The organism is Streptomyces sp. NBC_01571 (genome assembly GCF_026339875.1).
Classification (GTDB): Bacteria; Actinomycetota; Actinomycetes; order Streptomycetales; family Streptomycetaceae; genus Streptomyces.
In genome coordinates, this window is sequence record NZ_JAPEPZ010000001.1 from 7,311,742 (window position 1) to 7,542,427 (window position 230,686).

Annotated in this window: 197 protein-coding genes, 3 pseudogenes and 1 riboswitch (1 of these 201 cut by a window edge); of the genes and pseudogenes, 108 read left to right on the forward strand and 92 right to left on the reverse strand. The window is 69.4% G+C overall.

Translation table 11 applies throughout. The features are described 5' to 3' along the window. Window positions 1–79: the 3' portion of a hypothetical protein gene (locus OHB41_RS32925; protein ID WP_266701906.1), read on the forward strand. It extends 212 nt beyond the left edge of the window; the window shows 79 of its 291 coding nt (coding positions 213–291); the start codon falls outside the window, past its left edge; it ends in the stop codon at window positions 77–79. Here the strand turns inward: OHB41_RS32925 and OHB41_RS32930 are convergent. The 3 genes from OHB41_RS32930 to OHB41_RS32940 form a co-directional block, all read right to left on the reverse strand. Beyond that, window positions 27–788 carry an SDR family NAD(P)-dependent oxidoreductase gene (locus OHB41_RS32930; protein ID WP_266701908.1) on the reverse strand — a complete coding sequence of 254 codons (762 nt, stop codon included), beginning with the start codon at window positions 786–788 and terminating at the stop codon, window positions 27–29. The genes OHB41_RS32925 and OHB41_RS32930 overlap by 53 nt on opposite strands. A 118-nt stretch (window positions 789–906) precedes the next feature. After that, complete coding sequence (locus OHB41_RS32935) at window positions 907–1,716, reverse strand: Fpg/Nei family DNA glycosylase (RefSeq protein ID WP_266701910.1); 810 nt, start codon at window positions 1,714–1,716, stop codon at window positions 907–909. Window positions 1,717–1,832: 116 nt separating this feature from the next. Then, window positions 1,833–6,851, reverse strand: a complete 5,019-nt coding sequence (locus tag OHB41_RS32940; protein ID WP_266701912.1) for an ATP-dependent helicase — start codon at window positions 6,849–6,851, stop codon at window positions 1,833–1,835. A gap of 145 nt (window positions 6,852–6,996) precedes the next feature. Between OHB41_RS32940 and OHB41_RS32945 the strand changes: the two genes are divergently transcribed. Genes OHB41_RS32945 through OHB41_RS32955 form a run of 3 tightly spaced genes read left to right on the forward strand, consistent with a single transcriptional unit; the run spans window position 6,997 to window position 8,935 of the window. Beyond that, on the forward strand, window positions 6,997–7,992 hold the full coding sequence (locus OHB41_RS32945) for an AraC family transcriptional regulator (RefSeq protein ID WP_266701914.1): 996 nt from the start codon (window positions 6,997–6,999) through the stop codon (window positions 7,990–7,992). Beyond that, window positions 7,944–8,630, forward strand: a complete 687-nt coding sequence (locus OHB41_RS32950) for an AzlC family ABC transporter permease (protein WP_266706316.1) — start codon at window positions 7,944–7,946, stop codon at window positions 8,628–8,630. Before OHB41_RS32945 ends, OHB41_RS32950 begins: the two co-directional genes overlap by 49 nt. Next, window positions 8,627–8,935, forward strand: a complete 309-nt coding sequence (locus OHB41_RS32955) for an AzlD domain-containing protein (protein ID WP_266701916.1) — start codon at window positions 8,627–8,629, stop codon at window positions 8,933–8,935. Before OHB41_RS32950 ends, OHB41_RS32955 begins: the two co-directional genes overlap by 4 nt. Window positions 8,936–9,025: 90 nt before the next feature. On the opposite strand, the gene OHB41_RS32960 is transcribed toward OHB41_RS32955, so the two are convergent. Beyond that, a complete protein-coding gene (locus tag OHB41_RS32960) occupies window positions 9,026–9,979 on the reverse strand; it encodes a hypothetical protein (protein ID WP_266701918.1) in 954 nt (317 codons plus the stop codon). 80 nt (window positions 9,980–10,059) lie between these two features. On the opposite strand from OHB41_RS32960, the gene OHB41_RS32965 reads away from it, so the two are divergent. Further along, window positions 10,060–10,254: a DUF3046 domain-containing protein gene (locus tag OHB41_RS32965; protein ID WP_266701920.1), complete on the forward strand. Its 195-nt coding sequence runs from the start codon at window positions 10,060–10,062 to the stop codon at window positions 10,252–10,254. 92 nt (window positions 10,255–10,346) lie between these two features. Beyond that, window positions 10,347–11,561 (forward strand): AI-2E family transporter, encoded by a 1,215-nt coding sequence (locus OHB41_RS32970; protein WP_266701922.1) that lies wholly within the window; start codon window positions 10,347–10,349, stop codon window positions 11,559–11,561. A gap of 59 nt (window positions 11,562–11,620) precedes the next feature. Here OHB41_RS32970 and OHB41_RS32975 read toward each other — a convergent pair whose 3' ends face one another. Next, window positions 11,621–12,490 (reverse strand): hypothetical protein, encoded by an 870-nt coding sequence (locus OHB41_RS32975; protein WP_266701924.1) that lies wholly within the window; start codon window positions 12,488–12,490, stop codon window positions 11,621–11,623. Window positions 12,491–12,941: 451 nt separating this feature from the next. Here OHB41_RS32975 and recA point away from each other — a divergent pair, with 451 nt between their 5' ends. Beyond that, complete coding sequence (gene recA, locus OHB41_RS32980; RefSeq protein WP_266701926.1) at window positions 12,942–14,066, forward strand: recombinase RecA; 1,125 nt, start codon at window positions 12,942–12,944, stop codon at window positions 14,064–14,066. Between the two features lie 3 nt (window positions 14,067–14,069). Then, the gene (recX, locus tag OHB41_RS32985; RefSeq protein WP_266701934.1) at window positions 14,070–14,993 is read left to right on the forward strand and encodes a recombination regulator RecX; all 924 of its coding nucleotides are present in this window, start codon (window positions 14,070–14,072) and stop codon (window positions 14,991–14,993) included. 235 nt (window positions 14,994–15,228) lie between these two features. Here recX and OHB41_RS32990 read toward each other — a convergent pair whose 3' ends face one another. From OHB41_RS32990 to OHB41_RS33020, 8 genes are all read right to left on the reverse strand, one after another. Further along, window positions 15,229–15,639 carry a rhodanese-like domain-containing protein gene (locus tag OHB41_RS32990; RefSeq protein ID WP_266701936.1) on the reverse strand — a complete coding sequence of 137 codons (411 nt, stop codon included), beginning with the start codon at window positions 15,637–15,639 and terminating at the stop codon, window positions 15,229–15,231. Then, the gene (locus OHB41_RS32995; protein ID WP_266701938.1) at window positions 15,636–16,163 is read right to left on the reverse strand and encodes a cupin domain-containing protein; all 528 of its coding nucleotides are present in this window, start codon (window positions 16,161–16,163) and stop codon (window positions 15,636–15,638) included. The genes OHB41_RS32990 and OHB41_RS32995 overlap by 4 nt, the downstream gene beginning before the upstream one ends. 73 nt (window positions 16,164–16,236) lie before the next feature. Further along, window positions 16,237–16,323, reverse strand: a complete 87-nt coding sequence (locus OHB41_RS52370) for a putative leader peptide (RefSeq protein ID WP_310875732.1) — start codon at window positions 16,321–16,323, stop codon at window positions 16,237–16,239. A 481-nt stretch (window positions 16,324–16,804) separates the two neighbouring features. Further along, complete coding sequence (locus OHB41_RS33000) at window positions 16,805–18,607, reverse strand: FAD-dependent monooxygenase (RefSeq protein WP_266701940.1); 1,803 nt, start codon at window positions 18,605–18,607, stop codon at window positions 16,805–16,807. 175 nt (window positions 18,608–18,782) lie between these two features. Further along, window positions 18,783–19,676: an amino acid ABC transporter permease gene (locus tag OHB41_RS33005; RefSeq protein ID WP_266701942.1), complete on the reverse strand. Its 894-nt coding sequence runs from the start codon at window positions 19,674–19,676 to the stop codon at window positions 18,783–18,785. Beyond that, the gene (locus tag OHB41_RS33010; RefSeq protein WP_266701944.1) at window positions 19,673–20,338 is read right to left on the reverse strand and encodes an amino acid ABC transporter permease; all 666 of its coding nucleotides are present in this window, start codon (window positions 20,336–20,338) and stop codon (window positions 19,673–19,675) included. The genes OHB41_RS33005 and OHB41_RS33010 overlap by 4 nt, the downstream gene beginning before the upstream one ends. Before the next feature lie 75 nt (window positions 20,339–20,413). Further along, on the reverse strand, window positions 20,414–21,247 hold the full coding sequence (locus OHB41_RS33015) for a glutamate ABC transporter substrate-binding protein (protein ID WP_266701946.1): 834 nt from the start codon (window positions 21,245–21,247) through the stop codon (window positions 20,414–20,416). 131 nt (window positions 21,248–21,378) lie between these two features. Further along, window positions 21,379–22,155, reverse strand: coding sequence for an amino acid ABC transporter ATP-binding protein (locus tag OHB41_RS33020; RefSeq protein WP_266701948.1), 777 nt, complete (start codon window positions 22,153–22,155; stop codon window positions 21,379–21,381). A gap of 423 nt (window positions 22,156–22,578) precedes the next feature. On the opposite strand from OHB41_RS33020, the gene OHB41_RS33025 reads away from it, so the two are divergent. Beyond that, complete coding sequence (locus tag OHB41_RS33025; RefSeq protein WP_266701950.1) at window positions 22,579–23,265, forward strand: response regulator transcription factor; 687 nt, start codon at window positions 22,579–22,581, stop codon at window positions 23,263–23,265. Between the two features lie 8 nt (window positions 23,266–23,273). Continuing rightward, entirely contained in the window at window positions 23,274–24,680 is a 1,407-nt protein-coding gene (locus OHB41_RS33030; protein WP_266701952.1) for a sensor histidine kinase, read from the forward strand. Window positions 24,681–24,797: 117 nt separating this feature from the next. Here the strand turns inward: OHB41_RS33030 and OHB41_RS33035 are convergent, their stop codons facing one another. Then, window positions 24,798–25,796, reverse strand: coding sequence for a TAXI family TRAP transporter solute-binding subunit (locus tag OHB41_RS33035; protein ID WP_266701954.1), 999 nt, complete (start codon window positions 25,794–25,796; stop codon window positions 24,798–24,800). Between the two features lie 128 nt (window positions 25,797–25,924). Between OHB41_RS33035 and OHB41_RS33040 the strand changes: the two genes are divergently transcribed. Then, window positions 25,925–26,359, forward strand: coding sequence for a pyrophosphohydrolase domain-containing protein (locus OHB41_RS33040; RefSeq protein WP_266701956.1), 435 nt, complete (start codon window positions 25,925–25,927; stop codon window positions 26,357–26,359). A gap of 77 nt (window positions 26,360–26,436) precedes the next feature. Here OHB41_RS33040 and OHB41_RS33045 read toward each other — a convergent pair whose 3' ends face one another. Both OHB41_RS33045 and OHB41_RS33050 read right to left on the reverse strand, forming a co-directional pair. Then, window positions 26,437–27,714: a cation:proton antiporter gene (locus OHB41_RS33045; RefSeq protein ID WP_266701958.1), complete on the reverse strand. Its 1,278-nt coding sequence runs from the start codon at window positions 27,712–27,714 to the stop codon at window positions 26,437–26,439. 4 nt (window positions 27,715–27,718) lie between these two features. Beyond that, window positions 27,719–28,204, reverse strand: coding sequence for a cation:proton antiporter regulatory subunit (locus tag OHB41_RS33050; RefSeq protein ID WP_266701960.1), 486 nt, complete (start codon window positions 28,202–28,204; stop codon window positions 27,719–27,721). A 432-nt stretch (window positions 28,205–28,636) separates the two neighbouring features. Between OHB41_RS33050 and OHB41_RS33055 the strand changes: the two are divergent. Together OHB41_RS33055 and OHB41_RS33060 are read left to right on the forward strand one after the other, a co-directional pair. Next, window positions 28,637–29,575 (forward strand): annotated as a pseudogene (locus OHB41_RS33055) (sensor histidine kinase); the annotation flags it as partial. A gap of 233 nt (window positions 29,576–29,808) precedes the next feature. Continuing rightward, window positions 29,809–30,477: a response regulator gene (locus OHB41_RS33060; protein ID WP_266701962.1), complete on the forward strand. Its 669-nt coding sequence runs from the start codon at window positions 29,809–29,811 to the stop codon at window positions 30,475–30,477. 88 nt (window positions 30,478–30,565) lie between these two features. Here the strand turns inward: OHB41_RS33060 and OHB41_RS33065 are convergent, their stop codons facing one another. The 3 genes from OHB41_RS33065 to OHB41_RS33075 all read right to left on the reverse strand — a co-directional run bounded on the left by OHB41_RS33065 (window position 30,566) and on the right by OHB41_RS33075 (window position 33,333). Beyond that, window positions 30,566–30,991: a DUF6234 family protein gene (locus OHB41_RS33065; protein ID WP_266701964.1), complete on the reverse strand. Its 426-nt coding sequence runs from the start codon at window positions 30,989–30,991 to the stop codon at window positions 30,566–30,568. Window positions 30,992–31,120: 129 nt separating this feature from the next. After that, complete coding sequence (locus tag OHB41_RS33070; RefSeq protein WP_266701966.1) at window positions 31,121–32,155, reverse strand: MBL fold metallo-hydrolase; 1,035 nt, start codon at window positions 32,153–32,155, stop codon at window positions 31,121–31,123. A gap of 83 nt (window positions 32,156–32,238) precedes the next feature. Continuing rightward, entirely contained in the window at window positions 32,239–33,333 is a 1,095-nt protein-coding gene (locus OHB41_RS33075; RefSeq protein ID WP_266701968.1) for a serine hydrolase, read from the reverse strand. Between the two features lie 29 nt (window positions 33,334–33,362). Between OHB41_RS33075 and OHB41_RS33080 the strand changes: the two genes are divergently transcribed. Next, window positions 33,363–34,337: a LysR family transcriptional regulator gene (locus OHB41_RS33080; RefSeq protein WP_266701970.1), complete on the forward strand. Its 975-nt coding sequence runs from the start codon at window positions 33,363–33,365 to the stop codon at window positions 34,335–34,337. 505 nt (window positions 34,338–34,842) lie between these two features. Here OHB41_RS33080 and OHB41_RS33085 read toward each other — a convergent pair. The 19 genes from OHB41_RS33085 to OHB41_RS33170 all read right to left on the reverse strand — a co-directional run bounded on the left by OHB41_RS33085 (window position 34,843) and on the right by OHB41_RS33170 (window position 49,218). Next, complete coding sequence (locus OHB41_RS33085; protein WP_266701972.1) at window positions 34,843–35,034, reverse strand: hypothetical protein; 192 nt, start codon at window positions 35,032–35,034, stop codon at window positions 34,843–34,845. A gap of 494 nt (window positions 35,035–35,528) precedes the next feature. Further along, complete coding sequence (locus tag OHB41_RS33090; protein ID WP_266701974.1) at window positions 35,529–35,888, reverse strand: hypothetical protein; 360 nt, start codon at window positions 35,886–35,888, stop codon at window positions 35,529–35,531. Between the two features lie 351 nt (window positions 35,889–36,239). Continuing rightward, window positions 36,240–36,959, reverse strand: coding sequence for a hypothetical protein (locus tag OHB41_RS33095; protein ID WP_266701976.1), 720 nt, complete (start codon window positions 36,957–36,959; stop codon window positions 36,240–36,242). A gap of 11 nt (window positions 36,960–36,970) precedes the next feature. Further along, complete coding sequence (locus tag OHB41_RS33100) at window positions 36,971–38,185, reverse strand: hypothetical protein (RefSeq protein WP_266701978.1); 1,215 nt, start codon at window positions 38,183–38,185, stop codon at window positions 36,971–36,973. Further along, window positions 38,182–40,614: a phage tail tape measure protein gene (locus tag OHB41_RS33105; protein ID WP_266701980.1), complete on the reverse strand. Its 2,433-nt coding sequence runs from the start codon at window positions 40,612–40,614 to the stop codon at window positions 38,182–38,184. Before OHB41_RS33105 ends, OHB41_RS33100 begins: the two co-directional genes overlap by 4 nt. A 158-nt stretch (window positions 40,615–40,772) precedes the next feature. After that, the gene (locus OHB41_RS33110) at window positions 40,773–41,027 is read right to left on the reverse strand and encodes a hypothetical protein (RefSeq protein ID WP_266701982.1); all 255 of its coding nucleotides are present in this window, start codon (window positions 41,025–41,027) and stop codon (window positions 40,773–40,775) included. 20 nt (window positions 41,028–41,047) lie between these two features. Beyond that, the gene (locus OHB41_RS33115) at window positions 41,048–41,428 is read right to left on the reverse strand and encodes a hypothetical protein (protein ID WP_266701984.1); all 381 of its coding nucleotides are present in this window, start codon (window positions 41,426–41,428) and stop codon (window positions 41,048–41,050) included. Between the two features lie 3 nt (window positions 41,429–41,431). Next, window positions 41,432–41,842, reverse strand: a complete 411-nt coding sequence (locus tag OHB41_RS33120) for a hypothetical protein (RefSeq protein WP_266701986.1) — start codon at window positions 41,840–41,842, stop codon at window positions 41,432–41,434. Next, window positions 41,843–42,223, reverse strand: coding sequence for a hypothetical protein (locus tag OHB41_RS33125; RefSeq protein ID WP_266701988.1), 381 nt, complete (start codon window positions 42,221–42,223; stop codon window positions 41,843–41,845). Continuing rightward, window positions 42,223–42,525, reverse strand: coding sequence for a hypothetical protein (locus OHB41_RS33130; RefSeq protein WP_266701990.1), 303 nt, complete (start codon window positions 42,523–42,525; stop codon window positions 42,223–42,225). Before OHB41_RS33130 ends, OHB41_RS33125 begins: the two co-directional genes overlap by 1 nt. A 12-nt stretch (window positions 42,526–42,537) precedes the next feature. Continuing rightward, window positions 42,538–44,034 carry an HK97 family phage prohead protease gene (locus tag OHB41_RS33135; protein ID WP_266701992.1) on the reverse strand — a complete coding sequence of 499 codons (1,497 nt, stop codon included), beginning with the start codon at window positions 44,032–44,034 and terminating at the stop codon, window positions 42,538–42,540. Further along, entirely contained in the window at window positions 44,021–45,172 is a 1,152-nt protein-coding gene (locus tag OHB41_RS33140; RefSeq protein ID WP_266701994.1) for a phage portal protein, read from the reverse strand. The genes OHB41_RS33135 and OHB41_RS33140 overlap by 14 nt, the downstream gene beginning before the upstream one ends. Before the next feature lie 43 nt (window positions 45,173–45,215). Next, window positions 45,216–46,652, reverse strand: coding sequence for a terminase large subunit domain-containing protein (locus OHB41_RS33145; RefSeq protein ID WP_266701996.1), 1,437 nt, complete (start codon window positions 46,650–46,652; stop codon window positions 45,216–45,218). Then, on the reverse strand, window positions 46,649–46,882 hold the full coding sequence (locus OHB41_RS33150; RefSeq protein WP_266701998.1) for a hypothetical protein: 234 nt from the start codon (window positions 46,880–46,882) through the stop codon (window positions 46,649–46,651). The genes OHB41_RS33145 and OHB41_RS33150 overlap by 4 nt, the downstream gene beginning before the upstream one ends. Window positions 46,883–47,091: 209 nt before the next feature. Further along, complete coding sequence (locus tag OHB41_RS52375) at window positions 47,092–47,346, reverse strand: HNH endonuclease (RefSeq protein ID WP_353962908.1); 255 nt, start codon at window positions 47,344–47,346, stop codon at window positions 47,092–47,094. Beyond that, entirely contained in the window at window positions 47,343–47,585 is a 243-nt protein-coding gene (locus tag OHB41_RS33155) for a hypothetical protein (RefSeq protein ID WP_266702000.1), read from the reverse strand. The genes OHB41_RS52375 and OHB41_RS33155 overlap by 4 nt, the downstream gene beginning before the upstream one ends. Then, window positions 47,586–47,786 carry a hypothetical protein gene (locus OHB41_RS33160; protein ID WP_266702008.1) on the reverse strand — a complete coding sequence of 67 codons (201 nt, stop codon included), beginning with the start codon at window positions 47,784–47,786 and terminating at the stop codon, window positions 47,586–47,588. A 638-nt stretch (window positions 47,787–48,424) separates the two neighbouring features. Continuing rightward, window positions 48,425–48,643: a hypothetical protein gene (locus OHB41_RS33165; RefSeq protein ID WP_266702010.1), complete on the reverse strand. Its 219-nt coding sequence runs from the start codon at window positions 48,641–48,643 to the stop codon at window positions 48,425–48,427. Beyond that, window positions 48,640–49,218, reverse strand: a complete 579-nt coding sequence (locus OHB41_RS33170; RefSeq protein ID WP_266702012.1) for a hypothetical protein — start codon at window positions 49,216–49,218, stop codon at window positions 48,640–48,642. Before OHB41_RS33170 ends, OHB41_RS33165 begins: the two co-directional genes overlap by 4 nt. Window positions 49,219–50,656: 1,438 nt before the next feature. On the opposite strand from OHB41_RS33170, the gene OHB41_RS33175 reads away from it, so the two are divergent. Next, window positions 50,657–51,199 carry an Lsr2 family DNA-binding protein gene (locus tag OHB41_RS33175; protein ID WP_266702014.1) on the forward strand — a complete coding sequence of 181 codons (543 nt, stop codon included), beginning with the start codon at window positions 50,657–50,659 and terminating at the stop codon, window positions 51,197–51,199. 81 nt (window positions 51,200–51,280) lie between these two features. Here OHB41_RS33175 and OHB41_RS33180 read toward each other — a convergent pair whose 3' ends face one another. Continuing rightward, on the reverse strand, window positions 51,281–51,514 hold the full coding sequence (locus OHB41_RS33180) for a GntR family transcriptional regulator (RefSeq protein ID WP_266702016.1): 234 nt from the start codon (window positions 51,512–51,514) through the stop codon (window positions 51,281–51,283). A gap of 100 nt (window positions 51,515–51,614) precedes the next feature. Between OHB41_RS33180 and OHB41_RS33185 the strand changes: the two genes are divergently transcribed. Beyond that, complete coding sequence (locus OHB41_RS33185; protein ID WP_266702018.1) at window positions 51,615–51,893, forward strand: hypothetical protein; 279 nt, start codon at window positions 51,615–51,617, stop codon at window positions 51,891–51,893. Window positions 51,894–51,956: 63 nt separating this feature from the next. Here the strand turns inward: OHB41_RS33185 and OHB41_RS33190 are convergent, their stop codons facing one another. After that, on the reverse strand, window positions 51,957–52,730 hold the full coding sequence (locus OHB41_RS33190; RefSeq protein ID WP_266706318.1) for a tyrosine-type recombinase/integrase: 774 nt from the start codon (window positions 52,728–52,730) through the stop codon (window positions 51,957–51,959). Here OHB41_RS33190 and miaB point away from each other — a divergent pair. Together miaB and OHB41_RS33200 are read left to right on the forward strand one after the other, a co-directional pair. Beyond that, window positions 52,729–54,231, forward strand: a complete 1,503-nt coding sequence (gene miaB / locus OHB41_RS33195; protein WP_526024989.1) for a tRNA (N6-isopentenyl adenosine(37)-C2)-methylthiotransferase MiaB — start codon at window positions 52,729–52,731, stop codon at window positions 54,229–54,231. The two genes, OHB41_RS33190 and miaB, sit on opposite strands and share 2 nt — an antisense overlap. A gap of 35 nt (window positions 54,232–54,266) precedes the next feature. Beyond that, window positions 54,267–54,980, forward strand: a complete 714-nt coding sequence (locus OHB41_RS33200; protein WP_266702022.1) for a class III extradiol dioxygenase subunit B-like domain-containing protein — start codon at window positions 54,267–54,269, stop codon at window positions 54,978–54,980. A gap of 83 nt (window positions 54,981–55,063) precedes the next feature. Here the strand turns inward: OHB41_RS33200 and OHB41_RS33205 are convergent, their stop codons facing one another. Then, the gene (locus OHB41_RS33205) at window positions 55,064–55,324 is read right to left on the reverse strand and encodes an antitoxin (protein ID WP_266702024.1); all 261 of its coding nucleotides are present in this window, start codon (window positions 55,322–55,324) and stop codon (window positions 55,064–55,066) included. Between the two features lie 24 nt (window positions 55,325–55,348). Further along, entirely contained in the window at window positions 55,349–55,726 is a 378-nt protein-coding gene (locus OHB41_RS33210; RefSeq protein WP_266702026.1) for a hypothetical protein, read from the reverse strand. A 182-nt stretch (window positions 55,727–55,908) separates the two neighbouring features. Here OHB41_RS33210 and miaA point away from each other — a divergent pair, with 182 nt between their 5' ends. The 6 genes from miaA (at window position 55,909) to hflX (ending at window position 64,314) form a co-directional block, all read left to right on the forward strand. Next, window positions 55,909–56,847: a tRNA (adenosine(37)-N6)-dimethylallyltransferase MiaA gene (gene miaA, locus OHB41_RS33215; RefSeq protein ID WP_266702028.1), complete on the forward strand. Its 939-nt coding sequence runs from the start codon at window positions 55,909–55,911 to the stop codon at window positions 56,845–56,847. A gap of 108 nt (window positions 56,848–56,955) precedes the next feature. Further along, window positions 56,956–57,522, forward strand: a complete 567-nt coding sequence (locus tag OHB41_RS33220; RefSeq protein ID WP_266706320.1) for a hypothetical protein — start codon at window positions 56,956–56,958, stop codon at window positions 57,520–57,522. A gap of 71 nt (window positions 57,523–57,593) precedes the next feature. Next, entirely contained in the window at window positions 57,594–58,463 is an 870-nt protein-coding gene (dapF, locus tag OHB41_RS33225; protein ID WP_266702030.1) for a diaminopimelate epimerase, read from the forward strand. Window positions 58,464–58,818: 355 nt separating this feature from the next. Further along, the gene (locus OHB41_RS33230; protein WP_266702032.1) at window positions 58,819–60,993 is read left to right on the forward strand and encodes a RelA/SpoT family protein; all 2,175 of its coding nucleotides are present in this window, start codon (window positions 58,819–58,821) and stop codon (window positions 60,991–60,993) included. Between the two features lie 67 nt (window positions 60,994–61,060). After that, on the forward strand, window positions 61,061–62,629 hold the full coding sequence (locus OHB41_RS33235) for a M1 family metallopeptidase (RefSeq protein WP_266702034.1): 1,569 nt from the start codon (window positions 61,061–61,063) through the stop codon (window positions 62,627–62,629). A gap of 191 nt (window positions 62,630–62,820) precedes the next feature. Beyond that, a complete protein-coding gene (gene hflX, locus OHB41_RS33240; RefSeq protein ID WP_266702036.1) occupies window positions 62,821–64,314 on the forward strand; it encodes a GTPase HflX in 1,494 nt (497 codons plus the stop codon). A 147-nt stretch (window positions 64,315–64,461) separates the two neighbouring features. Here hflX and OHB41_RS33245 read toward each other — a convergent pair whose 3' ends face one another. Next, window positions 64,462–65,691 carry a trypsin-like serine peptidase gene (locus tag OHB41_RS33245; protein ID WP_266702038.1) on the reverse strand — a complete coding sequence of 410 codons (1,230 nt, stop codon included), beginning with the start codon at window positions 65,689–65,691 and terminating at the stop codon, window positions 64,462–64,464. A 307-nt stretch (window positions 65,692–65,998) separates the two neighbouring features. Between OHB41_RS33245 and OHB41_RS33250 the strand changes: the two genes are divergently transcribed. The 5 genes from OHB41_RS33250 to OHB41_RS33270 all read left to right on the forward strand — a co-directional run bounded on the left by OHB41_RS33250 (window position 65,999) and on the right by OHB41_RS33270 (window position 74,974). Further along, window positions 65,999–67,411 carry a diaminobutyrate--2-oxoglutarate transaminase family protein gene (locus OHB41_RS33250; protein ID WP_526024990.1) on the forward strand — a complete coding sequence of 471 codons (1,413 nt, stop codon included), beginning with the start codon at window positions 65,999–66,001 and terminating at the stop codon, window positions 67,409–67,411. A gap of 200 nt (window positions 67,412–67,611) precedes the next feature. Next, window positions 67,612–69,804 carry an IucA/IucC family protein gene (locus OHB41_RS33255; protein WP_526024991.1) on the forward strand — a complete coding sequence of 731 codons (2,193 nt, stop codon included), beginning with the start codon at window positions 67,612–67,614 and terminating at the stop codon, window positions 69,802–69,804. 441 nt (window positions 69,805–70,245) lie between these two features. Then, the gene (locus OHB41_RS33260) at window positions 70,246–70,878 is read left to right on the forward strand and encodes a GNAT family N-acetyltransferase (RefSeq protein ID WP_526025072.1); all 633 of its coding nucleotides are present in this window, start codon (window positions 70,246–70,248) and stop codon (window positions 70,876–70,878) included. Between the two features lie 57 nt (window positions 70,879–70,935). After that, window positions 70,936–72,828, forward strand: a complete 1,893-nt coding sequence (locus tag OHB41_RS33265; RefSeq protein ID WP_266702040.1) for an IucA/IucC family protein — start codon at window positions 70,936–70,938, stop codon at window positions 72,826–72,828. A gap of 115 nt (window positions 72,829–72,943) precedes the next feature. After that, window positions 72,944–74,974, forward strand: coding sequence for an ATP-dependent DNA helicase (locus tag OHB41_RS33270; protein WP_266702042.1), 2,031 nt, complete (start codon window positions 72,944–72,946; stop codon window positions 74,972–74,974). Window positions 74,975–75,243: 269 nt separating this feature from the next. Here OHB41_RS33270 and lexA read toward each other — a convergent pair whose 3' ends face one another. After that, window positions 75,244–76,020, reverse strand: coding sequence for a transcriptional repressor LexA (gene lexA, locus OHB41_RS33275; protein WP_168530554.1), 777 nt, complete (start codon window positions 76,018–76,020; stop codon window positions 75,244–75,246). Between the two features lie 529 nt (window positions 76,021–76,549). Between lexA and nrdR the strand changes: the two genes are divergently transcribed. Further along, complete coding sequence (gene nrdR / locus OHB41_RS33280) at window positions 76,550–77,113, forward strand: transcriptional regulator NrdR (RefSeq protein WP_266702046.1); 564 nt, start codon at window positions 76,550–76,552, stop codon at window positions 77,111–77,113. Between the two features lie 149 nt (window positions 77,114–77,262). Next, complete coding sequence (locus OHB41_RS33285) at window positions 77,263–80,163, forward strand: vitamin B12-dependent ribonucleotide reductase (RefSeq protein ID WP_266702048.1); 2,901 nt, start codon at window positions 77,263–77,265, stop codon at window positions 80,161–80,163. A 154-nt stretch (window positions 80,164–80,317) separates the two neighbouring features. Here OHB41_RS33285 and OHB41_RS33290 read toward each other — a convergent pair whose 3' ends face one another. Next, window positions 80,318–80,851, reverse strand: a complete 534-nt coding sequence (locus tag OHB41_RS33290) for a TerD family protein (protein WP_266702050.1) — start codon at window positions 80,849–80,851, stop codon at window positions 80,318–80,320. A 158-nt stretch (window positions 80,852–81,009) separates the two neighbouring features. On the opposite strand from OHB41_RS33290, the gene OHB41_RS33295 reads away from it, so the two are divergent. The 3 genes from OHB41_RS33295 to OHB41_RS33305 all read left to right on the forward strand — a co-directional run bounded on the left by OHB41_RS33295 (window position 81,010) and on the right by OHB41_RS33305 (window position 83,299). Beyond that, a complete protein-coding gene (locus OHB41_RS33295) occupies window positions 81,010–81,615 on the forward strand; it encodes a YdbC family protein (protein ID WP_266702052.1) in 606 nt (201 codons plus the stop codon). Window positions 81,616–81,720: 105 nt separating this feature from the next. Then, the gene (locus tag OHB41_RS33300; RefSeq protein ID WP_266702054.1) at window positions 81,721–82,404 is read left to right on the forward strand and encodes a histidine phosphatase family protein; all 684 of its coding nucleotides are present in this window, start codon (window positions 81,721–81,723) and stop codon (window positions 82,402–82,404) included. Continuing rightward, window positions 82,394–83,299 (forward strand): ADP-ribosylglycohydrolase family protein, encoded by a 906-nt coding sequence (locus tag OHB41_RS33305; protein ID WP_266702056.1) that lies wholly within the window; start codon window positions 82,394–82,396, stop codon window positions 83,297–83,299. The genes OHB41_RS33300 and OHB41_RS33305 overlap by 11 nt, the downstream gene beginning before the upstream one ends. Window positions 83,300–83,739: 440 nt before the next feature. Here OHB41_RS33305 and OHB41_RS33310 read toward each other — a convergent pair whose 3' ends face one another. Further along, window positions 83,740–85,287, reverse strand: a complete 1,548-nt coding sequence (locus OHB41_RS33310) for an MFS transporter (RefSeq protein WP_266706328.1) — start codon at window positions 85,285–85,287, stop codon at window positions 83,740–83,742. 256 nt (window positions 85,288–85,543) lie between these two features. On the opposite strand from OHB41_RS33310, the gene OHB41_RS33315 reads away from it, so the two are divergent. The 3 genes from OHB41_RS33315 (at window position 85,544) to OHB41_RS33325 (ending at window position 87,643) form a co-directional block, all read left to right on the forward strand. Further along, entirely contained in the window at window positions 85,544–86,167 is a 624-nt protein-coding gene (locus tag OHB41_RS33315) for a TetR/AcrR family transcriptional regulator (RefSeq protein ID WP_266702058.1), read from the forward strand. An 82-nt stretch (window positions 86,168–86,249) separates the two neighbouring features. Continuing rightward, window positions 86,250–86,951, forward strand: a complete 702-nt coding sequence (gene rnhB, locus OHB41_RS33320; RefSeq protein WP_266702060.1) for a ribonuclease HII — start codon at window positions 86,250–86,252, stop codon at window positions 86,949–86,951. 68 nt (window positions 86,952–87,019) lie between these two features. Beyond that, the gene (locus OHB41_RS33325; protein ID WP_266702062.1) at window positions 87,020–87,643 is read left to right on the forward strand and encodes a hypothetical protein; all 624 of its coding nucleotides are present in this window, start codon (window positions 87,020–87,022) and stop codon (window positions 87,641–87,643) included. A gap of 972 nt (window positions 87,644–88,615) precedes the next feature. Here the strand turns inward: OHB41_RS33325 and OHB41_RS33330 are convergent. Both OHB41_RS33330 and OHB41_RS33335 read right to left on the reverse strand, forming a co-directional pair. Further along, on the reverse strand, window positions 88,616–89,251 hold the full coding sequence (locus OHB41_RS33330) for a hypothetical protein (protein WP_266702064.1): 636 nt from the start codon (window positions 89,249–89,251) through the stop codon (window positions 88,616–88,618). Between the two features lie 223 nt (window positions 89,252–89,474). Next, the gene (locus OHB41_RS33335; protein WP_266702066.1) at window positions 89,475–91,655 is read right to left on the reverse strand and encodes a RecQ family ATP-dependent DNA helicase; all 2,181 of its coding nucleotides are present in this window, start codon (window positions 91,653–91,655) and stop codon (window positions 89,475–89,477) included. A 133-nt stretch (window positions 91,656–91,788) separates the two neighbouring features. Between OHB41_RS33335 and OHB41_RS33340 the strand changes: the two genes are divergently transcribed. From OHB41_RS33340 to OHB41_RS33370, 7 genes are all read left to right on the forward strand, one after another. Beyond that, entirely contained in the window at window positions 91,789–93,429 is a 1,641-nt protein-coding gene (locus OHB41_RS33340; RefSeq protein ID WP_266702068.1) for a DUF4192 domain-containing protein, read from the forward strand. Between the two features lie 290 nt (window positions 93,430–93,719). Then, window positions 93,720–95,858: a glycogen debranching N-terminal domain-containing protein gene (locus OHB41_RS33345; RefSeq protein ID WP_266702070.1), complete on the forward strand. Its 2,139-nt coding sequence runs from the start codon at window positions 93,720–93,722 to the stop codon at window positions 95,856–95,858. A 130-nt stretch (window positions 95,859–95,988) separates the two neighbouring features. Further along, window positions 95,989–96,747 carry an NUDIX hydrolase gene (locus OHB41_RS33350; RefSeq protein ID WP_266702072.1) on the forward strand — a complete coding sequence of 253 codons (759 nt, stop codon included), beginning with the start codon at window positions 95,989–95,991 and terminating at the stop codon, window positions 96,745–96,747. Between the two features lie 108 nt (window positions 96,748–96,855). Next, window positions 96,856–98,616, forward strand: a complete 1,761-nt coding sequence (locus OHB41_RS33355) for an ABC transporter ATP-binding protein (RefSeq protein WP_266702075.1) — start codon at window positions 96,856–96,858, stop codon at window positions 98,614–98,616. A gap of 162 nt (window positions 98,617–98,778) precedes the next feature. Next, complete coding sequence (locus OHB41_RS33360; protein ID WP_266702077.1) at window positions 98,779–99,666, forward strand: FadR/GntR family transcriptional regulator; 888 nt, start codon at window positions 98,779–98,781, stop codon at window positions 99,664–99,666. A 430-nt stretch (window positions 99,667–100,096) separates the two neighbouring features. Next, on the forward strand, window positions 100,097–101,632 hold the full coding sequence (locus OHB41_RS33365) for an RNA polymerase sigma factor (protein WP_266702079.1): 1,536 nt from the start codon (window positions 100,097–100,099) through the stop codon (window positions 101,630–101,632). A gap of 132 nt (window positions 101,633–101,764) precedes the next feature. Then, entirely contained in the window at window positions 101,765–102,583 is an 819-nt protein-coding gene (locus tag OHB41_RS33370) for a serine protease (protein WP_266702081.1), read from the forward strand. 353 nt (window positions 102,584–102,936) lie between these two features. On the opposite strand, the gene OHB41_RS33375 is transcribed toward OHB41_RS33370, so the two are convergent. Further along, on the reverse strand, window positions 102,937–103,167 hold the full coding sequence (locus OHB41_RS33375) for a DUF7455 domain-containing protein (RefSeq protein WP_266702083.1): 231 nt from the start codon (window positions 103,165–103,167) through the stop codon (window positions 102,937–102,939). 443 nt (window positions 103,168–103,610) lie between these two features. Between OHB41_RS33375 and OHB41_RS33380 the strand changes: the two genes are divergently transcribed. The 6 genes from OHB41_RS33380 to OHB41_RS33405 all read left to right on the forward strand — a co-directional run bounded on the left by OHB41_RS33380 (window position 103,611) and on the right by OHB41_RS33405 (window position 110,780). Beyond that, complete coding sequence (locus tag OHB41_RS33380; RefSeq protein ID WP_266702085.1) at window positions 103,611–105,734, forward strand: DNA gyrase/topoisomerase IV subunit B; 2,124 nt, start codon at window positions 103,611–103,613, stop codon at window positions 105,732–105,734. A gap of 511 nt (window positions 105,735–106,245) precedes the next feature. Beyond that, window positions 106,246–106,770, forward strand: coding sequence for a DUF1453 domain-containing protein (locus tag OHB41_RS33385; RefSeq protein WP_266702087.1), 525 nt, complete (start codon window positions 106,246–106,248; stop codon window positions 106,768–106,770). Continuing rightward, window positions 106,767–107,918 (forward strand): sensor histidine kinase, encoded by a 1,152-nt coding sequence (locus OHB41_RS33390; protein ID WP_266702089.1) that lies wholly within the window; start codon window positions 106,767–106,769, stop codon window positions 107,916–107,918. Before OHB41_RS33385 ends, OHB41_RS33390 begins: the two co-directional genes overlap by 4 nt. Then, on the forward strand, window positions 107,915–108,598 hold the full coding sequence (locus OHB41_RS33395) for a response regulator transcription factor (protein WP_266702091.1): 684 nt from the start codon (window positions 107,915–107,917) through the stop codon (window positions 108,596–108,598). The genes OHB41_RS33390 and OHB41_RS33395 overlap by 4 nt, the downstream gene beginning before the upstream one ends. 104 nt (window positions 108,599–108,702) lie before the next feature. Next, complete coding sequence (locus OHB41_RS33400) at window positions 108,703–109,191, forward strand: DUF485 domain-containing protein (protein ID WP_266702094.1); 489 nt, start codon at window positions 108,703–108,705, stop codon at window positions 109,189–109,191. Next, window positions 109,188–110,780 carry a monocarboxylic acid transporter gene (locus OHB41_RS33405; protein WP_266702101.1) on the forward strand — a complete coding sequence of 531 codons (1,593 nt, stop codon included), beginning with the start codon at window positions 109,188–109,190 and terminating at the stop codon, window positions 110,778–110,780. The genes OHB41_RS33400 and OHB41_RS33405 overlap by 4 nt, the downstream gene beginning before the upstream one ends. Window positions 110,781–110,960: 180 nt before the next feature. Here the strand turns inward: OHB41_RS33405 and OHB41_RS33410 are convergent, their stop codons facing one another. After that, window positions 110,961–111,653 (reverse strand): response regulator, encoded by a 693-nt coding sequence (locus OHB41_RS33410; protein WP_266702103.1) that lies wholly within the window; start codon window positions 111,651–111,653, stop codon window positions 110,961–110,963. A gap of 161 nt (window positions 111,654–111,814) precedes the next feature. On the opposite strand from OHB41_RS33410, the gene OHB41_RS33415 reads away from it, so the two are divergent. From OHB41_RS33415 to OHB41_RS33425, 3 genes are all read left to right on the forward strand, one after another. Next, a complete protein-coding gene (locus OHB41_RS33415; RefSeq protein ID WP_266702105.1) occupies window positions 111,815–112,630 on the forward strand; it encodes an ABC transporter ATP-binding protein in 816 nt (271 codons plus the stop codon). Then, complete coding sequence (locus OHB41_RS33420; RefSeq protein ID WP_266702107.1) at window positions 112,620–113,495, forward strand: ABC transporter permease; 876 nt, start codon at window positions 112,620–112,622, stop codon at window positions 113,493–113,495. The genes OHB41_RS33415 and OHB41_RS33420 overlap by 11 nt, the downstream gene beginning before the upstream one ends. Window positions 113,496–113,750: 255 nt before the next feature. Beyond that, the gene (locus tag OHB41_RS33425) at window positions 113,751–114,812 is read left to right on the forward strand and encodes an ABC transporter substrate-binding protein (protein ID WP_266702109.1); all 1,062 of its coding nucleotides are present in this window, start codon (window positions 113,751–113,753) and stop codon (window positions 114,810–114,812) included. Window positions 114,813–114,837: 25 nt separating this feature from the next. On the opposite strand, the gene OHB41_RS33430 is transcribed toward OHB41_RS33425, so the two are convergent. The 4 genes from OHB41_RS33430 to OHB41_RS33445 form a co-directional block, all read right to left on the reverse strand. After that, on the reverse strand, window positions 114,838–115,518 hold the full coding sequence (locus OHB41_RS33430; protein WP_266702111.1) for a response regulator: 681 nt from the start codon (window positions 115,516–115,518) through the stop codon (window positions 114,838–114,840). Next, window positions 115,515–117,290 carry an ATP-binding protein gene (locus OHB41_RS33435; protein ID WP_266702113.1) on the reverse strand — a complete coding sequence of 592 codons (1,776 nt, stop codon included), beginning with the start codon at window positions 117,288–117,290 and terminating at the stop codon, window positions 115,515–115,517. The genes OHB41_RS33430 and OHB41_RS33435 overlap by 4 nt, the downstream gene beginning before the upstream one ends. Window positions 117,291–117,485: 195 nt before the next feature. After that, entirely contained in the window at window positions 117,486–118,430 is a 945-nt protein-coding gene (locus tag OHB41_RS33440; protein WP_266702115.1) for a ferredoxin family protein, read from the reverse strand. A 125-nt stretch (window positions 118,431–118,555) separates the two neighbouring features. After that, window positions 118,556–119,812 carry a citrate synthase gene (locus tag OHB41_RS33445; protein ID WP_266702117.1) on the reverse strand — a complete coding sequence of 419 codons (1,257 nt, stop codon included), beginning with the start codon at window positions 119,810–119,812 and terminating at the stop codon, window positions 118,556–118,558. A 97-nt stretch (window positions 119,813–119,909) separates the two neighbouring features. Between OHB41_RS33445 and OHB41_RS33450 the strand changes: the two genes are divergently transcribed. After that, on the forward strand, window positions 119,910–121,091 hold the full coding sequence (locus OHB41_RS33450) for a citrate synthase/methylcitrate synthase (protein WP_266706330.1): 1,182 nt from the start codon (window positions 119,910–119,912) through the stop codon (window positions 121,089–121,091). Window positions 121,092–121,364: 273 nt separating this feature from the next. On the opposite strand, the gene OHB41_RS33455 is transcribed toward OHB41_RS33450, so the two are convergent. Both OHB41_RS33455 and OHB41_RS33460 read right to left on the reverse strand, forming a co-directional pair. Continuing rightward, window positions 121,365–121,601: a hypothetical protein gene (locus OHB41_RS33455; RefSeq protein WP_266702119.1), complete on the reverse strand. Its 237-nt coding sequence runs from the start codon at window positions 121,599–121,601 to the stop codon at window positions 121,365–121,367. A gap of 190 nt (window positions 121,602–121,791) precedes the next feature. Next, window positions 121,792–122,337 carry a DUF6082 family protein gene (locus OHB41_RS33460; RefSeq protein WP_266702126.1) on the reverse strand — a complete coding sequence of 182 codons (546 nt, stop codon included), beginning with the start codon at window positions 122,335–122,337 and terminating at the stop codon, window positions 121,792–121,794. Between the two features lie 353 nt (window positions 122,338–122,690). Between OHB41_RS33460 and OHB41_RS33465 the strand changes: the two genes are divergently transcribed. Beyond that, window positions 122,691–123,815 carry a CobW family GTP-binding protein gene (locus OHB41_RS33465; RefSeq protein WP_526024992.1) on the forward strand — a complete coding sequence of 375 codons (1,125 nt, stop codon included), beginning with the start codon at window positions 122,691–122,693 and terminating at the stop codon, window positions 123,813–123,815. Window positions 123,816–123,822: 7 nt separating this feature from the next. On the opposite strand, the gene OHB41_RS33470 is transcribed toward OHB41_RS33465, so the two are convergent. Continuing rightward, complete coding sequence (locus tag OHB41_RS33470) at window positions 123,823–126,282, reverse strand: DNA gyrase/topoisomerase IV subunit A (RefSeq protein ID WP_266702128.1); 2,460 nt, start codon at window positions 126,280–126,282, stop codon at window positions 123,823–123,825. A gap of 286 nt (window positions 126,283–126,568) precedes the next feature. Between OHB41_RS33470 and OHB41_RS33475 the strand changes: the two genes are divergently transcribed. From OHB41_RS33475 to OHB41_RS33490, 4 genes are all read left to right on the forward strand, one after another. After that, on the forward strand, window positions 126,569–127,933 hold the full coding sequence (locus OHB41_RS33475; RefSeq protein WP_266706334.1) for a M16 family metallopeptidase: 1,365 nt from the start codon (window positions 126,569–126,571) through the stop codon (window positions 127,931–127,933). After that, on the forward strand, window positions 127,930–129,318 hold the full coding sequence (locus OHB41_RS33480) for a M16 family metallopeptidase (protein ID WP_266702130.1): 1,389 nt from the start codon (window positions 127,930–127,932) through the stop codon (window positions 129,316–129,318). Before OHB41_RS33475 ends, OHB41_RS33480 begins: the two co-directional genes overlap by 4 nt. 224 nt (window positions 129,319–129,542) lie before the next feature. Further along, window positions 129,543–129,705: riboswitch (cyclic di-AMP (ydaO/yuaA leader) on the forward strand. A gap of 13 nt (window positions 129,706–129,718) precedes the next feature. Further along, the gene (locus tag OHB41_RS33485) at window positions 129,719–130,483 is read left to right on the forward strand and encodes a M23 family metallopeptidase (protein ID WP_266702131.1); all 765 of its coding nucleotides are present in this window, start codon (window positions 129,719–129,721) and stop codon (window positions 130,481–130,483) included. 188 nt (window positions 130,484–130,671) lie between these two features. Next, window positions 130,672–131,367: a GntR family transcriptional regulator gene (locus OHB41_RS33490; protein ID WP_266702132.1), complete on the forward strand. Its 696-nt coding sequence runs from the start codon at window positions 130,672–130,674 to the stop codon at window positions 131,365–131,367. 181 nt (window positions 131,368–131,548) lie between these two features. On the opposite strand, the gene OHB41_RS33495 is transcribed toward OHB41_RS33490, so the two are convergent. Next, complete coding sequence (locus OHB41_RS33495; RefSeq protein ID WP_148010890.1) at window positions 131,549–131,830, reverse strand: HPr family phosphocarrier protein; 282 nt, start codon at window positions 131,828–131,830, stop codon at window positions 131,549–131,551. Between the two features lie 178 nt (window positions 131,831–132,008). On the opposite strand from OHB41_RS33495, the gene OHB41_RS33500 reads away from it, so the two are divergent. From OHB41_RS33500 to OHB41_RS33515, 4 genes are all read left to right on the forward strand, one after another. Then, complete coding sequence (locus OHB41_RS33500; protein ID WP_266702136.1) at window positions 132,009–134,855, forward strand: bifunctional acetate--CoA ligase family protein/GNAT family N-acetyltransferase; 2,847 nt, start codon at window positions 132,009–132,011, stop codon at window positions 134,853–134,855. A gap of 110 nt (window positions 134,856–134,965) precedes the next feature. Beyond that, window positions 134,966–135,553, forward strand: a complete 588-nt coding sequence (locus OHB41_RS33505) for a DUF5998 family protein (RefSeq protein WP_266702138.1) — start codon at window positions 134,966–134,968, stop codon at window positions 135,551–135,553. Further along, window positions 135,553–136,740: an alkaline phosphatase family protein gene (locus tag OHB41_RS33510; RefSeq protein ID WP_266702140.1), complete on the forward strand. Its 1,188-nt coding sequence runs from the start codon at window positions 135,553–135,555 to the stop codon at window positions 136,738–136,740. The genes OHB41_RS33505 and OHB41_RS33510 overlap by 1 nt, the downstream gene beginning before the upstream one ends. A gap of 47 nt (window positions 136,741–136,787) precedes the next feature. After that, window positions 136,788–137,435: a thymidine kinase gene (locus OHB41_RS33515; protein WP_266702142.1), complete on the forward strand. Its 648-nt coding sequence runs from the start codon at window positions 136,788–136,790 to the stop codon at window positions 137,433–137,435. Between the two features lie 97 nt (window positions 137,436–137,532). Here OHB41_RS33515 and OHB41_RS33520 read toward each other — a convergent pair whose 3' ends face one another. After that, the gene (locus tag OHB41_RS33520) at window positions 137,533–138,336 is read right to left on the reverse strand and encodes a VOC family protein (RefSeq protein WP_266702144.1); all 804 of its coding nucleotides are present in this window, start codon (window positions 138,334–138,336) and stop codon (window positions 137,533–137,535) included. A 324-nt stretch (window positions 138,337–138,660) separates the two neighbouring features. On the opposite strand from OHB41_RS33520, the gene OHB41_RS33525 reads away from it, so the two are divergent. Then, window positions 138,661–139,512 carry a sulfurtransferase gene (locus OHB41_RS33525; RefSeq protein WP_266702146.1) on the forward strand — a complete coding sequence of 284 codons (852 nt, stop codon included), beginning with the start codon at window positions 138,661–138,663 and terminating at the stop codon, window positions 139,510–139,512. 140 nt (window positions 139,513–139,652) lie between these two features. Here the strand turns inward: OHB41_RS33525 and sepH are convergent, their stop codons facing one another. Further along, entirely contained in the window at window positions 139,653–140,735 is a 1,083-nt protein-coding gene (sepH, locus tag OHB41_RS33530) for a septation protein SepH (RefSeq protein WP_266702148.1), read from the reverse strand. A 522-nt stretch (window positions 140,736–141,257) separates the two neighbouring features. On the opposite strand from sepH, the gene OHB41_RS33535 reads away from it, so the two are divergent. Then, window positions 141,258–141,980 carry a hypothetical protein gene (locus OHB41_RS33535; protein WP_526024993.1) on the forward strand — a complete coding sequence of 241 codons (723 nt, stop codon included), beginning with the start codon at window positions 141,258–141,260 and terminating at the stop codon, window positions 141,978–141,980. Here OHB41_RS33535 and OHB41_RS33540 read toward each other — a convergent pair. Then, window positions 141,904–143,223: an FAD-linked oxidoreductase, L-gulonolactone oxidase family gene (locus tag OHB41_RS33540; protein ID WP_266702153.1), complete on the reverse strand. Its 1,320-nt coding sequence runs from the start codon at window positions 143,221–143,223 to the stop codon at window positions 141,904–141,906. The two genes, OHB41_RS33535 and OHB41_RS33540, sit on opposite strands and share 77 nt — an antisense overlap. Further along, window positions 143,183–144,421: an MFS transporter gene (locus OHB41_RS33545; protein ID WP_266702155.1), complete on the reverse strand. Its 1,239-nt coding sequence runs from the start codon at window positions 144,419–144,421 to the stop codon at window positions 143,183–143,185. Before OHB41_RS33545 ends, OHB41_RS33540 begins: the two co-directional genes overlap by 41 nt. Before the next feature lie 176 nt (window positions 144,422–144,597). Here OHB41_RS33545 and OHB41_RS33550 point away from each other — a divergent pair, with 176 nt between their 5' ends. Together OHB41_RS33550 and OHB41_RS33555 are read left to right on the forward strand one after the other, a co-directional pair. Then, window positions 144,598–145,725, forward strand: a complete 1,128-nt coding sequence (locus OHB41_RS33550) for a ferrochelatase (protein ID WP_266702157.1) — start codon at window positions 144,598–144,600, stop codon at window positions 145,723–145,725. 192 nt (window positions 145,726–145,917) lie between these two features. After that, window positions 145,918–146,733 carry an inositol monophosphatase family protein gene (locus tag OHB41_RS33555; RefSeq protein ID WP_266702159.1) on the forward strand — a complete coding sequence of 272 codons (816 nt, stop codon included), beginning with the start codon at window positions 145,918–145,920 and terminating at the stop codon, window positions 146,731–146,733. A 97-nt stretch (window positions 146,734–146,830) separates the two neighbouring features. On the opposite strand, the gene OHB41_RS33560 is transcribed toward OHB41_RS33555, so the two are convergent. Further along, window positions 146,831–147,004, reverse strand: coding sequence for a hypothetical protein (locus OHB41_RS33560; protein WP_168530603.1), 174 nt, complete (start codon window positions 147,002–147,004; stop codon window positions 146,831–146,833). Between the two features lie 415 nt (window positions 147,005–147,419). Between OHB41_RS33560 and OHB41_RS33565 the strand changes: the two genes are divergently transcribed. The 4 genes from OHB41_RS33565 (at window position 147,420) to OHB41_RS33580 (ending at window position 150,986) form a co-directional block, all read left to right on the forward strand. Then, complete coding sequence (locus OHB41_RS33565; protein ID WP_266702162.1) at window positions 147,420–148,073, forward strand: response regulator transcription factor; 654 nt, start codon at window positions 147,420–147,422, stop codon at window positions 148,071–148,073. Window positions 148,074–148,078: 5 nt separating this feature from the next. Continuing rightward, window positions 148,079–149,311 carry a sensor histidine kinase gene (locus tag OHB41_RS33570; protein ID WP_266702164.1) on the forward strand — a complete coding sequence of 411 codons (1,233 nt, stop codon included), beginning with the start codon at window positions 148,079–148,081 and terminating at the stop codon, window positions 149,309–149,311. A 393-nt stretch (window positions 149,312–149,704) separates the two neighbouring features. Then, entirely contained in the window at window positions 149,705–150,001 is a 297-nt protein-coding gene (locus tag OHB41_RS33575) for a DUF4193 domain-containing protein (protein WP_003997302.1), read from the forward strand. A gap of 13 nt (window positions 150,002–150,014) precedes the next feature. Continuing rightward, window positions 150,015–150,986 carry a hypothetical protein gene (locus OHB41_RS33580; RefSeq protein ID WP_266702166.1) on the forward strand — a complete coding sequence of 324 codons (972 nt, stop codon included), beginning with the start codon at window positions 150,015–150,017 and terminating at the stop codon, window positions 150,984–150,986. A 130-nt stretch (window positions 150,987–151,116) separates the two neighbouring features. Here OHB41_RS33580 and OHB41_RS33585 read toward each other — a convergent pair whose 3' ends face one another. Continuing rightward, window positions 151,117–151,578, reverse strand: coding sequence for a DUF3093 domain-containing protein (locus OHB41_RS33585; RefSeq protein WP_266702168.1), 462 nt, complete (start codon window positions 151,576–151,578; stop codon window positions 151,117–151,119). 58 nt (window positions 151,579–151,636) lie between these two features. Between OHB41_RS33585 and OHB41_RS33590 the strand changes: the two genes are divergently transcribed. The 10 genes from OHB41_RS33590 to OHB41_RS33635 all read left to right on the forward strand — a co-directional run bounded on the left by OHB41_RS33590 (window position 151,637) and on the right by OHB41_RS33635 (window position 161,079). Then, on the forward strand, window positions 151,637–152,221 hold the full coding sequence (locus OHB41_RS33590; RefSeq protein ID WP_266702170.1) for a PaaI family thioesterase: 585 nt from the start codon (window positions 151,637–151,639) through the stop codon (window positions 152,219–152,221). Further along, a complete protein-coding gene (gene dut, locus OHB41_RS33595) occupies window positions 152,218–152,733 on the forward strand; it encodes a dUTP diphosphatase (protein WP_153288141.1) in 516 nt (171 codons plus the stop codon). The genes OHB41_RS33590 and dut overlap by 4 nt, the downstream gene beginning before the upstream one ends. Window position 152,734: 1 nt before the next feature. Next, window positions 152,735–153,496 carry a DUF3710 domain-containing protein gene (locus OHB41_RS33600; RefSeq protein WP_266702174.1) on the forward strand — a complete coding sequence of 254 codons (762 nt, stop codon included), beginning with the start codon at window positions 152,735–152,737 and terminating at the stop codon, window positions 153,494–153,496. Between the two features lie 278 nt (window positions 153,497–153,774). Further along, entirely contained in the window at window positions 153,775–154,989 is a 1,215-nt protein-coding gene (locus OHB41_RS33605) for an alginate lyase family protein (protein ID WP_266702177.1), read from the forward strand. 84 nt (window positions 154,990–155,073) lie between these two features. After that, on the forward strand, window positions 155,074–155,766 hold the full coding sequence (locus OHB41_RS33610) for an ABC transporter ATP-binding protein (RefSeq protein WP_266702179.1): 693 nt from the start codon (window positions 155,074–155,076) through the stop codon (window positions 155,764–155,766). Window positions 155,767–155,891: 125 nt separating this feature from the next. After that, the gene (locus OHB41_RS33615; protein WP_266702181.1) at window positions 155,892–158,435 is read left to right on the forward strand and encodes an ATP-binding protein; all 2,544 of its coding nucleotides are present in this window, start codon (window positions 155,892–155,894) and stop codon (window positions 158,433–158,435) included. Beyond that, complete coding sequence (locus OHB41_RS33620) at window positions 158,432–159,115, forward strand: response regulator (RefSeq protein WP_266702183.1); 684 nt, start codon at window positions 158,432–158,434, stop codon at window positions 159,113–159,115. The genes OHB41_RS33615 and OHB41_RS33620 overlap by 4 nt, the downstream gene beginning before the upstream one ends. Window positions 159,116–159,178: 63 nt before the next feature. Then, window positions 159,179–159,577 carry an OB-fold nucleic acid binding domain-containing protein gene (locus OHB41_RS33625; protein WP_148010914.1) on the forward strand — a complete coding sequence of 133 codons (399 nt, stop codon included), beginning with the start codon at window positions 159,179–159,181 and terminating at the stop codon, window positions 159,575–159,577. A gap of 3 nt (window positions 159,578–159,580) precedes the next feature. Then, entirely contained in the window at window positions 159,581–160,336 is a 756-nt protein-coding gene (locus OHB41_RS33630) for a DUF3159 domain-containing protein (protein WP_266702186.1), read from the forward strand. A gap of 152 nt (window positions 160,337–160,488) precedes the next feature. Beyond that, the gene (locus tag OHB41_RS33635) at window positions 160,489–161,079 is read left to right on the forward strand and encodes a GNAT family N-acetyltransferase (RefSeq protein WP_266702188.1); all 591 of its coding nucleotides are present in this window, start codon (window positions 160,489–160,491) and stop codon (window positions 161,077–161,079) included. A 65-nt stretch (window positions 161,080–161,144) separates the two neighbouring features. Here OHB41_RS33635 and OHB41_RS33640 read toward each other — a convergent pair whose 3' ends face one another. Both OHB41_RS33640 and OHB41_RS33645 read right to left on the reverse strand, forming a co-directional pair. Then, window positions 161,145–161,822 carry a potassium channel family protein gene (locus tag OHB41_RS33640; protein WP_148010917.1) on the reverse strand — a complete coding sequence of 226 codons (678 nt, stop codon included), beginning with the start codon at window positions 161,820–161,822 and terminating at the stop codon, window positions 161,145–161,147. Next, window positions 161,822–162,493, reverse strand: a complete 672-nt coding sequence (locus OHB41_RS33645; RefSeq protein WP_266702190.1) for a potassium channel family protein — start codon at window positions 162,491–162,493, stop codon at window positions 161,822–161,824. Before OHB41_RS33645 ends, OHB41_RS33640 begins: the two co-directional genes overlap by 1 nt. A 1,051-nt stretch (window positions 162,494–163,544) precedes the next feature. Here OHB41_RS33645 and OHB41_RS33650 point away from each other — a divergent pair. The 4 genes from OHB41_RS33650 (at window position 163,545) to OHB41_RS33665 (ending at window position 173,181) form a co-directional block, all read left to right on the forward strand. Continuing rightward, complete coding sequence (locus OHB41_RS33650) at window positions 163,545–165,593, forward strand: APC family permease (RefSeq protein ID WP_266702191.1); 2,049 nt, start codon at window positions 163,545–163,547, stop codon at window positions 165,591–165,593. A gap of 138 nt (window positions 165,594–165,731) precedes the next feature. After that, window positions 165,732–167,060 carry a class I SAM-dependent RNA methyltransferase gene (locus tag OHB41_RS33655; RefSeq protein ID WP_266702193.1) on the forward strand — a complete coding sequence of 443 codons (1,329 nt, stop codon included), beginning with the start codon at window positions 165,732–165,734 and terminating at the stop codon, window positions 167,058–167,060. 473 nt (window positions 167,061–167,533) lie between these two features. Continuing rightward, on the forward strand, window positions 167,534–172,039 hold the full coding sequence (locus OHB41_RS33660; RefSeq protein ID WP_266702195.1) for a sacsin N-terminal ATP-binding-like domain-containing protein: 4,506 nt from the start codon (window positions 167,534–167,536) through the stop codon (window positions 172,037–172,039). A gap of 351 nt (window positions 172,040–172,390) precedes the next feature. Next, window positions 172,391–173,181, forward strand: a protein-coding gene (locus tag OHB41_RS33665) for an IS5 family transposase (RefSeq protein ID WP_526025073.1) whose coding sequence is annotated in 2 segments (ribosomal slippage) — window positions 172,391–172,715 and window positions 172,715–173,181 — 792 coding nt in all. Because the reading frame shifts where the segments join, the coding sequence is not laid out codon by codon here. Between the two features lie 5 nt (window positions 173,182–173,186). Here the strand turns inward: OHB41_RS33665 and OHB41_RS33670 are convergent. The 3 genes from OHB41_RS33670 to OHB41_RS33680 all read right to left on the reverse strand — a co-directional run bounded on the left by OHB41_RS33670 (window position 173,187) and on the right by OHB41_RS33680 (window position 176,598). Beyond that, window positions 173,187–174,128, reverse strand: coding sequence for a hypothetical protein (locus tag OHB41_RS33670; protein WP_266702199.1), 942 nt, complete (start codon window positions 174,126–174,128; stop codon window positions 173,187–173,189). Further along, window positions 174,125–174,835, reverse strand: coding sequence for a restriction endonuclease subunit S domain-containing protein (locus OHB41_RS33675; RefSeq protein WP_266702201.1), 711 nt, complete (start codon window positions 174,833–174,835; stop codon window positions 174,125–174,127). The genes OHB41_RS33670 and OHB41_RS33675 overlap by 4 nt, the downstream gene beginning before the upstream one ends. A 455-nt stretch (window positions 174,836–175,290) precedes the next feature. Next, a complete protein-coding gene (locus tag OHB41_RS33680) occupies window positions 175,291–176,598 on the reverse strand; it encodes an HsdM family class I SAM-dependent methyltransferase (protein ID WP_266702203.1) in 1,308 nt (435 codons plus the stop codon). A gap of 554 nt (window positions 176,599–177,152) precedes the next feature. Between OHB41_RS33680 and OHB41_RS33685 the strand changes: the two genes are divergently transcribed. Further along, window positions 177,153–177,317 carry a hypothetical protein gene (locus OHB41_RS33685; RefSeq protein ID WP_266702205.1) on the forward strand — a complete coding sequence of 55 codons (165 nt, stop codon included), beginning with the start codon at window positions 177,153–177,155 and terminating at the stop codon, window positions 177,315–177,317. 139 nt (window positions 177,318–177,456) lie between these two features. Here the strand turns inward: OHB41_RS33685 and OHB41_RS33690 are convergent, their stop codons facing one another. The 3 genes from OHB41_RS33690 to OHB41_RS33700 are packed head-to-tail and all read right to left on the reverse strand — an operon-like array spanning window position 177,457 to window position 180,673. After that, window positions 177,457–178,773, reverse strand: a complete 1,317-nt coding sequence (locus OHB41_RS33690) for a tyrosine-type recombinase/integrase (protein ID WP_266702207.1) — start codon at window positions 178,771–178,773, stop codon at window positions 177,457–177,459. Continuing rightward, window positions 178,773–178,961: a helix-turn-helix domain-containing protein gene (locus OHB41_RS33695; protein ID WP_266702209.1), complete on the reverse strand. Its 189-nt coding sequence runs from the start codon at window positions 178,959–178,961 to the stop codon at window positions 178,773–178,775. Before OHB41_RS33695 ends, OHB41_RS33690 begins: the two co-directional genes overlap by 1 nt. Then, a complete protein-coding gene (locus OHB41_RS33700; RefSeq protein WP_266702211.1) occupies window positions 178,958–180,673 on the reverse strand; it encodes a replication initiator in 1,716 nt (571 codons plus the stop codon). The genes OHB41_RS33695 and OHB41_RS33700 overlap by 4 nt, the downstream gene beginning before the upstream one ends. A 313-nt stretch (window positions 180,674–180,986) precedes the next feature. Between OHB41_RS33700 and OHB41_RS33705 the strand changes: the two genes are divergently transcribed. The 6 genes and pseudogenes from OHB41_RS33705 (at window position 180,987) to OHB41_RS33730 (ending at window position 183,854) form a co-directional block, all read left to right on the forward strand. Beyond that, complete coding sequence (locus OHB41_RS33705) at window positions 180,987–181,415, forward strand: winged helix-turn-helix domain-containing protein (RefSeq protein ID WP_266702213.1); 429 nt, start codon at window positions 180,987–180,989, stop codon at window positions 181,413–181,415. An 803-nt stretch (window positions 181,416–182,218) separates the two neighbouring features. Further along, entirely contained in the window at window positions 182,219–182,494 is a 276-nt protein-coding gene (locus tag OHB41_RS33710; protein ID WP_266702215.1) for an HNH endonuclease, read from the forward strand. A gap of 26 nt (window positions 182,495–182,520) precedes the next feature. Beyond that, complete coding sequence (locus tag OHB41_RS33715; RefSeq protein WP_266702217.1) at window positions 182,521–182,976, forward strand: DUF4262 domain-containing protein; 456 nt, start codon at window positions 182,521–182,523, stop codon at window positions 182,974–182,976. 69 nt (window positions 182,977–183,045) lie between these two features. Then, window positions 183,046–183,201: pseudogene (locus OHB41_RS33720) on the forward strand (TIGR02679 domain-containing protein); the annotation flags it as partial. Window positions 183,202–183,274: 73 nt separating this feature from the next. After that, window positions 183,275–183,457 (forward strand): TIGR02679 domain-containing protein, encoded by a 183-nt coding sequence (locus OHB41_RS33725; protein WP_266706336.1) that lies wholly within the window; start codon window positions 183,275–183,277, stop codon window positions 183,455–183,457. Then, a complete protein-coding gene (locus tag OHB41_RS33730) occupies window positions 183,402–183,854 on the forward strand; it encodes a DUF2399 domain-containing protein (protein WP_266702219.1) in 453 nt (150 codons plus the stop codon). The genes OHB41_RS33725 and OHB41_RS33730 overlap by 56 nt, the downstream gene beginning before the upstream one ends. Window positions 183,855–184,266: 412 nt before the next feature. On the opposite strand, the gene OHB41_RS33735 is transcribed toward OHB41_RS33730, so the two are convergent. From OHB41_RS33735 to OHB41_RS33765, 7 genes are all read right to left on the reverse strand, one after another. Continuing rightward, window positions 184,267–184,671, reverse strand: coding sequence for a hypothetical protein (locus OHB41_RS33735; protein ID WP_266702221.1), 405 nt, complete (start codon window positions 184,669–184,671; stop codon window positions 184,267–184,269). A gap of 52 nt (window positions 184,672–184,723) precedes the next feature. After that, window positions 184,724–185,538, reverse strand: a protein-coding gene (locus OHB41_RS33740) for an IS5 family transposase (protein WP_526025074.1) whose coding sequence is annotated in 2 segments (ribosomal slippage) — window positions 184,724–185,190 and window positions 185,190–185,538 — 816 coding nt in all. Because the reading frame shifts where the segments join, the coding sequence is not laid out codon by codon here. Window positions 185,539–186,878: 1,340 nt separating this feature from the next. Further along, the gene (locus OHB41_RS33745; RefSeq protein WP_266702225.1) at window positions 186,879–187,478 is read right to left on the reverse strand and encodes a hypothetical protein; all 600 of its coding nucleotides are present in this window, start codon (window positions 187,476–187,478) and stop codon (window positions 186,879–186,881) included. After that, window positions 187,475–187,894 carry a NucA/NucB deoxyribonuclease domain-containing protein gene (locus tag OHB41_RS33750; protein WP_266702227.1) on the reverse strand — a complete coding sequence of 140 codons (420 nt, stop codon included), beginning with the start codon at window positions 187,892–187,894 and terminating at the stop codon, window positions 187,475–187,477. The genes OHB41_RS33745 and OHB41_RS33750 overlap by 4 nt, the downstream gene beginning before the upstream one ends. A gap of 134 nt (window positions 187,895–188,028) precedes the next feature. Then, window positions 188,029–188,442: a contact-dependent growth inhibition system immunity protein gene (locus OHB41_RS33755; protein WP_266702229.1), complete on the reverse strand. Its 414-nt coding sequence runs from the start codon at window positions 188,440–188,442 to the stop codon at window positions 188,029–188,031. 62 nt (window positions 188,443–188,504) lie between these two features. Then, window positions 188,505–192,821, reverse strand: a complete 4,317-nt coding sequence (locus OHB41_RS33760) for a polymorphic toxin type 28 domain-containing protein (protein WP_266702231.1) — start codon at window positions 192,819–192,821, stop codon at window positions 188,505–188,507. Continuing rightward, entirely contained in the window at window positions 192,818–193,201 is a 384-nt protein-coding gene (locus OHB41_RS33765; protein ID WP_266702233.1) for a hypothetical protein, read from the reverse strand. Before OHB41_RS33765 ends, OHB41_RS33760 begins: the two co-directional genes overlap by 4 nt. 1,564 nt (window positions 193,202–194,765) lie before the next feature. Here OHB41_RS33765 and OHB41_RS33770 point away from each other — a divergent pair. Together OHB41_RS33770 and OHB41_RS33780 are read left to right on the forward strand one after the other, a co-directional pair. Beyond that, a pseudogene (locus tag OHB41_RS33770) lies at window positions 194,766–195,653 on the forward strand (winged helix-turn-helix domain-containing protein). Window positions 195,654–196,570: 917 nt separating this feature from the next. Beyond that, window positions 196,571–197,233, forward strand: a complete 663-nt coding sequence (locus OHB41_RS33780; RefSeq protein WP_266706338.1) for an LbetaH domain-containing protein — start codon at window positions 196,571–196,573, stop codon at window positions 197,231–197,233. On the opposite strand, the gene OHB41_RS33785 is transcribed toward OHB41_RS33780, so the two are convergent. Then, the gene (locus OHB41_RS33785; RefSeq protein ID WP_266702239.1) at window positions 197,211–198,200 is read right to left on the reverse strand and encodes a translation initiation factor 2; all 990 of its coding nucleotides are present in this window, start codon (window positions 198,198–198,200) and stop codon (window positions 197,211–197,213) included. The genes OHB41_RS33780 and OHB41_RS33785 overlap by 23 nt on opposite strands. 63 nt (window positions 198,201–198,263) lie before the next feature. Between OHB41_RS33785 and OHB41_RS33790 the strand changes: the two genes are divergently transcribed. From OHB41_RS33790 to OHB41_RS33805, 4 genes are read left to right on the forward strand one after another with little or no spacing between them, the layout of a single operon-like run. Then, window positions 198,264–202,763 carry a WD40 repeat domain-containing protein gene (locus OHB41_RS33790; RefSeq protein WP_266702241.1) on the forward strand — a complete coding sequence of 1,500 codons (4,500 nt, stop codon included), beginning with the start codon at window positions 198,264–198,266 and terminating at the stop codon, window positions 202,761–202,763. After that, entirely contained in the window at window positions 202,764–204,143 is a 1,380-nt protein-coding gene (locus tag OHB41_RS33795; RefSeq protein WP_266702243.1) for a lipase family protein, read from the forward strand. Between the two features lie 13 nt (window positions 204,144–204,156). Next, window positions 204,157–206,100: a pentapeptide repeat-containing protein gene (locus tag OHB41_RS33800; protein ID WP_266702245.1), complete on the forward strand. Its 1,944-nt coding sequence runs from the start codon at window positions 204,157–204,159 to the stop codon at window positions 206,098–206,100. Further along, window positions 206,097–206,399, forward strand: a complete 303-nt coding sequence (locus tag OHB41_RS33805; protein WP_526024994.1) for a PIN domain-containing protein — start codon at window positions 206,097–206,099, stop codon at window positions 206,397–206,399. The genes OHB41_RS33800 and OHB41_RS33805 overlap by 4 nt, the downstream gene beginning before the upstream one ends. 743 nt (window positions 206,400–207,142) lie before the next feature. Here OHB41_RS33805 and OHB41_RS33810 read toward each other — a convergent pair. Continuing rightward, a complete protein-coding gene (locus tag OHB41_RS33810) occupies window positions 207,143–207,598 on the reverse strand; it encodes an SGNH/GDSL hydrolase family protein (protein WP_266702247.1) in 456 nt (151 codons plus the stop codon). Between the two features lie 81 nt (window positions 207,599–207,679). Here OHB41_RS33810 and OHB41_RS33815 point away from each other — a divergent pair, with 81 nt between their 5' ends. Both OHB41_RS33815 and OHB41_RS33820 read left to right on the forward strand, forming a co-directional pair. Beyond that, window positions 207,680–208,126, forward strand: a complete 447-nt coding sequence (locus OHB41_RS33815; protein WP_266702249.1) for a sensor histidine kinase — start codon at window positions 207,680–207,682, stop codon at window positions 208,124–208,126. A 37-nt stretch (window positions 208,127–208,163) separates the two neighbouring features. After that, complete coding sequence (locus OHB41_RS33820) at window positions 208,164–208,784, forward strand: DedA family protein (protein WP_266702251.1); 621 nt, start codon at window positions 208,164–208,166, stop codon at window positions 208,782–208,784. Between the two features lie 12 nt (window positions 208,785–208,796). On the opposite strand, the gene OHB41_RS33825 is transcribed toward OHB41_RS33820, so the two are convergent. From OHB41_RS33825 to OHB41_RS52380, 4 genes are all read right to left on the reverse strand, one after another. Beyond that, window positions 208,797–209,951 carry an MFS transporter gene (locus OHB41_RS33825; protein ID WP_266706340.1) on the reverse strand — a complete coding sequence of 385 codons (1,155 nt, stop codon included), beginning with the start codon at window positions 209,949–209,951 and terminating at the stop codon, window positions 208,797–208,799. A gap of 26 nt (window positions 209,952–209,977) precedes the next feature. After that, window positions 209,978–210,547 carry a Chromate resistance protein ChrB gene (locus OHB41_RS33830; protein ID WP_266706342.1) on the reverse strand — a complete coding sequence of 190 codons (570 nt, stop codon included), beginning with the start codon at window positions 210,545–210,547 and terminating at the stop codon, window positions 209,978–209,980. Between the two features lie 153 nt (window positions 210,548–210,700). Continuing rightward, on the reverse strand, window positions 210,701–210,931 hold the full coding sequence (locus tag OHB41_RS33835; RefSeq protein WP_353962920.1) for an undecaprenyl-diphosphate phosphatase: 231 nt from the start codon (window positions 210,929–210,931) through the stop codon (window positions 210,701–210,703). Next, a complete protein-coding gene (locus OHB41_RS52380; RefSeq protein WP_353962921.1) occupies window positions 210,841–211,068 on the reverse strand; it encodes an undecaprenyl-diphosphate phosphatase in 228 nt (75 codons plus the stop codon). Before OHB41_RS52380 ends, OHB41_RS33835 begins: the two co-directional genes overlap by 91 nt. Between OHB41_RS52380 and OHB41_RS33840 the strand changes: the two genes are divergently transcribed. From OHB41_RS33840 to OHB41_RS33855, 4 genes are all read left to right on the forward strand, one after another. Then, the gene (locus OHB41_RS33840; protein ID WP_266706582.1) at window positions 210,979–211,299 is read left to right on the forward strand and encodes a hypothetical protein; all 321 of its coding nucleotides are present in this window, start codon (window positions 210,979–210,981) and stop codon (window positions 211,297–211,299) included. The genes OHB41_RS52380 and OHB41_RS33840 overlap by 90 nt on opposite strands. Window positions 211,300–211,452: 153 nt before the next feature. Continuing rightward, on the forward strand, window positions 211,453–211,896 hold the full coding sequence (locus OHB41_RS33845) for a hypothetical protein (RefSeq protein WP_266702253.1): 444 nt from the start codon (window positions 211,453–211,455) through the stop codon (window positions 211,894–211,896). A 94-nt stretch (window positions 211,897–211,990) separates the two neighbouring features. Further along, window positions 211,991–212,899, forward strand: coding sequence for a DUF8832 domain-containing protein (locus tag OHB41_RS33850; protein WP_266702255.1), 909 nt, complete (start codon window positions 211,991–211,993; stop codon window positions 212,897–212,899). A gap of 245 nt (window positions 212,900–213,144) precedes the next feature. Beyond that, entirely contained in the window at window positions 213,145–213,486 is a 342-nt protein-coding gene (locus tag OHB41_RS33855) for an SHOCT domain-containing protein (protein ID WP_266702257.1), read from the forward strand. 373 nt (window positions 213,487–213,859) lie between these two features. On the opposite strand, the gene OHB41_RS33860 is transcribed toward OHB41_RS33855, so the two are convergent. The 7 genes from OHB41_RS33860 to OHB41_RS33890 all read right to left on the reverse strand — a co-directional run bounded on the left by OHB41_RS33860 (window position 213,860) and on the right by OHB41_RS33890 (window position 227,544). Then, window positions 213,860–214,618: a hypothetical protein gene (locus OHB41_RS33860; protein WP_266702259.1), complete on the reverse strand. Its 759-nt coding sequence runs from the start codon at window positions 214,616–214,618 to the stop codon at window positions 213,860–213,862. 7 nt (window positions 214,619–214,625) lie between these two features. Then, window positions 214,626–219,392 (reverse strand): putative T7SS-secreted protein, encoded by a 4,767-nt coding sequence (locus OHB41_RS33865; RefSeq protein WP_266702261.1) that lies wholly within the window; start codon window positions 219,390–219,392, stop codon window positions 214,626–214,628. Between the two features lie 2 nt (window positions 219,393–219,394). Next, complete coding sequence (locus OHB41_RS33870) at window positions 219,395–220,054, reverse strand: hypothetical protein (RefSeq protein ID WP_266702263.1); 660 nt, start codon at window positions 220,052–220,054, stop codon at window positions 219,395–219,397. Further along, window positions 220,051–220,473, reverse strand: a complete 423-nt coding sequence (locus OHB41_RS33875) for a hypothetical protein (protein ID WP_266702265.1) — start codon at window positions 220,471–220,473, stop codon at window positions 220,051–220,053. The genes OHB41_RS33870 and OHB41_RS33875 overlap by 4 nt, the downstream gene beginning before the upstream one ends. Window positions 220,474–220,787: 314 nt before the next feature. Next, the gene (locus OHB41_RS33880) at window positions 220,788–222,494 is read right to left on the reverse strand and encodes a hypothetical protein (protein WP_266702267.1); all 1,707 of its coding nucleotides are present in this window, start codon (window positions 222,492–222,494) and stop codon (window positions 220,788–220,790) included. Window positions 222,495–222,597: 103 nt separating this feature from the next. Further along, window positions 222,598–223,017 (reverse strand): TOBE domain-containing protein, encoded by a 420-nt coding sequence (locus OHB41_RS33885; RefSeq protein WP_266702269.1) that lies wholly within the window; start codon window positions 223,015–223,017, stop codon window positions 222,598–222,600. 192 nt (window positions 223,018–223,209) lie between these two features. After that, window positions 223,210–227,544, reverse strand: a complete 4,335-nt coding sequence (locus OHB41_RS33890; RefSeq protein ID WP_266702271.1) for a bifunctional nitrate reductase/sulfite reductase flavoprotein subunit alpha — start codon at window positions 227,542–227,544, stop codon at window positions 223,210–223,212. 293 nt (window positions 227,545–227,837) lie between these two features. Here OHB41_RS33890 and OHB41_RS33895 point away from each other — a divergent pair, with 293 nt between their 5' ends. The 4 genes from OHB41_RS33895 to OHB41_RS33910 all read left to right on the forward strand — a co-directional run bounded on the left by OHB41_RS33895 (window position 227,838) and on the right by OHB41_RS33910 (window position 230,684). Then, the gene (locus OHB41_RS33895) at window positions 227,838–228,227 is read left to right on the forward strand and encodes a cell division protein SepF (RefSeq protein WP_266702273.1); all 390 of its coding nucleotides are present in this window, start codon (window positions 227,838–227,840) and stop codon (window positions 228,225–228,227) included. A gap of 92 nt (window positions 228,228–228,319) precedes the next feature. Then, a complete protein-coding gene (locus OHB41_RS33900) occupies window positions 228,320–229,543 on the forward strand; it encodes an AAA family ATPase (RefSeq protein WP_266702275.1) in 1,224 nt (407 codons plus the stop codon). Window positions 229,544–229,656: 113 nt separating this feature from the next. Continuing rightward, window positions 229,657–229,968, forward strand: coding sequence for a nucleotide pyrophosphohydrolase (locus OHB41_RS33905; protein WP_266706344.1), 312 nt, complete (start codon window positions 229,657–229,659; stop codon window positions 229,966–229,968). 239 nt (window positions 229,969–230,207) lie between these two features. Next, the gene (locus OHB41_RS33910) at window positions 230,208–230,684 is read left to right on the forward strand and encodes a DUF6099 family protein (RefSeq protein ID WP_266706346.1); all 477 of its coding nucleotides are present in this window, start codon (window positions 230,208–230,210) and stop codon (window positions 230,682–230,684) included. Window positions 230,685–230,686: the final 2 nt, after the last annotated feature.

Sequence of the window (230,686 nt, forward strand, 5' to 3'; positions counted from 1 at the left end):
CGGGCGGTGGCGGTGGCGTCCTGGGGCTACCACGGCATCGCCACCCCGCCGTTCGGGCGGAGGATCTGACCCGTCGTGAACGCCGAGGCGTCGCAGGCCAGGTAGAGCACGGCATGGGCGACGTCCTCGGCCTCGCCGACCCGGCCCAGGGGTGACAGCCGGGCCATGACCGCCTCGGTACGCGCCTGCGCCTCCCCGTGGCGGTCGGTCATCGGCGTGCGGGTCCAGCCGGGCGCGACCGCGTTGACGCGGATGCCGTGCGGGCCGATCTCGGTCGCCAGCGTCTTCGTCAACTGCACGACGGCCGCCTTCGCGGCGCCGTAGCAGAGCAGTCCGCGCCCACCGGTGTCCACGGCGCCCGACGCCATGGTGACGATGCTGCCGCGGATGTTCTGCTCGATCATGAGGAGGGCCGCCTCCTGGCAGGAGTGGAGCACCCCCTTGAAGTTGACGCCCAGAACCCGGTCGAGGTCCTCGTCCTGGGTCTCCAGCACCTCGCTGCTGTGCATGATCCCGGCCACCGCCGCCATGACGTCGAGGCGGGGGCAGGACCTGACGGCCTGGCGGAGCCGCTCGCGGTCGGTGACGTCGAGGGTGTGCGCGTGGGCCACGCCGCCGCCGTCCTTGATGAGGGCGACGGTCTCGTGCAGGCCCTGCGGGTTCAGGTCCGCGCAGTGGACGGTCGCTCCCGCCTCCGCGAGCAGGACGGCCGACGCGCGGCCGATGCCGCCGGCGGCGCCGGTGACGAATGCGGTGCGTCCGGTGAGGTCGTACGCCTTCACGGCCATGAGGGGACGGTACGAGGGTTTCTGACGGGTCGTCAATTAGTGGGACGTGGGCTCCTCGTACGGTGTTCGGGGGCGCTCGGCGTCCGGGTAGGCCCCGGTGCCGGGGCGGGGCCGGCTCTCAGGTGGGGCCGGATGCCGGGGTGGGGCCGGGCTGGCAGGTCGGGCACCAGTAGGTGGGGCGTTCGCGGGAGCCGTCGCCCTGGTCGGCACGCCTGATCGAGGCACCGCAGCGCAGACAGGGGCGGGGCGCGCGTCCGTACACGAAGAGGTTCTGGTCGTGGCGGCCCGTGGTGTTGCGGACCGGACGGTCGCGGTTGGCCTCCAGGAGTCTCTTGGCGAGGACGGGCAGCAGCGGGACGCGGTCGGCGGGGAGCTCGCCGACGGGGAGCCAGGGGGTGACCCGGAGGAGGAAGCAGAGCTCGCTCTTGTAGACATTGCCGATTCCGGCGAGGTTGCGCTGGTCGAGCAGCGCCTCACCCAGGGAGCGGGCGGGGTCCTCGAGGAGGTTCGACAGCGCCTTGTCGGGGTTCCAGCCGGGGCCGAGGAGGTCGGGGCCGAGATGGCCGACGGCCCGGTCCTCGTCGGTGGTGCGCATCAGTTCCAGAACGGGCAGCCGGTACCCGACGGCCGTACGGTCGGCGGTGCCGAGAACGGCCCGGATCTGGTGGGCCGGACCGCCGCTCCAGCGCCGGCCGGGCGTGTACACCTTCCAGGAGCCGTCCATCCGCAGATGCGAGTGGAGGGTCAGACCCCCCTCGATCCGGGTGAGGAGGTGCTTGCCGCGCGCGGTGACGTCCAGGACGGTGCGGCCGGTGAGGTCGGCGGTGGCGAACCTGGGGACCCGAAGGTCGGAGCGGGTCAGCACCTTGCCCGCGAGGGCGATGTGCAGCCGTCTCGCGGCCTGCCAGACGGTGTCTCCTTCAGGCATGCGTTCCAGGGTGGCACGGGTGGATGCGGGGTGCTCGGCTGTGGGCGTGGGCGTGGGCGTGGGCGTGGGCGTGGGCGTGGGTGGCGGTGGCGGTGGCGGTGGCGGGTCTGTGGTGGTCAGGCGCGCAGGCGCAGGCCGCGCGGGGTCGCGATGAAGCCGGCTCCTTCCAGAAGGGTGCCGAAGGGGGAGGTCAGGGCGGAGGCGCCGTTCACGCGCTCCACCGTGACCGTGCCGAGGGAGCCCGCGCGGGCCGCGGTGGCGAGCGCCTCGGCGGCCGCACCCAGGCGTGCGTCGTCCATGACCGCGCCGTCCGGGTCGGAGGGCCAGGCCAGCAGCGTCTTGCCGCCGCGCTCCATGTAGAGGGTGAGCTCGCCCTCGACGAGCACGACCAGGGAGCCCGCCTTGCGGCCGGGCTTGTGTCCGGCGTCGGTGGGCGGCTCGGGCCAGCCGAGGGCCGCGCCGTACGCGTTCGCGGGGTCGGCGGCGGCCAGGACCACCGCCTGGACGGGCGGGCGGTTGTGCGGGCGGGTGCGGTTCGGGGGCAGGGAATAGATGGGGTCGTCCGCAGGGTGGGCAGCGGGCGTCGAGAAGGCGGCGTCGGCCGAGAAGCCGTGGTCGTCGGACTCGGCGGCACCCGGACCGTCCGGGAAGTCGGAGAAGCCGGGGAGATCGGAGAAGTCGGGGAGGTCGGAGAAGTCGGGGGAGCCCGTCGGGTCGAGGCCGTCCGGGGAGGCGGAGGCGCTCGCACGGCCGCGGCTTCCGGTCGCGCCTGGGGCGCCAGGGGTGCGCGGGCGGCCGCGGTCACCTGGGAAGCCGGGCGTGCGCGCCGATCCGTTCGGGCCCGGGAAGCCGCTCGGGCCCGGGACACCGTCCGGGCCGGTCAGGGCTTCGCCGCGGTCCCGTGCGTTCGCCGCCGCGCGCAGCCGGTCGACCGCGCCGTCCATCGCGAACTGGGCGGCACCGAGCCCCTCCACCACATAACCGCGGCGCGCCTGGCCACTGTCCTCGAAGGCGGACAGGATGCGGTACACGGCTGAGAAACCGCCCTCGACACCCTCCGCGGCGACCGCGCCCCGGGTCACCACGCCGTGCCGGTCGAGCAGGGTGCGGGCCAGGGCGTGGGCGCGCACGGTGGCGTCGGCCTCGCGGGCGGGTAGCAGTGACCAGCGGCCGGCCACGGTCGGGGGGCCGGTACGGGACTGGGGGCGGGCGGCGCCGGTCAGGGAGCCGTAACGCCCGCGCGGGACCGTGCGCTTGGCCCGGTGGGCCGTGGAGCCGGCGGTGCGGCCCGAGCCGAGCAGGGAGCGCATCGGTGCGAGCGTGTCGTTCGTGAGCCGTCCGGACCACGCCAGGTCCCAGATGGCGTCGGCGAGTTGGGGATCCGTGGCATCGGGGTGCGTGGTGGCGCGGACCTGGTCGGCGATCTGACGAAAGAACAGACCGTAGCCCCCGGAGAGGGAGTCCAGGACCGACTGGTGCAGCGCGGTCGGTTCCAAGGGGTGCGGGGACGGCAGGAGCAGCGGGGCCGCGTCCGCGAGATACAGCGAGACCCAGCCGTCCTTGCCGGGCAGCGCCCCGGCGCCCGCCCAGACCACCTCACCGGCGGCGGTGAGCTCGTCGAGCATCGCGGGAGCGTAGCCGGAGACCCGGGAGGGCAGCACCAGCTTCTCCAGGGCGGAGGCGGGCACCGAGGCACCCTGCAACTGCTCCACGGCGCGTACCAGTCCGTCGATGCCGCGCAGTCCGTGCCCGCTGCCGACGTGCTGCCACTGCGGCAGGAACTGTGCGAGCGCGGCGGGCGGTACGGGCTCCAGCTCGTGGCGCAGGGCCGCGAGGGAACGGCGCCGCAGTCTGCGCAGCACGGTGGCGTCGCACCACTCCTGCCCGATGCCCGCCGGATGGAACTCGCCCTGCACGACACGGCCGCCCGCGGCGAGGCGGTGCAGCGCTCCGTCCGTGACGGCCGTGCCGAGACCGAAGCGGGCGGCGGCCGTGGTGGACGTGAACGGGCCGTGGGTGCGGGCGTACCGTGCGAGGAGGTCGCCGAGCGGATCCTTGACCGGCTCCGTGAAGGCCTCCGGGACACCGACGGGCAGTGCGGTGCCCAGCGCGTCGCGCAGACGGCCGGCGTCCTCGATCGCCGCCCAGTGGTCGGCGCCGGCGATCCGGACCCGGATGGCACGGCGGGCCGCCGCCAGCTCCCCGGCCCACTCCGGGCCGGCGCCCCGCTCGGCCAACTCGGCCTCGGTGAGCGGGCCCAGCAGGCGCAGCAGGTCCGCCACACCCTCGGAGTCCTTCACGCGCCGGTCCTCGGTGAGCCACTGGAGTTCGCGCTCCAGCTCGGTCAGGACCTCGGCGTCGAGCAGCTCGCGCAGTTCGGCCTGGCCGAGGAGTTCAGCCAGCAGACGGGAGTCCAGCGACAGCGCGGCGGCCCGGCGCTCGGCGAGCGGCGAGTCGCCCTCGTACAGGAACTGGGCGACGTATCCGAACAGGAGCGAGCGGGCGAAGGGGGACGGCTCGGGTGTCGTGACTTCGACGAGTCGCACCTTGCGGGACTCGATGTCGCCCATCAGTTCCGTGAGACCAGGGACGTCGAAAACGTCCTGGAGGCACTCGCGGACCGCCTCCAGGACGATCGGGAACGACCCGAACTCGCTGGCCACCTGCAGCAGTTGGGCCGCGCGCTGGCGCTGCTGCCACAGCGGGGTGCGCTTTCCCGGGCTGCGGCGCGGCAGCAGCAGCGCGCGGGCGGCGCACTCGCGGAAGCGGGCCGCGAACAGCGCGGAGCCGCCGACCTGGTCGGTGACGATCTGGTTGACCTCGCCCTTGTCGAAGGCGACGTCCGACGCGCCCACGGGCGCCTGTTCGGTGTCGTATTCCGTGCCCGTCCTGGTGGGTTCCTGGTCGAGCAGGTCCAGGCTCATCAGATCGGCGTCGGGCAGACGCAGCACGATGCCGTCGTCGGCGTGCATGACCTGGGCGTCCATGCCGTAGCGCTCGGAGAGCCGGGCGCCGAGCGCGAGGGCCCAGGGGGCGTGCACCTGGGCACCGAAGGGCGAGTGCACGACCACCCGCCAGTCACCCAGCTCGTCGCGGAACCGCTCGACGACGATCGTGCGGTCGTCCGGGATGTGGCCGCACGCCTCGCGCTGTTCGGCGAGGTACGACAGCACGTTGTCGGCGGCCCAGGCGTCGAGTCCGGCGGCCAGCAGCCGCAGCCGGGCGTCGTCCTTGGGCAGCGAGCCCACCTCGCGGAGGAACGCGCCGACCGCGCGGCCCAGTTCGAGCGGGCGGCCGAGCTGGTCGCCCTTCCAGAAGGGGAGCCTGCCCGGGACCCCTGGGGCGGGCGAGACCAGGACGCGGTCGCGGGTGATGTCCTCGATGCGCCAGGAACTCGTGCCGAGTGTGAAGACGTCTCCGACGCGGGACTCGTAGACCATCTCCTCGTCGAGCTCGCCGACCCGGCCGCCGCCCTTCTTGGGGTCGGCGCCCGCGAGGAAGACCCCGAAGAGCCCCCGGTCGGGGATGGTGCCGCCGGAGGTGACGGCGAGACGCTGTGCTCCCGGGCGGCCGGTGACCGTGCCGGCGACGCGGTCCCACACCACGCGGGGCCGGAGCTCGGCGAAGGCGTCGGAGGGGTAGCGGCCCGCGAGCATGTCGAGCACGGCGGTGAACGCCGACTCGGGGAGCGAGGCGAAGGGGGCGGCGCGCCGGACGGTGGCGAGCAGGTCGTCGACCTGCCAGGTGTCGAGCGCGGTCATGGCGACGAGCTGCTGGGCGAGCACGTCCAGGGGGTTGGCGGGGACCCTGAGGGACTCGATGGAGCCGGTGCGCATCCGCTCGGTGACGACCGCCGCCTGGACGAGGTCGCCGCGGTACTTGGGGAAGACGACACCGGTGGAGACCGCGCCGACCTGGTGGCCCGCCCGGCCCACGCGCTGGAGGCCGGAGGCGACGGACGGCGGGGACTCGACCTGGATCACCAGGTCCACCGCGCCCATGTCGATGCCGAGCTCGAGGCTGGAGGTGGCGACCACGGCGGGCAGGCGCCCCGCCTTCAGGTCCTCCTCGACCAGGGCCCGCTGCTCCTTGGAGACGGAGCCGTGGTGGGCACGGGCGATGACAGGGGGAGCCCCCTGGGCCGCGCCGGAGCCCCCCATCAGCTGGGCCGGGGCGTGGGCCTCCTCCAGGGGCTCGCCGGTCGCCCGCTCGTACGCGATCTCGTTGAGCCGGTTGCAGAGGCGCTCCGCCAGGCGCCGGGAGTTGGCGAACACGATCGTGGAGCGGTGGGACTGGACGAGGTCGGTGATCCGCTCCTCCACGTGCGGCCAGATCGAGGGCTTCTCCGCGCCCTCCTTGCCGTCGGCGACCGGGGAGCCGCCCAGTTCGCCCAGGTCCTCGACGGGGACGACCACCGACAGGTCGAACTCCTTGCCGGAGGGCGGCTGGACGATCTCCACCTTGCGGCGGGGGGAGAGGTAGCGCGCCACTTCGTCGACCGGCCGGACCGTCGCGGAGAGGCCGATGCGGCGCGCGGGCCGCGGCAGCAGCTCGTCGAGGCGCTCCAGGGTCAGCGCGAGATGGGCTCCGCGCTTCGTACCGGCGACCGCGTGCACCTCGTCCAGGATCACCGTCTCGATGCCCGTCAGCGCGTCGCGTGTCGCCGACGTCAGCATCAGGAACAGCGACTCGGGAGTCGTGATCAGGATGTCCGGCGGGCGGGTGGCCAGCGCGCGGCGCTCGGCGGCCGGGGTGTCACCGGAGCGGATGCCGACCTTCACCTCGGGCTCGGGAAGCCCCCGGCGCACCGACTCCTGGCGGATGCCGGTCAGGGGGCTGCGCAGATTGCGCTCCACGTCGACCGCGAGGGCCTTGAGCGGTGACACGTACAGCACCCGGCAGCGCTTCCTGGGGTCGGCCGGTGGCGGCGTCGAGGCCAGCTGGTCGAGCGCGGCGAGGAAGGCGGCGAGGGTCTTGCCGGAGCCGGTCGGGGCGACCACCAGCACGTCCGACCCCTCGCCGATGGCTTTCCACGCCCCGGCCTGGGCCGCGGTGGGCGCGGAGAACGCCCCCGTGAACCAGCCGCGGGTGGCGGGGGAGAAGCCGTCGAGGGCCCGGTGTGTGGAGCTGACCATGCGTCCATCCTGCACCTCGCCACTGACAATCGCGCTGACCTGCGCGAATGCGGCCGGTGGGGGAAACCGGCGCGGCCGGACCGGGAGCGGCCTAGGGGCGGACCGAGGGGTCGGCTCCGGTCGTGGCGTCGCGGAGAATGAGGAGGTGGCAGGTTCGGGACAGGAGCGGGCACGGCACTGGCAGTACGCGGAACTGCCGGGTGTCGACCTGCTGCGCGCCCGCTTCGTCGAGAAGGTCTTCGTGCGGCACACCCACGAGAACTTCGTCATCGCCGCCATCGCCGACGGCGTCGAGGTCTTCCACCACGGCGGCGCCGACCAGTACGCGGGCCCGGGCACCCTCGCGCTGGTCAACCCCGACACCCCGCACACGGGCCGGGCGGGTGTCCCCGAAGGCTGGCGGTACGGGGCGGTGTACCCGTCCCCCGAGCTGATGGCGGAGATCGCCGCCGAGACCACCACGATCCGCGGCACCCCCGGATTCACCCGCCCGGTGCTCGACGACCCGTACGCCGTGAGCCTGGTCCACGAGGTGCTCCGGGCCGCCGAGGAGGGCAACGCGCTCGCCGCCGACACCCTGCTGAGGGTCGCCGTGACCCGGCTGCTCCGTCTGAACGGGGGCACGCTGCCGCAACGGGCCGTGCCCACCGCCGGTTCCCGCGTCGCCGCTCGCGCGCGTGCCGTGGTGGAGGAGCGGATGGCCGAGCCCCCGAGCCTGGAGCGGCTCGCCACCGACCTCGGCACCAGCCCGTTCGCCCTGCTGCGCGCCTTCCGTGACACCTACGGCATGCCGCCGCACACCTGGCTCACCGACGCCCGGGTCCGCAGGGCACGCCGGCTCCTGGACACCGGTTCCGCGCCCGCGGACGCGGCCGTCGCCGTCGGCTTCACCGACCAGCCCCATCTGAACCGCCACTTCACCCGGATCGTGGGCGTGCCCCCGGGCGCCTACCGGCGTGAGCGCAAGAACGTACAAGACGCCGAGCCGGGGCTGTACCTACCGTCCGGGGTGTGGCAGAACAGACAGCTCGCGCAGCGACACGCAGGAAAGAAGACGGCGGAAGACCCGACGCCGCCGTCGTCCGGGACGCCCTGGGAGTCGGGATCGCCGTCGGACTGTCCGGCTTCGCCTTCGGGGTGACCTCGGCCGGCAGCGGACTCACGGTGTCGCAGACCTGTGCGCTCAGCCTCCTGGTGTTCACCGGCGCCTCGCAGTTCGCGCTCGTGGGCGCACTCGCGAGCGGCGGCAATCCGCTCACGGCGGCCGCGGGCGCCTTTTTCCTCGGAGTGCGCAACGCCTTCTACGGACTGCGTCTGTCGCAGTTGCTGGCCCTCCCGCGCGCGGTGCGTCCGTTCGCCGCGCAGTGGGTGATCGACGAGACCACGGCCGTGGCGCTGGCCCAGCCGGCCCGCCGCAGCGTCCGGATCGGCTTCACCGTCACCGGGCTCACCCTCTACGTGCTGTGGAACCTGACCACGCTCCTGGGCGCGGTCGGGGCCGGCGCCATCGGGGACACCGACGCGTGGGGGCTGGACGCCGCCGGGCCCGCCGTCTTCCTCGCGCTGCTCGCACCGATGCTGACGACCACCACGGAGCGCGCGGTCGCCGGTGCCGCGGTCCTTCTGGGGCTCGGTCTGCTCTCCGTGCTGCCCGCGGGAGTCCCGGTGCTGGTGGCCGCGCTGGCCGCTCCCGCCGCCCTCTACGTGGAGGGACGCCGGCGCCCGGGGACCGACGGCCGGCCGAGTACCGGCCACGACGCATCGGGGGAGGACCGTTGAACGTCTGGATCGCGATCGGCGTGACCGCCGTCGGCTGCTACCTCGTCAAGCTCACCGGGCTGCTCGTTCCGGCGGGCGTCCTGGAGCGTCCGCTCGTCAAGCGCCTGGCCGCCCTGCTGCCCGTCGCCCTGCTGGCCGCGCTCACGGCGCAGCAGACCTTCGCCGACGGGCGCGTCCTGGTCGTGGACGCGAAGGCCGCCGGACTCGCCGCGGCCGCCGTGGCACTGCTCCTGCGGGCACCCTTCCTGCTCGTGGTCGGTGCCGCCGTGGTCGTGACGGCGGGAGTGCGGGCGATGAACGGCTGACGGCGCGGGCGACGACGCCGGCACCGGACGGGGGCGCTGCGCACCCTGCGGGGCCCGCGACGGCCCGCGGACCGACCCCGCGCCCCCGAGTCAGTCGATGGCCCGCCCGTGGGCCCGCAGGGTGCGCAGCGCCTCGATCGTCACCATGGGACGGCACTCCAGGGCGGTGCCCGGCGCCCAGGTCCGCCAGCGGATCGGCCAGCCGCCGTCCTCCCGCTGATCGTCCGCGAGGAAGTCGAGCGAGCGGGCCATCTCCTCGTCGGTGAACCACGCGCGCGCGAGTGAGCCCGGCGTCTTCGCGTAGTCGTACGGGAAATGGTGCTCACCCGGTGCGTAGCCGGAGGCCACCGGGAACGCGTCGAGACGCTCCGGGTCCAGGGCGGCGAGCCGCTGCTCGCGCACCAGCCGGCCGAGCCGGTCGGCGGCGGCCTCCGCGCGCGGGCGGTCGGGCGCGGAGTCCAGGAAGGCCACGGCCGCCTCGACCTCGTAGGGATGGGACTTCTCCAGGGAGTCGACCGCCTGCCAGCAGAAGTCGGTGGCCCGGAACAGCCAGGCGTGCCACACCTCGTTGCGGTGCAGCAGGCCCACCACGGGCCCGGTGGCGAGCAGTTCGCTCGGCGGGTCGTCGACGACCGGCACGAAGGGGGCATGGGGATATCCGCGCTGACTGGGACGGACCGCCGGCAGCGCGCCGTCCGCCGTCGAGACGGAGGTCAGATAGCGGCACACACGGTCCACGCGCTGTCCGCCGCACCGCCCGATCGAGTCGAGCACGCGCAGCGCGTGCCCCGTGTGCAGCGGCTGGCTGACCGGGCCGCGCAGATCGGGTTCGAGCGCATGACCGTATCCCTCGTCGTCGTTGCGGTAGGCGGCCAGCGCGGTCTCGACCGCGTCGGCGCTGCCGTCGTCGCCGTTCAGGAAGTGGTACACGAAGCGGCGCTGCTCCAGTACGCGCGCCGTGAGCCAGACGAAGTGCCCGGCGCGCGAGAGCGGGGTGTGCGCCGGGGGCGTCGGGGGGAGTGGGGATGCTCCGGTTTCGGCCATGCCTCAGACCGTAGGGCGGAAAGCGGTCTCGGCAAGGGGTCCCGGCCGGGACCCACTCTCAGGGGCGGGATACTGGAGTCATGCGGTTGACGGTCTTCTGGCAGCGGATGGCGGAGCACTTCGGTGCGGGGTACGCCGACACCTTCGCGCGCGATCATGTGATGACGGAGCTCGGCGGCCGGACGGTGCACGAGGCCCTGGACGCGGGCTGGGAGGCCAAGGATGTGTGGCGCGTGGTGTGCGCGACCATGAACGTTCCGTACGAAAAGCGCTGACGGGACGGGAACTTCCGGGCGAAAGCCGCTGACCGGCCACGAAGGTCCGGGGCCGGGCACCGATTGTCGGTGGCGTGGGCGAGACTTGCACCGTGGCCCCGAAAGACGAGACCGCGCAGGTCGACCAGCAGACATCACCGTTCGGCACGACGCCGCCCACGCCGCCTCCCGGCGGGGACGCCGTGGCGCAGGGCGGCCGCATGCCCCGCTGGCTGCCGCGTGCCATGGTGCTCGCGCTCACCCTCATCGCCGTCTTCCAGCTCGGCAGCTGGGCGTTCCACCAGCTGATAGGCCTGTTGATCAACATTCTCATCGCGTTCTTCCTGGCGCTCGCGATCGAGCCCGCGGTGAGCTGGATGGCCTCCTACGGCATGCGCCGGGGGATGGCCACCTTCCTCGTCTTCTTCGGCCTGCTGATCGTGACCGCCGGATTCGTCGCCCTGCTCGGCTCGATGCTCGCGGGCCAGATCATCAAGATGGTGGAGGGCTTCCCCGCCTACCTGGACTCGGTGATCAACTGGATCAACTCGACCTTCCACACCGACCTGAGACGGGTGGACGTCCAGGACAGCCTGGTCCACTCCGACTGGCTGCGGAAGTACGTGCAGAACAGCGCGACCGGCGTCCTGGACGTGTCCGCGCAGGTGCTCGGGGGTCTGTTCAAACTGCTGACGATCACGCTGTTCTCGTTCTACTTCGCGGCCGACGGGCCGCGGCTGCGGCGCGCGCTGTGCTCCGTGCTGCCGCCCGCGCGGCAGGCCGAGGTGCTGCGGGCGTGGGAGATCGCGGTCGACAAGACCGGCGGCTACCTGTACTCGCGCGGTCTGATGGCGCTGATCTCCGGCATCGCGCACTACATCCTGCTGGAGTCCCTGGGCGTGCCCTACGCGCCCGTGCTCGCCGTCTGGGTGGGCCTGGTCTCGCAGTTCATCCCCACCATCGGCACGTATCTCGCGGGGGCCCTGCCGATGCTGATCGCCTTCACCGTCGATCCCTGGTACGCGCTCTGGGTGCTGGTCTTCGTCGTGATCTACCAGCAGTTCGAGAACTACGTACTGCAGCCGAAGCTGACCTCCAAGACCGTCGACATCCACCCCGCGGTCGCCTTCGGCTCGGTCATCGCGGGCACCGCGCTCCTCGGTGCCGTCGGTGCCCTGATCGCCATTCCCGCGGTCGCCACGCTGCAGGCCTTCCTGGGCGCGTACGTGAAGCGGTACGACGTAACGGACGACCCCCGGGTCCACGGGCGCCGGATCAGGAGATCCAGCCCCTTCCGCGTGCGGCTGCGCGGGCTGTTCGGCAGATGAGGCCCATCGGCGGACGAGGCCGCCAGGGCCGTCCCGTGGGACCTGCGGCGAGGCGGGATTCACCAGGCGAGGACCGCCCAGGCCGCGGCGCCCAGGACCGCCGCCGTCCAGCAGCCGACCGCCACGTACATGATCCGCAGTCGTGTCGGGTCGCTCCACGAGGTGCGTGACAGCAGCCAGGCCAGCGCGGGCAGGACCAGCACCGCGTGCAGGCTCACGCCGTGCAGGGGCTTGAGCGGCGCCGTCGAGTGATACGCCGCCTCCTGGTGGCCGGTACGGGTGAGGACGACACCGCGCGCGATCATCGCGGCACCCGACAGCAGGGCGACGAGCAGGATCGCGAACCCGGAGCGCAGCGCGAGCGGCATCCCCGCGGGGCCCGCGGGCCGGTTCCGGAAGGAGGCGACCGCGAACACGGTGAGCAGCACCACCAGGACGCCGCCGCCCACCGCGAGCGTCATCGACACCGCCGTGTCGAAGCCGGTCTCCATGTTGAGGTGAGAGGGCACCCGGCGCCACGCCTGAAGGGTGATTCCGCCGACCTCCACGACACAGTCCGCGGCGAACACGACGAGCAGCGCGGTGCGCGGGCGCGCTCCGACGCGCAGGTACGACGTGACCCAGGTGAGCGCGATCAGCGTCAGTCCGAAGGAGAGTCCGAACGTCACGGGCTTCCGCCAGGAGACCGGCCCGTCCCAGGGGCCGCCGTCCACGGCGAAGACGACCAGATGCGCCAGCCCGGAGAGCGTCAGCACGGCACCGGTCCCGTGGCAGAGGCGCTCGGAGGGACGCGCCGCGCGCCACGCGGCACGGACACCTCTGTCCTCCCGGTGGCCAGGGCGCGGCGCGGGGACGGTGGCCGGCGGAGCGGTGAGGGCTGGCGCGTGTGTTCCGCCGCGGTGTTCCGTGCGGCTCTCCGGATGGTCCATGGGTACAGCTTCGACGGCCCGGAGCACGGGGTCGTCGTACGGCCGAAGACTCCCGCCGTACGCCACGGAGAGTACGGCCGCAGGACGTGCGGGAGCCTCCCGGAAGTTGCGGAAGACGCGGAAGATGTGGCGGACGCAGCGGCGCCGGTGGTCCGCGACCCCGACGAGGCCGCCTCGCGTCGTTGCCCGGACAGGGCTCGGCGCCGGGATCCGGCCGTTGTCCGACCGCGACCCTGGTCTCGGAGGTGTCGCGTGGTGCGCTTGACACCAAAATCGAACATCCATTCTTATGGAATCTCCGGCGGGGCTCATGACGGGGATTCCGGCAGGGCTTTCGTGGAGATGTGCCCGAGTTATCCACAGGTCGGGCGGGCGTCGGGGCGCATTGTCAGTGGCAGGCGTTAGCGTCTTTGACGTGAAGCGATCGACTCAAGCAAATCGGGTGGAACCCATGGCAGGTACTGACCGCGAGAAGGCGCTCGACGCCGCGCTCGCACAGATTGAACGGCAATTCGGCAAGGGCGCGGTGATGCGCCTGGGCGAGCGCCCGAACGAGCCCATCGAGGTCATCCCCACCGGGTCGACCGCGCTCGACGTGGCCCTCGGGGTCGGCGGCCTGCCGCGCGGCCGAGTGGTGGAGGTGTACGGCCCGGAGTCCTCCGGCAAGACGACGCTGACGCTGCACGCGGTGGCGAACGCGCAGAAGGCCGGCGGCCAGGTGGCCTTCGTGGACGCCGAGCACGCCCTCGACCCCGAGTACGCGAAGAAGCTCGGCGTCGACATCGACAACCTGATCCTGTCCCAGCCGGACAACGGCGAGCAGGCTCTGGAAATCGTGGACATGCTCGTCCGCTCCGGCGCGCTCGACCTCATCGTCATCGACTCCGTCGCCGCCCTGGTGCCGCGCGCGGAGATCGAGGGCGAGATGGGTGACTCGCACGTGGGTCTGCAGGCCCGCCTGATGAGCCAGGCCCTGCGCAAGATCACCAGCGCGCTCAACCAGTCGAAGACCACCGCGATCTTCATCAACCAGCTCCGCGAGAAGATCGGCGTGATGTTCGGTTCCCCGGAGACCACGACGGGTGGCCGGGCGCTGAAGTTCTACGCCTCGGTGCGTCTCGACATCCGCCGCATCGAAACGCTGAAGGACGGCACGGACGCGGTCGGCAACCGCACCCGCGTCAAGGTCGTCAAGAACAAGGTCGCGCCCCCCTTCAAGCAGGCCGAGTTCGACATCCTCTACGGGCACGGCATCAGCCGTGAGGGCGGCCTGATCGACATGGGCGTGGAGCACGGCTTCGTGCGCAAGGCCGGCGCCTGGTACACGTACGAGGGCGACCAGCTCGGCCAGGGCAAGGAGAACGCGCGCAACTTCCTGAAGGACAACCCCGACCTCGCGAACGAGATCGAGAAGAAGATCAAGGAGAAGCTGGGTGTCGGCGTGAGGCCGGCGGAGCCCACCGCCGAGCCGGCCGCGGACGCGGCGGCCCCGACCGCCTCGGACGAGGCCGCGAAGACGGTGCCGGCACCCGCGGTCAAGACCACCAAGTCCAAGACCGCGGCGGCCAAGAGCTAGTCCATGACGCGACGAACCGACTGGGCCGAGTACGCCGACCCCGTGCCACCGGAGGGGCGGGGGTACGGGGGACAGGGCGACGCGGTCGGAGACGGCGGAAGAACCCACGGCGGGGCGTACGGCTCCGACGGGTTCCTCGGCGGGGAACCGGACGGACCGGACGGCGAGGGCCGTTGGAGCGGAGGCTCCCGCGGCCGCGTCGGGCGCGGCGGCGCGGACGGTGCGGCGGGCTACGGCGACGTTCCGGCGGACCCGCACGGTTCGCAGGCTGACGGTTCACGCCGTGGCGGTGCCGGCCGGCGCGGCGACGGCGGGCCGCGCGGTGGACGAGGGCGTCGGAGAAACGGCGGTTTCGGTGAGCCGTCCGGCGACCCACAGGATGGAGGCACTCCTACCTCGTCGAGGGCCGAGAAGGGGGAGCCCCCAGGGGACCCGGCTGAGCGGGCGCGGGCGATCTGTCTGCGCCTGCTCACCGGGACCCCGCGTACGCGGAAACAGCTCGCGGATGCGCTGCGCAAGCGTGAGATCCCCGACGAGGTCGCGGACGAGGTCCTGTCACGCTTCGAGGAGGTCGGCCTGATCAACGACGGCGCCTTCGCGGACGCCTGGGTGGAGTCCCGGCACCACGGCCGGGGTCTGGCCCGGCGGGCCCTCGCGCGGGAGCTGCGGACCAAGGGCGTGGACTCGACGCTCATCGACGAGGCCGTCGGACAGCTCGACTCCGAGCAGGAGGAGGCGACGGCGCGCGAACTCGTCGCCCGCAAGCTGCGCTCCACACGCGGCCTCGACCGCGACAAGCGGCTGCGCCGTCTCGCGGGCATGCTCGCCCGCAAGGGTTACTCCGAGGGCATGGCGCTGCGGGTGGTCCGCCAGGCCCTGGAGGAAGAGGGCGAGGACACGGAGGGGCTCGGGGACGAGGGGTTCTGACCCGAGGGGGTGCGGGCACGGGGTGTTCTGGCCCGGCGGACATTCTGGGCGCGGGACTCCGACCTGACGGGATTCCGGGCACCCGGTTCCGAACAGGGGCAGGGGGCAGTGAGCCATGGCGACCGCCCCTTACGGCAGAGGGCGCCCACCATGGCCGAACCACCTGAACCGAACCACCTGAACCACGGGGACTGCCTGGACCACCGGAACGAGGGGACCACCTGGACCACGGCGACTACGGGGACGGCGCCGTCACCGGCAGACCGGCCGCCTTCCACGCCTGGAATCCTCCGACCAGGTCGGTCGCCCGGCTCAGTCCCAGCCGGTGCAGGGACACCGCGGCGAGGCTGGACGCGTACCCCTCGTTGCAGATCACGACGACCCGCAGATCATGGCTGGTGGCCTCGGGGACGCGGTGGCTGCCCTGAGGGTCGAGCCGCCACTCCAGTTCGTTGCGTTCGACGACGAGGGCACCGGGGATCAGCCCGTCGCGGTCACGCAGGGCGGCGTACCGGATGTCGACGAGAAGGGCTTCGCCGGCCCGCGCGGCGTCGTGTGCGTCCACGGCCTCCACGCGGTCGAGTCCCGCGCGGACCTCCTCCAGCAGTGCGTCGATGCCCACCGGGCCTTGGGTGTGGTCGCTCACTGCCAGTCCTCCGGTCGTTCGACCTGCTCGAGTCGGAGGATCTGCCCGGTACGGCTGTAGCGGCGGATCCGGGGCAGCGGCGGGTAGTAGGCGTGGACGGAGATCGCGTGCTCCTCGGTGGACTCGTTGAGCACCTCGTGCACATGGTGGCGGCCGAAGGAACGGCCCTTGCCGGCCGGCAGCCGCCGCTCGCGGTCCACGTCCCCGGTCAGTTCGAGGGTCTTCCAGCCGTCGGTGGGCAGCCGTGCGGCGAGCGAGTACTCCCTGAGCTCGCCGGCCGCGGTGACGAAGGCGCCGACCGAGTCGGCGTGGTCGTGCCAGCCGGTTCCGGTGCCGGGGGGCCAGCCGATGAGCCAGGCCTCGCTGCCACCCGGGCCTTCCAGACGGACCCAGGTACGGCCCTGGGGATCGAGCGGAAGCGAGGCGACCAACTCGGTGTCGGCGGCGGCGCGGCGCACGAAGTCGAGCAGGTCGGCCTGCGAGGGAGCTTGTGGGGGCGCTGAGACAGAGGGGGAGACAGACACTTGTACCGTCCTGAGGGTTCGCGAGGGGCGCGCGGCAGCAAGGAGGGCGCGCACGGGGAGAGGGGGAGCGAATTCAGCAGGACGGTCGACACACGCAGCCCGCATAGCGGATGAGGTCCATATGGACCCTCCGCCACAGGCGCACACAGGTGTCGGTCACGATCCGGAGTACACCATGGCGGTTGAGACCGGTCAACTCACCGTCACTATGTGGACCAGACAGTCACCCGGGGTGGCCCGGCGGATTCCGGGTCGGCGGGTGACCGGTCCGCGGGTGCGCTGGGCGCGGACGAGCTCGGTCCGGGAGATCACGGGTGACGTCGATCCGGAAGAACCCGAGGTCCGGACGGCCCTGGCAGCCGGCCTCGAGCCCGCGCGCTCGACCACGCCGGCAGACGGTGCCCACCCGAGGGCGGCCAGTGGCGGCTCCCCGGAGGGACTTCCGCGGGATACACCTCGTCACTGCGTGCTATCCATCACGTGTGCGGTGCGTCACGGCGGTGCGGCCGAGGTCCGGAAACGTACCCGCGGGGCGGGCCCGGGAAGACCGCAGCGGCCCGTGGACGCCGCGGGCGCGAGCCCGACCAGGTTCGGGCGGGTACGGGCGAGTTGGACGGGCCCGCGGGAGAACGGCCCGTCCGTCAGCCCGTGCGCACCGCGTTCTCCGCCCTCGCCTCCCGCTCCGCTTCGGCCGCCACCCTGGCGGGGCCGCCCAGTGCCGCTTCGGCCGCCGCGTACAGGTCGGCCGGGCGCACTCCGCTCAACGCGGTGACCAGGTGGCCGTCGGGGCGCACCAGCAGCACGCTGTGCGCGGCCGCGCCGGGGTAGCTCTCGGCCACCAGGAGCTCGGCGGGGTGGGGCAGCGCGGTCACGGCGGCCGCCAGCCGGGGCATGATCCCGGCCGTCACCCAGTGCTTCCGCTCCCACACCCCCGTACCGGGTGCGACCAGCACGACGAGCAGCACCCCACGCCCGAGGCGGTCCCGCAGCGGTACGAACGTGCCGTCCTCCGCGGTCACCCGCACGTCGACGACCGGCGCACCGGGCGCCGTGTCCACCGGAGTCTCCGACTCGGAGGGGCGGGGCGCGAGCGGTGAGTCGGCGTACGTCCCCGGCCTGCCCAGCGGGCCGCGTCCCAGGTGCCCGTCCGTGAGCATGACGTCGTGGCCGCGGGCCGAACCGGGCACGTACGCCCGTAGTCCTCCGCCACCGCGCAGCAGCGGAAGTGCCTGGTCGGCGGCGCGCAGCCGGGCGGCCACGACGGCACGTCGCTCCACCTGATAGCTGTCGAGCAGCGCCTCGTGCGGGCCGTGGTGCCAGGCCACCGCCAGCTTCCAGGCGAGGTTGTCGGCGTCCCGCAGGCCCTCGTCCAGGCCCTGGGTGCCGAGTGCGCCGAGCAGGTGCGCGGCGTCCCCGGCCAGGAACACCCGGCCGGACCGCCACCGGCGCGCGAGGCGGTGATGGACGGTGTGGACGCCGGTGTCGAGCAGTTCGTACGGGGGCGTGGGGCCGCCGCTCCAGCCCGCGAGGGTCTCCCGGATGCGTGTCACCAGCAGGTCCGGGGTGACCAGGTCCTTGCCGGGCGGCAGCAGCCAGTCCAGGCGCCACACGTCGTCGGCGAGGGGGCGGGCGGTCACCTCGCCGGCCGACGGGCCCGAGGTCCGCCACGGCGGCATCCGGTGCAGCAACGCTTCGCCGGGCCAGGGAAGTTCTGTCCGCAGCGCGGCCACGGCGTGCCGTTCGACGGCCGTGCGCCCGGGGAAGCGGATGTCCTGGAGCTTGCGCACGGTCGAGCGCGGACCGTCGCATCCGACGAGGTAACTTCCCCGCCACCAAGTGCCGTTGGAGCCCCTGGTGTGCGCGGTGACGCCCGAGGTCTCCTGCTCGACGGAGTCGAGGCGGCTGTTGACGGCGAGCTTGATCAGCCGCTCGTGGGCGATGGCCTCGCGCAGGGCGGTCGTGAGGGTGTGCTGGGGGAGATGCAGCGGGGCGGACAGTCCGGCGTCCTTGGAGTCCGGCGCGCCGCCCTTCGGGTTCTGCGCGCCACTCTTCAGGCCGTGCGCGCTCCCCTTCGCGCCGTGCGCGCCGTACGGCGTGACGCTTCCGTTGTCGCGTGCCGTGCTTCCAGAGCCCTCCTCCCCGGCGTCGAAGTCCAGCACGCCGCCGAACGATCCCGTCGCGTCGAATCCGATCTCACGCATCACCTGCTTGCGCCGCATCGACCGCCATCCGGCCCAACGGAACCCGACGTCGGAGAGGGGGAGACCGGTCAGGCGCTCGACGAGCGCGGCGGTGTCCTCGCGCAGCACCACCGTCCGTGCGAGCCGTTGTTCGTCCTTGCCCGGCCCCTCGTCGAGGACTACGGACGGGACCTCCTGGCGGGCCAGCGCCAGGGAGAGGGCGAGACCCACGGGCCCCGCTCCGGCAATGATCACCGGGTCCACGGCGCGCGGCCCCCTGCCCGGAGCGGCGTCTTCGGGGACGTGAGGGAAAAGGCAGTCGGAGCGGGGTGCACGATCACAGAACGTATGCAACCTATTGCCGCTGCTTGCGTCAAGTGACGGGGGCAGTGGCGATCATGCCGCTGCTCCCGTCGTGCCGACCCCGGGTGAGGTTCCGTCAGATGGAGATGCCGCCCCCCGCGCCGGTCGCTTCCGTGCCCGCGACCGCGGCCGGCGGAAGTACCGTGCCCGTCGACTTCTTGCCGCGCCGCAGCCGTCCTTCCAGCCAGCTCGCGAAGCTCGTGAGGCTGAAGTTGATCGCGATGAAGATCAGGGCCGCGACGGTGAAGCTGGCGATGGTGTTCGCGCCGTAGTACGCGCTCATCGGGCCCACGGAGGCGAGCAGGTCGGGGAAGGTGAGGACCGCGCCGCCGATCGCGGTGTCCTTCACGATCACGACGACCTGGCTGACGATCGCCGGCAGCATCGCGGTGACCGCCTGCGGAAGCAGGATGAACCGCATGACCTGGTTCTTGCGCAGACCGACGGCCAGAGCCGCCTCGGACTGGCCCTTGGGGAGCGACAGGATGCCCGCGCGGACGATCTCCGCGAGGACCGATGAGTTGTAGAGCACGAGTCCCGTGACGACCGCGTAGAGCGCACGGTCGTCCGAACTGACGCTCGTGTACTCGGAGTACGCGGCGACGGCGAAGATCATGAGCACCAGCACCGGGATGGCGCGGAAGAACTCCACGACCGCCGCCGCCGGTATCCGGATCCAGACGTGGTCGGAGAGCCGGGCTATGCCGAAGAAGGCGCCGAGCGGCAGGGCGATGACCATGGAGAGGGCCGCGGCCTTCAGCGTGTTCTGCAGCCCTGGCCAGAGGTACGTGCTCCAGGCCTCGCCATGAACGAAGGGCTTCCACTTCTCCCAGGCCAGTTGGTCCTTGTCGTTGAGGCTGGTGATCACCCACCACAACAGGGCCGCGAAGGCGACCAGGAACAGTGCCGAGTAGAGGATGTTGCGCCGCTTGGCACGAGGGCCCTGGGCGTCGTAGAGGACGGACGTCATCGCTTCACCGCCACCTTCTTGCCCACCCAGCCGAGAAGGAGGCCGGTCGGCAGCGTCAGACACATGAATCCGAACGCGAAGACCGCGGAGATCGCGATGAGTTGCGCCTCGTTCTCGATCATGTTCTTCATGAGGGTCGCCGCTTCGGCGACACCGATCGCGGCCGCGATCGTCGTGTTCTTCGTCAGGGCGATCAGTACGTTGGTCAGTGGACCGACGACCGAACGGAACGCCTGCGGCAGCACTATCAGCGTCAGCACCTGGGTGAAGTTGAGGCCGATCGCGCGGGCCGCCTCCGCCTGCCCGACGGGCACGGTGTTGATGCCGGACCGCAGAGACTCACAGACGAACGCCGAGGTGTAGGCGATCAGACCGAGCACGGCGAGCCGGAAGTTGATGGTGTCGAAATCATCCGCGCCGAGACTGACGCCCAGGGTCTGGTTGAGGCCGAGGGACGTGAACAGGATGATCACGGTCAGCGGGATGTTCCGCACGGTGTTCACGTAGGCGGTACCGAAACCGCGCATGAGGGGCACCGGGCCGACCCGCATGGCGGCCAGCATCGTTCCCCAGATCAGGGAGCCGACGGCTGAGAAGACGGTGAGTTTCACCGTCACCCAGAAGGCTCCCAGCAGGTCGTAACCTTGAAGAAAGTCGAACACGATCTCCCGCGCTTCCGCGTGTGGTGGTGCCCGGGTGCGCCGCCCCCCGAGGGCGGCGCACCGGCGGGCCCTTCATCAGCTGACGATGTTGCCGATCTTCGGCGCAGGCTCGTTCTTGTACTCCGCCGGGCCGAAGTTGGCCGTCACGGCCTTCTCCCAGGAACCGTCGGAGACCATGGACTCCAGAGCAGTGTTGATCTTGGCCTTGAGGGCGCTGCCCTTCTTGACGCCGATGCCGTAGTTCTCGTTGGACATCTTGAAGCCGCCGAGCTTGAACTTGCCCTTGAAGGTCGCCTGCGAGGCGTAGCCGGCGAGAATCGAGTCGTCCGTGGTCAGGGCGTCGATCGCCTTGTTCTGCAGACCGGTCAGGCAGGCCGAGTACGTCGGGTACTTCTGGAGCTGGGCCTTGGGCGCCAGCTTGTCGTGCACGTTCTGTGCCGAGGTCGAACCGGTCACCGAACACAGCTTCTTGCTGTTGAGGTCCGACGGCGACTTGATCGTGTCGTCGTCTGCCCGGATCAGGACGTCCTGGTGCGCGAGCAGGTAGGGGCCGGCGAAGTCGACCTTCGCCTGGCGCTCCGGGGTGATGGAGTAGGAGGCGGCGATGAAGTCGACGTCACCGCGCTTGAGCGCGTCCTCGCGGTCGGCGCTCTTCGTCTCCCGCCACTGGATCTGGTTGGTGCTGTAGCCCAGCTTCTTGGCCACGTATGTGGCGACGTCGACGTCGAAGCCCGAGTAGCCCTGGGGCGTTTTCTGGCCGATGCCCGGCTGGTCGAACTTGATACCGATGGTGATCTTCTTGCCGCCACCGGAGTCGCTGTCCTTCTTGTCGCCCGAACCGCACGCCGTGGCGGTCGCGGCGAGCGAGAGCACAACAGCCGCCGCGGCGGTGACCTTACGGAGCTTCATGGTGAACATCCTTTACGTGGGGCGGAGTTGAAAGTCTTCGATCAGAGTCGTCAGGCAGACGCTTCGCACAGGGGCTTCAGTGAGGGCTGTCAGTTCGGAAGTGAACCTCGGCGGCGAAGCAGCACAGGCGGTCAGTGGTGCAGGATCTTCGACAGGAAGTCCTTCGCGCGGTCGCTGCGCGGGCTGCTGAAGAACTGGTCGGGCGCGGCCTGTTCGACGATGCGGCCGTCCGCCATGAAGACCACGCGGTTCGCGGCGGAGCGCGCGAAGCCCATCTCGTGGGTGACGACGACCATGGTCATGCCGTCGCGCGCGAGCTGCTGCATGACTTCCAGCACCTCGTTGATCATCTCCGGGTCGAGGGCCGACGTCGGCTCGTCGAAGAGCATGACCTTCGGGTCCATCGCCAGCGCCCGCGCGATGGCGACGCGTTGCTGCTGGCCGCCGGAGAGCTGTGCGGGGTACTTGTCGGCCTGAGTGCCCACGCCGACCCGGTCGAGCAGTGTCCGGGCCTTCTCCTCGGCCTGCTTCTTGTCCGCCTTGCGGACCTTGATCTGCCCGAGCATCACGTTCTCGAGCACCGTCTTGTGCGCGAAGAGGTTGAAGGACTGGAAGACCATGCCCACGTCCGCGCGCAACCGGGCGAGCGCCTTGCCCTCCTCGGGCAGCGGCTTGCCGTCGATCGTGATGTCGCCCGAATCGATCGTCTCCAGGCGGTTGACGGTGCGGCACAGGGTGGACTTCCCGGACCCGGAGGGCCCGATGACCACGACGACCTCGCCACGGGCGATCGTCAGGTCGATGTCCTGGAGCACGTGCAACGCGCCGAAGTGCTTGTTGACGCTCTTCAGGACGACCAGGTCCTCGGTCGCGGCCACGTCATCCTTGGCCACCGATACTTCGGTCATCGCTCTGGGGCTCCGTCCTCCTCGGTTTCGGTGGACAGTAGTGAGCCCGTGCGACCAGCGTCATTACATCTGAGGGGAACTTGAGCATCACGATCGGATAGCAATCGGACACGTGTCGTAGCCGCGCGCGGACGCCGGGTGTGCGCCGGGTACGCGGCAGGGTACCGGCTGGGTAACGGAAGCCCTCCGCAACCGGAACCCTCTTGACGCCGTCCTTGTCCATCGGCGTGACTGCCAGGGGGCACGCACGTGTGCCCTGGTTGTACAAACTGAGACTGTTTGAAGTTGTACAAGTCGGGACCGTACGCAGCTGTCCGGGCCGTGACCGCACGTACGAAGGACACGAACGAAAGAACCGTGCGAGCGAAGCACCGTACGAGCGAGGAACCGGGGCGGACGACCGATGGACCGGAGGGGGCCGGAATGAGACTGCTGCTCGTCGAGGACGACAACCACGTCGCCGCCGCCCTGTCCGCCGTGCTGGCGCGCCACGGCTTCGAGGTCACACACGCCCGCAGCGGCGAGGAGGCTCTGCAGGCACTGGTCCCGGAGAGCGACGGTTTCGGTGTCGTCCTGCTCGACCTGGGCCTGCCCGACCAGGACGGCTACGAGGTCTGCGGCAAGATCCGCAAGCGCACCAGCACCCCGGTCATCATGGTCACGGCCCGCTCCGACGTACGCTCCCGCATCCACGGCCTCAACCTCGGCGCCGACGACTACGTGGTGAAGCCCTACGACACCGGGGAGCTGCTCGCCCGTATCCACGCCGTCAGCCGCCGCAGCGTCCACGACGAGACCGGGGCGGCCGGCGACGCCGCCCTGCGGCTCGGCCAGGTCCGCATCGAACTGCCCACCCGCCAGGTGAGCGTGGGCGGTTCGGTCGTCCAGTTGACCCGCAAGGAGTTCGACCTGCTCGCGCTGCTCGCCCAGCGGCCCGGCGTGGTCTTCCGCCGGGAACAGATCATCAGCGAGGTCTGGCGCACCAGTTGGGAGGGGACCGGGCGCACCCTGGAGGTGCACGTCGCGTCCCTGCGCTCCAAGCTGCGGATGCCGGCGCTGATCGAGACCGTGCGCGGTGTGGGGTACCGCCTCGTCGCCCCCACGTCGTAGCGTGCACCGTGCGCACCCGCCTGCTTCCCCTGCTCATCGTCCTGATGGCCGCCGTGCTGCTCGCGCTCGGCATCCCGCTCGCCGGGAGTGTCGCGGCCGCCGAGCAGCAGCGCGTGGTCGTCGACCGCATCGACGACACGGCACGCTTCGCCGCCCTCGCGCAGTTCGTCACCGACCAGCCGACGGGTCCCCGGGTGAGCGCCGTCGACGAGCGCCGGCAGACCCTGATCAAGGAACTCGCCGCGTACTACGACGTGTACGGCATCCGCACGGGCGTCTTCTACCGCAACCTCGCCGTCATGGCCAACGCGCCGGAGACCCTGTACCTGCCCGCGGAGGGCGAGGGCCGCGAGGCCTTCAACGAGGCGCTCCTCGGCCGCCGCAGCCACGACCCGGAGCAGGTCTGGCCCTGGCAGCGCCACCGGCTCGTCGTCGCGTCCCCGGTCATCCGGGACGGTGACGTCATCGCCGTCGTCGTCACCGACTCGCCCACCGGACAGATGCGTTCGAAGATCCTGCACGGCTGGCTGATCATCGGCGCGGGCGAGATCGCCGCGATGCTCCTCGCCCTCGGCGCGGCGCTGCGGCTGACCGGCTGGGTGCTCAGGCCGGTGCGCGTCCTCGACGCCACCACCCACGACATCGCGACCGGACGCCTGAAGTCCCGGGTGGCGCCCGCCGGCGGCCCGCCGGAACTCAGGCGCCTGGCACGGTCGTTCAACGAGATGGCGGACAACGTCGAGGACGTCCTGGAGCAGCAGCGAGCCTTCGTCGCCGACGCCTCGCACCAACTGCGCAACCCCCTCTCGGCGTTGCTGCTGCGCATCGAGCTGCTCGCCCTCGAACTGCCGGAGGGCAACGAGGAGATCGCGTCCGTCCGCACCGAAGGCAAGCGGCTCGCCGAGGTCCTGGACGACCTGCTCGACCTCGCGCTCGCCGAGCACGCCGAGGCGGACCTGCGGCTCACCGACATCGGCGAGCTGACGGCCGAGCGCGTCGCCTCCTGGTCACCCCTCGCCGACAGCATGGGCGTACGGCTGACCGGTACCTGCCCGGCCACCACCGCCTGGGCCGACCCGGTCACGCTGTCCAGCGCCCTGGACGCGGTGATAGACAACGCCCTGAAATTCACGCCGGAGGGGGAGAGCGTCGAGGTGGAGGTCTTCTCGAACGGCGAGGTCTCGAAGGTCGTCGTCACCGATCGCGGGCCGGGCCTGAGCGACGAGGAACTCGTCCGCATCGGCGACCGCTTCTGGCGCAGCGCCGGGCACCAGAACATCAAGGGGTCGGGCCTCGGCCTGTCCATCTCGCGGGTCCTGCTCTCGGCCGGCGGCGGCTCCCTCTCGTACGCCCATCACGAGCCGCGCGGGCTGAAGGTGACGGTGACGGTGCCGAGGTCCGAACCGGCGTCCTGACATCCGTCGCGTCCCGGCGTTGCGGTGTTCTGACGCCCGTCGCGTTCCGGCGTTCCGGTGTTCTGACGCCCGTCGCGTTCCGGCCGGATGTCCTGCCCCGGCCGGTGTCGTCGTGGCCTAGGGCTTGACCGAGCGGTAGTAGCGCCGGGCGCCCTCGTGCAGGGGGAGCGGGTCCGTGTAGATCGCCGTCCGCAGGTCCACCAGCTGGGCCGCGTGGACCTGGGAGCCGATGTGGTCCCGGCTGTTGATCACCGTACGCGTGAGCTCCTCCGTCAGCCGAGCGTCCGAGTCCTCCCGGGTGATCAGGAAGTTCGCCACCGCCAGCGTCTGCACGGAGGCGCCCTGCTGTGCCGCCGGATAGGCGTCGGCGGGCATCACGGCGGCCCGGTAGTAGCGGGAGGCGCCACCCTGCTCGTGCAGCTTCGCGACCAGGTCGCTGCCGATCGGCACCAGCCTGATGTCGAAGTTCTTCGAGAGCTCCTGGACGGCGCTGGTCGGCAGGCCGCCCGACCAGAAGAAGGCGTCGATCCTGTGCTGTTCGAGCAGGTCGGGCATGGTCCCGATGCCGTCGGAGAAGGGCGCGATGTCGTGCTTCGGATCGAGGCCGGCCGCCTGGAGCACATGGTCGGCTATCAGCCGTACCCCGGAGCCGTCCGGCCCCACGGCGACCTTCCTGCCCCGCAGGTCCGCCACCGACCGCACGGACGAGGCGCGCGGGACCACGAGGTGCACGTAGTCGTCATAGAGCCGCGCGCAGCCGCGCAACCGGCCGGCGCCCGGCCTGTTCTCCAGCAGGTACGTCTCCACGGCGTCGGCCGCCGCGATGGTGAAGTCGGCCTGGCCGGTGGCCACGCGGCGCACGTTCTCCTGCGAGCCGTCACTGTTCTTCAGGCGTACGTCGAGGCGTGGCATGTCCTTGGCGATCGCGCTCTGCAGGAGCACACCGTACTTCTGGTAGACCCCCGTCGGTGTGCCCGTGCTGAAGGTGATCGACCCGCCCGGCGACTCCTCGCCCAGGGGCAGCAGCCACCAGAGCAGCAGCCCGAACACCACGAACGCGGCCGCCGAGCCGAACAGCGCGCGGGGCCTGCCGATGCGGGGAAGTGCCTGGAACATGCGCGCGATCCTGCCAGCCCGGGGACCCTCCTGGCCAGGGCGGGACGGACGAGGGCCGTGCAGCGGGACGGACGGGGGGCGGGGCAGGGACGGACGGGGGCGGTGCGGAGGGTCGGTAGGGTCGGACGATGCAGTCCTCTTCCTCCGACTCCCCCTCCGTGGTCCCCTCGCCCGCCGCCCTGGTCCGCGCGTTCCACCTCGCCTTCGGCCTCGCCGCCCGCAGCACGCCGACGGAGGTCTCCCCGGCGCTCGCCGCCCACCGGGGTGAGCTGCTCGCCGAGGAGGCCGCCGAAGTGGCCGAGGTCTCGGTGACGGGTCCGCTGGACCGGCTGGCGCACGAGCTGGCCGACGTCGTCTACGTGGCGTACGGCACCGCACTCGTCCACGGCATCGACCTCGACGAGGTGATCGCCGAGGTCCACCGGTCCAACATGACGAAGCTGGGGCCGGACGGCCGTGTCGCCCGCCGAGCCGACGGCAAGGTCCTCAAGGGGGAGCACTACCGCGCGCCGGACGTGACGGCGGTGCTGCGCGGGCAGGGGTGGCGGGGCGCGGACACGTGAGCCTTCCGGTGCTGGACCGGAAGTGTTCCTGCCCGGGACCGGATGCGTGCGCCTTCCGGCCCGGGACAGGACTTCGCTCAGTCCGGGACGGCCGTCCGCCGGCGTGCGTCGTCCTCCCGCTCCGCTTCGGCCTCCCGCGCCGTCCACTCCTCCGTCTCCGCGGGGCGCCCGCTGACGCCCGCGCGCCCGGGGCGGCCGGCGAACCGGGCGGTGAGGCGTGCCGCCAGCGGCTGCGTGTAGCGGGCGGTGAGCGGGCCGAGCACGACCAGGATCAGCACGTACGCCGTGGCCAGCGGGCCGAGTGACGGCTCGATGCCGGCGGTGACCGCGAGCCCGGCGATGACGATGGAGAACTCGCCGCGTGCGACCAGCGCACCGCCCGCCCGCCAACGGCCCTTGACGGAGATGCCGGCCCGCCGCGCGGCCCAGTACCCGGTCGCGATCTTCGTCAGCGCCGTCACGGCGGCCAGCGCCAGCGCGGGCAGCAGCACGGGCGGAATGCTCGCCGGGTCGGTGTGCAGTCCGAAGAAGACGAAGAAGATGGCCGCGAACAGGTCCCGCAGGGGGCTCAGCAGCGTGTGCGCCCCCTCCGCGACCTCCCCGGACAGAGCGATGCCCACCAGGAACGCGCCGACCGCGGCGGACACCTGGAGCTGCTGCGCGAGGCCCGCGACGAGGATCGTCAGGCCGAGCACGACCAGGAGCAGCTTCTCGGGGTCGTCGCTGGAGACGAAGCGGGAGATGACGCGGCCGTAGCGGACGGCCACGAACAGGACGAGTCCCGCGGCCCCCAGCGCGATCGCCAGCGTCACGCTCCCGGCGGCCAGTCCCACCCCGGCCACCAGCGCGGTGACGATCGGCAGGTAGACCGCCATCGCCAGGTCCTCCAGGACCAGGATGCTCAGGATCACCGGAGTCTCCCGGTTGCCGACCCGCCCCAGGTCGCCGAGCACCTTGGCGATCACCCCGGACGACGAGATCCAGGTGACACCCGCCAGGACCACGGCGGCCACCGGACCCCAGCCCAGCAGGAGCGCGGCGGCGGCGCCCGGCAGGGCGTTGAGCGTGCAGTCGACCAGACCTGACGGATAGTGGGCCTTGAGGTTCGAGACCAGATCGCTCGCCGTGTACTCCAGGCCGAGCATCAGCAGCAACAGGATGACGCCGATCTCGGCGCCGGTGGCGACGAACTCCTCGCTCGCGCCGAGCGGGAGCAGCCCGCCCTCACCGAAGGCGAGACCGGCCAGCAGATAGAGCGGGATGGGGGAGAACCGCAGCCGGGCCGCGGCACGGCCGAGCAGCCCGAGGCAGAGGATGATGGCGCCGAACTCGATCAGTAGAACCGCAGAGTGCACGCGCTCACTCCCGCCCGAGTATCGTCGCGGCGCCGTCGACGCCCTCACGGGTCCCGACGACGATCAGGGTGTCCCCGCCGGCCAGCCGGAAGTCCGGCGTGGGGGACGGGATCGCCTCGGCACGCCGCAGCACCGCCACGACGGAGGCGCCGGTCTCGGTCCGCATCCGGGTCTCGCCGAGCACCCGCCCGTTCCACCGCGACGTCGCGGCGATCTCGATGCGCTCGGCGATCAGCCCGAGGTCGGTGGTGTACAGCAGGCTCGGGCTGTGATGGGAAGGCTTCAGGGCGTTGATCAGCGAGGCCGCCTCACCGCTCGACAGCCGCAGCGACTGCGCGCAGGAGTCGGGGTCGTCGGCCTGGTACACGCTGACGGTGCGGGCGCCGTCGCGGTGCGCCACCACGGACAGGTGGCGCTGTTCACGGGTCACGAGGTCGTACTGCACCCCGATACCCGGCAGTGGCGTCGCCCGCAGGCGTGGAGCCGACATGATTCTCCCCTTGCTCGTATCTCGTTGCTCGTCGTTCGTCGTGCTGGCTTCGTCGTGCTGGGTTCGGCGTACCGGTCTGGCTCGTCGTCGCGGCCGGACGCGTCGCGGCGGTGTGCGTCACACCCGTCCGCGTCGGGTCCCGGCCGCGACGAGGCCCCGCGTCGAGGCCGCCCGGCCGAGGGCGGTCGCGCCGGATCCGTCGCGCACGTCGGCACGATGCGGCCCGCGAAAAAGCCCACCCAAAACGGTCATGCTGCCATCTCGCCGTACCGTTGCGACATGGGTGCTGGCACGGATGGACGGGGCCGCCCGGCTGTTGCGAGGCTGTTGGGGGCGGTGGCACGGCCGCGGGTCGGGAAGGGCGGGGTGCCTGCCGCGGGGCGGGCGGAGGCAGCCGCGCGGAAGCCGGCCGGAAGGGACGGACAGAGGAACGTGTCGCTGTTCCGGCGGATCTTCCTGCTCAACGCCGCGGGTCTGACCGTGGCGACCGCCCTGCTGCTGGGTCCGGTCACCGTCTCGACGCCGATACTTCCCGGCGAGGCACTCGTCGTCGTGCTGGGGCTGGCGCTGATGCTCGTCCTCAACGCGGTCGTCCTGCGGATCGGCCTCGCCCCGCTGCAACGGCTGGGCCGGGCCATGGCCACCGCCGACCTCACCCATCCCGGAACCCGGGCGCCCGTCACGGGCCCGGCCGAGGTGGCCGAACTGATCACCACGTACAACACGATGCTCGACCGGCTGGAGACCGAGCGCACCACCAGTTCGGCCCGCGCGCTCTCCGCGCAGGAGGGCGAACGCCGGCGCGTCTCCCAGGAGCTCCATGACGAGGTGGGCCAGACCCTGACCGCCGTCCTGCTCCAGCTCAAGCGGGTCGCCGACCGGGTGCCCGGGGAGCTGTGGGAGGAGGTGAGCCAGGCGCAGGAGGCCACCCGTGGCAGCCTGGACGAGATCCGCCGGATCGCCCGCCGACTGCGCCCGGGTGTGCTGGAGGAGCTCGGACTGCACAGCGCGCTGCGCTCCCTCGCGGGCGAGTTCACCACACACGGGCTGTCCGTGACCCATCACCTCGACGCCGATCTGCCCCCGCTGAACGACGAGGCCGAACTCGTGGTCTACCGGGTGGCGCAGGAGGGGCTGACCAACACGGCCCGGCACGCGGGCGCCGACCGCGCCGAACTCCGGCTGCGGCGTATCAGGGACGGCGTCGAACTCCTCGTACGGGACAACGGCAGGGGACCGGGCCGGGTGCGGGAGGGAGCGGGCATCACCGGGATGCGCGAGCGGGCGCTGCTGGTCGGCGCCGCGTTCTCACTGGGGGCGGCGCCCGAGCGGGGCACCGACGTACGGCTGCGGCTCACGACGACCGGCGGGCGGCCGCAGCCGCGACCGGGCGCCACCACCGACACCGCCACCGGCATCGACTCGGCTTCCGACACCGCCACCGGCATCGACTCGGCTTCCGTCACCGCCACCGGCATCGACTCGGCTTCCGTCACCGCCACCACCATCGACTCGGCTTCCGACACCGCCACCGGCATCGACTCGGCTTCCGTCACCGCCACCACCATCGACACGGCTTCCGACACCGCTTCCGAGAGAGACCGATGATGTCCGCGCCCGCCGGGAGGCCCACGCGTGTCCTGCTCGCCGACGACCACACACTCGTGCGCCGCGGTGTGCGGCTCATCCTCGACGGTGAACCCGATCTGAGCGTGGTGGCGGAGGCCGGAGACGGTGCCGAGGCCGTCGCCCTGGCCCGCGAAACGGCGGTGGACCTCGCCGTTCTCGACGTCGCCATGCCCCGTATGACCGGCCTGCAGGCGGCCCGCGAACTCTCCCGGCGCCTGCCCGACCTGCGCATCCTCATCCTGACGATGTACGACAACGAGCAGTACTTCTTCGAGGCGCTCAAGGCCGGTGCCTGCGGCTACGTCCTGAAGTCGGTCGCCGACCGGGACCTGGTCGAGGCGTGCCGGGCGGCGATGCGCGACGAACCGTTCATCTATCCCGGCGCCGAGACCGCGATCGTGCGCACCTACCTAGAACGTCTGCGACGCGGCGAGGGGCTGCCCGCGCGGGCCGTCACCGACCGGGAGGAGGAGGTGCTGAAGCTGGTCGCCGAGGGGCACACGACGAAGGAGATCGGCGAGCTGCTCTTCATCAGCGCGAAGACCGTGGAGAGCCACCGGGCGAACCTCCTGCAGAAGCTCGGTATGCGCGACCGCCTCGAGCTCACCCGGTACGCGATTCGCGCGGGGCTCATCGAGCCGTGATCCGGCGGCGCCGTGTCGTACGGCCGCCGCGGGTTCGTCCGTGCGTGAGCGTTCCGCTCCCGGCTCGGGGCTCAGGGCCGCGGATCGCTCAGGAACCGAGGCACTCGCTGTTGTCGCCGCCGGACCGGCACTGCGACTGCGGGCCGCTGTGGCCGGGGCTCGGTGGGGACGGTCGGCCGCCACCGTGCTCCGCGCTCAGGCCGATCACCACACCGAGCACGAGCGCGAGGCCGGCGAGTGTCTGCACACAGGTGGTGACGATCGCCCCGCGCCGATAGGACACGACCGCCGAGACCAGCACGAGCGCGCCGACGACCGAGACGTACACGACCGGCCTGGCGACGCCGATGGTCTCGGTGTCGGCGCCCGTGTCGAAGAACGCGTACCCGGCCGCGTCCAGACCGGACACGAGCGCGACGACCGCTGCGACGGCGTCCACGACGAGCAGGACGATGGCGAGGACGACATCGGCGAACGGGCTCGGCCGCCGGCCGGACTCCGGGGAAGGCGTCATACGGCAAGCCTCGCGTCCCGGGACGTCCGGGTCCTGAGCGCGAATACCCAGCGCGCGCCTGAGTAGGGGGCCGGGCCCCGAGCCGGGCGCCGGGTCCGGTCCGCGCCTCGGCCCCGCCCCCGCCTTCGGTCAGCCGAGTGGGCGCATGTCACTCCCGTACACCGTGCGGTAGTCCGGGACGACGATCCGGCTCGCCGGGGACGACCGGCGTACCTGGGCGACGAACGCGTCCAGGTCCATCGACGGGTCGCGGCGCGGGGGAGCGGTCAGGGGCTCCTCGAAGTTGTCCCAGTGCACGGGCACGACGACCCCGGGCCGGTCCAGGGCCCGCAGCAGCCTGGGCACGTAGTCGTGGGTCGCGCTGCCGGCCGGCACCGCCACCATGGCGAGATCGGGGCGCAGCCCCCGCGCCGCCCGTTCGCAGAAGTCGCTGGCACCCATCAGGAACGCCGACGGACCGCCGCTCCCCGCCGCCACCAGGAAGGCGAGCGTGTCGCCCTCCGGCAGGTCCGAGACGGTCCTCGGGGGTGTCGCCGGCGGTGCGTGGAGCGTGCCCGGGGCGAAGTAGGAGTACTTCTTGTTGCGGCTGTGCAGACTCGCCACGACCTCGACGGTGAGTCCACCGCCGAAGTCCAGCACCTCGCCGCCCTTCACCACGGAGATCTGCCCCGGGTCGACGCCGGACGCGACCAGCAGGTGGTACGTCGTCTCGGTGCCGACGACGCGGGCGCCGGTGGTCCTGGCGATGTGCGGCACATCGGCGAGGTGGTCCCAGTGGGCGTGGCTGACCAGGACGAGTTCGGGGTGCCCCACGTGTTCCCGCACCAGGTCGGGATCGGTGCGCAGCTCCGTGCCGGCGTCGAAGGCACCGTCGAACAGACCTGTTTTGAAGCGGGTGAGGTACGGGTCGAAGAGCACGGTCCGGCCGTCGACGTCGATGCGCCAGCCGGAGGTGCCGAACCAGCGAAAGGCCGCCGACGCCGGTGCTGGTGCCGGTGCCGGTGTCGATCCGGACGTGTGCGCCGCCGGGGGCGTGGCCGCCGAACCGGCGGCCGTGGCGGCTGCGGCGGGCAGGAGCGGGGCGGCCGTGCCGAGTGCGGCGCCACGCAGCACCGTGCGGCGGCCGAGCAGGGGGGAACCCGGGGGGTTCTCGTTGTCGCGCATGGCGTCAGGACATCAGGGGCCGGCCACCCCCGTCCAAGATCGATTCTGTGTCCTGCCGATACGGGAGCGCATATGAGGCCTGGTCACAGTCCCGAGTTCCGCAGGAAGTCGACGGCGATCCTGGCCGCGGTGCCGATCGCCGCGTCCACCTCCGGTCCGGTGGCGGCGAGTTCGCGGGTCCGGGCGAAGACGGAGACCGCGTAGCAGCGGCCGTCGGGGTACCGGACGACGCCGGCCTCCATGTGCAGCCCCGGAAGCGTCCCGGTCTTCGCCGCGATCGCCGTGTCGCCGGGGAACCCCGACACCAGCCGGTGCCGGAACACTTGACGGCTCATCAAGTCACGTACTTGTGCGCAGACTTCCGGTGATCCCGCCTCGTCGCGCCAGATGAGCCGCAGCAGTTCGGTGGTCTCGCGGGGCGTGCCGGCGTTGGTCCGCAGGGGGTCCAGGACCGCCATCCGCCGCTTGCGGTCCTCCGGCAGGGCCGGGTACCGGACGGCGAACTCCCTCTCGTCGCACGCCCCGAGCTCGGCGAGCATCGACTCCAGGACGTCCCGCGGGCCTCCCACGATGCGGGTCCGGTCGAGCCCCAGCTCCTTGGCGAGCAGCCGTACGGTGTCCAGGCCGACCCGGTCGAGGAGCAGATCCGCCGCCGAGTTGTCGCTGACCGACATCGCGAAGAACGCCAGATCGCGCAGCGACAGTTCGACGTCGTCCGCGCAGCCCGCGGTGCCCCACCCGCCGAGCCGGTCGGCCGCCGTCACCCGTACCCGCTCCCGGGGGTCGAGCTGCCCGGCCGCCACCTGCCGCGCGAACTCCAGGACCAGCAGTACCTTGAACACCGAGGCGAGCACGACGAGTTCGTCGGCTCCGACGGCCACCTCGCGCACGCGGGGCCCCGCGAGGACGGCCGTTCCGGGCACGCCGGGGTCCGTACGACGCGGGTGCCCGGGCCGGGTGCCGACGGGATCCGTCCGCTCGGCGCCGTCGGCGTCCGTACGCACGGCGCCGACGGGGTCCGTCTGCTGGACGGAGCCGGGGTCCGCCCGTGCGGCACCGGTGGAATCCGCCCATGCGGCACCCGGAGAAACCGCCCGCGCGACGCCGATGGGGACCGCGTGCAGGAGGCCCTCGGCGCCCGCCTCCGCGAAGACCGCGCGGATCCGTTCCTCGGCCATCGGTTCGCCCGCCCCCTCGCGTAAGGTCCATGGTTGTGGATCTCTTGCGCCACCTGCGTCTGTTCGTCACCGTAGCCGAGGAACTGCACTTCAGCCGCGCCGCCGACCGGCTGGGCATGGCTCAGCCGCCGCTCAGCCAGGCCGTGCGCCGGCTGGAGAGGGAGCTCGGCGCCGAGCTGTTCGACCGGTCGCACCGCCGGATCCGGCTGACCGCCGCCGGGGCGCTGTTGTGGGACGAGGCCCGTGAACTCCTCGCCCGCGAGGACCGGTTGCGGATGCTGGCCCGGCGCGCGGGGGACGGCGGTCTGGGCACCCTGCGCGCGGGCGTGCCGCCCGACACCGCCGCCACCGTGCTGACCGCGCTGCTCGCCGCCTGCGCCGAGCGTGCCCCGGGGCTCTCCGTCGACCTGAGGGAGGTCACCACCGGCGAACAGGTCGGGCTGCTCGCCTCCGGCGGACTCGACGTCGGACTCGTGCACCGCCCCGCCGACACCACCGGACTGCTGCTCGGTCCGGAGGTCGCGGTGGACCTCGGCGTCGTCCTGCCCCGCACCTCCCCGCTGGCCCGGCGGCCGGAGGTGGCGCTCGGTGAGCTGTCCGGCCACGACCTGGTGCTCTTCCCGCGGGCCCACGCTCCGGACCGGTACGACCAGGTCCTCGACGTCTGCCGCGCCGCGGGCTTCGTGCCGGGCCGCGTACGGCACGCCTCCAACTCCGAGTTCCTGCTGGCCCTGGTGACGGCCGGGCACGGCGTGGCCTTCGACCAGGGGCCGGTGGCCCGTAAAGAGCCCCGTGTCGCCTGGCGGCCCCTGGCGGGGCGCCCCCTCGCCCAGCGGCTGAGCGGGGCGTGGCCCGCCGGTCGCACCGCCCACCCGGCCGCCCGGACCTTCGCGGAGCTCGCCGCCGAGGTGCTGGCCGCCGACCGCGCCGCGACTCCGAACCGCACCGGCGAGGCGGGCCCCGTCGGTGGACCGCCCCGCCCGTGGTCGGTCGTGTACGGCTGAAGCCTGTCGTATGAAACCTGTCGTATGAAGCCTGTCGTTCGGATCATGCGGCCGGTCGCCGCGGCCGGCGAGCGGTTCCGCACTCGGCTCCGACCGGGAACCGTCCGGGCGGGCGCCCCGGATCGGCCTCAGTGCCGCGAGGGAGTGGTCCACGCCGCCGCCCGGCGGACACCGGGGCCCTCTCCCCGCGCGTCCGGCGTGGGCCCGTGGCCGGAGACTCCGGGGCCGGGACGACGTACTCCCGGCACCGCCTACCCTTGTCGCATGAGCAGCAACGACCGGAGCCACGCGGTGGACGTTCAGGATTCGAAGACCTACGAGGTGCGCACCTACGGGTGCCAGATGAACCCGTAGTGTTACCTGTCTTGGTCTTCCTACGGGTTCATCCTATCACACAGGGTAATTGCTGCTAACCAGCCGTAATATGCAGCGCAATAGAGGCGTCATACAGAAACCCCTAGTCCTTTATGCAAGGGCTAGGGGTTTCCGCTTTCTAGGAGAAAGTCTATCTGATGAAGGGCATTGCCAGAGCTGCAACCGTCCCAAGTCCGATGATGAACGGGATGATGCGGCCGAGGTCATTCTTCTCAAGCTCTCGGATGCGGGCTTCATGGTCGGTGTTGGATGTAAGCACCTGGTCTAGCTTGGTCTCAAGCCTGGTCAGCACAACAACAACTTCATGGTCGTCTGTGTTCATTCGGGTATCACCTCCAACCCTGCAATTCTTAGGTTGACGTAGTCTCCCGATACCGCCTTGTCTCCCAATGCTGACCTTCTTAGCCAGAAGTGGCGTACCTGACCAGGTGCAAGGGTTCCGATAGACAAGGTAGTTACCCATCCTGTTGTCACGGATGGCGTAGACGTTTCCGAAGCAAGGGTTCCGCTGTTGTACGAAGATGCTGCGGCGGCTGTTGCGGCATTGGTTCCGATAGCGATAGTAGACCCGCCCGAAAGCTGGTTACTGATGGCTACAGACGCGCCGGTTACCGGAAAGGTGCCGTCGTTGTAAATGAACAGACACCGGTATTCGACCGTGTGGGCATCAGCCTGTGCCTTTGATACCGCATCCCAAAACCCATTGGTTGCTCCTGAGGGTGTTGCACTAGAGGCGTATCCACCAAGGCTGATGCTTGTTGGAGAGCCAAGAGATGTTGCACTGGACGTTCTAATTGATAGTGACACTGTTCCTCCTCACGAGAACCATTTGTAAGACAGCTTCAAGACGGGCCTTGAAGAACCCGCACCAACAAAGGCTCCGTAGTATTCCTTTGATGTTGATGGTCCTGGACCAAAGGCGAACCCCTTAGCTGTTCCATCGGCAAATTCCTGCCCGATGCTGTTAGAAAAGTCGATGGTCTTAGAGCCGGTCTTTGAAGACCAACCGGCGCGGAAACGGTCGTCATTCACGCCAGAGCTAGACCAGGAACTTGGTTCTGACGTCTTGTTGTGCGTTCCGATGACCGCCGTTCCACCGCTGTTGTTGTACCACCAAGAGGCGTTCAGGATAAGTTTGGCATCCGTTACTGTCGCATTCGACGGAATGCCGGACACAGAGAAGCCGCACATTGAACGCTGGTTTCCATTGGTTCCATCGTAATAGCCCTGGAATAGGTCACCCGTATCGGTTCGCTTGCTTCCATTGCTTCTGTAGGAACCCGCCCAAGATGCCGAGAAGGACTTGGTAGCGGTATGCCAAGAGCCGGTAGGTGTTGGGGCAGACACATTCCAAGAGAGCCCAATGTCAGTCCTGATAGAACCAGGGCTGAACGGGGCATTCTCTGGCATCCAGTTACCGCCATCCCAATAACGAGGTAGACGCGTTACCCACTGGGTTCCATTCCATACACGCACCCAACTAGCGTCTATCCAAGCTGTTCCATCCCATACGAGCATTGACATATGTCATCCCGCCCACTGGTCAGCGAAGCCAAGAGGGGATACCTGCATACCCGCGTTACCGATACCCGGCTTATTCGTAGGTGTAGAAGTCGCATCCATAGCCGCATGAATTTGGAACGTGGTAGTTCCGCTGTTCAGTGTGACTACGGCAGAACGCTCCCAGCTCTCATACGTAGACGTACTGTCCAGGAATAGAGAGCGACCGACGGAACCCGTTAGCGCGTAGGTGTCTCCGGTTGTGGCACCCGTCCAATTCAGCCGGGCACGAATGCCGGAAGAACTGGTTTCGATACGAGCCGTTCCACCCCATGTGATGAGAGCCTTAACGGCCCGACCACTGTTATTGGTCCAAGAGGCAGTGCTACCCCATGCTGCGTATGCGCCGTTCAGCGCGGTCACATCGAGCGTAGACGTAGCGAATACGCCCGTTCCTGGGGCCGGTAGAGCCTGTGAGGGCATAACCCATAGCTGTCCTACCTGAGGGTTGCTAGGCGCCGTTGTAGACACCGTAGCGACGCCACCAAGAGGCACCCAAGCATCGGTATTATCCCTTGCCATCACCTGGCCGGTATCCACTACGTATGCCTGCTTGACCTCGGTAGGCAAGGCGTTAAGGTCTGTGCTCGTATCAACCTTTACCGTCACCTGGTTCATCAGATAGTTGTTGACTTCATCTGCTGTCAGTACGTCATAGTCGGCGAACACCTGGTAATTCTCTGCCATTTAATTTCTCCTTAGAATGTGGCGTCAAGAAGGTCAACGGTGACCATCCAGCGCTCCGGTGTAATGTCGTGTTCGATAGCCAGAACACGGAATGGCTGGTTGAGCGAAGACCATTCGCTGTTGTATTCGCAGTTGACGAGGTCGAACAGCTCCAGGCCGGCAACCTTTTCAATTTCGTTCGTTGCATTCCAGTACACGCTGTCAGCCCTTAGTTCGGGCGTATCGAATTCGTGTAGAACGGTATTGCCGTATGCGAATACATCCTCATCGTTCGCAAGGTTCGTTGTAACCTCGGTCTGCCGTGCGCCGTATGTCGCTACGGATGTCGCATTGCGGAACGGCCCGTAGACCTTCTCGATACTGGTATACGTCCATTCGAGCGTTTCAGGGTCATAGTCCGTCTGCCTGGTCATGTTCCGAACGAATACGTCGTTGAACATGATGGTGTCATCAAGGGATACCGGCATGTCTACGTAATACGAACGAATAGGGTCGGTGTCATCCCTCGTATCCGAGAAGTTGATGACAGGCGAATTCGTAGGCAACGAACCTCGGCCGAATGCCTTAACGACATTCTCCTTGTCCACATAGATGTAACCAAGCTCGGAATTCTGTGCGAGCATCAGATGGTTAACAAGCGTGCTGTCGTATTGGTTGTCTGACAGGTTGACTGTTCCACCTACCGCCGTAAATGGAATTCCATGCTTGCTCAGGATGTCTGTCACACGTTCTGAAAACGTTCCAGCAACAACACCCGCGCGGTTCGTATTCGCCAGTGTCTTAACCATGTCCGTAGCAGACAGGTATACGGGTGGCTTCTGTGTCTTGTCCTTAAGAAGTCCGACACGAACGCTTGAGATAGCACCAGTGAAGATGCTCACCCACTGGTCAACAACCCATGCCTGTAGGCGAATAGGTACACCCTGTTTGATGTATGGGTTATTCAAGGGGTTAACGGCAAAGTCATAGATGGTCGCGTTGAGCGTTCCAACTTCCATCTCTGTCTGAATGTTGTCACCCCTCTTGGCACCCCTACGAACCTTGATGTCATGGGTTGAGCCAAGAACGTTCATCCATTCAACGTTCGGGTCATACCCTCCATCAGCCTCAGCAGCACCGCCGAGACGATAACCGCCAAGCTGAGAGAGGGACAGAACGAAGATGTCGTCTCGCGCCGTCTGAACCTCTAGACGGAGCTTTTCGTGTAGGTCCGGGTATGCGGTCATGCTCGCACCCCATTAACCCTGTAGAACGCCTTGAGGACCTTGTCTACCTCACGGCCCGTGGCTACTGGGTCAGCAGACACAGGAACGTTCACGTTAATTTCCACGGTGGCCGGGCCGGCACCAATTCCAGCGTACGAATAGGTCGGCTTGGCCGTAAGGCTGCTGTCGAAACTTGCGGTCAAGGTGTCACCGAGACCAGCACCAGCACGCTTAACAGGTGCCACCTTCTCCAGCCCCTTAACGAGACCCTGGATGGTGTATTTACCAATTTCCGCGAACACCCTGGATGGCGAATGGATGCCGAGAGCATTCTTAGCCGCACTGACAGCGTTAGACACAACCTGCCTAGCCTGGCTGGCAAGGTTTCCTGCCATGCTCAGAATGCCGTTGACCATGCCTCGCATAAGGTTGGCACCCGCGCTGTATAGCCAAGAGCCAGCACCGGACAGAGCGCCGGTTACCCGACCCCTGATGCCGGATACCTGAGACATCACGTTAGCGATACCAGAAATAACCCGCTGTTTGATACCCTCCCAAGTTGTTGAGAGGTAGCTCTTTACCGCGCTCCAAGCGCCATTCCAAGCACCCTTGATAGCAGACAGCTTGGTTGAAATGCTGTTCGCAATTTCGATGAGCTTGTTGACGATAAGGGTACGTACGGATATCCAAACAGTGTTGGCAATATCCTTGACCTTCTGCCAAGAGCTGTTCCAAGCATCCTTGATGCCACCCAAGAAGACCTTTAGCTGAACACCAATAGCGCCGGTGAATAGCTTGAAGAGGCCCTGAATTTGCTCCCAGATGCCGCCGAACACGTTCTTAATGCCGGTCCAGACCTTCTCCCAGTCACCTGAGATAAGACCAGTAACAATTTGAATGAGACCCTTTAGTGTCTGTAGAGCACCGCCTACGTACTGCTGGATACCCTCCCAGGCACGCGAGACGCTTTCCATGATGCCTTCTCCGTGCCTGTCCCAGAATTCCTGAACACGCTGAACAAAGGCACCAACGAGAAGCTTAATTTCCTCGATGATGGGAGCAACCTTGGTCTTGATGGCCTCAAAAGCACCGGTGACCTTGTCACGGAACCATTCGCTCTTAACCCATGCAACAGCCAGGATGGCAACGAGACCAGCAATGGCCAGTACAACCAAACCGACCGGGTTAGCCAGCATGGCAATGTTCATTGCCCACTGTGCTGCGGCAGCAAGACCGAGGGCTACGGCAAGAGCTGTCAGGCCGATAGCCAGAGGCTTAAGAAAGTCCTTGTTCTCAGAAGCCCAAGTAGCGAACTTCTCCAGGGCAGGCAGGACCTTATCGGCAATGAACTTAACCAGTGCCGTTTCTACCTTGCGCTTGAACTGCTCAATTTTGGTGGCTGCGTTGTCTCGCAGCGTCTTACCCATGTCGTCAGCAGCACCGCCGACCTTACCGAGGTCTGACACCGCCTCTGATGGGTCGATAGCCATAAGGGCACGCTGCATATCCTCGGACTTGGTGCCGAACAGGGCAAGAGCCGCTGCATTGCGGTCAGCAGGGTCCTTAATTTTCCTCAGACCATCAAAGACCTTGTCCAGGGCAAGCTTTGCCTTAGGGCCGCCCTCCACAAAGACCTTCTGCATTTCCTTGCCGTTCAGACCAACGGCCTTGAATGCGGCATCAACCTTCTCACCGCCACCCTGTGCGATGAGGACGAATTCCTTAAGGCTGTCCGCGACCACGTCAGTATCACGCGCACCGGCTTTCATGCCCTGCGAAAGGATGCCGGTAGCGTCAATAGCCGATAGACCCATCTGACGGAACTGTGTTGAATATTCGTTGAAGGTGTCCAGAAGGTCATCTGCCCTCGGACCCATCGTCTGAAAGCCACGCGTCAGTACGTCGAATGCTTCCTTACCGTTCTTTGCAAGACCGGTCTTCATCATCTGACCGACAGCATTGGTTGCCTGGCCTAGGTCCACTTCAAAGACGTTGGCTAGGTCCAGGGCATTGGTAGCGATGGACTTAATTTGCTTGATGCTCGCACCAGGTGGGACGAGACCAGCGGTCATAACCGCCCGGATACCGTCGGCTGCCTGCTGGAAGTCGGTGGAGATGGCATCGCTGTAAAGCTCTCCAGCTACCTTTCCGACCTTCTTAGCGACTGCTGGGGTAGCGCCTAGCTGTGCCTCAAGGCGAGAAGTAATTTTGGACTTCTCCATCGCCTGGCCGATACCGACCACAAGGGCCGCGCCGAGGGCTGCACCCGCTCCTAGGGCCGCCGGGCCGGCAAGCTCTCTAAGGCTGGTCAGAGCCTGTCCAACGTGCTGTCGGGCGCTCTGTGCGATGCCTCTTAGACCCTGCTGGGTCTGCTGTGCTGCGGACCTGATGCCGCTGGTTAGGTTACGGGTGTTCGCGAGAACATTAACCGTGATGTTATTGCGTGCCATGACGTTAGACCTAGGTCATCTCCTTTTCTGTCGCTCGATGTTCTTGTTGTGAACCTTGATGAAGGCGTCTCTTTCTCGCAGCGTTAGGCTCTCGTATTCGCTGGGAGGAATGCCGAGGTTAAGGCAAAAGGCTGCCTTAACCTCGGCGCGCTCCTTCATCACTTCTCGGAATTTGGGTCCGAGGTCTCACCCATAGCACCAATGAAGGTCATGATGGTCTTAAACGAGGTGTCCTCGGCGTTTGACCAAGTGAACTTAGGGTTCTCGCGCTTCATAGCCACCCAATAAATTGCGGTGAACAGAGGGCCCTTAGGCGCGTCTTCATCAGCCAGCTTGTCAATAGCAAGGCCCGACTTCTGCTCGATGATGGTGACCTCCTTCATTGAGAGGTCTTCAATGCTGAACTTTTCCATGTTTGATATCTCCTAGATATTTAATTGCCAAGCTGGAACTTACGGATAAGCTCGCTCAGCTCTTTCTCAATTTCCACGACAGACCTTTGTTCGTTGCTGTTAAGGGCCTTGTTCATGAAATACTTTGCTTCGATGTTGTGGTAGTTGCCGTAGTTCTGGACACCCGCGTAAGGGACGCGAGCACCACCGGCACGCACAACGGCTTTGCTCTTTGCCTTTCCCACCCTTAGGGAAGCGGCCAGGCGTCCAGATAGCACCGGAATTAGCCCACGGGCATCCTGAGAGATGTTGGTTCCAATGCGCTGAAAGGCTTCGCTTAGGTCAGATGACTTAGCCGAGAAGCCGTTCAGGTTGGAAACCACATGTCCCAAACCCTCTAGTGTTACCTGAACGCCTGCCATGAATTACGCTCCGGTCGTTACCTTGGTAGGCTCACCGGTGCAGTCAAGACGGTATTCAAAGGTGAATGTCTCGTTAGCCGTACCACCGATAGACGGCTTACGACCGACACGAACAGAACCCGTGAAATGTGGCTGCGTAGTAGACGCAACGGCATTGCCGTGAGGGGCAAAGACATAGGCCACCTCTAGGCCAGTGTTGTCCCATAGGTAAGACCAGAAAGATGCACTGTCGGTGCTCTGTACAGCCTCACCCTCGAAGAACCACTGAACGGCGCCACCGGCCGCAGCATCTGCGAATGTGGTGAAGTCTCCGTCTGCATCCTCGTTGTTTAGCGTCGCGGAACCGATATCCGCCTGGTAGTCGGTGTCCTCGAACTTTAGGGTCAACGACTTACCCTTAATACGTGCGCTCATTTAATTTGTACCTCCTAGTACGATGTTTGATGTGATGCGAATAGTTGAACCGAGGTAGTTCGTGCTCTCCATCGCGTAGGGAGCGGATACCTCATCAACGTCAAAGTCGGCGTCTGCTAGTGCTAGATAAACCTGTTCTACATAGGCATCAAGGTCAGCAGAGACCTTTGGGTTTGTACCGGTATCCACGAGGCACATAATTTCCAGCTTCACAGTTACGGCATGTTCGCCGAACTGCTGGCTTGGTGTGAGGTATGGAAGACCAGGTGTAACAATTACGAGCGGTGCTTTCGCTCGGTCGGGAATGGCTTCATAGGCTCTAATTCCCGCATCGGAAAGAACCTGCGCGACTTCCTTGCGTAGCTCTGTCAGTGCTGCCATCAGATGCCCACCACCATGTACTTCTTAAGAAGCGGGTAGGCACCAACCATTGGGTCACGAGCGACCCGGATAGGGGCGACGTCCGGAGAGATAGCAAACTGAGCAACACCGTTAGGCGCTGAACGCCTGTGGAACAGCTCAGAGCCTGTCTCCAGGGCCGCCCTATCCAAGATGGTCTGAGGGACTGTCTGAGAGCCGACGTAGGCCGTCACAAGGGCTACTGCCTCTGTCCAGCACTGCTCAACAAAGGGGTAGTCGTCCTCGTTGCAGTTCACGTAGGCACTTAGGTTGTTCCAGTCCATCAGTCATCAACCTCAGACCAGGTCAACGTCACACTTGACGATGCTCTTGGCGTTGGTGATACCAACAGCCATGTAGCCGTAAAGCGAGAAGTCCTTAGTCAGGTTGATGATGTTCTCGTCCTCAAGACGGAACGGAGCGCCTGCCTGCTCCCACACCTTGAGGGCGTCAGAGGAACCGACGTAGACGGAATTGGCAGCCAGCGAAGCATCAACGACGATGGGCAGGCCGGCGATGTTTCCCTTGCGCTTACGGGTCACGTTTCCGATGGTGTTGGAGCCATCACCGTTGATGTCGAACAGTGGTCGGCCCGCGCTGTCTACCAGGGTCGCAACCGTGGCGTAGACATCCTTGGACATGAGAACGAATTCAGCCTCAGAGCCAAAGCCGTTGTCGTGAATGAGAGCGTCAGCCTCAATTACGAGGGACATCCAGCCAGCACCCGTACCGGCCGCAAGGGTTGCGGTCTGATAGCCAGTGCCAGCAACGAGAGCGGAGCGAACAGCAGCGTTAGTAGCCTTTGCGTACTGGCGAACCATGTGCTCAAAAGCGGTAGAAAGAAGAGGCGTACCTGAACGCTCGATAGCCTGGCGGGAAAGACTGGTGTAGCCACCGTAAGTCTTGACCGGAGCAGTAGCGTCAGTAAGCGTCACCTCAAGGTAACCAAGGTCATCACCCTCGTTTGCCTGCTCACCAACGGTGCCAGTCGCAGTGCCAAGGGTCAGGTATTCAACGCTGTTACCAGAGGCAGGCAGACCCTCCTTAGAGAACAGGTTAAGAACGTCTCGGTTCTCCTGAACAAGACGAATGTTGCTAGAGACCCAAGCGGGCTGCACATTGCCATCAACCGTAGTCATTCCGGTGAATGCACGGTTGTAAGTCTTCACCTTGTCGCGGGTAGAACCGGTCTGTAGACCCTTAACAAAGTCACCGGCCGAACGAATATCTAGTCCGTTGTCGGCAGGCTTGGTCTCGCCATAGGTGGCGAACCTACGCTCAAGGTCGGTTACGCGGTCGGCAACCTCCTGAGCCTCAATGTCGTTTGACATATTTTCAAGCTCCTTAGAATTTGTAGTGTCAGCGCTGCGAACAAGCGCAACGTCTGCATTTGTGTAAGCAGGAAAAGCGACAACGGAAACTTCCTTAAGGTCGGCCTTAGTCCTGACAATTACGTCGTCTTCCATGCGGTCATTGACCGGCACGAAGCCAACGGAAAACTTGTTTAGTACGCCATCACGGAGAAGGGTGTAAACCTCATCGCCACGTGGTGTCTTGGAGATGCGAGCCTTGATGACAAAGCCGCCCTCTGTGTCTTCGGTCTTTTCCACAATGCCAATAGGCTCCTTGTGGTCGTAAAAAAGCTTTACGCCTGTTGGGTCACCGAAAGCCCCTCGCTCGAAACGCTCATAGACCCCGCCAAGGTCGATGGTCTCGCCGTAAGGAACGGCAATACCCTCAACAGTCCTGGTCTCGGTATCTACTGAGCGAACATCAAAATTACGTGTTTCCATCAGTTGGTGTATTTACCTCCATAGGTGATAGACCCTCTTCTGCTCGTACCTCGTTGACTTCCATGAATGGCTGTCCGCCGGTAGCAATGGCGTAAGTCTCATAACGGGTCTTCTTGTCCGCACGTAGCAAAGCGTCTAGCTTGAAACGCACGGTCTGACCTCTAGCGATAAGGTCAGTTAGAGCCTGCTCAATTTCAGTCAGGTAAGCCGCAAGGGTGTCCCTGATGAAGTCGGTGTTTGCCTGCTCCAAGTTCTGATAGGTCATGCTGTTTCCGTTGACCTCGGCCAGGAGCTTTGAGGCTGGAATACCGAACATGCGGGCAACCGAGGTGACGTCAAACTGTCGAACCTCAAGAAACTGAGCGTCAGATGGAGAGAGGAACACCGGCTGGTATTCGACGTTTCCGCCGACTACTGCCGTGCCTCGCTGTCCACCATTGGTCTCATCCCATTTGGCCTTGTAGGCCGCTGCCAGCTCGGGCGTAAGGTCCTCATCGACCTTGAGAATGCCGGTAGGTGTCGCATTGATGCGGAACCAGTGGCCCGCATAGTCGCGGACATCGACCATGCCGGTTAGCTCTGTCTGTGCAGCCTGAATAGGGCCAATGCCATAGACGGAACCAGGAAGACGCATAAGGGACAGGTGCTTAACTTGCCAATGCTGATAGGTCCGCAGACCATTCAGCGTGCTGTAGTGATAAGTAAACCGGCCGGTTGCTTCATCCTGCTCAATGGACACGTTGTGTGGGTTGAGAACGGTGATGTTCTGGACCTTGTCCGTAGAGGTAGCGTCCGGTCCTCTGTGAAGAAGCCAATAGGCATTACCAGTTGTGGCCATGCTGTTGACGGTTTCCTCAACAAAGGTTGCCTGTGTGCTGTCAAGGTTTGGCCTTGAGACAAGGGCATCAACACGAGACATCTCAGCACCGCCCCGGAATACGCCGAGGGGAAGCTGAGATGCGGTATGACCGAGGATGAAGACGGCACGGTAAACAGCCGAGATGCCTAGTGCATTCTCGGCTGTGACCGTATTAACTGTGTTGTATGGGCGGCTAGGGGCTACAGGAACGGAGCGAACGGTGTGCTCAGAACGTTCTGTGCGAAATACCCTGGACCAGAAGCCCGGCTTGTTAGTCATTGATATATCAATTGTATGGGCGCATTCCAGAAGTGTTGCGTTTCTAGAAGACCTGAATACCGGGGTCCTTCATACCGTTAGCTACATAGATGCCCATGCAAGTAGCGATAACCGCATCAATGTTATCTGCGCTGTCACTGCGGCTAATTTTCCAGCTCTCCCCAACGTTCTTCCTCGTAGCCCTCGGCATCTGATAGCTCAAGAGAGGGTCGCCAGGATGAGACACCTTGCCTTGTGTGATAAGGGCAAAGGATGTTGTGGCCACATTGGAGATGTCCGGACCAGAAGAGATAAGCCGTGTCTTGTAGCGCTTCTTCTTCAATTCCTTTTCTAGGTCACCGCCCGTGTATCTATCCATCACGTAGCAAAGCGGGTAGTGCTTCTTGAGCTGTACGCAGACCTTGACCAGGCCCTCAAGGGTCGGGTTAACCAGGCTGGCAACCAGCTCGGTATAGACAACCCCGTCAACCTTGGCGCTTGCGGTGATGCTCGCGTATGTCCAGTCGGGCGTACGGTCGATGGAGAAGACCGGCCGAACCCCTTCTGGTAGTCCACCCTTGGCGGCCCCGTACCAACGGCTGACAGGCAGCCAGGCGCTCTGTGAGGCTACGAATTGGTTCAGGTGGTAGCGGCGTGCGTCATCCTCCGGAAGCGTCCTTACAAGGGCCTGTAGGTCTTCAACGTCACCTCGACCACAGGCAAGAGATGGGTTGGCTGACAGGAGAGCGTCAGCATCGTCAACCTCGGCCCCTTCTGGTGCCTCCCAGCAAAAGAACCCAAAACGCTCTAGGTCAGCTTGGCCGGCACTTGCTTTCCGACCCAATTCGTAAAGGTCCTTGAGCAAAAGGCTGTTGTCGTCACCGGCCGTTGTGATGCCGAGGACCAGGCCGTTGGGACGCTCCTTGGCACCTGAGAGCATGGCTGACCACATCTCAGGCTTGGTGATGTGTACCTCGTCGTAGAGGCAGAGAGAGACAGGTACACCCTGGAGGGCAGAAGCCTTTGAGGCATAGACCTTGTAGACCCCGCCCTTAGCTGTCTTGATACCTCGGGTGTCGGTTGCCTTGGTGAACCGCTTACGCAGAGACGCGTTGTTCTCGATGACGTGCTTTACGCGGTCATAGATGATGTTCGCCTGAACCATGTTGCTCGCTACCGAGACAACCACCGGACCAGGGTCATGCATCAGTAGGCCGTACATACCGAAGATGGCACCGAGGACGCTCTTACCGTTCTGGCGTCCCATAGAGATGACCACTTGGCGGTATCTAAGCTTGCCTGCCTTTGGGTGCCCTTCTGGGTAGACCTCAAGAGCCGCCCGGATAACCCAACGCTGCCACGGGAGAAGCTGAAACTTCTTGTCCTGGTCAGAAGCTACCCATGCCGCATCAACGAGCCTTAGCAACCTGTCACCGGCTGATGGGAAGTCTTCTGAGAGAGACTTTGTGAAGGTGCTAGGCAGCCATGATGGCTCTGTCATTCATCATCAAGGATGTCGTCAATGTCGTCACCCTGTTCCACATCCTCCGGCGCAAGGCTTCGCAAGTAGCGGTAAGTCTTGTTGTATTCAGTGACAAGAGAACCGGACATCTTCTCATCAAGGGCCTCTGCCAGATGCTCAAGAGATGCAATGGCAGGTGCGTGCTTATCCTCGCTCAGGTAGTCGGCATCTTCGAGGTATGCCTTTGTAGCTGTCTTAAAACTTTTCATCCATTTTCCTCCGTATTTTTATTTGCCTCCGTGCTTCTTGGTCGGTAGGGTCGAAATGTTTCAACCCTAGGCGTGCAAAAACGAGCTGGGGGCGGGGTCGGGAAGACCCTTCTCAAAAAAACTGGCGTCATCAGCCAGCCAGTCAGGCTCAAATTAGAGCCGGAACAGGGATGAATGGCCGGTTAAATTGACCATCCATCCCTTATTCATCAGAACCAACGAGGGTTAAGCCATGTAGTTCTAACCAACATCTTGTCTTGCTTCTTTGAATTGCATGGTCGGCAAGCTGCAACGAGGTTATCCAGTGTGTCAGTACCGCCATTAGCTTTGGCTAGTACGTGGTCTACTGTGTCAGCCTCACCAACACACCCGCCGAATTGAAGCTGACAGATATACCCATCACGCTTGAGAGCCTGTGCTCTCACCTTCTCCCAAGCAGTACCTTTACTGCTTAGGTTGCTCATGCCTCTGTCTTCTTTGCTGCTGTCTTGCGGGTACGTGTCGCCTTGACTGGTGCAGTCTCGGTAGTGGTAGCACGCATAAGCATTGCCTCTGGCTCTGCTGGTGCTGTCTCTCGCTTGAATACCCAAGAGCCGCTAGCCACTGTCACTAGCTCCCATCCCTCGGCACCATAAGCGTTAAGCTCATCAAGCTTAGGCATCGCTCCATACTTAGCTGTGTACATAAAGTATTCGACTGTCATTCAGTTCACCTCCTTCCAACTGTGTTCGGTCCATCCACTTGAAGTCTCAAAGCGAATGACACCCGGCCGCATCTCGATACGGGTTACGTCATCATCTGACTGCCCGTACTTCTCGCACAGGCTTTCCATCAGTTCCATCATGCTTTCAATGGCAACACTGTTCTTGCCATCCTTACGGTCCTGCGTAATTGTCGTAGTCATCAGTTGTGCTCCTCGCTGCAAGGCTCGATGTAACCCTTGCTCAGTATTCGGTCTAGGTATTCCTCATTCATGCCACCGAGGTTGGCTCGCATCTCGTGCTCGCATGAGCCCTTAGCCATAAGCATTCTGGCAACCAGGGTGTAGCCGTTGTGTACTGCCTGCCGGGCTGTTTCCTTGTCCTTCCAACCACCATGCGCAATTGCTCGCATTACCGTTGGGTCATCCATTCTTAGCGTATTTTCCATCATCATTCCTTACCTGCCATTCTTAGTAGTAGTGTCGCCAGCCAGTAGCCGAGCATCAGACCGAGGGTGGCCAGTAGTACGTATTCCATTACAGAAGCACCCCCTTAGGCAGTGCGGCATACACAGCAGACACTGAGATACCCAATGCCTGTGACACTTCTGCTGGTCTCATACCTCGGTTCAGAAGGATGAGGATGTCTTCCTTGATGAGGTCAATTGAGACCCCGCCGGAAATGTTCGGAGGCTCGGAGGCCGGCACCGCATTTACGTGTGCCTTGGCATTCCACACACGGCTTACCGTGCTCTTATTGACCCCGTAGTGCCTGGCTACGTCAGAGAGCCTGTAGACCCCCTGACACGCCTTTACCTCGGCTACCTGGTTCCTGTTGAGCCTCATCGGACATCACCGAGGTTCTCGGCAACCATCTCGTTGAACCAGTAGTCATACATGCGCTGTTCGCGCACCTGGTCCAGGACCATTGCCAGATACATGACGTCTGGTCCGACTGTTTCGTTCAGGTCATAGGTGTTGAGGACAAGAGAGCCTGTCTCTTCCTCAAAGCGAGCGATGTTCTCGGCAATGACTGCAATGACGCTCTTGAAGTCATTCATGCGGCTACCTCCATTCCTGCGAGGTAGCCAAGCTTTGTTAGTTCAGGTGCAAGCTCATCCATAGGACGTAGCTCATCAAGGTACCTACGGGCGTTCCTGTCCTTGTGGTGTCGGTAACCCTCGTTCCACGCTTCCTCGGCGTATACCCAACCAAGGAGAAGGACAGTGCCATCATGCTTAAGCTCTCCATCCTCAACCCGCGCGTTTGGTACATGCGTCTTGATGAGAATGGCTCCAGCCTCAACATCCTTAGTCTTTACGACTAGGCCGTTGGTGAGCGCCGTAACGCTACGAACCTCACAGCAAAGGAAGTCAGGCTGTTTGAAGTCGGCAAAGTCTGTGCTGAAAGGGAACCAGCCGCAAGCCTTTGGGTTGAGACCTAGATACTTGATAGGTGCGTATTCGCACGCTACGGCAATGGTCTCGTAGTCGGCACCAGTGATGTTGAAGTTGATGCCCTTTAGGTGGTCTGCCTGCTCTGTTCCGAGAACGGCATGAAAACCACGGCGCTGCGTTCCGTAGAACCTGGAGCGCGTCCAGTCATAGTCACTTAGCTTTACTGCTACTGCATTCATTTGTTTGTTGTTACCTCGGTTATGTATTCGGTACGGCCCCTTTCGGCAGTCCTTTGTACCGTAATACTATTATACCTTATTAACCCGGAATGGGTCGGGTTTATAGGCCCTTTTCAAGCCTTTTTATGTGAAGGTTTGGTAAAAGAATAAAGGGCCGGAACCTTAGAGGCTCCGACCCTTTATAGAGAGGTAACATAACAAGTTGAGGTGACTTTGTTTGTACTTCTAGTATCGCATGTCATTCCCAAGGTGTTGCGTTTCAGTCAAGGAAACCGAACACGTCCTTGAGGATGTCTTCTCTGGTTCTCTTGGGCTTCTTATCGGGTAGTGGTGGAACTGAAAAACCCGCGCGTTTTAGTCTTTGCATCCTCCTGATGCATTCCTTGCATTGGGTGTGCTTACCATCTTTACCTTTGGGTTGGTCGTGGTAGTCATCAAGAGGCTTATCTTTCTCGCAACGTCTACATTCCTTACTGTCCATCCTTCTCCTTGCTCGATAGGTATTAGCTTGCTGGCCAAAGGCCAGCGGCACGGCTCTGCCGTGCCTAGATGTAACAAGGAAGTCAGCAACATTGATGCTTAGCTTGCTTCTTCTCGGTGTGATACCTGATAGTCATCCCAACCTCAATTGGCTTAAGGCATTTTATGCAGGTACCAGAGAACCGAGCCTTCATCACCTTGACCACCTTCTTGACCTTCTTCTTGGTCCAGTCGATGTCACCAACGTTCTTGTGTAGCGGTACAACACCATCTCGGTACCGTCCTAGTTTGTTGTCTCTGTACTTCATCTTCGCCATGTTCTGTTGTTCCTCTCGGTTGTTTAGTTGTTTTTGGGAAGGCGTTGCCCATAAGGACGCTTTTCAGCGCGGATAGCTATTTCAAGCTCCAGCGGTTCAACGGACCTCAGTGGGAGAGAACTAAGTTCTCAACAGGGCAGGTATTTAAACCTTGCTGACTTACCAGCGCATTAAGCTAGACCCGTACTACCAGACTTTGTAACGCTCAACCGTATTGGGTATTACCCTCACCGTTCCCCAGGACTACCGGTGTGTCTATCCCCAACGTGCTTCTCTACGGTGTGTTGCTTGTCTGGGCCGTTATCTCCTAGCCCCTGTCGTGCTATTCCGTATACCGCTTACTGGTCTCGTGAGCCTGGGACTTCGAGAGCCAGGAAGGCCAAAAAAAATGACCCCCGGTGGTAGAGCACCGAGGGTCAAGCTTTGAAGTTCTCCGTTCTCTACAACGTACCTTAAGTATACCACATATTTGCTGGACGTGTGCTACAGCAAAGTCTTTTATGGGTCCTCTTATGTAACAAGTTTGTGAAGGTTTCTAGAGGCTCTTAGGCCCCGTTCTTTCCTTGTCTTCTAATGGTAGCAACCACCACTGACAATGACGCTCTGCTAAGCTCCGTTCACCCAACGCAAAGGAGCACGTCATGGCAACCAATGCCGTACCTGTTACCGCAGACCAGAAGGATGAGCCCGGTGTTCAGAAGGTGGCTACCTTCATCCCGGGTGTGGGCAATGTTGATGCCTACTTCAAGGTGGAGACGACTGATGACCTTGACAGCAAAACGACCGAGGACGTTCAGACGCTCAGGCTCACGGTTCCTCAAGAGGCCGAGCAGGAAGTGACTGTCCTTGATGCCGAGGGTGACCCTGTCCTCAATGAGGATGGCTCGGAGAAGCTGACAACCGAGAAGGTGTGGAACTACGTAGCCCTTGAGCTGGACTTGGGCCAGGCAAGCCGTACGAAGCTTCTCAAGGCCCTTGAGCCGTTCGTAAAGGCTGGCCGACCGGCTAACGCTCCCGCTGTCCATGCTCCGGCCGCAGCCAAGTCCTCAAGCGGTCATGACCTGAACGCCATTCGTGCATGGGCACGTGATGCCGGACATGACGTCAAGGACAAGGGCCGTATCGCGGCGAACATCCTCACGGCGTACTACAAGGCAACGGGCAAGTCGAACCCGGACGCGTAGCAGCCACAGGAAAACGGAGAGGGCCCCGGTAATTCACCGGGGCCCTTCTTCATGCCCTCTTAAAAAGGGTCTGGCCGGCACTTATTCGGCAGGTTTCCCGACCACGAACGTGCCCTTGTTGGGAAGCGTCTTGACCAAGCCACGCTCCCGCAGCTCCTGTACGGCCCTACGAGCGGTTCCAGGGGCTACGCCGTACTGCGACCCCAACGCACGCTCGTTCGGCAGCCTGGCGCCCGTAGGCAGCTTCCCTGACGCGATGTCAGCCGCCACCTGGTCCGCCACGTGGACGTACACGTATCCGATGTCGTCGCTCATACGGGCAACGTAGGGCCCTGACCAGCCATGTAGCGCGTTGGGTGGCGCCATGTGGCCCCATGGGGTGGCCTATAGCGGCCTGTAGCGGTACGGTCCCGCCATGCCTAGTCGCTACTGCGCAACCATGACCCCGGACCGACGTAACTGGGTAATTCTCGACCTTGAAATGTGGGGTTACTGCACGCTCAAGGATGAGCACGACAACCTCTTACCTCTTGAATGGCGTAGCAAGGCTGCTGCTGATGCCTGGCTGCGAGCCTGTTTCCAGCAATGGCAAAGGTGGGAGATGAACGGAGAAGGGCAGGCGCCTACGGGATGGCGTCCGTTCATCCATCCATCGCTAAGCCCGTTCCAGCGTCACATTCGTTACAACAAATAGGCAGACAACAGCAAAAGGCCCGGTTACCTGAACTTCCAGGTAACCGGGCCTTTTCGTGTTCTTTTAGTTGTTGCCCTCTCCGTTGAATAGGTCCTCTACGACTTCATCGATGTCCTTACCGCTGAACTGTGTATAGAAGTCCAGGGTGGTTTTGATGTCCGCGTGACGTAGTTGCTTCTGAGCAACCTTGGGGTTGACCTTGTTCTTGGCAAGGACAGTGGCGTACCAGGTCCGGAACATGTGTGGGTTGATGTGAACGCCCACCTTCTTGCCGTAGCGCCACAGGCTCTCTCGCACGGCTCCAGGGGTCACAGTCTCGGTCTGATGGTTCGCTACGCGCTCTGCCAGCCACCGAGGGATGATGACTTCTCCTTGTGTCTTGGAGATGACCAGGACACCGTTCTCGTCTCTCTGCTTATGCACCTTGAGGACGTTTCCTCGGATGTCCTTTGATGTGATGGCGCACGCCTCACCTACGCGCAGACCCGCGTACATCATGAGAAGCCCATAGAATTCATAGGGGCTCATCATGAGGATGAAACGCAGCGTCTCTTCCGAGGGCAAGTCGTAGTGCCGAGGAACGGCCTTAGGGATACGCAGTTCCTTGATGTTCGGAATGTCATCCCGAAAGATGCTGCGGAGAGCGACCGTGTACTTTCGGCGGGTGTTGATGTTCGTTACCCCTTGGAGCTTGAGGTAAAGAAATTGAACGGTCACCTCGGTCATAGGAACGTCAGTAATTCCCAGTAGCCGAATAGTCTGGTGGTAGCTGTCCAAGGTAGACTGCCGAACCAGCCGTGTTGACAGCGCATGTGAGGCGAATTCCCCGATGGTCATGGACACCCTAGAACCTCCACGAAGCTACGAGGTACGCACTTACGGGTGCCAGATGAACGTCCACGACTCCGAACGGCTCTCCGGGCTCCTCGAAGGCGCAGGCTACGTGCGGGCGCCCGAGGGGTCCGACGGCGACGCGGACGTCGTCGTCTTCAACACCTGCGCCGTGCGCGAGAACGCCGACAACCGGCTGTACGGCAACCTCGGCCGCCTCGCCCCGATGAAGACGAAGCGCCCCGGGATGCAGATCGCGGTAGGCGGCTGCCTGGCGCAGAAGGACCGCGACACCATCGTGAAGAAGGCGCCCTGGGTGGACGTCGTCTTCGGTACGCACAACATCGGCAAACTGCCCGTCCTCCTGGAGCGCGCCCGCGTGCAGGAAGAGGCACAGATCGAGATCGCCGAGTCGCTCGAGGCGTTCCCCTCGACGCTGCCGACCCGCCGGGAGAGCGCCTACGCGGCCTGGGTGTCGATCTCCGTCGGCTGCAACAACACCTGCACGTTCTGCATCGTCCCGGCGCTCCGCGGCAAGGAGAAGGACCGCAGGACGGGCGACATCCTCGCCGAGATCGAGGCACTCGTCGGCGAGGGCGTCTCCGAGATCACGCTGCTCGGCCAGAACGTCAACGCGTACGGCAGTGACATCGGCGACCGGGAGGCCTTCAGCAAGCTGCTGCGCGCCTGCGGGCAGATCGAGGGCCTCGAGCGGGTCCGGTTCACCTCCCCGCACCCCCGCGACTTCACCGACGACGTGATCGCGGCCATGGCGGAGACGCCGAACGTGATGCCGCAGCTGCACATGCCGATGCAGTCCGGCTCGGACACCGTCCTGAAGGCGATGCGCCGCTCGTACCGCCAGGAGCGCTACCTGGGGATCATCGAGAAGGTGCGCGCCGCCATCCCGCACGCCGCGATCACCACCGACATCATCGTGGGCTTCCCCGGCGAGACCGAGGAGGACTTCGAGCAGACGATGCACGCCGTCCGCGAGGCGCGCTTCACGCAGGCCTTCACGTTCCAGTACTCCAAGCGCCCCGGCACCCCGGCGGCCACCATGGAGGGGCAGATCCCCAAGGAGGTCGTCCAGGCGCGCTACGAGCGTCTCGTCGCCCTCCAGGAGGAGATCTCCTGGGACGAGAACAAGAAGCAGGTCGATCGCGTCCTGGAGCTGATGGTCGCCGAGGGCGAGGGCCGCAAGGACGGCGCCACGCACCGCCTGTCCGGCCGCGCCCCCGACAACCGCCTGGTCCACTTCACCAAGCCCGACCAGGACGTACGCCCCGGTGACGTCGTCACCGTCGAGATCACCTACGCCGCCCCGCATCATCTGCTCGCCGAGGGCGCCGTCCTGGACGTGCGCCGCACGCGCGCGGGGGACGCCTGGGAGAAGCGCAACGCGGCCCAGGCGGCGAAGCCGGCCGGCGTGATGCTGGGGCTGCCGAAGATCGGCGCCCCGGAACCGCTGCCCGTCGTGACCGGCAGCGGCTGCGGCTGCGACTGACCCCGCTCACGCGGCTAAGGGTTACGCTGCCGATCATGCTTGTAGCCGCCGCAGCCTGCCCCTGTCCGCCGCTGCTCGTGCCCGAGGTCGCCGCCGGCGCGGCGCCCGAGCTGGCCGCCGCGCGCGACGCGTGCGCGGACGCGCTCGGCGTGCTCGCCGCCTCCCGGCCCGATCTGCTGGTCGTCGTGGGCCCCGCCGACGACGGCGGGTCCTACCCCGAGGGGACACCGGGCTCGTTCCGCGGGTTCGGCGTGGACCTCGGCGTATGCCTCGGGCGGGGCGGCACCCCTCTGGCGCCCTCGCAGCGGGCGCTTCCGCCCTCGCTCACCGTCGCCGCCTGGCTGCTGGAGCGCACGGACTGGTCCGACGCCCCCGTGACAGGTCTCGCCGTGGCGGAGCCGCTCACGGCCGAGCTGTGCGGGAGCGTCGGAGCGGAGGCCGCGGGCCGGGCCGCGCGGGTGGCCCTCCTGGTGATGGGCGACGGCAGCGCATGCCGGACGCTGAAGGCGCCCGGATACCTGGACGAGCGCGCGGCGGGCTTCGACGCGGAGGTCGCCCGGGCGCTGGGGACGGCGGACGTTTCGGCACTGCAGGCACTGGACGCCGGGCTCGCCCGCGAACTGATGGCCTCCGGCCGCGCCCCCTGGCAGGTCCTCGCGGGCGCGGCAGAGGACGCTGAGCTGGGCGGCGCCCTGCTGTACGAGGACGCGCCGTACGGCGTGGGGTACCTGGTGGCGGCCTGGTCGTAGCGCCGCACCGCGAGGCCTCCCGGCCGGACACGGCGGACGGCCGGGAGCTGGATGCTCCGCGGCCGTCCGTCGATGTGTGCCGTTCAGAATGCGGGGGGCGGTGGCGGCGCGTCCGGCGGAGGCGTGGGGCCGCCCTCCTTGTGCGCCAGTCGGTCCATGGCGCCCTTCGCCTTGCCCGTGCCCGTCTGGATCTTGTCGCTGTACTTGCCCTTGGTCTTCTCGTCGACCACCCTGGCGGCCTTGTCGAGACCGTGGGTGACCTTGTCCCCGTGCTGCTGCGCGAGGTCCGAGACCTTGTCCTTGGCAGGCGCCAGCTTGGCTTTCAGATTGTCCAGGAGACTCATGGTCCACCTTCCCTCGCGGGACAGTTACTTACGGGCGCTCTCACCGGCCCCGTTGTCGGCGGCCTTCTCGGCGGTCTGCTGCTGAGGGATCTCGACGTCGTCCGAAGCCGACGCTCCGGCGGCCGCCGTCGCCGCGACCGCCACCTCAGCCTCGGCCTCGCGGTCGCTCTCGCCCGCGTTCTCGCTCCCGGACGAGCGCTTCGCCTCTTCCGTCACCGACTCCGACGCGCAGCCGGCGTCGGTCGTGGCATCGGCACCGGTCGTGACATCGGCTTCGGTCGTCGTGACGTCGGCATCGGCCCCGGCGTCGGTTCCGGCCGGCCGCGTGCCGGCAGACACCTCGGCGGTCGACGCCTCCTCCGCAGCCTTCGACCTCCTGAGAAGTCGTGCAAAAACACCCATATCCACTCCATACGTTACTCGTGAGGACGAAATTCCGCGTCACCCGGTGCGTCCCGTTGCGCCGCCCGGGGCGCCGGTCCTCGAAAACCGGCGGCCGGAACCTCGCAACAGGCAACGACCCCGAACCTGTGGCGTCACGCGGCGCGTCGGAGGAGGGCCCCCGGGTTTGCGAGACTGGGGCGGTGAGCAGCGCACCCCCCGCCCCCCGAGTCATCGCCGTCGTCGGACCGACCGCGGCAGGAAAGTCCGATCTGGGCGTTTTCCTCGCCCGCCGTCTCGGAGGCGAGGTCGTCAACGCCGACTCCATGCAGTTGTACCGAGGGATGGACATCGGCACCGCGAAGCTGACGTCCGAGGAGCGGGCCGGGATTCCGCACCACCTGCTGGACATCTGGGACGTGACCGTCACGGCCAGCGTCGCGGAGTACCAGCGGCTCGCCCGCGCCCGCATCGACGCCCTGCTCGCCGAGGGCCGCTGGCCGGTCCTGGTGGGCGGCTCCGGGCTCTATGTGCGCGGCGCCGTCGACAACCTGGAGTTCCCCGGCACCGACCCCGAGGTGCGCGCCCGTCTGGAGGAGGAGCTCGGGCTGCGCGGCTCGGGCGCGCTGCACGCGCGTCTGGCCATGGCCGACCCCGAGGCCGCCCAGGCGATCCTGCCCAGCAACGGCCGCCGCATCGTGCGGGCGCTGGAGGTCATCGAGATCACCGGCAAACCCTTCACGGCCAACCTCCCCGGCCACGACTCGGTGTACGACACCCTCCAGATCGGTGTCGACGTGACGCGTCCCGAGCTCGACGAGCGGATCGCGCGCCGCGTCGACCGGATGTGGGAGGCCGGGCTCGTCGACGAGGTGCGGGAGCTGGAGGCGCGCGGCCTGCGCGAGGGGCGCACGGCGTCGCGCGCGCTCGGGTACCAGCAGGTGCTCGCGGCGCTCGCCGGGGAGTGCACCGACGCCGAGGCGCGCGCCGAGACCGTACGCGCCACGAAACGCTTCGCGCGACGTCAGGATTCGTGGTTCCGGCGCGATCCCCGGGTGCACTGGCTGAGCGGCGCCGCGGCGGACCTCACAGAACTTCCACAACTCGCGCTGGCGTTGGTCGAACGACCGGTCACAGCCTGATCACGTCATGGCATCGGGACGCTCCGGCCGCCATCGGGGCCTCCGGCGCCGTGCCATCATCGAGCTTCGATCGACCAAGTGGAGTCCGAGTTGGGAGGGCGCGTGGCGATGGAGGCCGGCCCTCGCAACACCGCACAGGACGCGGAGCAGGACACCGCGCAGGAGCAGCAGCGACCGCAGGGCCTCGACGGCGACGGAGCAGGCCTCGACGGGGACCGGACGGGCCACGACGAGCGGTCCGGCTCCGACGGCGATCCGCTGATCTCCGACGGACCCGATGAGCCTCCCGGCGGTGTCACCGCCGACGGGCCGGGGCCGGACGAGATGTCCCCGGGACCCGAGGTCGAGGTCGAGCTGCGTCCGCAGCGTCGGCTGCGTATCTGGCAGCTCGCGCCGATCGTGGTCCTGGCCGCGACGGGCTCGCTGATGTTCGCCTTCCCGCTGGCCTTCGAGTTCGGCGACGGCGGTGCCGTGGTCGCCATGCTCGGTCTGCTGATCTGCCTGTGCGCCGCCGGCTGGGGCATGATGGCCGCCCGCCGCGTGGGCTACGCCATGCCGGGTTTCCCCGCGCGCGGCTCCGGCCGCCGCGTGGACTGGCGCGTCGTGCTCGCGTACGTCGTGGTGGTCGCCGCGGTGGCGGTGCTCGCCGTGGGACGCGTGGCCCGGCTGCGCTGAGCCCGCCGGGGCGGGCACCTGTCGCGGAGGGCGTGCCGGACCGGCTCCGCCCGACCCCGTACGATCGAGGAATGAGCACGCGGATCGCCTTCCTCAAGGGCCACGGGACCGAGAACGACTTCGTGATCGTCCCCGACCCGGAGAACGCCGTCGACCTGTCCCCGGCCGCCGTGGCCGCCCTGTGCGACCGCCGCGCGGGCATCGGTGGCGACGGTCTCCTGCACGTCGTACGGTCCGCCGCGCACCCCGAGGCCGCGGAGATGGCGGCCGAGGCGGAGTGGTTCATGGACTACCGCAACGGCGACGGCTCGGTCGCGGAGATGTGCGGCAACGGGGTGCGTGTGTTCGCGCACTACCTCCAGCGGGCCGGACATGTGGCCGAAGGCGACATCACGATCGCCACGCGCGCAGGCGTGAAGAGCGTGCACCTCGCCAAGAACGGGGACGTCACCGTCGGCATGGGCAAGGCGGTCCTCCCCGAGGGGGACGTCACCGTGAGCGTCGACGGGCACAGCTGGCCCGCCCGCAACGTGAACATGGGCAACCCGCACGCCGTCGCCTTCGTGGACCACCTCGGCCAGGCGGGCAACCTGTTCACGCCGCCCCCCGTCACGCCCGCGTCGGCCTACCCGGACGGGGTGAACGTCGAGTTCGTGGTCGACCGGGGCCCGCGCCACGTCGCCCTGCGTGTCCACGAGCGCGGCTCCGGAGAGACCCGTTCGTGCGGCACGGGCGCCTGCGCGGTGGCCGTCGCCACGGCCCGCCGCGACGGCGCCGACCCAGCCGTCACCGGGACTCCGGTGACGTACACCGTCGACGTGCCCGGCGGACGCCTGGTGATCACCGAGCACCCGGACGGCGCGATCGAGATGACCGGCCCCGCGGTGATCGTCGCCGAGGGCGACATCGACGCGGAGTGGCTGGCCGCCGTCCGGCTCTGAGCGGACACCTCGTCGCGGGAGGTGCCGCACGTCTCCCGGACGTCTCCGCTGTTGTCCGACGAGACGTCAGAAGTCCCGCCCGGTGCGCTGTCACAAGGCCTGGTCGGGCGCGGTGTCGTACGCCCCCGTCCGGCCCGGTGCCGCAGCCTCCCGGCCCCTCGCGGAACCTCGAAACCGCAAACCCCTGAACCTTCGCTCGAATGGGTGATCCGTTTCACGCTCGGCGAGAGGTGGTCAGCCGGGCGTGGTGGGCTCGGTAGCATCAAGCACCGGCCCGGACGGGGGATCGACGCCAACCCCTGAGCCGAGTACGCCATGGGCCCCCGTCCGCCGGTCTACGCAGCCGGAGGTGCCCATGAGTGCGGAGGCGACGAATCCCGCGACGCCAGGCCCTGCAACGCCCTCCCCCCAGCCGTCGGTTCCGCAGGAGCAGGGGGGATCGCCGACGCGCAGGAAGGGCCGCCCGCGGATCGACCTGCGCCGCCTCGGCCGGGCCGCGCTGCTCGGCCCGACCGCCCGTGACCGGCTGCCCGACGCGATCGGCCACGTCGCCGAGGCCCACCGCGCCCACCACCCCGACGCGGACATGGAACCGCTGCGCCGGGCGTACGTGCTGGCGGAGTCCTCGCACCGGGGCCAGATGCGCAAGAGCGGGGAGCCGTACATCACCCACCCGCTCGCGGTGACCCTGATCCTCGCCGAACTCGGCGCGGAGACCACGACGTTGACCGCCTCCCTGCTCCACGACACCGTCGAGGACACGGAAGTGACGCTCGATCAGGTCCGCTCCGAGTTCGGCGACGAGGTCTGCTATCTCGTCGACGGCGTCACCAAGTTGGAGAAGGTCGACTACGGGGCCGCCGCCGAACCCGAGACCTTCCGCAAGATGCTCGTGGCGACCGGCAACGACGTCCGCGTGATGTCGATCAAACTCGCCGACCGGCTGCACAACATGCGGACCCTCGGTGTGATGCGCCCCGAGAAACAGGCCCGGATCGCCAAGGTGACCAGGGACGTCCTGATCCCGCTCGCCGAACGCCTCGGTGTCCAGGCGCTGAAGACCGAACTCGAGGACCTCGTCTTCGCGATCCTGCACCCCGAGGAGTACGAGCACACCAGGGAACTGATCGTCGACAACGCGTCGCGCCCCGGCGACCCGCTCGCGGAGATCGCCGAAGAGGTGCGCGGTGTCCTGCGCGAGGCCGGGATCCAGGCCGAAGTCCTCATCCGGCCGCGCCACTTCGTCTCCGTGCACCGCGTGTCACGCAAGCGCGGGCCCATGCGCGGCGCGGACTTCGGACGGCTCCTCGTGCTCGTGAACGAGGACGCCGACTGCTACGGCGTTCTCGGTGAACTGCACACCTGTCTCACGCCCGTGGTGTCGGAGTTCAAGGATTTCATCGCGGTCCCCAAGTTCAACCTGTACCAGTCGCTGCACACGGCCGTGGCGAGCGGCGACGGCCAGGTGGCCGAAGTCCTCATCCGTACCCACCAGATGCACAAGGTCGCCGAGGCCGGCGTCATCGCCCTCGGCAACCCCTACACCGGTCCCGCGGAGGAGCAGACGGACGGCGACGGCGAACGGGCGGCGGACGGCGAGCGGGTCGACCCCACCCGCCCCGGCTGGCTCTCCCGGCTCCTCGACTGGCAGCAGGGCGCCCCGGACCCGGACACGTTCTGGTCCACCCTGCGCGAGGACCTCGCCCAGGACCGCGAGATCACCGTCTTCCGGGCCGACGGCGGCTCGTTGGGCCTGCCCGAGGGCGCCAGTTGCGTGGACGCCGCGTACGCGCAGTACGGCGAGGACGCGCACGCCTGTATCGGCGCCCGCGTCAACGGGCGGCTCGCGACGCTGAGCACGGTGCTGAAGGACGGCGACACCGTGCAGCTCCTGATGGGACAGGACCCGGCCTCGGAACCCTCCAGGGAGTGGCTGGAGCACGCCCAGACACCCGCCGCACGGATCGCCATCCAGCGCTGGCTGGCCGCGCACCCCTCGCCCCGCGACGCGGCGCCCCCCGAGGAGCCCGCCGCGGCCCCCAGGCCGGCCGCCGAGGCTCCCGCGGCCCGCCCCGCCGCGAACGCCGTCGTCGAACAGCCGGGCGCCTCCGTACGCCTCGCGGGCTGCTGCACCCCCGTGCCGCCCGACCGCGTGACCGGCTTCGCCGTACGCGGCGGAGTGGTGACCGTGCACCGCGTCGAGTGCGCCGGCGTGGCACGTATGAAGGGCGCGGGGCGCGCGGAGGTCGAGGTGAGCTGGGGCGACACCACCGAGTGCCGCGTCACGCTGGTCGCCGAGTCCTTCGGGCGTCCCCATCTGCTCGCCGACCTCACCGAGGCCATCGCCCTGGAGGGCGCCGCCATCGTCTCCGCGACCGTCGAACCACCCAGCCAGCAGCGCGTACGCCACACCTACACGCTCCAACTCCCGGACGCGGCCCACCTCCCAGGGCTGATGCGGGCGATGCGGAACGTACCGGGCGTGTACGACGTGAGCAGGGCACAGCACGCCGCGGCCGCCGCGCAGTAGCACACGTTCGGGTGGGACCGGAGCGCGTCGCCACCGCGGGAGGGACGACCGCTGGTAGCGGTGGTCCATGCTGCTCACCCCCCGTCCCAGCACCCACCGAACCGGCACGTCGGGCACCCTTGGCGCCACGACACCCGACTCCACCGCCCCCGCCACCACGCCCCCCGGCCCCCGGAACCGCCGCGTCCGGGCGGCACTGCTCGCCGCCGCCGTCTCCGTCTGCCTCGTCGCCGCGAGTGCCCCGTCCCCGGCGACCCCCCTGGGCATCGGCGACCGCCTCTTCCCGCACCTGGGCAATCCCGGGTACGACGTCAGGTCGTACGACCTCTCCTTCGCCTACACCGGCAAGAACACCGAGCCGCTGGCCGCCGTCACCACGATCGACGCCGTGACGTCGCGCCGCCTCGATCGCGTCAATCTCGACTACGCGCACGGCACGGTGGGATCGGTCGAGGTCAACGGGTCACCGGCCGCGTTCACGAGCGCCGGTGACGACCTGGTGGTGACCCCCGCGCAACCGGTCCCCGCCGGCGGCTGGATGCGGATCACCGTGCGGCACCACAGCGATCCGGCGGCCGGCGGCGACCAGGACGGCGGCTGGGTGCGGACCGAGGACGGGCTCGCCATGGCCAACCAGGCCGACGCGGGCCACCTCGTCTTCCCGTGCAACGACCACCCCTCCGACAAGGCGATGTTCACCATCCACGTCACCGCGCCCGAGGGATACACGGCCGTGGCCAACGGTCTGCCCACCGGAGTGGTCCGTGCCCCCGGGGGCACCACCTGGACGTACCGCACGAAGCACCCCATGGCCACCGAGCTGACCCAGGTCTCCATCGGCCGCTCCACGGTCCTGCACCGCACCGGCCCGCACGGACTGCCGGTCCGCGACGTCGTACCCACCAAGGACCGCGAGCGGCTCGAACCGTGGCTCAGGAAGACCCCCGACCAGATCGCCTGGATGGAGCGCAAGGTCGGCCGGTACCCCTTCGAGACGTACGGCCTGCTGATGGCCCAGGCGCGCACCGGCTTCGAACTCGAGACGCAGACGCTCTCCCTCTTCGAGCGGGAGCTCTTCACCCAGCCCGCCTACCCCAAGTGGTACGTCGAGTCGATCATGGTGCACGAGCTGTCGCACCAGTGGTTCGGCGACAGCGTCACTCCGCGTGACTGGTCCGACCTGTGGCTCAACGAAGGACACGCCACCTGGTACGAGGCCCTGTACGCGCAGGAGAAGGGCAAGAAGCCCATGGAGGCCCGGATGAAGGCGGCCTACCGCGCGTCCGACACCTGGCGGGCCGCCGGCGGTCCGCCCGCGGCGCCGAAGGGGCCCAGGCCGGGCCAGAAGATCAGCATTTTCCGGCCGAACGTCTACGACGGCGCGGCGCTCGCCCTGTACGCGCTGCGCCAGGAGATCGGACGGTCCGCCTTCGAACGCCTGGAGCGGGCCTGGGTGGCCGTCCACCGGGACGGCACGGCCTCGACCGCGGACTTCGAGCGGCTCGCCTCCAGCATCGGCAACCGTGACCTGAGCGGGTTCTTCCAGGCGTGGCTGTACGGGAAGAAGACACCCCCGATGCCCGGGCACCCGGACTGGAGGAGTGACGCCCCGAAGGCACGCAAGGGCGCCCGGTAACTCGCATGACGAGACGGGCCGTGCCGTGCGACCATCTCCAGGTCGGCGGCGCGGCCCCCGCGGGGGGCCGACCCGGTGGAATCCGGGAATCTCCCGGTGGTCCCGGACGTTGTTCCCACAGACGGGCGCGGTCCGTCGCCGAACCGGTGTGGCCAGTGACGCACCGGTGCACCCATCGACGTAAGGATCCAATGACCTCCTCTTCTTCCCCTTCCCAGGACGCGCAGAGCCTCGCGCAGAACTACCCCGAAGGTCTTCGGGCCGATGCCCTGATGGAAGAGGACGTCGCCTGGAGCCACGAGATCGACGGAGAGCGGGACGGCGACCAGTTCGACCGCTCCGAGCGCGCGGCCCTGCGCCGCGTCGCCGGCCTCTCCACCGAACTCGAGGACGTCACCGAGGTCGAGTACCGGCAGCTCCGTCTGGAGCGCGTCGTCCTCGTCGGTGTCTGGACCTCGGGAACCATCCAGGACGCGGACAACTCGCTCGCCGAGCTGGCCGCCCTGGCGGAGACCGCGGGCGCGCTCGTGCTCGACGGTGTGGTGCAGCGCCGCGACAAGCCCGACGCGGCCACGTACATCGGATCCGGCAAGGCCAACGAACTGCGGGACATCGTCCTGGAGACCGGCGCCGACACCGTGATCTGCGACGGTGAGCTGAGCCCCGGCCAGCTGATCCACCTCGAGGACGTCGTCAAGGTCAAGGTCATCGACCGTACGGCCCTGATCCTCGACATCTTCGCCCAGCACGCCAAGTCCCGTGAGGGCAAGGCGCAGGTCGCGCTCGCGCAGATGCAGTACATGCTGCCGAGGCTGCGCGGCTGGGGTCAGTCGCTGTCCCGTCAGATGGGCGGCGGCAAGGGCGGCGGCCTCGCCACCCGTGGTCCCGGTGAGACCAAGATCGAGACGGACCGGCGCCGTATCCGCGAGAAGATGGCGAAGATGCGCCGGGAGATCGCGGAGATGAAGACCGGCCGCGAGATCAAGCGCCAGGAGCGGCGCAGGAACAGGGTGCCCTCGGTCGCCATCGCCGGTTACACCAACGCCGGCAAGTCGTCCCTGCTCAACCGCCTGACCGGCGCGGGCGTCCTGGTACAGAACGAGCTGTTCGCCACCCTGGACCCGACCGTGCGCCGTGCCGAGACGCCCAGCGGGCGGATCTACACGCTCGCGGACACCGTCGGCTTCGTACGGCATCTGCCGCACCACCTCGTCGAGGCGTTCCGATCCACGATGGAGGAGGTCGGCGACTCCGACCTGATCCTGCACGTGGTCGACGGATCGCACCCGGCGCCGGAGGAGCAGCTGGCCGCCGTGCGCGAGGTCATCCGTGACGTCGGCGCCACGGGCGTCCCCGAGATCGTGGTGATCAACAAGGCGGACGCGGCCGACCCGCTGGTCCTCCAGCGCCTGATGCGGAACGAGACGCGCTCCATCGCGGTCTCGGCCCGCACCGGCCTGAACATCGACGAGCTGCTCGCGCTGATCGACAACGAGCTGCCCCGCCCCTCGGTCGAGATCGAGGCGCTCGTGCCGTACACGCACGGCAGACTGGTCGCGCGTGCCCACTCCGAGGGCGAGGTGATCTCCGAGGAGCACACCCCGGAGGGCACGCTGCTCAAGGTGCGGGTCCACGAGGAACTGGCGTCGGACCTCGCGCCGTACGTTCCGGCGCCGGCGCTCTAGCTCCACCGAGTTCCCGGGTCCCGGGCCCGGACCCACGAAGGCCCGCCCCCTCACGCAGGGGGCGGGCCTTCGTACGTGCGTCCAGCTGCGGGCACGGTCCCGGGCGATGCCTACCGGCCGCCGTACGTCCCGCTCACGCCCGTCGTCTCACCGCCCCGCGAACTTCTTGCTCACCGAGTCGTACACACCCTTGGCCACGTCGCCCAGATGCGGTCCTGCCAGCCAGCCCGCGCTGACCGGGCCGATCGAGGTGTTGGACACCAGCGCGGGCTTGCCGTCCGAGCCGGCCGCCACCCAGCCGCCGCCGGAGGAGCCGCCCGTCATGGTGCAGCCGATGCGGTACATCGTCGGGTCCGCCTGGGCGACGGAGAGCCGGCCGGGCCTGTCCGTGCACTGGTACAGCTTCTGGCCGTCGAACGGCGCCGCCGCCGGATAGCCCGTCGCCGTGATGCTCGCGACCTTCGGTACGGCCGGAGCGTCGAAGTCCACCGGGAGCGCGGCGCCGACCGTCTCCTCCAGGGACTTGCCGTCGCCGCCCTTCTCGGGCGTCACGTGCAGCACCGCGTAGTCGTACGAAGCGCCCTGACCGCCCGTGGGGCCGCCCTGCTCGATCCACTGGTCCGAGGTCTGCGCCCAGTCGCTCCACCAGACACCGTACGGAGCGACCTCCGTCCGGTCGGCGTTCTGCAGCTCGGCGGACGTCCTGCCGGCGCTGTTGTACGAGGGCACGAAGGCGATGTTGCGGTACCAGCCGCCCTTCTTGCCGGCGTGCACGCAGTGGCCCGCGGTCCACACGAGGTTCGACTTGCCCGGGTGCGCGGGGTCCTCGACCACGGTCGCCGAGCAGACCATCGTGCCTTCGGGGGAGTCGAAGAACACCTTCCCCGCCTCGGGCACGCTGTCGTGGTACGCGGGGCTCACGGCCTTCGCAGCCACCGGGGCCGGGGTCGGATCGGTGACGCCCTGGTCACCGGAGAGGTCGTTCTCGTCGACGCCCTTGTTCCTGTCCGGGTCGTCGGCGCCGCGCATCCGGTCCGGGTTCCACAGCCCCTTGATGATGGGGTTGACGAAGTCGTTGGCCTCGCGCAGCCAGTCGTCCCGGTTCCAGTTCTTCCAGGCGCCGTTCTTCCACTTGTCGATGTCGATCCCGTGCTCTTTGAGCTTGTTCCTGATGTCGTCCGGGATCTTGATCTTGTCGTCGCCGTTCTGGGACGCCGACGTGCTGGGCCGGTCGCTCGCCGTGCTGCTGCTCGAGTCGCAGGCGGTGGCGGTCAGCGCCAGGGTCGCGGCCAGGCCGACCGCGGCCAGCACGGGGGAGGTGGTGCGGCGCGCGCTCCTCCCTCGACGGGCGGTGAAGGGCGGGCGTATGGATGGCATGGTGTAACTCCCCCTGGGCGTAAGAGAACTTGTCAGGAACCGCCGGTCCGGAACCCCTGGCACGGGACCGCGGGCGCCGACCGACCCGCCGGAACCGGCGATCGTCCGGTATCGCTGAACGGCACCACACACTATGCGCTCGCTGTGGGGGACATCCCACGGAACGGCAACGGTTCCGTCACGGCAAGGATCTTCGCCTCACCCGCTTCCCCACGCCGGTCACGTCGTTGGTACGTACGGGGGGCCTGCACCATGCGTTCAGAGCCCCCCGCCAACTCGCCTCTGCACAGCGGGAGGACCTGAAGTCGTGGCGGTGACCGAATCTGCGGTGGTGCCGGTGGGGCGCGAACCCGAAGAGACAGGGGAGGGTTCGCCGGGCGCCTCCGAGGGGGCGCGCGCGGCGCATGAAGGGATTCTGCGGCGCCAGTCGGCGCGCGAATCGGCGGCGCGCACTTACGCGCGCGCCCTGCCGATCGTTCCCGTACGGGCACGCGGGCTGACCATCGAGGGCGCGGACGGCCGCCGTTACCTCGACTGCCTCTCCGGGGCCGGGACCCTGGCCCTCGGTCACAACCACCCGGTCGTCCTGGAGGCGATCAGGAAAGTCCTCGACTCCGGGGCGCCGTTGCACGTCCTCGACCTCGCCACCCCCGTCAAGGACGCCTTCACCACCGAGCTGTTCCGCACCCTGCCCCCGGAGTTCGCCGCACGCGCCCGGGTGCAGTTCTGCGGACCGGCCGGGACCGACGCCGTCGAGGCCGCGTTCAAACTGGTGCGCGCGGCCACCGGACGCACCGGGATGCTCGCGTTCACCGGCGCCTATCACGGGATGACCGCGGGAGCGCTCGAAGCGTCCGGCGGCGCGAGTGACGTCCGGGTCGCACGCCTGCCGTACCCCCAGGACTACCGCTGCCCCTTCGGTATCGGCGGCGAGCGCGGCGCGGAACTCGCCGCGCGCTGGACCGAGTCCGTGCTCGACGACCCCAAGTCGGGCGTGCCGCTCCCCGCCGGGATGATCCTCGAACCCGTCCAGGGCGAGGGCGGGGTGATTCCCGCGCCGGACCCCTGGATGCGGCGGATGCGCGAGATCACGGCGGCCCGGTCCATCCCGCTGATCGCGGACGAGGTCCAGACGGGAGTGGGCCGCACGGGCACCTTCTGGGCGGTGGAGCACAGCGGGATCACCCCGGACGTGATGGTCCTGTCCAAGGCCATCGGCGGCAGCCTGCCGCTCGCGGTCGTCGTCTACCGCGACGACCTCGACGTCTGGCAGCCGGGCGCCCACGCCGGCACCTTCCGCGGCAACCAACTCGCCATGGCGGCGGGCACGGCGACTCTCGCGTACGTCCGCGAGAACCGACTCGCGGAGCGCGCCGCGACCCTGGGCGCCCGCATGATCACCGAACTCCGGCGGCTCGCCGGGGAGTTCTCCTGCATCGGCGACGTACGGGGCCGCGGGCTCATGATCGGTGTCGAGCTGGTGCACCCCGAGACGCCCTCCGACCCGGCCGCCGACCGGCCCCGGCCCGCCGCCCCGGAACTCGCCGCCGCCGTGCAGCGCGCGTGCCTGCGCCGCGGCCTGATCGTCGAACTGGGCGGTCGGCACGCCAGCGTCGTCCGGCTTCTGCCACCGCTGACGATCACCGACGAACAGGCGGCCGCGGTCCTCGACCGGCTGGCGGACGCGGTGGGCGCGGTGGCGCGCGGGGGATCGGGCTGAGGGGGCGCGCCGACCGGTCCGGTCCGCCCGTCCCGGCGGCCTCGTCGCCGCCCCGCACACTGCCCGACCCCGCCTCGACGACCCGCAGCCGTAGCCACCCTCCCGGCCCGACCGGCCGGGAAACGCCGAAGACCCCACGCACCCCGGTCCCGCCCCGGCTCGTGGCCGCACGAGCCCGAACGACCCCACGAGGAACTCTCTTGAACGCCACCCCCGCACCCGACGGCCGTTTCGTCACCCCCGAGCGAGCGGGACGTGGCACGCACATCCCGCTCGTCGCGGATGCCGAATCGGTCCCCCGGCAGAAGGGAGGGACCCAGGAGGCCGAGCGGCCGCGCGGCGCCACCACCGACCTGCTGGAGCACCCTGTCGCCCACACCGCGGCCCAGGCGGCGACGGTGGAGAACCTGCTGCGCTGCTGGGTACGGGAGAACGACCTCGCCGCACCCGTCGACGGCATCCTGCGCATCCCCCTCCCGGCCAGCGGGACGTCCCTCCTGGTCCCGGTCCACTACTGGTCCCCGACGGGCTGGCACCGTTTCGGGCTCCCGCATCTCGCCGCCGCCCCCGAGGGGGCACCGCCCGCCGACGCGGTCACGGTGGCGGCGCTGCTCGCGCGCCAGCCGACGCCGGGCACCGGGACGACGTCCGCGACCGGCTGGGCACCGGAAGAGGACACGGCCCCGGCGTCCGGAACGGACCGTGCCCCGGCGTTCGGTACGGCTCCCGCGCCCATGCCGGGTACGGCCCCCGCGCCCGCGCCGGGTACGGCTTCCGCGCCCGCGCCGGGTACGGCTTCCGCGCCGGGTACGGCTTCCGCGCCCGAGTCCGACCCCGGCCCTGACACGGGCACCGGCATCGCGAACCGTAAGGACACCGCGCTCCCGTACGTCACGGATCCCGTGCCCGCGTGCCACCCCGTCGGTGACGGGTCCGACCTGGTCGGACGGGTCGCCGACTCCGTACGCCGGACCGTGGTGTTCATCAGCGACCGCAGAGAGCGGCCCGCCGACACCCCCGACCTCTTTCTCGCGGCCGAGCAGGCGCTCCTGCTGGGGCACCCCCTGCACCCCACCCCGAAGAGCCGGGAGGAACTCTCCGAGGCCGAGATGCCGTTGTACTCACCCGAGTTGCGCGGTTCGTTCCCGCTGCACTGGATGGCGGTAGCCCCCTCGCTGCTGGCGTCCGACTCGGCGTGGACGGAGCGCGGCCGCCCTGTCTCCGCGCAGCAGCTCACCGCACGGCTGGCCGGAGCCGGCCTGCCGCTGCCCGACGGGTACGCCGCCCTGCCGCTGCACCCCTGGCAGATGGGCGAGGTCAGGCACCGCCCCGGGACCGCGGCCCTGCTCGACGCGGGACTGCTCCAGGACCTCGGCCCGTACGGCTCCCCCTGGCATCCCACGTCCTCCGTCCGCACCCTCTACCGTCCGGGCACCCCCGCGATGCTGAAGCTGTCGCTGGGCCTGCGGATCACCAACTCCCGCCGGGAGAACCTCCGTAAGGAGCTCCACCGCGGTGTGGAGGTCCACCGGCTGCTGCGCGGCGGCCTGTCCAAGAAGTGGCAGGCCGCCCACCCGGGCTTCGACATCGTCCGTGACCCGGCCTGGCTCGCCGTCGACACCCCCGACGGGACACCCCTGACCGGCCTCGACGTGATGATCCGCCACAACCCGTTCGGCGCGACGGACGACGCCGGCTGCGTCGCCGGGCTGGTCTCGCCCCGGCCGCACGCCCAGCCCGGCGCCCGCGCCGACGCCGAGCGGAGGCCCGTCATGCGGTCCCGGCTCGCCGAGATCGTCACCCGGCTCGCCGGCCGCGCCGGCCGGCCCCGCGGGGCTGTCGCCACCGAGTGGTTCCTGCGCTATCTGGAACAGGTCGTCCGCCCCGTGCTCTGGCTCGACGGCGAAGCCGGAATCGCGCTGGAGGCCCACCAGCAGAACACCCTGGTCCTGCTCGACCGCGAGGGATGGCCCGTCGGCGGACGCTACCGCGACAACCAGGGCTACTACTTCCGCGCGTCACGGCGCGCGGAACTCGACGCCCGGCTGCCCGGCATCGGCGTGCGCAGCGACACCTTCGTCTGCGACGAGGTCACCGACGAACGCTTCGCCTACTACCTCGCCATCAACAACGTGTTCGGTCTCATCGGCGCGTTCGGCTCCCAACGCCTCGCCGAGGAGCGGCTGTTGCTCGCCGCCTTCCGCCGCTTCCTCACCGAGGTGGCCGCGGGCCCGGGACGCCTGGGCACGCCACTGCCCTCCCTCCTGCTCGACTCGCCCGTTCTGCGCTGCAAGGCCAACCTGCTCACCCGGCTGCACGGCCTCGACGAACTCGTCGGCCCGGTCGACACCCAGTCCGTCTACGTCACCGTCACCAACCCCCTTCGTTCCTGAGGGACATGACCCACCCCGTCTCCTGAGAGGAGCGTCGCCGTGCCTCCCACCGATGCGAGCGCCGACGCCGGTACCGCCCCCGACACCGATCCCGGCGCGGACCCGTACCCCGACCCGGGCACGGACTGCGAGGACACTCTCGACCTGCGCCTGCCCGACGAGCTGATCGCCCTGTTCGGCGGCACACCCGAGCCGGCCGAGCCCGGCGGCCCGGTCGAGCCGATCGGATCAGCCGCGCCGGTCTTGCCGGTCGAGCCGATCGGGTCAGCCGGATCGGCAGGGTCGATCGGGTCAGTCGGGTCAGTCGGGTCAGTCGGGTCGGCGGGGTCGGTCGGGGAATTCCGGGGAGACGGCCGGTCCGGGGAGGCCGGTGCGTACGCCGGCGCGTCCCGGGGACCCGGCGTGGTCGACGGAAACCCGCCCGCCGAGGTCCGCGCGGGCATGGGCGGAGACCACCGCGGTGCGGGCGCGGTCCACTCCGCTCCCGTCGGGGCCGCCCGTGACGACCTGCTCGGCGGCATCGGCGACTGGGGTCCGACCGCCACGCCCGTGGGCACCTTCCAGCTGGTTCCGGTACGAGTGGAACGCGATCTCCCGCTCGTCACCCGATGGATGAACGACCCCGCCGTCTCGGCCTTCTGGGAGCTGGCGGGACCCGAGTCGGTGACCGAGGAGCATCTGAACCGACAGCTCGACGGCGACGGCCGCAGCGTGCCCTGTATCGGCCTGCTGGAAGACACACCCGTGAGCTACTGGGAGATCTACCGCGCGGACCTCGACCACCTCGCCCGCCACTATCCCGCCCGCCCGCACGATACGGGAATCCATCTGCTCATCGGCGGAGTCGCCCATCGTGGCCACGGTCTCGGCTCGGCCCTGCTCAGAGCCGTCGCCGATCTCGTACTGGACCGGCGTCCCGCCTGCGCACGGGTCGTGGCCGAACCCGATCTGCGCAACATCCCCTCCGTCTCCGCCTTCCTGAGCGGGGGTTTCCGGTTCTCCGCGGAGGTCGAACTGCCCGGCAAGAGGGCAGCCCTCATGATGCGCGACCGGGCCCTGCGCGACTTGATGTAGATCCGTCACTCTCCGTACTCCACTCGTCCCGTTCCGGTTCCCCGTCGAGGAGTCCCCGTGCCGAATCCGTCCGCAAGCCCGGCATCCGAAGGACTGTCCGCCCTGTACGACCCGCCCGAGCTGCGCGAGGACCGCTGGGAGCGGGCCGGCCGCCGACTGCTCGCGAAGATGATCGGGGAGTTCGCGCACGAGGAGATCGTCCGACCGGAACAGGGTCCCCCGCGTCCGTCGGTGCACCGCGACGCGCCGCACCGCGACGCCCCGCACCGCGACGCTCCCCACGCCGACACCCTTCGCCCGTACACCCTCCGGCTCGACGCCGGCGACCGCCTTTCCTTCCGCGCCCGCCGCCTCTCGTACGACAGTTGGCGCGTCGACCCCGCCTCGCTCACCCTCACGGAAGAGGGGAAGGAACCGTGTCCCTTCACCGACCCGCTCGGCTTCCTCACCCGGGCCCGCGGCACGCTGGAGCTGGACGGCGCGACGCTGGGCCACGCCCTGCGCGAGCTCAGCACGACGCTCGCCGCGGACGTGCGCCTCGACCGTGACGCCCGTACGGCCGCCGAATTAGCCGACCTCGGGTACGCCGAACTGGAGGGCCATCAGACCGGCCACCCCTGGATCGTGCTCAACAAGGGCCGCCTCGGCTTCTCCGCGCGGGACGCCGCCGCCTGGGCCCCCGAGGCCCGCCGGGCCACGCCCCTTCCCTGGATCGCGGTGCACACGACGCTGGCCACGTACCGGGGGGTCGGCGGCCTCGACACCGCGGAACAGCTCTACGCACGCGAACTGGCTCCCGCCACCCGTGAGGCCTTCGACGAGGTCCTGCGCACCCGCGGACTCGCACCGGACTCGTACCTCTACCTGCCCGTGCACCCGTGGCAGTGGGACGACGTCGTGCTGCCGCTGTTCGCGCCGCATGTCGCCGCGGGAGCGATCGTGCCGCTGCCCTCCGACGGTGATCTGCGCCTGCCCCAGCAGTCGATCCGCACCTTCCTCAACGTCTCGCGCCCGGACCGGCACACGGTGAAGCTTCCGCTGTCCGTCCTCAACACACTGGTGTGGCGGGGCCTCCCCACGGAGCGCACGCTCGCGGCCCCCGCCGTCACCGCCTGGATGCGGACCCTGAGGGACGCCGACCCGTTCCTGCGCGACACCTGCGGGGTGATCCTGCTCGGCGAGGTCGCCTCGGTCACCGTCCACCACCCCGTGTACGACGGACTGCCCGAAGTGCCCTACCAGTACCGGGAACTGCTCGGCGCGATCTGGCGCGAGCCGGTCTCGCGGCACCTCGCACCCGGCGAGCGTGCCCGCACCCTGGCCGCCCTCCTGCACACCGATCCCCAGGGACGCGCCTTCACCGCGGAGCTGGTCGCCCGCTCCGGTCTCGCCCCCCGGGCCTGGCTGCGCCGGCTCTTCACCGCGCTCCTGCCACCGCTCCTGCACTTCCTCTATCGCTACGGCACGGTGTTCAGCCCCCACGGAGAGAACGCGATCGTCGTCTTCGACGACCACGACGTACCGGTCCGACTCGCCGTGAAGGACTTCGTCGACGACGTCAACGTGAGCGCGGATCCGCTGCCCGAGCACTCCTCCATGCCCGACGAGGTGCGCGACGTGCTGCTGACCGAGCCGCCGGCCTTCCTGACCCAGTTCATCCACTCCGGGCTCTTCGTAGGGGTCTTCCGCTATCTCGCGCCGCTCTGCGAGGAACAACTGGGCGTTCCGGAGGCCGAGTTCTGGTCACTCGTCCGCGCCGAGGTCGTCCGCCACCAGACCCGCTTCCCGGAGCTCAAGGAACGTCACGAGACGTTCGACCTGCTCACCCCGCGTATCGAGCGCCTGTGCCTGAACCGCAACCGGCTGCATCTCGACGGCTACCGCGACCGCCCCGAGCGCCCCCACGCCGCCGTGCACGGCACCGTACCGAACCCCCTCCACACGTCGTGATCACCCGACCCGCCCCCGTCGTCATGACCCGCGCCGCGACCGTCGTCCTGATCATGTCCGTCGTCCGGGCCGTGATCGCCCGGTTGTCGGTGGAGCCCCGTAGGCTGGCATCGCTATGACAGAGCCCTCACTCCCCGAACTCCTGCATGCCGCCGTCACCGCCGTCGGCGGCACGGAGCGCCCTGGCCAGGTGACCATGGCCGAAGCCGTCGCGGGTGCCATCGACGACAGCTCCCACCTGCTGGTGCAGGCGGGCACCGGCACCGGAAAGTCGCTCGGCTACCTGGTGCCCGCGCTCGCCCACGGGGAGCGCGTCGTCGTGGCGACAGCCACCCTGGCGCTCCAGCGACAGCTCGTGGAGCGTGATCTTCCACGGACCGTGGACGCGCTGCATCCGCTGCTGCGCCGCCGCCCCGAGTTCGCGATGCTCAAGGGCCGGTCGAACTATCTGTGCCTGCACCGGCTGCACGAGGGTGTGCCGCAGGAGGAGGAAGAGGGCCTCTTCGACCAGTTCGAGGCCGCCGCGCCCACCAGCAAGCTGGGCCAGGACCTGCTGCGCCTGCGGGACTGGTCGGACGAGACCGAGACCGGTGACCGTGACAACCTCACGCCCGGCGTCTCCGACCGGGCCTGGAGCCAGGTGTCCGTGTCGTCCCGGGAATGTCTGGGCGCGAGCAAATGCGCCTACGGAGCGGAGTGCTTCGCGGAGATGGCCCGCGAGCGCGCCAAGCTCGCCGAGGTCGTCGTCACCAACCACGCGCTGCTCGCGATCGACGCCATCGAGGGCGCGCCGGTCCTCCCGCAGCACGAGGTGCTGATCGTCGACGAGGCCCATGAGCTGGTCTCCCGGGTCACCGGCGTCGCGACCGGCGAGCTCACCCCCGGCCAGGTCAACCGTGCCGTCCGGCGCGCCGCGCGGCTCGTCAACGAGAAGGCGGCCGACCAGTTGCAGACCGCCGCCGAAGGCTTCGAGCGGCTGATGGAGCTGGCGCTTCCCGGACGTCTGGAGGAGATCCCGGAGGATCTCGGATACGCGCTGATGGCACTGCGTGACGCCGCGCGCACGGTGATCTCGGCGATCGGCTCCACCCGCGACAAGTCCGTCCAGGACGAGGACGCGGTCCGCAAACAGGCCCTCGCCGCGGTGGAGTCGGTCCACGACGTGGCGGAGCGGATCACCAACGGCTCCGAATGGGACGTCGTCTGGTACGAGCGCCACGACCGCTTCGGTGCGTCGCTGCGGGTGGCCCCCATGTCGGTGTCCGGTCTCCTCAGGGAGAAGCTCTTCTCGGACCGGTCGGTCGTACTGACGTCGGCCACCCTGAAGCTCGGCGGCGACTTCAACGGAGTGGGGGCCTCGCTGGGGCTCGCCCCGGAGGGCACGGAGGGCGACGACCTCCCGCAGTGGAAGGGCGTCGACGTCGGCTCGCCCTTCGACTATCCCCGGCAGGGCATTCTGTACGTGGCCAAGCACCTGGCACGCCCCGCGCGTGACGGCGACCGCGGCGACATGCTCGACGAGCTCACCGAGCTGATCAAGTCCGCCGGGGGCCGCACACTGGGCCTGTTCTCCTCGATGCGGGCCGCCCAGCTCGCGGCGGAGGAGCTGCGCACGCGCATCCCCGAGTACCCCATCCTGCTGCAGGGCGAGGAGACGCTCGGCGAGCTGATCAAGAACTTCGCGGCCGACCCGAAGACCTGTCTGTTCGGCACGCTCTCGCTCTGGCAGGGCGTGGACGTCCCCGGCCCCAGCTGTCAGCTGGTCGTCATGGACAAGATCCCCTTCCCGCGCCCCGACGATCCGCTGATGAGCGCCCGCCAGAAGGCCGTCGAGGACAACGGCGGCAACGGCTTCATGGCCGTCGCCGCCACGCACGCGGCGCTGCTCATGGCACAGGGCGCCGGCCGTCTCGTCCGCGCCACGGGGGACCGTGGTGTCGTAGCGGTGCTGGACCAGCGCCTGGCCACCGCACGCTACGGCAGCTATCTCAAGGCCTCGCTGCCCGACTTCTGGTACACGACGGACCGCAACCAGGTCCGGAGGTCGCTCGCGGCGATCGACGAGGCGGCCCGGAAGGCGGAGGACGCACCGAACGGGCGGAAGGCGGAGGAGGCGGAGGAGGACCGGAGGGTCGAGGAGGCGTAGCCGCTGCCCGCCGAGGCCCGGTCGGTTCGAGCGGTGCTCGGGGCAGAGGCGAGGAGCGCAGGGTGTCCCGATCGATGGTCACCGTCGAGGGACACCCGCGATGGCCACCGAGGCCCGGGTGCGAAGGCGCGGAACGCCGGGGCGCTCTGCGGGCCGGACGACCTCACCGCGGGTGGCCGCGCGAGAGGACGTGCAGGGCCCCGGAACCGGCGCAGTTGGTCCCGGGGCCCGGTCAGGGGGGGGCGGTCGGTGCCGCCCGGCACGCGCTGTCACACTCGCCGCAGTACGGCCACCACCTTGCCCAGGATGGTCGCCTCGTCGCCGGGGATCGGCTGGTAGGCGGAGTTGTGCGGGAGCAGCCATACATGGCCGTCCTCGCGCTTGAACCGCTTCACGGTGGCCTCGCCGTCCAGCATCGCGGCCACGATGTCACCGTTCTCCGCGACGGGCTGGCGGCGGACCGTCACCCAGTCGCCGTCACAGATGGCGGCCTCGATCATCGAGTCACCGACGACCTTGAGGACGAACAGCTCACCGTCACCCACCAGCTGCCGGGGGAGCGGGAAGACGTCCTCCACGGACTCCTCGGCCAGGATGGGCCCGCCGGCGGCGATACGGCCGACGAGCGGGACGTACGACGCGGCCGGCTTGCCCGCCGTGTCCGTCGGCTGTGCCGAGGACTGGTCGGAGCCCCTGACCTCGTACGCGCGCGGACGGTGCGGGTCGCGGCGCAGGAAGCCCTTGCGTTCCAGTGCCATCAGCTGATGTGCGACCGAGGAGGTGCTGGAGAGGCCGACCGCCTGTCCGATCTCCCGCATCGACGGCGGGTAGCCGCGTCGCTGCACGGAGTCCCTGATGACCTCGATCACCCGGCGCTGCCTGTCGGTGAGTCCCGAGCTGTCTGCGCGGATGCCTGGAGGTCGGCCCGGCAGGGAACGCTTGGGCCCCTCATGGTTCGTGGCTTCGTTCATCGCATGCACCGGCTCGAGTCGGCCCTGGGAGCGGTCCTGGGCAGTGATGGTGGCACTGTCTGCGGTGGTGGTCACGTCGGCCCCTCTCGATGGTCTCCCTGCTGGACAACGGTAGTTGCTTTCGAAAGGTTGCGCCAAACACACGTTCGAGTGAAAAACCGCGGATTGCCCCACGTGATCATGTGGCTGGGTGTATGGCTGATGCCGCGTCCGTCGGACAAAAGGGCTCATTGCTGTACTCTTCACCGCCGAGGCGATGACCGTGCCGACAGATGTGGGCCGCGCCCCAGTCTGCCATCCGGCACCCCGTCCGTCGGGTACCGACCCCCCGTACGCGCGCTGCCCGCGCGGTGACCACGGTATCTCCGCGTGTCCGGGAGCGGCACGGCCGTGCGGCACATGCCCATACGTGCGCGACACGCGCGCCCTGGGCGAATTTACGGGTCGATCCCCACATCTAGTGGTTGGATTGCCGGAGTAGCCCAGAAGTTGTGGTCCCCCGGGTCTTCGAGCCCCCGACCATCGCCTATGCTTGGGGCTGCTCCGAGAGGCCCGTGAGGTCTCGGGGGGTCTATGAGTCGTGCTGTGAAGGAGGGTTGGAGCCATGCACTGCCCCTTCTGCAGGCACCCCGACAGCCGCGTCGTCGACAGTCGTACGACCGATGACGGCACGTCGATCCGCAGGCGCCGCCAGTGTCCCGACTGCTCCCGTCGTTTCACGACCGTGGAGACGTGCTCGCTGATGGTGGTCAAGCGGTCGGGCGTCACCGAGCCCTTCAGTCGCACCAAGGTCATCAACGGTGTGCGCAAGGCGTGCCAGGGGCGGCCGGTCACCGAGGACGCGCTCGCCCAGCTCGGCCAGCGGGTCGAGGAGGCGGTGCGGGCCACCGGAAGCGCCGAACTGACCACCCACGACGTGGGGCTGGCCATACTCGGCCCGTTGCAGGAACTCGACCTCGTCGCCTATCTGCGGTTCGCGTCCGTCTATCGGGCGTTCGACTCGCTCGAGGACTTCGAGGCCGCCATCGTGGAACTCAGGGAGACGGGGCAGTGCCCCGCCGCGGGGAACGAGGGAGGCGCGGGCGCCGCGGACGCGGAGCGCCCGGAATGCGACCGCGGGTCCGGAGAGGCCGTCCAGGTCCCCGTGCCCGCCACCGCCGCCGACTGACGGAAGGCCGGCTCGGGCCGGCCGCTCGGCGGCGACCACAGACCTGCTGCGAAAGGCCGTACGGACGGCGCGCGCAGCATCAGACACACAATGTGCCATGGGAAGAACGTGGCACTTCAGGGCGTTTTAGCCTGATACAGGGAGGCGGCATGACAGAGACGGCGAGCGGTCCGGCACGAGGTTCCCGCGCCAAGGGCACCAAGGCCAGCAAGGGGCTGCGCATCGAGCGCATCCACACCACCCCCGGCGTGCATCCGTACGACGAGGTGGAGTGGGAGCGCCGTGACGTCGTCATGACCAACTGGCGCGACGGCTCGGTCAACTTCGAGCAGCGTGGCGTCGAGTTCCCCGGCTTCTGGTCGGTGAACGCGGTCAACATCGTCACCAGCAAGTACTTCCGAGGTGCCGTCGGCACCCCGCAGCGCGAGGTGAGCCTCAAGCAGCTCATCGACCGCATCGTGAAGACGTACCGGAAGGCCGGCGAGGACTACAAGTACTTCGCCTCGCCCGCCGACGCCGAGATCTTCGAGCACGAGCTGGCGTACGCGCTCCTGCACCAGATCTTCAGCTTCAACAGCCCCGTCTGGTTCAACGTCGGGACGCCGCAGCCCCAGCAGGTCTCCGCCTGCTTCATCCTGTCCGTCGACGACTCCATGGAGTCGATCCTCGACTGGTACAAGGAAGAGGGCATGATCTTCAAGGGCGGCTCCGGCGCCGGCCTGAACCTCTCCCGTATCCGCTCCTCCAAGGAGCTCCTCTCCTCGGGCGGCAACGCCTCCGGTCCCGTCTCCTTCATGCGCGGTGCCGACGCCTCCGCGGGAACGATCAAGTCGGGCGGCGCCACCCGCCGCGCGGCCAAGATGGTCATCCTCGACGTCGACCACCCCGACATCGAGGACTTCATCGAGACCAAGGTCAAGGAGGAGGAGAAGATCCGCGCCCTGCGCGACGCGGGCTTCGACATGGACCTGGGCGGCGACGACATCACGTCCGTCCAGTACCAGAACGCCAACAACTCGGTCCGTGTGAACGACGCGTTCATGAAGGCGGTCGAGCAGGGCGGCAAGTTCGGCCTCACCTCGCGCATGACCGGAGAGGTCATCGAGGAGGTCGACGCCAAGTCGCTCTTCCGCAAGATGGCCGAGGCCGCCTGGGCCTGCGCCGACCCGGGTATCCAGTACGACGACACGATCAACCAGTGGCACACGTGCCCGGAGTCCGGTCGTATCAACGGCTCGAACCCGTGCAGCGAGTACATGCACCTGGACAACACGTCCTGCAACCTCGCCTCGCTGAACCTCATGAAGTTCCTGAAGGACGACGGCAAGGGCCGCCAGTCCTTCGAGGTCGAGCGCTTCGCCAAGGTCGTCGAGCTCGTCATCACCGCGATGGACATCTCCATCTGCTTCGCGGACTTCCCGACCCAGAAGATCGGCGAGAACACCCGCGCCTTCCGTCAGCTGGGCATCGGCTACGCCAACCTCGGCGCCCTCCTGATGGCGACCGGTCACGCGTACGACTCCGACGGCGGCCGTGCCCTCGCCGGCTCGATCACCTCGCTGATGACCGGCACCTCGTACCGCCGCTCCGCCGAGCTCGCCGCGGTCGTCGGCCCGTACGACGGCTACGCCCGCAACGCGCAGCCGCACCAGCGCGTCATGAAGCAGCACTCCGACGCCAACGCCGTGGCCGTGCGGGTGGACGACCTGGACACGCCGATCTGGGCCGCCGCCACGGAGGCCTGGCAGGACGTGCTGCACCTCGGTGAGAAGAACGGCTTCCGCAACGCGCAGGCCTCGGTCATCGCCCCGACCGGCACCATCGGTCTCGCGATGTCCTGCGACACCACCGGCCTCGAGCCCGACCTCGCGCTGGTCAAGTTCAAGAAGCTGGTCGGCGGCGGCTCGATGCAGATCGTGAACGGCACGGTCCCGCAGGCCCTGCGGCGCCTGGGCTACCAGGAGGAGCAGATCGAGGCGATCGTCGCCCACATCGCCGAGAACGGCAATGTCGTCGACGCCCCGGGCCTCAGGCACGAGCACTACGAGGTCTTCGACTGCGCCATGGGCGAGCGCTCCATCTCCGCGATGGGCCACGTCCGCATGATGGCCGCGATCCAGCCGTGGATCTCCGGCGCGCTCTCCAAGACGGTCAACCTGCCGGAGACGGCGACCGTCGAGGACGTCGAAGAGGTCTACTTCGAGGCGTGGAAGATGGGCGTCAAGGCGCTCGCGATCTACCGCGACAACTGCAAGGTCGGCCAGCCCCTCTCCGCGAAGACCAAGGAGAAGGAGAAGACCGAGGTCACCGCCAAGGCCGAGGCGACCATCCGCGAGACGGTCGAGAAGGTCGTCGAGTACCGCCCGGTCCGCAAGCGCCTCCCCAAGGGCCGTCCCGGCATCACCACCTCCTTCACGGTGGGCGGCGCCGAGGGCTACATGACCGCCAACTCCTACCCGGACGACGGTCTCGGCGAGGTCTTCCTGAAGATGTCGAAGCAGGGCTCCACCCTCGCCGGCATGATGGACGCCTTCTCGATCGCGGTCTCCGTGGGTCTGCAGTACGGCGTGCCCCTGGAGACGTACGTCTCGAAGTTCACCAACATGCGCTTCGAGCCGGCCGGCATGACGGACGACCCGGACGTGCGGATGGCGCAGTCGATCGTCGACTACATCTTCCGCCGCCTGGCGCTGGACTTCCTGCCGTTCGAGACGCGTTCCGCGCTCGGCATCCACTCGGCCGAGGAGCGGCAGCGTCATCTGGAGACGGGTTCCTACGAACCGTCGATGGACGACGTCGACATGGACGTCGAGGGCCTCGCCCAGTCCGCGCCCCGTGCGCAGGAACTGAAGGCCGTCGCCGCCCCCGTGGCCGAGGCCGCGGTGGCCGAGCCCGCTCCGAGGCAGGCTCACACCAGTGCCGAACTGGTGGAGATGCAGCTGGGCATCCAGGCGGACGCCCCCCTGTGCTTCTCCTGCGGCACGAAGATGCAGCGGGCCGGTTCCTGCTACATCTGTGAGGGCTGCGGTTCGACCAGCGGTTGCAGCTGACCGGACGACATGAAGGGCGGCACGACCACCGGTCGTGCCGCCCTTCGGCGTTCTTCGGGTCCTACGGAGAGGGCCGTTTCCCTACGAGGAAGGCCGTCTCCCCGCGCGGTGGCCCGTTTCCGTGGTGAGTGGGCCGCTTCCGGTCGGGTGCGGTTCAGGACTCGTGCCGACGGCCCATGATCGCGGGGAACGCCGCCGGGGTCGTGTCGTAGCCGTGGATCCCCGGGTGGAAGGTCCACTCCCCGGAGTCGTCGCGGACGAACTCGCCGACCGTCGCGGCCGTCGCGGCCAGGACATCGCCGAAGTTGTCCTCCGCCAGGACGGTGTAGCCCTCGCGCATGCGCAGACCGGGGTTGAGCACGCCGACGAACGCCTTGTGGCCGGAGCGCTGCTGGATCAGGACGCCGACCACCACGCGTATGTAGCGGCTGTTGAGGCGGTCCAGCTCCAGGGTCATGACCTCGTCCCAGCCGAAGCCCTTGCCGTCCTTGCTGTCCCGGTTGAGGTAGATCGTGCCGTCCGGCGAGCGGCTGTCGAAGTGCACCACGTAGGCGGGACTTCCGTACGGGTCGTCCGCCCCGTAGGTCGCCGCGATGATGTCGAGGTCGGTCGCGGGCTCGCCGACGGGACTGGGGTCCCATTTCACCGCGAGCTCGACCTTACGGATCCCCTTGTTGAGACCGTTCATCCGAATCTCCCCCTCCCCGCATTTCCGTCCGCTTCCTGCCCCAACTGCTGTGCGGTCAGGTTCGGTTGTCCATCGTGCCACGCGCGCGGGAGCGCTCGCGCGGGCGCACTCCGCCGGAGCGTGACCAACGCCACGCTCCGTGGCCTTACGATGGCGCGGTGCTGGTCAACTGGATTCGCTGCACCGTGGTGGACCGCCGCGGTTTCGAGCGCGGGCAGCGAAAGTGGGCGGGGCTTCTGGGCGAGCCGGGATTCCGGGGACAGGGCGGGGGCTGGAGCCGGGGGCGGCCCGGAGTGGCGCACCTCTTCACCTTCTGGGAGAGCCGTGCCTTCTACGACTCCTTCATGGCCCGCTCGCACGATCGGCTCGCCACCGCTCAGGCCGGGACCTTCAAGGACGCGCAGGTCAAGCTCTTCGATCACCGGTTCGATGTGAAGACCGGGTTCGAACCGCGCTTCACGGACACCGACCTGCTGAGGGTGGCCCACTGTCATGTCCACGAGGAACGGGCCGAGCACTTCGCGCTGATGCAGGAGAAGGTCTGGAACCCGGCGATGGCCGGTTCCCCCGGCATGGTGCGGGGCCTGTTCGGCGAGGCGCCGGGCCACGAGTTCCTGATCCTGTCCATGTGGCTGTCGGCCGCCGAGCACGGCAAGTACCGCGCCGAGCGTGTCGAACGGCTCACGTTGCGTGCCCAGACGGAGACCGACGTCGCGGCCCTCGCGGGCGACATAGTGGCGCTGGAACCCGCCTGGACCGTCTGAAGGCGTGGTGACCATGCGTGTCCGAGGTGGGGGACGCGTGTGATCTGCGCCGTATGGAGCCCGTACGAGTGCTCGATCGGCCATCACCCGAATTAGGGTCTTGGCATGGTAAGACCACGGCGCATCGTCCTTGTCCGGCACGGCGAGTCAGCGGGCAACGCGGATGACACCGTGTACGAACGCGAACCCGACCACGCTCTGCCGCTCACCGAGAAGGGGTGGCAGCAGGCCGAGGAGACCGGAAAACGGTTGCGGGAGGTGCTGGGACGGGAGCGTGTCAGCGTGTACGTGTCCCCGTACCGGCGTACGCACGAGACACTCCGTGCCTTTCACCTCGACCCCGAGCTCATGCGGGTGCGCGAGGAGCCCCGGCTGCGCGAGCAGGACTGGGGCAACTGGCAGGACCGCGACGACGTGCGCCTTCAGAAGGCGTACCGGGATGCGTACGGGCACTTCTTCTACCGTTTCGCCCAGGGTGAGTCCGGCGCCGACGTGTACGACCGGGTCGGCGGCTTCCTGGAGAGCCTCTACCGCAGCTTCGAGGCGCCCGACCACCCGCCGAACGTGCTCCTGGTGACCCACGGTCTGGCCATGCGCCTGTTCTGCATGCGCTGGTTCCACTGGACGGTCGCCGAGTTCGAGGCGCTGTCGAATCCGGGGAACGCGGAGATGCGGATGCTCGTTCTCGGCGACGACGACAAGTACACCCTCGACCGCCCGTTCGAGCGCTGGCGTGATCCGGAGCCGTACGGGGTCAGCGGGATAGAGTGGCAGGGCGATGACCGCTGACACCTCTCCCGACGCACGCATGGGCCGCGCCCTGGCCAGCCTGCGCGGACTCGCGGTGGGGGACGCGCTGGGCTCACAGTTCTTCGTGCCGGCGCACTACCCGCTGCTCAAGCGCCGCGACCTTCCGCCCGGCACCTGGCAGTGGACGGACGACACCGAGATGGCCTCCTCCGTGGTGGCCGTCCTGTCCCGGCACCGCCGCATCGACCAGGACGAGCTGGCCCGCTCCTTCGCCGAGCACCACGACTTCGACCGCGGTTACGGCCCCGCCGTCAACCGGCTGTTGCGGCAGGTCCGGGAAGGCGGCGACTGGCGACAGCTGGCCTCCGCCCTCTTCAAGGGACAAGGCTCGTGGGGCAACGGCGCGGCGATGCGGATCGCCCCCCTGGGGGCCTGGTACGCGGACGACCCCGAGCAGGCGGTCCACCAGGCGGAGATCTCGGCGTACCCCACCCACCAGCACCGCGAGGCCGTCGTCGGCGCCATGGCCGTCGCCGCGGCCGCCGCCCTGGCGGCCGACCCGGCGGGGCCACCGAGCCCCGAGGCGCTGCTCGACGGCGTCATCGGGCTCGTGCCGCGCAGCGCCGTGGGCGCGGGGCTGCGCCGGGCCCGGGACATGCTCGACTACGGGGACACCGCGACGGTCGCGGCCGTACTGGGATGCGGGCGGCGCACGACGGCGCACGACACGGTGCCGTTCGCGCTCTGGTCGGCGGCTCGGACCCTCGGAGACTACGAAGCGGCCTTCTGGGCGACGGCCCAGGTGGGCGGCGACATGGACACGACCTGTGCCATCGTCGGCGGGGTGGTCGCCTCCGGGAAGGCGGGGACGCCACCGGGGGAGTGGGTGGCACGGACGGAGAGCCTGCCGCAGTGGATGGCTGTCGCGGCGTAGGCGGGGTGTCCCCATCACCTCCATGGCCCCGTCCCCTGCGCATGGGATGTGAGGCGTCCCCGCGCCCCCTGGATCCGCGCGCGGGCCCCTTGGAACGGTGTCCCGTCCTGTCCGTGATGTACGGGGGTGCCGTGTCGCGGGTCGCCCTGGTGTGAGGGGCTCGGTCCTGCGCTCTGCCGCGAGGTGCGGCGGTTCGGTGTCGTGTGGCCGGTGAGGTGCGGGCGCTCGGCGTCGTGTGCCGGTGATGTGCGGGGGAGCCGTGGGGTGTGCTGCCGTGATGTGAGGCGGTCCCGTGTGGCGTGCTGCCGTGTGGTGCGGTGGCGCGATGTCGTCGTGTGTCCGTGATGCGCGGCGCGTTGCCGTGCCGTGCGCTGCGGAGGCCGGACCGTGGACCGCACCGGTCTTCCCCGGACCGGGCCCGGCCTCCGCGGCTCTCCTCGTCAGACTCCGGCCGGTCCCGCCGTGCCGGCGAGGGCGTCCAGGTCGCTCTTGCGGACGCGGATCACCACGGAGGCGGTGATCAGGGCCAGTACGGCCATCGCGACGGCCGGGACGAAGGCCGTCGAGATGCCGTGGGCGAGCACGTCGTGGCCCCAGGGCGCGGGCAGTTGATGCGTCTTGGCGAACTCCGCCTTCTGTTCCGGCGAGGAGCCGGTCAGGAACTTCGGCACCTGCTTCTTCGCCTCGTCCCGGCTCGCGGAGCCGAAGACCGTGGTCAGGATGGAGAGACCGAGCGAGCCGCCCACCTGCTGCGTGACGTTGAGAAGCCCGGACGCGGCGCCCGCCTCGCGCTGGTCCACGCCGGAGACCGCGGTGACGGTCAGGGTCACGAAGTTCAGACCCATACCGAAGGCGAAGAGCAGCATCGGGCCGAGAATCCCGCCGACGTAGGTGCTGTCGGGGCTCATGAAGGTCAGCCAGCCGAGCCCGATCGCGACGAGGGCGGAACCGGCCATCATGAAGGGCTTGGGCCCCAGCACCGGAAGGAACCGCTGCGAGAGAGCCGCGCCGATGCCTATCGCCGCCGTCACCGGGAGGAAGGCCAGGCCCGCCTGGATCGGGGTGTAACCCAGCACGTTCTGCACGAACAGAACGATGAAGAAGAACATCCCGAACATCGCCGCGGCCAGACTGAGCATGATCACGTACGTGCCCGAGCGGTTGCGGTTGGCGAACATCTTCAGCGGGGTGATCGGCTCCTTCGCCCGGGTTTCGGTGAAGGCGAAGGCCAGCAGCAGGAGAAGTGCCGCGACGAACGACCCGATGGTGAGGCTGTCCCGCCAGCCCTCCGCCGCGGAGCGGATGAATCCGTACACGAGGGTGGCCATACCGGCCGTCGAGGTCAGCGCGCCCGCGATGTCGAACCGTCCGGGATGGCGCTCGGACTCGTTGATGTACATCGGCGCGAGCACGGCTATCAGCACACCGATGGGCACGTTGACGAAGAGCACCCAGCGCCAGTCGAGCCACTCGGTGAGCATGCCGCCCGCGAGGAGCCCGATCGCGCCACCGCCCGCGGAGACCCCGGCGAACACGGCGAAGGCCCTGTTCCGTTCCGGGCCTTCGGGGAAGGTCGTGGTGATGAGCGCCAGAGCGGTGGGCGACGCGATCGCGCCACCCACGCCCTGAAGGGCGCGCGCCGCCAGCAACTGCCAGGGTTCCTGGGCGAGTCCGCCGAGCAGCGAGGCGAGCGTGAAGAGCAGGATGCCGGTCATGAAGACCCGGCGGCGACCGAGGATGTCACCTGCCCTGCCGCCGAGAAGCAGCAGGCCACCGAAGGTGAGGGTGTACGCGCTGACCACCCAGGTCAGGTCGGTCGTGCTGAAATTGAGCGCGTCTTGAATATGCGGGAGGGCGATGTTCACAATCGTCGCGTCGAGTACCACCATGAGTTGGCAGGCCGCGATGACGGCGAGCGCGAGGCCGGGATGTCCTTCCCGACGGGCCGCTCCTGGCTTCGAATCCGGAATCAACTGAGAGGTTGTCACCATGGGTCCCCCACAAGTGCGTTAGTGAACGCTCGCGTTCACTGCCGCGTCAACGGTAGTGAGTCCCCGACAGTGAACGCAAGCGTTCACTGAACTCGCTGCCTCGTGACGTCACTCGGCCGCCCGCAGCGGTACCGAGCTCACCGACCGCACCCGACCGGGGCGGCCCTCCCCCCAGGGGGGTCCCGCCTCCGGCTCCACCTCGGACGGACCCCACCCCAGTCCGCCCGCCTCCTCGCGCAACGGAGACACTCAGATGGTTACTTCGCGTTGGACGGCCGCCCCCGCTCAGGCGGCCTCCCTGCGCCGACGCGGTGCTGTGCTCGAACGCGCGATCCTCGAGGCCACGCTGGAGCAGCTCAGTACGGTCGGCTGGAGCGGCCTCACCATGGAGGGTGTCGCCGCGCGGGCCCAGACCGGAAAGGCCGCGGTCTACCGTCGCTGGCCCTCCAAGGAGGATCTTGTCGCGGACGCGCTGAAGGCCGGACTGCCGAGCCTGACCGAGGCCCCCGACCTGGGGAGTGTCCGGGAGGACCTGCTGGAGCTGTGCCGGCTGGTGCGGGAGGCGATGTACTCGCAGCCCGGATTCGCCCTGCGTTCGGTACTTCACGAATGCGACGTGGCCCAGGCCGAGCGCTTCCACGGCGTGATTCTCGGCGGGGTCATCGAGCCGACGACGCACCTGCTGCAGGACATCGTCCACCGCGGTATCGAGCGGGGAGAGGTGCGTCCGGACGCCGCGAACGCGTACGTCTTCGACGCCATTCCGGCGATGATGATGTACCGCTCCAAGGTGTGCGCGAGCGAATGGGGCGAGCGGGATCTGGAAGAGATGATCGACCAGCTGATGGTTCCGCTGCTGCGGCGCGACGGTGGCTGAACCGGGTGCGAGGCGGAGCCCTGGTCGCCTGGGCAAACCCTGGTGTCGCGAGGGGCTCCGGGCGGCGTAGGCTGAGGGCGCCATGCCGTACGAACCACCCACCCACACTGTCGAGCGCTCCCTCCGCGCCACGACCGGAGCGAAGATCATCGCCGGTGTCGACGAGGTGGGCCGCGGTGCATGGGCCGGCCCGGTCACCGTCTGCGCCGCGGTCACGGGGCTGCGCCGTCCCCCCGAAGGTCTCACCGACTCCAAGCTCCTCACCGTCAAGCGGCGAACCGTCCTGGCCGTGGAGCTCGAGAAGTGGGTGACGTCGTACGCCCTGGGGCATGCCTCCCCGGAGGAGATCGACGAGCTGGGGATGACGGCGGCCCTGCGCCTCGCGGCAGTGCGGGCCCTGGAGACCTTGCCCGTCCGGCCCGACGCGGTCATCCTCGATGGGAAGCACGACTATCTCGGGTCGCCGTGGCGGGTCCGCACGGTGATCAAGGGTGACCAGTCCTGTGTGGCCGTCGCGGCGGCCTCGGTGATCGCGAAGGTTCAGCGCGACAAAATGATGGCCGAACTGGGTGTCGACCATGCAGACTTCGGTTTTGCGGCCAACGCCGGGTATCCGTCTCCCGTGCACAAGGCCGCACTGGCGGAGCGGGGCCCCACCCCGTACCACCGGCTGACATGGGCGTATCTTGATGCGCTGCCCCAGTGGCGGCACCTCAAGAAGGTCCGCGGCTGGGCGGACGGAAGCGGTCCGGAGATCGAGGGGCAGCTCGGCTTCGATTTCTGACGGTTCCGCTCGCACTCATGTGCCACCCGCCGACGCGAGTCGCACCGGCGTTTGATAAAAATCAGCTCATGCCTCTCATTCCCGAGGAGCCTCAGATTCACGAGAGTGCCCAGGGTCCCCGCGCGACTCCGGCCAGTGGCCGTACCGCGCCGACCCCTCGTCCCGTACCCGGTCCCCGTCCCGCGGCTCCGCCGCGTCCCGGACGTCCGGGACCTGTCCGGCCGATGCCGGCCCAACGCACCCCGCGCGAGCCGGTCGTGGCCGCGCCGGGGTCGTCCGTCCCGGCGGCCGCACCCGCTGCCGCCACCCCGCAGATCCAGCTGATCCCGGCCTCGGCCGAGGGTGCGCTGGACGCCGCCGAAGAAGCGGTCGATCTGCTGTTGGAGTCGGGCCGTGCCCCCGGTGAGGTGCTGGTGATCACCACCGGCCAACCGCACCCGTGGGCCGCGCACGAGCTCTCCTTCGGCGAAACCGCCTACTGGGCTCAGCACGACGCGGGCGACGACGTCTTCTACGCCGATGCCTCCGTCGTGGCCCGGGCCACGTCCCGTCCCGTCGTCGTGTTCGCCGTCAACGGCGGGTCCGACGCTGTCGCCACCGCCCTGCCGCTGGCCCTCGGCCGGGCCGGCACCCTGCTGATCGTCTGCGGCGACCCGCAGCAGATCAACTCGGTTCTGGGCGCCGGAGTCTGAACGGATCCCGGAGGCCGTCCGAGGCCGTCCGGGATTCGCTCGGAGGCGCCGCGTCACTCGGAGGCGCCGCATAGTGGTGACGTCGGCGTGCCGACGTCCGCGAGGTGACCGTTTCGGCGTGCCCGCAGATCGCCGTGTGTGCGCCGCGGTCGCGCCGCGATTGCGGTGACGGCTCCCCGGACACCTTTCGCCGTGGTTCCCAGGACGCTTCCGGCTGCGGTTCCGAGGGTGTCCTGTCGCCCGACGTTCCGGATCGGGGGTGCCCGAATTGTGGGTACGCGGGTGTGGGTGCGCGGGTGTGGGTGCCGGGCGTCAGGCGCCAGTTGCCGGTGCGGCCTGCTGGCTCGGGTGTCGGGTTCGCTGTCGAGCGCGGGTCTCGAGTACGGAGTGCTCACTGGCGTACGCCGTTGTCGTGCCGTTCCGGAGACGGGGCGCAGGTCCGTGGAGACCCTCGCGGATGGGGCGCCCCGTGTGTGCCGGCGCCGACCGGTCGACGGGCGGGACGGCGGGCGGCGGCCAGCGGGTCGACCAGAGCTAGTCCGTGTGCGGTTCGCCGACAGAGGGACGCCCACAGGGGCGGCATGTCTGTCGTGGCCGGCGGTTGGCGGCCCGTCCGACATCGGGTACGCCGTCCGACATCCGGTGCGGCTGATCGACAACAACTGCGGTCGACGAACGGACCGTCGGTGGCCCCGCCCGCTCCCAGACGGCTTTCCGTACGTCCTGAGCTGCTCCGAGCTGGCCGAATCATGTGCCGCCGGGCGGTCGCGGTGGCGCGGGAGGGGTGCGGGGGGTGGCCTGCCCGCCCCGGGCGGCGTCCTCCCACGCGGTGACTTCCCATCGAGTGCGCGGCGCCCGGCTGGTGGCCGCCCGTTCAGGAGGCTGCCGGTCAGGCGGCCGATGCCGGGCGACCGACAGCGCGCGGGTGTCCGGCGGCGCGCGGGTGCCCGACGGTGCCGGAGACGTCTGAGGTCAGCGGGCGGCCGCCCGACGCAGCACCTCCGACGCGACGCCTCCGGTGCGCGGCAACGGCGGCGGTGCCTCGGCCAAGGCGAAGGGCTCCGGCGGTGAGTCCGCGTTCGGACGACGTCCACCCCGGCCCTCGCCGAGAACCTGCCAGCCGTCGTGCGTCAGTGTGATGTACGCCCCGCAGCGCAGCCCGTGCAGGGTGCACGCGTCACGCAGCCCCCACATCCACGCCCCGTCCTCCTGTGTCCAACGCGCGTCGCCCTCACGGCAGTAGAGCAGGACCGCCGTACGCACCGGGGTGCGCCGCCGCAGGTCGTGCGGGATGACCCGGCGCAACTGCGCGAGCAGGGCGTTGCGGAACATCCAGCCGTCGGCCGGAGTCGGCCGCCGGACGAACGAGGCACTCGCCCTCAGCCGCTCTTCCGCGTCGAGGACAGCCACGATCGCCGTCGCCGGTCTGGGCCGGTGCCGAGCGTGCAGACCACTGACGACCTCACGGGGATTGCGCAGCAGCGGAATGCCCGCGGCAGCCCATTCGGCGGGTTCGAGCATGCGGGCCAGTGGGTTGGCGGAAGCGGCGGACAGATCGGCAGACGTCGACATGGATGACGCCGAGGACGGAGCGAATCCGAAGGTCACGGTCCTCCCTTCGGCTACGCGCCCGCACTGCGGGCGGGGTCGGACTTGGGGGAGCGCACGTCGCGGCAGAGCCCTACCGGACCACGGGCGAGCCGTGCGGGGAGCGGACTTCAATTCTTCCTGTCGAACTTGGTTGCGGCAACGAGCAATTGGGGCCACCGACCGGATTCTTGCTATACGCCGTTTATATCCTTGCCCTCTGTTGGTGATGACGACACCTGGTTCACGCCTGTACGGCCAGGACCAGCGGCAACACTCCCTGCGCCCCGGACCGGCGGAGGAGTCGCGCGGCGACCGCGAGGGTCCATCCGGTCTCCGTCGCGTCGTCCACGAGCAGCACCGGGCCGGCCCCCGCTCGGAGTGCCTCGGCCAATGAGGGAGGCACGGTCAGTGACCCGTCGAGAACCTTGAGACGCTGAGCGCTGTTGCTCCGCGAGAGCTGCGAGGCCTCGCCGACGTACTCCACGGACCCCAGCAGCGGCAGCCGGCCGATCTCCGCGATCCGTGCGCCCAGCGACTGGATCAGCTGCGGACGCGTGCGCGACGCCATGGTGACGACGCCCACGGGGCGCGGCTGCGCGTCGGGCCGCCCCGACGCCCAGCCGCCGGGCCCCTTCGCCCAGTCGGTCAGCACACCGACCACGGCCTTCGCCACATCGTCCGGCACGGGTCCGTCGGGGGCCTGGCGAGCGAGCAGGGGACGCAGCCGGTTGCCCCAGCCGATGTCCGAGAGCCGTCCCAGGGCGCGCCCCGATGCGGCCTGTTCGCCCGCCGGGATACGGCCCTTCAGGTCGACGCCGACCGCGGGCAGGCCCGTCGGCCACATCTTGCGGGGCTCGACATCGACACCCGCGCGGCTCAGCTCGCCGTTGGCGGCGTCGAGTGCCGACGAGGAGACGGAGGCCTCGAACCGGGCTCCCGCACAGGTGTCGCAGCGCCCGCACGGAGCGGCTCGCTCGTCGTCCAGCTGTCGCCGCAGGAATTCCATCCGGCAGCCGGTCGTCGAGACGTAGTCGCGCATCGCCTGCTGCTCGGCGGCCCGCTGCTTGGCCACCCACGCGTAGCGCTCGCTGTCGTACGTCCAGGGAACGCCTGTGGAGATCCAGCCGCCCTGGACACGTCGTACCGCTCCGTCCACGTCGAGCACCTTGAGCATCGTCTCCAGACGGGACCGGCGCAGCTCCACCAGGGGTTCGAGGGCGGGCAGCGAGAGCGGCCTGTCGGCGCGGGCCAGGACGTCCAGGGTGCGGCGCACCTGCTCCTCCGGAGGGAAGGCGATCGACGCGAAGTACTGCCAGATCGCCTGGTCCTCCTTGCCCGGCAGCAGGAGCACTTCGGCGTGCTTCACGCCGCGGCCCGCGCGTCCCACCTGCTGGTAGTACGCGATGGGAGAGGAGGGGGAGCCCAGGTGCACCACGAATCCGAGGTCGGGTTTGTCGAAACCCATGCCCAGCGCCGACGTGGCGACCAGGGCCTTGACCCGGTTGGCGAGCAGGTCCTCCTCGGCCTGCTGCCGGTCCGCGTTCTCCGTCTTCCCTGTGTACGACGCCACCGTGTGCCCGGCCTGGCGGAGGAAAGCGGTGACCTCCTCGGCCGCGGCCACGGTGAGCGTGTAGATGATGCCGGAACCCGGCAGGTCGCCGAGGTGCTCGGCGAGCCAGGCCATCCGGTGGGCCGCGTCCGGCAACTGCAGCACGCCGAGACTCAGGCTCTCCCGGTCCAGCGGTCCGCGCAGGACCAGCGCGTCCGTGCTCGCACCCGTGCCCAGCTGCTCGGCCACATCCGCGGTTACGCGCGCGTTGGCCGTCGCCGTGGTCGCCAGGACGGGAACGCCGGGCGGGAGATCGGCGAGCATCGTGCGCAGCCTGCGGTAGTCCGGCCGGAAGTCGTGCCCCCAGTCGGAGATGCAGTGGGCCTCGTCGACCACGAGCAGGCCGGTCGCCGCCGCCAGCTTGGGCAGCACCTGATCGCGGAAGTCCGGATTGTTGAGCCGCTCGGGGCTCACCAGGAGCACGTCGACCTCGCTCGCGGCCACCTCGGCCTGGATGGTCTCCCACTCCTCCGTGTTGGACGAGTTGATGCTTCGCGCGTGGATGCCGGCGCGGGCCGCCGCCTCCACCTGGTTGCGCATCAGGGCGAGGAGCGGGGAGACGATGACGGTGGGCCCGGCACCCCGCTCGCGCAGCAGCGCGGTCGCGACGAAGTACACCGCGGACTTGCCCCAGCCGGTGCGCTGCACGACCAGCGCTCTGCGCTTGTCGGCCACCAGGGCCTCGATGGCGCGCCACTGGTCCTCGCGCAACCGGGCCTTGCCCGCCGGGGCGCCGACGAGGCGGGCGAGTACGGCATCGGCCGCGATGCGCAGGTCTTCGCCGGACGTGGGTCGCGGGTCTTCGTTGGTCATGGCCCCATGCAACCCGATGAGTCGGACATCGCGCGAATGAGGCCGCCGCGTTGTGGACAACTTGTGTCGTGGTCATGGCCATGGTTATCCACAGGTCGAAGCGGGATTTCGGGATCCGCGGGATGGTCACGGCATGACGAATCACAGCGAAGCGGCCGGTGCGTCCGGCGACAGTGACATCAGCGGGCGCGGTGGGCACGGGGGAGACGGTGCGCTTGGCGGACGCGATGACGGCGGTGCGCGCGGCGGACATGACGAGTACGGCGCCCACGGCACCCGCGGCGGAGGGTGGGAGAAGCGGTCCGGGCACGACGGACGCGATCTGCCCGTCGGGCACCAGGTCACCCTGCGGACACCGGCCGAGCTGGCGGACGCCCTGCCGTACCTGCTCGGGTACCGGCCGGAGGACAGCATCGTGCTCGCCGCCCTGCACGACGGGGAGAAGCGGGGCCGCTTCGGCGGGCGGGCGCGGCTCGGCATCCCGGCCCAGGCGGACGACTGGCCGTCCGTGGCCGAGCAACTGGCGCACGGGCTGGTGAAGGGGAGCGAGCGCAGAGGTGCCCGGCCCGGGGGCATGGTCGCGTACCTCTGCCAGGAGCCCGGGAGTGGCGAGTCGGGCCGGGACGTCATGGAGCGTCTGCGCCCGCTCGCCCAGTTGCTGCGGACGGCCTGCGGCCGCCTCGACGTCCCGGTGATCGAGGCCCTCTGCATCTCCGACGGCCGCTTCTGGTCGTACTGCTGCCCAGGCCAGGGATGCTGCTCGCCCGAGGGGGAGGCCATGGGCCTGCCCGGCACCTCCGTCCTCGCCGCCGCGGCGACCTACGCGGGCCTTCAGGTGCGCGGATCCCTCCGGGAGCTCACGGCTCGCCTCGTCCCCTGGGAGCGCGGGGCCGCCGTGGACCAGGAGACGGCGCTCGACGCGGCGAACAGGACTCTGATCCCCCGGATCCTCGACGACGAGAGCCGCGCGGCCCTGTCCGAGGAGACTCTCGAACAGGCGCGACGGCTCCTGAAGCGGTTCGCGGCCGCCCCGCCCGTCTCCGGCATCCGTCCGGCCGACCTCCGCGACGACGGACTCCTGACAGCCGAGGAGGCCGCCACCCTGATCCTCGGCCTTCAGGACCGTACGACCCGTGACCGAGCCGCCGAGTGGATGGAGGGCGACGAGGCAGGGCCTGCCCTGCGTCTCTGGCGAGCGCTGGCCCGCCGCTGCGTCGGCTCCTACGGAGAGCACGCCGCGGCCCCTCTCGCCCTCGCCGGATGGGTCGCCTGGTCGAGCGGTGACGAACTGGAGGCCCGGGAGGCCCTGGCCATGGCACTGGGCGCCGATCCCGACTACCTCTTCGCGCGGCTTCTGCATCAGGCCTGCAACGAGGGACTGGACCCCGAGTCGATCCGCCGTTGCCTGCGCGCGGAGCGCACCGGCCGGCCGGGGGCGGAAGAGGGACGGCCGTCGGGAGGCGACCACGCGGCACCACCCGACGCCGCGGAGCCGGCACCGGAATCGGGAGCATCGACTCCTGCCGGATCGTCCGGCGTCACGGCAGGGCCCTCCGGGGCGGCTGCCCGCCGTCGGCGGAGGGCGCGACCGGCGGGGCACGGGGGAACGCGACCGAGCCGCCGCTCTCTCGGGGCGCGCGGTCTGCCAGCTGTCCGGCCCGCCGAGGACACCTCGCCCACCGGGGACGGACCGGCGCGGGCGTTCGGGCGGACGAGTGATCGGGCGCGGGCTCGCCGCGAAGGTGGTCGTCAGGGTGTGGGGGAGGAGACATGAGCGGTCGCTCCGACCGGATCCCTGGAGGAGGGGCGTGCGCTCCCTTGTCCGCCCAGCGAATCGCCGGCGTGTTCCGTCAACCCGTCAGCCTCCCCGTCACGGATGGCGGCCCGCCACGCCGCCATTCGGTCGGCTTCCGGCAACGAGGGCGTGACTCGGAGCAGGGCCGTTCCGTTCACCTGTGTGGCGGTACCCGCGGCCGGGCCGCGCCGCCGAACGCCCCCGACCCTCCGGAGCCCCCGACCCGGCGCCGAGCGCGCCCGCAGCGCACCGACCGCGGAGGAAGCCGCATGCCCATGCCCAACCCGCCCTCCGAACCCGACGTCGACCTCCCGCAGTCACGCGGCCCCGCCCGACACCTCGACCGCCTAGGCGGTTCGGCATCTCCGTTCGCAGGAGCGGAGAGCGCATCGAGTCCCTTCGCGGCGACGGCGGGTGCCTCCACGGCCCGTCCGGCACCCGTTCCCTTTCCGCGCCGGACCACGGACCTGCCTCCCGTGCACACCGCGCTCATCTGCGTGGCCCTGCCAGGACTGGCGATCTCCACGGAGCAGGGACAGCTGACCGGTCGCGGGCTGGACGGGTTCTACCGCGCGGGCCGGCGGATGCTGTCCCGCTGCCAGGTAAAGGTGTCAGGGCGCGAACCGCTCCCCGTACAGGCCCGGATGATCGGCGCCGACCGGGCCCGCTTCGTGGGGACGGTGCGCGCGTCCACCGACTCGGGCCCCGATCCGGACGTGATCGTGGAACGGACGAGGAGCGCGGACGGCACGGAGCGGATCGTCCTGCACAGCGCTGCCTCCCGCACGCTGCGCCTCTCGCTGGAGGTCGCCCTGGGCACGGACCTCGCGGAACTCGCTTCGGTCGCCTCGGGCCGAGCGGGGCCCGAACTGTCCGCCACCGTCCACGACTCGGGCCTCCGGTGGACCTGCGCCACGGGGGACTCGGCCGTCACCGCCGACCCGCCACCCGCCGACGCCCTGGCCTCCGCGGGACTGCTCCGCTGGGAGTTCGAACTGTCGCCCGGCGGCACGCGAACCGTCGAGCTGCGGGTACGGCCCGACGGCGCCTCGCCCCACAGAGCCGTGGGGCGAGGCGCGACGAGCCCGCTGGCCCAGGCACGGGCCGTGGGCGACGACCCCAGGATCCAGGCGCTCCTGCACACCGGCGTGGAGGACCTGCGAGCCCTGCTGCTGCGGGACCCCGCGCATCCTTCGGACGCGCACCTCGCGGCGGGCGCGCCGTGGCGCTGCGGCCTGGCACCGGCCGACGCACTCGCCGCGGCTCGGATGACGCTGCCGCTCGGCACCCGCCTTGCCGCGGGCACCCTGCGGACCCTCGCCCGTACCCAGATCGCCGGCCAGGGAGCGCGGTCCGGCCTGATCCCCGGGCCGCGCCGGGACGCGGGTCCGTATCTGCCGCCGGGATGCACGGCGACCGAAGCGACCCTGCTGTTCCCCGCCCTTCTCGCGGAGGCTCGGCGCTGGGGGCTGGCGGAGCAGGTGACCGAGGAACTGCTGCCCGCAGCCGAGCGGTGCCTCGCCTGGTTGCGGACCACCGTGGGCGACGGCACCTACCTGCCCGACCCGCAACCCGGCGGCCCGTTCCGCTGCGAGACGCAGGCCCATGCCCACCGCGCGGCCGTGCTGGGTGCCGAACTGCTCGACGAGACCGGCCGGCCCGGCGGCCCGGGGCTGCGGCAGTGGGCGCAGGAGCTGCGGGCGGCGTTCCACGAGGACTTCTGGGTCGAGGACAGGGGCGAGGGAAGACCCGCGGCAGCCCGCGGCCCGGACGGGCGCCCGGTGCCGCAGCTCGGCGCGGGCACCGTCCACCTCCTGGACACGGGACTGCTCGGTTCCGGAGCCCTGGCCCCCGGGCTGCTGGACAAGACTCGGACCGAGCGGTTCGCGCGGTCGCTCGCGGACCCCGCCATGGACTCGGGCTGGGGGCTGCGCAGCCTCGACGCCAAGGAGGCGGCGTACAACCCCTTCGGCCACCGCAGCGGCGCCGTGCGGGTCCACGAGACCGCTGTCGCCGTCGCGGGGCTGTTCGCCGCCGGCCACGAGAAAGAGGCGAGCGCACTGTTGCAGGGGCTCCTGGCGGCCGCCGAGACCTTCGGACACCGGCTGCCCGAGATGTACGCGGGCGAGCAGCGCACCCAGGGAGGCGCCCCGGTGCCGCATCCAGCAGCCTGCCGCCCCGCCGCCACCGCGGCCGCCGCCGCGGTGCTGCTCGTCACCGCCGTCGCGGGCATCCGCCCCGACGCCCCTGCGGGGACGGTGACGCTGCGTCCGGTCGGCAGCGCACCGCTCGGTGAGATCGGGCTGACGGGACTGCGGATCGCGGGCGCGCCCTTCTCCGTGCGCGTCAGCAGGCTCGGCCTCACCATGGTCGAGGAGGCCGCCGACGGGCTGCAGTTGGGAGTCTGACCTCGCGGTGGCTCCCTCGGACCGTGGTCGGCGGCCGCCTCCGGAACCTGTCGCGAACGGAAGTGGATCACGGTCGGACGTGGTCGGCGAAGGGCGTGCTTATCGTCAAGGAGACGACTATGATCTCGGCATGCCCTACGACCCGTCTGCCTTTCCGCCCTTTGCCGTGACCGTGGACCTGGTCGTGCTGACCGTGCGTCGCCACGCCCTGTGCGCGCTGGCGGTACGCAGGGGCGAGCAGCCGTTCCAGGGCCGGTGGGCGCTGCCGGGCGGGTTCGTACGGGCCGACGAGAATCTCGCGCAGGCGGCGGCGCGCGAGCTGGCCGAGGAGACCGGGCTGCGTGCCCACGACCCGTCCGTGCCGGCACAGGACAACGGCGCGCACCTCGAGCAGCTGGCGACGTACGGCGATCCCGAACGCGACCCGCGCATGAGGGTCGTCAGCGTGGCCCATCTCGCGCTCGCCCCCGACCTGCCCGCGCCCAGGGCCGGGGGTGACGCCAAGAGCGCGCGCTGGGCGCCCGTGGAGGAGCTGCTCCAACAGGGCGGTTACGGCCGCGACGGCGAGCAGGCGGCGCCACTCGCCTTCGACCACGCGACGATCCTCGCGGACGGCGTGGAACGCGCCCGGTCCAAGATCGAGTACTCGTCGCTGGCCACCGCCTTCTGCCCGACCGAATTCACCGTAGGCGAGCTGCGCCGTGTCTACGAGGCGGTGTGGGGCGTCGCGCTCGATCCGCGCAACTTCCACCGCAAGGTGACGGGTACGCCGGGCTTCCTCGTGCCCACGGGAGGCACGACCACGCGTCAGGGAGGCCGCCCTGCCCAGCTGTTCCGCGCGGGCGGCGCCACCCTGCTCAATCCGCCGATGCTGCGCCCCGAGGTCTGACGATCGGCCCGACTCCGGGGCGGGCCGTCCCGCGACACAGGGGAGGCCTGGCAATGACCGGCCGTCCGGTGCCCGAAAAAACGTAAATGTCGCGCTATCTTGCTGTGAGTGATCCAGGCCATCGGATTGACCAGCAACCCCCGCGGGGAGCTTCGGCCCGCCGTCGACGACGTGTCCTTCGAGGCGCGCGCGGGCCACGTCACAGCCCTCCTCGGAGCTTCGGGTGCGGGCAAGACCACGACGCTGAAGCTCATGCTCGAACTCCGGCCGGGCCGAGGAATCACCTACTTCCGAGGCCGGCCGCTGCACCGGATCGCCCATCCGTCGCGCGAGGTCGGCGTACTTCTCGGTGATGTACCCGGTCATCCCGCGCGCACGGTCCACGGGCAGCTCCGCATGCTGTGTGCCGCGGCCGGTGTGCCGGTACGGCGCGCCGACGAGGTCCTCGAAGTGGTCGGTCTGGTCAGCCTGTGCGACGAGCGGCTGAGCACCCTCTCGCGCGGCCTGGACCGTCGCCTGGGCCTCGCCTGCGCGCTGCTGGCCGACCCGCACACCCTCGTCCTCGACGACCCCGCCGCGGGACTCTCCGCCCGTGAAGGCCGCTGGCTGCACGGTGTCCTGCGCGCGCATGCGAGCCAGGGCGGCACCGTTCTGTTCAGCACGGGCGACGCCAAGGAAGCGGCTTGGGCGGCCGACCGGGTCATCACGCTGCGGGAGGGCCGCGTCGCCGCCGACCAGGAGGTCGCGGACTTCGCCCGCACCCGGTTGCGTCCCCGGGTGGCCGTCCGCAGCCCGCACGCCGTCCGCCTCGGCGCCCTGATCGCCAAGGAGGCCCGGACCGACCAGCGTTCCGTCGAGGTCGTGCGCGAGGACGGCAACCGGCTCTCGGTGTACGGCAGCACCTGTGCCGCCGTCGGCGAGACCGCCTACCGGCACGGCATCCTCGTTCACCAAATCGCCGACGAGACCGGGGACATGGGAACTCCCCCCGACCCGTCCGCCGGTGGCGGCGCTCTCGGAAGTGACGATTCTTCTCGGGCCGAGACGCCGGCCACGGAGAGGCAGCCCGTGCTCCTGCCCCCCATCGCCGTACGCCAGGCACCGAGTCCCCTGCGTCCCCTTCGCTACGAACTGCGCCGCGCCGCCGGTGTCGGCACCGGCTACCTCACCTCCGCCGCCGTGCTGTTCGTCTCCGCCCTCCTGTCCGTGTTCCTCGCCAGGATCGGTCACACCCCCGGCCCGCGACTGCTGGCCGCCTGGCCGCGCGAAAGCCCTCTTCCGCCCGCGGCGCTCGGCGCGGGACTGCTCGGCGCGATCGCCTTCGGCGAGGAATTCCGGCACCCCGCCCTGGCCGCGGACCGCGGAACCGTCCCCCGCCGGCTGGGACTGCTGGCGGCCAAACTCCTCGTCTCCTCGGGCACCGCGCTCATGCTGGCCTTTCTCACCGTGGGCTGCGACCTCGAAATCCTCTATCTCGTGTACGGGCGGGAACTCACCGCAATTCCCGGCGATTGGCTTTCCCTGGGCGCGAGTTGGATCGGCCTCGTGGTGGGCTGCGCCTGGGCCGGGGTACTGGCAGCGGGTCTCTTCCGGTCCACCACCGCAGGGCTCGCCGCCGTTCTCGCCGTTCCGGTCCTCGTCGTCCCGCTCGTACAAAAGGCCTTGTCGGGACCATCCGTGCGGACGGCGGCCGGGTTCCCGGAGCGGCTGCGCGAGCTCACGCTGGTGCAGTGGCCGTTCGGGGGAGCGCGCTATCTGGCGGCCGTGGTGCGGCTGGTCGTCCAACCTGTCGGCGGCGCGCTGACGTTGTCGCTGACCGCACTGCTCTGCGCATTTCTGCTCACGACCCTGCGGAGCCGGGTTCGATGACGACCGTCCGCGCCCTTCCGTTTCCGCGGTGCGCACAACTCCTTGGAGAACGCCCATTTCTTTCCGATAAGGCGTCAATTGCGACGGGGTGAGCGATCACCCTTTCGTGTGCTTTTCACCAAAGACCTCAAGGGAGTTGGAGACAGCGCCGACAAATGATCCGTGAGTACCCTTGCGCACACCATGATGACCGCCGCCCGCTCCACAGACTCCGGCCTGGCCGGCCCGGGCGAACTCGACCGCTACCCCTATAGCGACTCCCGTGGTACCGAGCGCCTCGGCGTCCCCGCGTGGGAGAACGCCGACCAGGAGCTCGGCCGCGTCGGCCGACGCTCCGCGGGCAACCGCGGACGCGGACTGCACGGCCAACTCGTTCAACAGCTGGGCCAGATGATCGTCTCCGGCGACCTCGGCGCGGACCGTCCGCTCGTCCCCGAGGAGATCGGACAGAGGTTCGAAGTCTCGCGCACCGTCGTCCGTGAATCGCTCCGTGTCCTTGAGGCGAAGGGCCTGGTCAGCGCCCGGCCCAACGTCGGTACGCGGGTGCGCCCCGTCAGTGACTGGAACCTTCTCGACCCGGACATCATCGAATGGCGTGCCTTCGGTCCGCAGCGCGACGATCAGCGACGCGAGCTGAGCGAACTGCGCTGGACGATCGAACCGCTCGCCGCCCGCCTCGCCGCCGGGCACGGCCGGGAGGAGGTGCAGCAGCGTCTCGGCGACATGGTCGAGATCATGGGCCACGCCTTGGCGCAGGGTGACTCGCTCACCTTCTCGCGTGCCGACTCGGAGTTCCATTCGCTGCTCATCCAGGTCTCGGGCAACCGCATGCTGGAACACCTTTCCGGGATCGTGTCGGCCGCGCTCCAGGTCTCCGGCGGTCCCGTCGCCGGTTGTGAGCGGCCGACCGAGGCTTCCTTGGTGCACCACGGCCGCATCGTCGACGCGCTGGCCGCGGCCGACGGTACGGCGGCCGAGACCGCCATGCGCCAGCTGCTCACCGTCCACCCCGAGGTGGAGCGCGTGGTGCCCGCGCCGCGCGAGCACTGACCGCGCTCCGAGGGCGGCGCGGTCGGGGGCCTGTGTCCTCGCGTGGCATCGCTCGGCCGGTGAACCCTCTCTCGCCGGACCCCCTCGGATCCTTCCGGGATCCGGTGGGGTCCGGTGATGCGATGAGGTGATGCGCCTGTCGGTTTGAGGTGATGAGTCCATCAGCTGACCTTCTCTGACCGTATCTGACCGCTTTTGGGCTCTTACGGGGTGTGACTCGGGCCACGCAGATTGGGCGTAACGCTCTTCGGAACTGCGCGATGACCTAAGAGGTGACTGCCGAGGAAGGAATACGGACGCCGTTCACGGCGCTGTGAATCTTCCCGGCCCCCGCCCGCGCCGTCGACTCATCCCCAAGTCGGCGGTCGTCGGTCCCTGTCCGCACCGGACGGGGCCGGAAGCCGTTTTCCAACGTTCCGAGAGGTTGTTCGTGTCGGCCAGCACATCCCGTACGCTCCCGCCGGAGATCGCCGAGTCCGTCTCTGTCATGGCGCTCATCGAGCGGGGAAAGGCTGAGGGGCAGATCGCCGGCGATGACGTGCGTCGGGCCTTCGAAGCTGACCAGATTCCGGCCACTCAGTGGAAGAACGTACTGCGCAGCCTCAACCAGATCCTCGAGGAAGAGGGTGTGACGCTGATGGTCAGTGCCGCGGAGCCCAAGCGCACCCGAAAGAGCGTCGCAGCGAAGAGTCCGGCCAAGCGCACCGCCACCAAGACGGTGGCGGCTAAGACGGTGACCACCAAGAAGGCCACCGCCAGCGCAGCCCCGGCCGCCCCTGCCGCCCACGATCCGGCCGAGGACGCGTCCGACGGCCGGGTCGCCGCCAAGAAGACGGTCGCCAAGAAGGCCGTCGCGAAGAAGACGGTCGCCAAGAAGACGGCGGCCAAGAAGACCACCGCCAAGAAGGACGACGTCGAGCTGGTCGACGACGAGGCGGTCGAGGAGACCCCGGGCAAGCCCGGCGCCGAGGAGCCCGCCGAGGACGGCGCCCAGGGCTTCGTGCTGTCCGACGAGGACGAGGACGACGCGCCCGCGCAGCAGGTCGCCGCCGCCGGTGCCACCGCGGACCCGGTCAAGGACTACCTGAAGCAGATCGGCAAGGTCCCCCTGCTCAACGCCGAGCAGGAGGTCGAGCTCGCCAAGCGCATCGAGGCGGGCCTCTTCGCCGAGGACAAGCTGGCGAACGCCGACAAGCTCGCGCCGAAGCTCAAGCGCGAGCTGGAGATCATCGCCGAGGACGGCCGTCGGGCGAAGAACCACCTCCTGGAGGCCAACCTCCGTCTGGTGGTCTCCCTGGCCAAGCGCTACACCGGCCGCGGCATGCTCTTCCTGGACCTCATCCAGGAGGGCAACCTCGGTCTGATCCGCGCGGTGGAGAAGTTCGACTACACCAAGGGCTACAAGTTCTCCACGTACGCCACCTGGTGGATCCGTCAGGCGATCACCCGCGCCATGGCCGACCAGGCCCGCACCATCCGTATCCCGGTGCACATGGTCGAGGTCATCAACAAGCTCGCGCGCGTGCAGCGCCAGATGCTCCAGGACCTGGGCCGTGAGCCCACCCCGGAGGAGCTGGCCAAGGAACTCGACATGACCCCGGAGAAGGTCATCGAGGTCCAGAAGTACGGCCGTGAGCCCATCTCGCTGCACACCCCCCTGGGCGAGGACGGCGACAGCGAGTTCGGTGACCTCATCGAGGACTCCGAGGCCGTCGTCCCGGCCGACGCGGTCAGCTTCACGCTCCTGCAGGAGCAGCTGCACTCCGTTCTCGACACCCTCTCCGAGCGCGAGGCGGGCGTAGTCTCGATGCGCTTCGGTCTCACCGACGGTCAGCCGAAGACCCTCGACGAGATCGGCAAGGTGTACGGCGTCACGCGCGAGCGGATCCGTCAGATCGAGTCCAAGACGATGTCGAAGCTGCGCCACCCGTCGCGCTCGCAGGTGCTGCGCGACTACCTCGACTAGGTCTCGGCGGTACGTCACCGAGGGCCCGACTCCCGCTGGGGAGCCGGGCCCTCGGTCTGTGCGCGGAGTGCGCGTCGTGACGCGCTGGATCACTCTGGGTGTTCCAGGACCGCCCCAGAGTGAGGAGCGCGCATGCGCCGTCCCCTTGTCGCCTCGCTGGCCCTCGCGGCCGCCGCGGCCGTGATACCGCTGGCGTCCCCCGCCCCGGCCGCGACCGGTGGCGTCGTCATCGGAGGTCAACCCGTCGATATCGCCCAGAGCCCGTGGACCGTGGCGCTGTCCAGCCGTGACCGGTTCGGGGGTACGCGGGCCGGACAGTTCTGCGGCGGTGTGGTGATCGGCCCGTCGCTCGTCCTGACCGCGGCCCACTGCCTGGGGCCGCTCGTGCTCGGAGGGCCACCCCAGAAAGTCCGCGACCTGAAGGTCGTCGCGGGCCGGGGGGACCTGCTTTCCACCAAGGGCGAGGAGATCCCGGTCAGCAAGACCTGGGTCAATCCGGCCTACGACGCCGAGGCGAACGCCGGGGACTTCGCGGTGCTCACGCTCGCCTCCCCGCTGCCTCAGAGCTCGGTCATCCGGATGGCTGCCGCCGGGGACGCCGCCTACGCGCCCGGTACGGGCGCCGCGGTCTACGGCTGGGGCGACACGTCGGGTGGCGGCGACTACCCGCTCACCCTGCGGTCCGTGGGAGTGAACGTGCTGTCCGACGCCGTCTGCGAGCGAGCCTATCCGGGAAACGCGGACGGCACCTACAGGGCCGGCTCCATGCTGTGCGCCGGTGAGATCGAGGGCGGGCGGGACGCCTGCCAGGGCGACAGTGGCGGCCCGCTCGTCGCTCAGGGCCGGCTGATCGGACTCGTGTCGTGGGGCAGCGGCTGCGGGCAGCCGGGGAGCCCCGGGGTCTATACGCGGGTCTCCGACGTCGTCAGGGCGCTCGGCTCGCGCCGCTGAGGGTACGCGGGCCGCAGACGGGTCTGTCGGGTCCGTCGGCCGCTCCAGGCGGCTGCTGAGGCCGTGGAGGCTGTGCGGGGGCCGCATGCGGATGCGCGTGTTTTCGGAAGCTGTGCGGCCCTGACCGGCGCACCGGGTGTCTCCGGAGGGGACGCGGGTCGGGGTGCCGGGCATCGAAGCCGTACCGCCCCTGGTGGCCGAAGGGGCTGAAGCGGCACGAACCGGAGCGTTTCGGCGTATCCGGCGGAGCGATCCGGCGAGCGGTACGCATACGGGCGGCCACCCCCAGTAGCAGGGGTGGCCGCCCGTACACCCGGCCTATGCCGGAGCTGGCTCGTCGTTGATGCGAAGTGTCAGCGCTCTTCGTCCTCAGACGTTGCCGGGACCGACGTCAGTCGCTCCGTCTCGTCCTGTATCTCAGCGGCGATCTTCTTGAGTTCCGGCTCGAACTTACGCCCGTGATGGGCGCAGAAGAGCAGCTCACCGCCGCTGAGGAGGACGACGCGCAGATATGCCTGGGCGCCGCAACGGTCGCAGCGGTCAGCGGCCGTCAGCGGGCTCGCGGGGGTCAGAACAGTAGTCACGTCGCCTCTTCTCTAGCTCGACGAGCTGTCGTACCAGGGTCAACATCCAACCAGGCCGAAAACGTTCCCGCTCGTGGCTTTTCCTCGAAAATTTCTCTCCGGGGCGGCTGTCTGCTGCCGGGTGGCGGCGAATGAGCCGTATTGCGTGTCTTCGCGTCTTACGGGTTTCGCGCTGTCTGTCGGGGGGTCGGTCCTCCCGGCTGGCTTGCCGGTTGTTCAAGAGGACGTGCCCGGAGCCTAAATGGTTCATGCCCCGAAGGGAACGTGATATGTACTTCACTCCATCGAGGGATCGAACACCCATGCGACCCTGGACTAGTCTGAGTTCATGCGAGGGTGGCGTTACAACGGCTCTACCAGGCCTCGGTACCCTCTCAGCGGTGACCGAAGCCGGCCCCTTACCCAAAAGGGCCCCATCTGAAATTCAGCGAGGAGCGAACCGCGTGACCGCCGACACGTCCGTGCCGTCCACAGCGTTGCTGACCGGATCAGACCGGGACGGTTCCAACTACACCGCGCGGCACCTGCTCGTCCTCGAGGGGCTCGAAGCCGTCCGCAAGCGCCCCGGCATGTACATCGGGTCGACCGACAGTCGCGGTCTGATGCACTGCCTGTGGGAGATCATCGACAACTCCGTGGACGAGGCCCTGGGCGGCTACTGCGACCACATCGACGTGATCCTGCACGACGACGGCTCGGTGGAAGTGCGGGACAACGGCCGTGGCATCCCGGTCGACGTGGAGCCGAAGACCGGCCTGTCCGGTGTCGAGGTCGTGATGACCAAGCTGCACGCCGGCGGCAAGTTCGGCGGCGGCTCGTACGCGGCCTCCGGCGGTCTGCACGGCGTGGGCGCCTCCGTGGTGAACGCGCTCTCCGCCCGTCTGGACGTCGAGGTGGACCGCAGCGGCAACACACACGCGGTCAGCTTCCGGCGCGGCACCCCGGGAGCCTTCAAGGCGGACGGCCCCGAGGCCGCCTTCGACGCGACGAGCGGGCTGCGCAAGCTCAAGCGGATCCCCAAGACCCGCACCGGCACGCGCGTGCGCTACTGGGCCGATCGCCAGATCTTCCTCAAGGACGCCAAGCTCTCCCTCGACCACCTGCACCAGCGGGCCCGACAGACCGCCTTCCTGGTCCCGGGCCTCACCATCGTCGTGCGCGACGAGTACGGGCTCGGCGAGGGCGGCAGCAAGGGCGAGGAGTCCTTCCGCTTCGACGGCGGCATCAGTGAGTTCTGCGAGTACCTGGCCTCCGACAAGCCCGTCTGCGACGTTCTCCGCTTCTCGGGGCAGGGCAGCTTCAAGGAGACCGTCCCGGTCCTCGACGACCACGGACAGATGACGCCGACCGAGGTCACCCGTGAGCTCGGCGTGGACGTGGCGCTGCGCTGGGGCACCGGCTACGACACGAACCTGAAGTCGTTCGTGAACATCATCGCCACCCCCAAGGGCGGCACCCATGTCGCGGGCTTCGAGCAGGCCGTGGCCAAGACGATGAACGAGGTGCTGCGGGCCAAGAAGCTGCTGCGCGTCGCCGAGGACGACATCGTCAAGGACGACGCCCTGGAGGGCCTGACCGCCGTCGTCACGGTGCGTCTCGCCGAGCCGCAGTTCGAGGGCCAGACCAAGGAGGTCCTCGGGACCTCGGCGGCCCGCCGCATCGTGACCAACGTGGTCTCCAGGGAGCTCAAGGCGTTCCTGACCTCCACCAAGCGGGACGACGCCGCGCAGGCCCGGGTCGTGATGGAGAAGGCCGTCGCCGCCGCGCGCACGAGGATCGCCGCGCGCCAGCACAAGGACGCGCAGCGCCGGAAGACCGCCCTCGAGTCCTCGTCACTGCCCGCAAAACTCGCCGACTGCCGCAGTGACGATGTCGACCGCAGTGAGCTGTTCATCGTCGAGGGCGACTCCGCGCTCGGTACGGCCAAACTGGCGCGGAACTCGGAGTTCCAGGCGCTGCTGCCGATCCGGGGCAAGATCCTCAACGTTCAGAAGTCGTCCGTGACGGACATGCTCAAGAACGCCGAGTGCGGTGCGATCATCCAGGTCATAGGGGCCGGGTCCGGGCGGACCTTCGACATCGACGCGGCGCGGTACGGGAAGATCATTCTCCTCGTCGACGCCGATGTCGACGGTGCGCACATCCGGATCCTGCTGCTCACGCTGTTCCAGCGGTACATGCGGCCCATGGTCGAGGCCGGGCGGGTGTTCGCGGCGGTGCCGCCGCTGCACCGCGTCGAGCTCAGCCAGCCCAAGAAGGGGCAGGACAAGTACGTCTACACGTACTCGGACCGTGAGCTGCGGGAGACGCTGCTGGAGCTGCAGCGCAAGAACGTGCGGTACAAGGACTCGATCCAGCGGTACAAGGGTCTGGGCGAGATGGACGCCGATCAGCTGGCCGAGACGACGATGGATCCCCGGTTCCGGACGCTGCGCCGGATCAACATCTCCGACCTGGACGCCTCTGAGCAGGTGTTCGATCTGCTGATGGGGAACGACGTGGCACCGCGCAAGGAGTTCATCTCCAGGTCCGCGGCGACGTTGGACCGGTCGCGCATCGACGCGTAGGCGCTGCGCGGGCGGCAGGGGGTGGAGCGCGCGTCCGCGGGGTGCGGTGGCGCGTCCGCGGGCGGGCTGTGGCGCGGGCGGGTATCGGCGCCGTGGGAGTCGCGCGGCCTGTGGGGACGTCTGTGGGTGCGACTGTGACTGCGTCTGCGGTGCATGCGCGGGCGGTGGTGAGGCGGGGCCCAGCCGGTACGTCGAGCCCGTCGCCGCTGGATCAGGCGTGGGCCGGGCAGGGGAGCCGTTGTTCGATCCGGGCGTGAGTGACGGGCTGCGACGTACCGGCACGGCCCCTCGCGTGCGTCGTCGGGTGCGGCGAGCTGGGGCGAGATCCATGGGGCCTGGACGGAGTTGAGAACGTCTTGGGCTCCACCCGTGGGTGGAGGCTTGAGGCAGGGGTGGATCCACCCGGGATCCACCCGGGCTCCGATCTGCAGACCTCGCGATTTCCGTAGCGTCGAAGGCGTCGACAGCGCTCGCTGTCGATATCCGCTCTTCCTCGCCCATGGGGGTCGCGATGTCCGGGCTCGTCAACGCCTTGGTGATCTTCGCCGTCGTTGTTCTCGTCGTCGCACGCCAATTCCGTGCGCGCAGGGTCAGCACGGACAGGCGCTGGTGGATCGTGCCGGTTGTGCTGGCCGTGATCGCTCTGCGCGAGCCGGGGCTCATCGACCCCCGTCACCGGACCGCGGCGGTCCTCCTCATCGGGGCAGAGCTCGTCATCGGGCTGGCCATCGGAGCCGCCTGGGCGTGGACCACACGGATGTGGGTGGAGCCGGACGGCACGGTCTGGAGCAGGAGCACCAAGGCAGGCGCGGCCGTCTGGGGCGTGGGCATAGCCGTGCGGCTGGGGCTCTTCGGCATCGGTGCGCTGCTGGGCGTGCGTCAGGACAGCTCCGCACTGCTGCTCGCGCTCGCCGCCACCCTGCTGGTCCGCTCCGGAGTCCTGCTCTGGCGGTCGCAGTCCCTGCGCCCGGCGGGCGTGCTGGGCGCGGCGTACGGTGGCGGCGTGCCCCAGGCCTCGTGGAAGGAGCGCGTGTGACCGAGCATTCCTGGACCCGCTGGCCCTCCCGCGAGGCGCTCTCGCGAGCGGGAGTGCCCACGGCCAAGCGCGCGCTAGCCTGGACGACGCGCCTCTTCGCCTTGGGCGTCCTCCTGTGGACGACCTTCACGAACAGCGATCTGAGCGGATGGGGCACCGCGGCCGCAGCGCTGGGGGTCGTCGCCTGCGGCGCCGGAGCCTGGGCCTTCTGGCAGACCACGCTCCGGCACCGGCTGCTCCCCTCCATGGCGCTGCTCGCGCTGCTGCTCGGCATCGCGGTGGTGGCGGCGGGTACGGGGTTCAGGACTCCGGCCCTCGTGCTGTGGTGCGTGTGCGCGATCAGCGCCATGGAGAGGCTGCCCCTGGTGGCGGCACTGCCGCTCACCACGGTGGCGCTGAGCGCCTACGCGGCGGTCAACAATGACGTCTGGCTGACCACCGTGGTCACCGTGGTGGGGCTCGTACTGGCGGGATACGTACTGCGCCTCGACGCGGAGGCGCGGGGAGGTGCCCAGCGTCTCCTCGCCCAGGAGCGCGCGGCCCGTGCGGCCGAGGCGCAGTCGGCGGCGCTCGCGGAGCGCGCCAGGATCGCACGGGAGATCCACGACGTCCTGGCACACAGCCTCTCGGCGCAGATGGTGCACCTCGAGGCGGCCCGGCTGCTGATCGAGCGGGGCGGCGACCGGGAGACGATCCTCGAACGCGTCGTGGCCGCGCGCGGGATGGCCCGGGAAGGGCTCGCCGAGACCCGGCAGGCGCTCTCCGCGCTGCGGGGCGAGATGTCCCCGGTGGAGGAGTTCCTGGGTGAACTGGTCGCCACGTCCGACGGGGCCGACGTCACCGTCACAGGTGAACGCCAGCTGCTGCCGGCCGAGGCCTCGCAGGCGGTACGGAGAGTGGCGCAGGAGGCCCTGACGAACGTCCGCAAGCACGCGCCGGGCGCCAAGGTCCACGTGCGGCTGGAATACGGCGAACACGAAGTGACCCTGGCCGTAAGGGACTCGGGGGGAGCGCCGGGGGAGCTCGGCGCCGCCGGCGCCGGGTACGGTCTGCTGGGCATGCGAGAGCGTGCCGAACTGCTGGGCGGCTCGTTGGAGGCCGGGCCGGACGAGGAGGGATTCGTGGTCACGCTGAAGGTGCCCGTATGACGGCGGAGGAGACCGGAAGGGCGGCTCGGGTCGTGGTGGCGGACGACCAGACGGTGGTGCGCGAGGGCATCGTGATGCTGCTGGGCCTGCTGCCGGGGATCGAGGTCGTGGGTGCTGCCGGGGACGGGGAGGAGGCGGTGGCGCTGGTCGCCGAACTCGCCCCGGACGTCGTGCTGATGGACCTGCGCATGCCTCGCTGCGACGGCGTCGAGGCGACCCGGCGCATCCGCGCAGAGCATCCGGGGACACAGGTGGTCGTGCTCACCACGTACGCGGACGACGAGTCGCTGTTTCCGGCGCTCAGGGCCGGGGCCCGCGGATATCTCACCAAGGACGCGGGCGGTGACGAGATCGTGCGCGCCGTCGAGAGCGTGCTGTCCGGCAACGCGGGACTCTCACCGAGTGTCCAACGGCGTTTGCTGGAGCGGCTGTCGCAGCCGGAACCGCCGCCGGCCGCGCCCGTGGCGCCGCCCGACGGGCTCACCGCGCGCGAGACCGAGGTGCTGCTGCTGATCGCCGAGGGGCTCACCAACCAGGAGATCGCCCGCAAGTTGCATGTCTCCACCGCCACGGTGAAGACCCACATCAACAATCTCTTCGCCAAGACGGGCCTCAAGGACCGTGCTCAAGCGGTGCGTTATGCCTACGGGAAAGGTCTCGTCCGGCCACCGGTGAATTGAGTCACCTGATGGGGTGAAGTGGGTGGGTAGAAGAGTCCGGGATCTTCCCGATCTGTACATCCTTGGGTACGCGGCCGAAACGGGTCGCGGACAAGGAGAGTTCGGTGGAGAAGCACGACGGCCGCGACACGGGGGAGGTCCGGTTCGACGACCCCTGGTATGACGCGCTCGCCTCCGACTGGGGCGAGTTGGACGGCACGGGGGCGCCCGCGCCCGTCGTCCCGCCCGCGCGCCAGGGGCAGGGAGGCCGCATGGGCGGCACGGCCGAGGTCTATCTGAAGGTGCAGCGCAGCGCGGCCTTCCAGGAGGTGCGCGGCCGGTACCGAAGGTTCGTGGTGCCGGCCTTCGCCGTGTTCTTCACCTGGTACGTCGGCTATGTGGTGACCGCCACGGCGGCGCCCGGGTTCATGGCCCGGTCGGTCGCGGGCGCGGTCAATGTGGGCATGGTGGCAGGGCTCGGGCAGTTCCTCACCACGTTCCTGCTCACCTGGGCGTACGCACGGCACGCACGGTTGCGCCGGGACCGAGCCGCACTCGAACTGCGCTGGGACACACAGGAGTTGACGCGCAACGTCAGAGGGGTCGAGCGGTGACCGGCAACCATCAGACGCTGGCACTGGTGCTGTTCAGCGCATTCGTGGCGGTCACGCTGGCGATCACGACCTGGGTGAGCCGTAACCGGCACGGTTCGGCCGAGGAGTTCTACGCCGGAGGGCGACTGTTCTCATCAATGGAGAATGGTTTTGCCATTTCTGGTGACTATATGTCGGCGGCGTCCTTCCTCGGGGTCACGGGACTCATCGCGCTCTACGGCTACGACGGACTGCTGTACGTCGTGGGATTCTTCGTCGCCTGGCTTGTCGTTCTGTTCCTCGTCGCCGAACTGGTGCGCAACTGCGGACGGTTCACCCTCGCCGATGTCGTCGCGGCGCGGATGAGCGAGCGACCCGTGCGGATCGCGGCGGGAACGGCTTCGGTGACCGTGTCCGTCCTGTATCTGGTGGCACAGATGGTGGGCGCGGGCAGCCTGGTCGCGCTGCTGCTCGGAGGTACGAGCGACGCGGCACGGAACTGGACGGTGATCGGCGTCGGCGCGCTCATGGTGATCTACGTGTCGCTGGGCGGGATGCGGGCCACCACCTGGATCCAGATCGTCAAGGCGGTCCTGCTGATGGGCGGCGCCGTCGCGCTGACCGTGCTCGTCCTGGTGCGCTTCCACGGGGACGTCAACCAGCTGCTGTTGTCGGCCGCCGGGCGCAGTGGGCACGGCGACGCGTTTCTCGTGCCCGGTCTGAAGTACGGCGGGGACTGGACGGCGCGTCTCGACTTCATCAGCCTGGGCCTCGCCCTGGTGCTCGGCACGGCCGGTCTGCCGCACATCCTGTCGCGCTTCTACACCGTGCCGACCGCGCGGGCCGCACGGCGCTCGGTGGTCTGGGCGATCGGACTCATCGGGGGCTTCTACCTGATGACGATCGTGCTGGGCTTCGGCGCGGCGGCGATCGTCGGACCGAAGGCGGTGCGGGAGTCGAACGCGGCGGGGAACACCGCGGTTCCGCTCCTCGCGCTCGATCTGGGCGGCGGCCCCGATTCGACAGGCGGAACGGTGCTGTTCGCGGTCGTGGCGGCCGTCGCCTTCGCCACGATCCTCGCGGTCGTCGCCGGCATCACCCTGGCGTCCTCCGCGTCCGTGGCGCACGACCTGTACGCCTCACTGCGACGCCGGCATGCGAAGGTACGCAGCGAGGTCGCGGTGGCACGTGCGGCGGCGGTGGGCATCGGAGTCGTCGCGATCGCGCTCGGGCTGGTGGCGCGCGACCTGAACGTGGCGTTCCTGGTGGGCCTCGCCTTCGCCGTCGCCGCGTCCGCGAACCTGCCGGTGTTGCTGTACTCGCTGTTCTGGCGGAGCTTCACGACCCGCGGCGCGGTGTGGGCCGTATACGGAGGACTGGTGCCCGCGTTGGCGCTCGTGCTGCTGTCACCGGTGGTGTCGGGCAGCCCCGACTCCCTGTTCCCGGGCGTGGACTTCCAGTACTTCCCGCTGCAGAACCCCGGCCTGGTGTCGATCCCGCTCGGCTTCCTCTCGGGCTGGCTGGGGACGGTCACCTCGGTGGAGCCGCCGGACGAGGCCAAGCATGCGGAGACCGAGGTGCGGTCGCTGACGGGTGCCGGAGCGGTCTGAGCGCACCGGGCCCCCGGGCGACGTGAACGGCAGCGGAGTGAACGGCCCCCGGACTCCCGTGACAGAGGCATGTGGCGCCGCAGGCCCCGGCGGCGCACCCCTCTGTCGCCGGTCCGTGCCCGCGGGGACTCCGCCCCGCGGGGCCAGGGGAGTGTGCGGGCGCCGCGCACGGGACAGCTCTCAGGGCGCCATCCACGCGTACCGATGCTCGGGGCGTCCGGTGTCGCCGTACTTGAGGGACAGGCGCAGGCGTCCCGCCTGTTCGAGGTGGCGCAGGTAGCGCTGGGCGGTGGACCGGCTGAGGCCTGTCTCGGCGGCCACCTCGTGGGCCGACAACGGTTGGTCCGCACGGTGCAGCACACCGCAGATCAGGTCCGTGGTGGGCTCCGAGTGGCCTCTGGGCAGCCCCGGCGACGCCGGTGTGGGCGCGGTGCGCAGCGCGCCGAAGATCCGGTCCACCTGCTCCTGACCCGCCACGCCACGCCCGCCGACCCGGTCGACGGTGCGCCGCAGGGCGGCGTACGAGTCGAGACGCGTGCGCAGTGCGGCGAAGGTGAACGGTTTGACCAGATAGTGCAGGGCGCCCAGACGCATCGCGGCCCGTACGGTCACCACGTCGCTCGCCGCGGTGATCATGATGACGTCGGTGCCGTGGCCCCGTTCGCGCATGTGGTGGACGAGTTCGAGGCCCGTCTGGTCGGGCAGATAGTGGTCGAGCAGGACCAGGTCGACGGGCGCGCGCTCCACGGCGGCCAGGGCCTGGGCAGCGCTGTGTGCGCGGGCGGCCACCCGGAAGCCGGGAACCTTCCCCACGTACCTCGCGTTGATCTCAGCGACGCGGAAGTCGTCGTCCACGACCAGGACGTCAATCATCGGGCCTCTTTCTCTCAAGGCCTGGCGAGCGTTAAGCCCGTGTTTCGGCTCCGCTGTTGTAGCGCGAGCAAAACGAGCACAACAGACTCTTGCAAGCATAAGAAGGCCTTGCGCCCAGAAGACTGATGCTGTGGCCCGCGCCACATCTACCGTCCCGGCCCATGAGCGCAGACACCGGCCCCGCCATCGAGCTACGGGGCGCGAGCAAGATCTTCAAGACCCCGTCAGGGGGACTGCACACAGCAGTCAGGGAGTTGGACCTGACGATCGGGCGTGGCGAGTTCGTCGCCGTCGTCGGCCCCACGGGCTGTGGCAAGTCGACCACGCTGACCCTGGTGAGCGGCCTCGAGGAGCCCACCGAGGGCGAGGTCCTGGTGGCGGGCGCGCCGGTCGAGGGTGTCGGGGACAAGGTCGGTTTCGTCTTCCAGCAGGACGCCACCTTCCCGTGGCGTACGGTCCTGTCGAACGTCATGGCGGGCCCGCGGTTTCGTGGGGTGCCCAAGGCGGAGGCGAAGCGACGGGCCCGCGAATGGCTGGCCAGGGTCGGGCTCGCGGCCTTCGAGGACCGCTATCCGCACCAGCTCTCCGGTGGCCAGCGCAAGCGTGTCGCGCTCGCCGCGACCTTCGTCAACGACCCCGAGATCCTGCTGATGGACGAGCCCTTCTCGGCGCTCGACGTGCAGACCAGGGCTCTGATGTCGGACGAACTGCTGGAGCTGTGGGAGGGCACGGGCGCCTCGGTCGTCTTCGTCACCCACGACCTGGAGGAGTCCATCGCGCTCGCCGACAAGGTCGTCGTGATGACGGCGGGCCCGGCCACCGTGAAGCAGATCTTCGACATCGATCTGCCGCGGCCCCGCAAGGTCGAAGCAGTACGCCTGGAGCCGCGGTTCATCGAGATCTACCGCGAGATCTGGCAGTCGCTCGGCGAAGAGGTCCGCATCACGCGCGAGAGGGGTGCGGCCGATGTCGCCTGACGTCATCCCCGAGGCCGTCCTCGCGCCGACCGACAGCGAACCCGTCAAGCCGGGGCGCGCCCACTCCCGGGCCCGAGCAGCCCGCCGACGCAGGATGATCGTCGCCGCGGCCCGTGCGGTGCTTCTGGTCGCCGTGCTCGGCCTGTGGGAGGTGTTCGCGCGAGCCGAGATCATCGACCCGTTCAACTTCTCCATGCCGTCGAAGATCTGGGACCAGATCTACACCTGGACCACCCACGGGACCGCACTCGGTTCGCTCGGCGAGCAGATCTGGTTCACGCTCCACGAGGCGCTGCTCGGCTGGATCATCGGCGTGGTGTCCGGTGTGGTCTTCGGCATCGCGCTGGGGCGGGTCACCTTCCTCGCCGATGTCCTTGGTCCATACATCAAGGTGCTCAACTCCATACCGAGGATCGTGCTGGCCCCGATCTTCGTGATCTGGTTCGGGCTCGGCCCGGCCTCCAAGGTCGCGTCCGCGGTGGTCCTGGTGTTCTTCCCGGTCTTCTTCAACGCGTTCCAGGGTGCCCGCGAGGTCGACCGCAACCTCGTCGCCAACGCGCGGATCCTCGGCGCGAGCGACCGCCGGGTGACGATTCAGGTCGTCATCCCGTCCGCCACCTCCTGGATCTTCACCAGCCTCCACGTCAGCTTCGGCTTCGCCCTCATCGGCGCGATCGTGGGGGAGTACATCGGCGCCACCAAGGGCATCGGTCTGCTCGTCGCGCAGTCGCAGGGCACCTTCAACGCGGCCGGTGTGTATGCCGCGATGGTCATCCTCGCCGTGGTCGCGCTGCTGGCCGAGGGACTGCTCACCTTCGCCGAACGCCGCATCTTCCGCTGGAAGCCGTCGGACTCCGAGAGCTGACCGACCCGGGGCCCGGGTTTCCGTACCGCCCGGTCGTGGTTCCCACCCGGAGGGCGCACTCGCCGCCCAAGCCCCTCTCCCAGCCCCGTCGCCCCCCGACGCCCCTCTTCAGGACGCCCGTTCCCGGTCCGACGCCCTCTCCAGTACGCCCGATCCCGGCTCAACGCCCACTCCAGGACGTCCGATCCCGGCTCACCGCCCTCTCCAGGGCGCCCGTTCCGCCCGCACCGCCCTCTCACAAGGACGTGACCCATCATGCGCAAGACCGCCAGATACTCCGCGCTGGCAGCCGCCGGTCTGCTCGCCCTCTCCTCGCTCACCGCCTGTGCCAACGACGCGGCCTCCTCCACCGCGGACAGCGGCAGCGACGGAGGTGGCGGCAAGGGTGAACACGTCAAGATCATGGTGGGTGGCCTCGACAAGGTCATCTACCTGCCGGCGATGCTCACCCAGCGGCTCGGCTACTTCGACGCCGAGGGCCTGGACGTCGAACTCCTCAGCGAGCCGGCCGGTGTGCAGGCGGAGACCGCGCTCGTCTCCGGTCAGGTGCAGGGGGCCGTCGGCTTCTACGACCACACGCTCGACCTGCAGACCAAGGGCAAGTCCGTGGAGTCCGTCGTGCAGTTCTCGCACGCGCCCGGAGAAGTGGAGCTGGTCTCCGCCAAGCGCGCGGACGACATCAGGTCGCCCAAGGACTTCAAGGGCAAGAAGCTCGGCATCACCGGGCTCGGCTCCTCCACCGACTTCCTCACCAAGTACCTGGCGGTCAAGAACGGTGTGAAGGTCAGCGACTTCTCGCCGGTCGCAGTCGGCGCCGGACCGACCTTCATCTCCGCGCTCCAGAAGGGCGCGATCGACGGCGGTATGACGACGGACCCGACGGTCACCACGGTCCTGCAGAAGGGCCTGGGCAAGGTCCTCATCGACATGCGTACGCCGAGGGGTTCGGCGGAGGCGTTCGGCGGCCCGTATCCCTCGTCCAGCCTCTACATGCAGACGGACTGGGTGAACGGCCACAAGGAGACGGTCCAGAAGCTGGCCAACGCCTTCGTGAAGACCCTCGCGTGGATGGCCACGCACAGCGCGTCCGAGATCGCCGCGAAGATGCCCGCCGACTACTCACAGGGTGCCAAGACGCTCTACGCCTCGGCCATCCAGAGCACGCTGCCGATGTTCACCAAGGACGGGGTGATGCCCGAGGACGGCCCCGAGACCGTCGAGAAGGTGCTCAAGGCGTTCAACCCCAACATCAAGAACGCCAAGGTGGACCTCGCCAAGACCTTCACCACGGAGTTCGTGAAGAAGGCCGCCGGCTGAGCAGTCCGGACCGTCCACCGCGCACTCACACGCGGGTCGCCCAGACGTAGCGATGCTCCGGGCGGCCCGCGTCGCCGTACCTGAGGGTCAGCCGGGCCCGTCCCGTGCGCTCCAGGAGCTTCAGGTAGCGCTGGGCGGTCTGCCGGCTCAGCCCGGTCTCCTCGGCGATCTCCTGGGCGGACAGCGGCCCCTCGGCGTTCACCAGGGCACGGCGTACGAGCTCGGCCGTCGTGGGGGAGTGCCCTTTGGGCAGGTCCGGCTCGGCGGCCGTCGACAGGGCGCCGAAGATCCGGTCCACCTGGGCCTGTTCGGCCTCGCCCCCGCCGTCGAGGGTGCGGCGCAGAGCCGCGTACGCCTCCAGCTTGGCGCGCAGGCCCGCGAAGGCGAACGGCTTGACCAGGTACTGCAGCGCGCCCTGCCGCATGGCCGCCTGCACCGTCGAGATGTCGCGGGCCGCCGTCACCATGATGACGTCGGTCTGATGACCGCGACGCCGCATCTCCTGGACGACCGTGAGGCCCGTCTCGTCGGGCAGGTAGTGGTCCAGGAGAACCAGGTCCAGGCGCGGCAGTGTCGCCATGAGACTCATCGCCTCGGTGGCACTGTGCGCCTCGCCCGCGACCCGGAAGCCGGGCACCTTCGCGACATAGGCGGCGTTGACCCGCGCGACCCGGGTGTCGTCGTCCACGACCAGCACCTCGATCATCGCGAGCCCTCCTCGGCGCGCGTGGGGGCGGTGGGTTCCGGGAAGGAGACCGGCGCCGCCCATGGTCCCGGTCCGGTTCGGGAGCCCGCTCCGGGGCCTTCCTCCGGATCGGCCACAAGGCCTCCCCCGGGATCGGGCCCGGAATCGGGTTCCGCCGGCAGGTCGGCCTCCGTGAGCGCCTCCGGCAGGACGACCGTGAACTCCGCGCCCCCGCCGCTCGCCTCGGCCACCTCCGCGCTGCCGCCCTGCCGCTCGGCGAACCGGCTCACCAGGGAGAGACCGATCCCGCGTTTGCCGTGCGCCGGCGGCTTCTTGGTGGACCACCCGTCCGTGAAGATCAGCTCCCGTCGCTCCGCCGGGATGCCCGGCCCGGTGTCCCGCACGCGCAGCACGGCCGTACGCCCCTGGACCCGCAATTCGACCTCCACGCGCGCGTGCGACGTACCGGCCACGGCGTCGAGCGCGTTGTCGACGAGATTCCCGACGACGGTGACCAGCCCGCGCGGGTCGACCAGCCGGTCGGGCAGCAGGGTCCCGTCCGAGATCCACAGGGCCACTCCGCGCTCGGCGGCGACGGTGGCCTTGCCGACCAACAGGGCGGCGAGCAGCGGATCGTGGACCTTCTCGGTGACTTGTTCCGCGGTGATCCGGTGGTCGCCGACCACCTCGCCGACGAACTCCACGGCGTCGTCGTACATCTCCAGTTCGAGCAAGCCCAGCAGCGTGTGCATCCGGTTGGCGTGCTCGTGGTCCTGGGCCCGCAGAGCGTCGATCAGGCCGTGCGTGGAGTCGAGTTCACGGCCGAGCTGCTCCAGTTCGGTGCGGTCGCGCAGGGTGGCCACGGCGCCGCCGTCGTCGGTCGGCATCCGGTTGGCGACCAGGACGCGCTGACCGCGCACGGTCAGCAGATCCGTGCCGGTGACCCGTCCGGCCAGCACGTCGGTGGTACGGCCCGGTCCGAGCACGTCGTCGAGCGGCCCGCCGATGGCTGCCGCGTCGAGCCCGAGCAGCCGCTGGGCCTCGTCGTTCAGGAGGCGTACCCGGCCCGTCCGGTCCAGGGCGACGACGCCCTCCCGGATGCCGTGCAACATCGCCTCACGTTCCGCGAGCAGCGCCGAGATGTCGGAGAAGGCCAGGTCACGGGTCTGCCGCTGAACCCGGCGGGAGAGCAGATACGCGGCGAAGGCACCGACGGCCAGGGCCCCGCCCGCGTAGGCGAAGAGGCCCGGGATGGCGTGGATCAGCCGGCTGCGCACACTGTCGTACTTGATGCCGACCGAGACCGCGCCGACGATGTGCCCATGGAGGCGCAGCGGAACCTTGCCGCGCGCCGAGCGCCCCAGTGTGCCGCTGTCGATCTGCATGACGTCCTTGCCGGCGAGGGCCCGACGGGGGTCGGTGGAGACGACTCCGCCGATCTGGGTGATGTCCTTGTGCGACCAGCGCACGCCGTTCGTGTTCATCACCACCACGTACTCGGCCCCGCTGGCCCGGCGGATCCGCTCGGCGGCGGTCTGCACGGGCCCGTTCACGGACGGCAGCGACGTCTGCAGGTCCTCCGCGATGCGCGGCTGGGCCGCCGTGGTCTGCGCGATCGCGAGCGCGCGGCGCATGGCCTGGTCGTCGAGCTGCGCGCTCAGCGGGGCGAGGAACAGCCCGGTCGCGAGGACCGCGACTCCGGCGGCGATCGCCACCTGCATCAGCAGCACCTGCGAGAACACCCGCCGCGGCAGACGGAGGCGCAGTCGTCGTGCACGGGGAGTGGAGCTCATACCCATGACCGTACGGGGGATAGCGCTCCCTGCCGTAGGGGGTGTGGCGTGGATCTCCCGAGCGGTGTGAGAGAGGCGGTGAGGCGGCCGCGGCGCAGGGCTTGTCCCCAGGGGCGGCGTCATGTGTGGATCGACGGTGCGCGGAGCCGGGGGTGCGGACGTCCGGCCCGGGTGGCCGGCGCTGGTGGGCCGCGGTCAGCAGGCGATCGGGATCGGCGTACGGGGCAGCTCCCGCACGGCCACGACGTCCATGCGGGCGGGGGAACCGAGCGCCGAGCCGCAGCTCTCGGGGCGAGGCGGCAGCGAGGCGCCCTGCGCGACGATGACACGCCACACGCGGCCGTCGGTGTGGGCGACGGTCACCTCCCAGCGCGGTGCCGTGCCATGGGTGCGCAGGACCCGGAAGGCGTCCGCCGCGTGCTCTCCGGTGGCCGTGCGCACGGCCAGCTCGGCCGCCTGGCCCGGCCGTTCCCAGGCGGAACCGCCCCGGCAGCCCTCGGTGACGATGCGCCCCTCCCGGACGCCCTGGAGGACCTCCTTGACGGAGTGGGCCGCGGCCCGTCCGTACGCGTAGCCGTACGGCAGGACGAGCAGGGTGGGCGAGAAACGGTGACCACCCAGATGAGTGACCTCCCACGCGCCCTCCACCCCCGAGGCCGCGAGCTCGGCGGCGAGCGGCCGGCCCAGGAGGGCGCAGCAACGGTCGCGTTTGCCGTTGGTGCAGACGAGCGCGAGCGGATCGCCCCGGTGCGGACTGCCCCGCAGCACCGTGTCGAAGGTGTGCGGATCACCCGTGCCGAGCGCGGTGAAGTCCAGGTCGAGCAGTTGCTCGGGCGCGCGGGTCGTGGCGCCGTGCAGCCAGGCGTGTCCGGGAGTGGTGTGGGCCGCGTACACCTGGCGCTCGGCGGGTGTACCGCAGTCGGCATGCCGTCCGGGGCGCCGGATGAGCGCGATTCGTACGCCGGTGCCTTCGGCCGCCGCCTCGAGGGCGCGCCCGAGCTCGGGGTCCAGGTGGCTCGACGTGAGCGCCTTGGCGCCCCAGGGTCCGGACTGCTCGAGCAGCAGCCATGTCCTCGCGGTCGCCGCGGTCCCCGCGAGGGGTTCGTCGAAGTCGCGGGACGCGGTCGTGCACGTACTCACAGAGGTGAGCCTAACCTGACTTCGGTCAGGGCGACTTCCGACCTTGTGCCAGGGTGACCTCCGGTCGTGCGGTCAGGGGCGCACTCTCGGCGCATTCGGCGCGCGGAGGGGCTTCAGGGGGCGCACTACGGGAGCGGCTGAGGTGGCCGCGCTCCCACGTACTGGCCGCTGGGACGCATGCGCAGCGGCCGTTCCCCGTACTCCTCCAAGGTGTGGGCGATCCATCCCGCGGTCCTGGCGACGGCGAAGACCGTCTCCGGGGCGGAGGCGGACATGCCGGAGGAGACCGTGAGCACGGCCAGCGCGAGGTCGACGTTGGCGTGCAGCGGGGTGTGGCGGGCGGTGGTGGTCACGATGTCCCGCGCCGCGGCCAGGGCCGGTGTCGCGCCGGGCACCTCCTCCAGGAGGGCGAACAGGGCACGCGCGCGCGGGTCCTCGCCGGGGTAGAGCCGGTGACCGAGACCGGGGACGCGCCGCCCGGCGCGCAGTTCGTCGGCGACCACCGGTGCCGCGGTGCCCTGGTCCAGTACGTCGAGGAGCAGCCGGTGGGCCAGGCCGCCGGCGGCGCCGTGCAGGGGCCCCTCGAGCACGCCCAGGCCCGCGGACACGGCGGCGTACGGGTGCGCCCGGGCCGACGCGGCGACCCGTACCGCGAGCGTCGAGGCGGCCAGGTCGTGGTCGACGAGGAGGCCGAGTGCCGTGTCCAGTACGCGCAATGACGCCGCGTCAGGTGTCCGGCCGGTAAGGCGCGGCCACAGGCGGTGGGCCAGCGGGCCCTCGTCGCGATGGTCGTGCCGCTTCGGGGGGAGGGCGGCGACGAGGGTGGGGATGAGAGTGCGCGCGGTGCCGAGGACGGCGCTCTCCGACAGGTCGAAGCGCAGCGGATCGGCGGCCGAGGCGGCGATCGCGGCGACGCGCAGCCGGTCCGTCGGGCCGCTGTGTTCGGGCAGCGCGTCGACGGCGCGGCGGGCGGCGGCGACGGTCGCCGCCGGCGCGGTGAACGTGATGCCGGGGCGCAGCTGTCCGGTCCACAGCCATTCGGCGATCTCTTCGTAGGAGTGGCGTGCGGCCAGTTCGGTCGCGTCGACACCGCGGTAGTAGTACCGGTCCTCGTCGATCAAGGTGATGCGGGTACGGACGGACAGCTCGCCGCCCGCGCTCGAACTCCCGCTGGAATCGCGCCTGTTGCGTCGAGCGAGCGCCTCCACCTCCGCGGCGTCGAACGTGCTGCCCCGGCCGCCGGCGTCCCGTCGGCTGCTGAGCTGGCCGCGGCTCACGTACGCGTACACGGTCTCGGACTTCACCCCGAGCAGGTCGGCGGTCTCCCTGGTGCTGAGCCGTCGGTCCGCGTGCGCCGGCGCTCCCGGTTCCTGATCCCTCATGACGACACCGTATCCGTGGATCGATACATTGACGCAATCAATATTGACAGAGATCCAGTCAATCATGGACAGTCGAATCAAGTTCAGGGAGGAACGCATGCCGAACAACCGGGCCGCCACCGCCACCGCGACCGCCGCCCCTGTCGACATACCGCGAGGACTCGCGGGCGTCGTCGTCACCGAGACCGCGCTGGGTGACGTCAGAGGACTGGAGGGCTTCTACCACTACCGCCAGTACTCGGCCGTCGAACTCGCGCGGACCCGCGGCTTCGAGGACGTCTGGCATCTGCTGGTGCACGGTGAACTGCCGGACGCGGCGCGGGGCGCCGCCTTCGCCGCGCGGACCGCGGCGCTGCGCCGGCTGCCGGACGAGGTGCATGCCGCGCTCCCCGCGATCGCGGCGGCGACCGGACCGTCCGGACCGCTCGCGGGCCTGCGGACAGCGTTGTCGCTGCTCGGCGCGGCGTCGGAATTCCGGCCGGTCTACGACATCGACGCGGACCGGCGCCGGGCGGACACGCTGGCCGCGTGCGCGGCCGTGCCGACACTGCTCACGGCGCTGTACCGGCTCGGGCGGGGACTGGAACCGGTGGAGCCGCGCGAGGACCTCCCGTACGCGGCGAACTACCTGTACATGCTGACGGGCTCGGAGCCGGACGCGGCACGGACGCGGGCGGTCGAGCAGTACTTGATCTCCACCATTGACCACGGATTCAACGCGTCAACCTTCACGGCGCGGGTGATCGCGTCGACGGGTGCGGACGTGGCGGCCTGTCTGGTGGGCGCCGTGGGGGCGCTGTCGGGGCCGCTGCACGGTGGCGCGCCGAGCCGCGCACTGGACACTCTCGACGCGATCGGCACCGCCGACCGCATCGACCCGTGGATCCGCGCACGGGTCCTCGCGGGTGAGCGCATCATGGGCTTCGGTCACGCCGTCTACCGCACCGAGGACCCGCGCTCCCGGATGCTCCGTGACATCGCGCGGGGATTCGGTGGCTCCCTGGTCGACTTCGCCGTAGAGGTCGAACACCAGGTGGAAGCGATCCTGGCCGAGCTCAAGCCCGGCCGCGAACTCCACACCAACGTCGAGTTCTACGCGGGCGTGGTCATGGAACTGTGCGGCCTCCCGCGCGAGATGTTCACCCCCACCTTCGCGGCGGGCAGGGTCGTCGGCTGGAGCGCCAACATCCTGGAACAGGCGCAGGACTCGAAGATCATCCGTCCGGCCGCGCGGTATGTGGGGCCGGTGCCGCCGGTGGCGGTTCCCCAAGTGGTCTGAGGGGGCGCGAGGCGCCCTGAGTGCGTTGCGTGAGGTCCGGCACCGGTCCGGTTTCGGACCTCACGAAGGAGTGGCCGAGCGCTACCTGGCGCGGTGAGCGCCGGTGTGCCCGGAGCGGCCCGGTGCATCAAGGGTCGTGCACGGGGCGAAGGCTGTTCATGGTCGCACGGGCCTGCTCGGGTGCCGCGTCCGGAGATCGAGCCTCAACGGGGTGACCGGGGTGTTGGCCTCAACGGTTGACGGAGCAGTCCATGCCGCGGTCCTACGACTGCGTCACTTATCGGGAATGTCGGCCTTGGCGCGTACCAGTGTTTCTCTGCTGACGATCACGATGCGCTCGTAGTCGGCGCGAGCGGCGTCGGAGGGGAGCTCGTTGTCGAGGGCCGCCGTGGCCTCGGTTCCGATGACGGCGAAATTGCCGTCGCTGAGCTCGAAGATGTCCGGGCACGAATCGCCGGACATGCTGCCTCTCTCGCGTGGGGACGCGCCGATGCGACGAACGATTTTCAAGATCCCTGCCCTCGTGTCTAGAACGCCGATGGACCCCGGGTCCTCACGTCTCGACGGCTGAGGGCGGGGTCAGAATAGCGGCATTATTGCCGAGGGTCTGCTCGTTGATGGCCTCGGGTGCCCCCTTGACCGTTTGGTTGACTGATTGGTTGACCGGGTCGCCAGAAGGGGCGAGACGGATCAACTTCGTTCACTCGGTGGGTGGTTCGCCGACCACCCACCATTCTTCCGTGTCGGCCTCGTCCAGATCGAGGATGAGACGGTCCACCATTCGGCCTACTCGTGCTTCCGTCGAGTTGCCCTCAAGGCTCGCCCGATGGGGGCGGTGGGCGTCCCAGTAGTCGCGAAAGATCGGGTTCTGGCAGAACATCCGGAGGTGGCCGTGGAGCTCCTCCCAGGTGACCACCTCGACGCGGTAGGCGAGAAGGGCGTTGGTGTACATGGCGTTCGCGAAGAGATACTGGCGCTGCCGGGTGGGTGAATCCACCTGGACGGTGCTGTACACCGCCGCCAGATCCGCGTCGTCCATGGCCTTGCTCAGCAGATAGTGCTGGGCGCGCTGTTGGTCGAGCATGGCGTTCTGCCGGGCTCCCCGCTCCACTTCCGCGACCCGCAGGCGCAGTTCTTCGTAGCGTTGTCGTCGGGCGGCGAAGACGGCGAGGGCTCCCGCCGCGAAGGCGAGCCCCGCGACGGCCGCGGAACCCCACCCCTGTACCCCGAATTTCCGTGTGGCCATGTCAACCCCCGAATCAGGCGACCGTTCCGCCGGTCGTCGGTTGTGGGGCGACAGGGAGCGGACCGGCGAGCGGTGGGCGGCGCGCTTGCCGCCTCCCAGTCTTGCCGAGCGGCTCTGATCGGCGGGGAGGCGGAGAGGAGGCGCACGGAGGGAAGTGAGGGTTGCGCGTCCCGGCGCCATGCCCAACGTGTGCCCCGCGAGCGCCGCTAACAATCGTTCACTTCGGGGCGATTCCTCCCGCTCGTATCCTGGGACGACAGCCATTCCCCGTACGAGCGCCGGTCCATGAGCCGCCCTCGTCGAAGAGCCGGTTCACGAGCCGGCGCACGCGTCGGTGTGAAAGAGGTCGCCCGTTGAGCCAGCCCAGCCCGCAGCAGGTTCCGTTCGCGCCGGACGGGCGGCCCCCGGCCGGAGACCCGCAGGTTCCCGTCATCGTCCTCGCGGGTTTCCTCGGCTCCGGCAAGACCACCCTGCTCAACCACCTCCTGCACCACAGCGGAGGCAGTCGCATCGGCGCCGTCGTCAACGACTTCGGGGCGATCGAGATCGACGCGATGGCGGTGGCCGGAGCGCTCGGGGACTCCACCGTGTCGCTCGGGAACGGATGTCTGTGCTGCGCCGTCGACGCCAGTGAGCTCGACGACTATCTGGAACGGCTCACCCGGCCCTCGGCCCGCATCGACGTCATCGTCGTCGAGGCGAGCGGTCTCGCCGAGCCCCAGGAGCTCGTGCGGATGGTGCTCGCCAGCGAGAATCCCCGGATCGTCTACGGCGGACTCGTCGAGGTCGTCGACGCGGCCGAGTTCGACGGTACGCGTCAGAAGCATCCCGAGATCGACCGGCATCTCGCCCTCGCCGACCTCGTGGTCGTCAACAAGGTCGACCGCGCCGACGACGGGGAGCGGGTGCTGCGCACCGTGCGGGACCTCGTGGACCGCGCCGCCGTCGTGCCCGCCGCCTACGGCCGTGTCGACCCCGAGTTCCTCTTCGACCGCAGACCCAGCGAGGACCGCGTCGGCCAGCTCTCCTTCGACGACCTCCACGCGCACGACGACGCCGACCACACGGACCACGCCGGTCACGCCGGTCATCTGCACGCGGCCTACGAATCCCTCTCCTTCGCCTCCGAAGTGCCCCTCTCCCCGAGGCGGTTGATGGAGTTCCTCGACAGCAGGCCCGAGGGGCTCTACCGCATCAAGGGGTACGTCGACTTCGGCGCCCACGACCTCCGCAACCGCTACGCCGTGCACGCGGTCGGGCCGTTCCTGCGGTTCCGCCCGGAGCCCTGGGCCGACGGTCCGGAGCCCCGGGGCTCCGCCGGCGAACGCCGCACCCAGCTCGTACTGATCGGCTCCGGCATCGACACGACCGCCCTCGGCAAGGAACTGTCGGCGTGCGAGGAGGACACCCCGCACGCCGACGAGCACGGCATGTGGGGCGTCCTGCGCTACGTACAGGAGCAGAACCCGGAGGGCTGAACCGGCGCTACACCGGACCCGCCACCACCGACACCGTCTTCGCCAGCGACACGCCCGAGCCGTCGCGGCGCGGGTCCATCTCCGGCAGCTCGGCCGGTGTGCCGTTCTTCTGCGCGGCCCGGGCCGGAGCCGCGCCCGCCCAGGCCAGCGACAGGCAGTCCTCGCCCTTCAGGAACCGCTGGCAGCGCACGCCACCCGTGGCGCGCCCCTTGCGCGGGTACTGGTCGAACGGCGTCAGCTTGGCCGTGGTCTGGACGGAGTCGTCCAGCGTGCCGCGCGAGCCGGCCACGGTGAAGACCACCGCGTCCACCGCGGGGTCGACCGCGGTGAAGGAGATCACCTTCGCGCCGTCGGTGAGCTTGATGCCCGCCATCCCGCCCGCGGCCCTGCCCTGCGGACGGACCTGAGAGGCCTGGTAGCGCAGCAACTGGGCGTCGTCGGTGACGAAGACCAGGTCCTCCTCGCCGGTGCGCAGCTCGACCGCGCCGACGATCCGGTCGCCGTCCTTGAGCGTGATGACCTCCAACTCCTCCTTGTTCAGGGGGTAGTCGGGCACCACACGCTTGACGACGCCCTGCTCGGTGCCGAGCGCCAGGCCGGGCGACGACTCGTCGAGCGTCGTCAGGCAGATCACTGTCTCGTCCGCCTCCAGGGAGGACAGGAATTCCGAGATCGGCGCGCCCCCTGAGAGGTTGGGCGCCGACGCGGTCTCCGGCAGCTGCGGAAGGTCGATCACGTTCAGCCGGAGCAGCCGGCCCGAGGAGATGACCACCCCGATCTCACCACGGGCCGTCGCGGGCACCGCGGAGACGATCAGGTCGTGCTTGGTGCGCTTGGCGTCCTCCGCGTCGGCGAGGGGATCGCCGTTGGCCGTACGTGCGAGCAGACCCGTCGAGGACAGCAGCACCCGGCACGGGGCGTCCGCCACCTGGAGCGGAACCGTCGTGGCGGGGGAGCCGGCCGACTCCAGGAGCACCGTGCGCCGGTCGGTGCCGAACTTCTTCGCGACCGCGGCCAGTTCGGTGGAGACCAGCTTGCGCAGCTCGGCGTCGGACTCCAGGATCCCGGTCAGCTCGTCGATCTCGCCGTTGAGCCGGTCGCGCTCCGACTCCAGCTCGATGCGGTCGAACTTGGTGAGGCGGCGCAGCGGGGTGTCCAGGATGTACTGCGTCTGGATCTCGGAGAGCGAGAAGCGCTCGATCAGGCGCTCCTTGGCCTGCGCCGAGTTCTCGCTGGACCGGATCAGACGGATGACCTCGTCGATGTCGATCAGCGCGACGAGGAGACCCTCGACCAGGTGGAGCCGGTCGCGCTTCTTGCCGCGGCGGAACTCGCTGCGCCGGCGCACGACCTCGAAGCGGTGGTCGAGATAGACCTCGAGGAGCTCCTTGAGACCCAGGGTGAGGGGCTGGCCGTCCACCAGGGCCACGTTGTTGATGCCGAAGGACTCCTCCATCGGCGTCAGCTTGTAGAGCTGCTCCAGGACCGCTTCCGGCACGAAGCCGTTCTTGATCTCGATGACCAGACGCAGGCCGTGCGCGCGGTCGGTGAGGTCCTTCACGTCGGCGATGCCCTGCAGCTTCTTGGCGCCGACCAGGTCCTTGATCTTGGCGATCACCTTCTCCGGGCCGACGGTGAAGGGCAGTTCGGTGACGACGAGACCCTTGCGGCGCGCCGTCACGTCCTCCACCGACACCGTGGCGCGGATCTTGAAGGTGCCGCGGCCCGACTCGTAGGCGTCCCTGATCCCGGACAGGCCGACGACGCGGCCACCGGTGGGCAGGTCGGGGCCCGGCACGTACTTCATCAGCGTGTCCAGGTCGGCGCCCGGGTGGCGGATCAGGTGCCGGGCGGCCGCGACGACCTCGCCGAGGTTGTGCGGCGGCATGTTGGTCGCCATGCCGACGGCGATCCCCGACGAGCCGTTGACCAGGAGATTCGGGTACGCCGCGGGGAGGACGCCGGGCTCCTGCTCCTGGCCGTCGTAGTTCGGCGCGAAATCGACCGTGTCCTCGTCGATGGACTCGGTCATCAGTGACGTGGCGTCGGCCATCCGGCACTCTGTGTAACGCATGGCGGCCGGCGGGTCGTCGTTGCCGAGCGAGCCGAAGTTGCCGTGGCCGTCGACCAGCGGCAGGCGCATGGAGAAGGGCTGGGCCAGCCGCACCAGCGCGTCGTAGATCGACGCGTCGCCGTGCGGGTGGAGCTTACCCATGACCTCGCCGACGACGCGGGCGCACTTCACGTAGCCGCGGTCGGGGCGCAACCCCATCTCGTTCATCTGGTAGACGATGCGTCGATGCACGGGCTTGAGGCCGTCACGGGCGTCCGGCAGGGCTCGCGAGTAGATGACCGAGTACGCGTATTCGAGGAAGGAGCCCTGCATCTCGTCCACGACGTCGATGTCGAGGATCTTCTCCTCGTACGAGTCGTCGGGCGGCGGGGTCTTCGTGCTGCGGCGGGCCATCGCTGCTGCGGCTCCTTCACAGTCTCTGCCGGGGCATGAACGGGTTCTGACGCGCACCATTGTGGACCGCCCCACTGACAACGCCGACCGCGACCCGTCCGTAGGGGCTGCGCGGAGCCCCTTTCCGCTCGCTCCCGGCGAGCGGAAGGCCGCCCTCCCGTCGCAGGTGGGTCTCGCTCTCGGCGTACGGGGCGCGGGAACTTCGCCACCTGTCGGCACGCTTGCATACAGTGGCAGGACCGGCAGGAATTCTGCAGTTTCCGCGATCGAAGGGACGTACATGCCCATGGGTCACACGGCCACAGCTGAGACAGGCTCCGGCGGCCTGACAGCGACCGAGCACCGCCTGGCCAACGGCCTGCGCGTGGTGCTCTCCGAGGACCATCTGACCCCGGTCGCGGCGGTGTGCCTCTGGTACGACGTCGGCTCGCGCCACGAGGTCAAGGGCCGTACCGGTCTCGCCCACCTCTTCGAGCACCTGATGTTCCAGGGATCGGGCCAGGTGAAGGGCAACGGCCACTTCGAACTGGTGCAGGGCGCGGGCGGTTCGCTCAACGGGACGACCAGCTTCGAGCGCACCAACTACTTCGAGACGATGCCGGCCCACCAGCTGGAGCTCGCGCTCTGGCTGGAGGCGGACCGGATGGGCTCGCTGCTCGCCGCGCTCGACGACGAGTCCATGGAGAACCAGCGGGACGTCGTCAAGAACGAGCGCAGGCAGCGCTACGACAACGTGCCCTACGGCACCGCCTTCGAGAAGCTGACCGCACTCGCCTACCCCGAGGGCCACCCGTACCACCACACCCCGATCGGCTCGATGGCGGACCTGGACGCGGCGACCCTGGAGGACGCCCGCGCCTTCTTCCGCACCTACTACGCGCCCAACAACGCGGTGCTCTCGGTCGTCGGCGACATCGACCCCGAGCAGACGCTCGCCTGGATCGAGAAGTACTTCGGCTCCATCCCCGGGCACGACGGAAAGCCCGCCCCGCGCGACGGTTCGCTGCCCGAGACCATCGGCGAGCAGCTGCGCGAGGTCGTCGAGGAAGAGGTCCCGGCGCGCGCCCTGATGGCCGCCTACCGGCTCCCCGAGGACGGCACGCGCGCGTCCGACGCGGCCGATCTCGCCCTGACCGTCCTCGGCGGCGGCGAGTCCTCGCGCCTGTACAACCGGCTCGTACGCCGCGACCGCACCGCCGTCGCGGCCGGTTTCGGCCTGCTGCGGCTCGCCGGGGCGCCCTCCCTGGGCTGGCTGGACGTGAAGACGTCCGGCGACGTCGAGGTCCCGGTCATCGAGGCCGCGGTCGACGAGGAGCTCGCCCGGTTCGCCGAGGAGGGCCCCACGGCCGAGGAGATGGAGCGCGCCCAGGCCCAGTTGGAGCGCGAGTGGCTGGACCGGCTCGGCACGGTCGCGGGCCGCGCCGACGAACTGTGCCGGTACGCGGTCCTGTTCGGCGATCCGCTGCTCGCCCTGACGGCCGTGCAGCGCATCCTCGACATCACCGCCGAGGAGGTCCAGGAGGTCGCCAAGGCCCGCCTGCGCCCCGACAACCGCGCGGTGCTCGTCTACGAGCCGATCGCCGACGAAGCCACCTCCGCAGACGAAGCCACCGACGCCGCCGACGACACCGACGAGGAGGCGGCGAAGTGACCGAGCTCGCCACCATGGACTTCCACCCGCAGCCCCAGGCCGGCCGGCCCAAGCCCTGGGCGTTCCCCGCTCCCGAGCGCGGCACGCTGGACAACGGCCTGACCCTGCTGCACTGCGACCGCCCGGGCCAGCAGGTCGTCGCCGTCGAGGTGCTGCTCGCCGCGCCGCTGGAGGCCGAGCCGGCCGGCTACGACGGCATCGCCACGATCATGGCGCGCGCGCTCTCCGAGGGCACCGACAAGCTCTCCGCCGAGGAGTTCGCCGCCGAGCTGGAGCGCTGCGGCGCCACCCTCGACGCGCACGCCGACCACCCCGGCGTCCGCCTGTCCCTCGAAGTGCCCGTCTCGCGCCTGCCCAAGGCGCTCGGACTGCTCGCCGACGCCCTGAGGGCACCGGCGTTCGCCGAGAGCGAGATCGAGCGGCTGGTGCGCAACCGGCTCGACGAGATCCCGCACGAGAGCGCCAACCCGGCCCGCCGCGCCGCCAAGGAGCTCTCCAGGCAGCTGTTCCCGGCGACCTCGCGGATGTCCCGTCCCCGGCAGGGCACCGAGGAGACCGTCCAGAAGATCGACGCGGCGGGAGTCCGCGCCTTCTACGACCGGCACGTACGCCCGGCCACGTCCACCGCCGTGATCGTCGGTGACCTCACCGGCGTGGACCTCGACGGGCTGCTCGCCGAGACGCTCGGCGCTTGGACGGGCTCCTCCGCCGAGCCGCGTCCCGTGCCGCCGGTCACGGCCGACGACACCGGCCGCGTGATCATCGTGGACCGCCCCGGCGCGGTCCAGACGCAGCTGCTGATCGGCCGTGTCGGCTCGGACCGGCACGACCGCGTCTGGCCGGCCCAGGTGCTCGGCACGTACTGCCTCGGCGGCACCCTCACCTCGCGCCTGGACCGCGTCCTGCGCGAGGAGAAGGGCTACACCTACGGGGTGCGGGCCTTCGGCCAGGTGATGCGTTCCGCGCCGGACGGCACGGGCATCGCGATGCTCGCCATCAGCGGTTCCGTGGACACCCCGAACACCGGGCCGGCGCTGGACGACCTCTGGAAGGTGCTGCGCACCCTCGCCGCGGACGGTCTGACGGACGCCGAACGCGACGTCGCCGTGCAGAACCTGGTGGGCGTGGCGCCCCTCAAGTTCGAGACCGCGGCGGCCGTCGCGGGCACGCTCGCCGACCAGGTCGAGCAGTACCTGCCGGACGACTACCAGGCGACGCTCTATCAGCAGCTCGCCGCGACCGGCACCGTGGAGGCCACCGCGGCGGCGGTGAGCGCCTTCCCGGTGGACCGTCTGGTCACCGTCCTGGTGGGCGACGCCGCGCAGATCGAGGAGCCCGTCAAGGCGCTCGGCATCGGTGAAGTGACCGTCGTGGCCGCGGAGTAGAAGCGAGGCGGAAGACGCGAGCCCAGGGGGCCCGGGTGACCGAAGAGTCGCCCGGGCCCCCTTTTGCCCTGACAACACCCTCAATTTGTCCGTATTGATAGGGAGGTTGCCTTTCTTCCCTGTGGCATGCACTACAAAAACCGTGATCCGTTTGTTGTTTGAAAGAGGGCCCGCTTAGCGTCGGTCCGGCTGTTCGTCAGGCAGTGCGCCGCGTCCGCGGCACCGGACAGTCATCGCCGAGTCCCCGTACGGCGCGAGCCAGGGGAGCCGGGGACCCGTACGCAGTCCCTGGGGTGAATCGGACCCCCCTCCCCGCGAGGGCGTCCGTAGGAGACCTTCCTGCTCCGAACCCGTCAGCTAACCCGGTAGGCGAGAGGGAAGGAAAGGACCAAGCCCCTTCATGGCGTTCACCTGTGGCCCCGGGAAACACCGTCGTCCGAGCCGCGTGAAGCGCACCACCTCGAACGCCGTCGGCGTCGCGGCGCTCACCACCACCGGTGTCATCGGAACCCTGGCCGCCCCGGCCTTCGCCGCGGACAGCTCCGTCGAGCAGACCGGGCTGACCCAGGCCGTCACCATCGGCGACACGGTCGCCGCCCAGATCGACGCGCAGGCCGCCGCGCAGCAGCGTGCGGCCGACGAGGCCGCCGCCCGCCGGAAGGCCGAACAGGCCGCGCGCAAGCGGGCCGTCGAGGAGGCCAAGAAGGAGCGCGAGGCCAAGGAGCGCGCCGCCCGCGCCGCCGAGCGCAAGCGTCTCAACACCTTCGTCCTGCCGATCCCCGGCTCGTACGTCTCCACGGGCTACAAGGCCGGCGGCAGTCTCTGGTCCTCCGGCAGCCACACGGGCGTCGACTTCCACGCCGCGTCCGGCACCCCGGTCCACGCGGTCGGCTCGGGCACGGTCGTCACGGCCGGCTGGGGCGGTGCCTACGGCAACCAGATCGTCCTGCGGATGCACGACGGCACGTACACGATGTACGGCCACCTGTCGTCCATCGGTGTCTCCGTGGGCCAGACCGTCACGCCCGGCGGTCAGCTGGGCCTCTCCGGGGCCACCGGAAACACCACCGGACCCCACCTCCACTTCGAGGCCCGCACCACGCCGGAGTACGGCTCCGACATCGACCCGGTGGCCTACCTCCGCTCGCACGGCGTGAACGTCTGACGCCAGGAGGCCGCACTTCCGAAGCCCCGGTTCACCCGAGCCGGGGCTTCGTCGTTTCGAACGGCTGTCTGTCCAAAAAATATCCATGGATTCCGGTCCGCCATCGGAAATTCCGGCCTGCTGCAATAGAGTCGCCGAACGAGCGTCAATCGACCGCGTTTCGCGGGGATTAAGGCGGAGGTCCGGTCATGCGCATTCCCGCGCACTCGGTATGCACGGCGATCCGTGACGACATCGTCGCGGGTGTCTACGAGCGCGGCGGCCGGCTCACCGAGGAACTGCTCGCGCGCCGCTACGGCGTCTCGCGCGTCCCGGTGCGCGAGGCTCTGCGCACCCTGGAGGCCGAGGGATTCGTCGTCACCCGCCGGCACGCGGGCGCGTGCGTGGCGGAGCCCACCGAGCAGGAGGCGGCGGACCTGCTGGAGATGCGCATGCTGCTGGAGCCGCTGGGGGCGTCCCGGGCCGCCCAGCGGCGCACCGAGGCCCACCTCAAGGTGCTGCGAGGCCTGGTCAGACTGGGTCAGGAGCGCTCCAGGAGGGGGAACAGCGAGGATCTGCGCTCCCTGGGCGGCTGGTTCCACGAGACGCTCGCACAGGCTTCCGGGAGCCCCGCGCTGACCTCCACGCTGGCCCAGTTGCGGCACAAGATCGCCTGGATGTACGCGGTCGAGGCGCCCGCCGATCCGGTGGAGTCGTGGGCGGAGCACGGTGGCATCGTGGACGCGGTGGCGCGCGGCGACGGCGAGCGGGCCCGGGCCATCACGGCGCTGCACACCGAGCGCGCGACGGCCGCGCACCGGCTGAGGTTTCCCGGTGGGGGAGAGCGCCCGGACCGTGTGAGGACTTCGCAACGTCCCGTAAACATGACGGGCCTGCGTCATTAACACAGGGGCCGTATACAAAGAGGGGTAATTCGCGGGGGATTATTTCTGCTGCCCGTAATTCGAAATAGCGAAGGGCCCGCCCGATGTTTTCAGGCGAGCCCTTCGATATGCGTACGGGGCGATGTCCTTCGGTACGAAGACCTTCGCCGCCGTCGATTCGGAGCCCCGTGAGGGGGGCGCCTCAGACGGTCTCGGGAAGCTCCTCGAGGCCTTCCGCGACCAGCTTGGCCAGTCGGTCGAGGGCGGCGTCCGCGCCCTCGGCCTCCGAGGCGAGGACGATCTCCTCGCCGCCCTGGGCGCCCAGGCCGAGGACCGCCAGCATGGAGGCCGCGTTGACGGGGTTGCCGTCCGCCTTGGCGATCGTCACGGGGATGCCGGAGGCCGTGGCCGCCCGGACGAAGATGGAGGCGGGACGGGCGTGGAGGCCCTCGGCCCAGCCGACGTTGACGCGGCGCTCAGCCATGTGATGCTGCCCTTCAGGGGTTCAGGGTTGTCTAGACCAGTGTTCCATAGAGTGAAGCGCGTCCGAAGCGGGTGTCGTACCCGCCCCGAACCCGGCTTCGGACCCCGGCCTGGATCCGAATCCGCTGCCCCTAGCCTGCCTCGCGCCGCTGTCGGACGCGAGCCGTACTCTGGGGCCCATGCAGACCTCGTCGGACCGGCACGAGTACCCCTCCCACTGGGAGGCCGACGTGGTGCTGCGCGACGGAGGCACGGCCCGCGTCAGGCCCATCACGGTCGACGACGCCGAGCGCCTGGTCAGCTTCTACGAGCAGGTCTCGGACGAGTCGAAGTACTACCGCTTCTTCGCGCCGTACCCGCGTCTGTCCGCCAAGGACGTCCACCGCTTCACGCACCACGACTTCGTGGACAGGGTGGGGCTCGCGGCCACGATCGGCGGCGAGTTCATCGCCACCGTACGCTATGACCGCATCGGTGCCGGTGGCCTGCCCGCCTCCGCGCCCGCCGACGAGGCCGAGGTCGCCTTCCTCGTGCAGGACGCCCACCAGGGCCGCGGCGTCGCCTCGGCCCTCCTCGAACACATCGCCGCGGTGGCGAGGGAGCGGGGCATCCGCCGGTTCGCCGCCGAGGTGCTGCCGGCCAACACCAAGATGATCAAGGTGTTCACGGACGCCGGGTACCAGCAGAAGCGGCACTTCGAGGACGGCGTCGTCCGCCTTGAGTTCGACCTCGAACCCACCGACCGCTCCCTCGCGGTGCAGCGCGCGCGGGAGCAGCGCGCCGAGGCCCGCTCGGTGCAGCGGCTGCTCGCGCCCGGCTCGGTCGCCGTCATCGGCGCGGGCCGTGCGGCCGGCGGGGTGGGCCGCAGTGTCCTCGCCCACCTCCGCGAGGCCGGTTTCACGGGCCGGCTGTACGCGGTGAACAAGTCGCTCCAGGACAAGGAGCTCGACGGGGTCCCCGCGCACCGCTCCGTCCGCGACATCGGCGAGCACGTCGACCTCGCGGTCGTCGCCGTGCCCGCGCCGTACGTTCCCGAGGTCGTCGCGGAGTGCGGCGAGCACGGGGTGCAGGGTCTCGTCGTCGTCTCCGCCGGTTACGCCGAGAGCGGGCCCGGCGGGCGCGAACGCCAACGCGAACTGGTCCGCCAGGCCCGCACGTACGGCATGCGGATCATCGGCCCCAACACCTTCGGGATCATCAACACCTCTCCCGGCGTGCGCCTGAACGCCTCCCTGGCACCGGAGATGCCGCGCCCCGGACGGATAGGCCTGTTCGCCCAGTCCGGCGCGATCGGGATCGCCCTGCTGTCCCGGCTGCACCGGCGTGGCGGCGGCGTCACGGGCGTCACAGGCGTGTCCACGTTCGTCTCCACCGGGAATCGCGCGGACGTGTCCGGCAACGACGTCCTCCAGTACTGGTACGACGACCCGGACACCGACGTCGCCCTCATGTACCTCGAATCCATCGGCAACCCGCGCAAGTTCACCCGGCTGGCGCGGCGGACGGCGGCGGCGAAGCCGCTGGTCGTGGTGCAGGGCGCCCGGCACGCCGCGGCTCCCCAGGGGCACGCGGTACGGGGCACCCGGCTGCCGCACGCCACCGTCTCCGCGCTGCTGGCGCAGGCCGGGGTGATCCGGGTCGACACGATCACCGAGCTGGTCGACGCGGGCCTTCTGCTGGCACGCCAGCCGCTCCCTCCCGGCCCCCGGGTGGCGATCCTCGGGAACTCCGAGTCGCTGGGACTGCTGACCTTCGACGCGTGCCTCGCGGAGGGCCTGCGGCCGCTGCCGCCGCTGGACCTGACCACGGAGGCCTCCGCGGAGGACTTCCACCGGGCGCTGGAACGGGCACTGGCCGACGACAGGTGCGACGCCGTCGTGGTGACGGCCATCCCCGCGGTGGGGGAGACCTCCGTGCAGGACGCGGCCCTGGCCGAGGCGCTGCGCTCGGCCTCGGCGTCGGCCCCGGCGAAACCCGTGCTGGTGGCGCACGTCGAGCTCGGCGGGCTCGCCGAGGCGCTGTCCGCCGCCGCCAGTACGGCCCCGCAGACCGCCCCCGGGGCCGGCGGCACCGCGGACACCGCCCGGCCCGGAGCGCACGCCGCCCCCGTCGGTCGGCAGGACCCGGAGCGGCCGTCCGCCGGGACCGGGGCACCCGACGAGACACGCCTCATCCCCGCCTACCCCGCGGCCGAGCGCGCCGTCCGCGCGCTCGCCGAAGCCGTGAAGTACGCCCAGTGGCGACGGGAGGCGGCCGAGCCCGGCAAGGTGCCCGAGTACGAGGACATCGACGAGAAGGGCGCCGCCGAGCAGATCGACGCGCTGCTCTCCCGGGGCACCGGGCTGACGCTGGGGGCCGAGGACACCTGCGCCCTGCTCGGGCGGTACGGCGTCGACGTACGCCGGGCGCTGCCCGCACCGACGCCCGGCGAGGCCGCCGCGGCCGCGCGCACCCTGGGCTACCCCGTGGCCCTCAAGACCACCGCCCCGCACCTGCGGCACCGCGCCGATCTCGGCGGAGTACGCCTGGACCTGGCGGACGAGGAGCAACTGCGCAGGGCGTACGCGGAGTTGACCGAGCTCTTCGGGAGGCCTGAGGAGCTGCGGCCGGTCGTCCAGGGCATGGCGCCGCGTGGGGTGGACACGGTCGTACGGGCCGTCATCGACCCCGCGGCCGGTGCGGTGCTCTCGTTCGGCCTGGCCGGAGCCGCCTCCGAACTGCTGGGGGACACCGCGCACCGGTTGATTCCGGTCACCGACCGGGACGCGAGCTCGCTGGTCCGGTCGATCCGGACGGCGCCGCTCCTGTTCGGCTGGCGCGGCTCGGCGCCGGTCGACACCGCGGCCCTCGAAGAGGTCATGCTGCGGGTGTCGCGCCTGGTGGACGACCATCCGGAGGTCGTCGGAGTCTCCCTGGAGCCCGTGGTGGTCGCCCCGCACGGTCTGAGCGTGCTCGGCGCCACCGTGCGGCTGGCACGCGCCCCGTTCCGCGACGATCTCGGCCCCCGGACGCTGCCCGTCGTCTGAGCGGCGGCCCCGCGACGCACCGGTGCCGTCCCGCGTTCGTTCTGATCCGTCCACGACGGAGACCCACGAGCGGTGCCTCGCAGTCAGTGGGCCCCCGTAGGATGGACGTCATGGCCAAGACCAGTACGACGACCCAGGGGCTGCGAGCGGCGATCGAGCGCAGCGGCTACTACCCGGCCCTCGTGGCCGAGGCGGTGGAGGCCGCGATCGGCGGCGAGACCATCCGGTCGTACCTGGTCCACCAGGAGACGACGTTCGACGCCAACGAGGTGCGCCGGCACGTCACCGTGCTCGTGCTGACCGGCAACCGCTTCATCGTGAGCCACACCGACGAGCAGAACGCGGACACGACCTCGCCGACGCCGTACGCCACCACGTCGACGGAGTCCGTGAAGCTCGGCCGGATCTCGTCGGTCGTGGTCAGCCGTGTCGTCGCCAACCCCGAGTCGTACGCGCCGGGCACGCTGCCCCGTGAGGTCGTCCTGACCATCGGCTGGGGCGCGGTCGCCCGTATCGACCTGGAGCCCGCGGCCTGCGGCGACCCCAACTGCGAGGCGGACCACGGCTACACCGGCAATTCGACGGCCGACGACCTGAGCCTGCGCGTCAGCGAGGCGGGGGACGGCCCGGAGACGGTCCGCCAGGCCCTGGCCTTCGCGCAGTCCCTCTCCGAGGCGACCGCGGACCCCACGCGCTGATGGCCCTCTCCACCTGGGAACACCCGGAACCCCTGGCCATCGGGTCCGCGCCCGTCCCCGAGTACGGCGCGGGATCGCTCGCGGACCTGCTGCCCACGCTCGCCGCGGGCATGTCGGTACCCGGCATGACCGCCGCCATACCGGAGCTGACCGGCGCCGACCGCAACTGCGTCTTCCTGATCGACGGTCTCGGCTGGGAGCAGCTGAAGGCACACCCCGACGAGGCCCCCTTCATGGCGTCGCTCCTGGCGTCCTCCCGGGGCGGCACCGGACGGCCGATCACCGCCGGCTACCCGGCGACCACCGCGACCTCCCTCGCCTCCGTCGGCACGGGCCTGCCGCCCGGCGCGCACGGCCTGCCCGGGTACACCGTGCGCAACCCCGGGACCGGCGAGCTGATGAACCAGCTCCGCTGGACCCCGTGGACGCAGCCGCGCACCTGGCAGCCGCACCCCACGGTCTTCGAGCTGGCCGACGCGGCCGGAGTGCACACCGCCCAGGTCTCGTCCCCCGCCTTCCAGAACACCCCGCTCACCAAGGTCGCGCTGAGCGGCGGCACCTTCCACGGCCGGCTGACCGGCGAGGACCGCATGGACTTCGCGGCCGCGCAACTCGCCGCGGGCGACCGCTCGCTGGTCTACACGTACTACGCCGAGGTGGACGGCAAGGGCCACCGGTTCGGTGTCGACTCGGACCCCTGGCGCGGCCAGCTGATGTACGTCGACCGGCTGGTCCAGCGTCTCGCCGAGCAGCTGCCGCCGCGCTCCGCGCTGTACGTCACCGCGGACCACGGCATGATCGACATCCCGTTCGACGAGCAGCACCGCATCGACTTCGACGAGGACTGGGAGCTGCGTGCCGGGGTCGCCCTGCTCGGCGGCGAGGGCCGGGCCCGGCACGTGTACGCGGTCCGGGGCGCCGAGGCGGACGTCCTGACCTGCTGGCGGGAGGTGCTCGGCGAGCAGTTCTGGGTGGCCTCGCGCGACGAGGCGATCGCGGCGGGCTGGTTCGGACCCCATGTCGACGAACGGGTGTACGCCCGTATCGGCGATGTCGTCGCGGCGGCCCGGGACGACGTCCTGATCATCGCGACCGAACGGGAGCCGAACGAGTCCGCGATGGTCGGCAACCACGGTTCCATGACACCGGCGGAACAGCACGTCCCGCTCCTGGAAGTACGTTCCTGACCCTCTCCGTCCTCCCCCCCTTCTCGCCGAAAGGTGCTCAACTCCCCATGCCCGAGCTGGTGTTCTTCTCCGGAACGATGGACTGCGGGAAGTCGACGCTGGCTCTGCAGATCGAGCACAACCGTTCGGCCCGGGGCCTGCAGGGCATGATCTTCACGCGCGACGACCGCGCGGGCGAGGGCAAGCTCTCCTCACGCCTGGGTCTGGTCACTGACGCGGTGGAGGTCGCCGACGACCAGGACCTGTACGCGTACCTCGTCGAACACCTCTCGCAGGGCGGCCGCGCGGACTACGTGATCGCCGACGAGGCCCAGTTCCTGGCCCCCGGGCAGATCGACCAACTGGCCCGTGTGGTCGACGAACTGGACATCGACGTCTTCGCGTTCGGCATCACCACCGACTTCCGCTCCAAGCTCTTCCCCGGCTCGCAGCGCCTGGTGGAGCTGGCCGACCGGGTGGAGGTCCTCCAGGTCGAGGCCCTGTGCTGGTGCGGTGCCCGTGCCACCCACAACGCCCGCACGATAGGCGGCGAAATGGTCGTCGAGGGCGCCCAGGTGGTCGTCGGCGACGTCAACCAGGCGGAGAACGTGGGCTACGAGGTCCTGTGCCGTCGCCACCACCGCCGCCGGATGACGGCGGCAACCGCCCGCGCGGGCGCCCTCTCCCCGGACGTGCTCCCGATCGCCTCCGTCTGACCTCGTCGGGGTCGCCTCCGCGGGCCGTCCACCGGAGCGTCCGGCCGTCCACCGGAGCGTCCGGCCGCCCGATGAACCGTCCGCTCCGGCGGGCCCGTCAGCGGTCGGTGTGGATGACCGAGAACACCGCGCCCTCCGGATCCGCCACCGTGGCCACGCGCCCGTAGGCCGAGTCGTGGGCGGCCCTGAGGACGTGCCCGCCGAGCTCGGCGACCTGGGTGGTGGCGGCGTCGACATCCGTGACCTCGAAGTACGTCAGCCAGTGCGGCCCGCGATCGCGGGGCAGGCCGTGACCGACGCCGTGGATGCCCGCGACCGCGCGACCGCCCGACTGGAGGGTCACATAGTCGAAGTCGGCCGAGACGACGGGCTCCAGCTCGTGCCCGAAGACCCCCTGGTAGAACTTGACGACACTCTCGGTGTCGCGGGTCACCAGCTCGATCCACGCAGGTGTGCCGTGCACCCCGATGATCCCGGTGCCCAGATGGGCCGCCGCCTGCCAGATCCCGAAGACGGCGCCGGTCGGGTCCAGACCGATCGCCAGCCGCCCGGCATCGCCCGCGTCGAGCGGACCCACACCCACGGTGCCACCGCAGTGCCGTACCGATTCGGCAGTCTGGTTCACGTCGTCCGAGGCGAAGTACGGCGTCCAGGCGATCGACAGATGCTGGTCGGGCGGCATCTGGCCGATGCCCGCCACCTCGTGACCGTCCAACAGGGCCCGCGCGGAGGGGCCGAGCTGCCGCGGGCCCGGTTCGAACTCCCAGCCGAACAGCTCTCCGTAGAACTCCTGGGTCGTGTCCATTGCGTGCACCATCAGGCTCACCCAGCAGGGAACGCCGGGCGCGTGCCGAGTGTGCGTTGTGCCGTTCAGGCCGGCCGGCCCCCGTGCCTCGGTCATCGTCACTCTCTTCTCGGCCACTCGCGGTGGCCGTTCACCTTCCGCCTACCAACACGCGTACCGCAGCCGCGCGCGTGCACGCCCCGTGTCGATGCTCGCACTACCCGTCACCCTGCGCGCCCTGGCCGCACCGTCATGTCGCGGTCCACTGCGGGAGGATGCCCGATGTGCCGTTTCCCGTCCGTTTCCGCACCATTGCCGCAGGGTGTCCATCGGCTGTACAGCACGTGCCCGATCCCGTACGCCTCGTGATCGGACCTGTCCGGCCGAGCAGAGTAGCCGGAGCTGGACGCCGGGGCCACCCCGTACGCGAGGATGGTGGCCATGAACGCCATCATCTCCGCCTCCGAACTCGCGAGCGATCTGGCGGGACCGAACCCGCCGGTCGTGCTCGACATCCGCTGGCAGCTCTCCCTGGCCAAGGCCGACGGGGCCGCGCCCTTCGACGGCCGGGCCGCCTACGAGGCAGGCCACATCCCAGGTGCGGTCTACGTCGATCTGGACACCGAATTGGCCGGAAAGGCGGGTGACGCCGGCCGTCATCCGTTGCCCGACCCCGAGGTCTTCGGCGCGGCGATGCGGGCCGCCGGCGTGTCCGAGGACCGCGATGTCGTCGTGTACGACGGCGGTGTCGGTTGGGCCGCGGCGCGCGCCTGGTGGCTGCTGGGCTGGACGGGTCACCCGTCGGTGCGTGTGCTGGACGGCGGCCTGGCCGCGTGGAGCGGGCCGTTGTCCACCGAGGTCCCCCCGCCCGCCGCCGGAAGCTTCGTCCCCGTGCCGGGAGCCCGTTCGCTGCTGGACGCGGACGGAGCCGCGGCGCTCGCCCGCACGGGGCTGCTGCTCGACGCGAGGGCGGGTGAGCGCTACCGGGGCGAGGTGGAGCCGATCGACCCCGTGGGCGGTCACATCCCGGGCGCGGTGTCCGCGCCGACCACGGAGAACGTCACGGAGAGCGGGGAGTTCAGGCCCGCCGCCGAGCTGGCCGACCGCTTCAAGTCCCTGGGGGTGACCGGCACTTCGGAGGTCGGCGTCTACTGCGGCTCGGGCGTCTCGGCCGCTCACCAGGTGCTGGCGCTCGCCGTCGCGGGCATTCCGGCCGCTCTGTACGTGGGTTCGTGGTCGGAGTGGTCCCGGGACGGGAACCGTCCGGTCGCCGTGGGGCCCGACCCCCAGTGACGACGACGGGGCCCGCACCGATCCGGACGCTGATCCGGTGTGGGCCCCGTCGCTCGTACGAGTGACCGGCCGAGCGGCCGGTGGTCGCGTTCCGGCCGCGTCCGGACTCCCGTCCCGCCGCTTCAAGCCGGCTTCTTCATTCAGTCCTGCTTCTTGCGCCGGGTGCCGAAGACGATCTCGTCCCAGCTCGGTACCGCCGCTCTGCGGCCGGGGCGGACGCCGTCGGCCTCGGCCTGGCGGTCGGTCGCGCCGACCAGACGGTCGCGGTGGCTCCCGACCGAGCGGGGCATCAGGACGTCCGCGTAGGCGGAACCGGCGCCGGCCGAGGCGGCGGGAGCCGGGGGCTCCTCCGTCTCGGGCTCCGGGGCGGGCTCCTCCGCGGGCGGGAGTTCCGTGGTGGAGGCCCGCTCGGGCACCACCATGTCGCCCCGGAAGCTGGGCACCGCCTCCAGGAGGCTGGTGAGCGAGTCGCGGTCGCCCGCGCCCTCGTCGACCGGCTCGGACGGCGGCAGGCTCGGCCGCTCCATCTGCCGGTCCAGGGCGCGGTCGAGCGGACGGTCCCGGGGCAGCCGCGCGATGCGCGGCACGAACGGGAAGCTCGGCTCGGGCGCCGCGAGGTCGTCGGACTCGCCGATCAGCGAACGCGCCTCGTCGTCGACGGCCTGGACGAGCCGCCGGGGCGGGTCGTACGTCCAGCTCGCCGAGTGGGGTTCGCCCGCGACCAGGTAGACCAGCAGGACTTCCCAGGTGCCGTCGTCGCGACGCCACGAGTCCCACTGGACGGTGTCCTTCTCGGCGCCCCGGATCAGCAGGCGCTCCTGGACCGCCTCTCCGAGCTGGGGTCCGGCGTTCTCGCCGGGGCGGCGGACGGGAGTCTTCCGGGCACGTTCGGCCATGAAGGCGCGCTCGGCGAGCACGGGGCCCTCGAAACGGCGCACCCGGTCGACGGGGATTCCGGCGAGCTGGGCGACTTCCTCCGCGGAGGCGCCGGCTCGTATCCGCGCCTGGATGTCGCGGGGGCGGAGATGGCTCTCCACCTCGATCTCGATCTGGCCGAGGCGGGGACGGTCGCCGCGGACGGCGGCGCGCAGACGCTCGTCGATCGGAAGCGTGTACTCCGTGCTGTCCGCAGCCTTCAGCACCAGCCGTGTGCCGTCGTTAGAGACGGCCACGACACGCAGTTCCGGCATGGGGACCTCCCGGGTGGTGCCTGCCGACGTCACGTGCGTCGCTGCTTCCGCTAGTCGAGTGTGGCCTGCCCGGGTGCAGCCTGCCACAACCTTGCCGAGTTGCCCGGCGTGTCGGGCACGGGCCCGGGGTCGCCGTTATGGCACGGTTACCTATTCGCAACGCTAAGTGACGAACTCCATCACCCTGTGCAACGAGCCCCCTCCCGGCGGTCCTGTCAGGCCCCGGACACCCTGGCGGGAGTCCGGACCCAGGGCTCGCAAGAGTACTCCATTCGGGCCATGTGCGTGGATCGGCACGCCGCCCAACTTCTAGCGGGGGGTGGTAGTTGGCCGCCCGATGCGCCGTATTCGTGGCCATGAAACGTGGCGTACTTCACGTAAGCGGCGGAAACGGAACTAAAGGTTTCCTTCAGCCGTCCTTTCTCCTGCAGTAGGTCGACCAAGTACGGGAAAGGCAGGCAAGGTCCGGGTATGCGTGGAGTGCCGGGTTCCGGAGAAGATCCGAGTGCCGCAGCGGGGGCCGGGAGGAAACGGCTGGATCTGAGCCTTCCGCAAGTGGCGGGCAGCGCGGTGGCGGCCGTGGTGGCCGCGAAACTCGCCTCCTACTTCGGTGTCTACGGGACGATCCTGGGCGCGGGCCTGGTCAGTGTCGTCGCCACCTGCGGCGGCACGGTCTTCCAGCACTTCTTCAAGCGCACCGGCGAGCAGATACGCGACGTGGGCGTCCAGGCGAAACCGGTGCGGCCCGGCGTCCGGCCCACACCGGTACCGGGGGAGTTCGCCTCGGCCGTGCCGGGGGAGTTCGGCGCGGGGACGGTCTACCGCGCCCGGGTCAGGAGCTGGAAGCGGCCGTTGGTCGCGGCGGCGCTCGTCTTCGGCGTCACCATGGCGGGCGTGACCACGTACGAAATGGCCTCGGGTCAGAGCTTCAGCGGGGACGGGAAGAGCACCACCGTCGGTGACGCCTTCACGGGGAGCGGCCCCGGCAACGGCCCGTCAGGCAGGGGCCCGGACTCCACACCGGAGTCCGGCACTCCCGGTACGACACCCCCCACCGGCTCCTCCCGGCAGCCCTCGAACCCCGGTTCGGATGACGGCTCCGGCACGACGGGCGGCGAGGACGGGGTGACGACTCCCACGCCGACGCCGAGTTCCAGCGCCGACCCGCAGTCACCGGAAGGGACCCCGACGCCGAGCGCGTCTACGAGCCCAGCACCCGACGCAGGTAGTCATTCCCGAAGCGCCGATCCGGATCCAGCCGATCCCGCAACGCCGTGAACTCGCCGAAGCGCGGGTACACCCCGGAGAAGTACTCCGCGTCCCGCGTGTGCACCTTGCCCCAGTGCGGGCGGCCTTCATGCGCCGTGAAGATCCGCTCGGCCGCGGTGAAGTACGCCTGGTAGGGCGTGCCCCGGAACATGTGTACGGCGATGTAGGCGCTCTCCCGGCCGGACGCGGTGGACAGTGTGATGTCGTCCGCGGGGGCGGTGCGCACCTCGACGGGGAAGCTGACCCGCAGGGGGGAACGGTCCACCATCGCCTTCAGCTCGCGCAGTGTGTCGACGAGGGCCTCGCGCGCGACCGCGTACTCCATCTCCACGAAGCGCACCCGGCGCGGGGAGGTGAAGACCTTGTACGGGATGTCGGTGTACGTCCGCGCGGAGAGCGCGCGGCTGGAGATCTTCGCGATCGCCGGGATGGTGGCGGGCGCGGCGCGGCCGAGCAGATTGGCCACCTGGAAGACGCCGTTGGAGAGGAACTCGTCCTCGATCCAGCCGCCGAGCCGCCCGACGGGCCGCTCGGGACCAGCACTGCGGTTGTTGCGCTTGGTGTTGCAGTTGCCGGTGTGGGGGAACCAGTAGAACTCGAAGTGCTCGTTCTCGGCGAACAGTTCGTCGAAGTCGGCGGTGACCCGGTCGAAGGTCATCGGCTCCTCGCGGGCCGTGAGCAGGAACAGGGGTTCCACGGAGAGGGTGATCGCCGTGACGATCCCCAGGGCGCCTATGCCGACCCGGGCGGCCGCGAAGACCTCGGGGTTCTCCTTCTCGGAGCAGGTCAGGACCGCGCCGTCCGCGGTGACCAGCTCAAGGCCCTTGATCTGGGCGGCGATCGAGGCCGAGTCGCGCCCCGTGCCGTGCGTTCCGGTGCTGGTCGCCCCCGACACCGTCTGTTCCATGATGTCGCCCATGTTCGTGAGCGACAGTCCCTCGCGCGCGAGCGCCACGTTGAGACGCTTGAGCGGGGTGCCCGCCTCGACGGTGACGGTGCCGGCCTCGCGGTCGAGGGCGCGGATGCCGGTCAGCAGCTGAGGGCGGATCAGCACGCCGTCGGTCGCGGCGGCGGCGGTGAAGGAGTGCCCGGTGCCGACGGCCTTCACCTTCAGGCCCTCGTCCGCGGCCGCGCGTACGGCGGCGGAGAGCTCTTCGACCGAGGCGGGGGTGACCTCCCGTACGGGACGGGCGGTGACGTTCCCCGCCCAGTTACGCCACGTGCCGCTCTTCCCGCTCACTGTGGTGCTCATGGGTCCCCTCCCGCTGCGGAACCGGCCTGTTCAGCCGGCGATACCCGAGGAAACCGACCGCGACCGCGACGGCCCCGGACACCGCCGGAACCCCGTACCCGGCCTTCGCGCCGGCGGCGTCGATCACCCAGCCGGCCACGGAGGAGCCGAGCGCGACCCCGACCGCGAGTCCGGTGCTCACCCAGGTCATGCCCTCGGTCAGTTTCGCGCGTGGTACGTGCTGCTCGATGAGGGACATCGTCGTGATCATGGTGGGAGCGATGGACAGTCCCGCAACGAACAGCGCCACGGCCAGGAACGGCAAGTTTCCGACCTGTAGGAGGGGGATCATACTCACGGCCATCGCGCATATGCCCAGCAGCCACCGCGCTTCGGGCGCCCCCTTGAACTGCAGCAGCCCGAACACGGCCCCCGCCAGGCAGGAGCCGGCCGCGTACAGCGCCAGGACGACGCTCGCGGCACCCTTGTGCCCCTGTTCCTCGGCGAAGGCCACGGTGACCACGTCGACGGCTCCGAAGATCGCCCCGGTCGCGACGAAGGTGGCCACCAGGACCTGGAGTCCGGCCGAGCTCAGCGCCGAGCCGCGGCTGTGCTGCTCGCGCGGATGGGGCACGGGTTCGGTGGCCCGCTGGGCCGTCAGCCAGAAGACACCGGCCGCCAGGAAGCAGGCCGCGAGCAGCGGGCCGGCCTCGGGGAACCACACCGTGGACAGACCGATCGAGAGGATCGGTCCGACGATGAAGCAGACCTCGTCGACCACGGACTCGAAGGAGTACGCGGTGTGCAGCCGCGGGGTGTCCCGGTAGAGCGCGGCCCAGCGGGCCCGGATCATCGCGCCGATGCTGGGCACGCAGCCGATCCCGGCCGCGCAGAGGAACAGCACCCAGTCCGGCCACTCGTAGTGCGCGGTGAGCAGCAGCCCGGCGGACGCGGCGAGCGCGAACAGGGTGACGGGGCGCAGCACCCGGCGCTGCCCGTACCGGTCCACCATCCGGGAGACCTGTGGACCCAGCGCCGCCGCCGCCAGCGCCATGGTCGCCGACAGCGCGCCGGCGAGCCCGTAGCGCCCGGTGAGCTGGGAGATCATCGTCACCACGCCGATGCCCATCATCGACAGCGGCATCCGGCCGAGGAAGCCCGCGGTGGAGAAGCCCTTGGAGCCGGGGGCGGCGAACAAGGCGCTGTACGGGCTGGGCACAGGGTGTCTCCGGTGGGCTCGGCCCGGCCACCCGGTCACCGCGGGCGTCCGAACTCCGGTAAGGCGTGAAGGTAGCCGATACAGCTTACGGGTTAGGTGACCCTAATGCACTCCTCAGGTCCGCCCCGCCCGTGGCCGATGTCCGGCCGTCAGCTGCGGATGGCAGGATCGGACGCATGCCAGATGCGCTCGATGCCCACCCCTACGACGCCCTGCTCCTGCTCTCGTTCGGCGGCCCCGAAGGCCCGGACGACGTGGTTCCGTTCCTGGAGAACGTGACGCGCGGGCGAGGCATCCCCAAGGAACGGCTCAAGGAAGTGGGCCGGCACTACTTCCTGTTCGGCGGGGTCAGCCCCATCAACGACCAGAACCGTGCCCTGCTCGACGCCCTCCGCAAGGACTTCGCGGAGCACGGCCTGAACCTCCCCGTGTACTGGGGCAACCGCAACTGGGCGCCCTACCTGACCGACACCCTGCGGGAGATGGTCGCGGACGGCCGCCGCCGCGTCCTCGTCCTCGCCACCAGCGCCTACGCCTCGTACTCGGGCTGCCGCCAGTACCGCGAGAACCTCGCCGAGTCCCTGGCCGCGCTGGAGGCCGAGGGCCTGGAGCCGCCCCGGGTGGACAAACTTCGGCACTACTTCAACCACCCGGGGTTCGTGCGCCCCATGGTCGACGGCGTCCTGAAGTCCCTCGCCGAGCTGCCCGCGGACGTACGGGAGGGGGCGCACCTCGCCTTCACGACCCACTCGATCCCGGACGCGGCGGCCGACACCTCCGGCCCCGCCGAGGACCACGGCGACGGCGGCGCCTACGTCGGGCAGCACCTGGACGTGGCACGGCTGATCGCGGACGCCGTGCGCGAGGAGACCGGGATCGAACACCCCTGGCGGCTCGTCTACCAGTCGCGCTCCGGGGCCCCGCACATCCCCTGGCTGGAGCCCGACATCTGCGACCACCTGGAGGAGCTGCACGGCGCCGGGGTACCGGCCGTCGTGATGGCGCCCATCGGGTTCGTCTCGGACCACATGGAGGTGCTGTACGACCTCGACACGGAGGCCACGGCCAAGGCGGCGGAGCTCGGGCTGCCGGTGCGCCGCTCGGCGACCGTCGGTGCCGACCCCCGGTTCGCCGCGGCGATCCGCGACCTCGTACTGGAACGCGCCGCGACCGAGAACGGGCGGCGGCCGGCCCCCTGCGTCCTCGGCACCCTCGGTCCGAGCCGGGACCTGTGCCCGGTGGGCTGCTGTCCGGCCCGCGCCCCCAAGCCCGCCGCCGCGGGCGCCGACAGCCCGTACGCCTAGGGGTGTCGCTTCGATCAGGCCGGCGTCGCGCGGTGCGGCACACGCATCCGCCGCGCCGCCGACCTCGCCGACGCTCAGCGTCGACTCCCTCCTCCGCCTTGCAGCCGCACCCACCACACCCCGCTCGGCTCGGCCACAGGCACCGCTTCCCCCAGCCCGCCTGATCCGAACGACACCCTTCAGAGGAGCCCCGTGATCGAGCCCCTGCACACCGAACTGCTCCAGCTCGCGCACGACGCCGCCCGCCGTGCCGGCGAGCTGCTGCGCGACGGGCGCCCGGCCGACCTCACGGTCGCCGCCACCAAGTCCAGCCCGATCGACGTCGTCACCGAGATGGACATCGCCGCCGAGAAGCTGATCACCGACCTGATCGCCCAGCACCGCCCGCACGACGGTTTCCTCGGCGAGGAGGGCGCCGCCAGCGAGGGGACCAGCGGCATCCGCTGGGTCGTGGACCCGCTCGACGGCACGGTGAACTACCTCTACGGGCTGCCGACCTGGGCGGTGTCCATCGCGGCCGAGCAGAACGGCGAGACCGTCGTCGGGGTCGTCGCGGCACCGATGCGCGGCGAGACCTACCACGCGGTGCGCGGCCGGGGCGCCCGGGCCACCGGCGCCTGGGTCGGCGAGCGCCGGCTGACCTGCCGTCCCTCGCCTTCCCTGGACCAGGCCCTGGTCTCGACCGGCTTCAACTACGTGAGCGAGGTCAAGGCCCACCAGGCCGACGTCGCCCAGCGGCTGATCCCGCTGCTGCGCGACATCCGGCGCTCCGGTTCCGCGGCGGTCGACCTGTGCGACGTCGCGGCCGGTCGCCTCGACGGCTACTACGAGCGCGGCCTCCACCCCTGGGACCTCGCGGCGGGCGACCTGATCGCCCGTGAGGCGGGCGCCCTGACCGGTGGACGCCCCGGGGAGCGGCCCGCGCGCGAGCTGGCGGTGGCGGCCTCACCGGGCGTCTTCGAGCCCCTCCAGCGGCTCCTGGAGGAGTTCGGCGCCTGGCACGACTGACGGCGTCCGAGCGACCCGGGCGCCGTCCCCGCGACGGCGAACGAAGCGGGGCCCCGGTACTGGATCGACACCGGGGCCCCGCTCGCGTACGAACTGATCAGACGCGCGTCGCGCCGACCTCCACACCGTGCTCGGCGGCGAGGCGACGCAGGTCCTCGAGCTCGGCCTGCTCGACCTCCGCGAGGAAGTCGTCGCCCGTCTCGCGAGCCCGCGTCAGGTCGGACTCGGTCGCCTTTATGCGCTGCAGAAGTCCTGCGGTGAATGCGTCCATGCTGCGCCCCCTCGTCCTGGGTCGTGGGTCGATGGCACGGGGGTGTGCCGTTGGGAAGGGGCGATCACGTCTCCAGAGGGTGCCCAGCGCTGCCCGGGCTGGGCGGCGACGGTGCCGGACACCCACGCCCGCTCTGCGGAAGCGGTTGGACGTACCACTAGGTGGCTTGCCACATGCAGAGCGTGATCGCGGGGTGTAAAGCCGTCCTCCCCCCGCTCTCTTCCGTGGAAACCTCAACCCGACGAGAAAATCTCGCATTCCCGGGGCCCCGGACCGCCGCACCGGGCGCCCTCTCACCCGCCTTACAGCCGGTTTATGGCCGAAAAAGGCAGGATGGAGGTCTTACCCGAGACGGACCCCCACCCGCGTGTGCCGAGGAGGCGCTACGCGGGTGGACAGAGGAAGGACAAGCGACGTGCGCGTACTCGTCGTCGAGGACGAGCAGCTGCTCGCCGATGCGGTGGCCACCGGACTGCGCCGGGAGGCCATGGCCGTCGACGTCGTGTACGACGGCGCGGCCGCCCTGGAGCGCATCGGCGTCAACGACTACGACGTGGTCGTCCTCGACCGCGACCTCCCGCTCGTGCACGGGGACGACGTCTGCCGCAGGATCGTCGAGCTGGGCATGCCCACCCGCGTCCTGATGCTGACCGCCTCCGGCGACGTCAGCGACCGGGTCGAGGGCCTGGAGATCGGCGCCGACGACTACCTCCCGAAGCCCTTCGCCTTCAGTGAGCTGACGGCACGCGTGCGTGCCCTCGGCCGCCGTACGAGCGTGCCGCTGCCGCCCGTCCTGGAGCGCGCCGGGCTCAAGCTCGACCCCAACCGCCGCGAGGTCTTCCGTGACGGCAAGGAGGTCCAGCTCGCGCCCAAGGAGTTCGCGGTCCTGGAGGTGCTGCTGCGCAGCGAGGGCGCCGTCGTCTCCGCCGAGCAGCTCCTGGAGAAGGCCTGGGACGAGAACACGGACCCCTTCACCAACGTCGTGCGCGTGACTGTGATGACCCTGCGCCGCAAACTCGGCGAGCCCCCGGTGATCGTCACCGTGCCCGGCTCCGGGTACCGGATCTGACCGCGGTGGCCACGACGCCCGCGCCTTCGACGGCGCCTCCGAAGCCCACCTGGGACCCCCGGCGGGCGGAGCCTCCGTTTCCCTGGCTGCGCCCGACCATCCGCATACGGCTCACACTGCTGTACGGCGGCATGTTCCTGATCGCCGGCATCCTGCTGCTGTCGATCATCTACCTGCTCGCCGCACAGGCACTGAACGTGGGCAGCGAGCTTCCGTTCAGGATCATCTCGGGCCAGGTCGGAAGCAGCATCTGCAACTTCCCGTCCGCGCCGTCGCAGAACGAGCTCAACACCGCGATGAACGCGTGCGCCAACCGGCAGCGCCAGCACGCTCTGGACGACCTGCTCAGCCGTTCCCTGCTCGCGCTGCTCGGCCTCGCGATCATCGCCTTCGCCTTCGGCTACGCGATGGCGGGCCGGGTGCTCTCGCCGCTCGGGCGGATCACCCGCACCGCCCGCGCGGTGGCGGGTTCGGACCTGTCCCGGCGGATCGAGCTGGACGGCCCGGACGACGAGCTGAAGGAGCTGGCGGACACCTTCGACGACATGCTGGAGCGGCTCCAGCGCGCCTTCACCGCCCAGCAGCGGTTCATCGGAAACGCCTCGCACGAACTGCGCACCCCGCTCGCGATCAACCGCACGCTCCTGGAGGTCCATCTCTCCGACCCCGGCGCGCCGGTCGAGATGCAGCAGCTCGGCAAGACCCTGCTCGCCACGAACGAACGCAGCGAGCAGCTCGTCGAGGGCCTGCTGCTGCTCGCCCGCAGCGACAACCAGATCGTGGAGCGCAAGCCCGTCGACCTGGCCGAGGTCGCCTCGCAGGCCGTGGACCAGGTGCACGGCGAGGCCGAGGCCAAGGGTGTGCGGATCCACGGGGAGCGCGCCGCGGCGGTCGTCCAGGGCAACGGCGTCCTGCTGGAGCGGATCGCGCTGAACCTCGTCCAGAACGCGGTGCGGTACAACGTGCCGGAGGGCGGCTGGGTCGAGGTCACGACCCAGGTCCAGCACGGTCACGCGGTCCTGCTGGTCTCGAACACGGGACCGGTGGTTCCCGCGTACGAGATCGACAATCTTTTCGAGCCTTTCCGGCGGCTGCGCACGGAGCGCACGGGGAGCGACAAGGGCGTGGGCCTCGGCCTGTCGATCGCCCGGTCGGTGGCCCGTGCCCACGGGGGCCACATCGCCGCGGAGCCGCGTGAGGGAGGAGGTCTCGTGATGCGAGTCACCCTTCCGATCTGAGAGCATGACCCCCACACGCGAGGATGTTCGCTTTGCGCGGAATTTTCTGGTCGCCCATTCGGGAGGCCCGTGTGTGATCGATCACAAGGGCGATATTCCGGCCATCTACTCTCCGTGGTCGCGCAAGCTGCCGGAAAGCCGGGAAAATCCGGGTTTTCGGGGGTCTTGATCACGGGAAGTACACGGTGGGACGCCTTTGAAGTGCGACCTTCAGACCGTGTACGGTCCGCATCGCCATCCAAGCCGATCACTCTTCAGGAGTCCGGTTGGGTGTCGATTGAGTAACAGACCTTGATGTGAGGCAAAATCTCCGCCTCAGGTCGGGCACAAGTCCGGCCTCTCACGCGTTACGTGCGCTGGAGACACCGCAGACACCCAGAGGGGGAGAGCGACATGGCAACGGATTACGACACCCCACGCAAGACCGACGACGACGTCGACTCGGACAGCCTTGAAGAACTGAAGGCTCGCCGGAACGACAAGTCCACGTCGTCCGTCGACGTAGACGAGTTCGAGGCCGCAGAAGGCCTGGAGCTGCCCGGGGCCGACCTCTCGAACGAGGAGCTGGCCGTCCGGGTACTGCCCAAGCAGCAGGACGAGTTCACTTGCATGAGCTGCTTCCTGGTGCACCACCGCAGCCAGCTGGCCCGCGAGAAGAACGGTCAGCCGATCTGCCGCGACTGCGACTGAGGCAGGGTCGGCCGTGACTGGCTCGACCCCTCCTTGGAAGCGCCGCTTCCCCCACAGGGACGCGGACGAAGGGCCGTCACAGGGCCCTGAAGGCGCGCGTGACGACGAGCGGGGCTCTTCCCGACCAGGATCAGCCTCGCTCGACCCGGCGCCCGCCACAGCGCCGACAGGCGCCTCCACGCAGGCCGGTGACCCATCGCCGGCCGACACCCCCGCACCGGGTGAGGACCAGGTGCGGACGGACGCCCCCGCGCCCGCCGCCGGCGGCCGTGCGGCGGCCGTTCGAACCGGGGTCATGAAGGGCGTCCGCAAGAGCGGCAGCAAGGCCAGGGCGGGCCTGGCCTACCTCGCCGACCGGATCATCGACATCGCGCCCCGTGTCCCTGTACGGGACCTCGCGACCCTTCGCGGTCAGTTCCCCGGCATCGGTGCCGAGGAGCTCGCGGACAAGCTCGTCGCGGGCGCGGCCAACGCGACGTCCACGGTGGGCGCCGGAATCGGCGCGGCCGCCATGCTGCCGGTACCGCCCGCGATGCCCACGGAACTCGCCGCCGAGATCACCGGGGTCGCCGCGATCGAGCTCAAGCTGATCGCCGAGCTCCACGAGGTCTACGGCCTGCGACCGCCGGGCACCCTGCCTCAGCGCAGTACCGCCTACCTGAACTCGTGGTCCTCCGAGCGCGGGATCGACGTGACCAAGCCGTCGACCCTCAACGCCGCGCTGGGCGGCCAGATGAAGCGCGAGCTGCGCCAGCAGATCATGAAGCGCACGGTCCGCGACCTGCCGAACCTGATGCCGTTCATGGTGGGCGCAGCGGTCGGGGCGGTCATGAACCGCCGGGACACCAAACGCCTCGCGGCACGCATCCGCAAGGACCTCCGCAGAAACCAGGTGCCCTGGGACCAGCTGCCCGAACTGCCGCCCCTGGAGAAGCCGGCGGATCCACTGCGGATGGGGGAGATCCCCAAGGAGCTGGGGCCCTGATCGGACCGGCAGCGCCCGGATGTGCCGCGTCGGTTCCGGTGCTGCTCCGCTCCCGGTGCCGCTCCGGGGTCCGGCGTGGCCCGCACCCCGGCGGAGGTGACGCCGCGCGTGCCCCCGCGCGGGCGCGGGACTAGGCCGACGTCCGCGCCGTCTCCAGGGCCGCCCTCAGGCGCTCCGGCTCCCGCGTCGACAGGTACAGGTACGGGGTCGGGTCGGCCGGGTCGGTGACCTGTACGCGCAGGGCCGTGGGGATGTAGGACCGCAGAAGCATGAAGGCGCGCGTGTCCGCCTTGTGCGTACGCCAGGCGCGCGCCTCCTCCTGGTCCAGGATCTCGGCGTCGCCCAGGGCGGCGACCGGGATCCTGGCCTCACCCGCGATCAGTGAGTCACCGACGACACGGATGCGGACCGAGCCGTACGAGCTGGCCACGACGGCCGAGACCGCGGTGCCGCCGACCAGCCCGCCCAGCAGGGGCAGCGTCCCGAAGGGGAGGAAGACCAGGGCCAGCGCGACCCCGACCAGGAAGCAGACCGCCCACCAGCTGCGGGGTGCGGTGAGGCGTTCTTCGTACGGGGAGGCGGAGAGCTGCATGAGGCCAAGCTTGGCACGGTGCGTACGCCCCGCCGACGCGCGGGTAAGGTCTGCGGCTGTGAGTGGTACTTCCGCAGCTCTGAAGCCTCCCCCCGACGCCGTCGTGCCGGTGCGGCACCCCGACGCGCCCGCCCCCGGCGAGCTCCTCGGCGCGCACTACGAACAGTGTTTCGGATGTGGCGGGGAGCAGCCTCACGGACTGCATCTCGCGGCGCGTGCCGGTGAGGGCGTCACCATCACGGCGGAGTTCACCGTACGGCCCGCGCACCAGGGTGCTCCCGGGCTCGCGCACGGAGGCGTGCTGGCCACGGCGCTCGACGAGACGCTCGGGTCGCTCAACTGGCTGCTGCGCGTCGTCGCCGTCACCGGCCGTCTGGAGACCGACTTCGTGCGGCCGGTCCCCGTGGGCACCGTGCTGTACCTGGAGGCCGAGGTCACCGCGGTGGCCGGCCGCAAGATCTACTCGACCGCCACCGGCCGGATCGGCGGGCCCGAGGGGCCCGTGGCGGTCCGCGCGGATGCCCTCTTCGTCGAGGTCAAGGTCGACCACTTCATCGACAACGGCCGCCCGGAGGAGATCCGGGCCGCCATGAACGATCCGGACCGGAACCGCCGTGTCCGTGCCTTCGAGGTGAACCCGTGACCCGTCATCCCGTGGACGTGCTGATCCGGCGCGTAGATCCGGAAGTTCCGCTGCCCGAATATGCGCATCCCGGTGACGCCGGTGCCGATCTGCGCACCACCGAGGAGCGTGAACTGAAGCCGGGTGAACGTGCCGTTCTGCCCACCGGAGTGTCCATCGCACTGCCGGAGGGGTACGCGGCCTTCGTGCACCCGCGTTCCGGGCTCGCCGCCCGCTGCGGTGTCGCCCTCGTGAATGCCCCGGGGACGGTTGATGCCGGGTACCGTGGGGAGATCAAGGTGATCGTGGTGAATCTCGACCCGTACGAGTCCGTGCGGTTCGAGCGCTTCGACCGGATTGCCCAACTGGTCGTCCAGCAGGTCGAGAAGGTCCGCTTCCACGAGGTGGCGGAGCTTCCCGGCTCGGCGCGGGCCGCAGGGGGCCTCGGGTCCACCGGCGGTCATGCCGCCGTGGGCGGCACAACGGGTGGGAATCGATACGCTTCGGTCGTATCCGACCGGGAAGGACAGTGACGTGTTCGGACGTCGCAAGAAGGGCAGTGCCGCCGAGGACGCGGCGGGCGAGGCCGAGCAGGTCGTCGACGGAGTCGACACTGAGACGGACGAGGCGGAGCGGGAGCGCGTGAGGCTCGAGCCGGAACCGCGACCCGACGGACCCTGGGACGACTCGGAAGTGCGGGACCCCGCCGAGGGCCGTGTGGACCTGGGTGGTCTCCTGGTCCCCGGAGTCGACGGCATGGAGCTGCGGGTCGAGGTCGCGGGCGACGCGATCGTCGCGGCCACCGTCGTCCTCAAGGACAGTGCCGTGCAGCTGCAGGCCTTCGCCGCTCCCAAGCGCGAGGGCATCTGGGGCGAGGTGCGCGAGGAGATCGCCTCCGGCATCACCCAGCAGGGCGGTGTCATCGACGAGGTCGAGGGCCCGCTGGGCTGGGAGCTGCGGGCGCAGGTGCCGGTGCAGCTGCCGGACGGCACGGGCGGTTTCCAGGTCGTGCGGTTCGTCGGTGTGGACGGCCCCCGCTGGTTCCTGCGCGGAGTGATCTCCGGGCAGGGCGCGGTGCAGCCGCAGGCCGCGGGGTTGCTGGAGCAGATCTTCAGGGACACGGTCGTCGTGCGCGGCGAGGGCCCGATGGCCCCCCGTGACCCGATCGTCCTGAAGCTGCCGGACGACGCGCAGATGGTGGCCGAGGGCGTCCAGCAGGAGGAGCAGGCCGGTTCCCGCTTCTCCGGCGGCATGGGGCAGCTCCAGCGCGGACCGGAGATCACCGAGGTCCGCTAGCCGCCGCGCTCGCCGAGAACGTACGAAAGGGCCGCATCCCCGGCAGGGGGTGCGGCCCTTTCTCCGTGTGCCGGCGCGGGCCGTCCGCGCACAGCTGTCCGTGGGTGCATGGACACCCCCTTGCGGCGGGTTCTCAAGTTCTCATCCATGAACGGCAGTTGAACTGCGCGTCTTTCTCCAGCCCTTGACGGAAGCCTGGTCCGTACCTATGGTCACCGGCCAGCGCGCGTGTTCAGAAACCAGTGTGTCGTTCACATACGAGAACGGATGTCCCCCACATGCTTGACGCCCCCGCACGTCATCGCCGCCGGCCACGCACCGCCCTCCTCGCCGTCGCCGCGACGGCCGCCCTGGTCTCCGGCCTCCTCACCTGGCCCGCCGCCCACCGCGCCGACGCCGCCCCCGCCACCTTCACGCACCCCGGAGTCACCGTCTCCAAGGGGCAGCTGGACTTCGCCCGCACCCAGGTCAACGCCGGAGCCCAGCCCTGGAAGGGCGCGTACGACCAGATGACGGCGAGCAAGTACGCCTCGCTGACACGCACCGCCAAGCCCCGCGCGACCGTGGAGTGCGGCTCGTACTCCAACCCCAACAACGGCTGCACCGACGAGCGCGAGGACGCGATCGCCGCGTACACCGACGCCCTCGCCTGGTACATCACCCGCGACGACCGGTACGCGAAGAAGTCCATCGAGCTGATGGACGCCTGGTCGGCCGTCATCAAGGAGCACACCAACAGCAACGCGCCCCTGCAGACCGGCTGGGCCGGCTCCTCCTGGCCCAAGGCCGCCGAGATCATCAAGTACACCTACACCGGCACCTGGGCCGACTCCGGGCGCTTCGCGACCATGCTGCGCAACGTCTACCTGCCCGAGGTGATCAACGGCTCCAACTCCAACGGGAACTGGGAGCTGTCGATGATGGAGGCCGCCGTCGGCATCTCCGTCTTCCTGGAGGACAAGACCTCGTACGACAAGGCCATGGCGAAGTTCCGGACCAGGACGGCCGCCTACGTCTACCTCGCCTCCGACGGCGCCCTGCCCAAGACCGTGCCGAGCCAGAACCTCGACACCAAGGCGAAGATCGTCAGCTACTGGCAGGGGCAGTCCACCTTCGTCACCGGGCTCACCCAGGAGACCTGCCGCGACTTCACGCACACCGGATACGGCATCTCGGCCATCTCGCACATCGCCGAGACCAGCCGCATCCAGGGCGCGGACCTCTACGGCACCGACGTCGGCGAGCGACTGCGCCAGGCGCTCGGCTTCCAGTCGAAGTACCAGCTGGGCGAGGCGGTGCCGAGCTCGCTGTGCGGCGGTTCCCTCACCCTCGGGCTCGGCCCGGTCACCGAGGTCGGCTACAACGCCCTGCACAACCGGCTGGGCATCGCCATGACCAACACCCAGAAGCTGACCGAACAGAACCGGCCGTCCGGCAGCAACAACCTGTTCGTCGCCTGGGAGACTCTGACCCACGGGGACAACCCCAGCTGACCCGCCACCCCGTCCGGGCACACGGTGCGACACCGCGCGCCCGGACGTCCTGCCGGGGCGGCGGCAGGCCGGTACGGGAGGGGCATGAGCCAGGTCGCCACGGACACCGTGGTGCGCGTGGAGCACGTGCACCACACGTACGGCAGCGGTGCCGCCGCCGTGCACGCGCTGCGCGGTGTCTCCTTCGAGGTGCCGCGCGGCGAGCTCGTCGTCCTGCGGGGCCGCCCCGGGGCGGGCAGGAGCACCCTCCTCAACCTCATCGGCGGCCTCGACGAGCCGGACGCCGGGCGGATCACCGTCGACGGGCTGGAGCCGGCCGCCCTGGACGAGGACGCGCTGCTGGAACTGCGCCGGGACCGGATCGGCTTCCTGCTCCCGTCCGCCGGACTCGTCCCCCTCCTCACCGTCGCCGAGAACGTCGCCGTGCCGCTGCGGCTGAGCGGGGCCCCGGAGCGTGAACACGCGGACCGCGTCGAGCGGCTGCTCTCCCTCGTCGGCCTGGCCGGTCACGCGGCATCCCGGCCCGGGGCACTGTCCGCCGGACAGCGGCGCCGAGCGGCCCTCGCGCGCGCCCTCGTCCACCGCCCCGCGCTCCTCATCGCCGACGAACCCACCAGCCGGCTCGACGCCGAAACCGGCCTCGGCCTTCTGGAACTGCTGCACGACGTCGTCCGCCGCGGACACGTGACCGCCCTGGTCGCCGCACGTGACGCCGCCCCGGCGGGCCCGGCCGACCGGGTGCTGGAGCTGAACGACGGAAAGCTCGCCGCGCGCTGACCCCGACCTGCGCATCAGGGTTGCGTCAAAGACGGCCACCCCTCGACCTCGCGCCCCATTTGTCGTAATTATGGGCCGTAAGGTCGACGCAGCGTACAGAGCTTTGACAGGAAGACAATGGGGCCATGGGACGCGGCAAGCTTCGGATCTACCTCGGCGCGGCACCGGGGGTCGGCAAGACGTACGCGATGCTGTCCGAGGCGCACCGGCGCATGGAGCGCGGCACCGACTGCGTCGTCGCCTTCGTGGAGCACCACAACCGGCCGCGCACCGAGGTGATGCTGCACGGTCTGGAGCAGATCCCGCGCAAGGACCTCGACTACCGCGGCTCCTCCTTCACCGAGATGGACGTGGACGCCGTCCTGCGCCGCGCCCCGGCCGTCGCCCTGGTGGACGAACTCGCGCACACCAATGTCCCCGGCTCCCGCAACGCCAAGCGCTGGCAGGACGTGGCGGAACTGCTCGCGGCCGGCATCGACGTCGTCTCGACCGTCAACATCCAGCACCTGGAGTCGCTCGGCGACGTCGTCGAGTCGATAACCGGTGTACGGCAGCGGGAGACCGTCCCCGACGAGGTCGTCCGCCGCGCGGACCAGATCGAACTGGTCGACATGTCGCCCCCGGCGCTGCGCCGCCGCATGGCGCACGGCAACATCTACAAGTCCGACAAGGTCGACGCGGCCCTGTCCAACTACTTCCGCCCCGGCAATCTCACCGCGCTGCGTGAGCTGGCCCTGCTCTGGGTGGCCGACCGGGTCGACGAGTACCTGACCGAGTACCGCAGCGAGCACCGGGTCTCCAAGATCTGGGGCTCGCGCGAACGGATCGTGGTGGGCCTGACCGGCGGCCCCGAGGGACGCACCCTGATCCGCCGTGCCGCGCGGCTGGCCGAGAAGGGCGCGGGCGGCGAGGTCATGGCCGTCTACATAGCGCGCAGCGACGGTCTCACGAACGCCTCACCCAAGGAACTGGCCGTCCAGCGCACCCTGGTCGAGGACCTCGGCGGCACCTTCCACCACGTCATCGGCGACGACATCCCCGTCTCGCTCCTGGACTTCGCACGCGGGGTCAACGCAACCCAGATCGTGCTCGGCTCCTCCCGCCGCAAGACCTGGCAGTACGTCTTCGGGCCCGGAGTCGGTGCCACCGTCGCCCGGGAGTCCGGCCCCGACCTGGACGTCCACATCGTCACCCACGACGAGGTCGCCAAGGGACGCGGACTGCCCGCGGCCCGCGGCGCGCGGCTCGGCCGCTCCCGGATCATCTGGGGCTGGCTGATCGGCCTGGGCGGCCCGGTGGTCCTCGCGCTGCTGCTCAACACCATCGACCTCGGCCTCGCCAACGACATGCTGCTGTTCCTCACGGTGACAGTGGCGGCCGCCCTGCTCGGCGGCCTGTTCCCGGCCCTCGCCTCGGCGGCCTTCGGCTCCCTGCTGCTGAACTACTTCTACACACCGCCGCTGCACCGCCTCACGATCGCGGACCCCAAGAACATCGTCGCCATCGCGATCTTCGTCGGCGTCGCGGTCTCCGTGGCCTCCGTGGTGGACCTGGCCGCCCGCCGCACCCACCAGGCGGCCAGGCTGCGCGCCGAGTCGGAGATCCTGTCCTTCCTCGCGGGCAGCGTCCTGCGCGGCGAGACCAGCCTCGAAGCCCTCCTGGAACGGGTCCGGGAGACCTTCGGGATGGAGGCGGTCGCGCTGCTGGAGCGGGCGGGCGACGTCGACCCGTGGACCTGCGCGGGCAGCGTGGGCCCCCGGTCGCCGCTGCGGCCCGAGGACGCGGACGTGGACATGCCGGTCGGCGACCACATGGCGCTCGCGCTCTCCGGACGCGTGCTGCCCGCCTCCGACCGCCGGGTGCTCGCCGCCTTCGCCGCCCAGGCGGCCGTCGTGCTGGACCGCCAGCGGCTCCAGCACGAGGCCGACCAGGCCAAGGAGCTGGCCGAGGGCAACCGCATCCGCACCGCGCTGCTGGCCGCCGTCAGCCACGACCTGCGCACCCCGCTGGCCGCGATCAAGGCCGCCGTGTCCTCGCTGCGGTCCGACGACGTGGCCTGGTCGGAGGAGGACCAGGCGGAGCTCCTGGAGGCGATCGAGGAGGGCGCCGACCGCCTCGACCACCTGGTGGGCAACCTGCTCGACATGTCCCGCCTCCAGACCGGCACGGTCACCCCGCTGATCCGGGAGATCGACCTGGACGAGGTGGTGCCGATGGCGCTGGGCGGCGTGCCCGAGGGCAGCGTCGACCTGGAGATCCCGGAGGTCCTGCCGATGGTCGCCGTCGACGCGGGGCTCCTGGAGCGGGCGGTCGCCAACCTCGTCGAGAACGCCGTCAAGTACAGCCCCGTCGACGACCGGGTCCTCGTCTCGGCGAGCGCCATCGCCGACCGCGTGGAGGTACGCGTGGTGGACCGCGGGCCCGGTGTCCCGGACGAGGCCAAGGAGCGCATCTTCGCGCCCTTCCAGCGCTACGGCGACGCCCCGCGCGGCGCCGGGGTGGGCCTCGGACTCGCCGTCGCCCGTGGCTTCGCCGAGTCGATGGGCGGCACACTGAACGCCGAGGACACCCCCGGCGGCGGACTCACCATGGTGCTCACGATCCGGGCGGTGGACCGCCGTCCCGGGCCGCTCACCTCATCCGCAGTCGCAGAAAGGCAGGTCTCATGACCCGGGTCCTCGTGGTCGACGACGAGCCGCAGATCACCCGAGCCCTCGTCATCAACCTGAGAGCACGCAAGTACGAGGTCGACGCGGCCCCCGACGGCGCCACCGCCCTCCAGCTCGCCGCCGCGCGTCATCCCGACGTCGTCGTGCTCGACCTCGGGCTGCCCGACATGGACGGCGTCGAGGTCATCAGGGGACTGCGCGGCTGGACCCGGGTGCCGATCCTGGTGCTCTCCGCCCGGCACTCCTCCGACGAGAAGGTCGAGGCGCTCGACGCGGGTGCCGACGACTACGTCACCAAGCCCTTCGGCATGGACGAACTGCTGGCCCGGCTGCGCGCCGCCGTCCGCCGCGCCGAGCCCAATGGGTCCGGCGAGGACGACGTCGTCGTCGACACCGAGGACTTCACGGTGGATCTGGCGGCCAAGAAGGTCAACCGCGCCGGACGCGACGTCCGGCTGACCCCCACGGAGTGGCACCTCCTGGAGGTCCTGGTCCGCAACACCGGCCGCCTGGTCAGCCAGAAACAGCTGCTCCAGGAGGTGTGGGGGCCGTCGTACGGCACGGAGACGAACTATCTGCGGGTCTACATGGCCCAGCTGCGCCGCAAGCTGGAGGCGGATCCCTCGCATCCGCGGCACTTCATCACGGAGCCGGGGATGGGCTACCGGTTCGAGAAATGAGCGGTGCTCGAGAGAGGGGCCTCGCGGGTACGACGGTGTCATCGGCCCCGGTACGCTTTCGGTATGAGTGCTGTTCCCCGTTCCGAAAAACCGGCGGGCCGGTTCCGGCGCATGATAGACCGGCTCTCCTCGTCCCAGGAGGACCTGGAGTCCGAGGAGCTGCGCGAGGAAGCCGAGACGACGGGGTGCACCCGTATCGGTGACTGCCACGACCGGCAGATCGTCACGGTTACTGGTACGTTGCGCACGGTCACTCTGCGGCCACGGGCCGGAGTCCCGGCGCTGGAGGCCGAGCTGTTCGACGGCTCGGCGGCGCTGGACGTGGTCTGGCTCGGCAGACGCTCCATCGTGGGAATCGAGCCGGGGCGCAAGATGATCGCTTCGGGCCGCATCTCGATGAGCCGGGGCCGTAGGGTGCTGTTCAACCCGAAGTACGAACTCAGACCGCTCGGACGGGAGTAGCCGGTGACGTCGCTCGACAAGCCGACCGAAGACGCCCAGCAGGACGCGAGGGCGGTGACGGAGGCCGCGCTCTTCGAGGCGTTCGGCGGTGTGCGGGGCATGGTCGAGACCGTGGTGCCCGGCCTGCTCTTCGTCACCATCTTCACGATCAACAAGGACCTGCACTGGTCGGCGATCGCCGCCCTCGGAGTGTCCCTGCTGCTCGTCGTCGTCCGCCTCGTGATGCGCGACACGGTGAAGCACGCCTTCAGCGGCGTCTTCGGCGTCGCCTTCGGCGTGGTCTTCGCGATGATGACGGGCAACGCGAAGGACTTCTACCTGCCGGGCATGCTCTACACGCTCGGCCTGGCCGTCGCCTACATCGTCACGACCCTCGCGGGTGTGCCCCTGATCGGCCTGATCCTCGGCCCGGTCTTCAAGGAGAACCTCTCCTGGCGTACCCGCAACCCGGGCCGCAAGAAGGCGTACGCGAAGGCCAGCTGGGCCTGGGGCCTGATCCTGCTCGCCAAGTGCGCGGTCCTCTTCCCGCTCTACTGGTGGGCCAACACCGCACAACTGGGCTGGGTCCTGGTCGCGTTGAAGATCCCGCCGTTCCTGCTGGCCGTCTGGCTCACCTGGGTGTTCCTGGCGAAGGCCCCGGCTCCCATCGACGTGTTCGCGGAGATGGAGGCGGAGGAGCAGGCCGAGAAGGAGCGCAAGGCCGCCCTCGCGCAGGAGGACACCGAGGCCGCGGCCGGCCGTCACCGCCGCGACGCCTAGTCACCCGTACGAGTCGGGGCGTCCGGAGAATCTCCGGGCGCCCCGACTCGTGTCCGGGCGCCCTCGTCCTGTACCCGTGCGCCCCGCCCCCGTGTCCCACCATCGGGGAATCCGGTGGCCGTGCGGCGGGGCGGGCGTCAGAATCGCCGTTCATGGAGCCTGTCTCGCTCACCACGGAGCGTCTGTTGATCCGCCCGCACGACGCGCGTGACGAGGACGCGCTCCTCGCCGCCTGTCAGGACCCCGAGATCGCGCGGTGGACGGACTTCCCCACGCCCTACGAGCGCCGGCACGCCGCCTTCTATCTGCGGGCGCTGGTGCCGCGGGGCTGGCGCGACGACTCGATGTACCACTTCGCGGTGGAGCGGCGGGACGACGGCGACGGCACCCTCGTGGCGTCCGTCAACGTGCACCGGCAGGCCGACGTCTGGGGCGTCGGGTACTGGACGGTGGCGGAGCACCGGGGCCGGGGCTATGCGACGGAGGCCGTCGGCGTCCTGGCGCGGTGGGCGTTCACCGAGCTGGGTGTGCAGCGGCTGGAGTGGCGGGCGGAGGCGGGCAACCGGGGCTCGTGGGCGGTCGCCCGTAAGGCCGGCTTCGTACGGGAGGGCGTGCTGCGGGCGGCGCAGACCGGCCGGGACGGCCTGCGGGACACCTGGATCGGGGCGCTGCTGCCCGGCGATCTGGGTCTGCCGTTCGCGTTGCCGTACAGCCCGGCGGCCGACGATCTCCAGAGGTCCTGACGAAAGCGGGTGAAGCCTCCGCGGGACTCCCCGCGGAGGCTTCACCGCTGCTTCAGGGTGCCGGGCTAGTTCGGCGCGTCCTCGCGGCGGACCGAGAGCAGGTCCTCCAACTGCTCCTCGCGGGCCTGGGCGGCCACGAAGAGGAGCTCGTCGCCCGCCTCCAGGGAGTCCTCCTGGGAGGGGGTGAGCACCCGGGTGCCGCGGATGATCGTGACCAGGGAGGTGTCCTGGGGCCACTCCACGTCACCCACCTGCGTGCCGGCCAGGGCCGACTCCGGCGGGAGGGTGAGCTCGACCAGGTTCGCGTCACCGTGGCTGAAGCGCAGCAGACGGACCAGGTCGCCGACGCTCACCGCCTCCTCCACCAGGGCCGACATCAGGCGCGGGGTGGAGACGGCGACGTCGACGCCCCAGGCCTCGTTGAACAGCCATTCGTTCTTCGGGTTGTTGACCCGGGCGACGACGCGCGGCACGCCGTACTCGGTCTTGGCGAGCAGCGAGACGACCAGGTTGACCTTGTCGTCACCGGTGGCCGCGATGACCACGTTGCAGCGCTGCAGTGCCGCCTCGTCCAGGGACGTGATCTCGCAGGCGTCGGCGAGCAGCCACTCCGCCTGCGGGACGCGCTCGACCGAGATGGCCGTCGGCGCCTTGTCGATCAGCAGGATCTCGTGGCCGTTCTCCAGGAGCTCGCCCGCGATCGAGCGGCCCACGGCGCCGGCACCGGCAATGGCGACCCTCATCAGTGACCGCTCTCCTCTTCGGGGCCCTCGGCGAACGAGGCCTCGACCTTTTCGACGTCGTCCGTGCGCATCATCACGTGCACGAGGTCGCCCTCCTGCAGCACCGTCTGCGAGGTGGGCAGAATCGCCTCGCCCAGCCTGGTCAGGAAGGCCACACGCACGCCGGTCTCGTCCTGGAGGCGGCTGATCTTGTGGCCGACCCAGGCGGCGGAGGCGTGCACCTCGGCGAGCTGCACCCCACCGGTGGGATCGCGCCACAGCGGTTCGGCGCCGGACGGCAGCAGGCGGCGCAGCATCTGGTCGGCCGTCCATCGGACGGTGGCGACGGTCGGGATGCCCAGGCGCTGGTAGACCTCGGCGCGGCGCGGGTCGTAGATGCGGGCCGCGACGTTCTCGATGCCGAACATCTCCCGGGCGACCCGGGCGGCGATGATGTTCGAGTTGTCCCCGCTGGACACGGCGGCGAAGGCGCCGGCCTCCTCGATGCCCGCCTCGCGCAGGGTGTCCTGGTCGAAGCCGACTCCGGTGACACGACGGCCGCCGAAACCGGAGCCGAGTCGTCGGAAGGCTGTGGGGTCCTGGTCGATCACCGCGACCGTGTGCCCCCGTTGCTCCAGGGTCTGGGCGAGAGCGGAACCCACTCTGCCGCAGCCCATGATGACGATGTGCACCTAGCCCAACCCCGCAGTCCTGGTCATCCCGCTGACCTGCGAAAACACCCTGCTCACTCTTCTCTCTCAGTCTGCCGGGCCCTCACGAGGCAACGGCATGCGGCGTTGCCGGAAACGAGCTTAAGGCGCAACAGCGGTCTTGCCCTCATCGGTGCGGGGATCTCCTGCGCCGATCCCGCGCAGGGTCCCGCCGGTGTACGCGGCGGGATCCTCCCGACGCCCTACGCGCCGGGGTGCGACGGGCGGGGCGGCAGCCCCGGGGGCACCACCCAGGCCATGGGGGAGCGCGTCGGCGCGGCCTCCGCGGAGGCCTCGGAGGCCGCGCCGGCCACCGAGGTCACGGAGGCCGCCGAGGTCACGGAGGCCGGGGATGCCGCCGCGGCGGCGGGGGCCGTGGGGCCCGCTGGACCTGCTGGGCCTGCTGGACCTGCTGGACCTGCTGGGGCAGTTGGGCCTGCTGGGGCAGCTGGGACGGCCGGGCCGGCCGGGCCGGCAAGGGCGCCCATGGGCCGGTCGCCGGTCGTCTCGGCCGGGGCGTTGTCGGGAGCGTCCATACCCCGGACAACGACCTGGACCGGCCAAGGGAACGGAGCCCCTGCCGCGCGGCAAGGTCGCGCGGGAAGCACGCGTGGGACGGAGAGGAAAAGGGGAACGGGGGACGCAGGAAGGAAGAGAGGCAGGATGCCCGGGCAGAGTCGGGTCATCCTTTGGGAAAGTTCAGGAAAAGAGACAAGGACCACAAGGTGAACGGAATCCGTCTCTCCGGTCGCCCGCTCAGCGTCGGCTGATGCTGCGCACGCTGACCAGGGTCAGGATTCCGAGGCCGACGAGTCCCGCGGCTGCGCCGATGAGCTGTGCGGTCGCGTGCATGGAACCTCCATAAATGGACAAAAAGGGAACTTCGTCATATATGCATGCGGCTCTCGGATGTGCGGAATCCGCAACGGGACCTGTCCCCGTTTTCACTCGGAGAGCAGATGGGGAGGGGAAGGTGAGGTGATGCGGCTCGGTGGGTGGGCGACCCCCCGTTCGAACGCTTACGATCCTCTGCGTGTCCAAACTGACCGACGTGCCCAAACGGATCCTGATCGGGCGCGCACTGCGCAGTGATCGGCTCGGAGAGACGCTCCTGCCGAAGCGCATCGCACTCCCCGTCTTCGCTTCCGACCCGCTCTCCTCCGTGGCCTACGCCCCCGGAGAAGTGCTCCTGGTCCTTTCCATCGCGGGCGTGTCGGCCTACCACTTCAGCCCCTGGATCGCGGTCGCGGTCGTCGTGCTGATGTTCACGGTCGTGGCGTCGTACCGCCAGAACGTGCACGCGTACCCCAGCGGCGGCGGCGACTACGAGGTGGCCAACACCAACCTCGGCCCCAGGGCCGGCCTCACCGTCGCCAGCGCGCTGCTCGTCGACTACGTGCTCACCGTCGCCGTGTCGATCGCGTCCGGCATCGAGAACCTCGGCTCCGCCATCCCCTTCGTCGTCGAGCACAAGGTGCTCTGCGCCGTCGTCGTCATCGTGCTGCTCACGCTGATGAACCTGCGCGGGGTCAAGGAGTCCGGAAAGCTCTTCGCGATTCCGACGTACGTCTTCGTGGCGGGCGTCTTCATCATGATCGCGTGGGGCGCCTTCCGCGGGCTCGTCCTCAACGACACCATGCGGGCGCCGACCTCCGACTACCACATCAAGGCCGAGCACCAGGGCCTCGCGGGCTTCGCGCTCATCTTCCTGCTGCTGCGCGCCTTCTCCTCCGGCTGTGCCGCGCTGACCGGCGTCGAGGCCATCTCCAACGGCGTCCCCGCCTTCCGCAAGCCCAAGTCGAAGAACGCCGCGTCCACGCTGGCCGCGATGGGCCTGCTCGCCGTCACCATGTTCTGCGGGATCATCGCGCTGGCCATGACGACCAAGGTCCGGATGGCCGAGAACCCGGCCACCGACCTGATCCACAACGGCGTCCCGATCGGCTCCGGATACGTCCAGAACCCGGTGATCTCCCAGGTGGCCGAGGCCGTCTTCGGCAAGGGCAGCTTCCTGTTCATCGTGCTCGCGGCGGCCACCGCGCTGGTCCTGTTCCTCGCGGCGAACACCGCGTACAACGGATTCCCGCTGCTCGGCTCGATCCTCGCCCAGGACCGCTACCTCCCGCGCCAGCTGCACACCCGCGGCGACCGTCTCGCCTTCTCCAACGGCATCGTGCTGCTCGCGGGCGCGGCGACCCTGCTGGTGGTCATCTACGGCGCCGACTCGACGCGGCTCATCCAGCTCTACATCGTCGGCGTCTTCGTCTCCTTCACGCTCAGCCAGACCGGCATGGTCCGGCACTGGAACCGCCATCTGCGCACCGAGAGTGACCCGGCCAAGCGCAGCCACATGATCCGCTCCCGGGCCATCAACACCTTCGGCGCCTTCTTCACCGGCCTGGTGCTCGTCGTCGTCCTGGTCACCAAGTTCACGCACGGCGCCTGGGTCGCCCTGCTCGGCATGATGATCTTCTACGCGACGATGAGCGCGATCCGTAAGCACTACGACCGGGTCGCCGAGGAGATCGCCGCCCCCGAGGGCCCCTCCGACGACAGTGTGCGCCCCTCCCGCGTCCACTCCGTCGTCCTGATCTCCAAGATCCACCGCCCGACCCTGCGCGCCCTCGCCTACGCCAAGCTGATGCGCTCCGACACCCTCGAAGCACTCAGCGTCAACGTCGACCCGGCCGAGACCAAGGCGCTGCGCGACGAGTGGGAGCGGCGCGGCATCACCGTGCCGCTGAAGGTCCTCGATTCGCCGTACCGCGAGATCACCCGGCCGGTCATCGAGTACGTGAAGGGTCTGCGCAGGGAATCACCGCGCGACGCCGTCTCCGTCATCATCCCCGAGTACGTGGTCGGCCACTGGTACGAGCACCTGCTGCACAACCAGAGCGCGCTGCGCCTCAAGGGCCGGCTCCTCTTCACGCCCGGCGTGATGGTGACCTCCGTGCCGTACCAGCTGGAGTCCTCCGAGGCCGCGAAGCAGCGGGCCCGCAGGCGCCAGGACTGGAACGCCCCGGGTGCGGTGCGCCGGGGTCCGGCGGAGCGGCCGAAGGAGTCCAGCACCCCCAAGGGCTGACGCACTCGTGTCGAACGGCCGGGCACGGTCCACGTAGACTGGTGGGCTGTTGTCCGGCCGTTCCCGTCCGCGGGGGCTGCCGAGACCCCCGATCCTGTCCCCCGTATCACCCCCTTTCGCACCTGGAGTCACCCCGCCATGCAGGCAGAACCGAAGAAGTCGCTGGTGGGGGACGAGTACGAGGTGGAGATCGGTCCCGTCGCGCACGGCGGGCACTGCATCGCCCGTACGACCGAGGGCCAGGTCCTCTTCGTCCGGCACGCCCTGCCCGGTGAGAGGGTCGTCGCGCGTGTGACGGAGGGCGAGGAGGGCGCACGCTTCCTGCGTGCCGACGCCGTCGAGATCCTGGACCCCTCGAAGGACCGCGTCGAGGCCCCCTGCCCGTACGCCGGCCCCGGCCGCTGCGGAGGCTGCGACTGGCAGCACGCCAAGCCGGGCGCGCAGCGTCGCCTCAAGGGCGAGGTCATCGCCGAGCAGCTGCAGCGCCTCGCGGGGCTCACCCCCGAGGAGGCGGGCTGGGACGGCACGGTGATGCCGGCCGAGGGCGACAAGCTGCCCGCCGGCGAGGTTCCGGCCTGGCGCACCCGTGTCCAGTACGCCGTCGACGCCGACGGCAACGCCGGACTGCGCCGCCACCGCTCCCACGAGATCGAGCCGGTCGAACACTGCATGATCGCGGCGCCGGGCGTCAGCGAGCTGGGCATCGAGGACCGCGACTGGGCCGGCATGGAGTCCGTCGACGCGATCGCCGCGACCGGATCCCAGGACCGCATGGTGATCCTGGAGCCCCGGCCGGGCGCCCGCCTGCCCCTCGTCGAACTCGACCGGCCCGTCTCCGTCATGCGCGTCGAGGAGAAGGACGGCGGCATCCACCGCGTCCACGGCCGCGCGTTCGTGCGCGAGCGTGCCGACGGACGCACCTACCGCGTCGGCAGCGGCGGCTTCTGGCAGGTCCACCCGATGGCCGCCGACACCCTCGTCAAGGCCGTCATGCAGGGCCTGCTGCCGCGCAAGGGCGACATGGCCCTCGACCTGTACTGCGGCGTCGGCCTCTTCGCCGGAGCCCTCGCCGACCGACTCGGCGACAAGGGTGCGGTCCTCGGCATCGAGTCCGGCAAGCGCGCGGTCGAGGACGCCCGCCACAACCTCGCCGCCTTCGAGCGCGTCCGCATCGAACAGGGCAAGGTCGAGGCGGTCCTGCCGCGCACCGGCATCACGGAGGTCGACCTCATCGTCCTCGACCCGCCCCGCGCCGGCGCCGGCAAGAAGACGGTCGAACTCCTGTCATCGATGGGCGCCCGAAAGATCGCCTACGTGGCCTGCGACCCGGCGGCGCTGGCTCGTGACCTGGCGTACTTCCGTGACGGTGGGTACAAGGTGCGGACGCTGCGGGCGTTCGATCTTTTCCCGATGACGTCGCACGTGGAGTGCGTGGCGATTTTGGAGCCTACTGCAAAGGGGCTCTGACCTGCGGCATTCTTGTGTTTTCCAGATGTGGTCGGTGGTGCTCGACCTGTTTCCCGAAGTTCACTGCGTGGAGCCTGTTGTAGGTAGCCGCCACGTGGCTCACCTGCGGTTTCGCAGCGGGAGCGTGAGTCCAGAACGCTCTGCTCAACTCCGTCAGAGACGGGTTCGGGAATGTCTTGACGCTCGTTCGACGCTGTTTCTGACGGAGTGTGAGGTGGTCGTCCTGGGACCAGATGGCGCGGGTCAATCGACTTTTCGGGCTCAACCCGTCGAGTAGCGCGTTAGGTCTGTTCTTTGGGCTTGGGCTATACGGCGACAGGTCTCGGATAGACGTGTGCTCATTGCGCTGGCCTCGTTACCCTGTGTCGCAGGGAGCGCCGAGGTACGTGGGGGCGGAGATGAGCACGGGGGATGCGGTGCGTCGAACGGCTGCGGTGGAGCGGGGAATTGCGTCCGCCGATGCGCTCTTCTCCATGGAGGGCATCCCAGAAGGAGCCGTCGTACCGGAGCCGGAGGGTGAGGCGGCGACTGAGGCGGCGGTCGAGCGACTCGGCAGCCGGTTCGCGCGACTGGACGGTCAAGTACGGCACGCGCTGAGACGTACCCGAGATCACGCGGGAAATCTGTCGAGCGACCGTCTCCAGGGACTCTCGGAGATCGTGCAGAACGCCGAGGACCTCGGCGCCACGGACGTACGCATTCTGATGTGGGGACGGGAACTCCTCGTCGCCCACAACGGCAGTCCCGTACGGTTGCCGGACGTTCTGGCCCTGGCGATGCCCTGGCTGACGAGCAAGGCAGAGCAGGCGGAATCCACCGGTAGGTTCGGGATCGGCCTGATGACCCTCCAGTCCCTCTCCCCGCATCTGGAGGTTCACTGCGGGCATTACCGGTTCCGGGTCGGCGATCCTGACATCACCGTGGCCAGGCCGTTCCCGTTGCCTGACTGGTTCGCGGGCGACACCTGGACGGTTCTACGGGTTCCTCTGGAGCCGGGCGTGCTCGGCGCGGACGAGGTGGACGCGTGGCTTGCCGAGTGGGGGGACAGCGCGCTGCTCTTCCTCGGCAGTGTCGGCAGCGTCACGCACCTGGACGAGCAAGGTCGTGTCCGGCACCGGCTGGCGCTCGACCGTGAGACCGGCGAGCCGTTCGAGGCCGTGGTGGGCGGGCAGAGCGCCGACGTGGAGACCGGCGAGGCACGCGCCGGCGACGGGTCCCGGTGGCTGATCTGCCGTACGACCGTTCCCAGCCCCTCCGGGATCACCCGGTCTCACAAGGCGGTGGGGTCCACCACCGCAATCGCTGTGGCTCTTCCTCTCGGACCCGATGACGCCGGGCGGATCTACGCCGGTCTTCCGGTCGCGGACACCGCTCTGTCCCTCTGTATCAACGCCCAGTTCGATCCGATTGCCAGCCGTCAGGCGCTCGACGACACCCCGTGGAACCGCGCATTGAATGAACTGGTGGGCGACCTGTGGAAGGCCGCCGCCCTGTGGCAGTTCCGGCGGGATCCGGCACGGGCCTGGCGCGCCGTGCCGCTCCCCGACGACATGCGCGACTCCCGCGACCCGGTCGCCGCGTTGGAGCGACTACTCCTCGACCGTGCCAGGGCGGGCGTGTCCCACGGTCTCGTCCTGGACGTCCCGGGCTACGGGCCGCTCGGCCTGGATGATCTCGCGGTGGAGGACGAGATGCTGGTGGGCGTGGTCACCGAAGAAGAGATCTCCCGCGTCGCCGAGCGGACCGCCGTGCTGCCCAAGGTGGCGCGGGACGAGGACGGTCGATGGCGCGAGGTGCTGGCGGACTGGGAGAACCACGACAGTGCGGTTCCCGTGACGGTGGACCTTTACGACGCGCTACGCCTCCTCGACAACGAAACCCGGTCGCCGCAGGCGAACATCCGCCTCGCCGCGGTGGGACTTGCCTCGAATATCTACTCCTCCTTGCTGTCGAGCCGCTGGCTCGTGGACAGCTCAGGGGGCCGTCACCGTGTGCCCCGGCCCGCGGAACCAGCGGTGTTCACCGACGCCCCGCGGGGCCTCGGCGCCAGTCTCGGATTCTCCCGGGAAATCCATCCGGCATTCCTCGCCGACACCGACGAGGCGCGGTCGGTGAGGACATGGCTCCGTAAGCGGGAGGCGCTGCTGACCGACGCGGACGCGGTGGCCGTGATCCGGCGCCTCGCGGCCATCGGCGCGGCGGGGAGCAGCGGGCCGAACGTACTGCGGCTGACAGATGACCAGCTCATTGAACTGCGCGACGGGTTCGCACGCGTGCCGGACCACGAGCGTGAGACCTTGGGGCGCGACGTGGGCCACGCGATCCGGCTGCAGGGGCATCGCTACGACCGGGCCGGAAAGCGTGAAGACATCGACGTCGCTCCCGCCCGGGCGTACCTACCCGCCCGACTGGACAGTTCGGAACGCGAGGAGAGCTTCGCCTTCGCCGCCGGTCGCACGGCCGGGCTGGTGTGGCTGCGGCCCCGGTACGCCGAGGTCCTGCAGCGCGGCGGCGCCGGGATGGGCGCCCGTAAGTTCCTGAGGCTCCTGGGCGCGGAGACCGCGCCCAGGTTGCGCAGGCACCCGGGGGCGCGGGAACGCTTCACGCAGAGCCCGAATGGGCTGCCGGCGGAAGTCATTTCGGGGCCTCGAGCACGCACTGATGCCCTGCGCGTTCTGGAAGCGACCTTCACGCTCGACGACTACGAAAGCCCCGACCTACGTGCCGTCGCCTCTGGCATAGCGGCGGAGCAGGACCCGCAGCTCCGCAGGCGCAGGGCGGCAGCGCTGTTTCACGTCCTCGGGCGGGCATGGAGCCGCTTCTCCGACCACGACGAGGTGGATGCCGTCTACGACTACTACGCATGGCAGAACCGGGGCAGGACCGCAGCTTTCTGGCTCTGGCAGTTGCGCGACACACCGTGGCTGGACGCCGGTAACGGCGCACTATCTGCCCCGGCTCGACTCCGCATGCGGACCACCGGCACGGTCGCGGTGTACGGGGCGGACGACGAGCGATTCCTCCATCCCGAGATCCAGCAACTGGTGGGCAGACGCAGTGATGTGCTGCGCGCCCTGGGCATTTCTGCAGAGGCCCGCACGGAGGACCTCGTGGAATGTCTGCAGCGCCTGCGCCGACGGGAGGAAGAGGGCGGCTACAGGGATGTGCCCGCGGCGCTGATCCTCTACCAAGCCCTGGCAGAGCGCGCCTTCGGCCGTGGCGAAAGAGCCTCGGGGGAGATGTCCCTGGGCTCGGTCCTTCGGGCATTCGGCGAGGGGAGCGGCCTCGTCCTCACGGACTCCGGCTGGCGCCGGCCGAGCCAGTGCCTGCGCGGAGCGCCGCTCTTCGGTCCGCTCCGTGCGTTCGCTCCCACGTTTCCAGGCAGCGAGGAGTTCTGGCAGCGGCTCGCAGTGCGCCTGCCGACTGTGGACGACGCCACGGCCGTGATCAAGGAGCTGGCACAGCAGGACCGGAAGCAGGGTCGGGACGAGCCGGACGGGACGACCCAGTCCATCGTCCTGGAGACCCTGAAGATGCTCGCCGCTCTGGGCCGTACTCATCCCGGCGCGTTGACGGCCAAGCGCCTGGGACGCCTCCCACTTTGGACGAGCCAGGGCTGGCGAAGCAAGCGGCCCGTGTACGCCGTCGAAGACCCGGTGGTAGCCGAGGCGCTGGGCCGGGAACGTGCGGTGTGGTGCCCAGGAGCCGAATTGGAGCAGTTCCGACCGTTGATCGGAGCCCTGCGCGTGAGTGAGCTCGCCGCAGAGCATGTCACCGTGTACAGCCCTGGCCCGGCCCCGGCGGACCCGGACGCCACAGCGCTGGTCCGGTCAGCCGTCACCCACCTCCGCGAGGACCTGCAGCGCAACGCCGCGAGCGTTGCGCAGTCCCTGGACTGCTCGTGGGACCAGCTGGCTGACCTGACTGTATGCATCGCCCCTCACCTGGCCTGCTGCCTCGATCTTCCGGACACGGGCGAGACGGTGCACGTGCCCGTGGACGCTGGGATCGACTGGCCCTCGGGCACGTTGTACGTACGTGACACTGCCGCTCTGACACGCACATCCGGGGTGGGCCGGTCGATCGCCGCCCGGTTTCCGGGCAGCCGCCGCGAGGTGGCCCTCGCCTGGGGAGCAGCGTGTGACCAGGCCGAGAAGGGCCGTACGGCCGTACGGCTGAGCCTTGCCGACGACCAGGTGCGGCGCGACCGGGAAGCGGCGGAGGCCGAGCGTGAACGACGGCTCAGAGAACTCGGTAGCGAGGTGGACCAACGCCGCACCGCGACCGAAGCGCAGGCCAGCACAGCGGCTGGTACCCCACGGACGGTAGTGATCCTCCCGCCTGTCCCCAGCGCACCACCGCCCGTAACTGGGCCGTCAGTCCCGCCGGTGCCCCCCGCTCCACCGCGGAGGCTCGTGGACCCTGGCAGACTCCGGCTCGTCGACCCAAGCGGCATCATCACGCCATTGAAGCCCTCGGCCTCGGGCGCGCCCGCCGCACGGTCAAGCGGGTATAGCCCGGGTACGTCCGGCCTGCCGCAGCCCCGCGCCGGATCGGCGATCCCCCAGCAGCACACGCCACCGCGCCCCTACACGGGCACGGAGCAGGAAAAGGTGGCGCTGGACGTCGTGCGCAAGGCACTCGCCACCGACGACGACTGGCTGCGCGACCTGCGGGCCCAACGCGGCCTCGGCGCCGACGCGGTGGACGCACTATCGCGATTCTACGAACTCAAGGCATATAAGGACGCCGAGCCGGACACGGTGCTGCTGACGCCCGCGGAGTTCCAGCGAGCAGCGGAGAACGACGATTTCTTCCTCGTCATCGTCTCGGGGCTGGAGGCCGGAACCGGTCCCGTCTCCGTACGCATCATCCCGCAGCCGCTCCAGCAACTGACTTGCCGTCCGAGCAGTAGCGTGACGGTCACGGGAATCAGAGGGGCGCACAGCCGGGTGTACCAACTTGAGGAGGATAGATAGGCCATCCAGCCGTGGCGTTCCGAGACGTGGCGTCCGAGGCGATCACATCCGCCATGAGCCGTGTGTGTAGTCCGGCGACGGCTCGCGGTCTGGCATATCGGCGCCCAGCCCTTGAATCGGAGGTGGTGCTGTTGAGCAGGCTTTGGCGGGCGATGGTTGCGAGCCTCGCGGACAGCCTGTCCCAGCCGCCCCCGCCCTTCGGACTACTCAGCTCTCTGACGCCGTGGACATTCAGTTTCCGTACTCTCGTAGCACGTCTCTAAGAGGTCCTAACAGAAGTTGTTGATCATGTGACCTTCGGCTTGGACAGTCGTTGGTCCAAGCGTGGGGAAACGTCAGTCGCGGCCGTGGATCGTGTCGGATGAACTGTGGTCGCTCATCGAGCCGTTGCTGCCCGAGCCGGGACCCAAGCTGGTCGAGGGTAGACCAAGGGTGCCGGACCGGCAGGCCTTGTGCGGGATCCTGTTCGTGCTGCACACCGGCATCCAATGGGAGTACCTGCCCCAGGAGTTGGGCTTCGGCTCGGGCATGACCTGCTGGCGGCGCCTGGCCGCGTGGAACGAAGCCGGCGTGTGGGATCAACTGCACCTGGTGCTGCTGAAACAGCTGCGGGCAGCAAAGCAGCTGGACTGGTCGCGGGCGGTGATCGACTCCTCGCACGTGCGGGCGGCCCGGCGGGGCCCAAAAGCGGACCCAGCCCGGTCGATCGCGCGCGGCCGGGCAGCAAACACCACGTCGTCACCGACGCCCAGGGCATCCCGCTCGCGGTGTCGCTGACCGGCGGGAACCGCAACGACGTCACCCAGCTCCTGCCCCTGATCGACAAGATTCCGGCCGTCGCGGGAGTCGTCGGCCGACCCAGACGCAGACCCGATGCCCTGCTCGCCGACCGCGCCTACGACCACGACAAGTACCGGCGCCTGCTGTGGCAGCGCGGTATCCGCCCAGTCATCGCCGAACGAGGCGTCGAGCACGGCTCCGGCCTGGGAACTTTCCGGTGGGTGGTGGAGCGCACCATCGCCTGGCTCCACGGCTTCCGCCGCTTACGCGTCCGCTGGGAACGACGCGACGACATCCATGAAGCCTTCCTCGGCCTCGCCACCTGCCTCATCACCCACAGGCACGTCCAACGCCTTTGTTAGGACCTCTAAGCCCACCACTCCGTAGGCATCTCCCGCACGAGGTAGCTCCACGGATCGTTCCGAAGAGCCGGTGGTGGGTTTTCCTCGTACAGCAGGCGAGAGACCTCCTGGCAGACGAACTGCGTGAGGCCACGGAGGGTCACCCGCAGGTGCTCCCAGCCGTGCGTGTCCTCGACGACTTTCACGAACCCTTCTGGACGACGCGCATCGTTCGTGACGTGTGACAGGGCGTTCCGGCGCGCCCCGAAGCGGCTGAAGTGGTTGTTGAGCTGGGAGAAGACTGGCTGTGAGAGCAAGGGCCGCGATTCCGCTAGCAGTTCCAGAAGTGCTCGGCCGCCATCCCCAGCCCCCGGTTTCAGTGCCTCTGCGATCCCGTAACCGCGCCAGTAAGTGGACGTCTGCATCATCTCGGGCCACGGCTCGGCCATGCCCTCCAGCGCAAGGACGTGGTTGACGAGCCCGAGGTACGCCGCGACGAGGTTATCGTCGTCAGGCATGCTCGCCGGAGCGACGGGTTCGACTGGTACGTCAGTCGAACTCAGGCTGACGACTTTGCCGAGAGTCCACCCGTATATGACCGGGTTGAGGACCGATGGCAGAGGCATTCTTAGATCTGGGACCTCGCTGACCGCACGCCTATGGACGTTCGCCCTGAGCGCCGAACTCAGCGTGTTGTCGTCGCCTGTGTTGCGAAGGCCGGCCAGTACCCAGGTAGCCAGGAGGGCATGCTCGGCACTCCCGACCGAGATGTTCCCGACGCCTTCCGCACCGGCCAGTTCCAGCTGCATCGCCCAGTACTCGTCGTAGGCGTCGGCAGCGGTACTCAGCCACGCGGGGGCGTACCCGATCTCGCTCAGCCGCTCTTCAATGTCGTCGTACCGCTGCTTGTCCGCGGCAAGCAACCGGTACAGCTCGGTGTAGACGAGGGGCGAAAGCGTGCAGCTCATGCGGTCCACAAGACGTGCTCCAATTGGTCCGCCAACCCCACGTCCGGCTCGACGTCTCCTTCGAACTCGAGGGCTTCTGCTGGGATAGGGAATCTCTCGATGTCCGTCCTCCGCAAGGACGGAACCGTCACGCCCCGCAAGAACATGCGCCTCCTGGTCTGCCCCTCGCGCCCGTTCAGGAAGTGCGCGAGCGCAGGTCCTTGTGACTGGTCATGCAGCCGGAGGACGAAGATGCCCGGATCCGCGACGGCCGGGCGTTGTGCGACGGTGGCGTACGAGTACTCGCCCACGCGGGAGATCAGGAGGTCGCCCGGGGTGATGAGGGTGACGGTGGTGGACTGCGGCGAGGCCCATCGCCGGGTCGGACGGCCCCCCAGGACACTTACGTCCACGACCGGAAGCGTGCCCGGCAGTTCCGTCGGCACCTCGAAGCCGCGGGTTGAGCGGGACGGCTTCATCTGCTGTACGAAGGAACCGAGCGGTTCGCCGTCCTCCAGGAGCTCGGGACGAGGAGTGGCGAGCATGATCCCCCAGTCGTCCCGGAGCCGAAGGTCAGCCGTGACCCACCACGTCGACTCCGACGGCTCCTCCTCGCGATGCGTTCCCGCCTCGATCGAAGCCAGCACTCCGTCGAGCCGCTGGACCTCCACAAGGGGCGACAGGGGCACGCCCATCTCCAGTAAATCCGGCATCTTCACGGACGCCATGGTGGTACCTGTCGCCAGCGACGCCCGACGAGCCTGTCCCGCCCGCGAGTTCAACACGGCCCAGATCCACCGGGAAAGCACCGGGTCGAGAGGCCGGAGGGCTATGAATCGGGATGAGAGGAGCGCACCGTTCAGCCGGTCGTCGACAAGAACGGCCGGCCCGGACGGCGAAGGCGGCACCAGGACATCACCACGCCGAAGGCCGCGCGTTCCGACGGTGAATGCCTTGCCTTGGTACTTGGTGCTCCGCCGCCGAATTGCCCCGGTGCGCGCCACCAGGCCGGCGGGCGTGATTACCGGGGAACCAGCGGTCGCGACACTCCCCGCCCGGACAGTGGTAACGAGTTCCCGCAATGGGACCACCGGCGCCGCTGTCGGCCAAGCGAAGGAGGAACCAACCAGGCGTCCTGGATCCCAGTCGGCCTCGCCCCGCAGATCAACTGTCAAGAAGCTGCTCATGAGGGTCCTGCGGTACGTGGCCGGTCGTCTTCTGCGTCGACGAACTCCAGGACGGCATTCAGCCCGGGGCCTTCCGGGCCGAGTTGCGTCTCCCAGTCCTCACCGAGATGGGCGACCAGCGTCTCCGCGGGCTCAGCGCGGTCGATGACGACGAGAACGGAACGGACACCGGTGCCCGTGATCGCTCCTGCCGGAAGCCCGATAAGAGCGGCTACGTGGAAGTTCTCGGCCAGGAACATCCTGTACGCCGCGTACCGGTCCGCGAAGGTGAACGAGTGAGCGATATGCAGGACAGCGCGTCCTCCGGGCTTCAGCGCCCGCACACACTTGTCCAGCGCTGCGACATTGCCGTCGGAAGTGGTCGATCCGTCCAGTAGAAGGTGGCGGTCGGCCAGGGAGAGACCGACAGGCGGCGCCGTGACAACGACGTCGGCTTCCGCGAGGTCCCTCTGGAAGGAGTCGCCCTTCTCGATCACCACGTGCCTCGGCGCGTCCCGACCGATCCCTGCCGCGAGTTCGGCGAGCTGTGCGTCGAACTCGTAGCCGATGAACTCCGCCGCGATGCCTTGCTCCGCAGCACGGTCCAAGGCCGTCCAGAGGAACGATCCGGTTCCGCAGAACGGATCCAAGACGGTGCCAGCCAGATGCTTCTCAACCAGCGCCGAAACGGCGGAGGCAACCACTCGGGGTGAGCTGAACTCTCGGTGTCTGCCACGAGAGGCGAACTCGGTCAGCGCGTCCCGCTTCGCGCGCCAGAGTACGTCTGCCCGAACCGGCACGAACCCACCGTCGGGCAGTTCGATACCCGGCCTCCCATTTCGGGACGACGTCAGGACGTCCCCGGAAGGAAAGTACCGCTCGGCTGAGACCCCGGAGTTGCGGAGACGGTCAGCCTCGAACCACAGACGTTGCACCAGGAGGGAGGTAGCCAGCGACCGGTCGGTGACCAAGCCTTGCGAGCCGTGCTCGGGCGGAGTCGGGCCGTCGACCGGCTGCAAGGAACGGACACCACGGTCGGCCTTGAACCACTGCCCATTGATTACCGCGTAGTGCTCGAGCGTACCCAGCAGGTCCCGGCTGCCCGCCAGGGAGGGAAGGACGAGCTCGGGCTGCCTGAGCTTCTTGTTCTTGTACTCGACAACCGCCCACGGCACGAGTTCCCCGTCGGCATTCGACGCCCACGCCAGTACATCCGGCCGAAGGTTCGACAAGTTTTCAAGCCGCGGCTCGACCTGCAGAATCGTGTAGCCGACGGCACGCATCGCGGCACGAACCTCGGCGATGTCGGACCTGTGACTCGGCATGGGGCTCCCCTCCCTTCTGCCGCCTTCCGCAACAAGGCAGCCCGGCAGGCTATCGCGTCTGATCATGCCCTGCCAACAGAGGCGCGACGGGTACGGAGGCCGGTCCGCGCCTTCGGCTCGGGCACCGGTGTCGAGGCTGGGGCGCGATTGGCCCCCGTGCGGTCTCGGAGACACGAAGTGACACTGGCGTTCGACCTGCACCCTTCCGTCCGGTACATGATTCACGCGGTGGAACTCGTCTGGACGGTCCGGTCAGGGTGATGTGCTCAGTAGGTCGACCGTCCGCTTCAGGCGCTGAAAGAAGAGGGCGTCGATCGCCAAGCCGGTTCGGACCTTGTCAAGCGTCAAACGAGAGCAGGCGGCGGCCGTGCCCGCTTGCTGTCGAAACGGCCTCAGGCAGTGGAGGGGTGGTGCGCGATCAGTGCCCGCGCGATCTTCGACGAGGCAGGGAAACCATTGGCCAACAACCACGTCCCCCTTGCGGGGCCGTGATGACGAAGGTTGAACTGGAACGAAACGGGCGCATTCTGTCGGGGTTCTACGAAGGATACTTCGTGAAACTCCACGACGACTCCGAGGTCACCGGCGGCTACTACATCTACCTGGTCAACGATCTGTCCACACCGACGGACGGGGGCGACTACTGGGTGGCGGACAGGGCGGAGCTCGAGTCGTTCGTTGAGTCCTCCGAGTGGGAGATCGAATGGATCCCTGAGTAGGAACGCAGCCCAGAGGTCCAGAGAGCCCGTCGGCGCCAGTGCCGACCCGTGATGTGATCGCTCATGCAAATCCGAAGCCCCGTCAGGAGTGTCCTGGCGGGGCTTTTGCGTGGGGTGACGGCAGTAGTTGACGGCAACGTCAACGGACGGGCGCTGCACAGAGCGGCGGGTCGTCGCGGTCATCGGACTGGTCGAGGTTGCCGAGGGCATTGCCGAGGAGGTCGATGGCCTGGCGCTGGAGGCGGAGTCGGACGTGTGTGTATATCGTCGCGGTCACCCCAATGTGTGCATGCCCCAGCAACTCCTTGATGACGACAAGTTCCACGCCCTGCTCCAGGAGCAGCGTCGCCGTCGAGTGGCGGAGGTCGTGAAACCGGATCGGCCGCAGGCGGGCTTCGCGGAGCAGGGCGTTGAAGTGCCGGGTGAGGGTGGCGGGCTCGATCGGGTGCCCGTCCGGTCGCGTGAAGACGTGTCCACTGGCCTGCCAGCGCGTGCTCGCCTCCTCCTTCTCCTGAGCTTGCCGGGCGCGGTGCGCGCGAAGCGAGGCGACGCAGGAGGCCGGGAGGGCGATGCGCCGCTCGGAGCTGATGGTCTTGGTCGGCAGTGTGGCCAGGCCACGGCTTGTGGTGCGCTGGAGGGTGCGGCGGATGCTGGCGGTGCCGCTGTCGAGGTCGAGGTCTTCCCAGTACAGGCCGAGGAGTTCGCCCTTGCGCAGGCCAGTGCGCAGGGCCAGCTCGAAGAGCGCGGCGTGCCGGTGGCCTTCGGCGGCGGCGAGGAACTGGCGGGCTTCGTCGGCGGTGAGGGGGTTGAAGCGGCGGGGGCGGGGTGTGCCGGTGCGGACGTTTCGGGCGACGTTGCGCGGGATCTCCTCCTCGCGTACGGCGTGTTCCAGGGCGGACTTGAGTACGGAGTGGATGTAGGCGAGCGTGAGTGGGGAGAGGCGCCTGCGGCAGCACTGGTCGATGGCGCAGCAGCGTGGACGGCGGCTGACCTGTGCATGGGGGTCGCGTCCGGCGTCGATGCCGCGAGCGCAGCACTGACAGACGGTCCGCAGGTCGTTGAGCCAGGTGCGGACGTCCTTGGCGGTGAGCTTGGCGAGCTTCTTCTTGCCCAGGCCTGGGATGAGGTAGTGCTCGACGACGGCGGTGTAGCGGGTGTGGGTGGTCTCGCGGAGGTGGTGGATAGCCACGTTCTCAAGCCAGTACACCAGGTATGTCGCGAGGCTGTCCTGGGCGGTGACGGTGGGGACGCCGCGGTTGCTGACGGCGATCTTCTCGGTCAGTTTGGCCAGTGCCTCTGTGCGTGAGCTGCCGTAGACGCGGATGCGTTTGCGGGTGTTGCCGGGGGCGAGGACGTATCCGGCGGCTTCCCACCGGCTGTCCTTGCGTTGGTAGACGGTTCCGTCGCCATTGGCGCGGGTGCGGCGGGAGGCGGGGGTGTCGCAGGGTGTGCTCATCAGGCGGCTTCCTGGTCGAGGCGGGTGTGGATGAAGTCGGTGAGGGCGTGGGCGGGGATGCGGCGGGCGCGGCCGAGGGTGAGGGAGGCGAGTTGGCGCGTGCGGATGAGGTCGTAGACAGCGGTGCGGCCGAGTTGGAGGCGTTCCATGACCTGCGGGACCGTGAGGAGTTCCGTGCCAGCGGTCACGCGACGGCCCCCGTCCGGACAGCACGGCGATGAGTGGAGTGATCGGCCGGGTGACCGGTGGAGTGACCGGCACGGTCACCGGAGCGCTCCGAGTGCCGGGTTCGGGTCGGTTGCTTGGGTCGGGCCTGCCGCTTTGCGGCCAGCAGGTCGGCGAGGTGTTCGAGTTCGGGCAGGAGGCCGGTTCCGGCGTACTGCCAGTGGGAGATGACCAGCGTCGTGTCCGAGTCCACGCGCTGACCGACGATGTCGGGGTGATCGGGGGTCAGGTCAGTGGGGTGTCCGGCGCGGTCATCGACCGGACTGCTGTCCGTCTGGCCGGCCTGCGTCTGAGTCGACACCGGGGCCGGGGCCGGGGTCTGGGTCTGGGTGTCGGGTCGGCGGGTTCGCCAGGCGGTGCGTTCGGCGCGGAGGTGGGCGAGGGTGGTGGAGTAGTGGCGGGTGCGGGTGGAGAAGTGGCCTCGGAAACCGAGCATGTGGGCCCATTGGCGTAGGCGGAGGTGGGTGTGCTGGGGGCGGGTGGCGAGGTGCCAGGCGGTGTGGATCATGCGGCGGGCGTGGTCGGTGATGTCGTGGGTGGCGAGTTCGGCGAGGAGGCGGAGTCGGCGGTCGAGGGTGCCGGTGGTGGTCTCGGCGCCCTTGGTGGCGTACTTGGCGATATAGGCGGCGACGTGCCGGTCGGTGACCGGGCCGCCGCCGGTGAAGTCGGTGCCGCGGATCGCACGGACGTCGATCTGCCGCCCGAACCGGAACAACAACCGGTCAGCTCGGTCACCGACCGGAGCCCCAGCAGGCTGATACGGCTGGCCCTCGTGGTGGACGCGGGTGCGTGCGGCGGCGGCGCGGACGGCGTGGTCGAGGAGTTGGACGGTGGCCCAGACGGGCGGGGTGCTGCCGGGTCCGGTGGGTCCGTCGAGGCGGATGACGGCGTGGAAGTGGACCTGGCCGCGTTTTTGGTATTCGGCGACCTTGGCGTAGGAGAGGGTGGCGTGGTGCCGCAGCATGCGCTGGGTGAGGCCGGCGGCCTTGGCGATCTCGCGGCGCAGGTGGGTGGTGAAGCGTGCCCAGAGGGCCGGGGCGTGCGCGTTCCACAGGACCGCGCCGGTGTAGTCGTACCGCTCGGGGTCGAGCGGCGTGCCCAACAGCCGGTCGTTGTCGGGGTGGGTGTGGCCGCAGTGGCAGCGGCCGGTGTCGGGCTGGTTGTGGACGGGGCCGAAGCCAGGTGCGGTGAGGGTGGCGAAGACACGGGGGTGGGCGGCGACGCTGGTGGGGACGGTCTTGCCGCCGCGTAGTCCGGCGGCGATGAGTTGGTAGGTGTCGTAGCGGTAGACGGTGGAGCAGGCGGGGCAGCGGGTGGCGCGGCGGTTGCCGCAGCGCACCAGCAACTCGCCCGCCGGGAGCCGGCCGGAATCGAAGTGGTCGAGAATCTCGCCGGTGGCGCTGCCGAGACGGGTGCGGTGCCCGGTGAGGCGGATCGGGTGTGCGCAGCCGCCGAGTCCGGCTATCTGTCGTGCGAGGGGCGCGAGTTGGCCGGTGGCGGCGAGCTTCGCCAGCTTGGCCGTGAGCCGGGCGCGCCGCTCCAGCACCGACCACCCTGCTGTCGTCGAGGCTGTGGCGGTGACTTCCGCCGGGTAGGTCGGCGTGGTGAACGCCGACGACGGACGCGAGGCGGCTGGAGCGGTCGCGGGGTACGGGAGTTGAAGCTGTGCGGGCATGCGGAAGGGGGCCTTTCGGCGGGAGCGCGGAAGTGGTACAGCGCGGGGTGACGTGGGCAGGCCGAAGTGATCGGTTCACAGGGGAACGGGGCGCCTCGGAGTTGGGCGCGAGGGCCGGACCAGTGAGGGCTGGTCGGCGGGGTGCGGTGGTGATCACCGGCGAGGGCGTGACGTTAACATCGCCTCACGGGCGCATTCAAGTGCATCCCTCCTGATTCCTTTCTGGTGGGTGGTGGGACGCGGGTAGTGTGGGGCCGGTTTCCCGGTTTGGGCGGGCCGGAAATAGCTGATAGACGGCACGGAAGGCGGCGGGGTGGCGGGCGTAAAGGCGACGCGGCGCGGGCGCAGGCCGACGGGCGGCGGGGTGCAGTTGACGTTCGAGGTCATCGCCGAGGACCTGCGCGAGCGCATCCGCTCCGGCGGGCTGCGGCCGGGTGACGCGCTGCCGACGCAGGCTGTGCTGATGCGGGAGTTCGGGGCGTCGAGCCTGACCGTGCAGAAGGCCATGGCCCTGCTGAAGCAGGAGGGGTGGGCGGTCTCCCGTCCCGGCAAGGGCGCCTTCGTCGCCCACCACGACAGCGCCGATGACCTCGGTGGCCCGGAGGTAACCGCAGCCGCCGTCGGGACGGCGGCCCGCGTTGAGACGTTGGAACGGGCACTGGCCGACGCCGTCGAGCAGCTGGCCGATCTCCGTGCTCGCGTCCAGGCACTGGAGGCGGGCGGCGGCGAGCCGGGCCGCTAACCCGCCGTGCCGGGACGCTGGTCAGGCCGGTGCGTTCAGATTTTCTCTACGAGGTTGAACGGGCACTGGCCGACGCCGTCGAGCAGCTGGCCGATCTCCGTGCTCGCGTCCAGGCACTGGAGGCGGGCGGCGGCGAGCCGGGCCGCTAACCCGCCGTGCCGGGACGCTGGTCAGGCCGGTGCGTTCAGATTTTCTCTACGAGGTTCAAGGCGGCGCCCGCCCGGCTGAGCTGGCCGAACGTCGCCGACCGACTCGCCGTGGGGCAAGCGGCCGACGCCCGTCCCGGGTACTGACGGGCGGCTGGACCCAGGCGCGAGTGGGGCTCAACCTGGTGCCGCCGGGAGCAGGTTGTGGGCGTGGAGCCCTTGCGTGTCGCACAGCAAGTTGTCGCCTACGACCGTCCTACGACCGTCCTACGGCCGGATCGCAGGCAGGGGTCGACCAGGGGCCGACCCTCACGTCCGTCGCCGGGCCCACCGAGGGCGGTGGCCGGCGTCGCCTCCGGCGGGGAGCACAGCTCCCGGCCCGGCTCCCGTGCTGCCACTGGCCGAGCCGCCGCACGCGGCTTACTCGGCGGCCGACCGCCGAGCCACCGTGAGGCGCCCTGCCTGCCTGATCGACCAAGACCCTTGACGGCAGTAGTGACGGCAACAACCACGAACAACCCCGGCCGAACCCGCACCCCAGCGGACCGATGAATACCGCTTGACCTGCGAAAACGCAGGTAGAGAGGGGTCGCGTAGCACACGTACTATGTGGTGGCGGGGGCCACGCCGGTACTCGTTCATAATTGTCCACGGGTCGTGGGAGGTGCTCCCGGTTCTCGCCCGGGAAAGAATTTCACGCCAGCGGGCAGAAGGATCGTCATAGGGAAGAACATAGAAGAGCATGGCGTCGCGACGTGTGAGCTGTGTGGCACCCAGTTGACCAAACCTGCTAAATCACAGAGCGGCGTAACGCCGCCTGAATCGGACTGGCAGATTGATCACATCGATCCTAAATCTCGCGGCGGTTCCGGTGACCCCTCTAACGGGCAAGCCCTCTGTAGAGTCTGCAACCGGGATAAATCGGATAGTTAGCTATCCTGTCAGCAAAGGTGTCGGTCTTGAATCCAACCGATAGTGAAATTCAATTGAAGATCGGTCGTGATGTCGAAAGTGTGGGATGGTCGTGGATTTGGGTATTTGATCCCGGCGAACCGGCTGTCCCGTCGTTTGCCTACACGATTGGGCTTTTTCGGACATTTTCACATCCTGAAGTTGTAGTCGTCGGTCTTCCTGAATCGACGTCTCATGCGGTACTCGAGGCCGTTTTTGACTCTGTTGAATCTGGTGCAAGATACGCGAGTGGCAGCGTATCGGATGAGATTCTCAATGGGTTTTCGGTGCGATTTGAAGATGTTTCCTCAGTCCTTGCTGAGGAAAATCTGGTACAGGCTTTTGTGTTCAATTCTGGAGAAGTTGAAGTGCTCCAGATGGTATGGCCTGAGAAGAACGGTAAATTTCCCGGGGACGATGGAGCGCCGAGCTGGCTGGAAGAGCGCCAAAAACTACACTCGTGATGTGGGGCTGTCGTGCACTATCGCTGTGCGCGTGCCGAGCTGTGGGCGTGGTTGAACGGTCATGCCGCCGTGCGGGCCCAGCCCGCGCTTGCCGACTGGACCGCGTCGTGCCGAGCCACGGGCATGGTCGGTGGATCACCGGAACTGACCCGAAACCTGCTGGCAGACGCGTTGACGGTGCTCGCGGAACTCCCGGCCCAGGCCGAGCCCCTGCGCGTCTTCGCTGCCCGGGTCCTGAGGGGCGACTCCCACGCACTCGACGACGGTATCCGCCTGTCCACACTCTGTCCTTCGTGCTCTGTCGACTCTTCACGTCACCGCCGCGCCGGAGTCCGCGGCGGACCGGCGCGCCCTGTGGACTCGCGCAAGCATCGCCGACGACGACCTGTCGTCCGCCGTTCTCGTCGCTGGTCTACCCCCGGCCGGTGACGGTCCGCTCGCCCGTGTGGCCAGATCCAGTACCCGCCGTCTACTCCGTTGAAAACCCCCGCATCCCGGCTCTGGCCGTACGCCGCTTCGGTCCGGACTGTCCGCCGCTCGTGTGCACATCCGGCTGGCCCAACAGCGCGGCCATCCACCTCCTCCGCCTTCTCGCGGATCAGGGCGCCATCCTCCGCTACCGCAGCGACTTCGATGGCGAAGGTATCCGTATCGCCGCCTATCTTCTGGACAAGACGCCGGCTCGACCCTGGCGCATGACGGCGGGGGGCTACCGGGCCGCGGTCGCCCGCACACCGCACGGACCTGAGCCCGGCCGACTCACCGAGGCTCCCTGGGACCCAGAGCTGACCCGTGCCATGGCCGAACACGGTACGGCCGTGGTCGAGGAACTGGTGGCCGGCGTCCTGTTGGCGGACCTGATCGAAGCGGCTGGTTGAGTAACCTGGTCCGGCCAGTCGTGACGCTCATTTGACGCTCTGGTCGCCCTCACGCTCCTCGGTGAGCGGAGAAAGCTGCTCTGACCTGGTCTTTTCTACATCTTACTCAGGCTGACACCTTTCCGATGACGCATCATGTGGAGTGCGTGGCCATTTTGGAGCCTGTTACAAAGGGACTGTGAGCTGCGGTTTCCTTGGGTTTCTCAGATGCGGCCGGGTGGTGCCTGACCTGTTTCCCGAAGTCCACCGCGTAGAGCATGGTGCAGGTTCCGGCCACATGTCTCACCTGCGGTTTCGTAGCGGGGCGCGGGTCGAGAACGCTATGCCTCAACTCCGTGAGGGACGGGTTCGGGAACTGTCTTGACGCTCGTTCGACGCTAAGACGATGTCTCAGTTGGCGATCGAGCCCTTCCTACAACTCGTACCAATTGCTCAGCGCGCCAGGTTCCCCTGTCTGGATGAAGTCGAGAACGATGTCCCAGGCATGATCGATGGTCAGCGCGACGTCTGCGGTGAACGCGTGCAGTTCGTCCATGATCACCACTTCGACCTCGGCGCCCGGTGCCGCGGAATCATCGCCTACATGAAGGGACACCCCGCCATGGTTGTCGAAGAGGTGGAGGACAGCATGATCTGCATTGAAGCCCAGAGCCAAGTAGGGGAGATCACCGTCTGGCCGCCGAATCTCAAGGTACCCCTGGCCGAGGCCAGTACTGAGGGCCTTGATGTAAGCCATCAGTTCCTGGACGGTCGAGTGCCGTTCGAGTCCTGAGAACCATCCGGTCTCTAGTGCCGTCGCCGCCCACACCACGCTCACTCCTGCTCCTCCCGTTCCCGTCACGCTACCTGGCCTTTCTCTCTGGCCGTCTTCACGGATGTCCGCCTTGTGCACACCGGCGGTAGCAGATGAGGGCACTGGCCAATCCAACGAAGGCGAGGAAGTGTTCAGCCTTCCGCTCGTAGCGACGATGCAGTCGACGGCAGCCGTTCAGCCACGACATCGTGCGCTCAACCACCCAGCGATGCCGCCCCAGACGAGCTGACGACTCGACGCCGCGGCGAGCAATGCGAGGCACTATCTGTCGTCGCCGTAGCCAGTTGCGCAAGTGGTCGAAGTCGTAGCCCTTGTCTGCGTGCAGTTTGGCCGGCCTTCGGCGGCGCGGACCGAACCGGGAGCGGATCGGCGGGATGCCGCGCATGAGCGGGATCAGAGCCTGGCTGTCGTGGAGATTGGCACCGGAGATGCCCACGGACAGGGGCAGGCCGTTGCGGTCGCAGATGACGTGAATCTTCGATCCCAGCTTGCCGCGATCGGTCGGATTCGGTCCGGTCAAGAGCCCCCTTTGACCGCGCGCACGCTCGCCGAGTCGATCGCGCACCGCGACCAGTCCAGCTCTCCGCTCGCGCCGAGCTGATCCAGCATGACGCGATGCAGTTTGGCCCACACCCGATCCTTCGACCAGTATGTGAAGCGGCGATGGACCGTCTGCCAGGAGGCGCCGAAGACCGGAGGTAGTTGTCGCCAGGTGCATCCTGAGGTGGCTACGAAGATGATCGCGGCCAGCACCGCGCGGTCATCGCATCGACGACGGCCTCCACCCTGCACACGAGTTGGTGGCTTCGGCGCCACGTTCAGGAAGATCTCCCACAACTCATCAGGCACGAGTCGTTCCACTATCCCCATGCCGGAGCAACGACTCAACGCCAATCAAGACATCGTCTAAGTCGACGATGGTGAGGCGGTCCGCCTCACCCCAGTCGCGGGACGGGCCGACGCGGTGGTGGCTGCCGTAGCCCTTGCGCACGAGCTGCTGGCCCAGCAAGAGAATCGAAGTGTTCGACTTGCCGGGACCGAAGGCGCTTCGGCCGGGAAACGCCGGCGGGCCCGGCTTGGGCGTCGTCGACGTAGTGATCGGCCACTTCGGCATAGGGCCCGGGTCGGTGTGCTGGTTCTCGGACGTCTGGCTGCGGCCGTAGTGCCCGCCCTCGGTCTCCCAGGTGTGCTCGCTGCGGTTCGCCTCCAGGTCGGGGAGCCCGTCGGCCAGACGTCCGGAGAACTCCCCAACTCCGCGCCCAGGCAGGAATTTTGTCGAGGCCCTTGGCCGGGGTGTCCCGGGCCGTCGCATACGACATCCCGCTCACGCGGCAGTAGGGGAAGGACAGTGTCTCGACTTGCAGGCACACCCGCCCGGTGCGGTTGGTTCGCGTGCCCCCGGCAGTGTCGCCGACCGACTTCGACCGGCTGTTCGCCGGGTAGAAGTGGGCGATCCTGCCCGTGAAGGGATCCCAGAGCAGGTGCGGGGCGGCATTCTGACCGCTCCTGGTGAAGTACTCCACGAGTTTGTCGAACGGTACGAGGTCGCCAAGCTTGGGGGGGTGCCGTTCTTGTCCCAGGTGATGTGCCAGATCACGCGGGGGTCGTACTGCGTATCGGTGGGTGCGCAGTCGCCGAGCGGGTGTCGCTCAGCCCCGGGCAGCCAGAGATCAGGCATGGCGCGTTCCTAATTCTCCCCCGCGCCAGCTGTGTTGAGCCTGCAGTCCGAGCTTGCCGGTCACGATCGCGACGATCACCCCGACCGCTATCGGGGCGACAAGGGCAGTGACAGCCAACCGCCTGACGCCTCGGGAACCTTGACGCTCTGTCTCTCGTTGGCGCTTCATTGCGGCAATGTCGTCTTCGATGGCTTTGATCTTCAGCTCGTCGGTGCGTCGGTGCGTCGGTGCGTCGATCGGCGTCGTACTGGATCTCTGTCACCATCTCGGCGAGCCTCGCGCCGAGTGCCGCGAAGTCGGCACGTAGGTCATCGCGCATCTGCTGCACAGCCCGCGGCAGTTCCCATGGCGTGGGGTCCTGGCCCTGGGGCTCGGTCACGGCGCCGTCCTCCATCGTGGCCCCGTGCCGCGCTTCCAGTCTCAAGACAGGCCCACAATCTCCATGTCCGGGTTCCCGGCCATGAGGGGCGTGACTCGCTTCGGTTGGGGCAGCCGTGCGGGGCGCCCCAACCGAAGGCCCGCGGGCGCGGGTCAGGAGTAGTCGCCGTGTCCGGCCCGGCGCAGGATGTCGCGTTCCCGGCCGGTCTGGGTGTCGAGTGAGTCCTCGTGGTCGATGACGAGGGTGTCACTGGCCGGTCGGGCTCGTACCTGGGCTCCGTAGGCGTCGGTCGCCTTCACCAGGAGGGCGTCCTGGTGGGCGGCGGGCCAGCTTTGGATCAGGTAGGACTCCACGACGTCGTCCGTGCTCTGGTCGACAGCTGTGTCCCTGCCGAGCGCGTGGATGCGCAGCCGGTAGAGGCCAGGGCCCTGGGATGCCAGAGAGGGGAGATCGGCGGGGTCGTCCGTCATGGGTGTCACCAGCACTTCCCCGGAGGGGGAATGACATGGCATCTCAGCGATCTCTTCCCAGTCCGGAGCGGGGTCGGGTCGCTGGGAGTGCGGCTCGACCGTGACACGGACGCTGCCGGTGTGGATCCCGGTTGTCACCTCGATGGCGCCGCCGGCAGCGGACACGAGCCCGTTCTGGGTTGCGTCGAGGTCGTCGGCCACGGGCCCTTGCGGGTCCGTGATCTGGAAGAGGTGGTACTCAGCGCGTACCAGGGCTGTTGCTGTGGCCGGCTCATCGTTCACGGGGTTTGTCTTCCGGTCTCGTCCGACTGGGGTCTACCTGATCCATACAGGAACCGGTCTCCGTCGAGGACGCGGCTGTAGGTGTAGAAGCCGTTGAGCGCCCGGCCCGCATCCGTGTTCTGCGTGGCGTTGATCATCCGGCGGCTGAACGGACCGCCGCTGTATCGGGCGTCCTGCCACGTGCTGGCGAAGGGATACTCGTCGCACGACTTGCCCGAGGGGCGCGGCAGGCTGCTCGGGCAGGCTTTACTGCGGTTCTCGGTGATCTTCGAGCGGTTCGTGAGCCGCGTCAGGTAGTTCGTCGTGCCGTACTTGCCCGGCAGTCCGGTCGCCTGGGCGTCCTTGATGTGCTTGGCGAGCTCCGGCCACGGCCCCGCCAGGCTGTAGCTGATCACCGGGACCGCGCGGGTATTCACACAGCCGACCTGCCGGGGAGCGCCGGGCATGTCGTTGTCACAGCGGACATAGACAGTGGACAGTTTCGTGGCACCTGACGGCGCGACCCATTCCGGGTTGCTGAACCGCCAGGACGCGATGCTCCTTGTTCGGGCTAATGCGGAAGGGATGCCCGAAATCTGTCGGCGTCGTCTCTTAGATAGGGAGAAAGCTCATCGCCAAGCATGTCGAGTACACCCTTGATGTCTTGGGCGAGCTCTGGTGCGTCGGCCCATGTTGTGGCGTTGCGCGTAAGCACTGCGGTCAACAAGTCATCGTCGAACCAGCCGCCGGCCGTCACTTCTGCAGCCTCGCTCCGCAATACCTCCACTCCCACAGGAAGCAGCCATGGCAGCCCGACACCCTGTCCGATGAGTCTGGCCAATTGCTCCACCGTCAAATCGCTGATCGGACTCTTCCGCAGAGCGTGCACTGCTCGTACAAGCGCCGTGGCATCACTGGGTGGGTCGGGCCACCGACGCCCTTCGAGGTCCTCGATGGAGCGGCTTCGATCAAAAGACAGGTTCATGAGTGGCTCTTCTTGAAGTGATGCAGTGACAGTCCGAGATGGTGAGACGCGCCTCTCGGACTCTATCTGTGGCCGATCGAGGCGAGGAATCCGTTGAGGCGGTCGAGCAACCGAACGGTTTCCTTGTGCTTGCTCACCAGAACATCGATGCCACGAGAGGTGAGTGTGTCCGGCGGGTTCTGGATCTCCGTGTCGAGGACCCTGCGGATCTTGTCGAGGCCGTTCCGGGCCTGCTTGAGGTCCGCGATGTGGTCGAAGGGCGTGCCGTCAGCCTTCCTCGCGACCACCTCACCGTTCGCCTCGCGGCGCGCGGCGTTGTAGTGGTTGTGGTTCGGCTGTGAGTTGATCTCGCCGACAGGATCCTTCTTGATGTTTTCGAGTTTCTCGAGCGCACGCTGCGCGCCGGTACTCAGCCCCAGTTCGCAGGGGTTGAGCCCCAGAGGATCACCCCAGGTGAGGGGGTTATGCACGTAGGTCGAGGGATTGGGTGCAGGGGTCAGCCCAAGAGGATCCAGACTGAGGTAGCGGGCGGTGTCAGGGTCGTAGTAGCGGAAGTAGCTGTAGTGACTTCCTGTCTCCGAGTCGAAATACTGCCCAGCGAAGCGAAGGGGGCAATCCACTGCAGAGTCACTGCCCGTTGGAGCGGAGAGGGGATTTCCCCAGAGTGTGGTCCGTTGTTCCCATGGCACTTGGCCATCCGTGGTGACAAGCTCCGTCGGGCTCCCAGCGGTGTCCGTAATAACGGCATGGAATTGCGGGGTCAGGTGGCCTTCTCCGTTGTCATGCGCGATCTGAGCCAGGAAGGACGTGCCGGAAACACGGCGTTGATGGGTGATCTGCGTGAGCGGAACGTGCGTGCCAGGGGCGTAGTCCCAGGACGTGGCCCGACCACCTGAGGCGAGTTGCTCGCAGAGACGCGCGTCGTCCCAGACGAAATCTGTGCGTTCCGTTTCCGATCCGTCGTCCGCCACACGGTACTTCGCGATACGACGACCGCGCGGGTCGTACACGTAATGCCACTGCTCGCTCGTCGGCGTCGTCAGCCTGGTCAGCCGATCCTGGGCGTTCCAGGTGTACGACCAGGTCAGACTCCGCCCATTGAGGAGCTTACGAATCTTGCGGACCATGCGGCCTTGGGCGTCGTACTCGTATCGAGTCCGGCCCGCACGACGGATCAGCGTTCCTTCGAACACCCGCTCCTCGGATTCCTCGCTGTCCGGAGCTGTGGCCCGGGTGAGGTTCCCTGCGGTGTCGTACGCGTAGGTCTCGGACCAGCCGTAAGCACGGATGCGTGACACTCGACCCATTGAGTCGAGGTCAAACTTCCGGGTACCAGTGGTGAGTTCGCGGATCTCGGTGAGGTATCCGTCGGCGCGGTAGGTGTAGCTGCGATGTTGTAGGAATCGGTAGCTCTCGGAGCTGCCCGGTGCCGCCAGGGTTTGCAGGGTGAGACGGTCGGTCTTGTCCCAGGTCTGGGCAAGGATGAGATCGGCGCCGATGCGGCGTTCGATCTCGCGCCCCGCAGCGTCGTATGCGAACCGCAAGTTGCCATGTGCCGTGCGTAGTTCAATGGGTTGGCTTGCCGCATCGTAGGCCCAGTGAGTGCTCAACCCAGACGGTGTGTCACGCCTGGTACGGCGACCGAGCTCGTCGTAGGCGTACGCGACGGTGTGGTCGTTGACAGACTCTGTCAGAACTTGGCCGAGGTCATCGTAGGCAACGGCAAGTACCGCATCCGAGCTCACAGCGCGGATCAGACTGCCGTCCAGTCCGTATGTATAGGTCGTGGCGCGGCCCGCATGATCGACCTGTTCGGTGACACGCCCCCGTACATCGCGAGTGAAACGCAAGGTCTCTCCCGCTCCGTTCGTACGTGAGCGCAGAGCGCCTGAAGCGTCATGATCGTAGGCGAGGGTCCGGCCATTGAAGTCCGTCTCGGCAGTGAGTCGTCCGGCTTGGTCATAGGTGTACGACCAGGTCAGTCCTTGCGGATTGGTGACGCGGGTGAGGCGTAGCTCAGTGTCGTGGGTGAAGCAATATGTCGCGTCGTCAGGGTCGGTGCGGATGGCGGGGACGTCGAAAACGCCGTGTGCGTGGCGGACGACCTCGCCTGCTTGGTTGGTGTGCGACAGGAGGTTCCCCTCACCGTCCCAAGACCACAGCTCCTGTGTTTCATCCGGGTGTTGGATGCGCTGCGGTTTGCCCTCGATGGACCAGGACAGGCGGGTGCTGTGGCCGAGCGGATCGATGATCTCTGCGATTCGCCCGAATGAGTCCCTGTGGACGATCGTCGTGCGACCCAACTCGTCCGTGAGAGACAGGGGGAGTCCAGCCGGGTTCACGCTCATGGTGCGGGTGTGGCCCAGTGCATCCGTGATGGCGACCAGGTGGCCTGAGATGTCATATGAGTGGTGGGTCTCGGCGCCGAGTGGATCGGTGGTGGTGAGGAGGTTGCCGTGCTCGTCATAGGCGTGCAGCCAGCGAGCTCCCCCGGGCTCGACGACCTCGGTCGGCAGGCCGAGGTCGTTGTAGGACGCTTGCACCGCTGCGTCGTCAGGCAGCGTGACCCGTGTGAGGTGCTCGGCATCGTCGTAGGTGTAGCGGGTGGTGCGGCCGAGCGGGTCAGTAACCGTGAGTGGCTTGGCGCCGTGCTCGTCCCACTCAGTGCGGGTCATGTTGCCGAGCTGGTCGGTCGCCTCCACCACCAGGCCCTCAGCGTTGTAGCGATGGACGCTGGTGTGGCCGAGGGAGTCGGTGTACGTGGTAGTGGATGCGGCGTCGTTGTAGGCAAGGGTGCCGGAGAGGATGCCGTCGATGCCCTCGGTGCGGGTGACGCGGCCGCGCTCGTCGTAGACGTAGGAGAACCAGGTGCCGTTGCGATCGGTCCACTTGGTCATCCGGCCCGCGTCGTCGTAGGCGAAGGTGAGTGGCTGGCCGCTGGAGTTGATGACCTCGCTGAGGTTGCCTGCCACGTCGTAGCCGTAGCGCATCACCACGGTCCCGCCCTCGCGCATAGAGTCCGAGGTGTAGGCGTCGGGGTCCTGGTCGAGCAGGCGCAGGGCGGTGATGCGGGGGCCGTCGGTGTCGACGGCGACGTAGTAGCCACCGGAGTGACGCAGGCCCAAAGGAACGCCGCTCGTGGTGCGTTCGACGTCGATGCGCATGCCATTGCGGTCCGACCAAGCATCGACGGGCAGGTGGAAGGTGCCGAACGATCCGGAGGGGAAGGGGGTGGTGAACGTGCGGCTGACACCAGCGTCAGGATCGGTGACTGTCATGACACCGTCCGGCTTGCCGTCCCACTCGAGAGGCCAGCGCGGGCCGGTCACCGGAAGGGTGGGCACGCCGGGCTCAGGCACCCCGTAGACCAGGCGCATGCCGTCAGCGGCGGCGAACACCACGCCCTCGCCATCGATCTGCACGCACTCGTCCAGCGTCGATATCCAGGTGGGGCCGAAGCAGACGCCGCCGCGGTAGGAGGACAGGTGGGTGCGCTGGAAGACGAGCGGGAGGGTGGCGGGCAGGGTGAGGTCGGTGGCCATCATCAGCATTGCGCCACTAGCCACGTCGATCGGCTCCCCCACGCAGGGGATTCGCTCGCCGTTGCGGGCCGCCGGGCCAAGCTCCACCAGATCAGGGCGAAGCGAGGGCGGGCGCATCAGCAGCTCCGCCTTGGACAGGCTCGGTGACACCCCGGCCCGCAGGACGCCGCTGCCCGCGCCGAGCGCGCCGCCGAAGATCATGCCGTCCTGGGCGGCCTGGTTGACCTCGTCCAGACTGAAGCCCTGTTGCAGGCCGGCGGCCATCTTCAGCGGCTGGGCCACCGCGGCGTCGATGGTCACGTTCTCGACGCCGGCGAAGGCGGCCGTGATCACGGTCTCAGCCGCGATCTCGGCGATCGTGGTGGACACGGCGACACCGAGCGTGGCGCCGAGTTCGATGACGGCGTCCGCGGCCGCCGCGGCTGCTCCGGAGGCGAGACCTGCGGTGAGGAAGGCGACAGCGACCCCGCCGGCGATCACGGCCGCATCGATGGCGATGTGCTCCCAGAGTTTGTGGATGGCGTCATCGATGGCGTCGGCGAACTTGTCCAGGAACTTGGCCATGGCCCGCGCCGAGTCGGCCAGGTCGCCAAGCCAGCCGGCGTCCTTGCCCTTGGCATACTGCGACCAGAACTTGTCGAACGCCTCAATCGACTCGCCCTTGTTGTGGTGGATGAGCGAGCGCGCCGTCGAGTTCGTCGGACCGCGTACGTCGTCGACCGACTCGGCGAACGTCCGCCAGGCCGTCGCCGCGCTGCGCAGCGTTCCAGAGTTGGCGTCGGGCCACCACAGGCCCATCTTCAGGAGGATGTCCTTGGCTTTGTCCTCGATGCTCATCGCTCACCCGCACTGTCGCCACTGCCCTGATGTGGGACCTTCACCTTGGTGAACATGCTCCTGACCAACTCATCGTTGGCGACGTGCCCGTCGGACAGGTCGACCAATGCCTCATGGATGCTCGTGAGGCCGAGCACGAGAATCCCCGCCGCGCTCTCGATCTTCCTCTGCTGCGGCGCGTAGACGTCCTCGAACTCCTTGCCCTGTTTGTCGTCACCCCAGGGCTTGCCCAGTCCGTCCAGCGTCGTGATCAGCGTGGTCAGCGCCTTGCTCAGGTTCTTGGCCTGCTCCTGGAACACGGGGGCCGCGCTCTTGATGTCCGCGGTCCTGATGTGCAGGACCATCTCCGGGGTCTTGCCGCCCCCGCTGTCGTCACTCATGCAAACCCTCCCCGTCGCACGCACATGCGACAGCGACCCTAGAGCCTCGGTCTCAACAGAAGGTCAAGTCGATGCCATGCGTCGGCAATGGGCGGCGGCATAGTGTCTTGTCGGACGCGCCTCAGCGAGGTTTGCCTGCCCGTCGTCGAGCTCGGAAGGGACGGCGTGAGGTCCGACCTCGACGCCGTGCGGATCGGGACCATGCACCGCTTCAAGGGGCTCGAGTTCCAGTAAGTCGTCCTCACCTCCGTGGAGGAGGGCCAGATCCCGCACCAGTTCATCGAATAGGACCGGCTCACCAGCCCCGAGGGGTACCCGCAGGAGGAACTCCGGCCGCGTTCCCTGGTGTTCGTCGGCGCCACCTGTGCCCGGGACCAACTCGTGCTTACCTGGAGCGGAACGGCCAGCCGGTTCCTGCCTCGGGACGCCGACGCGACCGTGTTGCGCGCGACGGACCTGCTGCGCCACGACGGACCGCCGCCTGATGCGGAGCGGAGGCCGCGATCCGCGACAGGTGGGAGTGGGGCAGCAGCGAGCGGCAACGGGGCGGCGAGCCGGATTCCGCTCCTTCCGCTTCGAACACTGCCGCCGTTCCCGCCCAGGTGGTCGGCCTCGGGCCGGGCAGCCGGTCGCCGAGGTGGCAGGGGGCGCCGGTTCGGGCGCGACCGGCCAGAAGTCACTGTGGCGTGAACCCCTCCTCTGCTTCCGCGCCCTCGTCCTCGCCGACCGGACCGGTTCGCGCGCCTCGGGGACTGGGGAAAGCAATGGTCCGTCGGCCAAGCTGTCACCGCAGCAGAAGATTGTGTACGGTCAGCTTGGAGACAGCGGAAATGTAATTCTGCGGACCGATCAACTGGGCAGTTGGGGATTGAAGAGTGGCGATTTGCTCCCGCAGGCTGACGTCAACATGATCCTTTATGGCGGGGCGAAGGCGTGGTAAGGGAGCCGGGAAGCTGGTAGTGCTAGGCGCTGAACCTTATTGCCCACGAGGCGAGGTGAGTGAGAGATGAGCTACGACCTGGCGGTTTGGCAAGGGGCTGCGCCGTCCACTGATCGCGAAGCGGCTAGGGTGCATAATCGCCTGTACGATGAGTATCTTGATGGCGATGAGCTGCTCCCTGCGGTAAGCGCTATCGCTGACTTCTTGGGCGTCCTTACTGAGCGTTGGCCCGATAGGGATATCGGAGACGATACGCCTTGGGCTTCAACGCCGCTTTCCCGAGGGGCCAGTGGGCCGTATGTTTACATCACGCTTGCGTGGGGTAGCGCAGATATCGCTTCTGCCTATGTAGCGCAGGTTGCCAACAGATTTGGATTGATCTGCTTTGACCCTCAGGTGAAGGCGCTTAGGTCAGGCTAGTTTCAACTCCCTTTTGAGGGAATCTGAGGATTCTCAAATTGGGTTATTTTCGATCACGTGAAATATTGGCATATCCCGTATAGCGGTCGATAGTGTCAGCAAACTGAAGCCCCGTCAGCTAATGTCCTGGCGGGGCTTCTGTGCGGGGTGACGGGCGTAGTTATTGTCCTCGGCTCGCCAGGGTGAATCTTGGCGAAGTGGCTGATGGGATTAGAACTGTGCCTGTATCCGGTGGTGTGTGAGATATGGCGATGGCTGACCGCCGAGGGGCGTCGGCGGTCAGGAGTCGGTACGGACGCGGGTGGCCGAGTTGTTCGAGCGGAAGACCAAGGTGTTGTGGCACCAGTTGTGGCGGGACGGTGGCGCCGAGGCTCTGACCTCCCGTGGGGCGAGTGGATCGCGGTGCCGGCTGTCCCCACGCTGTCTGGAGAAACTGGCCGCCTACACCGATGAGGGCCCGGCCGTACACGGCTGGGTGGAGGACCAGGTGTGGACCGCGGCGCGTGTGGCCAGCCTGATCGGCAGGAAGTTCCACGTCTCCTACAGCGTCTCCGGGGCGACGAGGTTGATGCACCGGCTCGGCTTCAGCCCGCAGGTTCCCGCACGGCGGGTCGCCGAGCGCGACGAGCAGGCCGTCACCACGTGGAAGGAGGCGACGCTACATCTGCTTCGAAGACGAAGCTGTTTCACCCGGAAGCCGCCGCGGGGACGAACCTGGGGCAGGCGCGGGCACACCCCGGTCGTGACCGTCAGTGGTCGATGCTCGGGGCGCCTGTCCGTGGCGGGGCTGATCGCGATGCGGCCGGGCTCCCGGACCTGGCTTTGTCACCGTCTGCGCACCCACCCGGCGGGCAAGGGCGAGCGCCGCAGCATGGGCGAGCGGGACTTCATCGCACTTGTCGACGTGGGCTCATTGCCGAGCGTGAGTGGCTGACGGTGTTCCTGCTGCCCGCCTACTCGCCCGACCTCAACCCGTCGAGTGGGTGTGGGCGCACGTCAAGCGACAGCCTGGCCAACCTCGCCGTCGTCGCACTCGACCGGCTCAAGGCCCTTGTCCGCAACCGGCTCAAACGCCTTCAGTACCGGCCCTGAACCGCGCGGATGCGGTGAACTTGGCCCTTGCCGCTGAGTGCGACACCAAGGCTGTGCTCACGCTCGACGGTCGCGGTCTCCGGGCTGCGCGCCCGTGGGCCGGACATAAGGTGCTCCGGGTGCTGCGCGACGACCTTCCGGGCTGAATCGGACGGTGCCTCGTTGTGCCGTCGGATTCCGTCGGTCGTGACGCTCGTATGACGCTCGCGGCCCTCACGGACTCCCCGGCGGGGTGCGAAACCCTACCTGACCTGGAGTTTTTCGGATGCGGTTCCGGCCGACACTTTTCCGATGACGTCGCACGTGGAGTGCGTTGCCATCCTTGAACCGGCCGTCAAGGGCGCCTGACCTGCGGGTTTTGGTGGTGTGCGTTATGTGCCGGGTGGGCGTTACGGGCGATATCTTGAGAGTGGCCGCAGGTCGGGGGCGCTGTGTCGGGGCCGTTCGGGTGGCGTGCTGCCAGCGCCGTCAGCGAGGCGTTCAGCAGCGTGCTCAAGGTCGAGTACGTCCACCGGCACACGTTCGCCACCCGCACCGAGGCCCGGCTCTGGATCGCAACCTGGATCACCGGCTACGCACCGACTACACAGCGTGTGCGGGCATCAGAGTCCGATCGACTACGAGTGCGACCATCGAGCCAACTCCGCCTTGGAGCTGGCTGCTTAGAAGATCTCCACAGTCCGAGGGGATTGACATCGTGAGGCACCCGTCACGGGACGGCTGCCGGAATCACCGCGCCGGCGTCGACGGCACCGGTACCGTTTACCGATGGGCGCGGCCGAATGCCCGGTCGGCCGGAGAGTGATGGGAGCAGCGTGTCACACGGCGTCAGGCTGGCACAGCAACGACGGGACCGTGACCTCCGAATACGTCACCGCGCCGGGTCGGCCCCACTCGCCCCGCAGGATCTGCTGATCATCGGAGTGGGCGGGATGGGCCGTGCTCTCGCATCCATGTGCGTTCAGGACGCCGACGAAGCAGGCACGCGACGCTGGAGGGTACGGGGCTTCATCGACGAGGACACGAAAAGCCACGGCACCTGGTTCGAGGGCTTTCCGGTCCTCGGTGGATTGGAGATGGTCGACCGCTACCCGGGGGCGCGTCTGGTGATCTCGATCTGTCATGTGAATCACCAGGGCGCGCGCCGCAGGATCGTGGAGACTCTGGGACTTCCGCCGCACCGGTACCCGACGATCGTTCATCCCACCGCGGTGGTCGATCCCAGCTGCACCCTGGGACACGGCACGGTGCTGATGCCCATGGTCTGCGCGCTGCCGGGTGTCACGATCGGCGATCACGTGATGGTGCGGCCGCACACGATGATGGCGGTCGATGTCACGGTCCGGAACTACGGCACCATCGCCGCCCAGGTGTTTCTGGGGCGGTGTGCCGTGGTCGAGCAGGACGCGTACGTCGGAGCCGGGGCGAAGGTCAGGGAGTACGGCTCCGTGGGGCCAGGGGCTGTCGTCGGCATGGGGTCGCTCGTCCTCGGCCGCGTCCCCGGAGGGGAGGTGTGGGCGGGAAATCCCATAAGGCGTCTCTCCTCGGCCTCTTCGCTCACAGCCCGCGGTCGGACATGACCTTCTGCTCGGCTTTCTCCACGGTGATCCGGCCCGCCGGATCACCGCCTGCGCGCTCCACGGCACCGCGTACGAGGGCCAGATAGAAGAGGGTCGGCGCGCAGGGAGTCCACCGCTCCTCCGGTTCGTCCGCGATGAACCCGAGCACCGACTCCGGGTCCGCGTCCACGAACTCGAACCGGTCGTGTTCCCACTTGTCGGTCACGCCGCGCGTCCAGCGAAGGCGCAGCGTCGGCTCGTCGAGCTCGGGTACCACCGCACGGAAGAACGCCGCCCACTGGTGATTGACCAGATCCAGCCCGAATCCGAGCAGTTCCACCTTGGTCCTGTCGCCGTCGTACACGGCGAGTTCCTCGAAGAGGGCTCGGCGCGCCACCGCGTGCAGGCTGACCGGGCGGCCGTCCCGGGGCAGATCGTGCTGCTGAGCCATCCCCTCGTTCGCCGAGGAGTTCCACCGCGCGTTGTTCGGTCCGGCGACCTGGGCACTGCGCCGGGAGAACAGCATCTTGCCGTCCTTGCCGGTCTCCAGAGCCACGTTGATCCCGAAGCTGCAGTTCATCCAGGACGGCGCGTCGGCCGGGTCGCGGCCTTCCAGGTATTCCTTGCGCAGAGTGCGGCCGTTCTTCTGCCGGCGGTCCAAGTTGAGCGAGGTGGTGAGGAAGTCGAAGTAGTCGGCGTCCCGCAGGGTGAGGGAGACAACGGGCTCCTCCGCCAGATGCGTACGGGTGACCACCACCCGTTCCACCGCGAAGCGCGCGTTGTTCCAGCGGTGCGGGAGCCCGGCCGCCTCCTTGCGCTCCTCCTCCACCTCGATAGACCTCCGCCAGCCGGCAATCTCCTCGGGGAACTGCACGCGCCTGGGCGTGTACTTGATGCGGACGTTCTTCTCGTCGACGGGCCGGGTGCCGTCGCCCTCGAAGAGATGGCATCCCGTCGCCCGGCCGACCAAAGTGAATCTGTCTCGCATCGCTCTCACCGACTCCACCGTCGAATAAGCTGTGTTGGACACTTATGGGGGGCTGTCGGACTCATGGTACGAGAGAACACGAACGCCCGGCTGGCATCGGTGAAGTCCGAGCGGCGGTCGTCTTCCCTGGTCGGCACGATCGCCGTACCGGAGTACCTCCATCCGAGCGTGCAGGAACGCGAGAAGCTGCGCCGCCCGCATCTGCATGAGGTCCGTGACCGTTTCTCCGCGACCGCGCGGGACAAGCTGGGGTTCGGCGAGACCCTGCGGGCCGACCGGGACGGGGCGAGCCGGCGGCAGGTGTGGTCCGGGCTGGAGGAGTTCCTGGCCGCCAAGGCCGAACGCAAGCTCCTCTATTGGACGGGGCACGGCGTCCAACGCGGCGACCAGGGCTACTTCCTCGCATGCGCCGACTCGTGGCAGACGGGCGAGTTCGACCCCGACCGGGCGGTGTCCCTGCTCGACCTGGTGCGATTACTGCTGCGGCCCGAGTACGAGACGGACACCCTGCTGATCGTCGACGCCTGCTCCTCCCAGAGCTACAACTCCCTGGGTGAGGCGGTGCGGCACGCGGTGGAGCTGGAGCGGGACCCCGATGTGATCCGGGCGTGGGAGAGCCGCCGGAAGGGCTTCGCCGTCATCGGCACCTCGGGGGCGGACGCGCAGGTTTCGGCCGGCCGCTGGGTGACGTGGCTTGAGGAGGCGCTGGCGCAGCCGGAGTTCGTGGCGGACGACCAGGCGCGCCCGTTCGAGTCGTCCGCGCTGTATCTGCCGGTGCCGTATCTCTGCCGCGCCGTGGACGCGCAGGCCGTCGACGACGGTCTGGACGATCCCGCGCAGCGGCCGGACTGCCGTGAGGTCCGGGCACTGCCCAACAACTTCTTCGACAATCCCCACTACCACCAGACCGACCGGCCGCTGTACACGCCGGCCACGCTGACGCGGCGCAGGCCGTGGATCGAGGCCGAGCAGTTCGGTCTCGAGGAAGGCAGCCATCTGCATCACCATTTCGCGGGTCGGCGGGATGCGCTGAGTCGGATCGTGCGCTGGATGGACACGCACCCGATGGGGCTGCTCGCGGTGACGGGGCGGGCAGGCACGGGCAAGACCGCGCTGCTCGGCCGACTGGCGCTCACCTCCCTGCCGAGCTGGCGCGAGACGCTCGGTACGGATCTCGACCCGGCGACGCTGCCCCGGTCGGGCACGGTTCACGCGGCGCTGAGCTGCCGGGGGCAGTCCGCCCATTCGCTGGCCGCTCACCTGCGTGAGGTCCTGGCGGGCATCGACGGGGCGCCGCCGATGCCCGATGAACCCGTCATGTCGGAGACGTTCACCGACGCCTTCGAGGAGCTGGTCGGCCGGGCCGGCGCCGTGAACCTGCTGTTCGACGCGCTCGACGAAGCCCTCCCCGACCAGGCGTACATCATCGCCCGCCATGTCCTCGCCCGCTTGGCGAACATCCCCGGTATCCGGGTGGTCGTCGGTACGCGGGCACAACCCCGCCGCCGTACCACCGCGACGGCGGAAGAGGAGTCGCTGCTGGAAACCCTCGAGCTGAGCGTCGAACCGGTGGTCCTCGAGGACGACGAGGAAGCACGCGCGAGCATCACCGGCATGGTGCTGTCCGTGCTGGACACCGGGCACTCGCCGTATCGGGGGGATGCCGGCCGCGCGGACCGCGAGTGGACCGCCGAGACCGTCGCCGCGCAGAGCCACGGCTCGTTCCTGGTGGCCCGGCTGGCCGCGGCCGGGCTCGTCCGGCGGACCACGGCGGCCACCGAGTCCGAGTTGCTGGGATGGATGCGCCGCGGCGGAGTGGATCTGCACACCCGCCTGGCCGAGGAGACCCACCACCTCAGCAAGAAGCCCGGTGCGGAGCGCGCGCCCGAGGTGCTGCGGGCTCTGGCCGTGGTCCAGAGCCCGGGCCTGGAGCGGGAGGAGACCTGGCTGACGCTCGCGAACGCGCTGCGCGAGGACGGCAGGCCCGAACTCACCGTGGAGGACCTGCGGCAGGTGCGCCGCAGCGCCGACGGCGGCATCGTCGCCTCTCAGAAGGACGGTACAGGGCGGGTCCGCCATCAGCTCGCCCATCCCATGTTCGGTGAATACTTTCTCTCCAGCGCGGGGCTGACTGCCCGGGACGCACATCGCAGGGTGCTCGACGCGCTGCGCCCCCGGGCCGGCGCCGACTGGCGCGGCGCCGACCAATACACCCTCGATTACCTGGGTGCCCACGCCGCACAAGTCGGTCAGGACACCCTGCGGGAGCTCTTCGAGGACGTGGGTTTCCTGCTGCGCACGAACCCCGACGTCATGCTGCCGCTCGCAGCGGGCCTGGCCCGGGACTGCGACGGCGCCGCCCTGTACGGCAGGGTCGCGGGTTCCTTCGTTCGGACATCCGGCGAACCGCCGCCGCCGGTGCTGCTGGAGCGGAAGGCCCTGCTGAGCGCCACCGCCTTCGTCAGTCACCGCGATGGCACGTACCGGACGCTGCAGCGCACCGACGGCTTCCTGCCCTGGCAGGAGTACTGGACCGATGCCCCGCCGGATCCCTTGGAGTGGAGGCGTGCGGGTCCACTGGGCGGCGCGCAGGCGCTGAGCTGGCGGGCCGGTACGGGGGCGGCGGGGCTCGCCCGCACGGACACCTTGACGGCGGGCGGGCTGGGGGAGATCCAGACCCTGAGCCCGGAGTCGGGCGCCCGGCTGCTCACCCGCCGGCTGCCCCGGAATGGCGGGGAGCGAGGGCGCGCGCTCAGCGAGGTACGTGAGGTGGGCGCCGGGAGCGGCTGGGTCACGGTGGCCCGGGACGATCAGGCCGTGTACTTCTGGCGGGCGGGCGTGCGGACGCCGGACCAAGAGTACCGGTGGGGCGGCACCCTGCGGGCGTTGGCGGTGGCGGACGTCGAGGGTGAGGGTGTGGCCCTGGCGGCCGACGGGGACCGGGTCTGGGTCTGGTCCTGGCGTATCGGCCGGCACTTCGACACGCAGCTGCGGGAGGTGCTCACCGCCGACGTCCGGCAGCTCGCGGCGCTCTCCCTGGGGGCGCGGATGTTCGTCCTGGCGGCGGGCGCCGAGCGGGTCGAGCTGTTCGAGGTGCGCCGCACCCGCGACGGGGTGGAGCGTCTGCGCACCTGCCGGACCGACTCCGGGGTGTCCCCGGCGGCACCGACGATGGCTGCCGCGGCCCTTCCGGTTTCCTCCCGGCGAGGATTCCTCGCCGCAGCCGACGGGACCGCTGTGTATGTCTGGCGGTGTGAAGTGGTCGCCGACCGCGAGCCGGTCATGGACCTCGTGGCGACGTATCCGTCGAACGCACGCGGCGTGGCCTTCGGGCAGTACGGCGACGAAGTGCTGCTCGCCGGATACGAGGAAGTAGCCGTCCGTGTCTGGTCGGTCGGGCGACCGGGACGGGAGGCCACGCTCGATCTGAACGCCCCCCGTGAAGGCGCCATGGCGTTCGAGCCGGGCGGCCAGGGTCTGCTCGCGGTCGCCGACGGACCGTACATCCGGGTGGTGGACGTGGTTCCCGCCCTTGACGCCGGCTACGAGATCCAACGACGCGAGAGCAACGAACGTCCCGTCCTCGCCCTCGTCGGCGCCCCGGACGGTCCGGCCCTGCTGTGCCGTGCCTGGCACAACAGGCTTCGGGTCTCCCGGCCACGGCAGGGGGATCCGGCCGGCCTCCTGGCCCGGGAACTCGTCCATGAACGCCCGGTGACGGCGGTCGCCGCGGTGTGTACGGCCGGCGGCTGGACCGTGGCCGTCGCGGCCGGCCGGATCGTACGGCTGTGGCGTCTCGACGACAGCCTGGCGGTTGTCACGTACGAGGACATCCCGCTCGGCGGGGATGCCGGCCAGCCGGCCCGCGCTCTGAGCCTGGTCCGCGACCCGGCCGCCGGCACCCTGCGACTGAGCGTGGCGGATGACTTGCGGCTCGTACGCCACGAGGTCCCGGCCGATGTCTCGTCCGCGGGGAAGCCCGTGCCCGACATCTGGGCCGACCGCGGGTTCTGCGGGATCGACACGAGGATGCTGCGGGACGGTTCGTTCTGGATGGCCGGTGATCTGAGTGATCAGCTGCGGGTCTGGACGGAGAGCGAGCGCGGCGTCGAGCTGTGTGTACGGCTCTCGGCCAATCCCTCGTGTCTTGCCCTCGGGGAGCTGTACGACGACGAGGACGACGCCTCGATGCCCATGCTGGCCTGGGCCGAGCGCGGCAGCGTCTATGTCAAGGACTGCTCCGTCGACGAGAACGGCGAGAGCATGCACCCTCGGGAGCGGCTGCCGGGGAACTTCCCCGACGTGACGTCGCTGGTGTTCGCGGGGCCCGTGGAGCGGCCCGTGCTGCTGCTGTGCACCGCGGAGACCGTGTCCCGTGCGTGGGACCTCTGGTCCCGGGCATGGCTGGGCGGGCCGGGCATTCCCGCGCGGGGGTACACCGTGCACGCTGTCCGCACCGCGACGGACCCGGAGGGCCTGGTGATGGCATTACAGGGGGAGAACCGCTGTGACCTGATCCGTCTGCCGCACACATTCTTCGGCACGGGGACACGGGGAGAGTGAATGGAGCACGATCTGGTCGTCTTCGTCCCAGGGTTCTTGGGCACCCGGCTGCGCCGGGACGGCCTGGACGTCTGGGCGCGATGCAGTGAGCGGCTGATCGATTCGGCGGCCGCGGCGCTCACCGAGGTGACCCTCCCGCCGGGGCTGGGGGACGCGCCGCCCGATGGTCCCTTTCAACTCGACGCCGACGGGTTGCTGCAGGTCCCGGACTCCGTGCCGGGGCTGCTGTCCTGCATGGGCTATCCCGGCATCCGGGCCGCGCTCGGTGACCCGCCCGACGCGCAGTTCGTGCCGTTCGGCTATGACTGGCGGCTCTCCCACCGGCTGGTGGCACGGCGGCTGGCGGCGCGCGTGGCGCGCGAACTGGAGCGGTGGCATGCGGAGGTCGACGCGTACTACCCGGACCGGCCCGACGATCCGCGCGTCATTCTCGTCTGCCATGCGAGCGGCGGGCTGATCGGGCGGCACTATCTGGAGTGCGAGAACGGCCGTGAGACCGCCCGGACGCTGGTCATGCTCGGCACGCCGCAGCAGGGGCTGGCTCAGGCCGCCTGGCTGCTGGCCGGCGAAGCGGTCCCCGGCGCCGCGGGCCCCGGCGCGGACGTGGCCGCCCGGATGAACGAGGCGCTGCGCGACTGGGCACTCACCCTGCCCTCGGTCGCCGAGATGCTGCCGGTGTACCGCGCCGTGCGGGTCGAGGGAAAGAGCCGTGAGCGGCAGATCACCGACAGCCGCTCGCGGGTTCCCGGGCTGCCAGTCGACGCCATCCGCGCGGCGGGCGACTTCCAGGAGGATTTCCGCACGGCCTGCGACGAGCACCGGGGCACCGGCCCTCTCCCGTACGCCGTGCACTGTCTCGCCAGCGTCGACTTCCCGACTCCCCAGGCTCTCGTGCTCTCCTCCGACAGGTCGCGGATAGTGGACAGCCTGTCGGGGACCGGTGACGGCACGGTGCCGTACGAGTCGGCCGTCGCGGACTGGACGGGCACAGATCCCATGATGTGGACCGGCTTCCGCAACGCGGACCTGGCGAGCGGTCCCGCGCTCCGGGACACGATGCTCGCGATCCGTGCGGGACGCTCGCCCGGCGGGACGCTCGCCGGTGGTGAGGGCATCGTCCTGCGCTTTCCCCGGAACCCGGTCGCGGCCGGCCAGCCGTTCATGATCGAGCTGCTCGGACAGGACCTGCTGCGGCGCAATCTGCGGTCGTACGTATGGCGCTCGGGTCGTCCCGACAAGCAACCTGTCGTCTTCCGGCAGTACGCGTCCGACCGTTACCGGGCCGAACTGGAAGTCGCCACCGGGCGCTGGGTGGTCGAGGCATCGGTCGACCGGCCGAAGAGCCGGGACCGGAGGGACGTGACGGTCGTGACGGTATGAGACGGGAGCTGGGATGGCCGGAACCGATTCCCCCGCGTGGCCGCAGTGCGTCCACCTTGACGCGGGGGAGCGCTGTCGAGGGCGCAGAGTTGGCTCGTACACGGCCTGTCTGGCGCATCTCGACAGTGGCGAGCGGGCCGCCCACCTGGCCACGCTGACCCCCGGCGCCGACCTCGATCACCGGGGCACGCCCTTCACCCAGAGCCTGCTCGATGAACTCCTCGCGCCGCTCAGGGATTCGGGGAGCGGGCCGGCCCGGGTGGGTGAGGCGTCGTTCGACGAGGTGCGGTTCAGCGGCGACGCGGAACTCGGAGAGGTCGAGTTCGGCGGGCACTGCTCCTTCTCGTCGGCCGTCTTCGGCGCGGGGATGTACGTCCGTGAGGTGCGGGTCGGGGGTGACCTCCGGCTCGGTGCGGCTCAGGTCGCGGGAGATGTGTGGCTCGATGACACCGTCGTGGACGGTGATGCGTGGTTCTACGGGGCGCGGATCGCGGGGGCGTTGCATTTCGGTGTCCGGGTGGTCGGGCGCAGTGCGGTGTTCAAGGGCATGACGTGCGCAAACGCCTACTTCACGGGTGCTCGGGTGGAGGGCGCCGCTTCCTTCGAAGGGGCGGTCATCGACGGGGAGGCCGCCTTCGACGGCGTGGTCTTCGAGGACGGTGCCGAGTTCACGGGGGTCCGGATCGGCGGGCGGGCTTGTTTCGACGGCGCGCACTTCCACCGGAGCCGGGCTTGTTTCGACGGGGCGGACGTCGGTGGGGACATGCCGTTCGCCGGGGCCCACTTCGCGGCGGAGGTTACGTTCGAGGGTGCTGCGATCGGCGGTGACCTGGCGTTCCACGGGGCCCGGGTGAACGCCGGTGCGGTTTTCCGGCGGACGGGTTTCCGGCGTACCGCGCGGATCGGGCCGTTGGTCTGTACGGGAACGGTGGACTTCTCCGACGCCGTCTTCGAGACCGCGGTGACGGTGGAGGCTGCTGCGGCGGAGGTGTGCTTCCGGCGGACACGCTGGGCGTCCACCGCCGTGCTGCGGCTGCGGTACGCCGGGGTGGATCTGAGCGACGCCGTGCTGGAGTTCCCGGTGACGGTCGTCAGGCGACTCCGGCCTTTCGTCTCGCAGGAAGGCGGGCTCATCGCCGAACCGGGTCTCACCGATGCCCGGGTGCGTGTCACCTCGGTCAAAGGCGTGGACGCCGCCCACCTGGTGCTGGCCGACGTCGACTTGACCGGCTGTCTCTTCGTGGAAACCGTCCACCTGGACCAGCTGCGGCTCGAAGGCCGCTGCGTCCTGTCCCGACCGCCTGACGGGCTGCGCTGGATACGTCGCCGGACCCTCGCCGAGGAACACCACTGGCGGGCGACCCGGTACAGCGGCCTTTGGACGCCCGCGCCACCGGGCGTCGAGACGCATGAACCTGCCGTGCTCGCGCCGGTCTACCGGCAGCTCCGAAAGGCGCTCGAGGACAGCCGGAACGAGCCGGGCGCGGCCGACTTCTACTACGGCGAGATGGAGATGCGCCGGCATGACGCCGTGGCGTCCCGCAGCGAGCGGAGGCTGCTGCGGCTGTACTGGGCGCTTTCCGGATACGGCCTGCGCGCCTCGCGTGCTCTGGCCTGGCTGGTCCTGGCCATGACGGCCACTGTGCTCGCGATGATGCTGTGGGGTCTGCCGCAGTCCGACCCGGACCCGGTCAGCGTGGGGACCAAGGATGGCCACCGAGTGACCCTGACGACCAAGAAGCCGACGCCCGTCAACCCGAGAGGGCCGTACACAAGGCGTCTGTCGACCGCGCGGTTCGAGAAGTCCTTGAGGGTGGTGATCAATTCGGTGATCTTCCGAGCGTCCGGACAGGATCTGACCACCACCGGGACGTACGTCGAGATGACCGCCCGCCTCGTCGAGCCGGCCCTGCTCGGCCTTGCCGTCCTCGCCGTGCGTAGCCGCGTGAAGCGATGACGCGTGCACCGCTCGAGCTCGGCCGTGAAGCGGTGCTCAGCGCGGTCGACGACATCCGGCATTGGGTGCGTCGAGGCCGTGTCGTTCTGCCCGGGATCACGGAGGACCATCTGGGTGCCGCCCAGTCGGTGCGCGCCCGCTATCGCGACCTGGACCTCGCGGACGCGGTGAACGTGGCCCTTGCCGGCGAGTACGACACCGACGCGGTACTCACGCTCGACCGGCGCGATTTCCGGGCTGTGCGCCCATTGGGCCGGCACAGGGTGTTCCGGGTGCTGCCCGACGATCTTCCGATCTGATGCCGGATGATGCCAGGCCGTGCCGTCGGATTCTGTCGGTTGTGACGCTCGTATGACGCTCGCGGGCGCTCGTGGGCTCTCCGGTGGGGCGGGAAAACCTACCTGACCTGCAGTTTCCTGGACGCGGTTCTAGCTGACATCTTTCCGATGACGCATCATGTGGAGTGCGTGGCGATTCTTGAGCCTGCAGCAAAGGGCGTCTGACCTGCTGTTTTCTGATTTCCCAGGTTGTGAGCGGGTCGTGCCGACATGCGTCGCAGGTCCAACGCTTCGAGCGCGCAAGGTCTCCAATACTAGAGGTCTGACCTGGGGATTTACGGCAAAGCGATGGGCCCCATCGGGGTCGGCGACCGGCGCCGCTCACGTCTCCTGACGCCGGATCGACGCTCCGTCCCGTAGGTCCGGGCCAGCCCTTGCATCCTGGCGGTGGTGCGCGGAGACCGCGCCGCTGGTCGCGGTTGGGGAAGATCGGTGATGCGATGCTGGCAGTTGTATAGCTGGCCGACCCCCGGGCCGTCGCTGAACGCGGTCGGCAGGGGATTGACACCGACTGGTGCTGCTCTCCTCCATCCCTGTGGACCCCACCCATGTGCTGGGTCGGCTTCGCTCGCGAGGGAGGCCGGCAGATGGACACCGACCGATGCCGGTAACCGGCGGAGCGGCCCACCCGCATGAGGGTGGGCCGCTCCGCAGGTCCGGGTGGGCGCCGAGAGCTGTGGTGCCTCGCCGGGTGGTGTCCTGTGCTAGGCGTCTGGTCCGAGTGAGGCGAGGTCGTAGGCGTTGCTGATGGTGGTGTAGCCGTCCTGGGTGAGGTTGACGTGGTCGCCGGAGTCGAAGTCGGCGGGGGCGGCGTCGTCGCTCAGTTTCAGTGCTTGCGGATCCGCTGTGCTGGTGGGGTCGGTGACGGACACGATGGCCTCCGCGTCCGTCGAGCTCAGGGTCGGGGATGTGAGGTCGAATTGATCGGTGATCCAGGTGTTCGTGTCGATGCGGTTCTGGTCCACTGTGGTGGTGCAGGCGCTGTAGCCGTCGCAGGGCGTCAGGGTCGTGAAGATGACCTTGGTTCCCCAGCCCTTCAGCTGGTCGCGGAGGAGTCCGAGGGCGTTGTCGATGTCGACATCGGACAGCCACTGGTTGAAGCGTGAGGTGTTGTAGCCCGTGGTGCGGCTGTTGATGAGGCCGTCTCCGAGTACGGACACGGTGGGCGGTGATCTGAGGTGGTGACGTCCACTTCGGTGAGGATGTCGGAGAAGCGGCCGGAGGTGGTGCCGTCCCCTTGAATGCGGTGTCGGCTCCGCCGGCGAACTCACCGAGACCCTCCGTTCGGTGGACACCGAGGTCCAGCGCCTGATCGAACTCTCCAACGCTCTGCTGGACCTGGAGGAACTCGGCACCGCCCAGCGCCTCAGCCGGGCTCCCACCGACCTCGCCGACCTCGTCGGCGCCGCCGTCGCCCCCCCTCGCACGGCACTGGGACCGTCCGCCTCACGGCCGCCGTCCACGAGGGCAGGCTGCGGCTGTGCGTCACGGACGAGGGGAGCGGCTTCCCACCGGAGTTCCTGCCCCGGGCATTCGACCGCTTCGCCCGCGCCGAGGCCAGCCGCACCGGCGAAGGCTCTGGCCTGGGGCTCGCCTTCGTCCAGGCGGTGGCCACCGCCCACGGCGGCACCGCGCACGCCGAGAACACCGAGCACGGGGTCTGCGTCGTCCTCGCCCTGCCCTGCTGACCGGCACACGGGTTCGGTGGCCGCGTACGGTGGGGGCATGGCGCCGCCTCTTCCGGGCCCGCTCGCTCACCTGGCCCCGCTGCTCACCCACTACGGCTACTGGGCCGTCGGCGGTGTCGTCCTCGTGGAGGACTTCGGCGTCCCCGCGCCGGGAGAGACCATCCTGATCGCCGCCGGGATCTACGCGGGGGCAGGAGATCTGAACATCGTGGCCGTGGCGGTCATCGCGTTCGCCGCCGCCGTCGCCGGGGACAACGTCGGCTATCTGATCGGCAACACCGGCGGACGGGCCTTCGTGCACCGCTGGGGCCGCTACGTGTTCCTGACGCCGAAGCGCTTCCAGGCCGCCGAGGAGTTCTTCACCCGCCACGGCGGCAAGATCGTCACCGTCGCCCGCTTCGTCGAGGGACTGCGCCAGGTCAACGGCATCATCGCGGGCACCAGCGGCATGCCCTGGCGTCGCTTCTTCGTCTTCAACGCCCTCGGCGCCGCGCTGTGGGTCGGCCTGTGGGCGAGCGTGGCCTATGTGGCGGGCACTCACATCACCGCGATCTACGACGAGATCAGCCGCTACCAGCTCTACGCGCTCATCGCCCTCGGCGTCCTGGCCGCCGCACTCGCCCTCCGGCACGTACTGCGCCACCGGCACCAGGGCTGACCCGGAAACTGTTCAGCTTTCCGGCTCGGGTACGGCCGGCACCCGGCGACGGCGCACGAGCGGGGCCAGCGCGCCCACCCCGATCACGGCCGCGAGCGCCCCGTAGCCGTAGGTGAGGGTGGCGAGCGAGGCGACGGTGGCGACGAGCAGCGGGCCGCCCGCGTCGCCGAGTTCGCGGCCGAGTTCGGCGGCGCCCATGGTCTGGCCGAGGCGCTCCATGGGCGTGCCGGCGGCCAGCGCGGCGAAGCCGAGTGGCGTGATCAGCCCCGTACCGGCGCCGGTCAGGACGGCGGCGGAGAGGATGCCGGCGAGACCGGGCAGCATGGCGCAGGCCAGGCCGGCGGCGGTGAGCAGCAGCCCGGCGGTGAGGCCGGCGCGCGTCGTCAGCCGCCCCTCGTCCAGAGCGCGCCCAGCTCGCGGCTGGACCAGCGCTGCGGTCGCGGCGAGCACCGACACGGCGGCGCCGGTGGCGACCGTGCCCAGCCCTGCCACGCGGCCGGACACCGGCAGGAACCCGACCCCGACCGACAGCGCCGCGGTGGCCGCCGCGAGCGCGGCGGTCGGGCCGAGGAACACCGGTTCGGTGAGGCGGCGGGCCAGGTCGAGGACCGTCTGCCGGGCCTTGGGCAGCGGCGGTACGACGGGGACGGCGAGCCCGGCCCAGACGGCGACCGTCACGCCGAGCACCGCCAGTACGGCGAAGAGCAGGCGCAGCCCCCCGGCCCACACCAGGACCCCGCCGAGCAGCGGGCCGAGGGTGTAGCCGATCGACTTGTAGAAGCCGTAACTACCGAAGGCCCGGCCGTGCTTGGCGGCCGGGTTGAGGCGGGCCACCAGGGCCGAGGCGGACGGGGAGAAGGCGGAGGCCGCGGCTCCCTGTCCGAGACGGGCGGCCCAGAGCCGGCCGGGGCTGTCGGCGACGACGTACAGCGCGGAGGCGGCGGCGAAGGCGATCAGGCCGCCGAGCAGCACCGGGCGGGCGCCGATCCGGTCGGCGAGGGTGCCGAACACCGGCTTGAGGACCACCTCGGCGCCGTCGTAGAGGGCGAGGAGCCCGCCCAGCACCAGCAGCGAGGTGACCGCGTCCGCGCTGTGGCCGCCGAGGTTGGCGGCGATGCCGTGCGCGCCGAAGGCAGTAGTGAACCCGGCCGCGTACAGCGGCCACATCTGCCGGGCCGGAACGGGCCGCGCGGTCACCGGTCCGCCTCCGGGGTCCGGTGGAGGGCGGCGAAGACCCGCTCGGCGTAGTCCTCGCAGGCGGCGGTGCACTTTTTGAGCCGCTCGCCGGCCTCGGCCGCCTCCGGAGCGCCGAACACGTCGCGTGCGGTCAGGTCACGGTGCCAGCGCCGCAGCCGCTCCAGCGACTGCTCCTCTTCCTCCAGCTCGGCCAGCGTGAACTTGGCGATACGGATCTCCTTGGCCAGCTCCGCCTCGAACTTGCCGCAGTCCGCGAGGAACTCCGCCCAGTCCGCGGACCGCGCGGCCGTGAACATCGCCTGGAAGCTGGCCGCGTCCTCGGGTCCGCGTCCGGACGCGGTCAGGGCCACCGCCTGTCCGCCCGCCTGCTTCGTGAGCGCGATCGCCCGGCCGACACCGCCGGCGAAGACCGGCACGTCCGGAACGGCCCACACACCCTGCCCGAGCGAGAGCGCGCCGATCCTGCGCAGCTCCCGCCAGACCCCGACCCGGTGCCGCGACGGCTCCGCAGGCAGCTTCACCACGAGAACGAGCCACTGCCCCGTTGCCGCCTGCTTAGGGGACATGCGGGACCTGCTGGACTTGCGGGACTGGCTGGACACAGAAGGAAATGTAACGCCTGTTACCTGCCACTGAGTAGCAGTGATTCAGAGAGCGGCGGGTACGGCACCGCTGCCTGCCTGCCTGCCTGCCTGCCTGCCTGCCTGCCTGCCCGGCCGTCAGGCGAACCGGACGATGCCGGCGACCCCGGCCACCAGGCAGTGCACGGCGAACAGGGTGAGCGTGCGCGTGGTGAAGTACCGGGACAGAAAGCGCACGGCGGCGTACGCGGCGATCGCGGCGGTGAAGAAGCCGAAAATCACCTGGCCGTGGATGTGCGCGGCCGCGGGCCCGGCGGGGCTCGGCAGCTTGAGGACGCCGGCGGCCAGGACGACCGGGGTGGCCAGCAGGAACGAGAACTTGGCGGCATCCTCAACGAGAACTTGGCAGCATCCTCGTGGTCCAGGCCGCGCAGCAGCCCGCCGACCATGGTGGTGCCCGACCGGCTGATCCCGGCAAGCAGCGCCAGGGTCTGGAACAGGCCGATGACACCCGCCTCGCGGTAGCCGAGGGTGTCCGGTCGATCCTCGGCCGCCGTGCACCGCTCGCCAAGACCGGTCCGGTACCCCGCCGCGTCGCCGCCCTCCTCGCCCCACCCCTCGGACGCCACCCGGCGCTCACTGCCGCGACCGCCTTCATCCTGACGTCCGCGACACTCGCCACGGCCGAAGCCGCCCCCGATCTCCCCCTGCTGCTGAAGAGCGTCGGCGCCGGATAGAGCCATGCCGTCCCGACAGATGATCGTCGGCAGCGCCATGTGAGCCCGAGGCGTCGACGACTGCACTGAGCTAGGTCGGCACTCGGCCGTCTCCCCCTGTCGGCTCCGCTTCCCGCGTTCCCTGCACTGCGCCCGCCGTAAGGTGTAGCCGTGATGGCCACGCAGCCCGCCCCCGGTACGGCCGGGGCCCGCCACCGCCGAGTGGTGCGGCCCGCCGTGCTGGTCGCCGTGCTGCTCGGGCTGTTCTTCATGCACGGCGGCCCGGCCGCGGCCGACGGCGGCTGCCACGGGACCATGTCCGAGATGGCGGCCGTGCAACCTGCGCCCGCCGCGATGGCCCCGCATAGCTCCGACCACGCCGAGGCGGCGGGGGAGAAAGCCGCCGAGCACGCGGACGAGGCCATGCGGGGCGCGCTGTGTCTGGCCACCGCGCCCCGCTCCGAGAGGCCGCTACCTCCCCTCACCGCGGTCGCCTTCGTTCTCCCGGCCGCACTTCTGCTGCCGTGGGTCCGGCGAGCGTACGGCGACGGCCGTCGCCGGGGGCCACCGGCCGACGGGCGTGCCCTCCTGCTCCAGGTGTGCATCGCACGGACGTGACGAGACCTCCGGGCTCCGGCTCAGCGCCGCGGCCCAGCACAGGTCTCACGTTCACCCGCGCCAGATCACGGCGCCCACCTGGAAAGACACACCCATGTCCCAGCGTCTCCGGACGACTCGCCATGCCCTCGCGGCAGCCACCGCTGCCCTCACGCTGACGCTCGCCGCCTGCGGCGCCGGCACCGGCTCGGACCACACCTCCGGCATGCCCGGCATGAACCACAGCGGCACACCGTCCGACTCGGCCGGCGCCATGGCGTCGATGCCCGGCCAGGCCGGTGCCTCCACCGGCAACGGCCTGGCCGCCGCGAAGGACGGCTACCGGATGACCTCCACGGCCGGCAGCCTCCCCGCCGGCAAGGCGACCGATTACCGCTTCACCATCACCGGCCCGGACGGCAGCCCGGTCACCGACTTCGCCGTCGACCAGACCAAGCGGATGCACTTCTACGCCGTCCGCTCCGACCTCACCGGCTTCCAGCACCTGCACCCCATCAGGGCCGGGGACGGCACGTGGACCGCACCGCTGGCGGCGCTGCGACCGGGCACCTGGCGGCTGTACGCCTCCTTCACCCCGGACAGCGGCAGCGGCAAGAGCAAGGACTTCGTCCTCAGCCGCACCGTGAAGGTCTCCGGCACGGCGATGACCACCCCGCTGCCCAAGGCATCCGGCACCACCACTGTCGACGGTTACACCGTGACGGTGAAGGGCGACCCGATGGCAGGAACGGCCCGCCGGCTCACCGCCACCGTCTCCAAGGACGGCAAGCCGGTCACCGACCTCCAGCCCTACCTGGACACCTACGCCCACCTGACCGCCTTCCACCAAAGCGACCTCGCCTTCGCCCACCTCCACCCGGAGACCAAGGTCGACCGTGACCGCGGTGGCCCGGCGCTGACCTTCCACGCCGAATTCGCCCAGTCCGGAAACTGGCGGCTGTTCCTGCAGTTCCAGCCGGGCGGCAAGCTCCACACCGCTGCCCTCACCCTGCACGTCGGCTGATCACCCGCTGACCGCCCGGCCCGTCCGCCCTGCCGGGGACGGGCCGGGCGGTCGGTATCAGCGTGGGCTGGTGCCCGCGGTGACAAAGGCCGGCAGTGCCAGGAACAACCGATCATGCTCCGCACGGGCACGCTGTCCGGCGATCCAGCCGTCCGCCCGCTCCCGGGAAACGGCACTGGAGGCACGGGCGCCCTCCTGCGGCCGGGGGTGCCGAGTGGTCCAGAAGTGAGACCGATGGGCTCTACATGCCCTCACCGAACGAGGCCCACCATGAACGCGGAAGGTGTGTTTCCGGAACCTCGCAGGTGGAGGTGGGCACGGTGATGTACTGGGATGGCGTCGGCTGGGCGTGGATGGCCTTCATGCCCCTGTTGTGGATCGCGCTGATCGGCCTTGCCGTGTGGGCCGTGATCCGCTTGACGCGCAGCTCGTCCGGGGGTGCTGCCGGCCGCACCAACAGCTGGGAAGGCCATGCGCGGCGCGAGGCCCCGGAGGAGATCCTCGACCGTCGCTACGCCTCGGGAGAGATCGACACGGACACGTACGCAGAGGCCCGCGAGCGCCTCGCCGCGCACCGGCCAAAGTGACAGCGACCGCACTCCGTCATCGCCGGCCGCAGCGCGCTGCCCGTAGCGTGTCCCTGTAAGAGGCCGCCGTCGCCATCCTCAGCGGGCCGGGCGCAGGCCGTCCACCGTGACCCGGACGAGCCGAGCCTGTGTACCGCGTCCTCGGAATCCAGACCGCCCGCCGACCCGAGCGCGTGCAGACAGAAGCCGGTGATCGGCCGATGTGCATGGTGAGGAGGTCCTGCAGTTTGCGGAGATCCTCATCGGTGTCGGTCTCGACCCGCAGGACGAGTTCGCCCTCGGCGGCCCGGAGGGCCCGATCGCGTTCTCCTCGCCGATCTCCACCGCGTCCTGGCCGCCGACAACCGCTTGGAGCACCGCCACGGTTCCAAGGTCACCGGTTCCCGTAGCCCTCCATCAGGTTGCCGATGAGCGAGAGCAGGACGTCGGCGCGGCGCCGGTCCTCGCGCTGGGCGCGCAGGGCCTCGTCGGTCGCCCGGAGACGGGCCAGGGCGGTCGGGTCGCCGTCTTCCACGTCGTAGATCAGCGGCTGGGTGATCAGGTCCAGGCAGTCGGTGAGCAGGCGGCGGGTGGTGTCGCTCGGTGGGGTGGGGTCGGGGTCGGTGTACGCCGTGGTCAGGTAGCGGGCGGGGTCCGTGAGGCTCCAGCCGACGACGGTGCCGTGCTGGACGAGGAGTGCCACGTCCGGGGCGATGCCGATGCCAGTCTCCAACGGAGCGTCGAGGACGGCGGGGTCGCGCAGAGAAGTCAGCACGGCGTCTCCGGGGGCGCGGCACAGGAGCGCGCACATCTCGTGCCGGAAGTCCGTGGCCTCGACCGCGCGCAGTCCGCCCGGGCGCACCGCCAGGGTGAGCGGGAGGCGGGCCGCGTCCTCGGCCGAGGTGGACTCCTTCGGCAACTGGAGCTCGACAGCGACGAGTTGGCGGCTGGCCGGGTCGAAGCGGAAGACGTCGGGCGCGTCCCACAGGCGGTGCTGGCTGCCGAAGGTATCCAGGACGAACCGCTCACGTTCCTTCGCATCCGCGTAGCGCACGACGCGTACGGAGTCGCCGTCGAAGCGGGGGGTGATGTGCAGCGGATCGTCCGTCACCATGGCGTGCCAGCCGCCGTCGAACGACAGTTTCATGGTCATCCTTGCCTCATCTGATCCGCACCGCGGGGGCCAGGTTGCCACCCTTACCGGGAATTCTGCCCTCCACGATGTCCTCGTGCGTCACCGGTGGACCGGGGTCGGTGGGCCTGCCGCCCAGTGCCTGCGCTCCGGAGTCGCCCTTGACACCTGACGGACCGTACGCCGTGACAGCCTGACCCTGGGTGCTGCCGGGCCCCTCGGTCACGACGATGTCCTCGCCCTGCCGGAACGTGAGCCTTCCGGCCGTGCCCGTCGACTGGTACACCGCGTCCGGGTTCTTCAGGATCTCCAGAACCCGTTCGTCGCTCATACCGTGCATCGTGTCCCCGTGGTAGTCGACGTGCTTCCTGACCTCGCCGTTTTGAGCCCTGTCGATGACCGCGTCCACGATCTTGTCGAGTCGCTTCTTGGCCCTCTCCTCCTTCGTGTAGTTGGGCATCAGGCCCAACGGGTCCGACGCGGTGTTCGGGTTGTCCACGTAGCTGACGGGGTTCGGCGCGGGAGCGAGGCCGAGGGGGTCCGGGGAGGTGTAGCGCCCGGTCTCCGGGTCGTAGTGCCGGAAGAAGTTGTAGTGGAGGCCGGTCTCGGAGTCGTAGTACTGGCCGGGAAAGCGGAGAGGGGTGTACGTGATGCCGTCGCGGGCCCATGCGGTAGCGCCCCACAGTGTGGACCGGGAGCGCCACGCGATGCCGCCGGACTCGTCGATCAGTTCGGTGGGGGTGCCGACGAGGTCCGTGGCGATGGCGAAGAAGCGGCGGTCGATCTCGCTCTGCCGGTCATCGGCGGTGAGGATGCGCTCGGTCTGCGCCAGGGGGATGTGGCCGCGGTGGTCCCAGGTGAGGGCCACCGGGTTCGGCTGGTCCATTCCGTGACTGGTCTGTTCGCACAGGGTCAGGCCATCCCAGGTGAAGCGGGTCTCCTCGTCCACACCCGCGCCGTCCGCCGCCAGGCGCTGCTTCGCCGTACGACGGCCCAGCGGGTCGTAGCGGTACCTCCAGCGGGTCCCGTCGGGGGTGGTGACGGAGGTGAGCCGGTTCTCCGTGTCCCACTCGTAGCGCCAGGTGTCGGGCTTGCGGGACAGACGGGTCTTCTGGCGCAGGGTGACGCGGCCGAGGGCGTCGTACTCGAAGCGGACGTCTCCGGCGCGGGTGACACGGGTCCCGTCGTACGAGCGGGGGCCGACCGACTCGCCGCCGGGGTGGCTGTCGGGCCAGGAGGCGGACGTCTGGTTGCCCGTGTCGTCGTACGCGTACCGCTCCGTCCAGGCCGGGGCGTGGACGGCGGTCACCCTGCCCATCGGATCCAGGTCGAACGTACGGGTCCCGGAAAGCCGGTCGGCGACGGAGAGCAGGTGTCCGTCGGCGCGGTAGGCGTAGGCACGGCTGTTGACGGCGCGGGCTCCGGCGGTGAAGTGCTGCGTGGCGAGCCGGCCGGCCTCGTCCCAGGCCGACGTCACGGTGAGCGCGTCCCCGAAGGCACGGGCCAGTTCGCGGCCCGCGGCGTCGTGAGTGAAGGTGATGTGCTGTCCACCCGTGTCCAGTCGGGCGGGGAGGCCGTCGGAGTCGTAGGCGTAGGACGTGACATGGCCGGTCGGGGTGGTCCGACGGACGCGCCGGCCCTGGGCGTCGTAGGAGTAGAGCATCGGGCGGCCGTCCACCAGTTCCGTCTTGACGCGCCCGTCGCGGTCGTACTGGTAGCGCAGTTCGCTGTCGGGTCCTACCGCCTCCAGGAGGCGGCCCGCCCGGTCGTACGCGTAGGTCGTCACCCGGCCGTCGACGGTCTTGCCGAGGACCTGGCCGAGTGAGTCGCGCTCGAAGGAGATGGTGCCGCCGAGGACGTCGGTCCTGGCGGCGAGACGGCCGGCGGCGTCCACCCGGTAGGTCAGGGTGCGCCCGTCGAAGTCGGTCTCGGAGACGATGTTGCCGACCGCGTCGTACTCGTACGTCCAGCTCTTGCCCCGCGGGCCGGTGACCCGGGTGAGGCGGAGGTCGGCGTCGTGCTCGAACTCGTAACGGCCGCCATCGGGACGGGTGGTGGCGAGCGGAAGGTCGAAGTGGGTGTATTCGTGGCGCGTGACGGCTCCGACGGCGTCGGTGTGGGCCGTGCAGTTGCCCTCGCCGTCGTAGGTCCATGACTCGTGCGCACCGTCCGGGCCGGTGCGGCGGGCGAGTCGGCCGTCCGCGTTCCACTCCAGGCGGGTGACGCCGCCCGTTCGGCCGGTCGTACGGACCGGGCGGCCGAGCCCGTCCCGCTCGGTGCGGGTGGTGGCGCCGGACGGATCGGTCACCGCTACGGTCCGTCCCGCCGCGTCGCACCTGACGCGCGTCGTGTTCCCGAGGGCGTCGGTCACCGCGGTGAGCCGTCCGGCGTCGTCGTAGGACATGCGGGTGGTGTGTCCGGCCGGATCGATGAGCGACGTGCGGTTGCCGAGTTCGTCGTATGTGTACGTCCTGCGGGAGCCGTCCGGGCCGACCGTCTCCACCGGCAGCCCGAACGGGCCGCGTACGACACGTAGTTCGCCGCCGTCCGGTCCGGTGACCGTGAGCGGGCGGCCGTCCTCGTCGTACGTGAAGGCGGTGGTGGCGCCCAACGGGTCCGTACGGGACAGCAGTTCGCCGCCCGAGCCGTAGCGGAAGCGGGTCGTGCGGCCGAGCGCGTCGGTGGTGGCCAGGACACGGCAGCCGGGGCCGATCAGGTGCCGGGTGGCCCGGCCGTCGGCGGTGGTCAGAACGGTCGTCCGGTGTCCGGTCCCGGCGTCCGGTCCGGTGTAGGCCAGGGTGACCTGGACGTGCCCGGCCTCACCGCCCTCGGCGACGACGCGGTCGTGGTCGTCGTAGACGTAGTCGTAGCGGTGCCCGTTGGAGTCGATCCAGGCGATGACGCGGCGGCGGTCGTCGTAGAGGAACGTGGTGACGGCGCCGGAAGGCCGGGTGACGGTGGTGAGGTTGCCGCCCTCGTAGCCGTAGCCCACCACCGGCAGGTCCGCGCCGTTCTCGCCCGCGCCGGGCACGGACAGGGCGGTGACCCGCCCGTCGGCGGCCGACAGCCGCAGCTGGTGGCCCGCCGAGTGGACGAGGGCCAGCGGCAGACCGTCCTCGGCGCGGTCGACCGTGACGGTGTGGCCGCCCCGGTCGGTGATGCCGGACAGCCAGGCCGTGCCGTCGCCGCCCGGCTCGCCACCGGCCGGGGCGGTGAAGTGGCGGGTCGGACCCGCGTCGGGGTCGGTGAGCGTGTAGTCGCCGTCGGCGTCCCGGGAGAGGAGCGTGCGGAACCGGCCCGAGTACGGCCGGGTGGGCAGGCCGGGGACCGGATGCGGGTACGGGACGAGGAGTCCGTCGGCGGTGACGTGGACGACACCGATCGCGTCGACCTCGAGACGCTCGTCGACGGTGGACGACCAGGCGGCCCCCAGGAAGCGGCCGGTCGCGCAGCCGGACTCGGTGCGGCGGGTGAAGACCAGCGGCAGGATGCCGGGTATCTCGAGGTCGGTCTGGGGCAGGAACATCCGGCCCGAGGCGAGGTCCACCGGGTCGGTGCCGTCGGTGACGCGCTCGCCGTCCGGCCGGTGGTGGGTCCCGTCCGGGGCGTCGTCGACCAGCCTGCGCAGCCGCGCGGCCTCGGCGGCGTCCTCGGCGACGCGCGCGCCCTTCACCGCGGCTCCGCCGCCGTCGGTGGCCACGGTCAGCACCAGGTCGGGTATGAGCCGGCCGAAGCCCTCGGCCGGGTCCTTCATGAAGTCCTTGACCATCTGGAGGCCGGTGCCGGCCGGGTCGTTGGCGGCGACGACCAGTCCGGCGGCGAGGCTGTTCAGGGACGTGGCGTACTCGGCCGGGTGCGTGAGGTTGTACGGGTCCATCGGGTCGACACTGCGGACGAAGTTGAGCAGCCCCGCCGTGCCCTTGATGAGGCCGCCGCCGACGTGGTCGCCCATGATCTGCAGCTCCTGGAGCCCGTCGCGCGCCTGCTCGGCGTAGGACGGCTTCTCCGGGGCCATGTCGCGGGCGGCGCGGACCGCCGTGCGCGCGGTCTCCGCCGCCGAGTTCCGCTGTCTGCGGGCCTCGGCGAGGAGGTCCTGAGCGTCCTTCATCAGCTTCTGACCGGGGTCGTCGAACGTCGCCGCGGGCTTGGGCGGGAGCGAGGCCGGATCGCGCTTGTCCGCGGGCTGGGCGTTGTAGCGGTCGACGGCGCTGTTGTAGTCGTCGACCTTCTTGCGGTGGGCGTCGGCGGCGCCCTCGGAAGCCTTGACGCCCTCCTTCCACTTGTCGATCGCCGTCTGCGCCTGTCCCTGCGCCCAGGTGACCGTGTCGGCGAACGCCTCGAGCGCGCCGATCGCCTTCACACAGGCTTCGCCGGCGGAGTACCACCTGTGCGGCTGGGTGCCGACCGCGGTGCGCAGCGCGTCGGCCGTTTCGCCCTTGAGCCGGGACGAGTCGAGGCCCCTGAGGCCGTCGCCGGTGTCGTCGAAGGACGACTCGAAGGCGCGGAGCTTCGCGGCGGTGGAGTTGATCTTTCCCGGACTGCCGTAGATCAGCTTGGTCTTGTCCTCGGTCTGCCCGAGGTCCATCTCGTCGACCTCGGCGCCCATCCGGTTGGCGACCGAACGGGACTGTTCACGCACCCAGTCCGCGCCGGACTCCCAGCCGATGTCGTCCAGGCGGTCGGCCGTCCAGTTGCCCGCGTCCTCGACCCGGTTTCCCGCCCACTCGACGCCGTCCTCGACCGCGTTCTCGACCGAGTCGGGCGTGAGGTCACTGATGAAGTCGCCTATACCCACGTTCAGTTCCCCCCGGACTCACCCTGCGGCGGCTGTTCCTGCTGGGCGCGTTCGTCCGGCGAAGGGCCGAAGGTGTCGTCCAGCGCCTGGTTCCACTGGTCGTCGGAGATGCCCAGCGCGTGGTTGAGCACCTCCGACTGCCGGCCGCCCTGGCCCTCGGTGAGAACGGTGCGGCCGGTGTCCTTCCAGGTCTGCTCCATGTCGTGACCGGCCTTGTCGAACGACTCGGGGCTCCAGTCCGGGTTCAGGTAGTCCGGGGTGAAGATGTCCCCCCAGTCCTGCTTGGCGATGTCCTCCTCGCTCGCGTGCGGGTTCCCGCCGAACAGGGAGTTGGCGCCCACCTTGAGGGAGTCCCCGACGTACTGGTCCTCCTCCCACACGGTGCCCGCCGCGAGGCCCAGACGGTTCGCGATCGCGCTCGCGTCCCGCACCAGGGCGCGCACACCCCATTCCCAGCGCTCGCAGAAGTCCTCGAAGTCGACCGAGAGTCCGTGGTGCCCCGCCTCCATCCCGGTCATCGCCAGCCCCGAGAAGCCCTTTCCCGTCACCGCGCCGGTGGGGCCGCCGAGTTCACCGAGCTGGTCGATCGTCGCCCCCATGCCCTGGGTGAACTTGGCGACCGACGCCTTGTCGAGATGCAGATCAGCTTCGTCGCCGCTCATGCCCGTGCCCCCCTCGTATCCGCACCCGCGCCCGCGTCGACGGCCACCGCGTCCGGCACGATGCCGACGACCGGCGGGAAGAACATCGACCCCTCCTCGGTGGCGATGTCGACGGCGAGACCGGCGGGTTCGCCGAGCGCGGGCACGATCTCGTCGACGATGCGCGCGCCCAGCAACGCCGCGTAGTCCATGGGCTGGTCGCCGGACGCGTGGCGCAGGGCGAACCTGGCCAGCGCGATCTCGTCGGTGAACCCGCAGATCCACCGCACTCCGCCCGAACGCACCGACCAGAGACCTCCGTCGGCCACCGGCACGAGAAGGACCGAGCGCCGCATCTCTCCGACCAGCGCACGGGGGTCGTCGCCTCCCGTCCTCCGCTCGGCGATGCGCTCGGCCAGCGCCGCCTTGGGCTGCTGCACGGTTTCCTCCCCGGTCCCGGGTGACAGATCGCAGGTCTTGGGTGACAGATCGCACCATAGGGCGGGACGCGTGGGAAGGAGGGGGCGGTTCTCGTTCTCGTGAAGGCTTGTCAGGTCGGACGAAACCTGTCGCGGCACTAGGTCGTGTTGCGAAAGTCCCGCCTGCCTCGCGGCGCCTGGCACGCCCTCTCGCCGCACCGGGCGAAAACCCGGGTACGTCCAGTACGCGGGCTTCCGCCCGGCACGCCGAGAGCACGCACCAGACGCCGCGAGGCCCGCCCTCCGGGCGGACGACGGGACTTTCGCAACACGCCCTAACGGCCGCTCGCGGGTGTCAGCCGGATGTCCGTGCTGGACAGCGTCATGGGTGAGGCGGAGACCGCCCGCAGGCGGATGCGTACTCCGGTGCCGGGGAGGGTGAACTTGCCGTCGGGCGGCCGGATCTCGTAGCGGGCCGAGGCGTGCCGGCCGAGGGTGGCCGGGCCGGAGGCGATGGACCAGTAGCGGCTCATGCCCTGACCCGTGGTGAGGGTGAAGTGCGGGCTCAGGGCCGCGTCGCCGAGGTTGGTGACGCGCACGGTGAGTGCCGTCACGGCCTTCGTGGCCCGGCGGGCGCCGACGAGCTCCATCCGCAGGGGCGGCGAGCCCGTCACCGCCAGGGTCGTCGCCGCCAGGGCGGGGGCCAGCAGGAGCACGGCCGCGGCGATGCGCGCCCCCTGCCGGCGCGGGCCGCGCAGCAGGGCCGGCCGGGGCTGCCAGGCGGCGGCGAAGGCCTGTGGGGGCGCGGTGACGGCGGCGGCCAGCCACAGCGGGGTCATCATCAGGTAGTAGCCGTCCTGGGAGCGCGTCGCCACGTAGAACGCGCACCAGGGCAGCACCGTGGCCGCGGGCCCGAGCCTTCGTACGAAGAGCACGAAGAGCCCCAGCAGACCCGCGGCCAGGAGCAGACTCGCGTGCGAGTACCAGGCCAGCCGGCCGCTGCCGTCCGTGAAGTAGAGCGAGACGCCGACCAGGCCCTGGCCGTGGATGTTCGCCTTCTGGGTGAGGGGCAGCGTGATCCCTTCGAACCAGGTACGCGGCTCGCTCACGATGAAGTACGCGTTGATCAGCAGCCAGGTCGTGGCGGCCACGCCGACGATCCTGCCCACGGCCACCGCGGCCCCGCGCGGGCCGAGATCGGCTCGGCGCAGGGCGTAGACGCCGGCCAGCAGGAACGGTGTGAGGAACCACGGCAACTGCTGGGAGGCGCAGGCCGCGCCCAGGCACACCGCCCGCGCCCAGTCGCCCCGGCCGCCGTACCCCATGCGCGGCCAGCCGACCACCACCGGGATGAGGAAGGCGCAGGCGACGATCGCCGGGTAGCCGAGCCGGGCGTACGCCGGCAGCAGGCCGAGACCGAGACAGACCAGCGTGGCCGCCGGGCGCCACTGCACGGGCAGCATCCGCCACATCACGATCGTGGCCACGATCAGGGCCGCCGTGCTGACCAGGACCGCCGGAGCCGCCCCGTGCCCGACCCACAACAAGGGTGCGGTGAGCAGCAGGGGAAGCGGCGGATAGCCGTACGTGAAGTCGTAGCCGCCGGTCATCGTCGGGGTGAGGGCGATGCCGTGCTGGGTGAAGAGCCACGGCCACGGCTGCCCGTAGACACGGTGGCCGGCGACGAACTCGCGCGCGGCCTGCGTGGTGAGGAACGATTCGTCACTGCCCCCGTGGTACATGGCGTACCCGCACACGGCGAGCGTCACCGCCGTCACCAGGACGACGAGGTCGAGGCGGGCCAGCGTGCGGGAGCGGCGGGCGACCAGGGCCAGTACGCCGGTCGCCAGGATCGAGGCGTAGCAGACCGAGATGACCGCGGCGACGGGGAGCCGGTGGCTCGCCGCCGCCGTCCACATCGGGCGGGTGCCGATGAAGAGGCTGATGTCGGCGAGCAGGGTCAGCACGCGGTGCCACTGCGCGGGCGCCTCTTCCGAAGGTGCCTCGGTGCGGGCCCGTAGGCGGATGGTCGACGGCCTCATGTCTGCCAAGTACACAGGTTTGGACGGTAATTCCCGCAGTTGAAGGGCGTGATGGCGGACGTGAAGAGTCCGGTGTGAGGGCGGTAAGAAGCGCGTCGGCGGCTCATGCGTTGGAGAGGGAGACCTCGGTGGACTTGATGAGCGCCACGACCGCGGAGCCCGCTGTCAGGCCCAGTTCGGTGGCCGCGTCCCTGGTGATCGCGGAGGTCAGTTCGGCCCCCGCGACCGCGAGCTTGACGCGGGCCATCGCGCCGCCGGTGGCGACATCGGTGACCGTGCCGGGGAGCTGGTTGCGGATGCTCACCCCGTCGACCGGGCCGGTGGCCAGGGACACCTCCGTCGACTTGACCAGGGCGCGGACCGAGGAGCCCTTGGCGAGGCCCAGGTCCTCGACGGCCTCCCTGGTGATGGCCGCGGTCAGGTCCTGGCCGCCGTCGAGACGGAGCCTGACCGTCGCCATCACCTCGCCGGAGGTGACGGAGGTGACGGTGCCGGGGAGCTGATTACGGATGCTCAGGCTCATGGGTGCGCCTCGATTGCGGTCCGGATAGTCGGTTTTCGACAATTATGTGCGCCACGTGTCGTACGGGGTGGACGCCACGGCCCGTGTCTCCGACGCGTCGTGGACGTATCGCCGTATCCAGTCGCATGCAGTCGTATCCAACCGTATGCTCCGGTATCTCCTGTATCCCCTTGCCTCGGCGGGTCCGCCCCGTCAGTACACGTCCCGGACGTACCGCTTGTCCGCCGCGAGCTGTCTGACGTGGGCGGCGGCCTCCGCCTCGCCCAGGCCGCCGTGCGCGACGGCGATGTCCCGCAGCGCCCGGTCGACGTCCTTGGCCATCCGCGAGGCGTCCCCGCACACGTAGAAGCGGGCGCCGCCCTGGAGCCAGTGCCAGAGCTCGGGCCCGTGCTCGCGCATCCGGTCCTGCACGTAGACCTTGGTGCGCTGGTCGCGTGAGAACGCCGTGTCGAGGCGGCTGAGCGTGCCGTCGTCGAGCAGCGCGGTCAGCTCCCGCTCGTAGTAGAAGTCGGTGGCGCGGTGCTGCTCGCCGAAGAACAGCCAGTTCGGTGCCCGGTGGCCGAGCGCCCGCCGCTCCTCGAGGAAACCGACGAACGGGGCGACTCCGGTGCCGGGCCCCACCATCACCATCGGGGTCGTCGCGTCCGCCGGGGGCCTGAAGCGCGGCGACCGCTGGACGAAGACCGGCACTCGCGCCCCCGGCCCGGCATCGGCCAGGAAGGGTGAGCACACCCCGCCGCGCGGCCGGCCGCCCGGATTCTCGTAGCGCACGACGGAGACGGTCAGGGCGAGCAGATGCGGATCGACGAGCGGACTGGACGAGATCGAGTACAGCCGGGGCCGCAGCCGGCCGAACACCCCTGCCCACTCGCGCGCCGAGGCGCGCACCGGGTGCTCGGACACCACGTCCACGGACTGCCGGCCCCACGACCACCGCGCCAGCCCGTCCTTGTTGTCCGTGCGCAGCAGCTTCCGCAACTCCCGTCCGTCGCTGGTCCGTTCTCCGACGAAGCGCAGCAGGCCGGAGGTGATGCGGGTGATGTCCAGATGCCGGAGAAGGGCTTCCTCGAAGGGAATCTCCCCGACGCCCGCGATCTCGACCGGAGTAGGCCCGTGCGCACCGGTGACGTCCAGCCATTCGGCCACGAGGGCAGGCGAGTTGACGGGCCGTATGCCGAGCGCGTCCCCCGCCTCGTACGTCAGCGGGCTCTCGCTCTCCCGGGTGTCGAAGGTGAACCGGCGGACCTCCTTGCCGGCGCCGGGCAGGCTGAGCAGCCGGTTGCCGGTGAGGCGGGCGGTGCCGGCGGCCGGACCGGGCCGGGGCGTCGGGGACGTCCGGGACGTCCGGGAGGGCTGGGGCGGCTCCGCGTCGCCGCCGAGCGCGGGTACGGTGCCTGCGTCGAACGAGGGCACGGCCCCCGCCCGCAGACCCGGTTCCGCCCTGGCCCTGAGACGCGGTTCCGCCCTCGCGCCGAGCGCCGGTTCCGGCCCCGCGCCGAGCGCGGCCTGTGCCTCCGCCCCGAGGGCGGTGAGGATCCGCTCCAGCCAGCCGTCCGCGGACGGCGCGTACTCCGGTTCGCAGTCCGTACGGGGAGCGAGCCGTACGGCGCCCAACTCGTCCAGCCGCGCGTCCAGTCGACGGCCGTGCCCGCAGAAGTCGTCGTACGACGAGTCGCCGAGCGCCAGCACGGCGTAGCGCACCCCGTCCAGGCGTGGGGCCTCCGGCCCGGACAGCGTGCCCCACAGGCCGGACCCGTTGTCGGGTGCGTCGCCGTCCCCGTACGTGCTGGTGACGAAGAGCAGAGCGGCGCCGTGGGTGAGCGAGCCGACGTCCGCCTCGTCCATCCCGACCAGGCGCGCCCGGTGGCCCTTCGCGCCGAGCCGCTCGGCGGCGGACGCCGCGCACTCCTCCGCGTTCCCGGTCTGCGAGGCCCACAGCACCATGACCTCGCGGCCTGCCGGGGGCGCTGCCGGTGTCGGAGGGAGAGCCGACGCCGGTGTCGGTGTGGGGGCGGCCGGAGGCGTGGAGCGGGAGTACATGCCGGCGAGCGCGCCGTTGACCCAGAGCGCGTGCTCGGGGGCGAAGGGAGCGTCCGGCGGGAGGACGGGTACGCCGGGGAGGCCGGGCGGCCCGGAGCCGAGCCCGGCCAGGAAGCCGGTGAGGTAGCGACGTTCGGAGGAGGACAGCACGGGCGGGGGCGCGGGCTCCAGGCCGAGGTCGCGTGGGGACACTTCCCCGAGAAGAGCGCCAGGACCGGGGACAGGGACGGCGGCACTCGCGCGCGCGACGGCGTCCCCCTCCTCGACGGGATCCGCAGGCTCCTCGACCGCGTCCGTAGGCTCCGCGACGGGATCCCCCTGTCCCACGGCGGCTGCGCCGCGCGTCCGCGTCAGCGACACCGCGCACACCTTGAACTCCGGCTGGAACGACACCGGATCCACCGCGTCCCCGGTCACCGCGTTGATGCTCAGGTACTCCCCGAACAGGTCGTTCCAGTGGAAGGGCGCGAACACACACCCCGGCAGCACCCGTTCCGTCACCACCGCCGGGAGCACCGCCCGCCCCCGCCGGGAGGCGACCTCCACGGAGTCGCCCTCCCCGATCCCGAGGGACTCCGCGTCCCGCGGGTGCAGTTCGACGAACGGCCCGGGATTCAGCTTGTTGAGCCTCGCCACCTTCCCCGTCCTGGTCAGCGTGTGCCACTGGTGCGGCAGGCGCCCGGTGTTGAGAACGAACGGGAAGTCGTCGTCGGGCATCTCGGCGGGCGGCAGATGCGGCCGTGCGTGGAACACCGCGCGGCCGCTCGCGGTGGGGAACGACAGCTCCGCACCCTGCCGGTACCGGACCGGACTGCGCCGGGGCCCGTCCGTCCGGGCGACGGGCCACTGCACGGGGCCGTCCCGCAGCCGCTCGTACGAGGCACCCCGCAGGTCCCATCCGGTCTTCGGGTTCCAGGCCCGCTTGATCTCCTCGAAGACCTGCTCGGCGCTCTCGTACGAGAACCCCTCCTCGTAGCCCATCGCGCGGGCGACGGCCGCGATGATGCGCCAGTCCGCCATCGCCTCGCCGGGCGGATCGACGGCCGGCCGGGCCAGGGTGAGCGTGCGCTCGCTGTTGACGAGGACGCCCTCCGTCTCCGTCCACAGCGCGCCGGGCAGGACGACGTCGGCGTACGCGTTGGTCTCGGTCTCGGCGAACACGTCCTGGGTGACGACGAATTCCGCGGCCTCCAGGGCCTCGACGACCGTGCGGCGGTTGGCGACGGAGGCGACGGGGTTGGTGCAGATGATCCAGCAGGCCCTGATGTCACCGTCGGCCATCCTCCGGAACATCTCGACGGTGCCCCGCCCCACCCCGTCCTCGCGGATGGTCCCGTCCGGCAGCCCCCACAGCTCCTCGACGAAGGCCCGCTCGTCGTCCACCAGCACCGACCGCTGTCCGGGCAGCCCCGGCCCCATGTACCCCATCTCGCGCCCGCCCATGGCGTTGGGCTGCCCGGTGAGGGAGAACGGCCCGCTGCCCGGACGGCAGATGGCACCCGTCGCGAGGTGCAGGTTGATCAGGGCGTTGGTGTTCCAGGTGCCGTGCGTGGACTGGTTGAGCCCCATCGTCCAGCAGCTGGTCCACTCACCGGCTTCGCCGATCAGCCGTGCCGCCGTCCGGATGTCCTCCTCGGGGATGCCGGTGATCCCGGCGACCACGGCGGGCGGATAACCGGCGAGGAACGCGGGCATGGCCTCCCAGCCCTCGGTGTGCCGGGCGATGAACGCGTCGTCCGTGTGCCCGTCCTCGTGCAGCAGGTACAGCAGACCGTTGAGCAGGGCGAGGTCGGTGCCCGGCCGGATCCGCAGGAACAGATCGGCCTTCGCCGCGGTCGCGGTGCGCCGCGGGTCGACGACGATCAGCCGGGCACCCGCCTTGACGCGCTCCATGAGCCGCAGGAAGAGGACGGGATGACAGTCGGCCATGTTGGAGCCGATGACCAGGAAGACATCGGCGCGGTCGAGATCGTCGTACGACCCCGGAGGCCCGTCGGCGCCGAGGGACAGTTTGTATCCGGCACCCGCGCTCGCCATGCACAGCCGGGAGTTCGACTCGATCTGGTTCGTCCGTACGAAGCCCTTGGCCAGCTTGTTCGCCAGGTACTGCGCCTCCAGGCTCAGCTGCCCGGAGACGTAGAAGGCGACGGCGTCCGGTCCGTGCTCGTCGATGATCGCGCGCAGCCGCCCGGCGGTCTCGGCGAGCGCCGCGTCGACGGGCACGGGCTTCGCCTCCTCACCGCGCTGCGCCCGCACGAGCGCCGTGGTCAGCCGGCCGGGTGCGGCGAGCATGTCGGCCGTCGTCGCGCCCTTGGTGCACAGCCGGCCCGCGTTCGCGGGGTGCGCCTTGTCGCCGGACGCCTTCAGGACCGTACGCCGTCCGTCGGGACCCGTGCCGATGTCGAGCACCAGGCCACAGCCGACACCGCAGTACGAGCAGACGGTCCGCACCCGCGCGGTGCCGGCCTGCGGACCCTGTGCGGTCACGGACACCCCTCTCGTCTCTCGCCGGCGCGCGACGCGTCGCGCGATGGCTCCCGCGACGCGTCTCTCACCGGTACGCGGTGCGGCCGAGCGTACGAATTGCCCGTTACGTCGATGTCACGGCCCTTGATCGCGAGCGGTTACGCGCGCTGCACAACCGGACGAAGGGCCGTGTGAGGCCCCGGAAATGCGGGTCCGCGGAGTCGCGGACCGTGTCGCTGTTGGGCCGAACGGGTGACCATGCGTAAGAATTGCCCGGTGCAGACAATGAGTGCGAGCCAGGACGGGGTGGGCCAGTGAGCAGCCACGACGTCACCGACGAGCAGTGGGAAGGGCTCGCCCAGGTCGTTCCGCTGCGGGGACGGGACGCGTGGCCCTCCGCGGTGAGCCACCGGTCGATGCCCGAGGCCCAGACCGAGACGCGGCGCCGCTTCGTGGTCCTGCGGGTCAATGTGTTCGCGGACGCCCGCGACGTCGCCGAGACACTGATGTCCGGCATCCCCGTCCTGCTGGACCTGACCGGCGCCGAGACCGAGGTCGCCAAGCGGGTGCTGGACTTCAGCACCGGAGTGGTCTTCGGGCTCGCGAGCGGAATGCACCGGGTCGACCGGAACGTGTTCCTGCTGACACCGCCCGGCACCGAGGTGCGGGGGCTGATGGAGGGCGCGGGCGTTCCCGGGGTCTGAGCCGGGTGATCCGGAGGGCGCGGTTCCCTCGATCGTAGGAAGGTCTTCGGGGTGTAACGGTTCCCCTGGTGGCGGGGTCCTACCGTCCACATATGACCCTGTCATCCCGGGCGGCCGAGGCCCCCGCCCAGGCCGAGACGCCCCGCGCCCAGGCCGAGCCGTACGGCGCCCCCGCGGCGTCGCCCCCCGACCGGCCCGGAGCCACCGAGCTGCGCCTCGCGGCCTTCGCGGCGCACCGGCGCGCCCGGTTCCCGCTCGGACCGTTCACCCTCTTCACGGGGCCCAGCGGCAGCGGCAAGTCCGCCGTCCTGCGCGCGTACGAGGCACTGGCGCGGCTCGGCGGCGGCGCCGAACTGGGCGAGGTGTTCCCCGATCCGGTCGCCTGCGTGCCCGAGCGGGCCCGTCCCGACGCCGAGCGGCGCCGCGGCTTCCGTATCGGCTGCACGGTCGACGGCCCGCAAGGACCCGTACGGCTCGACGTCGCCGTACAGGCCGAGCCCGAACTGCGCATCGTCGGCGAACGGCTCTCCGCCGGCGGGCTGACCCTGCTGGAGACGGCGCTGCGGGACCCGGGGCGCCCCGTGGTCCAGGCGGCCTGGCACACCGCCGGCTCGTCCGCGGTCACCCGGGGCCCGCTCCCCGACGACCGCCTCGGCACCGCCCTGCTGCCGCTGCGCCTCGCCGGCCGGACGGACGGCGAGCGTCAAGTCCTCGCCGCCGCCGAGCAGATGGTCGTCGCCCTGCGGTCCGTGTACGCCTGCGACCCGAGCCCCCGACGGATGCGGGCCGCCACCCCGCTCGGCGCGGGCCGCCTGCTCCGGGGCTGCGACAACCTCGCCGACGTGCTGTGGCGGACCCGCTCGGAGTGCGGCCACCGGTACGCGCATCTGGTCGCGGCGGTCCGGGCCGGATGCACGGGCCCCGTCGCGGACGTCCTGGCCGAGCCGCTCGGTGACGGTACGGTCCGCGCGCTCCTCGACCGCGGTGACGGCGTCCGTACGCACCTCGGGCTGCTCGGGGACGGCGAGTTGAGGTATCTGGCGCTGGCCCTGGTGCTGCTCACCGGACCCGGGGTGCTGGAGGTCGACCCGGTGGGGGAGGTCCCGGCCGCGCTCCAGACGCTGACGGTACTGGCCGACGGTATCGACCGCGGGCTGGACGTCCGGCAGGCCGGTGAACTGGTCCGGCTGGCGGCGCGGATGTGCGAGCGGGGGCACATCCGGCTGGTGGGTGCGGTGAGCGATGCCGTACGGGTGTGCGGAGCCGATGGGCTGGACGGGGTGGAGGGCGTCACGGTGGTAGACCTGACGCCGTGAGCGAGAGCGGAAGTGGAAGCGGAAGCGAAAGCGAAAATCCGGGTGCGGGTGCGGGTGCGGGTGCGGGTGCCGGGGCCGGTACGGGTGCCGGCGGCGGCGGGCTGGACGTGGCGATGCTCCAGTGCCGGCTGGCGGCGTTCGCGGCCGCACGGCACTGGCAGCGGTACCACACCCCGAAGAACCTGGTCGCCGCGCTGAGCGTGGAGGCGTCCGAACTTGTCGAGATCTTCCAGTGGTTGACCCCCGAGGAGTCGGCGCGGGTCATGGAGAACGCGGACACCGCGCACCGCGTCACGGACGAGGTGGCGGACGTCCTGGCCTACCTCCTGCAGCTGTGCGAGGTGCTCGGCATCGACGCGCTGGCGGCGCTCGACGCGAAGATCGACCGGAACGAGCGGAGGTTTCCGGCGCCCGAGGGGCCGTAGCGGAGTGGTCCTGGCAGGGACCCCGTTACGTGTGCGACGACTCCGGGGGACTGTTCCAGGGGGGAGTGCCACGCCCCATTGTCACTCTCCGGAGTCGTTGAGTTGTCTACATTCGATTCTCTGTCCACAGATTTCGGGCTTCCTCTGGCTTTTCGTCGCGTGAGAACTCACTCTGGGTAGTGGACGAGGGAGTTCGGGCGGACGTGCGACCGGCACGTCGGGACAGACGGGGGCAGCGCATGGACGCGGTGCGGCTCATCGTGGCGGGCAGACGTGCCTTGGCCGGGAGCGGGGACACGGACGAGGTGGTGGCGGAGGCGTGGCAGGCGCAGGCCCTCGCCCAGGCCATAGGCAGTCGCTTCGCGGTCTCGGGGCCACCCGAACTGCGGGGCGAGGCCCTCGGGCTGACCGAGCTGGCGGGGCGGGGGTGCGGTGTCCTCGACGCGGCGCCGCGCGACATAGCCGATCTGCGTGCCGCCCGGCTCACGGAGTTGGGTGACGCACGCGAGGCGCTTCTGTGTCTCGGGGGGCTTCTCGCCGAGGTCGGCATCGCCCTCGTGGGTGTCGCCTGCGCGGCGGACGAACAGGGGACGTACTGGCAGTGCATGGAGGCGATCGACGCGGCGGACGAGTCCCGGGACCGGGTCCTGGAGATGCTGAGGCGGCTGGCCGACCGGGATCAGGGGGTGGTGGAGCGGGGGTGGGCGACGGGGTAGCT

Bases quoted from the DNA above. Each gene is read 5' to 3' on its own strand.
- OHB41_RS33815 (WP_266702249.1), top strand. From the start codon at position 207,680: ATGCGGTGTCGGCTCCGCCGGCGAACTCACCGAGACCCTCCGTTCGGT.
- OHB41_RS33290 (WP_266702050.1), bottom strand. From the start codon at position 80,851: ATGAACGGTCTCAACAAGGGGATCCGTAAGGTCGAGCTCGCGGTGAAA.
- OHB41_RS33550 (WP_266702157.1), top strand. From the start codon at position 144,598: ATGCCAGATGCGCTCGATGCCCACCCCTACGACGCCCTGCTCCTGCTC.
- OHB41_RS33435 (WP_266702113.1), bottom strand. From the start codon at position 117,290: ATGAGCTCCACTCCCCGTGCACGACGACTGCGCCTCCGTCTGCCGCGG.
- OHB41_RS33820 (WP_266702251.1), top strand. From the start codon at position 208,164: ATGGCGCCGCCTCTTCCGGGCCCGCTCGCTCACCTGGCCCCGCTGCTC.
- OHB41_RS33345 (WP_266702070.1), top strand. From the start codon at position 93,720: ATGCCCATGCCCAACCCGCCCTCCGAACCCGACGTCGACCTCCCGCAG.
- OHB41_RS33005 (WP_266701942.1), bottom strand. From the start codon at position 19,676: ATGACGTCCGTCCTCTACGACGCCCAGGGCCCTCGTGCCAAGCGGCGC.
- OHB41_RS33205 (WP_266702024.1), bottom strand. From the start codon at position 55,324: ATGAGTCTCCTGGACAATCTGAAAGCCAAGCTGGCGCCTGCCAAGGAC.
- OHB41_RS32960 (WP_266701918.1), bottom strand. From the start codon at position 9,979: ATGGCCGAAACCGGAGCATCCCCACTCCCCCCGACGCCCCCGGCGCAC.
- hflX (WP_266702036.1), top strand. From the start codon at position 62,821: ATGACCTCCTCTTCTTCCCCTTCCCAGGACGCGCAGAGCCTCGCGCAG.
- OHB41_RS33350 (WP_266702072.1), top strand. From the start codon at position 95,989: ATGCCCTACGACCCGTCTGCCTTTCCGCCCTTTGCCGTGACCGTGGAC.
- OHB41_RS33245 (WP_266702038.1), bottom strand. From the start codon at position 65,691: ATGCCATCCATACGCCCGCCCTTCACCGCCCGTCGAGGGAGGAGCGCG.
- recA (WP_266701926.1), top strand. From the start codon at position 12,942: ATGGCAGGTACTGACCGCGAGAAGGCGCTCGACGCCGCGCTCGCACAG.
- OHB41_RS33015 (WP_266701946.1), bottom strand. From the start codon at position 21,247: ATGAAGCTCCGTAAGGTCACCGCCGCGGCGGCTGTTGTGCTCTCGCTC.
- OHB41_RS33220 (WP_266706320.1), top strand. From the start codon at position 56,956: ATGGAGGCCGGCCCTCGCAACACCGCACAGGACGCGGAGCAGGACACC.
- OHB41_RS33110 (WP_266701982.1), bottom strand. From the start codon at position 41,027: ATGGAAAAGTTCAGCATTGAAGACCTCTCAATGAAGGAGGTCACCATC.
- recX (WP_266701934.1), top strand. From the start codon at position 14,070: ATGACGCGACGAACCGACTGGGCCGAGTACGCCGACCCCGTGCCACCG.
- OHB41_RS33020 (WP_266701948.1), bottom strand. From the start codon at position 22,155: ATGACCGAAGTATCGGTGGCCAAGGATGACGTGGCCGCGACCGAGGAC.
- OHB41_RS32935 (WP_266701910.1), bottom strand. From the start codon at position 1,716: ATGCCTGAAGGAGACACCGTCTGGCAGGCCGCGAGACGGCTGCACATC.
- OHB41_RS33870 (WP_266702263.1), bottom strand. From the start codon at position 220,054: ATGAGCGGCGACGAAGCTGATCTGCATCTCGACAAGGCGTCGGTCGCC.
- OHB41_RS33175 (WP_266702014.1), top strand. From the start codon at position 50,657: ATGGCAACCAATGCCGTACCTGTTACCGCAGACCAGAAGGATGAGCCC.
- OHB41_RS33660 (WP_266702195.1), top strand. From the start codon at position 167,534: ATGGAGGGCATCCCAGAAGGAGCCGTCGTACCGGAGCCGGAGGGTGAG.
- OHB41_RS33035 (WP_266701954.1), bottom strand. From the start codon at position 25,796: ATGTTCCAGGCACTTCCCCGCATCGGCAGGCCCCGCGCGCTGTTCGGC.
- OHB41_RS33260 (WP_526025072.1), top strand. From the start codon at position 70,246: ATGGGCGGAGACCACCGCGGTGCGGGCGCGGTCCACTCCGCTCCCGTC.
- OHB41_RS32930 (WP_266701908.1), bottom strand. From the start codon at position 788: ATGGCCGTGAAGGCGTACGACCTCACCGGACGCACCGCATTCGTCACC.
- OHB41_RS33515 (WP_266702142.1), top strand. From the start codon at position 136,788: ATGCCCGAGCTGGTGTTCTTCTCCGGAACGATGGACTGCGGGAAGTCG.
- OHB41_RS33765 (WP_266702233.1), bottom strand. From the start codon at position 193,201: ATGAGTGACGACAGCGGGGGCGGCAAGACCCCGGAGATGGTCCTGCAC.
- OHB41_RS33825 (WP_266706340.1), bottom strand. From the start codon at position 209,951: ATGTGGCCGCTGTACGCGGCCGGGTTCACTACTGCCTTCGGCGCGCAC.
- OHB41_RS33790 (WP_266702241.1), top strand. From the start codon at position 198,264: ATGGTACGAGAGAACACGAACGCCCGGCTGGCATCGGTGAAGTCCGAG.
- OHB41_RS32940 (WP_266701912.1), bottom strand. From the start codon at position 6,851: ATGGTCAGCTCCACACACCGGGCCCTCGACGGCTTCTCCCCCGCCACC.
- OHB41_RS33605 (WP_266702177.1), top strand. From the start codon at position 153,775: ATGCTTGACGCCCCCGCACGTCATCGCCGCCGGCCACGCACCGCCCTC.
- OHB41_RS33560 (WP_168530603.1), bottom strand. From the start codon at position 147,004: ATGGACGCATTCACCGCAGGACTTCTGCAGCGCATAAAGGCGACCGAG.
- OHB41_RS33675 (WP_266702201.1), bottom strand. From the start codon at position 174,835: ATGGCGTCCGTGAAGATGCCGGATTTACTGGAGATGGGCGTGCCCCTG.
- OHB41_RS33760 (WP_266702231.1), bottom strand. From the start codon at position 192,821: ATGAGCATCGAGGACAAAGCCAAGGACATCCTCCTGAAGATGGGCCTG.
- OHB41_RS33855 (WP_266702257.1), top strand. From the start codon at position 213,145: ATGCCCTCACCGAACGAGGCCCACCATGAACGCGGAAGGTGTGTTTCC.
- OHB41_RS33170 (WP_266702012.1), bottom strand. From the start codon at position 49,218: ATGAATGCAGTAGCAGTAAAGCTAAGTGACTATGACTGGACGCGCTCC.
- OHB41_RS33285 (WP_266702048.1), top strand. From the start codon at position 77,263: ATGACAGAGACGGCGAGCGGTCCGGCACGAGGTTCCCGCGCCAAGGGC.
- OHB41_RS33830 (WP_266706342.1), bottom strand. From the start codon at position 210,547: ATGTCCCCTAAGCAGGCGGCAACGGGGCAGTGGCTCGTTCTCGTGGTG.
- OHB41_RS33540 (WP_266702153.1), bottom strand. From the start codon at position 143,223: ATGAGCACCACAGTGAGCGGGAAGAGCGGCACGTGGCGTAACTGGGCG.
- OHB41_RS33755 (WP_266702229.1), bottom strand. From the start codon at position 188,442: ATGAACCTGTCTTTTGATCGAAGCCGCTCCATCGAGGACCTCGAAGGG.
- OHB41_RS33470 (WP_266702128.1), bottom strand. From the start codon at position 126,282: ATGGCCCGCCGCAGCACGAAGACCCCGCCGCCCGACGACTCGTACGAG.
- OHB41_RS33120 (WP_266701986.1), bottom strand. From the start codon at position 41,842: ATGAGCGCACGTATTAAGGGTAAGTCGTTGACCCTAAAGTTCGAGGAC.
- OHB41_RS33165 (WP_266702010.1), bottom strand. From the start codon at position 48,643: ATGAATGACTTCAAGAGCGTCATTGCAGTCATTGCCGAGAACATCGCT.
- OHB41_RS33475 (WP_266706334.1), top strand. From the start codon at position 126,569: ATGGGTCACACGGCCACAGCTGAGACAGGCTCCGGCGGCCTGACAGCG.
- OHB41_RS33100 (WP_266701978.1), bottom strand. From the start codon at position 38,185: ATGACCGCATACCCGGACCTACACGAAAAGCTCCGTCTAGAGGTTCAG.
- OHB41_RS33095 (WP_266701976.1), bottom strand. From the start codon at position 36,959: ATGGCAGAGAATTACCAGGTGTTCGCCGACTATGACGTACTGACAGCA.
- dapF (WP_266702030.1), top strand. From the start codon at position 57,594: ATGAGCACGCGGATCGCCTTCCTCAAGGGCCACGGGACCGAGAACGAC.
- OHB41_RS33485 (WP_266702131.1), top strand. From the start codon at position 129,719: ATGGCGTTCACCTGTGGCCCCGGGAAACACCGTCGTCCGAGCCGCGTG.
- OHB41_RS33180 (WP_266702016.1), bottom strand. From the start codon at position 51,514: ATGAGCGACGACATCGGATACGTGTACGTCCACGTGGCGGACCAGGTG.
- OHB41_RS33315 (WP_266702058.1), top strand. From the start codon at position 85,544: ATGGTTACTTCGCGTTGGACGGCCGCCCCCGCTCAGGCGGCCTCCCTG.
- OHB41_RS33680 (WP_266702203.1), bottom strand. From the start codon at position 176,598: ATGCCGAGTCACAGGTCCGACATCGCCGAGGTTCGTGCCGCGATGCGT.
- OHB41_RS33800 (WP_266702245.1), top strand. From the start codon at position 204,157: ATGGCCGGAACCGATTCCCCCGCGTGGCCGCAGTGCGTCCACCTTGAC.
- OHB41_RS33795 (WP_266702243.1), top strand. From the start codon at position 202,764: ATGGAGCACGATCTGGTCGTCTTCGTCCCAGGGTTCTTGGGCACCCGG.
- OHB41_RS33300 (WP_266702054.1), top strand. From the start codon at position 81,721: ATGGTAAGACCACGGCGCATCGTCCTTGTCCGGCACGGCGAGTCAGCG.
- OHB41_RS33335 (WP_266702066.1), bottom strand. From the start codon at position 91,655: ATGACCAACGAAGACCCGCGACCCACGTCCGGCGAAGACCTGCGCATC.
- OHB41_RS33185 (WP_266702018.1), top strand. From the start codon at position 51,615: ATGCCTAGTCGCTACTGCGCAACCATGACCCCGGACCGACGTAACTGG.
- OHB41_RS33145 (WP_266701996.1), bottom strand. From the start codon at position 46,652: ATGACAGAGCCATCATGGCTGCCTAGCACCTTCACAAAGTCTCTCTCA.
- OHB41_RS33620 (WP_266702183.1), top strand. From the start codon at position 158,432: ATGACCCGGGTCCTCGTGGTCGACGACGAGCCGCAGATCACCCGAGCC.
- OHB41_RS33575 (WP_003997302.1), top strand. From the start codon at position 149,705: ATGGCAACGGATTACGACACCCCACGCAAGACCGACGACGACGTCGAC.
- OHB41_RS33505 (WP_266702138.1), top strand. From the start codon at position 134,966: ATGGCCAAGACCAGTACGACGACCCAGGGGCTGCGAGCGGCGATCGAG.
- OHB41_RS33640 (WP_148010917.1), bottom strand. From the start codon at position 161,822: ATGAGGGTCGCCATTGCCGGTGCCGGCGCCGTGGGCCGCTCGATCGCG.
- OHB41_RS33625 (WP_148010914.1), top strand. From the start codon at position 159,179: ATGAGTGCTGTTCCCCGTTCCGAAAAACCGGCGGGCCGGTTCCGGCGC.
- OHB41_RS33420 (WP_266702107.1), top strand. From the start codon at position 112,620: ATGTCGCCTGACGTCATCCCCGAGGCCGTCCTCGCGCCGACCGACAGC.
- OHB41_RS33905 (WP_266706344.1), top strand. From the start codon at position 229,657: ATGCTCCAGTGCCGGCTGGCGGCGTTCGCGGCCGCACGGCACTGGCAG.
- OHB41_RS33065 (WP_266701964.1), bottom strand. From the start codon at position 30,991: ATGACGCCTTCCCCGGAGTCCGGCCGGCGGCCGAGCCCGTTCGCCGAT.
- OHB41_RS33370 (WP_266702081.1), top strand. From the start codon at position 101,765: ATGCGCCGTCCCCTTGTCGCCTCGCTGGCCCTCGCGGCCGCCGCGGCC.
- OHB41_RS33270 (WP_266702042.1), top strand. From the start codon at position 72,944: ATGACAGAGCCCTCACTCCCCGAACTCCTGCATGCCGCCGTCACCGCC.
- OHB41_RS33135 (WP_266701992.1), bottom strand. From the start codon at position 44,034: ATGGAAACACGTAATTTTGATGTTCGCTCAGTAGATACCGAGACCAGG.
- OHB41_RS33415 (WP_266702105.1), top strand. From the start codon at position 111,815: ATGAGCGCAGACACCGGCCCCGCCATCGAGCTACGGGGCGCGAGCAAG.
- OHB41_RS33025 (WP_266701950.1), top strand. From the start codon at position 22,579: ATGAGACTGCTGCTCGTCGAGGACGACAACCACGTCGCCGCCGCCCTG.
- OHB41_RS33520 (WP_266702144.1), bottom strand. From the start codon at position 138,336: ATGACCGAGGCACGGGGGCCGGCCGGCCTGAACGGCACAACGCACACT.
- OHB41_RS33690 (WP_266702207.1), bottom strand. From the start codon at position 178,773: ATGAGCACACCCTGCGACACCCCCGCCTCCCGCCGCACCCGCGCCAAT.
- OHB41_RS33525 (WP_266702146.1), top strand. From the start codon at position 138,661: ATGAACGCCATCATCTCCGCCTCCGAACTCGCGAGCGATCTGGCGGGA.
- OHB41_RS33655 (WP_266702193.1), top strand. From the start codon at position 165,732: ATGCAGGCAGAACCGAAGAAGTCGCTGGTGGGGGACGAGTACGAGGTG.
- OHB41_RS33495 (WP_148010890.1), bottom strand. From the start codon at position 131,830: ATGGCTGAGCGCCGCGTCAACGTCGGCTGGGCCGAGGGCCTCCACGCC.
- OHB41_RS33500 (WP_266702136.1), top strand. From the start codon at position 132,009: ATGCAGACCTCGTCGGACCGGCACGAGTACCCCTCCCACTGGGAGGCC.
- OHB41_RS33510 (WP_266702140.1), top strand. From the start codon at position 135,553: ATGGCCCTCTCCACCTGGGAACACCCGGAACCCCTGGCCATCGGGTCC.
- OHB41_RS33490 (WP_266702132.1), top strand. From the start codon at position 130,672: ATGCGCATTCCCGCGCACTCGGTATGCACGGCGATCCGTGACGACATC.
- OHB41_RS33610 (WP_266702179.1), top strand. From the start codon at position 155,074: ATGAGCCAGGTCGCCACGGACACCGTGGTGCGCGTGGAGCACGTGCAC.
- OHB41_RS33635 (WP_266702188.1), top strand. From the start codon at position 160,489: ATGGAGCCTGTCTCGCTCACCACGGAGCGTCTGTTGATCCGCCCGCAC.
- OHB41_RS33305 (WP_266702056.1), top strand. From the start codon at position 82,394: ATGACCGCTGACACCTCTCCCGACGCACGCATGGGCCGCGCCCTGGCC.
- OHB41_RS33140 (WP_266701994.1), bottom strand. From the start codon at position 45,172: ATGACTAACAAGCCGGGCTTCTGGTCCAGGGTATTTCGCACAGAACGT.
- OHB41_RS33190 (WP_266706318.1), bottom strand. From the start codon at position 52,730: ATGACCATCGGGGAATTCGCCTCACATGCGCTGTCAACACGGCTGGTT.
- OHB41_RS33425 (WP_266702109.1), top strand. From the start codon at position 113,751: ATGCGCAAGACCGCCAGATACTCCGCGCTGGCAGCCGCCGGTCTGCTC.
- OHB41_RS33880 (WP_266702267.1), bottom strand. From the start codon at position 222,494: ATGAGGCCGTCGACCATCCGCCTACGGGCCCGCACCGAGGCACCTTCG.
- OHB41_RS33430 (WP_266702111.1), bottom strand. From the start codon at position 115,518: ATGATCGAGGTGCTGGTCGTGGACGACGACACCCGGGTCGCGCGGGTC.
- OHB41_RS33325 (WP_266702062.1), top strand. From the start codon at position 87,020: ATGCCTCTCATTCCCGAGGAGCCTCAGATTCACGAGAGTGCCCAGGGT.
- OHB41_RS33115 (WP_266701984.1), bottom strand. From the start codon at position 41,428: ATGGCAGGCGTTCAGGTAACACTAGAGGGTTTGGGACATGTGGTTTCC.
- OHB41_RS33850 (WP_266702255.1), top strand. From the start codon at position 211,991: ATGTCCCAGCGTCTCCGGACGACTCGCCATGCCCTCGCGGCAGCCACC.
- OHB41_RS33230 (WP_266702032.1), top strand. From the start codon at position 58,819: ATGAGTGCGGAGGCGACGAATCCCGCGACGCCAGGCCCTGCAACGCCC.
- OHB41_RS33235 (WP_266702034.1), top strand. From the start codon at position 61,061: ATGCTGCTCACCCCCCGTCCCAGCACCCACCGAACCGGCACGTCGGGC.
- OHB41_RS32965 (WP_266701920.1), top strand. From the start codon at position 10,060: ATGCGGTTGACGGTCTTCTGGCAGCGGATGGCGGAGCACTTCGGTGCG.
- OHB41_RS33200 (WP_266702022.1), top strand. From the start codon at position 54,267: ATGCTTGTAGCCGCCGCAGCCTGCCCCTGTCCGCCGCTGCTCGTGCCC.
- OHB41_RS33445 (WP_266702117.1), bottom strand. From the start codon at position 119,812: ATGAGGGATCAGGAACCGGGAGCGCCGGCGCACGCGGACCGACGGCTC.
- OHB41_RS33910 (WP_266706346.1), top strand. From the start codon at position 230,208: ATGGACGCGGTGCGGCTCATCGTGGCGGGCAGACGTGCCTTGGCCGGG.
- OHB41_RS33050 (WP_266701960.1), bottom strand. From the start codon at position 28,204: ATGTCGGCTCCACGCCTGCGGGCGACGCCACTGCCGGGTATCGGGGTG.
- OHB41_RS33860 (WP_266702259.1), bottom strand. From the start codon at position 214,618: ATGACCATGAAACTGTCGTTCGACGGCGGCTGGCACGCCATGGTGACG.
- OHB41_RS33080 (WP_266701970.1), top strand. From the start codon at position 33,363: ATGGTTGTGGATCTCTTGCGCCACCTGCGTCTGTTCGTCACCGTAGCC.
- OHB41_RS33700 (WP_266702211.1), bottom strand. From the start codon at position 180,673: ATGCCCGCACAGCTTCAACTCCCGTACCCCGCGACCGCTCCAGCCGCC.
- OHB41_RS33075 (WP_266701968.1), bottom strand. From the start codon at position 33,333: ATGGCCGAGGAACGGATCCGCGCGGTCTTCGCGGAGGCGGGCGCCGAG.
- rnhB (WP_266702060.1), top strand. From the start codon at position 86,250: ATGCCGTACGAACCACCCACCCACACTGTCGAGCGCTCCCTCCGCGCC.
- nrdR (WP_266702046.1), top strand. From the start codon at position 76,550: ATGCACTGCCCCTTCTGCAGGCACCCCGACAGCCGCGTCGTCGACAGT.
- OHB41_RS33845 (WP_266702253.1), top strand. From the start codon at position 211,453: ATGGCCACGCAGCCCGCCCCCGGTACGGCCGGGGCCCGCCACCGCCGA.
- OHB41_RS33615 (WP_266702181.1), top strand. From the start codon at position 155,892: ATGGGACGCGGCAAGCTTCGGATCTACCTCGGCGCGGCACCGGGGGTC.
- OHB41_RS33210 (WP_266702026.1), bottom strand. From the start codon at position 55,726: ATGGGTGTTTTTGCACGACTTCTCAGGAGGTCGAAGGCTGCGGAGGAG.
- OHB41_RS33155 (WP_266702000.1), bottom strand. From the start codon at position 47,585: ATGACAGTCGAATACTTTATGTACACAGCTAAGTATGGAGCGATGCCT.
- OHB41_RS33785 (WP_266702239.1), bottom strand. From the start codon at position 198,200: ATGCGAGACAGATTCACTTTGGTCGGCCGGGCGACGGGATGCCATCTC.
- OHB41_RS33670 (WP_266702199.1), bottom strand. From the start codon at position 174,128: ATGAGCTGCACGCTTTCGCCCCTCGTCTACACCGAGCTGTACCGGTTG.
- OHB41_RS33450 (WP_266706330.1), top strand. From the start codon at position 119,910: ATGCCGAACAACCGGGCCGCCACCGCCACCGCGACCGCCGCCCCTGTC.
- OHB41_RS33900 (WP_266702275.1), top strand. From the start codon at position 228,320: ATGACCCTGTCATCCCGGGCGGCCGAGGCCCCCGCCCAGGCCGAGACG.
- OHB41_RS33085 (WP_266701972.1), bottom strand. From the start codon at position 35,034: ATGAACACAGACGACCATGAAGTTGTTGTTGTGCTGACCAGGCTTGAG.
- OHB41_RS33060 (WP_266701962.1), top strand. From the start codon at position 29,809: ATGATGTCCGCGCCCGCCGGGAGGCCCACGCGTGTCCTGCTCGCCGAC.
- OHB41_RS33105 (WP_266701980.1), bottom strand. From the start codon at position 40,614: ATGGCACGCAATAACATCACGGTTAATGTTCTCGCGAACACCCGTAAC.
- OHB41_RS33150 (WP_266701998.1), bottom strand. From the start codon at position 46,882: ATGAAAAGTTTTAAGACAGCTACAAAGGCATACCTCGAAGATGCCGAC.
- OHB41_RS33125 (WP_266701988.1), bottom strand. From the start codon at position 42,223: ATGGCAGCACTGACAGAGCTACGCAAGGAAGTCGCGCAGGTTCTTTCC.
- OHB41_RS33805 (WP_526024994.1), top strand. From the start codon at position 206,097: ATGACGCGTGCACCGCTCGAGCTCGGCCGTGAAGCGGTGCTCAGCGCG.
- OHB41_RS33040 (WP_266701956.1), top strand. From the start codon at position 25,925: ATGCAGTCCTCTTCCTCCGACTCCCCCTCCGTGGTCCCCTCGCCCGCC.
- OHB41_RS33070 (WP_266701966.1), bottom strand. From the start codon at position 32,155: ATGCGCGACAACGAGAACCCCCCGGGTTCCCCCCTGCTCGGCCGCCGC.
- OHB41_RS52375 (WP_353962908.1), bottom strand. From the start codon at position 47,346: ATGAGCAACCTAAGCAGTAAAGGTACTGCTTGGGAGAAGGTGAGAGCA.
- OHB41_RS33130 (WP_266701990.1), bottom strand. From the start codon at position 42,525: ATGGACTGGAACAACCTAAGTGCCTACGTGAACTGCAACGAGGACGAC.
- OHB41_RS33410 (WP_266702103.1), bottom strand. From the start codon at position 111,653: ATGATTGACGTCCTGGTCGTGGACGACGACTTCCGCGTCGCTGAGATC.
- OHB41_RS33340 (WP_266702068.1), top strand. From the start codon at position 91,789: ATGACGAATCACAGCGAAGCGGCCGGTGCGTCCGGCGACAGTGACATC.
- OHB41_RS33885 (WP_266702269.1), bottom strand. From the start codon at position 223,017: ATGAGCCTGAGCATCCGTAATCAGCTCCCCGGCACCGTCACCTCCGTC.
- OHB41_RS33395 (WP_266702091.1), top strand. From the start codon at position 107,915: ATGACGGCGGAGGAGACCGGAAGGGCGGCTCGGGTCGTGGTGGCGGAC.
- miaB (WP_526024989.1), top strand. From the start codon at position 52,729: ATGGACACCCTAGAACCTCCACGAAGCTACGAGGTACGCACTTACGGG.
- OHB41_RS33585 (WP_266702168.1), bottom strand. From the start codon at position 151,578: ATGCAGCTCTCCGCCTCCCCGTACGAAGAACGCCTCACCGCACCCCGC.
- OHB41_RS33460 (WP_266702126.1), bottom strand. From the start codon at position 122,337: ATGGCCACACGGAAATTCGGGGTACAGGGGTGGGGTTCCGCGGCCGTC.
- OHB41_RS33385 (WP_266702087.1), top strand. From the start codon at position 106,246: ATGTCCGGGCTCGTCAACGCCTTGGTGATCTTCGCCGTCGTTGTTCTC.
- OHB41_RS33160 (WP_266702008.1), bottom strand. From the start codon at position 47,786: ATGACTACGACAATTACGCAGGACCGTAAGGATGGCAAGAACAGTGTT.
- OHB41_RS32975 (WP_266701924.1), bottom strand. From the start codon at position 12,490: ATGGACCATCCGGAGAGCCGCACGGAACACCGCGGCGGAACACACGCG.